The organism is Pantoea sp. SGAir0183 (genome assembly GCF_043545505.1).
In genome coordinates, this window is sequence record NZ_CP028053.1 from 3,386,121 (window position 1) to 3,616,806 (window position 230,686).

Consider the following 230,686-nt stretch of genomic DNA (forward strand, 5'->3'; position numbering starts at 1 on the left):
ATCTAAAAAAAACGGGAGCCTGCACAGGCTCCCGTTTTATTCACTAAAATGCGGTTATGCACGCAGGCTGTCGTCTCCCCAGCCAATCCATTTATAGGTCGTCAGCGCCTCCAGGCCCATTGGACCACGGGCATGCAGTTTTTGCGTACTGACCGCGACTTCCGCGCCCAGACCAAACTGTGCCCCGTCGGTAAAGCGCGTGCTGGCGTTGACGTAAACAGCAGACGAGTCAACCTGCTTAACAAAGCGCGCGGCATTTTGTGTGCTGCGTGTCAGGATAGCGTCTGAGTGCTGCGTGCCGTGCTCGCGAATATGCGCGATAGCTTCATCCATATCGGCAACCCGTTTAACGTTGAGATCAAGCGACAGCCATTCATCGTCGTAATCGCCCTGTTGGATGGCGGTAACGCTGGCCGGTCCCTGCTGCAGTTCACTCAGGATACTGGCATCAGCATGCAGCGGAATGTTCTCCTCTGCCATGCGGGCCATAAAAGCGGGCAGAAAGCGCGCCGCCATGGCCGCGTCGATCAGCAGCGTTTCGAGGGAGTTACAGGCACTCGGACGCTGCTTCTTGGCATTCACGATGATATCCAGCGCGGCGTCGATATCCATCGTGTCGTCGATATACATATGGCAAACGCCAATGCCGCCAGTAATCACCGGAATAGTGGAGTGTTCGCGGCAGAGTTTGTGCAGTCCGGCGCCCCCTCGCGGAATCAACATATCCACATAGCGGTCCAGTTTTAGCAGTTGATTGACCAGTTCCCGATCCGGATTCTCAATCGCCTGAATGGCAGCTGATGGCAAGCCGTGCTGCTGCAAAGCGTTTTGTATTACCCGGACGGTAGCCGCGTTTGTCCGCCATGTCTCTTTCCCTCCACGCAGGATGGCCGCATTGCCGGTTTTCAGACACAGGCTCGCCACATCCACCGTGACGTTCGGACGCGCTTCATAAATGACGCCGATCACCCCTAACGGCACCCGGCGGCGCTCAATACGCAAGCCACTGTCCAGTAAACCACCATCGATCACCTGCCCTACCGGATCGGCGAGCCGACAGACCTGGCGAACATCGTGGGCAATCGCACTGAGGCGCGCGGGCGTCAGCGTCAGGCGATCGAGCAATGCGGCGCTCATGCCGTTCTGCCGCGCCTCAGCCAAATCCTGCTCGTTTGCGGCCAGGATCCCCTCGCTTTCTGCCTCAAGCCGATCGGCGATAGTCAGCAAAACCTGATTTTTTTCCGCCGCAGACAGATCCGCCAGTTTCCAGGCCGCGGCGCGCGCCGCCTTTCCCATTTCTTCAAGCATGTGTACTCCTTAACTGACGATCATGTCGTCGCGATGCACGGCAACCGGCCCGTATTCGTAGCCCAGAATCTCGCTTATCTGCTGACTATGGTGACCCGCAATCATGCGCATCGCATCACTGTTATAGCGCGAGACGCCGTGCGCAATATCGCGCCCCTGCAAACTGCGGATACGGATTACTTCACCACGGGAAAAATTCCCCTGAATCTCGCGGATCCCTTTTGGCAGCAGTGAACTGCCGCGCGCAACAATCGCAGCAAGCGCACCGTCATCCACGGTGATCTCTCCGGCGGGCGGCGCACCGAAAATCCAGCGTTTACGGTTTTCCAGCGGCGTCTGCTGAGCATGAAACAGTGTTCCGACAGGCTTGCCCTCAATCACATCGTTGATTACGCCATGACGACTTCCGGCCGCAATAATGACATCAATACCGGCCCGGCAGGCGACATCGGCAGCCTGCAGCTTCGTCGACATGCCGCCCGTGCCCAACCCGGATACGCTTCCGCCCGCCAGTGCGCGCAGTGCGTCGTCAATGATATGCACATCGCTGATTAACTGGGCATCCGGATTACTGCGCGGATCGGCGGTAAACAATCCCTGCTGATCGGTCAGTAACAACAGTTTGTCTGCCCCGCCCAGCATTGCCGCCAGCGCAGAGAGGTTGTCATTATCGCCCACTTTAATTTCCGCCGTGGCAACGGCGTCATTTTCATTGATGACCGGCACAATGTGGTTGTCCAGCAAGGCCCGTAAGGTATCGCGGGCATTGAGGAAGCGTTCGCGATCTTCCATATCAGCACGGGTCAGTAACATCTGCCCGATATGAATACCGTAAATAGAAAACAGCTGTTCCCACAACTGGATCAGACGACTTTGCCCCACCGCAGCTAACAGCTGCTTTGAGGCGATGGTAGGCGGCAGTTCGGGGTAACCCAGATGTTCACGACCGGCCGCCATCGCGCCGGAGGTCACAATCACAATACGATGGCCGGCGGCGTGCTGCTGCGCGCACTGACGCACTAACTCCACCATATGTGCCCGGTTTAACCGACGCGAACCGCCGGTAAGCACGCTGGTACCCAATTTGACCACAAGGGTCTGACTGCCACTCATGTTGTCCTGCCGTAAAAAATTTCTGTGAACCGACTTTTTAACAGGTGCGGTGAGGGAAGCCAACAGCCAGTAAGGGAAAAGCTGCAAATTTTGCAGAGTGCGGAGTAGACCAAAAGTTCCCCTTTAACAACAAAACATAAAAGTTGTCATAAAAACTTCACCATTCATCGGTAAAAAGTCGGTGTTTTACAAATATTTTCACTAATGCCTCAAAAGTTTTCTTGATGTAACAAGGCGGCAAATGAATGCCCCCTGGTGCGTTCACTGAGCCATCAGAGAATAAGGCAGCCCTGCCTGCAGCAAGAAAATAGTGAGGATATAAGCATTTTACTCATTGGGATTGATAGCAAATGAAGAAAAGTACACTGGCAATCGTTGTCTCTGCTCTGGCGCTGACCTCTGCCGCTCAGGCCGCTGAAGTTTATAACAAAGACGGTAACAAGCTGGATTTCTACGGTAAGGTAAAAGCCGAGCATTACATGAGCGATAATGCTGGTCAAAATGGCGACAAATCTTATGTGCGTATCGGCTTTAAAGGCCAGACGCAGATTAACGATATGATGACCGGTTATGGCCAGTGGGAATATCAGTACAATGCTAACAACTCTGAAGGCAGCGATGCTAATACAGGCAACAAAACCCGTCTGGGCTTTGCCGGTCTGAAATTCTCTCAGTACGGTTCATTCGACTATGGCCGTAACTACGGCGTACTGTATGACGTTGAATCGCTGACTGACGTCTTCCCGGAATTTGGTGGTGACGGTACAGCCCGTACGGATAACTTTATGGCGCAGCGCGCTTCTGGCGTCGCCACTTACCGTAACACCAACTTTTTTGGTCTGGTCGATGGTCTGAAGTTTGCCCTGCAGTATCAGGGTAAAAACGATAACAGGAGCGCCAACTCTCGTGGTCTGAACTCAGATAATACCATCGACACGACTCGCCAGAATGGTGACGGCTACGGTGCTTCACTGGGCTACACCATTGCCGATACGGGCGTAAGCATTTTAGGTGCGATTACTTCATCTGACCGCACTAATGCCCAAGAGGCAGGTGCCTATGGTCATGGCGATAAAGCCACATCATGGGGAACAGGTCTGAAGTATGATGCAAATAGCGTCTATCTGGCTGCCATCTACACCGAAACGCGTAACATGACCCCAATTACAGTACCTGGAAGCTTTACTAATAGCGCAAAATCTGTAACTGGCTCAGCCAACAAAGCAGAAAACCTGGAGCTGGTTGCGCAGTATCAGTTTGACTTCGGCCTGCGTCCTTCTATTGGCTACGTGCAGACCAAGGGCAAAGATATCGAAAACGGTATCGGCAACGAAGACCTGGTTAAATATATCGACGTGGGCGCCACCTACTACTTCAACAAAAACATGTCGACGTTTGTGGATTACAAAATTAACCAACTGGATAAAGACAACAAGCTGGCGCTTAACAACGATGACATCGTTGCTGTCGGCCTGACCTACCAGTTCTGATGAATCTGAGCTTCGCCTGACGAGAGAGGCTGTCGAAGGAATGACGGCCCGCGTGATGGAGAGGTTTAGTGCTTTACCCTCAATGTGAATGTGTCTGTTAAAAGGGCGAGTGACCATCACTCGCCCTTTCCTGTATGGCAATCTGAGCGGGATCGATCCTGACAAAAAAGCCCCCGCAGGGGCTTCAGTTTCAGGCGCTGAGTTTTATCGGTTTTTCATCAAAGTCACTGGCGGGCACCAGATCCAGTTCAAACTCTTTCAGCGTCTCTTTTAAACGGCCATGGAAATTACGCAGCGTTTCTTCCACGCGGGCTGAATTATCTTTGCCCTTGATCGTGGCGACAGACCAGTCGCCCTCTTTATCAAACAGGCCAATATGATACACATAGGTAACGTGATCGGCTTGCGCTTCCAGCTCCATCCACCAGCCCCAGAACTCTCGCAGCTCAGGCGCAGGTTTAACATTTACGCAGGCAGCCAGGCAGTCGAAGAAGAAGCGATTTTCACTACATTTTCCATCGCGTATGTAAGGTCCCAGTTCCGTGAAGCGTTTAAGCAGGCGACTGCGGGGATGACCACTCGGTAACGTCATGCTAATTCTCCATTAGGACAGGCTTTATATCTCGAACCGCAGCAGCCATGCTGCATTGTCTTGCAACGATCCGAATGATTCCAGCTAGTAGTTGTAGCAAACACTGTCAATTTTGCCAGCTATCTTTTTAAACGTTGTGCCAGCCAGTCGCAGATTTCATTCAGGGCGCTATCGAAACTGGCCGCTACCGGTTTTACCGGAATTAACAACGCTTTACCTTGTGATGAAGAGCTGGCAATCAGTTTGCTTTCCTCCTCAGGGCTGAAGAGATCGTTGGACCAGTATGCGGACAGCATGGGCGTGGCAGTTCGACGTCCCAGTAGCCCCTGATTTTTCAGCGAGTAGCTGAGCAGTTCCGCCCGCAAAGCGCTGTCTGTACTGCCTGCCATGCCAAGCCGACTGGCCAGCATGTCCATATACATATCCGGTACTTTGTTCTGCAAGGTATTTTGTGTCAGCAGGCTGTGCACGATGGGCCCGAGACAGGCTACGGCTCGCAGACGCGGCGCTTCCAGATAGGCCAGACGAACGGCGACATTGGCACCGAAGCGAAAACCCAGCGCCGCTACGCGCGTGTGATCGATCCACGGAACAGAAGCCAGATCGCGCAGCACCTGCTGATGAAGAAAGCTGGTATCCTGGCTGAGCTTCCACTTGATGGCGTTCCCGACGGACGGCATATCCAGCGTCAGCATAGCGATGCCGCGCGGCGCAAGATAATCGTGGAAGAGACGATAGTGGTCAGTTTGCAGCGAGTCCAGCGCACCGCAAAACATCACGGTGGGATAAGGGGCTTCCACGCCAGGCGGCATATGCAAAAAGCCGCTGACGGGGCTGCCTCCTTCAATGCGGAAGGTCAGCGTTTTGAGTTCCCCGGGTAAGCGGCGGGTCGCTTCTTCATAAGCGCGGCTGGCCAGAGCCTGCGCCTGATCAGCCAGTTCATCGCCTTTAATATAGGGGTACGCAGCCACACTGTAGAGATGAGACGCGTGCAGCCAGTCATGCCCGGCCTGGTCGTGGGCGTCCTCTTTCGCGTCCAGCGCCCGTTGTTGCCAGCGACCTGCCTGTCTGCTCCACTCGTAGTTCCAGTTACCGTTGCGATAACCTATTACCGTATCCAGTAGCGCAGGGTTGGTGTGCTCAACATCGCTGATTGCAATACGCGCCAGTACCTCGCTGATCTCCTGCGCGGGCACGCCCCGCCATGTCCACATCAGCTTATTAAGCATCCGATACCAGCCGCGCCGGCTGTCGCCATCCAGGGCAGAATGCACTTCATGCGTGGCATGCCGACGCAGGCGTACCAGCGACGACGTTTCGGGATGTTTAAAGCGAGGTTTAAACAGCTCAACGCTCAGGTTTTTGCCAGACATATCACCTCTCTAACAACACAGACAGCAGCAGTTAAGTTTACTGTACTGCACGGCAAGTCGCGAGGCGCAGAAAGCACAACGCCCGGAAAACCGGGCGTTGTTTGTGTTGCGTCAATCAGCCTTTGACAATCGGTGGAATATAAACCACGCCCATGTCCCATGGCTGTTCGATCCAGGTGTTCTGCGGAATATCAACGATATAGTCATCAACCAGCGCACGTCCGGCAGGCTTTGCAAAGATGGTGCAGAAGCGCGCTTTCGGATACATCTCACGGATGGCTTGTGCGGTACCGCCGGTATCCACAAGGTCATCAATCACGATAAAGCCTTCACCATCGCCTTCGGCGCGTTTCAGGACTTTCATTTCACGCTGATGATCGTGGTCATAGCTGGAAATACACACGGTATCGACATAGCGAATACCCAGTTCACGTGCCAGCAGCGAAGCCGGTACCAGACCGCCGCGACTCACTGCAATAATGCCTTTCCACTGTTCAACAGGCAGCAGGCGTTGAGCCAGTTTACGGGCATGAATCTGCAGCATGTCCCAGGTAACGACGTATTTTTCGCTCATAAATAGGAATCCCAGCCAGTCAGTGTGGCTTAAAAAATGTGCAACGGGGAAAAGGTTGCGCGAGATTATAAGGACATGACGCGCTAAAAACCAGCACCTGGCGGCTGGTTGCGGTTTTTTAGCGCGGTGAATGACACACAGAACGAAAAACAGTGATATTCTCGCCCTATCTCGTCAGTTCACTGACGGCGATCTTTCACTGGAACTTCGCAATGTCCGGCAAAGCCGGCGCACTGACACAGGAGACTTGTCGTGTCTGAATTGTCTCAACTCTCTCCACAGCCGCTGTGGGATTTTTTCGCCAAAATCTGCTCGATTCCTCATCCCTCTTTTCATGAAGAAGCGCTGGCTAACTACATTGTTAACTGGGCCAAAGAACAAGGCTTCTGGTGTGAGCGCGATCAGGTCGGCAATATCCTGATTCGTAAACCTGCGACCGCCGGTATGGAAAAACGCACGCCCGTGGCCCTGCAGGCACACCTTGATATGGTGCCGCAGAAAAATAACGATACCGTTCACGACTTCACCAAAGATCCTATTCAGCCGTATGTCGATGGCGAATGGGTGAAAGCGCGCGGGACGACGCTGGGCGCCGATAACGGGATTGGTATGGCGTCGGCCCTTGCGGTACTGGCGGACAACAGCCTGACCCATGGCCCGCTGGAAGTCCTGCTCACCATGACCGAAGAAACCGGTATGGACGGTGCTTTTGGTTTACAGCCAGGCTGGCTGCAGGCTGACATTTTGATCAACACCGATTCGGAAGAAGAAGGTGAGATCTACATGGGTTGCGCAGGCGGCATCGATTTCATCACAACCCTGCCCCTGACGCGCGAAGCGGTTCCTGCCGGTTTTGAAACCCTGAAGTTCACCCTGAAAGGACTGCGTGGCGGTCACTCAGGTGCGGATATTCATATGGGCCTGGGGAATGCCAATAAGTTGCTGGCCCGTTTCCTGACCGCGCATGCGGCAGAGCTGGATCTTCGCCTGATTGCGTTCACCGGCGGTACACTGCGCAACGCGATTCCTCGCGAAGCCTTTGCAACCGTTTCTGTCGACAGCAGCAAAGTGGATAACCTCAAATCAGCCGCCGCCAGCTTCCTGGCTGCGGTACAGAATGAGCACGGCGTGAAAGAGAAGAATATTGCTTTCGTCAGCGAGCCGGTTGCCCATCAGGGCGAGGCGCTGAGCCGTGAAAGCCGCGATCGCTTCCTGAATTTGTTAAACAGCACCCCGAACGGCGTGATCCGCAACTCTGATGTCGCCAAGGGCGTTGTGGAAACCTCACTCAATGTGGGCGTTGTGACGATGGATGCCGACAAAGCGGAAATTAACTGTCTGATTCGTTCGCTGATCGACACGGGACGTGATTATGTGGTGCAGATGCTGACTTCACTCGGCCAGTTGGCGGGCGCGCAGACCAAACCAAAAGGCGGCTATCCTGGCTGGCAGCCCGATGCCGACTCGCCCATAATGGCCCTGACGCGTGAAACCTATGTCGCCCTGTTTGGCAAAACTCCCAATATTCAGGTGATCCACGCGGGTCTGGAATGTGGCTTGTTTAAAAAGCCCTATCCCAACATGGATATGGTCTCGATCGGCCCGACCATCACAGGTCCGCACTCCCCCGATGAGCAAGTCCATATCGAAAGCGTTGGCCTGTACTGGAAGCTGCTGACTACACTGCTGAATGTGGTGCCGGAGAAATAAAATCCGTACGCCATAAGATTAAGGGCTTATGTTCTGCATAAGCCCTTTTTTTTGCGCCTCGCTCGCCTTTCCGCCGTCGCACTTGCCCGAGCATTAGCTTTCGTCACCCGTCGCTAAAACAGTTTAAAGCGTTTCTCCGGGGTGCAGATTGGCATTTTCTGTTGCAACACCAGTGTAATAATGTCGGGAATCCCTCTTTTCCCGACCGCGTTTTAACACCATTGCGCTAGTCGGGAATCGTTCGTCTGACACGACCCGAGGACGCATGAAGACCTTATTACTCACCAAAGAAGATGTCCGACAGCTCATCAGCATTGATGATGTCATTGAAGCCGTCGACGAAGCCTACAGGGCCTTTAACGGCGGCCTGGTGGAACAGCCCGACTATATCGGCCTGCACCTGCCCGCCCCCCGTGGCGAGATTGATTTTAAAACCTGCTATTACCGCACCAACGAACTGATTTCGATGAAAGCCTCCTCCGGCGGTTTTTCAGAAAACCCGTCCCGTCCTGGTCTGCCGGGCGGTATGGGCACGATCATCCTGTTTGATGCCCAAAGCGGCGCCCTGTGCTGTGTGATGGACGGTAGCCTGATTACCGGTCTGCGAACCGGTGCGTCGGGCGCTGTTTCCGTCAGAGCACTGGCACGTAAAAATGCCAAAAAAATCGCCGCGATTGGCACTGGCAATCAGGCGAGAATGCAAATCCAGGCGATCGCCCGGGTAATGGATATTGAGGAAATCCATGCCTGGAGCCGAACGCCAGCCACCCGTCAGGCTTTCAAAGCGGACATTGAAAGCACCACAGGTATTCCGGTCATTATCGCGGACAGCTGTCAGGCGGCGGTCGGGCAAGCCGATATTCTTATCACCACCACCCGGGGCAAAGGACCGCTGATTGAGGCCGACTGGATTCCGCCCGGCACGCATATCATCGCCATTGGCACCGATCAGCGCGGTAAACAGGAGTTTGACCCGCAGATTTTTGGTCGGGCAAAAGTGATCGTGGATTCCCTGCCCCAGTGCACGCAGAAAGGAGAAACCTGGCATGCGCTGGACAGAAATATCATCAGTGAAAACGCGATCCATGCCGAAATCGGGGAAATTTTGTCCGGGACGAAACCGGGCCGGGAAAACGATCGGGAAATTACCTTCTTTGACTCCACCGGGCTTGCCATTCAGGACAACACGACAGCCGGGCGCATTTACCGCAAGGCCCTTGAAAAAGGCTACGGAACCGGATTTGCATTTTTTGAATAACGTTTCGTTCAGACGAAGGTAATGTATATGACGCGTTCGTACCCCACCCTGCAGGACATTCATGACGCACAGCAGCGCATCGCTGCCCATATTCGCCATACGCCGTTACTCCGCGCTGAAAAAATTGAAAAACGGGTCGGCTGTGAGCTTTACCTCAAGCCGGAGACGTTGCAGATTACCGGCGCGTTTAAAATACGGGGCGCACTGAATAAGGTCCTTTCTCTGCCCGTTGAAGCGTTTGCCAACGGCATGATTTCCAGTTCATCAGGCAATCATGCCCAGGGCCTGTCTTATGCAGGCAGAATGCTGGGCGTAAAGGTCATTCTGGTGCTGCCGGTCACAACGCCGCAAATCAAAATCGACAATACGCGCGCCCTGGGCGCAGAGGTGATTCTCTTCGATGGCGACAATGCGTCCCGCTGGAAGAAGGTGTATGAAATTGCCGAGCTCAACAATTATGCGGTGGTGCATGGCTTTGAAGATCCGATGGTCATGGCGGGCCAGGGAACGATCGGCTGCGAAATCCTGCATGATTTGCCAGATGTGGATACCGTGATTGTGCCGCTGGGCGGTGGCGGACTTCTCTCCGGTGTGGCTACCGCAATCAAAGAAACCCGCCCTGCCGTCAGAGTGATTGGCGCGGAACCCGCTCTGACCCCGAAATATTACCAAAGTCGGATCAACAAACAGCCAACGTCACTGCCGCTGCTCAATACTATTGCGGATGGCTTAAGACTCAGCGTGCCGGGCCGCAATCCCTACCCGATTATTGAAAAGTACGTAGATGAGATTGTGCTGGTTGACGACGAGCATATTACTCAGGGCATGCGGGTGCTGGCCAGTGAGGCAAAATTGATTGCCGAGCCCGCGGCCTCCATCGGCCTTGGCGCGTTACTGGCGGGCTCGGTCAGCCTGAAGCCTGCTGAAAAAGTCTGTGTACTGTTAACGGGCGGTAACTGGGATCTGGCCGACCTCGCCGAGGTCTACGCCGTGAAGTAAATGCGACGGATGCGATACGTTCTTGCACGTGGTGAAGTCTGCGACAAAACCACGTCGCATTTTCCGATCCTGAGATAAAAGCGCATCCGTTTAAAAAAGACTGACGCCCAGGCGCAGCATAATCCGCTGGGTTAAGGCGACTTCTTACCGTTAAATCACCAACTTGCTGCGCTTAGTCAGCTTTAGCCGCCATTATGTCCAGATGTCTGGATGGCTAATAAATTTCTGTGCTAACTTATGCGCTTTCGTTAGTTGCCGCACCGGTAGCTTCGGGAAAAAATGCGATCAGTGACTTTAATGGAGAGCTCCGTGATGCGTGCAGTCAATCGCCTTGAGATGCGTAACATCTCTATCGATTTCGGCGGATTTGCCGCGTTAACCTCAGTGGATTTTCTGACGGAAGGTCACTCGGTTCATGCCCTGACCGGGGCCAATGGCGCGGGTAAATCCACCCTGATGGCGGTACTCTCCGGTGCCCACAGCCACTATCACGGTGAGATTCTGCTGGACGGCCAGCCCGTGTCGATTCGCAGCCCGCGTGACGCCAAAAAGCTCGGCATTCACCTGGTGCAGCAGGAAGTGGATGTTGCGCTGGTGCCCCAGTTAAGCGTGGCCGAGAACATTCTGCTGGATCAGCTGGCCGAACCGGGCCATGGCTTTCGCTGGGGCGATATGCGTCGTCAGGCGCGAGACCTGCTGGCGCAGCTGGATGCCACGATTGATGTCAGACGCCCGGTCGAACGTTGTTCGCTGGCGGAAAAGCAGCAAATCCTGCTGGCCAGAGCCCTGTCGCACCACTGCCGCTTTCTGATTCTTGATGAACCCACTGCCCCACTCGACCAACACGAAAGCGAGCGCCTGTTCGCCGTAGTTCGTCGCCTGCAGACCAGCGGTATTGGCGTGATATTTATCTCTCACCGTATTCACGAACTGAAAGCCATCTGCGATCGCCTGACGGTACTGCGCGATGGCCGCCTGGTGGAAAGTAGCCAAATGGCTTCCCTGAGCGGTGAGCAAATCGTTGAAAAAATGCTGGGTCATCCGTTGACCGATATCTATCCTCCGCGCCGGCCATTGCAGTCCTCATCCGTACTCATGGCGGTGGAAGGATTACATGATGAACACCTGCTTCAGGATATCTCACTGCGTTTACACAAGGGCGAGATTCTGGGTATTGCCGGGCTGGCCGGGGCTGGCAAAACCGAACTCTGCAAAGCGTTATTTGGTGCCAGTAAAAGCCGGGTTGCCCGCGGTGAACTGCACGGTAAACGCTGGAAACCGCGATCGCCACACGATTCCGTGAGTCAGCGCATGGCACTGGTGCCGGAAGAGCGCCGCAAAGAGGGCATCTTCATTGACGAATCGGTGGCGATGAACCTCAGTATCAGCGCAGACGACAGTTTTTCCCGCTGGAGCCTGTTCGGCCATCGTCAGGCCTGGCGCTGGGCGGAAGCGGTGATCCGTCGTCTTAACGTGCGTACGACTGGCCCCGCCCAACCGTTACGTCGGCTTTCCGGCGGCAATCAACAAAAGGTGGCGATTGGCAAATGGTTACGCAATAACGCCGATGTCCTGATTTTCGACGAACCGACCAAAGGCGTGGACGTAAAAGCCAAAACGGAACTGTTCACGCTAATCAGCAACCTTGCCCATGAAGGCAAAGGGATTATTTACGCCTCTGGCGAATTTTCTGAACTGGTCGGCTTATGCGACCGTATTTGTGTGCTCTGGGACGGACGTATTGTGGCGGAATTAGACGGACAACGCGCCACGGAAGAGACACTTTTGCTCTATTCCACCGGAGGAACCCCTGCGTGAGCAGTAAAGAGTTAGCCCTGAATTCCGCATCGCCATCGCTGCGCCATCAGCTGTTCGATTTCCTCTATAAGTGGGGCATGTTGCTGACAGTGGTGATATTGATCGCTGCCTTTGGCCTGGCTTCCGACAGCTTTCTGGAGCCGAACAATATCATCAATATTTTGCGGTCTATCGCCATCGTAACCGTGATTGCCGTGGGCGTTTCTGTATCCCTGACCGTTGGCGGCTTCGACCTTTCGGTGGGCTCTACCGCGTCACTGGCAAACGCCCTGGTCATTTCGCTGTTTGTCTGGTACGGCTTCGATACCACGGCGGCGATCGCCATCACTCTGGCGCTGTGCACGCTGGTGGGACTGTTTAACGCCTTTCTGATCGTCGTGCTGCGCATTCCCGACATGCTGGCCACACTGGCCACCCTGTTTGTGATTCAGGGCGTCGCCATGACCTACAGCTTTGGCGGCTCGATTACGGAAAACATGGTGCTGCCCAGCGGCGATATGGCGGAAGGCACTATTCCTGCTGCCTTTAACCTGTTGGGTCAGGTACCCACGATCGTGATTATCATGCTGGTGGTGACCGTGGTGGCACAGCTGGCGCTGTCGCTGACCAAACACGGCCGCCGCATGTATGCGCTGGGCGGAAACCCCGAAGCCGCCCGACTTTCCGGTATTCGCACCACGCGTTATCGCGTTCTGGCCTATGTGATTGCCTCACTACTGGCCGGACTGGGCGGTATTCTGCTGGCCTCACGCATTGGATCGTCTCAGGTTAACGCCGGTAGCGGTTATCTGATGGACGCCGTGGCTGCCGCCTGGATCGGCTTTTCACTGGCCGGCTCCGGTAAGCCAAATGCGCTGGGTACGCTGGTCGGGGCCGTCATTTTAGGGGTTCTGCAAAACGGCCTGGTAATGTTATCCGTGCCCTATTACGCCATGGACATTATCAAAGGATTAGTGCTGGCCTTAGCGCTGGCCATCACTTATGTACAGCGTCGTTAAGACGCGTTCTTCTACTGGAGTTAAGAATAATGAAAAAGATAACACTCTCGCTGCTGGCCCTGAGCCTGTTAAACGCCAGTGCCGCGTTTGCCGACACCATAACACCTGTCCCTGCCGCCATCGCCAATCATGAAGGGCCGATTCGTATTGCCGTCATCCGTAACCTCGGTTCCGACGACAACACGACCCAGTTTGTGGCAGGCGCGATTCAGCAGGGTCGCCAGTTGGGCTTCAAAGTCAGCACCTTCCTCAGCAACGGTGATGACGCGCGTTTTCAGGATTTTGTTAATCAGGCGATCAGCCAAAAATACGACGGTATTGTGCTGTCACACGGCAAAGCGCCCTATACCAGCGCACTGGTAAAACGCATCGCTGACGCGGGCATTAAAGTGTCGGTATTTGACACACCGGTAGACAACCCGATTCCCGGCGTGACGGTGACCGCCCAGGATGACGCCTCGCTGGCGCAGCTCTCTCTGGGGCAGTTGATCAAAGACTTCAACGGCAAAGCGAACATCGTGAAGTTATGGGTCGCCGGTTTCCCGCCGATGGAACGCCGTCAGGTGGTGTATGAAAAATTATTAAAAGAAAACCCAGGCATTCATCAGCTGGAGTCCATTGGCGCAGTATCAACGGATGTCCAGGGCGACACGGCCAACAAAGTGGGCGCGATTCTGGCGAAATACCCGAAAGGCAAGATTGACGCCATCTGGGGCGCATGGGATGCCTTCAGCCAGGGCGCGTATAAAGCGTTGCAGGAAAATGGCCGCACCGAGATCAAGCTGTACAGCATTGATGTTTCCAATCAGGATTTGCAGCTGATGCGCCAGAAAGGCAGCCCGTGGGTGCAGACCGTCGCGGTCGATCCGAAAACTATCGGTGCCGTGAATATGCGCCTGGTGGCGAACAAGATCGCCGGGGAAACCACGCCTGCGACGTATGAATTTAAAGCGTCGTCGATTTCACAACAGGCGCTCGACAGTCATCCTGGCGCTGTGAATGTCGCGTCGCTTAACAAGATCATTCCGGGCTGGGGCAGCAATAACGATTTTGTCCAGCCGTGGTTTGCGACACTGGAAGCAAAATATAAGAAGTAATGGGGTGTTGGTGGCGCTTACGCGGGGCGGTTAATTCGCTGCGCGAGGTGGCTGGTTTGTGTCGCTGACGGCTTGTGAAACGCTGAGAGGGTTTCGCCCGCCAGGCGGCCGGGAGTTTCAGTCTGCCCGGTGCGGGCGACCGACAAGGGGCCGCCAGCCGCTGCGGCCCCTTGACCCCGGGCTTCCGTCCTGCCCACCCGCCGCTTCGCGATGCCTTCGCTCCTTCAGGATTTCTGCGGACCGCCGGCGTCCTGTCGGCTCATCCGGAAATCCCTTATCCGCTCAGCGGGTGGGAAGGCCGCCCAACTCCCCCCGCTTTGAGATTTCCGCCTGATCAGGCGTTTTTATTGCTTTGGATACCGATAATTGATGCTTGTGCGAAAAGTCTTTTCAGGCACTGAGAAGGGTTGAGTCGCTGAATGCTCATGAAGCGCTGAGAGGGTTTCGCTCGCCAGGCGGCCTGGAGTTTCAGCCTGCCCGGTGCGGGCGACCGACAAGGGGCCGCCAGCCGCCGCGGCCCCTTGACCCCGGGCTCCCGTCCTGCCCACCCGCCGCTGCGCGGTGCCTTCGCTCCTTCAGAATTTCTGCGGACCGCCAGGACGCGCCATCCATGGCGCGGCCCGGCTCTCGCCGACGTCCTGTCGGCTCATCCGGAAATCCCTCATCCGCTCAGCGGGTGGGAAGGCCGCCCAACTCCCCCGCTTTGAGATTTCCGCCTGCTCAGGCGTTTTTATTGCTTTGGATACCGATAATTGATGCTTGTGCGAGAAGTCTTTTCAGGCACTGAGAAGGGTTGAGCCTCTGACAGCTTATGAAACGCTGAGAGGGTTTCGCTCGCCAGACGGCCTGGAGTTTCAGCCTGCCCGGTGCGGGCGACCGACAAGGGGCCGCCAGCCGCCGCTTCACTATCTCTGTGTTAAAGCCACTTCCGGTGTCGCTGTAGGTGACCGGAAAGTCCTACAGTCTGCTGGTTTTGAATCAATGCATGTTTATAAAAAACTTTTTTTGAATCCCACTGCACACATTCACTACAGACAACACCCGCTTTTAAAAGAAACCAGGACTGACAGGCGGGGGGTTTTCTGCCGACATCCGGCGCGCTGAGGAGGGAACGGAGGCCAGGACGGAGCGGCAGGGATGCCGCGCAGAGGACGGCTGCGCCAGGGACGGCGCATCCGGACGGTCCGTCAGGCCGCAGTGAGAGACGAAGGAACAGCGACGGCTGCCGGCCGCCGGGATTGTTAAGGGGCTGGCGCGAGCCCCTTAACCCGGCCGCCAGCACGGACAGGCTGAAACTGCCATCGCCTGGCGGGCGGAAAACTCCTGGTGCACGACCGTAATCACCCCCGCCCCTTGGGCAAACAGACAAATCCTCAGACAACACCACATCAGTAACACGATCACACAGGCAGAGGTTTCCTGGCGGCATCCGGCGCGCTAAAGAAAGAGCGGCCGCCGGGATTGTTAAGGGGCTGACGCGAGCCCCTTAACCCGGCCGCCTGCACGGACAGGCTGAAACTCCCTGTCGCCTGGCGGGCGGAAAACTCCCGGTGTACGACCGTAATCACCCCCGCCCCTTGGGCAAACAGACAAATCCTCAGACAACACCACATCAGTAACACAATCCCACAGGCAGGGGTTTCCTGCCGACATCCGGCGCGCTGAGGAGGGAACGGAGGCCAGGACGGAGCGGCAGGGATGCCGCGACGAGGACGGCTGCGCCAGGGAGGGCGCATCCGGACGGTCCGTCAGGCCGCAGTGAGTGACGAAGGAACAGCGACGGCTGACGGCCGCCGGGATTGTTAAGGGGCTGGCGCAAGCCCCTTAACCCGGCCGCCTGCACGGACTGGCTGAAACTCCCTGTCGCCTGGCGGGCGGAAAACTCCCGGTGTACGACAGTAATCACCCCCGCCCCTTGGGCAAACAGACAAATCCTCAGATAACACCACACCAAATCAGTAACACGATCCCACAGGCAGGGGTTTCATGGAGCCGGAGCACAACCGTAATCCCCCCACTCAACACGAAAGCGCCCCCTCTATAATCCCAGCAGCAACTGTCTCTCCAGCTGCGGATCCACCAGCGTCACATGCAACCCCACCAGCCGGACGCCACGTCCGGCGCGGCGCTCGTCCCAGGTCTTACGGGCCACGGCAATCATGTCCTCTTTATTGAGCACGGGCCAGACATGTTCCTGAGTGGTCTGCTGGAAATCACTAAACTTCAGCTTCACGCCCTGGCGCGCAATGTGCTTATCGGGTCGAATCTGCGTCAGGCGACGATCAAGCTCGGCATAGAGGTAATCAATAATTTCCAGACAGCGCTCCCAACTGTCGATATCGTCAGCCAGCGTCCGCTCAACACCCAGCGATTTTCGTTCGCGTTCAACCACCACGCCCCGTTCGTCAATGCCGTGACTGCGCTCCCATAACACTCTGCCGAACTTGCCAAAACGCTTAAGCAGCAGCGCCAAATCGGCTTTTTGCACGTCCGCGCAGGTGTGCAGACCCAGCTCTTCGAGCTTTTTTGCTGAAACTTTTCCTACACCGGGAATTTTTGCCAGCGGTAAGGCCAGCAAGAAATCGGACATCTGGGCCGGTGTAATCACATACTGACCATCAGGCTTGTTTAAATCGGAGGCGATCTTGGCAAGGAATTTTATGGGCGCGATGCCCGCAGAGGCAGTGAGCTGCGTTTCGCGAAAAATGGTGGCGCGGATGTCCTGCGCGATAAGCGTGGCCGATCCCTGACAGTGCTGGCTGTCGGTAACATCCAGATAGGCTTCGTCCAGTGAGAGTGGCTCAATGAGCGAGGTATAACGCGAAAAGATGGCACGGATCTGACTGGAGGCTTCTTTATAGACGTCATACCGTCCGGGCAGTAGACGCAGATGCGGACAAAGCTTTAAGGCCATACCGGTCGGCATCGCGCTGCGTACGCCATATTTGCGGGCCGGATAATTAGCGGTACTGATAACGCCACGTCGATCGCGGCTGCCGCCGATGGCCATGGGAATATCGCGTAATGAGGGATCGTCACGCATTTCCACCGCCGCAAAAAAGCAGTCCATATCAACATGAATGATCTTACGCATCGCCCCTCCAGCACTGGATAAGTATACAGTTCGGAAAGGCTTGTGCAATATTTCTTGCAATAACAGACAAAGTTTACAAATTTTTGGCGTCATTCCGCCAAAGAAATGGACATTTTGCGCGGTGCTGTATTGCTAAAAAAACAGACAATGTTTAATGTTGCGCTGCGGTAGCGGAAAGTTCCGATAATGCAAACAGAGGCGCACATAACGCGCCATTGTTCTTCTTCACTTCAAGGTATACACAGCATGGGCAAAATCGCACTTCTGTTTGCGATGCTTTTACTGCCAGCCCTCAGCATGGCAATGACTCCCGAGCCGGTTCAGCAACTGGCCCCTGTGAGTAAAGAGTTAAAGAAACAGCTAATCGGCACGCCGGTTTATATTCAGATCTTTAAGGAAGAGCGGACACTTGAGCTGTACGGCAAGATTGGTAACGAATACCGCTTGCTGGATACTTACCGCATCTGCAATTTTTCGGGCGGTCTGGGTCCAAAACGCCGTGAAGGCGATTTTAAAAGCCCGGAAGGTTTCTACAGCGTAAAACTGAATCAGCTTAAACCGGACAGCCGTTTCTATCGCGCGATTAATATTGGCTTTCCGAATCAATACGACCGTGACCAGGGCTACAGCGGCAACTACCTGATGATTCACGGCGACTGTAAGTCGATTGGCTGCTATGCCATGACCAATGCCTATATGGATCAGATTTTCACGTATGTGAACGCGGCATTGCGTAATGGTCAGCAGGAAGTGAATATTGCAATTTATCCGTTCCGCATGACGGACAGCAACATGCAGCGCCATCGTTATTCGACCTACGCGGATTTCTGGAAGCAGCTTCAGCCGGGTTATGTCTACTTTGCGAAGTATCATCAACCGCCGACAGTCAATGTCGCCAGCGGCAGATATGTGATGAACAGCAGCCCGGTCATCACCCAACCCGAAGCGGCATCACAGTCGTTCCTGGCGCTCTCCAAGGTAAAATAAGGCCCACTCGCCTGGCACGATCCGGTGCCAGGTTTCATTCCCCGTCAGCGGCTGTGTGGCAATGACCGTGACCACGTCGTTCGCCCCGGTATGTTTCTGGAAATCAATTTCCACATCCTGATCGAGCAACTGCGCCCGGCCAAAAGGGGCACGGCGAGTGATCCAGAACAGATTGGTCGAGCAGAAGGCCATCAGATAGCGCCCGTCCGACAGCAACATGTTGAACACGCCCTTTTGCCGCAGCTCGCTCGCCAGCTCGCCGATGTAGCGGAAGACCGCAGGCCAGTTTCCCGGCGTGCGCGGATAGCGCGTGGCCAGCTTATGCAGAATCCAGCAAAAGGCCTTTTCGCTGTCGGTTTCGCCTACCGGCCGAAACGTGCCGGTTTCCAGTTGCCGGTAACCTTTCAGTTGTCCGTTGTGGGCATAGGTCCAGTTGCGTCCCCATAACTCCCGGGTAAAGGGGTGCGTATTTTCCAGCGAAACCGGGCCGCGATTCGCCTGGCGAATGTGCGCCACGACGGAGTGGGATTTGATGGGATATTCCTGCACCAGGCGCGCAATGGGGGAATTAAAACTCGGCAAGGGATCTTTAAAGGTGCGGCACCCTTTATCTTCATAAAACGTAATGCCCCAGCCGTCTTTATGCGGCCCTGTTCCGCCGCCGCGCTGCACCAGTCCGGTGAAACTAAAACAAATATCGGTGGGAACGTTAGCGCTCATCCCGAGCAATTCGCACATAGCAACCGCCTTAGAGTAAAAGCCTCCTGTCGGTCAGGAGGCGACACACGCTGTTACCTGACCATCTCTTTTTCAATCAGCAGCATCAGGATATGAATCACTTTGATGTGGATCTCCTGAATACGGTCAGCATAACCGAAATGGGGCACACGAATTTCAATGTCCGCGCTGCCGGCCATTTTACCGCCATCTTTACCGGTCAGCGTGATCACTTTCATCCCCTGGGCGCGCGCCGCTTCAACGGCTTTGATGATATTAGCCGAGTTACCTGAGGTTGAAATCCCCAGCAACACGTCGCCCGGGCGCCCTACCGCTTCTACATAACGGGAAAAGACATGGTCATAACCAAAATCATTACTCACACAGGAAAGGTGGCTGACGTCTGAAATGGCAATCGCCGGGTAGCCCGGACGATTTTCACGGTAACGGCCCGTCAGTTCCTCCGCAAAATGCATCGCATCACAGTGTGATCCGCCGTTGCCACAGGAGAGCACTTTGCCGCCCGCTTTGAAGCTGTCCGCCAACATCACCGCTGCACGCTGGATGGTATGAATGTTCGCGTCGTCACTCAGAAAGTTATTCAACGTTTCTGCAGCTTCGTTGAGCTCTGAACGAATAATGTCCTGATACATAGACTTGTCCTTTGTAGGAGAGAGTAATCGCAGCAAGTTTAACGGAATGGCTAACGCACGCATAGCATCACGCCGCCGGATCCTTTTCGCGCCGCGCTTTTTCGCGACCACAGCCTGGGCGTTGCTCGCGCTTTCGCTGATTTTGTGAGTCAGGTTGTAATTGCGATGTAAACAAATTGATAAATGCCCTCATCTGAATTACACCTTCATCATAACAGGTCAGACCTCTTACTACTTACGGAGCACTTCATTATGATGGTTGTCTCGATTCTTGCGACAGTGCTGCTGACTGGCGCACTGTTCTATCACCGCATCTCGCTGCTGCTCAGCAGCGTCATCCTGTTGCTGTGGACCGCAGCAATGGCGGTGGTCCATCTCTGGACGCCGTGGCTGCTTGTGCCGCTGGCGATTATCCTGTTACCGCTGAATCTCACCAGCCTGCGCCGCAGCCTGTTTTCCAAACCAATGCTGCACCGCTTTCAGCAGGTGATGCCGCCGATGTCTCGTACGGAAAAAGAGGCGATCGATGCGGGCACTACCTGGTGGGAAGGCGACCTGTTTCAGGGCAAACCCGACTGGCAGAAACTGCATAACTACCCGCAACCGCGACTGACGCCGGAAGAACAGGCGTTTCTTGACGGGCCGGTAGAAGAAGCCTGTCGTCTGGCAAATGATTTCCAGATTACCCATGAACTGGCCGATATGCCGCCAGAACTGTGGGCGCATCTGAAAGCCCATCGCTTCTTTGCCATGATCATCAAGAAAGAGTACGGCGGCCTGGAGTTCTCTGCCTATGCACAGGCGCGCGTGTTGCAGAAACTGGCCGGCGTCTCAGGCATTCTGGCGATTACCGTGGGCGTGCCTAACTCACTGGGCCCTGGCGAACTGCTGCAACATTACGGAACGGAAAAACAGAAAGACCACTATCTACCGCGTCTGGCGCGTGGCGATGAAATCCCCTGTTTCGCCCTGACGAGCCCGGAAGCCGGTTCAGATGCGGGAGCGATTCCGGATACGGGCGTTGTGTGCATGGGCGAGTGGCAGGGCCAGCAGGTACTGGGCATGCGCCTTACCTGGAACAAGCGCTATATTACGCTGGCCCCGATTGCCACTGTGCTGGGCCTGGCGTTTAAACTTTCCGATCCCGACCATCTGCTGGGCGACAAAGACGAACTGGGCATTACCTGCGCCCTGATCCCCACCAGCACACCGGGCGTGGAAATCGGCCATCGCCATTTCCCGCTTAACGTACCGTTCCAGAATGGCCCAACCCGCGGTAAAGATATTTTCGTGCCGATCGATTTCATTATCGGTGGCCCGGAAATGGCCGGACAGGGCTGGCGGATGCTGGTGGAATGTCTGTCGGTGGGCCGTGGAATAACCCTGCCGTCTAACTCAACCGGCAGCCTGAAAAGCGTAGCGCTGGCCACAGGCGCCTATGCGCATATCCGCCGTCAGTTCAAACTGTCTATCGGTAAAATGGAAGGGATTGAAGAACCTCTGGCGCGCATTGCCGGTAATGCCTACGTGATGGACGCTGCCGCGACGCTGATTACCACCGGTATTATGCAGGGCGAGAAACCTGCGGTGCTGTCTGCGATTGTGAAATATCACTGTACCCACCGCGCCCAACAGTCAATTATCGATGCAATGGATATTGCCGGGGGTAAAGGTATCATGCTGGGCGACAGCAACTTCCTGGCCCGGGCTTATCAGGGCGCGCCTATCGCCATTACCGTGGAAGGCGCGAATATCCTGACCCGCAGTATGATCATCTTTGGCCAGGGTGCTATCCGCTGCCATCCGTATGTGTTGCAGGAAATGGCGGCCGCCGCCAGCAATGATGTGGCGGGCTTTGATAAGGCGCTGTTTAGCCATATTGGCCACGTTGGCAGCAATGCGATGCGCAGCCTGTGGCTGGGCCTTCTGGGCGGACGCACCAGCGCCGCGCCAACGCGTGATGCCACCCGTCGCTATTATCAGCACCTGAACCGTATCAGTGCCAATCTGGCGTTACTGTCGGACGTGTCCATGGCGGTGTTAGGCGGCAGCCTGAAACGTCGCGAACGTATGTCAGCCCGCCTGGGCGATGTGCTGAGCCAGCTGTATCTGGCCTCGGCGACGCTGAAACGTTATGAAGATGAAGGCCGTCATGAAGCCGATCTGCCGCTGGTGCACTGGGGCGTGCAGGATGCCTTGCACAAAGCCGAGAAAGCTATGGACGATCTGCTGAGCAACTTCCCGAACCGTCTGGTCGCTGGCGTCATGCGCCTGGTGGTCTTTGCCGGTGGTCAGCACTGCCCGGCACCGTCCGATCGCCTGGATCATAAGCTGGCAAAAATGCTGCAGGTGCCGTCGGCGACGCGTACGCGCTTAGGTCGTGGTCAGTATCTGGCTCCCAGCGAGCATAATCCGGCGGGCCAGTTAGAGCAGGCGCTACAGGATGTGATGGCGGCTGAGGTGATTCACGATCGCCTGTGCAAACAGCAGAAAAAACACCTCTCGTTTACGCGCCTGGATGCGCTGGCTAAACAGGCGCTGGAACAGGGCTGGATCGATCAGAAAGAGGCAGAGGTGCTGAAGCGTGCCGAAGAGAGCCGTCTGCGTTCAATCAACGTGGACGAGTTTGAGGCCGATGCGCTGGCCGTGCCGGTCAGACAGGATGTGACTAAGCCCGCGCGCCCCAGCGAGGCGGCATAACCCATCAGGCCGACATCACGTCGGCCTTTTTTTATCCCGCCTGACGGATGCGGGCAATCAGTGCATCCACATCGTCCACATGCCCGGCCGCCAGAATCAGGGTGCGGCCCAGGGTAATCGCATTGCGAATGCAGTCAGTCCGCATCTCCTCATCCCGAATCAGTTTCATGTCCGCCACATGCGACATGCCAACGGTTCTGCGAATCAGTTCGGTGCCACAATAGCCAATGGTATCTGCCCACACTTTACGCAGAAACGCCTGCGCATAGCCGGGATAAGCCATGGCCACATCCTGCGTCTTGCTCTCCGCCAGCGCCAGAAAACGCGTTTCAAAGGTCTGCCAGACATCATGCACGTCGCTCAGGCGCTGCTCGCGCGCATCCGCGGCTTCACGGGGCGGCAGCAGCCCTGGTAAGCCACAGTAGTTAATCAGCAGATTGCCCAGTGCCGTACCGACATCAAATCCCATCGGTCCAAAATAGCCAAACTCTGCGTCGATCGCTTTTAAGCTACCGTCAGCCACAAAAATGGAGCCGCTGTGGATATCGCCATGCAGTAAGGCTTCTGCATGACTGAAGAAACGGTGCTTCAGCCCGGCGACAGCAATGCGCAGCGCCTCATCGGTACGAAGCGATGCCACCAGGGGTTCCAGCGCCTCGGGATAGCTGTTACGCACATGGTCGGTATAGGGATCGTTGAAAAAAAGATCTTCTGTGATTTCACACAGTTCGGGATTGATAAAGCGCGCCACTTCGGCTTTTTTCACATGCGGATGCAGAATGAAGTCTGAGGTATGGAATAACGTCTGGGCCAGGTATTCGCCAAGCTGACGCGGCGCCTCCGGATAGTAAGCGCCCTTCACCAGCTCGCTGCGCCAGATACGGTGACTGGACAGATCTTCCATGATCATTACCGCCAGGTCTGCATCGTAATGCGTGACGTTGACCGTGTGCTGCGGGCAATATTTGTAATGCTCGACCAGCGTCTGCGCTTCAATACGCGCACGATCAAGAGTTAACGGCCAGGATTCGCCCACACAGCGCACATAGGGCAACGCCTGCTTGACCACAATGCGGCTGTTGCCCTGGTCGTCGTAAATTTTGAACACCAGGTTGAGGTTACCATCACCAATCTCTTCCGCACTGCGTAAAACCGAGGGATCTTCCAGCCCACCAAACTGTTTGGCATATTCAACCGCATCAGCAGCGGTGAACGTACGGTATTGCGACATTGACCTTTCCTCATCAACAAACGCCGGTGTGCGCCGGAGCTGATTAATCTTTCGTAACAAGCCGTTCAGACGTCTATACATCCGTTACGCATGTTGGCACAATATCCGTCATCAACGCAACATGGATTTCACCGACAATGCAGACATTCCAAACCACAAGCTTACAGGTTCGCAACAACCAGCTCTGGATACTGGATCAGCAGGCCCTGCCTCAGCAAAAGAACTGGCTGCCCGCCCATACTGTGGCGCAGTTGGTTGACCATATTCATGCCCTGCGGGTGCGCGGCGCGCCGTTAATTGGTTTATCTGCATCACTGCTGCTGGCCCTGCTGGCAGAACAGGGGGAATCACGCGAGCAACTGGCGCAATCGCTGGACACCCTGCGGGCCGCCCGCCCTACCGCCGTGAACCTGATGAATAACCTTGATCGTATGAAACAGGCGCTGGCGCAGCCAGAAATGGCAACGAGCCTGGTGGAAGAAGCGTTGCGTCTGGTGCATGAAGATAAACAGCTGTGCGATCGCATCGCCGAAGCCGGCAGCGCGCTGGTCAAACCCGGCAGTCAGTTGTTAACCCACTGCAACACCGGCGGTCTGGCGACTGCGGGTGTGGGTACGGCACTGGGCGTTATCGCGCGTGCGCATCAACAAGGCCACGTTCACAATGTCTGGGTTGATGAAACGCGCCCGCTGTTGCAGGGAGGACGCTTAACCGCCTGGGAACTGGGCGAGCTGGGTGTGCCTTACCAGTTGATCACGGATTCGATGGCCGCCAGCCTGATGGCGGCGGGCAAGGTTGATGCTGTCTGGGTCGGCGCGGATCGCATTGCCGCCAATGGTGACGTGGCGAATAAAATCGGCACCTACAGCCTGGCGGTACTGGCGCACTATCATGGTATTCCGTTTTATGTTGCCGCGCCGCATACCACGCTGGATCGTCAATGCCCGACGGGGGATGCCATCCCGATTGAGCAGCGTGCCGCCAGTGAAGTTACCGGTGTGTCGGGAAGCTTCGGCAGCGTGCAGTGGGCACCCGCGGATGCGCAGGTTTCTAATCCGGCCTTTGATGTGACGCCTGCGGCGCTCATCAGTGGTTGGGTACTGGATACCGGCGTGATTACACCGGCGCAGGTGGCTGCTGGTGTTTTTCAGCCACAGTAAACAAAACGGGCGGCTGAGTCAGCCGCCCGCAGAAGGCACCGTCATAATTACGCCAGGCGCGGATAGGCATCGGCGATCCTGTCGCCTGTGAAGTTGGCGATCCAGCCTTCCTGATTATCAAAAATACGAATCGCCGTGAAATGCGGGGATGAGCCCATATCAAACCAGTGCGGCGTGCCTGCGGGCACCGAGATCAGATCGTTCTTTTCGCACAGGATCTGCAGGATTTCACCGTCCAGATGCAGGCAGAACAGCCCGGCGCCTTCGACAAAGAACCGCACTTCGTCTTCACCGTGCGTATGTTCTGAGAGGAATTTCTGGCGCAGCAAGTCTTTTTGCGGATTGTCTGCCCGCATACTGATGACGTCCCAGCTCTGATAGCCTTTTTCGGCGACCAGGCGGTCAATGGCGTGCTGATAGGCGTTGATCACCGTTTCCGCATCGGGATTCTCGCCCAGATCGCGGTCTGCCTGCCAGCGCTCGAAGCGAACGTCTTTGGCATTCAGACGCTCACGGATCGCCTCGGGATCGGTGCTGTGCCACAACGCCTGGCTCGGATCGCTATCGCTAAAAATGGTCAGTGCACTCATTTCAAATCGACTCCGGGTTAATCTGGGAAAAATCAGCGACCTGACGATGATGGCTGTCATCATCCGCCGCGTCACGAATCAGCTGCAACGTGTGCCAGCCAGCCTGTCTGGCGGCGTCCAGCTCCTGATGAATATCAGAGAGGAACAGCAATTGTCCGGCCGGCAAGCCCGTTTGCGCCGCGATGTTTTGATACGATGCCACCTCGCGCTTGGCGCCCACGTGGGTATCAAAGTAACCGCTAAACAAACCAGTAATATCACCTTCGTCGCTGTAGCCAAATAACAATTTCTGCGCGGCGACCGAGCCAGAGGAATATATATAAAGTTTAATGCCTTGCGCGTGCCAGGCCGTGAGCGCAGGCAGGACATCCGGATAAAGGTGCCCCGTAAAACGCCCGCTCAGATAGCCCTCGCGCCAAATCATCCCCTGCAGCGCTTTCAGGCCGGTCGATTTGCGGTCCTCATCCATGTAAGAAAACAGGATGGCGATCACGCTGTCGACGTCGGCATCGGGCTGTCCGGCCTCCGTACGCACGGCATTGAGCGCGTCCTGAACGGCGGGCTGCGCCTGATGCTGGCGCACATAGTCGGCCAGATGGGCACGGGCATAGGGAAACAGGACGTTATGTACAAAACGGATATCGCTGGTGGTGCCTTCAATATCGGTAACAATGGCCTTAATCATGCCTTCTCCAGCAAGCGACGTTGACGTTCGCATTCAAATAAAAACTCCAGCCCTTCCAGATGGCGGCGCGCTTCTGCCACATCGTTGCCCCAGCAGGTCAGGCCATGACCACGCAGCAGAAAGCCGTAACGCAGCGGAAAACGGGCTGCATAATCTTCAATTTCTGACGCCAGCGCGGCAACATCCTGGCGGTTATCAAACACCGGAATCGCCACGGTATCCTCATGCGTGGACTGACCGCTCAGCGACTTTTGCATCTCATAGCCGTACAGCAGTAGCGCCGCGCCCTGCTCTACGCGCGACAGAACGGTGGAATTGACCGTGTGCGTATGCAGTACTGCACCCGCCTCCGGAAACAGGCGGTAGATCAGCGTGTGCAGTGCGGTCTCGGCAGAAGGCCTGCGACCCGAGGGTGCCTGGCTGGTGGCAATGTCGACCTGAATAAAGTCATCCCGCGTCAGGCTGCCTTTATCTTTGCCTGACTCGCTGAGCAGGCAGAAATGCGCATCCAGGCGCACCGACATATTGCCGCCGGTGGCGGGCGCCCAGCCCTTCGCACCTATCCAGTGACAGGCGGCAACCAGCTGATCTAAAGCATGAGAATCGGACATTACTCTTCCTTTTAGCCGTCTAAGCGTCTTGATTGCCAAATACTAGCATCCTGTTTATAGTGGCAGCAACTCAGCGTTTCTCCGTAACCGTTTTTGCGCGTAAGGCAACCTAATCATGACGCAATCCATCCTCACGCCTGAGAGCAAGTTACCCGCCCTCGGCACCACGATATTCACGCAGATGAGCGCGCTGGCACAGCAGCATAACGCCATCAATCTTTCCCAGGGTTTTCCGGATTTTGATGGTCCGCGCTACCTGCAGGACAGGCTGGCTTATCATGTCAGTCAGGGTGCCAATCAGTATGCCCCCATGACCGGCGCACAACCGTTACGCGAAGCCATTGCCGAAAAGACCGCTGCGTTGTACGACTATCGTCCCGATGTGAACAGCGATATCACCGTGACCGCAGGCGCAACCGAAGCGCTGTATGCCGCGATCACTGCCCTGGTTCGCCCGGGTGACGAGGTGATCTGCTTCGATCCCAGTTACGACAGCTATGCGCCCGCGGTGCAACTGGCGGGCGGCGTACTGAAACGCCTCACCCTGCAGCCGCCCACGTTTGCAGTTGACTGGCCGGCGTTCTCCGCGCTGTTAAGCGATAAAACCCGACTGGTTATCTTAAATACGCCACATAATCCCTCGGCCAGCGTCTGGCACCAGGCGGACTATGCGGCCTTATGGCAGGCGATTGCTGACCGGGAAATTTATGTGCTGAGCGATGAGGTTTATGAGCACATCTGTTTTGCCCAGGACGGTCATGCCAGCGTGCTGGCGCACCCCGAACTGCGTCAACGTGCGGTGGCGGTTTCCTCGTTTGGCAAAACCTTTCACATGACCGGCTGGAAAGTGGGTTACTGCGTCGCCCCCGCGGCGATCAGCGCAGAAATCCGCAAAATCCATCAGTACCTCACTTTTTCCGTCAACACACCCGCTCAACTGGCGATTGCCGATATGCTGCGCCAGCATCCTGAACATTATCGTGAGCTGCCCGACTTCTATCGCGCGCGCCGTGACCGACTGATACAGGCACTGAGCCGTAGCCGTTTCCGCATTTTACCGTGCGAAGGCACCTACTTCCTGCTGGCGGACTACAGCGCTATATCGGCGCTGGATGACGTGCAGTTTTGCCAGTGGCTGACGCGCGAAGTGGGCGTGGCCGCGATCCCGCTGTCGGTCTTCTGTGAAGCGCCTTTCCCACACAAACTGATCCGGCTGTGCTTTGCAAAACAGGAAGCGACGCTCGACGCCGCAGCGGAGCGTTTATGTCGTCTCTAGCCATTACGTTATTGCAAGCGCCGCTGATGTGGATGGATGGCGAGGCTAACCTGCGCCATTTCGATAATCTGCTGGCTGACATAACAGACCGGGATGTGATTGTTCTGCCAGAGATGTTCACCACCGGTTTTGCGATGGAGGCTGCACAGCAGGCCCTTCCGCAGCAGCAGGTCGTGACATGGTTACACCGCCATGCGAAGCGCACGAATGCGCTGGTGGGCGGCAGTGCCGCGATACATACGCCAGCGGGTGCCGTGAACCGTTTTTTGCTGGTTGAGCCGAATGGCACGCTGCATCACTATGACAAGCGACACCTGTTTCGCATGGCGGATGAGCAGCAGCATTACGTCGCGGGCACGACGCGCACGGTGATTCAGTGGCGCGGCTGGCGCATTTTGCCGCAAATCTGTTACGACCTGCGCTTTCCGGTCTTTTCGCGCAACCAAAATGACTATGATCTGGCGTTGTATGTGGCCAACTGGCCTGCGCCGCGCGCGCTGCACTGGCAGGCGCTACTGCTGGCCCGGGCGATTGAGAATCAGGCGTTTGTCGCGGGCTGCAATCGCGTGGGCAGCGATGGCAATCAACATCAGTACAGTGGGGACAGCCGAATTATTTCACCGCAAGGCGAGGTGCTGGCTGCAGGTGAGCCCTTCACGGCAGGTAAGGTTGAGGCGTCGCTGTCGCTTGCCGATCTGCAGGCTTATCGCGAGCGGTTTCCGGCGTGGCGGGATGCGGATGGCTTTACGCTGGCAGAATAAAAGCGCCACCGGCCTGGCCGGGGGCGCTTCAGTCAGTTATTGCAGGTCGAAACGGTCCAGATTCATCACTTTTGTCCAGGCCGCCACGAAGTCAGAAACAAACTTCTGTTTCGCATCGCTGCTGGCATAAACTTCCGCCAGGGCGCGCAGGATGGCGTTGGAACCAAACACCAGATCGGCACGCGTGGCGCTGAACCTGACTTCGCCACTCTGACGGTCACGGCCTTCAAAGATCTCTTCACTGCTGTCGGTCGCACGCCAGGCGGTGCGCATATCCAGCAAGTTTACGAAGAAGTCGTTACTCAGGACGCCGACGCGGTCAGTAAAGACGCCATGATGGCTGCCGTCAAAGTTGGTCCCCAGCACACGCAGACCACCCAGTAACACCGTCAGTTCCGGCGCGCTCAGCGTCAGCTGCTGTGCTTTGTCCAGCAGCAGGGTTTCGGTTGACGAGCCACCTTTCACGCGACGGTAGTTACGGAACCCGTCCGCCAACGGCTGAAGCACGTTAAAGGATTCGACATCGGTTTGATCCTGACGAGCATCCACACGACCTGGCGTAAAGGGGACCTGCGCGGCCACGCCCGCAGCGGCGGCGGCCATTTCGATACCGACGCTGCCCGCAAGGACGATGACGTCAGCCAGCGAGGCCTTACCGGATTCCTGCTGAATCTGCTGCAGTTTCGGTAACACGTCGTTAATCACGCTGGCGTTCACAGCCCAGCTATTCTGCGGTGCCAGGGCCAGACGGGCACCGTTCGCTCCGCCACGTTTGTCGCCACCCCGGAAGGTTGATGCCGACGCCCAGGCCGCTGAAACCAGCTGGCTCACGCTCAGACCTGACGCCGCGATTTTCGCCTTCAGCTCACTGATATCCGCTGGCGTGGGCTGATGAGTCGGCTGCGGTAACGGATCCTGCCACAGTAAATCTTCTTTCGGCACTTCTGGCCCGATGTAACGTGCTTTTGGCCCCATATCGCGGTGCGTCAGTTTAAACCAGGCGCGGGCGAAGGCTTCGTTAAAGGCCTGCGGATCGTTAAGGAAACGGCGAGAGATTTTCTCGAACTCCGGATCAAAACGCAGCGTCAGGTCCGTAACCAGCATGGTGGGTTTACGCTTTTTCTCAGGATCGAACGGGTCCGGAATAATGGCTTCTGCGTTAACGGCTTCATACTGAATGGCCCCTGCCGGGCTATGGGTTTTCACCCACTCATATTTAAACAGGTTCTCAAAGAAGTAGTTACTCCACTGAGTTGGCGTCTGCGTCCAGACGACTTCCAGACCCGACGTAATCGCATCGGCACCGACACCGCTGCCGTAGCTGTTGTTCCAGCCAAAGCCCTGAGCTTCGATGGGTGACGCTTCCGGATCGACGCCAACATGGCTGGCCGCCGCCGCACCGTGGGTTTTACCCAGCGTATGCCCGCCTGCGATCAACGCGACGATCTCTTCATCGTTCATGCCCATGTTGCCAAAGGTGGCGCGAATCGCTGGCGCGGCAGACGCCGGATCGCCGCTGGCTTCAGGCCCCTCTGGGTTCACGTAGATCAGCCCCATTTCGGTTGCGCCCAGCGGGGCGTTAGCCAGACTTTCGGGATGACGGTGGGCCAGCCACTCGGTTTCGTTACCCCAGTCCACGTCCATATCCGGTTCCCAGACGTCTTCACGACCGGCACCAAAACCAAAGGTACGGAAACCTGAGTTTTCCAGCGAAACGTTACCCGCGAGAATATAGAGGTCGGCCCAGGAAATTTTCTGGCCGTATTTCTGTTTGACCGGCCACAGCAGGCGACGGGCTTTGTCCAGGCTGACGTTGTCAGGCCAGGAGTTCAGCGGCGCGAAACGCTGCTGACCACGACCGGAGCCGCCACGGCCATCGATAGTGCGGTATGTGCCGGCACTGTGCCACGCCATGCGGATGAACAGACCAATGTAGCTGCCCCAGTCGGCAGGCCACCATGACTGGGAGTCGGTGAGCAACGCCCGGATATCGGCTTTCAGTGCGGAATAGTCCAGTTTGCTGAACTCTTCGCGGTAGTTGAAGTTTTCGCCGAGGGGATTAGAGCGGTTGGAGTGCTGGTTCAGCAGATCCACGCGCAGCATATTTGGCCACCAGTCGCGATTGCTGGTGCCACTACCGGCTCCACGAGCCAGAACGCTTTCTTCTTCCGATTTACCGTGATGAAAGGGACATTTACCTGAAGCGGCTACATCATTATCTTTTGGCGTGCTCATTATCGGCTCCGTTGCCTTCACATTGTCATCGCTAAGATAACCCTGGCGTTAGCAGGAATATAGTCGGATGGGCCGAAGGTATTGATAGCCATTAGCTTTCAAGCGCAGCGAAAAAAAGCTGCGCCCGATGGACCCGTCAGCTGCCGCGATAGGTGGACCAGCTCCAGGGGGATATCAAAAAGGGCAAGTGGTAATGGCTGCCGCTTTCCGTGAGGACAAAATCAATTTGTGCGCTGACGTATAAGGTTTCCCGTCCGTCCGCGCGAAAGTAGGCGCCAATATCTGCCGTGAGGCGGTACTGCCCCGGCGCAAGTGGCTCAGGTGTCAGATCCTTCAGACGACCATCGTTATCTGTGACGCCTTGTGCACAGGGAGTCCAGCCTTGTGCCGTGTGCTGTTCCAGCAACATGGCAACGCCCGGCGCGGGTTTTCCCAGCGCCGTATCCAGGATGTGAGTGCTGATGGTGCTCATGAAAAACTCTCCTTAAGGCGCAGCAGGGTGATTTCCCGCAACTGCGCCAGGGCTTCCTGTTGCTCGGTTTCCGGGCTGTTGTCCAGCCGCCGCGTGAGTTCATCAAGCAGCGTCTGTGCGCTGCGTCCTTTGGCCCGAATCAAAAATACCCGGTTAAAGCGCGCCTCATATGCCTGATTGCCCCGCACCATGGCCTGATGTAACGCGTCGTCTGCGTGTTGCATGGCCGCCTGTTCGCTACGCGACAACTGTTTTTCCTTCTCGTTGCCCTGCGCCTTTTCCCCGATACGTGGATGAGCGGAGAGCGCCTGATTCAGATCGTCCTCCTGCCAGTCCTGTGTCAGCCGTAGTGCTTCAGTCAGCAGGGCATCAAGGCTGTGAAACGGGCGGGCCGCCACCAGCGCCAGCTGCCAGTGCGGCAGCGCAACGCAGTGGGACAGGGCAAGCTGTGCAGCGGCTTCCGGTAACTGGTTAAAGGTATCCAGATCCATATTAATGCTGCTCCGCAAGGTGGCAAATCGTCTGCAAATAGGCCTGAACCGCTGGCGCGACATCGGCTTCATTCACCGATTCTGCCGGATGGTGGCTGATGCCGCGGTGGTTACGCACGAACAGCATCCCCACCGGCCAGCGCTCTGCAATGGCAATAGCATCATGACCCGCCCCGCTGGGCAGCGCCAGGCAGCGTCCCTGAACGGTTTCTACCGCGTGGCTCAGCGCCTGTTGCAATCCGGCATCGCAGGCCGTTGCCGCGATACGGTAATACTCCTGCGCGCTAAAGGTTAAACCGCGACGCAGTGCAATGGCTTCCGCCTGGGTCAGCAACGAGGACAGCAACGATTCAAGCGGCGCGTCCTCGGGTCCACGCACATCCAGAGACAGATGCACCTCCCCCGGAATGACGTTCACCGCGCCCGGCGCGCAGTTCAGCGTGCCCACCGTGGCGACCAGCGGTGAAGTCTGCTCGCGCGTGGTATGCTCGATGAATACCATCCACTCTGCGGCAGCGGCCAGCGCGTCTTTACGATGCGCCATGGGTACGGTTCCGGCATGACCGGCCTCACCGGTGAAACAGCAATTGAGGCGACGGGCACCGTTGATCGCGGTAACCACACCCAACGCGAGATCTTCCTGCTCCAGGCAAGGCCCCTGCTCTATGTGCAGTTCAAGATAGGCCACGATGTCGCTGACGTTACGCGCGGCGCGTGAGATCTGGCTGGCGTCCAGGCCGACATCCTGCATCGCCTGTGCCACCGTAATGCCATTGCCGTCAGGATGGGTCGGCCAGCTGTCAGGCCAGGTGCCGGTAATGCCGCGACTGCCCAGCAGGGTAATGCCAAAACGCGTGCCTTCTTCATCACCAAAGCCGATGATTTCAATGGCCAGGGGCAGGCGACGCTGGCGATCGTGGAGCCACTGCACGGTTTCAATCGCGCTCAGCACGCCCAGCATGCCGTCATAGCGGCCCGCATTACGAACCGTGTCCAGATGCGAGCCCAGCAGCAGCGCAGGTGCGCCAGGCTGGGCGGCGTCGTAGCGGCCGCAGATATTGCCGACTTCATCCTGCCAGACCGTCATACCGGCGGCCTGCATCCACTCACCAACGCGCGCGTTGGCACGCAGGTGTTCCGGCGACAGATAAACCCGTGTCAGCCCTTGTTCGCTTTCACTGATCTCAGCCAGCGCATCACAGCGCGTCATCACGCGCCGGGCGGCAACCTGAGCCTCGCTGGCATTCATCATCATGCATGGCTCCCGTAGTGGTTCCATGCCGCCTGCGAGCCCGCGCCCTGTGGCGTACGGTAACCGACATGCGACAACACCATTTCCAGCGCGGCCAGGGTTTGCATCACGCAGTCTTTGCGCGCGTTGTAACCCATTGTGCCGATGCGCCAGACTTTGCCGTGCAACGGACCAAACGACGTGCCGATTTCAATGCCGAAATCTTCCAGCATCAGCTTACGGACCTCATCGCCATTGACGCCCTGAGGGATCACTACGCCCAGCACGTTACTCATTTTGTTGCTGAGATCGCCAAAGGTTTCCAGCCCCATCCCCTGAATGCCTTTTAACATCGCTTCGCCGTGCAGCTTGTGGCGCGCAATCCCGTTATCCAGCCCTTCCTGCAGAATCAGACGCGCGCATTCACGCGCGCCGAACAGGGCGCTGGTCGCTTCAGTGTGATGATTGAGGCGTTCCGGGCCCCAGTAATCCATGATCATGCCGAGATCGAAATAGTTGGAGTAGATCATCTCGTCATCGCCATCCTGGTGCGCATCCGTGCGGATCCCCTGCTCTACGCATTTGCGCTGGCGGATCACCGCTGCCATCTCATCGCTCAGCGTGATGGGCGAAGTTCCTGACGGACCACCCAGGCATTTCTGCATGCCGGCGGACACCGCGTCCAGGCCCCATGCATCGGTTTCCAGCGCATTGCCCGCCAGCGACGCCGTGGCATCGGTGTAAAACAGCACACCATATTTTTTGCAGATCGCCCCCAGCTCCGCCAGCGGCTGCAGCATAGTGGTTGAGGTATCGCCCTGTACGGTCAACAGCAAACGCGGTTTTACTTTTTTAATCGCATCTTCGATCTGATCGGGCGTAAACACCTCTCCCCACGGCACCGCAATGGTGTGCACATCGGCCCGGCAGCGACGGGCAATTTCACACAGCAGATGACCAAAACGGCCATAGACTGGCACCAGCACCTTATCGCCAGGGCGAATCGCCGACAGCAGGATCGCTTCAATACCGGCGCGTGAGGTACCGTCGATCAGCAGCGTCCAGCGGTTTTCGGTGCGGAACACGCCGCGATAGAGTGCCATCACTTCATTCATGTAATGGGTCATCGCCGGATCATATTGTCCGAGCAACTGGCTCGACATCGCGCGCAGCACACGCGGATCGGCATTGATCGGACCGGGGCCCATTAACAGGCGCTGAGGCGGATTAATTTGCGAAAATTGAGAGATATCCATAGTGAATTCCTTGTTAAGCACTCACAGACGCACAGAGGAAATAAACTGCTTTAGCTCCGCCGTCTGCGGATGGGCAAACAGTGTTTTGCTGTCCCCCTGTTCCCAGACGCGCCCCTGATGCATAAAGACCACACGATCGCCCACATCGCGGGCGAAGTTCATTTCATGGGTGACGAGAATTAACGTCATGCCTTCGGCGGCAAGTTGCTCCAGCACTTTCAGCACTTCGCCGACCAGCTCTGGGTCCAGGGCTGAGGTGATCTCATCACACAGTAATACCCGGGGTTCCATGGCCAGTGCGCGGGCAATGGCTACGCGCTGTTGCTGTCCGCCTGACAGGCTGGACGGGTAATAATCCAGCCGCTCGCCCAGCCCCACTTTTTCCAGCATACGGGCTGCCAGTTCGCGGCACTCGGCCTGACTTTTTTTCAGAACCCGACGCGGTGCCAGCATGACGTTTTCCAGCGCCGTCATATGTGGGAACAGGTTGAAGTTCTGAAATACCATCCCTACGGAGCGGCTGATTTCGCGCGCCTGTGAGTCGCGGTCGGTGATGGTCATGCCGCCGAGTTTAATGCTGCCATCCTGATAGCCTTCCAGCCCGTTCATGCAGCGCAGCAGTGTACTTTTGCCGGAACCGCTGCGACCGATAATCGAGATCACTTCTCCCATATCGATATCCAGATCCACGCCCTTCAAAACATGGTTGGTGCCGTAATACTTCTGGACCTGATTAATGGTGATGAGCGGCATTGAATTTTTTCTCCAGATACTGGCTGTAACGCGACAGCGGATAACACATCAGGAAGTAGCCCAGTGCCACCAGCCCAAAGACTTTAAACGGCTGGTAAGTCACGTTATTCAAAATGGTGCCGGCTTTGGTCAGCTCGACAAATCCGATAATGGAGGCCAGCGCGGTGCCTTTAATCACCTGCACGGCAAACCCCACTGTCGGGGCAATCGCAATGCGGATCGCCTGAGGCGCAATCACCCGAGTGAGCGTCTGACCAAAGTTCAGGCCGAGGCAGCGTGACGCTTCCCACTGCCCTTTTGGCAGCGCCTGAATACTGCCGTGCCAGATATCCAGCAAATAGGCGCTGGTATAAAAGGTCAGCGCCAGCGACGCAGCGGTCCAGGGCGCAACGTCGATGCCAAACAGCCCGACGCCAAAGAAAGCCAGAAACAGCTGCATCAGCAGCGGTGTGCCCTGGAACAGCTCGGTGTACGCGCGAATGATTCGCGTCAGCCATTTACGCTTTAACAGACGTAAAAACAGCAGAGGTAACGTCACGAGCGTACCGCCTAAAAAGGCCACCAGCGACAGGGCAATCGTCCAGCGCGCGGCCAGCAGCAGGTTGCGCACGATGTCCCAGTCGGTAAAGGTTGTCATCATGCCTGCACCCCCAGCCACTTGCGGCCAATCGCCAGCAGCAGCTGACGCATTACTATCGACAACGCCAGGTAGATCAACGTGGTCACCGAGTAAACTTCGAAACTCAAAAACGTGCGTGACTGAATCAGGTTGGCGGCAAAGGTCAGCTCCTCGTAGGAGACCTGCGAGACGACCGACGATCCCAGCATCACAATGATGCACTGACTCACCAGCGCCGGATAAATCCGTTGCAGCGACGGTGGCAACACCACGCGCAGAAAGGTCTGGCTGCGCGTTAATCCCAGCACCCGACCGGCTTCCCACTGCCCTTTTGGCGTGACCTGAATGCCCGCCCGGATAATTTCCGTGCTATAGGCCCCCAGGTTAACCAGCATCGCCAGCAGTGCGGCTTCCCCTGCGGTGAGTTTCAGCCCCAGGTTGGGTAAACCGAACACAATAAAGAACAGCTGCACCACAAACGGCGTATTACGAATCAGTTCGACATAGATGCCCCACAGGCGGCTTAACCAACTGGGTTTACCGCTGCGCAGCGCCGCGCCGATAATGCCGATACTGACGCCGCCGACCGTCGCCAGCACCGTTAACTGGATCGTTACCCACAGGCCGGAGAGCAACTCCGGCCAGTACGGCAACAATGCAGGGAAATTAAGTTGCCCGGTCATTGCCCCGTCCTTATGCGCCCAGGTTGGCTGGCAGCGGCGCTTTCAGCCACTCTTCGGACATTTTGTTCAGCGTGCCGTCTTTAATGCCCTGGTCGATCAGCGCATTCACTTTCTCTTTCAGTGCCGGCTCGTCTTTTTTCAGTCCGATATAGCACGGCGAGTCTTTCAGCATGAACTGCGCAACAGGGGCTTTAGCCGGGTTCTGACGCGTAATGGCTGCGACGACCAGGTTGCCGGTAGCGACATATTGCACCTGTCCGGAGAGGTAGGCTGATAACGTGGTGTTGTTATCTTCATAACGTTTCACCTGCGCGTCTTTCGGCGCCACCTCGCTCAGCACCATATCTTCCACCGCACCACGGGTGACACCCACCGACTTGCCGCTCAGCGCCGCGGGATCTTTCAGATGATCGCCTTTAGGTCCAAAAACGCCCAGAAAGAACGGCGCGTAAGCCCGGCTGAAATCAATTACCTTTTCACGCTCAGGATTTTTCCCCATGCTGGAGATCACCAGATCCACCTTGTCCGTCTGCAGATAAGGCACACGGTTGGCACTGCTGACCGGCACCAGTTGCAACTTAAGTTTCATCTGTTTGGCCAGATACTTTGCCATGTCGATGTCATAGCCCTGCGGTTGCAGATCGGTCCCCACGGAGCCAAACGGTGGGAAATCCTGCGGTACTGCCACCCGCAGCACGCCGCGTTTCTGGATGTCCTGCAGTTGATCCGCCAGCACGCTGCCTGCCTGTGCCATCAGTACGGCTGCCGCGACAACGGCCATTAATACTTTTTTCATTATGCACCCCGGTGAGATTATGTGAAACAAAAGATTCTTATGATTGGCATTCTGCAACTAATGTGCCAACGCAACGGGTGGGGGATAAATGCGGATTAACGCTGAAATGGCGGCTTTTACTAAGCTCGATACGATTCCCGAGTCACCCCGGGAGACGGTCCAAAAAGGGGCAAAGCACCAAAATGGTGCCTGCTAACGGTGCTCCAGCTCATCAAGGTGCTGATAAAGATCGGCAATCTGATGAATACGCGGCCGCCCCAGCGCCAGTAATTCATGCAGCAGGGCGTTGGCGAGCAGGTTCACCAGGCTCATGGCCGAGGCGTAGCTGTCGAAGGCGGAGACGCTGTCCAGCGGGGCGCAAAACTGCCAGCGCGCCAGTGAAATCACGCTCTGCGCCTGGGGCTCACACAGCGCCAGTACCGGAATCCTTGCGGTTTGCAGCTGCTGCATTAACGGCTGAATAATGCGGGTGCGGCGGCGAAACGCAATCACGACCACCATGTCCTCCGGCGTGATGTCCACCAAATCCTCTGCCAGCGTCTGGCCCGGCTGGGGCAGAATATGCACCTGAGCACGCGTCTGAATGAGCTGCTGACGCAGATGCAGCGCCACCGGATAGGCATTACGCATGCCAACAATATAGATACGCTTTGCCTGCGCCAGCTGGGCGATGACATCGGCGAATTGCTGGGGATCAATGCTGTTAACCCATTGTGTCAGATTGGCCATTTCCTGCTTGTAATGCCGCGACAGCAGGGTATTTCCCTGTACCGCATCCCGGTTATCCGTTAACGGCATACCGCTCTGGCGCAGGGTACGGAGCTCATCGCGCATGTCTTTATATTTGTCATAGCCCAGGCGCTTAAACAGTCGGCTCACCGTGGCTTTTGAGACACCGCTCAGGCGTGCCAGCTCGGCACTGTTATAGCTAATCAGGTCATCAAAGTGGTCAAAAATAAAGTCGGCTATACGCTGCTCCTGCGGCGAAAGCTGGGGATAATGCGTTCTGAGTCGCTCATCAAGCTGTTTCATTCAGGTCCTGTAACTTTTGTTTCAATCGCGGGATTGCCACAGAAGCTAGCATAATTTGGGCCAGATAAACCTGTCCAGAGACGTTGTCTTCTTAAAAACTGGAACGGCTCTTGCTTAACCTTTTGCTTTGTACCCTGAAAAACAGAATGAGAAGAGCATGATTCAGAGCAATTTGGCCCCGTTAGGCATGGCCGTGACGCCGCATCATCTGGCCAGTGAAAGTGCGCTGGCGGTACTGCGGGAAGGGGGGAACGCGATTGAGGCCATGGTGGCCGCCGCGGCGACGATTGCGGTGGTCTATCCGCACATGAATGGGCTGGGCGGTGACGGATTCTGGCTGATCATGCCAGGCGAAGGCGATCCGGTTGGCATTGATGGCAGTGGCAGAGCGGGTTCGCTGGCGAATTTTGACTTCTATAAGGGGGAAACCCATATCCCTCATCGCGGGCCTAAAGCGGCCCTGACGGTGGCGGGCACGGTGAGCGGCTGGCAGGCGGCACTGGACCTGTCCGCAGAACTGGGGGGAACTACCCTGCCTTTACCGCGCTTACTCCGCGATGCTGTTCGCTATGCTGCCGATGGCATTCCCGTCACCGCCTCACAAGCCGCGGCGACGCGGACGAAGCGCGACGAGCTACAGCATCTGCCTGGCTTTGCCGCCACGTTTTTACCGGACGGCGATGTGCCTGCGGAAGGCAGCCGTTTCACCCAGCCTGATTTAGCCCGTACATTGAGCCTGCTGAGCGAAGAAGGTCTGGACAGTTTTTATCGCGGCACGCTGGCACAGCACCTTGCGGAAGAAATGGTCAATCTGGGCATTCCCATCACCCTGGCCGATTTACAGCAGCAACGGGCTCGCCGCGTCACGCCGCTCCATATTCGCCACAGCGAAGGCGATATCTGGAATATCACGCCACCGACACAAGGTATGGTGTCGCTGGCCATACTGGGCATCACGGATCATCTGGACATGGCGAACGCAGATGAGGTGCAGACGATCCACCGTATCGTCGAAGCCACCAAAAAAGCGTTTGCCCTTCGGGATCAGCATATTACCGATCCCCGCCATGTGGTTGAGGATCTGCAGGCACTGCTTGACGGCGAAACCCTCGCCACCCTCGCCAGCCAGATTCAGGATGATCGCGCCGCGCCCTGGGGAACCGGTCGCGGGCCTGGCGATACCGTCTGGATGGGCGTGATGGACAGCAGCGGGCTTTCCGTTTCCTTTATCCAAAGTATTTATCATGAGTTTGGCAGCGGTGTAGTGGTGCCCGGCACCGGACTTGTCTGGCAAAACCGGGGCGCGGCTTTTAGCCTCGATCCCGACCATATGCTGGCGCTGGCGCCCGGTAAACAACCCTTCCATACGCTGAATCCTGCCGCCGCACGCCTGAAGGATGGTCGCACCATGGTATACGGCTCCATGGGCGGCGATGGCCAGCCGCAAACTCAGGCAGCCATTTTTACCCGCCATGTTATTCAGCGCCTGCCGCTGCAGCAGGCCGTTAGCGCACCTCGCTGGCTGCTGGGGCGGACCTGGGGCCAGTTGTCGGACTCGCTCAAACTGGAAAGTCGCTTCGCGCCCGACACCCTGGAGGCGCTACGTGCGTTAGGACATGACGTGGAGTCGCTGCCGGCCTACAGTGAGGCCGTCGGCCATGCAGGTGCCATTGTTCGTCACAACAACGGTATGTTTGAAGGCGCAAGCGATCCGCGCAGCAACGGCAGCGCCGCCGGTTTCTGACAGGAGTAAATCATGAATCAGAGTGACTGGGCAGCCTATATTGCCCAAATGGAGCAAATCCTGAACGTGGAACTGGACGAGGATCGCCGTACCGCACTGCTACAACAGATGACGCGCATTGCCGATATGGCGGCCCCGTTGATGGCTTATCCGCTGGACGACCGGCTCGAAGTCGCAGGAGTGTACAAAGCATGAGACCAGACGAGGTTTCCATTCAGGCACTTCAGCAGGCGATTCAGCACGGTGATATCAGCGCCCGTGAAGTGGCGGAACAGACACTGACCGCGATTGAGAAACAGAATCCGCAGCTTAATGCCTGGACGGATATCACCGCAACGCGGATGGTGCAGGAAGCGGATGCGATAGACAAGCAACGCCTGCGCGGCGAGACCTTGCCGCCGCTGGCGGGCATTCCCTATGCGGTAAAAAACCTGTTTGACGTGCAGGGGTACACTACCCTGGCGGGGGCCAGACTGTTTCGTCAGCGTCCGGCCGCAACCCGGGATGCCTTTGCCATCACCCAACTTCAGCAGGCCGGTGCCCTGCTTTCCGGCATGGTCAACATGGATGCCTATGCCTACGGTTTTACCACCGAAAATACCCACTACGGGGCGACGCACAACCCGCATGATCTGGCGCGCATTGCGGGCGGCTCATCCGGCGGTTCGGCCGCCGCCGTGGCAGCGGGGCTGGTGCCTTTCTCGCTGGGGACGGACACCAACGGCTCAATCCGCGTCCCGGCTTCCCTGTGTGGGATTTTTGGCCTGAAACCGACTTTTGGCCGCTTATCCCGCAGCGGCAGCCATCCGTTTGTCGCCAGTCTGGATCATATCGGTCCCTTTGCCCGTCGGGTGGACGATCTGGCCCTGGTTTACGATCTGCTGCAAGGGCACGACAGCACGGATGCCTTCCAGGCCGATCGCCCGCTGGCAGCCACCTTACCGCAGCTGAAAAACGGTGCACAGGATTTGCGCTGCGCCGTACTGGGCGGCTTCTTTTCGACCTGGTGTAATGATGATGCCCGCGCGGCGCAATTACAGGTGGCGCAGGCGTTACAGGCTCAGGACGACGTGGTAATCGCGGAGGCTGAGTTAGCGCGCTCGGCCGCCTTTATTATGACCGCCTCTGAAGGCGGCAATCATTACCTGCCTGCGCTGCGTCAGCAGCCCAACCTGTTTGAGCCCCATTCGCGTGAACGCCTGCTGGCTGGTGCGATGCTGCCCGCGGCATGGTATGTTCAGGCCCAGCGCTTCCGCCGCCACTTTCAGCAGCAGGTCGTCCCGCTGTTTGCGCAGTACGATGTGCTTATCGCCCCTGCCACGCCATGTAGCGCGCCGTTAATTGGTCAGGAAACGATTGCCATTAACGGGCAGAATCTGCCGACGAAGGCCAGCATGGGCATGCTGACGCAGCCGATCTCCTTCCTTGGACTTCCCGTCTGTACTGTGCCGATGACGACGGCGAGCGGTTTACCGATTGGCGTACAGTTAATTGGCGCCCCCTTTAACGAACAGGCTGTCTTACGCGCAGCCTGTGCCCTTGAACAACAAGGACTGACATTTTCGCCCACCCGCAGGGCAGGAGCACAATGAATACTGACGCGATTGATCTTCCCGAGGTGCTGAACGCCGTTACCGCCGCGTTCTACCGTTATGAAAAGGCGCTGACGGGCAACGACATTGCCGTCCTGGATGAACTGTTCTGGCACGATCCGCGGACCGTGCGCTTAGGCGCTGGCGAGAACCTGTACGGCATCGATGAAATCCGCGCGTTTCGCGCGGCAAGACCGTCGGCGGGGCTGGACCGCACGCTGCGCAATACGGTGATCACCACGTTTGGTGACGCGTACGCGGTGTGCAGCACCGAATTTACCCGGGCGGGCACGGAGAAAATTGGCCGTCAGCAACAGACCTGGGTGAAGTTTCCGCAGGGCTGGCGCATCGTAGCAGCGCAGGTCAGTCTGATGAGCTAAGCCCGGCGGAGCAGTCATATGTTAAGGCCGGGAGGCCTGAGTCTAACGCTTCACGCCGCGAAAGCGCTCAACTGCAACCCCTACGCCTTCCTACAGGGCGGCGAGCTCGCCTAACCAGGCGATCATTGCCTCTGCGCCAGGCTGGTTCAGCGTGCGATTCGGCCAGGCCAGATAATAGGGCTTGCTGAGCGGCAACGCGAGCGCATCAACAATGACCAGTTCGCCCCGGCACAGCGCCTGGGCGATCATCCGGCGCTGTCCCAGCAGCACACCAGCGCCGGCCACGGCGGCATCAATCGCCAGCGAGGTCAGGTTAAAGGTCATGGCTGGTCGGGCTGCTGGCACAGCCATTCCTTTCGCCTCAAACCAGCCCGACCAGTCTGGCAAAAAGCGCCCTTCTTTGCCCCAGTCGAGATGAATCAGCGGCGCATGCCGTAACAGATCCTCGCGGGAAAAGGCGTCGATCAGCCGCGGGCTGGCGACCGGGAGCACCTCATCATGAAACAGATACGCTTTATTCAGTCTGGGATACGCCTCCTCGCCGAAACACATCACAAAGTCGGCCGGCGTTTGAGCAAAATCCACCTCCGCATGCGTGCCATGTAAGGAAAGACTGACATCCGGACAGCGTTCACGCCAGCGGCACAGATGTGGCAACAGCCATTTCGACGCCAGCGCCGGCAGCGTGTAAAGCGTAAGCTGTGCGGCGGTCTCAGTGCATCCTATGTTACGCTGACCAAGCTGGAGAACCGCAAAGGCTTCCGTGACATAGCGAAGATACTGCTTGCCCGTCTCCGTCAGCATCACGCCCTGTTGCGTACGTAAAAACAGGACGCAGCCAAGATGATCTTCAAGCTGGCGAATTTGCTGACTCACCGCCGCAGGGGTTAAGGCCAGCTGTGCCGCGGCCCTGGTCAGGCTGCCGGTTTCCGCAGCCACTTTAAATGACTGAATCACGTTGATTTTAGGCAAGCGCGATGACGGGTTGGGCATTAAGCATTCCTTATCAGGGTATTAACGATTTATTGGTATTCAGCTGATGCCGGGCAGGCTAGTGTGACAATTCATTCATTATGAGACCGCGACGATGCCCAAAGCCCTGGTACGTACTGACTTACATCCTCTGACCGACCACGCCTGGCGTCAAGACTGTCGCAGGCAACTTAATCAACACGGCGCGCTGGTGTTGCGTCATTTTTTGCAGCCTGCCGCCCTGCAGGCCATCGTCGCAGAAGGCAATGCGCAGCGCGATCGGGCTTATTACACTGTCAGTCAGCACAACGTTTACCTGATGAAAACGGATGCCGGCTTCAGCGACAGCCATCCACGCAACCGCCAAGTAAACAGCACCAAAGGGTGCATTACGGACGATATGATTGCAGCGGATTCCCCGCTGCGTCAGCTGTATGACGATGCGCTGTTTCAGTCTTTCTTATGCGAAGTGCTGGACGAAGAGGCGCTGTATCCCTACGCCGACCCGTTGTCTTCGATTAACCTGCACTATGCGCCACAGGGTAAAGAGCTGGGATGGCATTTTGATAACTCCTCGTTTGCCATCACGTTGCTGGTGCAGAAACCGCTGGGCGGTGGACGATTTCAGTATGTGAAAGACCTGCGGGATGCTGATGCGGGCGAAATGAATTACGCGGGCGTGGCCGCCGTGCTCGATGAACAGCACCCCGTCGATGAACTGGCTATGGATGCCGGTGACCTGGTACTGTTTCGTGGGCGAAATTCACTGCATCGCGTGACGCCCACAGAAGGCGACGTCACGCGCATGCTGGCGGTGCTGGCCTACAATACCGCGCCCGGCATCGCCCTGTCGGAAACGGCCCGCCTGACGTTTTACGGCCGGTTGTAAACCGCACCCGCAAACGTTTTTGCCGATTATCTGGCCGCGCGGCGCGCTCCACCCTGCGTGGCTTTATTGGTGGACGTTACCGCCATCCACTGACGCAGGTTTTGTAGCATTGCCATACAGCGTTCAAGCTGTTCAAGACTGACAAACTCATCTGCTTTGTGTCCCTGTTCCATGCTTCCCGGCCCGCAGACCAACGTGGCTACCCCAATCTCGTCAAATAATCCCCCTTCGGTGCCAAAGGCGACCGTAGCGAAGTCGTTATGTCCGCTCCACTGCGCCAGCCAGCGGGCAAAGTCGGTCTGCGGATCGGTCAATAAGCCGGGATAGTCGCTCAGTGGTTGAAAGGTAATGTTGCACAACGGTTCAGTGCGCTGCATTTCAGGCACCAGTTCTGCTTCGGCGAAGTGGCGTACGCTGTCATACAGCGCCTGAGCATCCGTACCAGGCAGCGTTCGCCACTCCATATCAAAATGGCAGGTCTCAGGAACAATATTCAGTGCTGTCCCGCCCTGAATCGTGCCAATCTGCAGCGTGCTGTAAGGCGGTTCAAACCGTTCGTCACGTTGCTGCTTTAACGCTTCTTCCTGCTGCAAAAGACGCGCAATTAACCGGGCGGCGTAGTGAACCGCATTCACGCCCTGATGCGTATAGGCAGAGTGGCAGGCGTGGCCCTGCACCCGACAGCGCACCGCCCGTTTTCCCTTATGTCCGTAAACCGGCTGCATGGCGGTCGGCTCACCCACAATACACATCGCCGGTTTTGCCGGTGAGGCATTGAGCATCGCCACCAGCGAGCGCACGCCCAGGCACCCCACCTCTTCGTCACAGGAAAACGCCAGATGCAAAGGCATGCGCAGGGGCTGCTGAAGAAACGCATCCAGCATGGCCAGCACGCAGGCAATAAAGCCTTTCATATCGGCGCTTCCCCGACCGTAGTATCGTCCGTCACGTTCCGTCAGGGCGAAAGGCGGCACGGACCAGTTTTGCCCCTCAACCGGCACCACGTCCGTATGCCCTGACAGCATAACGCCGCCTTCGCCCTCCGGCCCCAGACGCGCATACAGATTGGCTTTTTTACCGCTGTCGTCATACAGCCACTGCGTCGTTATGCCTCTGTCAGTCAGGTAGTCGTCAATAAACTGGATCAGGGCCAGGTTTGACACCCGACTGGTTGTGTCAAAGGCCAGCAGAGAGGCCAGAAGCGCCCGTAACGTCTCATTCATCGCCGGGCACACCATAGGCCGGTGCCTCACGCGGATCCAGCGCGCGCGCGACATAGGCTTCCATCTGAGGTTCATAGGCAAGCCACAGTTGTGTCAACTGCCCGACAGGGTCGTGCCCGGTCCAGTCGATGCGCAGATCCACCAGCGGCCAGGGATAATCATCCACGAGTTTGAGCGCAGCAGAATGTAACGGCCCGGCTTCTCCGCCTGCCGCCACGCCGGCCTGAAGGGCGGCAAGCAGCCGACTGGCCAGTTCACCGGAGGCCGCTTCAAAGGCCGCGCACATGGATGCCGTTACGCCCTCGTTCGCCAGCATATTGCCTGCGGCGATACAGTTTTTTCCTTCGGCCATGCTCCAGATACCCAGCGTCTTGCTGCCACTGAAAAACGCCGTGTTACCCTGAATATCAATCGCGGCGACCTGGCGGTAATCACTGAATCTGTCGCCGGCCAGCGCCCGCTTTAGCGCCACGTTCAGATCGCTGCCCTGATCCAGATGCAACAGAATCTGCTGCCCCAGAGAGGGCAACGTAATATTCTGGCTGGATACGGCACCCACGCCGGCCTGGAGCCAGGGACAGCGCGCGCCTACCGCAATGCTGGATGAACTGATAGCGATGCCGAGCTGACCGGTTTCTTCACACCGTGCCATCACTGATAAGGTCATTGGTCTGCTCCACGTTTCCAGTCATCCGGAATCACCGCAATGACATCAATTTCCATCAGCCATTGCGGCTGTGCCAGAGCCGAAATCACCAGCCCTGTTGAGACGGGGAAAACACCTTTTAGCCACTTTCCGACTTCCCGGTAGACCGGTTCGCGATAACGCGGGTCGACTATATACGTGGTGGTTTTAACAATATGCGACAGATCGCTCCCCGCCTCTTCCAGCAGTTGCTTCACATTTTTCATCGCCTGCGCCGCCTGCGCGGCCGGATCGCCCAGGCCAACCAGATTACCGTCGAAGTCAGTGCCGACCTGGCCGCGCAGGTACACCGTGTTACCTGCACGTACGGCCTGGCAAAGATCGTTGTCCAGCGTTTGATTAGGGTACGTTTCTTTGGTGTTAAACATCCGAATACGAGTATGGGTTGGCATAACAGCAGTCTCCTGGTTCAGTTTTCTGACGCGGCACGGTAATCCTGATACTGGCGCTGAATAGCAATATGGTCGGCAACATACTTTGCGTCATGCCACACGCCCCAGATAAACGAGGAGCCGCGGCGCGACTGCCAGGGCAGCCCGAGGAAATAGAGTCCGGACTCCGGGGAGACGCCGCGTTGATGGAGAGGTCTGTTTTTCTCGTCAAAGGCGTTAACCTTCAGCCAGGTATAATCCGTGGCATAGCCTGTCGCCCAGATGAGCGTCGTGATCCCTGCGCGGACCAGATTGAGCGACTGCACAGGATGCGAGACGCTTTCCGGATCGGGCAGAAAGGCGCGTGCGGCCGGATCCTCGGGTAAATTCAGGCCATGGCGTTCAACCCAGGCATCGGCCGCATCCAGCAGGGATAAATAGTTTTCATCGCCTGCGGCAATGTTTTGCGCCAGATCGGGCTTAAAGGTCACGACCTCGCCGGAAAAGCGCTCCGTCAATCCGACCAGGTTGATGCCCTGCTCCGCCAGTTTGCGAAAGTCGACGGTATGCCCGCCGCGCGCGCCGCTGACCGCGATGGTGACGTGTTCTTTCCCCGGTTGGCTGGCTGCCGCATCCCACAGGCCAAGGACTCCTAACCACCAGCAAAAGTCCCGGTTGCGATAGCGGCGAGGCGGACGATCGTGGGGACCAACGGAGAGCCACACGTCTTTTCCTGCACGCTGAAGCTCATCGGCAATCTGCACCCCTGACGAGCCCGCGCCGATAACCAGCACACCACCTTCAGGCAGTTGTTGCGGGTTACGGTAGTCCGCCGAATGTAACTGGGTGAACCGTGTATCCGTGGGCGCAATGGCGGGAATCACAGGCTTCTGAAAAGGCCCTGTGGCGACGACTACGCGCCGGGCAACGATCGGACCAGCAGAGGTTGAGACGTCGAACCCGCTGCGCCCGACACGCGGTACCACGCTGATGACTTCTACGCCCGTTTTGACAGGCGCCTCGATGTGCTGCACATACGCTTCAAAATAGTCAGCAATCTGTTCTTTAGGCACAAAGCTGTCAGGATCCTGCCCCGGAAAAGTCATGCCGGGAAACCGATCGTGCCAGGCCGGGCCGTTGGCGACCAGCGAGTCCCAGCGCCGGGTCCGCCACGCTTCGGCAATACGATTTTTTTCCAGCACGCAATGCGGAATGCCGAGCCGCCCCAGATGCTCGCTCATGGCGATGCCGGCCTGCCCTGCCCCAATCACCAGGGTATCTGTTTCTTGCTCTGATATTGTCATTCCATCATCCTCAAGCCCGACGTTTTAATGACGTGTTCCTGACACGCGCCAGCGCCAAGACTATTTGAGGCAGATGAATGGGTAAAATATTATAAAGCTAATATCTGAATAAGAAATTAATAAGCAGAAGATACGTGCCCGGTTATTAAAGCCACTCAGCGAATAAAGCGCGAAATTAGCCGATGAGATTTACCGCAAATACATTTCTTTTTCTTACCAAACAGCACGGTAATTGCGCGGCACTTTTTACACGGTGGGCCCCAACGCACTATTCTGGCAATAGTCCATAAAAAGTTTTGTCGGTCGCGTCGGTTCATTATGACTTAACCAGGCCATGATTAACGTCGAGGCTTCCATATCATCTTCAATATCAATCTGCGCCAGCTTTTCACCGTCATAAGTCACATCAGTGCAGGGGCGGGTGACCAGAACTGAAAACCCCAGCCCCTGTCCTACCATGCAACGCACCATTTCAATGGAGGGCGAACTGTAGGCTACCTGCGGGTGGTACCCTTTGCTTTTGAAAATATTGATGAAGTAATTCCTGCTGGGTACCGCATCCAGCAAAATCATAGGTTCCTGACTCAGCTCACGCAGCGTGACCAGGGATTTTTGTGCCAGTGGATGGTTTACCGGCAGGAGCGCGTAAGGTTTATGCGGGGCGTTTAACGTGGTTTTTTGAATGGTGTTATCCAGCTCGAGATCGTAGAGAAAAGCCAGATCAAAACGTCCGCGATGGAGTCCATGCATCAGTTCATGCTGCTCGCCATCGTACAGTTCAATAGTAATATCAGGATAGTGTTTTTTAAACCCGGCTATCAGTTTGGGCATATACAGCGGCGCCGCAGATTCAAAGCATCCCACCGCAATCGTGCCTGAAATCAGGGTGTTATCTGCACGTGAGTTTTGCTCAAACTCGTGTGTCAGACGTAGCAGCTCCTGCGCCTTTTCGTAAAAACGGCGGCCGCCAGGCGTCAGCGAAACACCTTGTGCGTGATGGCGGATGAGCAGTTGCTGATCGAAGGCGTCCTCCAGGTTTTTGATGGAAACGGAAATGGAGGGCTGGGCGATATGCAACTGACGCGAGGCTTCCGCAATGCTTTCCGTCTCCACCACGGCGACGAAATATCTGAGCTGTTTAAGTGTAAAGCGACTCATGGCGTTACCTCTGTTTTTTATGGTCAGCAAGACACCTTGCTTCGTTCCGGCCTAAGCAGCACTGCAAATGCTGTGCCACTTACCTGCCCGTTCCACCTGAACGCCATTTATGTATTAACGCCATTCCACCTGTTTTTTTTACGTCTGGCAGAAACGTAATCATCAAAAAGAAATTGCACCAATAACTCTCACCCTGCGTCGCAATGATCAGCGTGCTGCCCTAAATAAGCGCAAACAGGGAAAGAATACGTTAATTATTGCCCTGCACTGTTAAAAAGACACCGTTTAAAAAGGGATATAACAGTTGGATAGTTTTTTTAAAATCAGAAGCCAGCAAATTACTAATTGCTATCGTTCCCGTCCTGCCGCCATAGTGAATTACAGAATTATTCACCCCTTCTGTTTAATGTGAGCAAGCCCATGACATTTAACTGGAACTATATGTTCAGTCTGTTTAGCGACGCTAATTTTTGGCTGGCGACATGGACTGTCATCAAACTGAGCCTGCTGACCTGGGGAACGAGCATTATTGCGGGATTTATCCTGGCGCTGGCCAAGCAGTCGCGCCATCCCTTATTGACGCTGCCGGCCCGGTTTTATATCTGGCTCTTTCGCAGCCTGCCTTTGCTGGTGCTGCTGATCTTTGTTTATAACCTGCCTCAGGCATTGCCTGCCACGTCGACGGTACTGAGCGATCCATTCTGGGCAGGATTTATTGCGCTGACCATGTGTGAAAGCGCCTATATCGCAGAGATTCACCGTGGCGGGCTGCTGGCGATTCCCAAAGGCCAGAGCGAGGCTGCCCGGGCACTGGGATTACGCTATGCAGGCATTCAGTGGCGCATCATTATCCCGCAGGCACTGCGTGTGGCCTTACCGGCACTGGCGAATGAATACATCGCGATCGTGAAGCTGACGTCACTGGTCTCTGTTATCTCGCTTACCGAAATTTTGATGGTCGGCCAGCGACTCTACTCGCAAAACTTTCTGGTCATGGAAACCATGGCGGCGGTGGCCTTCTATTACGTGCTGATCGTTACCGTCTTTGACTTCCTGCTGAAACAGCTGGAGCGCTATCTGGACGTGACACAACGCCAACCGTCCGGCAAACCTGATGCACATCTTTTCGAACTCGCACAACGCGCAGCGGTGAACCCTGTCCGTCAGGCTTTTCACGCCAGCGGACCAGCGTTGCAGGCCCTGCGTCTGCACAAGGCTTACAACAATGTTGAAGTGCTGGGCGCCGTTAACCTGCAGATCCATCCTGGCGAAGTGGTTTCCGTAATCGGGCCTTCAGGTTCAGGAAAAACTACGCTGATTCGCCTGCTTAATGGTCTGGAGCAGATCGATAACGGTGAAATTCGTATTAACGGAAAACCCTTTATTCATCTCAGTCAGCAGGGAGAGCAACGCAAGCCACGCTTCGTTGAGCATGCAGAGCATCGTCTTAATATCGGGATGGTCTTTCAGAGCTTTAATTTGTTCAGTCATCTCAGCGTTATGGACAACCTGTTGCTGGCGCCTCGCTATCACAAGCTCGCGCCTGCCGCGGTATTAAAACAGCAGGCTGCTGCGCTGCTTTTTAAAGTCGGCATGCTCGACCATGCGTGGAAGTACCCTCATCAGCTCTCCGGCGGTCAGCAGCAACGCGTGGCTATCGCACGTGCCTTGATGATGCGTCCGCAAATCATGCTGTTCGATGAACCCACCTCTGCACTGGATCCCGAAAAAGTGAATGAAGTGCTTCAGGTCATTGAAGCCCTGGCAAGCGAGGGCATCACCATGGTGATCGTGACTCATGAGATGAACTTCGCCTTCAAGGTGTCTGACCGGATTGTCTTTATGGAAAAAGGACGCGTGGTCTGTGACGACGCGCCGCAGGCTCTACGCGATGGCCAGCATCCGCGCGTGGAAGCTTTTCTGAAGGATGTCTCGCTGGCGTAACGATGTATTAATCACGAGGGCAAGACCATGATTGAACAGTGGCAGGTAGATCAGTATCACCAGCAGGGATTTCTGGTAGTTGAAAATGTCCTGACAAGCGATGAAATCGCAGCGCTACAACACGACTTTGACCAGTGGGTTGAGGAAAGCCGCAGCCAGAATGCGCCCTGGGGCGATACGCAGGATGGGCGTCCGCGTTTCGATATTGAGAGCGATCACCGTGCCGATCATCCTTCTTTGCGCCGCGTCAGCTCACCGAACGATATCTCTGCCGCCTATCGCCATGCGGCACTACAGTCACGTATGGCGCAGATTGCCGGACAGTTAATCGGGGGCAGCGGTGCACGCTATCATCACAGTAAGATCAACTCGAAACTGCCCCATACCGCAACGAAAGTGGAGTGGCACCAGGATTTCCTGTTCACCCCGCACAGCAACGACGATATCGTGACCGCGCTGCTGATGGTCAGTGAGGTCACGCCGGAAAATGGTCCGCTGAACGTGGTGCCGGGCAGCCATCAGGGGCCGCTTTATTCACACTGGCAGGGTGGCCGCTTTACCGGTGCCGTTGATCCCGCAGTGGTGAAAGAACAGTGCCAGCAACCTACCGCCTGTTTTGGTCCCTCGGGTTCTGTGTGCTTTATGCATACCCGACTGCTGCACGCCTCCAGTCCCAATGAAACCGAATGGCCGCGCACACTGTTTATCGCCGTGTACGCCGCTGAAGATGCACTGCCGTTCGGTGAAAACCCGTTACCCAGCCCGGATGCGGGCACGCTGGTTTACGGTCAGGAGAGCGGCATGATCCGCAGCACCGCAAACGCCTTCCGCCTGCCGCAGAAACCGCGCGGTGCTTCGTTTTTTGTTCAACAGGCCGGTAAAGATCTTGCCAACGTCTGATGGCATTTTTCAGAGAGAGAATAATGATGAAAACCTACGTGTTAAGTCTGCTTGTCGCAGGCGCTGTACTGGCGTCCTTTAACGCCTCAGCCTTTTTACAACCCGGCAAAATTATCGCCGGATCGGATATGACCTTCTTTCCGTATGAGTACATGAAGGATAATAAACCCGCCGGCTTTGACATTGAGTTTCTTGATGGTCTGGCCAAAGTGATGGGCCGTCAGGCCGTTAACATTGATACCCGTTTCCCTAACCTGATTACCGGCTTGCAGAGTAACCGGTTTGATATGACTAATTCGTCGATGTACATCACCGCCGATCGCATGAAAGTGATCGACATGATTCCCTATCTGAAAAGCGGCGAAGCTATCCTGTCGTTGAAGGGAAGCGATTACCAACCCAAAACGCCTGAAGATTTCTGCGGCCATAAAATCGGTTCGATGGGCGCCACGTCGTGGTTGCAGCAGTTACACAAACTGTCTGACGACTACTGTGTGAAAAACGGTAAACCCCCCATCGCGATTAGCGAATATTCGACCGATCCGCAGACAACGCAGGCGATGCTCTCCCATGCGGTCGAAGCACAGATTACCGATGCCGCCGTGGCGCGTGGCGTGGTGCAAAAGCTGGGCGACCGTATTCAGATTTCCTCCACGACACTTATCTATCCGGTGTTAAACGGTTTTGGCGTGAAGAAGGACAATACGGAGGTGAAAAAAGCCCTGGTCGCTGCGCTGGCTACCTTCAGTAAAACGCCTGAATATGCCGCGCTGCTCAAAAAATACCATTTTGAAGCGCCAACAGCAGACGATCTCAACACCCTGATGCCAAAACCTTAATCTCAAACGCGTGCCCGTCACGCGTTCATTTTCAGGAGCGAATATGGCGCTTTCTTTTGAAGAGCAGACCCGTATCGATCTGGCGGCGGCCTTTCGCATTATTGCCCACCTGGGCATGCATGAGGCGGTAGCGAACCATTTCAGTGCCGCCGTTTCACCGGATGGTAAGCAGTTTCTGATGAACCCAAAGTGGAAACACTTTTCACGGCTTCGCGCCAGCGACCTGCTGCTGCTTAATGCAGACGATGCCGCCTGTGGAGAGCGGGATGATGTAGACGCCACCGCCTGGTCGATCCATGGGCAAATTCATCAGCGGCTGCCAGAAACCCGGGTCGTGATGCATCTGCATCCGGTTTACACCACCAGCGTCGCCTGTCTGGCGCAGCCACACATTCCGCCTGTCGATCAAAACAGTGCGCGCTACTTCAACCGTATCGCGGTGGATACCCTGTACGGGGGCATGGCAGACACTCAAGAGGAAGGCGCCCGACTGTCCAGCCTGCTGACCGATAAGCGTCGTCTGTTGATGGGTAATCACGGCGTTATGGTTACCGCCCAGACGGTGGGCGAGGCCTATGATGATATCTGGACACTGGAGCGGGCCTGCCAGATTCTGGTCACCGCCTGGTCTACCGGGCAACCGTTGAAGGTGCTGAGCGACGAGGTCGCGGAAAAAACGGCCCGTGACTGGGAAGGCATCCCCGACTTCTCTCTGCGGCATTTCGAAGAGATGAAGCAGTTGATGATTGAGGCCGATCCCACGTTATGTGACTGAGTGGGGCCGTGCGGACGACAATGCCGGAAACCGGGGCAGCGCGTGGCGACATCCTTTTGCCGTCACGCGCTTGCCGCCGGGAGATTACGCCTCTGGCGCGGGGTAGGTTTTTATCCAGTGATCGGCAATCTGCTGCCGGGTGCAAATCCACACATCTTTATGCTGCTGAATGTGGTCGAGGAAATTTTGCAAGGCGCGGAATTTTCCCGGGCGACCTAACAGGCGGCAGTGCATCCCCACCGACATCATTTTGGGCGCGGTTTCGCCTTCTTCATACAGCACGTCGAACGTATCGCGCAGATAGGTGAAGAACTGCTCTGCGGTATTGAAACCCTGGGGCGAGGCAAAGCGCATATCGTTGCATTCCAGCGTGTAAGGAATGATCAGATGGGGTTTTACCGTACCGTCCTGACAGGTGACCTGAGTCCAGAATGGCAAATCATCACCATAATAGTCGCTGTCATAACTGAAGCCGCCCTGTTCCACCACCAGCCGCCGCGTATTGGGGCTGTCGCGTCCGGTGTACCAGCCTGTGGGCGCTTTGCCAAACAGGTCCGTTAACACATCCACCGCCTGCTGCATGTGCTGACGTTCGGTTTTAGCATCAATGCCCTGATAGTGGATCCAGCGCCAGCCGTGGCTGACCACGTCATACTGCGCCTGTTTGATGGCGTCCACGATGTCCGGGTGGCGCGCCAACGCCATCGCGACGCCAAACACGGTCAGGGGCAGTCCGCGCTTCTGAAACTCATTGTGAATGCGCCAGAAACCGGCGCGGGATCCATACTCGTACAGGGATTCCATCGACATATGCCGATCCGGATAACTGGCCGCCCCAATGATGTCAGACAGGAACTGTTCTGAACCCGTGTCGCCGTGCAAAACGTTGTTTTCTGCCCCTTCCTCATAGTTGAGTACAAACTGCACCGCGACGCGCGCTTTCTTTGGCCAGCGCGCATGTGGAGGCTTTCCACCGTAACCGATCAGGTCACGCGGGTAATTCTTATTGAAGCTGTAGGTTTTTTTATCCTGGCTTTCAGTCATCACTTGCATCCTGTCGTTGAACGGGAACATCTGCTTAGTTTAGGTGCTGAAAGACACCTGAGAGCGGTTTATGTAGCGGATAAGCTAAATCGCCTTGTTTACTGGTGCCAAAACCCAGCGCCACCAGCGATTCCACCATCTTAACGGCGGCGCTGACGCCATCAATCACCGGCATCTCCAGCTCTTTTGTCAGCGACGCGGCCAGCGTTGCCATGCCCCCACAGCCTAAAACAATGGCGCCACAGCCATCTTCCCGCTTTGCCTGGATACAGCGCTGGCGCACTTTCTCCTGCGCCACGCCGCTGCCGTCTTCCAGCGCCAGCACGGGTAAATCAATAGCATGTAAAGCAGCACAATGGTGCGTAAAACCGTACTGCTGAAGTAAATGGCGTGCGATGACCAGCGTGCGGGGCAACGTCGTGACAATTGAAAAACGCGTTGCCACCAATGTGGCGGTATGCATGGCCGCCTCCGCGATACCGATGACCGGCCCGCTGGCCAGTTCGCGTGCCGCCAGCAAGCCAGGATCGCCAAAACAGGCAATCACATGGCCACTGACGCCCTGCGCTTTGCCGAGCTTCACCTGTTCCAGCACGCCGATCGCCGCTATCGCCTCATCAAAATGCCCTTCAATCGACGGCACGCCCTGCGAAGGGCAAACGGCAATAATGTCCGTTCCAGGTGCGGCCACCGCGCGGGCCGCCTGACCGATGGTTTCGGTCATCGCCTGGCTGGTATTGGGATTGATAACCTGAATCAGGCTCATGATACAGCTCCTTTATGCCCGGCAAACAGTCGGGAAAAATCCGGTAGTGTTTCGCCTCCGCGCTCAAAATGGAGGCTGGCAACGATGTGTTCAAAATGGTGCTGCAGCGAGGCGGTCAGTGACACCAGGTCTTTTTCCCGGAGTCGCTGGAGTAACTGGCCGTGATCGTCACAGCGACAACCGCGCTGCCAGGGCGCGCCCCAGGTGGCAATCACCAGCGACGATCGCTGGGCCAGTTGCGTCACCAAATCCGTTAATACCTGATTGCCCGAAATCGCCTGCAACTGGATATGAAAGGCCGCGGACAGACGAATCGCCGCCGGCCCGTCATGCCGGGCAATCGCCTCTTTTTCCTGCTCAACCAGGGCCGTGAGCCCGGCCAGGTGCGGTGCCTGCAGATGTTCCAGCACCGCAGAAAGATTGCCGCACTCAAGCAGGCTTCGGGTGCGGAAAATATCCCGCGCTTCCTCCACGCCCGGTGTGGCGACATGTGCACCACGTTTGGGCGTGAGCGTGATCATTTGCACCGCAGCAAGGCGCTGCAAGACCTTACGGATGCCCGTGCGGCTCACGCCAAAGACCTCTGAAAGCGCTTCTTCCGGCAATTTGCTGCCGGGCGGCAGTTGATGTTCGACAATGGCGTTCATTAACGCCTGATAGATAGGTTCATCTTTATCATGCAGCTCGGCCGCCGTTCTCTGGCCTGTTTCACTCTTCATCACCCGCTCCGGTAAACATCATTGCGTCACTTATCGTATACGTGAAAAATAAATTTTGTATACAAAAAACAAATCTGGCCTGGATCCTGCAATGTGATTTCACAAGGTTATTTTATTCATGTCTTTGAGAGGAGCAGGTTTCATGCCAAATCATTCAACGGTGGGTAACACATCGGCCTCTGAAGCCGGAAAAGCATACAGTCCGAAGCTATGTAATGCTGACCTGGCGCCTACCCGTCATCAAAACTGGTCGTGGTACAACATCTTTTCCTTCTGGATGTCGGATGTGCACAGCATGGGCGGCTACGTGGTCGCGGCAAGCTTCTTCACATTAGGGCTGGCCAGCTGGCAGGTGCTGCTGTGTTTGCTGGCGGGAATCTGTATTGTTCAGCTCTGCGCCAACCTGGTCGCTAAACCCAGCCAGATGGCCGGCGTGCCTTATGCGGTCATTTGCCGCCAGGCATTCGGTGTCTTTGGCGCCAATATTCCGGCGGTGATCCGCGGCCTGATTGCGTTTGCCTGGTACGGTATTCAGACCTGGCTGGCGGCGAATGCGCTGATGCTGGTGCTGCTGAAGTTTTATCCGTCGCTGGAAAGCCTGACGCACAGCCACTGGCTTGGCTTATCGCAACTGGGCTGGTACTGCTTTGGCGTGATGTGGGTTCTGCAGGCGATGGTGTTCTGGCACGGCATGAGTGCGATTAAGCGCTTTATTGATATCGCTGGTCCCGCCGTTTACGTCGTCATGCTGGCACTGGCGGGCTGGATTGTATACAAAACCGGATTCGATGGTATTTCGTTTACGCTGGCCAGCAAATCGCTGTCCATCGGTGAACAAACCTGGCAGATGATTACGGCAACGGCACTGGTGGTGTCTTACTTCTCAGGCCCGCTGCTGAACTTTGGTGACTTTTCTCGCTACGGCAAAAGCATGTGTGAGGTTCGCCGGGGTAACCGCTGGGGACTGCCGTTCAATTTCCTGCTGTTCTCCATCGTGACCGTTGTGATTGTATCGGGTACGCAGTCCTTGTTTGGCAAAATGATCACCGATCCTATCGAAACCGTGAGCATGGTTGGCAGCGATTTAGCCGTGGCGATTGGCTTACTGACCATGATCACCGCGACGATTGGCATCAACATCGTGGCGAACTTCGTGTCTCCTGCTTTCGATTTTTCTAACTGCTCGCCTCAGAAAATCAGTTTTCGTACCGGAGGGATGATTGCAGCGGTGGGTTCGGTCCTGCTCACGCCGTGGAATCTGTTCCAGTCGCCTGAACTGATTCACTATACGCTGGACGTACTGGGTTCGTTTATCGGGCCTTTGTTTGGCATTCTGTTAGCCGATTTTTACCTGATCAAAGGCGGCCGTATTTCTGTGGACGATCTGTTCGATGCCACACCGCAGGGGCGCTACTGGTATCGCGGTGGATTTAACCCGAAAGCCATTGTCGCCCTGCTGCCCTCGGTCGCTATTTGTCTGGTGATTAGCTTTATCCCTTCTCTGCATCAGGTCGCCAACTTTAGCTGGTTTATCGGCGTGGCGCTGGCGGCAAGCTGCTACTGGCTGGTGGCACGGGAAAAACAGGTTGCAGGAAAACATACGACAATCCCGTCGGGTGCCGTCGCGATGCAGAAAGACTGATTCACGCTTACTGCCAGTCAGTCCGTTTCTGTGAGGACTGGCTGCGGGAACGTCGTTCTTACCCTGCCTTTATGGGGCATTTATTGGGTGCGACGGGCATCAGATCGAAAATACGGGATAACACTGAACGTGACGGGGAAACCGGCTGTTGGGAGGAAGACGAGAAACGTCCAGAGCCAGAAAGCAAAAACGCCATGCTGATAACCAGCATGGCGTCAAAATTTGGCGGAACGGACGGGGCTCGAACCCGCGACCCCCTGCGTGACAGGCAGGTATTCTAACCAACTGAACTACCGCTCCGCGCTTTGTTCCCCGTCGGGAACGAGGCGCATATTAATCACATCATTACTCGCCGTCAACGGTTTTCCCCCTGCCCGCTTCCGTTTGCTGCTATTTTCGCCCCGATGTTGATTTTACACACAAATCTTTGCGACTCAGGCGCGCCAGAGGCAACTGCCCCCCTTCTTCATGATCAGATCCAGCCGTGATTCGTGATGACTGATTTCCTCATCACTGGCGGTGACCACGCGCAATCCTGATGTGGGCCGAACGATGCGCTGAATGCCTTCGCTCTGCTGCTGACGCGAGCGATCCTCCTCCGACGAGAAAGACAAGGACGTTTGTCCGCCCGTCATGGTTAAAAAGACTTCGGCCAGGATCTCGGCATCGAGCAGTGCGCCGTGCAACGTACGCTTACTGTTGTCTATCTCATAACGTGAACACAGCGCGTCGAGGCTGTTGCGCTTACCGGGGAACATACGGCGCGCCATCGCCAGGCTGTCAGTAATCTTGCAGAAGGTTTCCGTTTTTTCGATGCCGCGCTCAAGCTTGCTGAACTCATAATCCATAAAGCCGATATCAAACGAGGCATTATGAATAACAAGTTCTGCACCACGGATGTAGTCAAGAAACTCATCGGCAATCTCACTGAAGGTCGGTTTATCCAGCAGAAACTCATCGGCAATACCGTGAACGCCAAACGCTTCCGGGTCGACCAGCCGATCGGGCTTGAGATACATGTGGAAGTTGTTCCCTGTCAGGCGACGGTTCACCACTTCAACGGCACCGATCTCAATGATGCGGTGACCTTCATAATGCACCCCGATCATATTCATGCCGGTGGTTTCAGTATCGAGAACGATTTGGCGGTTATTTGCAGTGCTCATAGGGCTCGTTTTATGTCAGACTTGGCGTTTTGTCAGAAGGAAGTCTACCAGAGATGCGCAAACAGGTAGAAATTTATACCGATGGTTCCTGCCTCGGCAACCCGGGCCCGGGGGGTTATGGCGCAATTTTGCGTTATGGGCAACATGAAAAAACATTTAGCGCCGGTTACCGCCTGACGACCAATAATCGCATGGAACTGATGGCGGCTATCGTCTCGCTGGAAGCCCTGAAACAACCCTGTGACGTGGTATTGAGTACCGACAGTCAGTATGTGCGCCAGGGCATTACGCAATGGATTCATAACTGGAAAAAACGCGGCTGGAAAACAGCCGATAAGAAGCCGGTTAAGAACGTCGATCTGTGGCAACGGCTTGATACTGCGCTCAGCACCCATCAGATTCAATGGGAGTGGGTTAAAGGCCATGCGGGCCACCCGGAGAATGAACGCTGCGATGAACTGGCACGCCATGCCGCAAACCATCCGGCTTTTGATGATATCGGCTATCAACCAGAATCCTGATCGTTGACGTGTCTGAACTGCCGTGTCGCATTCACAGGCTGCGGCAGGGGCCTTTTGCTCAGACTCATCCTTGCCTTGGTCGGCGTGAGGGGGAAACTGCGCTTACGCGCAACGACGATATTCAGGCACCCCAAAGCAGGTAAGTGAGCGCTGATCATTCTGCCGCCCTGCCGGTGCCAGGGCAACACCTGAAAACGCGTACGAAAGACCACTTCATAATTCAGCAATCCCAGCCAGTCCAGTAATCGCATCTGGCTGAACATGCGCCCGCTCCAGGGCGCTTTACGCTGTATTCCGGGTACTATTTTACTGATGCCCAGCAGACTGAACGGATTGAAGCCGCTGATTATCATCCAGCCATCATCGATCAATACCCGGTCCACTTCCCGCAATACCCGGTGGGGATCCTGACTCCAGGATAACGTATGGGCCAGTAAACAGGCATCGACAGACTTGGCTTCGAACGGGAGCTGGGTGGGATGCGCCAGGACCTGTAAGCCTTCACCTTCGACACCTACGCTGACCTGATGGGAAATCGCGCACTGTTCCGTATTGATTTCTGCGCTGAGGTTGCCAAGCTTAAGCATATGAAAGCCATAAAGCTTTCCGAGGTAAGGCTGAAGTTGCTGCGTCAGGGCATCGCGAAAGTAAATGCCCCATGGCATATCGTGCCATGAGCGTGGGGCGTTCAGGATTTGGCGTGTCTTGGCGGGCTTCATGCTTTACCATTTTCCTTTTAACGACCAGCGAGAGGTATTTATGAATCTTACCAGCATTCCTGCACTGCAAGATAACTACATCTGGACGTTAACAGATGACGAAGGAAAATGCCTGATTGTTGACCCGGGTGAAGCCCAGCCGGTTCTGGAGAAAATTCAGGCCAATGGCTGGCAGCCTGTCGCCATTTTGCTGACGCATCATCACAACGATCATGTCGGTGGCGTGAAAACGCTCTGTGAACATTTTCCCGAGATTGCCGTTTACGGTCCGCAGGAAACGGCAGATAAAGGGGCAAAAACATGCGTGCGTGAAGGAGATAACGTTGACGTTTTGGGCCTGTCATTCGCGGTCATCGCTACGCCGGGGCACACTTTAGGACATATCTCATATTACAGTGCACCTTATCTTTTTTGTGGAGATACGATGTTCTCAGGTGGTTGCGGACAGCTTTTCGAAGGCACCCCCGAGCAAATGTACCAATCCTTTCAAAAGCTTAACTCGCTCCCGGAAGACACATTGGTGTGCTGTGCGCATGAATATACTTTATCCAATTTGAAGTTTGCTGCCGCAATTTTACCCCACGATCCGCAAATAACGGCTGAATACCATAAAATTAAGGACTTACGGGCCGAAAACCGCATTACTTTACCTACAAAACTGGCTCATGAGCGTGTGATAAATTTATTTCTCCGAACGCAAGATGCTGATTTACAACGCGCTTTAAACGTTGATGCTGGGGTTGGGCCCGTATGGCAAACATTTGCTGTTCTACGCGAGAAGAAAGACGCTTTTTGATTTTTCGGGTTGTGTTGTGAAGGACCGTCACGTATAGTTGCTCGTCTTTTAAGCGAACTATTGACACACACATGAAGGCTAAAGCGATATTATTCGCCTCGGTCTTGCTGGTAGGATGTCAGGCATCACGGAATGACGCCAATATCCCCGAACAGCATGCCCAGAGTCTGTCTTCAGCTGGTCAAAGTGAAAATGGAAAATACGGTGATCGACTTTTATCGCCGCGATGGCAGGAAGATGGAACTGGCCTCGCAGAAGATAATGATCTCTGGCGTTTCATTAGTGACGAGTTGAAGATGGGGATTCCGGAAAACGCCCGGATCCGCGAACAGAAATTAAAGTTTTTAAAAAATAAGAGCTATCTCCACGATGTAACATTACGGGCAGAGCCGTACATGTACTGGATAGTCGAGCAGATTAAGAAACGTAATATGCCGATGGAACTGGTACTGCTACCCATAGTGGAGAGCGCTTTTGATCCTCACGCAACGTCATCTGCAAATGCCGCTGGCATCTGGCAGATCGTTGGGAGTACGGGTCGAAACTATGGTTTAAAACAGAACCGTTACTACGATGGTCGTCGCGATGTTGTCGCCTCAACGAAAGTAGCACTGGATATGATGCAGCGTCTTAATACGATGTTTGGTGGTGACTGGCTTTTGACAGTGGCGGCTTACAACAGCGGAGAAGGACGGGTACTCAAAGCGATTAAACAGAACAAGGCGCGCGGTAAGCCTACCGACTTCTGGCATCTTTCGCTTCCACGTGAAACCACGGTTTATGTACCAAAAATGTTGGCCTTGAGCGAGTTGCTTAAGCACAACAAGCGTTACGGTATCAAACTGCCGACGCCTGACGAAAACCGTGCTCTGGCACGCGTTGAAGTGGGTCAGCAGATAAAACTGACGCAGGCCGCAGAAATGGCGGGGATGTCGCTCACCAAGTTAAAGAGCTTCAATACCGGTTATAAAGGCGGCGCAACAGCACCTAATGGGCCACATTACATTCTGGTGCCGAAGTCTAACGTCGCAAAGCTGCGTGATTCACTGGCTTCCGGTGATATCTCTGCCGTGCAGCCCACACAACTGGCGAAAGCCAGCAATGAGGGGGGCTACAAAGTGCGAAGCGGCGATACCTTATCCGGTATTGCGAATAAGTTAGGCGTCAGCGTGGCCACACTGAAGCAGCAAAATAACCTGCGCAGTGCCAGTATTCGTCCCGGTCAGTTACTGACTGTGGGTTCGAATGGCACGAGCCTGGCGGATAATAGCAACAGCATCACCTATCGCGTTCGTAAGGGTGATTCTCTTGACAGTATCGCCCGTCGTCACGGCGTTAACATCAAAGACGTGATGCGCTGGAACAGTGTTGTGAGTAACGCAAAAGATATTCAGCCTGGTGACGAGCTCACGTTGTTCGTTAAGAATAACGCAACACCAGATACCTGATACGTTGAAAAGGCTGACATTTGTCAGCCTTTTTTCTTGTTTGATTCTACATCCTGCCCGTGACCACGTTCTCTCTGCCCTTTCCTGCCTGATGTCACCTTTATCGTCTGGTACTGAACTCAACCAAAAGCGGGTTATGGTCGGATGCCTGCGTCACCAGAACCGAGGCTTCACTGACGTGTATATCGCGATAAAAAACGAAATCTAAAGGTCTGCCAAAGGCTTTACGTCGGTGGTCGGCGGTAAACATCACCTCTTCCAGTTTCATCTGATGCGCAAAGCGATAGAGGGCGTTAATGCGCTGGCGGCTCCAGGCGTTGAAGTCGCCCGCCATAATGACAGGCCCGCGATGATGGATAATCTGTTCGCCAATGGGGCCGAGCTGCTTGCTGTAAACATCCACGCCCAGACTAAAATTTACCGCGTGGATGTTCACCACCATCAGCATCTCGCCCGTGGGAAGCGGATACGCCGTGACTAAGGCGGATTTTGAGAGCCTTAACAGGGGTTCTCGCTCGCGCAGGGGGCAACAATAAACAGGGTGAGCAGAAGCTAACGTCATGACGCCAGAGGGGTGCTGAGGCAGCACTAAAGCCGGGACCTGATCGGCCGCCAGATAGTTACTGGTCGCAAAGCGGATTAGCTCGGGCGTCGTCTGCGCTTCCTGAAGCAGAACCAGATGGGCATCCTTACCAAACCCTTCCAGCACGGACATCCAGTCAGCGCGCTGCTGCTTAAAGATATTCCATACTAATACTTTCAAAGTGGGATCGGCGGGGAGTGGCTCACCCGGTGGCAGTGCCTGGCCGAGATGAAACATGGCACCCGGAGGAAAGATCCTTTCCGCTGGCTGTCCGGCTACATATCTCATCGCATAGGTTTTTTTGCGCACTGTCCCGCCTGGCTAATCATTCAGAAATTCATGTCACTTATCTGTTATAGGGATTTTAGTACGCAGTTTCAATCGATGCCGACGATTGTTCGAGACCGCCCTCCCACTTTATTGTCGTCACGAATGGCGTAATCCGGCCTGTGCAGACCGTTTCTTCCACTAAAAAGATAACCGGCCTGACGGAAAGGCGCTTTCGTCTTCTTTAGCCCGCTTTACCAAAAAGCCATCCGCGCCAAGGGGGTAAACGGCAGGCTGTGCTTTAATTAGCGGTATATGGCCTCAGGCGCTATTTCACGTGAAGGAAACAATGAAGGCATCTTCTGAAGAACTCAAAGTATTTGTCAGCGTGGTTGAAAACGGGAGCTTCAGCCGCGCGGCGGACACCTTGCAGATGGCCAATTCCGCCGTCAGCCGCACGATCAAAAAACTGGAAAATAAACTCGGACTGGCTTTACTGACGCGCACCACACGCAATCTTGCGTTAACGCAGGAAGGAGAACGTTATTTCCAGCAGGTTCAGCATTTTCTTCAGGTGATGACGGCCGCAGAAGACGCGTTGATAGAGAGCCGTCATGCGCCCAAGGGATTGTTACGTATTGATGCCGCCACTCCTGTCATACTGCATCTCCTGATGCCCATGATAAAAGCTTTTCGGGAGCGCTATCCCGAGATTGCCCTTTCACTGATTTCATCTGAAAACTTTATTAATCTCATCGAGCGTAAAGTCGATGTGGCGATTCGGGCAGGCAGCCTTACCGATTCAGGCCTGCGGGCACGACTGCTGTTCACCAGCTATCGCCGCTTTATTGCCTCTCCCGGGTATCTGGAGAAATATGGTATTCCTGTGTGCGCAGCCGATCTGGATAATCATCAGTGTCTCGGTTTTATTGATGCGCCACGTCTTAACCGCTGGCCAATCGCCTGTGACGATGGGGAACTTTACATCATCCGTTCGGAACTGGATTCTAACAGCGGAGAAACCATCAAGCAGCTTTGTCTGGACGGTAATGGGATTGCCTGCCTTTCTGATTATATGGTGCATAAAGAGATCGCTGACGGAAGTCTGGTGGAGATCCTGGCCGATCAACGTTTACCGGTAGAGATGCCGTTCAATGCTGTCTATTACAGCGATCTTGGCGTAAGCCAGCGCGTGCGTGCCTTTATTGATTTTTTAAGCGAATGGGTAGTAGAGCAACCCTGGCATATACAGGCTCAGTTACAGCCGTACACCCACCCCTGAAAGCAGTAATTTCCCTCGCCAGACTGTTTAAACATCATCTTCTGATGACGTTTACAGCGCAAATCCAGCCGCGTTTGCAGCCGTTCTGCGTCCCTGAAAGCACAGGAGGGCGTAAGCGAATACGGCGTCGTGAGAAGGACCGCCTGATGGTGAGTGCAAAGAGGGTGAGGTGAAGCCGGACCGTCAAAAACGCCTGTTCTGAGCGCCAGTCGAGGACAGACCAGAAGGTCAGCAGGAAGATTATGCAGCCGGGAGAGTGCGCGGAGGTAATGTCTTTTATATTAAGGAAAGGACTGAGTAGTACGCCAATGCGCGATCAATAAGCTGTGAAGTGATTGCCCTGGGCTGGTTGCCGTAGAAATGGAAAAAGCCCTGACCGTTAAGTCAGGGCTTTCCAATTAAGTGGCGGAACGGACGGGGCTCGAACCCGCGACCCCCTGCGTGACAGGCAGGTATTCTAACCAACTGAACTACCGCTCCACCGATTCTGTACTGATCGCAGAAAAACGTTCTGCTGTCAGGTGTTTCGCCCTTCCGCGTCACCGGTAAGGTCATGACCAGCGTGCTGGTCTTAAATTAATGCCTGGCAGTTTATGAATCACGCTGTGATTCACCCTTCGGGCCGCTGCGTTGCAGCGTTCAAAAGCGTTCGCTTTTGTCCTACTCTCTGTCGAGTAGCGAACTGCCCGAAGTTACGTGCAGGTTTTTTAATTTAATGCCTGGCAGTTCCCTACTCTCGCATGGGGAGACCCCACACTACCATCGGCGCTACGGCGTTTCACTTCTGAGTTCGGCATGGGGTCAGGTGGGACCACCGCGCTACAGCCGCCAGGCAAATTCTTTCTGCCCTGTCCTGTGTCTTTTGGGCTGATGCCGCGTTGGCGCCCTCGCGCTGCTCAGTCACATACTTCAGTATGCTCCTTCACATCGTCTCGGTTGCCGCCTTGCCTCAGCGCAAAATCCTCCGGACTCACGTCCGCAGAACAGAACCATATTCTTATCCGGTAAACAAGGCTGAAAATTCTTTCTGTCTCTCAACCCAAAACGCCTCTGGCGTTGTAAGGTTAAGCCTCACGGGTCATTAGTACCGGTAAGCTCAACGCATCGCTGCGCTTACACACCCGGCCTATCAACGTCGTCGTCTTCAACGTCCCTTCAGGAGGCTCGGAGCCTCAGGGAGAACTCATCTCGGGGCAAGTTTCGTGCTTAGATGCTTTCAGCACTTATCTTTTCCGCACTTAGCTACCGGGCAGTGCCACTGGCGTGACAACCCGGACACCAGCGGTGCGTTCACTCCGGTCCTCTCGTACTAGGAGCAACCCCCCTCAATTCTCCAGCGCCCACGGCAGATAGGGACCGAACTGTCTCACGACGTTCTAAACCCAGCTCGCGTACCACTTTAAACGGCGAACAGCCGTACCCTTGGGACCTACTTCAGCCCCAGGATGTGATGAGCCGACATCGAGGTGCCAAACACCGCCGTCGATATGAACTCTTGGGCGGTATCAGCCTGTTATCCCGGAGTACCTTTTATCCGTTGAGCGATGGCCCTTCCATTCAGAACCACCGGATCACTATGACCTGCTTTCGCACCTGCTCGAGCCGTCACTCTCGCAGTCAAGCTGGCTTATGCCATTGCACTAACCTCCTGATGTCCGACCAGGATTAGCCAACCTTCGTGCTCCTCCGTTACGCTTTGGGAGGAGACCGCCCCAGTCAAACTACCCACCAGACACTGTCCGCAGCCCGGATCACGGGCCCACGTTAGAACACCAAACATTAAAGGGTGGTATTTCAAGGACGGCTCCACGCAGACTGGCGTCCACGCTTCAAAGCCTCCCACCTATCCTACACATCAAGGCTCAGTGTTCAGTGTCAAGCTGTAGTAAAGGTTCACGGGGTCTTTCCGTCTTGCCGCGGGTACACTGCATCTTCACAGCGATTTCAATTTCACTGAGTCTCGGGTGGAGACAGCCTGGCCATCATTACGCCATTCGTGCAGGTCGGAACTTACCCGACAAGGAATTTCGCTACCTTAGGACCGTTATAGTTACGGCCGCCGTTTACCGGGGCTTCGATCAAGAGCTTCTCCTTACGGATAACCCCATCAATTAACCTTCCGGCACCGGGCAGGCGTCACACCGTATACGTCCACTTTCGTGTTTGCACAGTGCTGTGTTTTTAATAAACAGTTGCAGCCAGCTGGTATCTTCGACTGGCCTCGGCTCCGGGAGCAAGTCCCCTCACCTACGCGCCAGCGTGCCTTCTCCCGAAGTTACGGCACCATTTTGCCTAGTTCCTTCACCCGAGTTCTCTCAAGCGCCTGGGTATTCTCTACCTGACCACCTGTGTCGGTTTGGGGTACGATTTCGTGTTACCTGATGCTTAGAGGCTTTTCCTGGAAGCAGGGCATTTATCACTTCAGCACCGTGGTGCCTCGTCGTCACGCCTCAGTGTAAAGTGCACCGGATTTGCCTGGCGCACACACCTACACGCTTAAACCGGGACAACCGTCGCCCGGCCGATATAGCCTTCTCCGTCCCCCCTTCGCAGTAACACCAAGTACAGGAATATTAACCTGTTTCCCATCGACTACGCCTTTCGGCCTCGCCTTAGGGGTCGACTCACCCTGCTCCGATTAACGTTGAACAGGAACCCTTGGTCTTCCGGCGACAAGGTTTTTCACCTTGTTTATCGTTACTTATGTCAGCATTCGCACTTCTGATACCTCCAGCATGCCTCACAGCACACCTTCAGCGGCTTACAGAACGCTCCCCTACCCAGCAACGCTTACGCGTCGCTGCCGCAGCTTCGGTGCATGGTTTAGCCCCGTTACATCTTCCGCGCAGGCCGACTCGACCAGTGAGCTATTACGCTTTCTTTAAATGATGGCTGCTTCTAAGCCAACATCCTGGCTGTCTGTGCCTTCCCACATCGTTTCCCACTTAACCATGACTTTGGGACCTTAGCTGGCGGTCTGGGTTGTTTCCCTCTTCACGACGGACGTTAGCACCCGCCGTGTGTCTCCCGTGATAACATTCTCCGGTATTCGCAGTTTGCATCGGGTTGGTAAGCCGGGATGGCCCCCTAGCCGAAACAGTGCTCTACCCCGGAGATGAGTTCACGAGGCGCTACCTAAATAGCTTTCGGGGAGAACCAGCTATCTCCCGGTTTGATTGGCCTTTCACCCCCAGCCACAGGTCATCCGCTAATTTTTCAACATTAGTCGGTTCGGTCCTCCAGTTAGTGTTACCCAACCTTCAACCTGCCCATGGCTAGATCACCGGGTTTCGGGTCTATACCCTGCAACTTAACGCCCAGTTAAGACTCGGTTTCCCTGCGGCTCCCCTATACGGTTAACCTTGCTACAGAATATAAGTCGCTGACCCATTATACAAAAGGTACGCAGTCACACCACGAAGGTGCTCCCACTGCTTGTACGTACACGGTTTCAGGTTCTGTTTCACTCCCCTCGCCGGGGTTCTTTTCGCCTTTCCCTCACGGTACTGGTTCACTATCGGTCAGTCAGGAGTATTTAGCCTTGGAGGATGGTCCCCCCATATTCAGACAGGATACCACGTGTCCCGCCTTACTCATCGAACTCACAGCCTGTGCACCTTTGTGTACGGGAGTATCACCCTGTACCCTGCGACTTTCCAGACGCTTCCACTGATGCACAAGCTGATGCAGGTTCTGGGCTCCTCCCCGTTCGCTCGCCGCTACTGGGGGAATCTCGGTTGATTTCTTTTCCTCGGGGTACTTAGATGTTTCAGTTCCCCCGGTTCGCCTCATGCCGCTATGGATTCACTGCATGATAGTGTGACGAGTCACACTGGGTTTCCCCATTCGGGTATCGCCGGTTGTAGCGGTTCATATCACCTTACCGGCGCTTATCGCAGATTAGCACGCCCTTCATCGCCTCTGACTGCCAGGGCATCCACCGTGTACGCTTGGTCGCTTAACCTCACAACCCACAGGCGTTTTGCGCTTGCGTGTTATGAGCTTTTGAGAGACCCGAACGCATCGTGCTGTGTTCCTTATTACGGAGGAACACGACGTGCGTCGTTTCAAATTTTCAGCTTGTTCCGGATTGTTAAAGAGCAAATATCTCAAACGTGACCCTGAGGCCAGTTTTGAGATACTTTGTGGAGACACCTTTCACCTGTCACCAAGCAAGTGGCGTCCCCTAGGGGATTCGAACCCCTGTTGCCGCCGTGAAAGGGCGGAGTCCTAACCGCTAGACGAAGGGGACACGTACGTGTGTCTCGGCTTCGCAGCCGTCTTGCTTCTTCAGCTTTCTATCAGACAATCTGTGTGAGCACTGCGCACGAAGGTATCTTCAGGTAAGGAGGTGATCCAACCGCAGGTTCCCCTACGGTTACCTTGTTACGACTTCACCCCAGTCATGAATCACAAAGTGGTAAGCGCCCTCCCGAGGGTTAAGCTACCTACTTCTTTTGCAACCCACTCCCATGGTGTGACGGGCGGTGTGTACAAGGCCCGGGAACGTATTCACCGTGGCATTCTGATCCACGATTACTAGCGATTCCGACTTCACGGAGTCGAGTTGCAGACTCCGATCCGGACTACGACGCACTTTATGAGGTCCGCTTGCTCTCGCGAGGTCGCTTCTCTTTGTATGCGCCATTGTAGCACGTGTGTAGCCCTACTCGTAAGGGCCATGATGACTTGACGTCATCCCCACCTTCCTCCGGTTTATCACCGGCAGTCTCCTTTGAGTTCCCGACCGAATCGCTGGCAACAAAGGATAAGGGTTGCGCTCGTTGCGGGACTTAACCCAACATTTCACAACACGAGCTGACGACAGCCATGCAGCACCTGTCTCAGCGTTCCCGAAGGCACCAATCCATCTCTGGAAAGTTCGCTGGATGTCAAGAGTAGGTAAGGTTCTTCGCGTTGCATCGAATTAAACCACATGCTCCACCGCTTGTGCGGGCCCCCGTCAATTCATTTGAGTTTTAACCTTGCGGCCGTACTCCCCAGGCGGTCGACTTAACGCGTTAGCTCCGGAAGCCACTCCTCAAGGGAACAACCTCCAAGTCGACATCGTTTACGGCGTGGACTACCAGGGTATCTAATCCTGTTTGCTCCCCACGCTTTCGCACCTGAGCGTCAGTCTTCGTCCAGGGGGCCGCCTTCGCCACCGGTATTCCTCCAGATCTCTACGCATTTCACCGCTACACCTGGAATTCTACCCCCTCTACGAGACTCAAGCCTGCCAGTTTCAAATGCAGTTCCCAGGTTAAGCCCGGGGATTTCACATCTGACTTAACAGACCGCCTGCGTGCGCTTTACGCCCAGTAATTCCGATTAACGCTTGCACCCTCCGTATTACCGCGGCTGCTGGCACGGAGTTAGCCGGTGCTTCTTCTGCGGGTAACGTCAATTGATGAGGTTATTAACCTCACCACCTTCCTCCCCGCTGAAAGTACTTTACAACCCGAAGGCCTTCTTCATACACGCGGCATGGCTGCATCAGGCTTGCGCCCATTGTGCAATATTCCCCACTGCTGCCTCCCGTAGGAGTCTGGACCGTGTCTCAGTTCCAGTGTGGCTGGTCATCCTCTCAGACCAGCTAGGGATCGTCGCCTAGGTGGGCCGTTACCCCGCCTACAAGCTAATCCCATCTGGGCACATCCGATGGTGTGAGGCCCGGAGGTCCCCCACTTTGGTCTTGCGACGTTATGCGGTATTAGCTACCGTTTCCAGTAGTTATCCCCCTCCATCGGGCAGTTTCCCAGACATTACTCACCCGTCCGCCACTCGTCACCCGAGGAGCAAGCTCCTCTGTGCTACCGTCCGACTTGCATGTGTTAGGCCTGCCGCCAGCGTTCAATCTGAGCCATGATCAAACTCTTCAATTTAAAGTTTGATTTGCTGCAACCAGTGCAGCGATGCTCAAGGAAAACGTCGTAATGAATTTCAATACGTGTTCACTCTTAAGACTTGATATTTTTTGCGTCCGGAGACGCGGATATCAATCCTGCGAGTGCCCACACAGATTGTCTGATAAATTGTTAAAGAGCAGTGCAACCAGCGGGTTAACCGTCTGTTGCGAGGTGGCGTATATTACGCTTTCCTCCTTCAGAGTCAACCTCTTTTTCAGAAGTTTTTCTCCGGCGAAAACTCCGGAGAGTTCTCTGCTGAACACCGCGTTACGTAAGCCGTTGTGCCGTGTCAGTGGAGGCGCATTATAGGGAAGCTTTCGCAGAGCGCAAGTGCAAATTTAAACTTTTTTGCTGTTCGTCTGAAATTTGCACAAAAGCGCTGTTTTAACCCTTTTTAATACGGGAAGGGAGCGCCGCAAGACTCTCTATTACCCAGTCAGCCAATGCCTCGCCTTCCGGCGTAACCGGCTTACCACTGCGCACTAACACTTTCTTACCGACACCGGCGGCCTGGGCGGCCTGCATATCTTCCAGCTTATCCCCTACCATATAAGACGCAGCCATATCGATATGCAGCTCTTCTTGCGCCGCCAGCAGCATGCCGGGTTGCGGTTTACGGCAGTCGCACTGCTGGCGATACGCTTCTACCGTTGCATCCGGGTGATGTGGACAGAAATAGATCCCATCAAGGTCGACATCGCGATCGGCCAGCGACCAGTCCATCCACTCGGTAAGCTGCATAAACTGATCTTCACTAAACATGCCACGTGCGATGCCAGACTGGTTTGTCACGACAACCAGCGCAAAGCCCATCTTTTTGAGTTGCTGCAACGCTTCGATTACACCATCGATAAACTGAAAATGATCGATTTCGTGGACATAGCCGTGATCAACATTGAGGGTGCCATCGCGATCGAGAAAAATGGCCGGGACTTTATTCGCCACGTAGAAACTCCTGCTATAAAAATTGCCGCTCAGTATCGCACGATTGTCATAAAAGGGAGAATGCCCGTTTACATGACTTCGATTGATTTAGACGTCTGGATGCCTTAACATCCATCCAGCTTATGCATGCTGTCCTTTATGGCAGCACACCAGACCACGGATAATGCAAGACGGCAATAAATAACGTAATGATTAAATTAGAAAATATAACCAAAGTGTTCCAGCAAGGTTCGCGAACGATAAAGGCGTTATCTAACGTCAGCCTGCATGTCCCGGCCGGACAGATCTATGGCGTCATCGGCGCATCCGGTGCCGGAAAAAGTACGCTGATTCGTTGCGTGAATCTGCTCGAACGCCCTTCTTCAGGTCGTGTGTTGGTTGATGGCGCGGATTTAACGGCGCTGAGCGAACGACAGCTGACGCAGGCCCGCCGCCAGATTGGTATGATTTTTCAGCACTTCAACCTGATGAACTCCCGCACCGTCGCTGGCAATGTTGCGCTGCCATTAGAGTTGGGTAGCCTTTCTCGTGATGAAATTAAAAAGCGCGTCTCTGAGCTCCTGGAGCTGGTCGGCCTGGCGGATAAGCACGATGCCTGGCCTGCCAATCTCTCCGGCGGGCAAAAACAGCGTGTTGCCATTGCCCGCGCTCTGGCCAGTAACCCGAAAGTTCTGCTGTGTGATGAAGCCACCAGCGCATTAGATCCAGCCACCACGCGCTCAATTCTGGAATTACTGAAAGATATTAACCGCCGTCTGGGCCTGACTATTCTGTTAATTACCCATGAGATGGATGTGGTGAAACGCATCTGCGATCAGGTTGCGGTCATCAGCCAGGGTGAGCTGATTGAGAAAGACAGCGTAAGTGAAGTCTTCTCGTACCCCAAAACCCCGCTGGCGCAACAGTTCATCCAGTCAACCCTGCATCTGGATATTCCAGACGACTACCAGCAGCGCCTGTCGCCCGAAGCGGGTCCTGACAGCATGCCATTACTGCGTATGGAATTTACCGGCCAGTCCGTCGATGCACCATTGCTGTCTGAAGCAGCGCGGCGTTTCAATATCAATAACAACATTATCAGTGCGCAGATGGATTACGCCGGCGGTGTGAAGTTTGGCATCATGCTGGCGGAAATTCACGGTAGCGAAAGCGATACACAAGCCGCCATTCAGTGGCTGCAGGAACATCATGTCAAAGTCGAGGTATTAGGTTATGTCTGAAGCGATGATTGCGCTGCTGGGGCGCGGCGTCTGGGAAACGTTGATGATGACCTTTGTCTCTGGCTTTTTCGGCTTCGTTCTGGGTTTACCGGTCGGCGTACTGCTGTATGTCACCCGTCCGGGACAGATTCTTGAAAACAAAGGGCTGTACCGTGTGCTGTCCGCCCTGGTTAACATTTTCCGCTCGATCCCCTTCATTATCCTCCTTGTGTGGATGATTCCGTTTACCCGCGTCATCGTTGGAACCTCAATTGGCTTACAGGCGGCCATCGTGCCCCTGACTGTCGGTGCGGCACCGTTTATTGCCCGCATGGTTGAAAATGCCCTGCTGGAACTCCCGACCGGGTTAATTGAAGCATCACGCGCGATGGGTGCCACGCCGATGCAAATCGTGCGCAAAGTCCTGCTGCCCGAAGCCCTGCCCGGCCTTGTTAACGCGGCCACCATTACGTTGATTACCCTGGTAGGTTACTCGGCGATGGGCGGCGCAGTCGGCGCGGGCGGCCTCGGACAAATTGGCTACCAGTATGGTTATATCGGATATAACGCGACGGTGATGAATACGGTATTAGTGTTATTAGTCGTTTTGGTGTATCTCATACAATTCTGTGGCGACCGCATCGTGCGTGCTGTGTCCCATAAATAAGCAAGCAATATCACTATTAAGGAAAGGATATGTCTTTCAAATTTAAAAACATTGCCGCTGTGGGTGCATTAATTGGCGCGATTGCGCTGGCAGGATGCGATCAAAAAGCCAAAGATCCCAACCATATCAAAGTGGGCGTGATCGTCGGCGCTGAACAGCAGGTTGCCGAAGCGGCGGCCAAAGTGGCGAAAGATAAGTACGGTCTGGATGTTGAGCTGGTGACCTTTAATGACTATGTGCTGCCGAACGAAGCACTGAGCAAAGGCGATATCGATGTGAATGCGTTCCAGCACAAACCGTATCTGGATCAACAGATCAAAGATCGCGGTTACAAGCTGGTTTCTGTAGGTAACTCTTTTGTTTATCCGATTGCAGGCTATTCGAAAAAAATCAAATCGCTGGATCAACTGCAGGATGGCGCACAGGTTGCCATTCCTAACGATCCAACCAACCTGGGCCGTTCGCTGCTGCTGCTGCAGAAAGTGGGCCTGATCAAGCTGAAAGACGGTGTGGGCCTGCTGCCAACCTCGCTGGATATCGTTGAGAATCCAAAACACCTGAAGATTGTTGAGCTGGAGGCGCCACAGCTGCCACGTTCACTGGACGATCAGCAAATCGCCCTGGCCGTGATCAACACCACTTACGCCAGCCAGATTGGCCTGACGCCGGCGAAAGATGGCATCTTTGTGGAAGATAAAGACTCCCCTTACGTGAACCTGATTGTGGCGCGTGAAGACAACAAAGACGCGGAAAATGTGAAGAAATTCGTGCAGGCTTATCAGTCTGACGAAGTGGCTGACGCGGCCAATAAAGTGTTTAACGGTGGTGCCGTTAAAGGCTGGTAAGGTCGTCTGATCTTTTCCCTCAGGGCGGCTTTTAGCCGCCCTTTCTGTTATTGCCATTTGCTGACTTGTTATTTATCCGTGTCCTTGTTTCAATAACGCCACTTTTTGACACTTGAGGATGTTGCTATGCGTTTTTTACCGCTCTGCTTGTTAGCATTGATGCTGACAGGGTGTGTTCGGGAGTATCACCCAATAAGCAGCGCACCTTCTCATCCGCAGCAATCCAGCGAACCGACACGTAAGCCAACGTATCGTCCCGCCCCCGTTAAGGTGTACACCGATGCTGCCGATCTGGTGAGCAAGCCCTTCCGCGATCTGGGTGAAGTCTCCGCAGAAGATTGCCAGATGAGCAATCAGAGTTCACCGCCCAATATCGCTACCGCGCGTAAACGTATGCAGATTAAAGCCGCGCAGATGAAAGCTAATGCGGTACTGCTTCACAAATGTGAAATCGTGAGCAGCACCCCGGGCTGCTACCGTCAGGCTGTCTGCCAGGGTTCGGCGCTGAAAGTCACCAGTCAATGAGTGATTTTGCCTTTGCGCAGATCGGCGTAATCCGTTCGCCGTGGAAAGAAAAGTTCGCTGTCCCGCGTCAGCCTGGTCTGGTTCAGGACGGCGGCGGCGAACTGCATCTTTTGCCGCCTTATAATCAGGCAGAGGCCGTGCGCGGCCTGGAAGACTTCAGCCATCTCTGGGTGCTGTTTGTTTTTCATCAGACCCTGGAAGGCGGCTGGCGTCCGACCGTTCGCCCGCCCCGCCTGGGCGGTAACGCGCGCATGGGCGTTTTTGCTACGCGATCGACCTTTCGCCCTAATCCGATTGGGATGTCGCTGATTGAGCTCAAAGGCATCCGTTGCGCGAAGCAACAGGTCATTCTGGAGCTGGGCAGTCTGGATCTGGTGGACGGCACGCCGGTGGTCGATATCAAGCCCTATCTGCCCTTCGCCGAAGCCCTGCCTGAGGCGAGAGCGGGTTTTGCGCAGTCCGCGCCGGAAAGCAGCATGCCTGTGCGGTTTTCGCCGCTGGCCGGGCAGCAGTTGCAGCAGTATGCGCACTATCCCTATCTTGCCCGCTTTATCCGTGAGGTTCTTGCGCAGGATCCACGCCCCGCTTACCGTAAAGGTGAGGAAAAGGATCGCATTTATGCCGCCTCGCTGCTTGAGTTTACTGTGCGCTGGCGCGTTGATCATGCAGGCACGGAAGTCGTGGCCATCGATCCGCGTTAAAACCCGCTTTTTAGCCGGTGATCTCACTGGTACACTAGCCGCCAGCCTATTTTTGTCCGTGAATTTCCGATCAACTGGAATTGTAATCAATGCGTACTACTCAATATCTGCTCTCTACTCAGAAAGAGACACCGTCTGACGCGGAAGTGATCAGCCACCAGCTGATGCTGCGTGCCGGCATGATCCGTAAACTGGCCTCAGGGTTATATACCTGGCTGCCAACCGGACTGCGCGTATTAAAAAAAGTCGAAAACATCGTTCGCGAAGAAATGAACAACGCCGGTGCCATTGAGATTTCAATGCCTGTGGTCCAACCCGCAGACCTGTGGCAGGAGAGCGGCCGCTGGGAGCAGTACGGTCCAGAATTACTGCGTGTTGCCGATCGTCATGAACGTCCGTTTGTGCTCGGCCCAACGCATGAAGAAGTGATTACCGATCTGATTCGTAATGAGCTGAGCTCTTATAAACAGCTGCCGCTGAATCTGTATCAAATTCAGACCAAATTCCGTGATGAAGTGCGCCCACGTTTTGGCGTGATGCGTTCGCGCGAGTTCATCATGAAAGACGCCTACTCCTTCCATACCACGCAGGAATCACTGCAGGAAACCTATGACGCGATGTACCGCGCTTATAGTCAGATCTTCAGCCGTATGGGTCTGGATTTCCGTGCCGTGCAGGCGGACACCGGCTCGATTGGTGGCAGTGCCTCACATGAGTTCCAGGTACTGGCACAGAGCGGCGAAGATGATGTGATCTTCTCAACCGACTCTGACTATGCGGCGAACATTGAACTGGCCGAAGCCGTGGCACCGGCGGGCGAACGCCCTGCGCCTCAGGAAACAATGCGTCAGATCGATACACCGAATGCCAAAACCATCGCCGATCTGGTGAATCAGTTCCAGATGCCGATTGAGAAAACCGTGAAGACGCTGATGGTCAAGGGTGCAGAGGGAAGCGGTCATGCTCTGGTTGCCTTCCTGGTCCGCGGCGATCACGAACTGAACGAAATTAAGGCTGAAAAATCGCCGCTGGTTGCGTCACCGCTGGTTTTCGCGACCGAAGAAGAGATTCGTGCCGTGGTGGGTGCTGGCTTTGGTTCGCTGGGGCCGGTCGGGTTGACGATGCCGATTATCGCAGACCGTACCGTGGCGAAGATGAGTGATTTCTGCGCCGGTGCAAATGTGGACGGTAAGCACTACGTTGGCATTAACTGGGAACGCGATCTGCCCATGGCCGAGGTTGCTGATATCCGTAATGTGGTAGAAGGCGATCTGAGCCCGGACGGCAAAGGCACATTGCAGATCAAACGTGGTATCGAAGTAGGCCATATTTTCCAGTTGGGCACCAAATACTCCGAAGCGATGAAAGCGGCCGTTCAGGGTGAAGATGGTCGTAATCAGGTCATGACGATGGGGTGCTACGGCATCGGTATTACCCGTGTAGTGGCGGCGGCGATCGAGCAGAACCATGACGATCGCGGTATCATCTGGCCTGCGGCACTGGCCCCGTTCGACGTAGCGATTCTGCCAATGAACATGCAGAAATCATTCCGCGTAAAAGAGTTAGCGGAAGAACTGTACAACACGCTGCGCGCGAAAGGCGTCGAGGTGATTCTGGATGACCGTAAAGAACGTCCAGGCGTTATGTTCGCCGATATGGAACTGATTGGCGTCCCGCATACCATCGTGATTGGCGATCGCAATCTTGATAACCAGGAGATCGAATACAAAGCCCGTCGTGCCGGTGAAAAGCAGATGATTAAGCAGGATGAGATTGTCGATTTCCTGCTCAAGGCACTGAACAAGTAAGCCTGCCATAACGCCCCTTCATGGGGCGTTTTTTTTAACGCATGGTCGACTCTGTTCTCCTGACGACCACAGGTAATTCTCTGGCCACGTCTTACAGCACTTTACCGCGCAATGCTTTGGTCTGGCTGCGCCGTGATTTCCCTTCCAGCCTGCGCGCTTTCGACGCGCGTGTCGGTCGTGTTGAGCGCCGGACTTTCTCTACCTTCGTGAGCTCCTGAATCAAATTCACCAGCCGTTGCAGCGCCGCTTCGCGGTTCATCTCCTGGCTGCGGTATTCCTGCGCCTTGATGATAATCGTCCCGTCGCCGGTAATTAAATGATGGCTGGCACTGAGCAACCGCTCTTTATAAAACGGCGGCAGGGAAGACGCGGCGATATCAAAACGCAGATGAATAGCGGTGCTGGTTTTGTTGACGTGCTGGCCCCCTGCCCCCTGCGCCCGAATGGCCGTCAGTTCAATTTCATTGTCTGGCAGCTCGACATTCCGTGACAGCGCAATCATCGTCCACCCGCCTTTGTCCGGTTCCCGTTTTTTCGCTCTGACCTGTTCATCAACTTAACCTTTCGTGCTTTATCCTGAAACGTCTGATACGGCGTAGTCCGCTACTTTAGCAGTGATTTGCTCGCTGTTCCTGCTTTCGCCTGGCTGATTTTCTTGAAATGCCTGTGATATAGTCGCAAATCAACCAGAGTATTTATGCTCTGCTGAGGAGGTGCCCGTGCAAAAATATTGTGAGTTAGTTCGCCAAAAATATGCCGAAATTGGCAGCGGAGATCTGGGCTATATTCCCGATGCCATCGGCTGCGCGCTTAACGCGCTTGATGCTATTGCCGCGAATGCTGCGCTAAACTCTTCTCTCAGGGAACAGGCGGCTTATGCCGCCGCAAACTTATTGGTGAGCGACTATGTTGATGAATGAAGCTTATAAACCCATCAATTGCGATGACTACGATAATCTGGAACTCGCCTGCCAAAAAAACTGGATGCTGTCGCTGGCGTTAAAAGATGGCGAGCAGCTAAAGGCAAAGGCCAGGGACATCCTTTCACGTAAAAACGTGGAGTATCTGGCCATTGAACTGTCCGGTGAAACGCGCGAGTTACGTCTCGATCATATTGCCAGTTTTAGCCATCCTGAACTCGGCACCGTCGTGGTCAGCGAAGAGTAATTCACTTCCCGTCGGGCGGGATGCATTCCCGCCCATCTCATCAGGGCTTTAACGAACTGTAGTACGCCGCTAAATCTGTTATCTCCTCATCGCTGAGCCCCGCAACAAACGCTTTCATCACCTCTGCCTGACCACCGTTGCGCTCTCCCTTCTTATAGGCCTGTAGCGCGTGCGCGAGATAAGCGGCGTTTTGGCCCGCCAGGCTGGGATAAAGGGGAACCGTCGCAATGCCTTTCGGACCATGGCAGGCCGTACAGGCCGCCGAACGCTGTTCGCCCGCGTGAATATCGCCTGCGGCACAAGCCGGAAACAACGTAAAAAACGTTAATGCCACTATCCATTGTTTCACAACGATACTCCTGTAGGTTTGTGCCAGTGAATCTGCCAGCCCTGTGCCTCCCCTGCTGCGCCTTCACGGGTCACGAACAGGCCGGGCGCGCAAATAAGCGTTTGATTGTAATAAATGAGCGGAATACGTTCCCGCTGCCATGACGGGATATTCAACCCCTGCCAGATTTTCTTCATCTCGCGCCCGCCCGCGCGATCCACAATATGCACGTACCCTGTCGCGTGAAAACGCACAAATACCTGTTCCTCCGGCGTCGGTCGTCGTAGTAAAGGCATTGTATAATCGGGCTGCAGCGTGCCGATATGCTGCGGCAGGGGCAATGTCTGGTTGAGATTCTTCCAGGCGATTTCGCAGTCGCGTAACGATTCTCTGATCGGCAAAATATAAAGCTGCTGGCGATAACGGCGAATTTCGCTGTGGCCTAACCGTAGCCGTGGCTGGGCATCTTCACGACTCAGCATCACTTCCTGACGAATGCGGCGCAACGCATCGCGCGAGGGCATTTGCGCGCCCTGTCCGGCCAGCCAGCGACGCAGCAAAGCATTACTGCGCACTTCACTCATCGTCAGTAACGCGGAGAAACACAGGCTACCGTCCGGCTGAATCAGCGCAGCGAGTTGTTCCGCCAGCAACTCATCCAGCAGTTGCTCCTGCTCAGCACAGAGTGCCGCACTGCGCGCCGTCGCACTGGCGAAATGAGGCCAGCGTGCCACGACGGCCGGTAAGAGTTGCTGACGAAGAAAATTGCGGTCGTAACGCACATCCTGATTGCTCTCATCTTCAACCCATTGCAACTGATGCGTTTGGGCATACAGCTCTAATGACTGCCGGGAACAGCTTAACAGCGGGCGAAGCAGAGGGTTTTTACCCAGAGAGCCCGCCACCGGCATGGCCGCCAGACCGGCCGGGCCACTGCCGCGTTTCAGGGCCAGCAGGACGGTTTCACACTGATCGTCCAGGTGCTGTGCGGTAAGGAGTTTCTCATCCGCATGGAGCGCCTGGTGCAATGCCCGATAACGCGCCTGCCGCGCCGCCGCTTCAATGCCATCGCCCTGATCGGTTACCTGCACGCGCAGGATCTCGCAGGGGATCTGCCATGTTGCGCACAGGGTCTGGCAATGCGCCGCCCAGTGGTCGGCATTAGCACTGAGGCCATGATGGACATGCAGCGCACGCAACCGCGAGGCCGGATGGTGCTGTTGCCAGTCCCGCAGCTTATGCAGCAGGACGGTAGAATCCAGGCCACCGCTAAACGCCACTACCAGCGCGTCGTTTTCATTCAGCAGTGCGTCAAAATCAGACATGATAATTCCATAACTCAGGCAGTGGGACGAGCCATAAAGCCGCCAGTTTACGCCTGATACAACTCAAGCGGCAAACCATCCGGGTCAGCAAAAAAGGTACAGGGTTTCCCGGTAAGCGCGTCAATGCGAATGGGTTCGCATGTCACGCCCTGCGTGTCCAGATAGCGCACCGCGGCTTCCACGTCCGGCACGCTGAAAGCCAGATGGCGAAGGCCACAGGCTTCCGGCTGACTGACCCGGGCGGGCGGGTGTGGAAAGGAAAACAGCTCAATGGTGTACTGACCGTTTAACGCCAGATCGCCTTTCCACGAATCGCGCGCTTCGCGGTAGTGCTCACTTTGCAGTTCAAATCCCAGTATGTCGCAGTAAAAGGCTTTACTGCGATGATAATCTGACGCAATGATGGCGATATGGTGAATGTGCGTTAGCTGTAGCATGTTTGCTCCCTGTTGGTCCTTCATTCCTGTTCCCCGCTCTGTTTCAGCACACGTACCCGATATTCACCTTCTTCGGTTAGCGTCGCGCCGTGAATATCTGTCTCAAAGCCAGGATAGTGGCGCCCAATGCTACACAGCATGAGCAGGAAGTCGAGCACGGCGCGGCTTTGTTCTGTGATCATTTCGCCAGGCATCACCAGCGGTACACCGGGAGGATAAGGCAATATCATGTTGGCAGAGATACGGCCCACCAGCTCATTCATGTTTACGGTCTCAATATTGCCTTTCACCTGCTGCTGGAACGCCTGATGCGGCGTCATTTTCATCTCAGGTAAGACATCAAAGGCTTTCAGCATCAGACGCGGCAGGTCATGTTGCTGAATCAGGCGATGAATCCCCTGCGCCAGCGTCTGGATGCGCATCGTGCGGTAAAAGTCGGGATCTTCCGCATACAGATCCGGCAGCATGTTTTTTACGCGCAGATTCAGGTCGTAGGCGCGCTTAAATTCGGTTAATCCACGCAGCACGCTCATCGCCTTGGTCTTGTCGATGCCAATACTGAACAGGAACAACAGGTTATACGGACCGGTCTTTTCCACCACAATCCCACGCTCATCAAGGAATTTCGCCACCAGCGCAGCGGGGATCCCCTCTTCGGCCATTTCTCCTAACTCGCTCATGCCCGGTGTAAGAATGGTGACTTTGATCGGATCGAGATACATATGATCGCGATCGGCCTGGGTGAAACCATGCCACGCTTCGTCTCCCGGCTGGATCGGCCAGCACTGCGCTTCATCCACATGCTCTGGTTGCCAGATATCAAAGAACCAGCTGTCCGACTCTTCGCGCAACCGCTGTATTTCACGACGAAAATGTAACGCGCGCTCGACTGACCGATTGATGAGCCTTTTCCCCGGATTCCCCCGCAGCATGGCGGCGGCTGTTTCAATAGAGGAAACAATCGCGTAATTGGGCGATGTGGTGGTGTGCATCATGTAGGCTTCATTAAAGGTTTGTTCGTCGTACTCGCCTTTGATGTGAATTAATGAGGCCTGCGAAAAGGCAGCCAGCAGTTTATGCGTGGACTGGGTTTCATAAATCACCTTGCCCGGTATCCGCTCACCGCTCATGCCGCTTTTCCCCTCATAGATAGGGTGAAAATTGGTGTAAGGCACCCAGGCCGAATCAAAGTGAATCGAGGGGACGTCGAGCGTTTGCTTGATGTACTGCGTGTTATAAAGCAAACCGTCGTAGGTCGAGTTAGTAATTACTGCATGAACGGGCCAGCTGGCGCGCGGCGTGGCAGCCACTTTCTGTTCAATGCTGGTACGGGTAAATTCTTTTTGCGGAATGCCGCCCAGAATGCCTAAGGCATTGCGTGTGGGTTTTAGCCAGACAGGAATCAGATCGCTCATCATCAGCAAGTGGGTAAGCGACTTGTGGCAGTTACGGTCAACCAGAATCGTGCTGCCTGCCGGCGCGGCATACATGCCCACGATCTTGTTCGAGGTCGAGGTGCCGTTGGTCACCATATAGCTCTGTTCCGCACCGAACGTGCGGGCGATGTACTCTTCGGCCTCAAGATGTGGTCCGGTATGATCCAGCAGCGAGCCCAGCTCAGTCACCGAAATCGAAATATCCGACTTAAGCGTATTCGCGCCAAAGAAGTCATAGAACAAACAGCCCACCGGACTTTTCTGGAAGGCCGTCCCGGCCATATGGCCCGGAGTGCAGAACGTGTACTTTCCCTCTTTCACATAGGTGAACAACGCTTTGGTTAACGGTGGTGTAATGTGGTCGAGGTAATCATCCGTGTACTGGCGGATGTGCAAGGCGATATCGTCGGCCGCATTCAGCGCGTACTCAAAAAAATGCAGCGGTAGCCGCATCTCATTGATGCTGATATCCATTTGCGAGTGGGTATTAATAAAGGCATACAGGGGCAGGTATTCATTGAGCTGATTAATTTCACCGCACAGCTCAGGGCTGTTGTGCTCATCCCAGTCAAAAATCACACCGCTGATACGGGGATTGTGTTCAATCAGTTTGAGAAGATCATCTGTGTTTTTAGGCCGTATGAGCTGAAAACCTTGCTGACTCAGTGCTACATCCAACTCGCGTAACGGTTCATCTTTGTAAAACACGCCATGCGCGCCCATGATCGCCAGAATATTCAATGCACATCTCCCTGATTGTTGAGGCATTGAGTAAGCATAGCGAATTACGCCACGAAACCGCAGTCAGATTCGTGGCATAAAAAAAGCGGACCGGAGTCCGCTTTTACGTCACAGCACTGAATCAGGCGTAGCCATAACTCATCAGACGCTGATAACGGCGATCTAATAATTCTTCGGTGCTTAACCCTTCCAGGTCGGCCAGATCGGCCAGCAGTTGCTGTTTTAGCGTCTGCGCCATTTCTACCGGATGGCGATGCGCGCCGCCCAGTGGCTCAGGGATGACCGAATCAATCAGCTTAAGCTCTTTCAGACGCGGCGCGGTAATGCCCATCGCTTCTGCGGCCAGCGGCGCTTTATCGGCGCTTTTCCACAGAATAGAGGCACAGCCTTCCGGTGAAATGACCGAATAGGTGCTGTACTGCAGCATGTTCACTTTGTCGCCCACGCCGATAGCCAGTGCGCCACCCGAACCGCCCTCACCGATAACGGTACAGATAACCGGTACTTTCAGGCCTGACATTTCGCGCAGGTTGCGTGCGATAGCTTCAGACTGACCGCGCTCTTCCGCGCCCACGCCCGGATACGCACCCGGCGTGTCGATAAAGGTGATAATAGGCATTTTAAAGCGTTCGGCCATTTCCATCAGGCGCAACGCTTTGCGATAGCCTTCCGGTGCCGGCATACCAAAATTACGGCGAATCTTCTCTTTGGTTTCGCGCCCTTTCTGGTGACCGATGATCATCACAGGACGGCCGTCGAGGCGGGCAATCCCGCCGACAATCGCTTTGTCATCCGCATAAGCGCGGTCACCCGCAAGCTCATCGAAATCGTCAAACGCATTGCGCACATAATCAAAGGTATAAGGACGTAATGGATGTCGCGCCAGTTGGGCGATTTGCCATGCGCCCAAATCGGCGAAGATTTTACGTGTCAGCTCAACGCTTTTCTCGCGCAGACGCTTAACTTCTTCGTCGAGATTGACGTGTTTATCGTCCTGACGACCAATCGAGGTAAGCGAATCAATTTTTGCTTCCAGTTCTGCGATTGGCTGTTCAAAATCCAGGTAATTAAGACTCATAATGTTCCTGTTTTAGTCAAACTCCAGTTCTACCTGCTCCGATCCAATTAACGACCGCAAATCGTTGAGTAAACGATCGCTGGGCGATATTCGCCACGCTGCACCAAAGCGTAGCTTCGCTCGCGCGTCGGCTCTCTGATAGTAGAGATGCACCGGAATTGTCCCTGAACGATGAGGCTCAAGGGACTGACGGAGTCGGTTTAATAGCTGGTCATCAATTTGCCTGTCTGTCAGCGAGATAGCAAGTCCGCGCGCGTATTTTTCACGCGCTTCATCTATGTCCATGACTTCACGGGCGGTCATTTTAAGGCCACCACTAAAGTCATCAAAGCTGACCTGTCCGCTGACGATCAGGATACGGTCTTTCTCCAGCAGTTGCTGGTATTTATCTAACGCATCGGTAAATAACATGACTTCAAGACGGCCAGAGCGGTCGTCCAGTGTACAAATACCAATTCGGTTGCCGCGTTTGGTCACCATTACACGCGCAGCAATCACCAGGCCTGCCGCGACGGTAATCTTACCACGATCGGTCGGATGCATATCTTTCAAACGCATCCCACCCACGTAACGCTCAATTTCTTTCAGATACTGGTTAATCGGGTGGCCGGTCAGATACAAACCCAGGGTTTCCCGTTCACCGTCCAGTTGCACCTGTTCCGGCCATGGCGTGACGCTGGCGTAAGACTGTTCGACCTGCTCAGGCTCATCGGCCAGCACGCCAAACATGTCGGCCTGACCGATTGCTTCCGCTTTAGCATGCTGATCTGCCGCTTTCAGCGCATCGTTCAGTGCGCTCATCAGGGCGGCACGATGTGGGCCCAGACGATCAAAGGCGCCGGACATGATCAACTTTTCCATCACGCGGCGATTGATCTTTTTGGTATCCGTTCGCGCGCAGAGATCGAACAGTTCGCGGAAGTAACCGCCTTCGTTACGCGCATCGATGATCGCTTCGATCGGCCCTTCCCCCACACCTTTGATGGCGCCGATACCGTAAACGATCTCGCCCTCATCATTAACGTGGAACTGATACAGACCTGAGTTAATGTCCGGCGGCAGGACTTTCAGGCCCATGCGCCAGCATTCATCTACCAGACCCACCACTTTTTCTGTGTTGTCCATATCCGCCGTCATCACAGCCGCCATGAATTCCGCTGGATAGTGCGCTTTCAGCCATAAGGTCTGATAAGACACCAGCGCGTAAGCGGCGGAGTGCGACTTGTTAAAGCCATAACCCGCGAATTTCTCTACCAGATCGAAGATTTTCATCGACAGTTCGCCATCGATGCCCATCTTTTCCGCGCCCTCTTTAAAAACAGAGCGCTGTTTGGCCATCTCTTCAGGCTTCTTCTTACCCATGGCGCGACGCAGCATGTCCGCCCCGCCCAGCGTGTAGCCGGACAAGACCTGGGCAATCTGCATAACCTGTTCCTGGTAGAGGATAATGCCGTAGGTCGGCTCCAGTACCGGCTTCAGGCTTTCGTGTTGCCACTGAATATCCGGGTAAGAGATGGCTTCCCGACCGTGCTTACGGTCAATGAAGTTATCAACCATGCCCGACTGTAAGGGCCCCGGACGGAACAGGGCCACAAGCGCGATCATATCTTCAAAACAGTCAGGCTTCAGGCGCTTAATCAGATCTTTCATGCCGCGCGATTCAAGCTGGAAAACCGCAGTGGTTTCCGCGCGCTGCAGCATGTCGAAGCTCTTTTTGTCTTCAAGCGGAATGGTTGCGATATCGATCGGCGGTAAGCCCTGCTTTTCGCGGCGCGGGTTAATCATTTTCAGCGCCCAGTCAATGATGGTGAGCGTTCGCAGCCCCAGGAAGTCAAACTTTACCAGGCCCGCATATTCCACATCATTTTTATCGAACTGGGTTACCGGATACTGACCGTTTTCATCACAATACAGCGGTGCAAAATCGGTGATCTTCGTTGGCGCGATCACCACGCCACCCGCATGTTTACCGGCGTTTCGGGTTACCCCTTCCAGCTTCCGCGCCATATCGATAAGCGCTTTAACCTCTTCATCCGCCTCGTAAATTTCAGGCAGCTGCGGTTCCGCGGCAAAGGCTTTGTCCAGCGTCATGCCCGGATCGGGCGGCACCAGTTTTGAAATACGATCGACAAAACCATAGGGATGGCCCAGCACGCGGCCCACGTCACGAATGACCGCCTTAGCCGCCATCGTACCGAAGGTAATAATCTGGGATACCGCTTCGCGGCCGTACATATCGGCCACGTGTTCAATCACCTGGTCACGTTTTTCCATACAGAAATCGACGTCGAAATCGGGCATGGAAACGCGTTCAGGGTTAAGAAAACGTTCGAACAGCAGGTCGAACTCAAGGGGATCGAGATCGGTAATTTTGAGCGCATAGGCCACCAGCGAACCGGCCCCCGAACCGCGTCCCGGCCCTACCGGTACGCCGTTATCTTTCGACCACTGGATAAACTCCATTACGATCAGGAAGTAGCCGGGGAATCCCATCTGGTTGATTACGTTCAGTTCAACGTCCAGACGTTCATCGTATTCCGGCCGTTTTTCCGCCCGCACGGCTTCATCCGGGAACAGCATCGCCAGACGCTCTTCCAGCCCCTCACGGGATTTCATTACCAGGAAATCCTCGGTGGTCATGTCGCCCGTCGGGAACTGCGGCAGAAAGTACTCACCCAGTCTGACGGTGACGTTACAACGCTTAGCAATCTCTACGCTGTTTTCGAGCGCTTCAGGGATGTCTGCGAACAACTCGCACATCTCGTCTTCGCTGCGCATATATTGCTGAGGACTGTAATTACGGGGCCGTTTAGGATCGTCCAGCGTATAACCATCATGAATGGCGACGCGAATTTCATGCGCATCAAAGTCCTCTTCATTCAGGAAGCAGACCTCGTTCGTGGCCACAACCGGGATGCCTTCGGCAATCGCCAGCTCAACGGCGGCGTGCAGATAGGTTTCTTCGTCGGGTCGGCCGGTACGTACCAGTTCCAGGTAATAGCGATCGGCAAAATGTTGCTGATAAAATGCCAGGCACTCTGAAACCAGTGCGCTGTTACCGCGCAGCAGACTGCGCCCCACATCTCCACGACGGCCACCTGACAGCAGGATCAGACCTTCCTGTAATTCAGCCAGCCAGTCACGATCGATTATCGGACCGGCCACACCGTAACCGCGTTGATACGCGCGGGAAATGAGTAACGTGAGGTTTTGATAGCCGGTGTTGTTGGCCGCCAGCACCGTAATCTGGGTCAGTTCATCCCCCATCAGTTCACTGGCAACGTTAAAATCCGCCCCGATAATCGGTTTGATCCCCGCCCCATGCGCACCACCGTAAAATTTCACCAGACCACACAGGTTGGTGAAGTCGGTAATCGCCATGGCTGGCATGCCTAACGCAGCCGCTTTCTTAATCAGCGGGCCGGTTTTCGCCAGGCCGTCGATCATGGAATAGTCGCTGTGAACATGCAGATGTATAAAACGGGGTTCGGCCATATCAGTTTCCGGTTAAAACAGGGGCGGATTAGCGCAGCGTGGAGGCGCTGCTCGCCAGCACTTCGGCATCGATGAGCGCATTACGCACCGGCGCAAAGCTGCGGCGGTGATGTGGTGTTGCGCCATACTGCGTTAACTTTTCCATATGTAACGCCGTAGGATAACCTTTATGTTGCGCAAAACCATACTGCGGAAACAACAAATCCAGCTCTGCCATTTCACGATCGCGCGTGACTTTGGCGATGATCGAGGCCGCACTGATTTCAGCAACCAGGCTGTCGCCTTTTACTACGGCCAGTGATGGCACAGGCAAGGCCGGACAGCGATTGCCGTCAATCAGCACATAATCAGGCGTGATCGCCAGGCCGGCCACCGCGCGCTGCATCGCCAGCATCGTGGCATGCAGAATATTCAGGCTGTCGATCTCTTCCGGTTCGGCACGGCCCAGACTCCAGGCCAGCGCATGCTCTTTAATCTGATCAAACAGCGCCAGGCGACGTTTCTCTGAGAGCTTTTTCGAATCGGCCAGGCCCGGAATGGGTTTCGCCGGATCGAGAATTACCGCCGCAGTCACCACCGCACCAACCAGCGGGCCGCGCCCCACTTCATCCACACCGGCAATCAGTCGGGCGTTGGGATAGATAAAATCAGCCATTGGCGAGCTCCAGTACCGCATTTGCGGCTTGTTCGTCCGCATTCCAGCGAATCTGCTGGTGCAGTTCGTGGAAGGTCTGCAATAACGTTTCGCGTTCATGACTGGCATGTAACAGCGGATCCAGCGCCGCAGCCAGCGCTTCAGGTTGGCACTCATCCTGCAGCAGCTCTTTGACAAGCTCTCGCCCGGCCAGCAGGTTAGGCAACGAAACGTAGTCGGTTTTGACCAGGCGTTTTGCCAGCCAGAAGGTAAACGGCTTCATGCGGTAGCCCACGACCATGGGGCATTTCGCCAGCATGCATTCAAGCGCCGCGGTGCCGGACGCCAGCAGCGCAGCATCACTGGCCACCATCGCTTCACGGCCCTGCCCGTCCAGCAGATGCACGGGCAGCTCCGGCGCAACCTGCGCTTTGATTTGCTCAAACTGCTCGCGGCGCTTCGGGTTAACCAGCGGTACCACAATTTCCAGCGCCGGATAGCGCTTACGCAGTATCTGCGCCGTTTTAAGAAAGTCAGCACTCAGCATGTCAACTTCGGCACTGCGACTGCCGGGCAATAACGCCAGACACTGGGCATTGTTGTCAATGCCCAGATGGCGACGGGCGGCGGCTTTGTCGGGCTGTAGCGGCATAGCATCCGCCATGGTGTGGCCGATAAAACGGCACGGGACACCGAAACGATCGTAAAAGGCTTTTTCAAACGGCAGAAATGCCAGCACCAGATCGGTGTTGCGACCGATTTTGAACACCCGTTTTTGCCGCCAGGCCCAGACAGAGGGACTGACGTAATGAATCGTGCGAATGCCTGCGCGCTTAAGATTACCTTCCAGCGTGATATTGAAATCCGGTGCGTCAATACCGACAAACACATCGGGTTTCAGCGAGATAAAGCGCTGTGTCAGATCGCGACGAATAGCCAGCAAGCGGCGCAATCGTCCCAGCACTTCCACAATGCCCATCACCGCCAGTTCTTCCATTTCGTACCAGGCTTCACAGCCTTCGGCCTGCATCAATGGGCCTGCGACGCCAACAAACCGGGCATCAGGATGACGCGCTTTTAAGGCACGAATCAGGCCTGCACCAAGGATGTCGCCAGAGGTTTCTCCGGCGACGACGGCTATCGTAAGGGGACGCGCTGACATGAATTAGCGAATTAATCCACGAGTTGAACGGGCAAAAAAGTCATAGAAAGGCTGCACTTCACTGTGTTGCTGAGCAATCGCTTCGATTTCTGGCTTAACCTCATCCAGCGTTCTGCCGCTGCGGTAAAGCAACTTATAGGCATTACGAATCGCGTGCAGTGACTCTTTGCTGAAGCCGCGACGTTTCAGGCCTTCAATATTGATTCCGAATGGCGTCGCGTGATTCCCCTGTGCAATAACATAGGGCGGCACATCCTGAGCAACGCCTGAACACCCGCCAACCATCACATGCGCGCCAATGGTGCACCACTGGTGCACAGCGGTCATACCGCCAATGATGGCGAAATCATCCACCGTGACATGGCCGCCCAGCGTGGCGTTGTTGGCCATGATGCAGCGGTTGCCGATCACACAGTCATGGGCGATGTGGACGTTAACCATCAGCAGGTTGTCGCTGCCGACAACCGTGACATTCGTGCCCTGCGTCGTGCCGCGATGAATGGTGACGCTTTCACGGATTCGGTTACGATCGCCAATCTCAACCCGGGTAGGTTCGCCCGCGTATTTTAAATCCTGATTCACTTCACCAATGGAGGCGAACTGATAGATCTGATTGTCTTTACCGATACGTGTATGGCCATTCACCACAACGTGTGACTTGAGTACGGTTCCTTCACCAATTTCAACATTCGCCCCGATAAAGCAGAACGGGCCGATATGAACGCCAGGGCCGATGATGGCCCCGTCTTCAATGACAGAACTGGGATGGATGTTGGCGGTTGGATCAATCACGAATTATGCCTCCCGGCTACGGGCACACATCATGGTCGCTTCACAAACGATTTTACCGTCCACGGTCGCTACGCCGTTAAAGCGCGTCAGACCACGGCGGGTTTTCTCGAAAGTCACTTCCATAATCATTTGATCGCCCGGTACGACCGGACGCTTGAAACGGGCATTATCAATGCCTGCAAAATAATAGAGCTCGCCTGGCTCCAGTTTACCCACGCTTTTGAATGCCAGAATACCGGTGGCCTGCGCCATCGCTTCCAGAATCAGAACGCCGGGAAAAATCGGTTTACCAGGGAAATGCCCCTGGAAAAACGGTTCGTTAAAGGAGACGTTCTTTACCGCGCGCAGATATTTGTTTTCTTCAAAATCCAGCACGCGGTCTACCAGCAGAAACGGATAACGGTGCGGCAGCAGCTCTAAAATCTCTTCAATTTGCAGAGTATGAGTTTCAGTAGTCAAAATACTCTTCCTGTCCTAAAAATCTGATGACATCAATAACACGGCCTGCACCGATCATCATGATCGTTGGCAGGCCGCAAATAGTTTCCGTGGCGCCTGGCTTCCCTGCTTACACTGTTATTATGAAAGCCGGTCAGTCATGGGATGGCGTTTAGTCGTCTTTGCCGACTTTGCGCTCGATTGCTTTTAAGCGTTTGCTCATGTCGTCGATATTCATCACCAACGCTGCAGTTTTGCGCCAGGTTTTGTTGGGCTGTAATGGAATTCCTGAGGAGTATACACCAGGTTCTGTTATCGGACGCATAACCATGCCCATACCGGTTACGGTTACTTTGTCACAGATTTCCATATGGCCGTTGATGACGCTGGCACCGCCAATCATACAATAACGACCAATTTTTAAACTACCCGCCATGATCACACCGCCAGCAACCGCAGTATTGTCGCCAATCACTACGTTGTGGGCAATCTGACATTGGTTATCTATGATAACACCATTGCCGATCAGAGTGTTATCCAGCGCACCACGATCAATGGTCGTACAGGCACCAATTTCTACCCGATCGCCAATAATCACCGAGCCCAACTGCGGTATTTTCACCCAGTTACCCCGATCGTTCGCGTAGCCGAAGCCATCAGAACCGATGACGGTGCCGGACTGAATCAGGCAATGCTGACCAATGACTACTTCATGGTAAACCGAGACGTTAGCCCACAAACGCGTACCGCTGCCGATACGGGCTTTTTTACCCACAAAACAGCCTGCGCCAATGACAACGTTATCACCGAGCTCAACGTCAGATTCAATAACCGCATTGGCCCCGACAGAGACATTGGCACCGAGTCTCGCGCTGGGATCAATCACAGCACTTGGCGCAATATCCTGCGCGGGCTGTGGCGTAGTGTCGAGCAGCTGCGCCATTCTCGCATAGGTGAGATAAGGATTTTTCACCACCAGCGCGGCGGTTTTACACCATTCCAGATCCGCTTCCGTCAGCACCACGGCTGATGCCTGGACCAGCGCGAGCTGCTCGCGGTAGCGGCTGTTGGCAAGAAATGTGATTTGACCAGTTGTGGCGGATTGCATAGAAGCAATGCCGGAGATGGCGATATCGCCATCTCCGTGCAATTCTGCATCCAACTGCTGGGCTAAATCAGCCAGTCGAATTGATGACATCGATTATTTAACCTGCTTCGCAACTTCATCAGTGATGTCTTTCACATCAGAACCAGAATAAAGCACAGCCTGAGAATTCAGGACCAGGTCATATCCGCCGCTTTTGGCAACTGACTGAACGGCAGTCTGGATTTTTTCCAGCAGCTTGTTACGTTCCTGAACCTGACGAGTCTGGTTGTCTTTCTCAAACGCGTCTGCTTTCGCCTGGAAGGCATTGCGCTCAGATTCGATCTGCTTCTCTTTCTTGTTGCGCTCGCTCGCCTTCATGGTCGGCGCATTGCGCTGCAGATCCTGCATTTCCTGCTGAATTTTGTCGTGCTGAGAACGGAGTTCAGTGGCGCGGCCCTGGAACTCACTCTCAAGCTGTTTGGAGATAGCAGCGCGCTGAGGTGATTTCTGGAAAACCTGGCTCAGATCAACAGTTGCGACTTTATCGGCCGCCTGTGCGCCAGCAGAAGCAGCCAATGCAACACCCAGAGTAACTGCACATAACAACTTTTTCACTATAAACTCCTTACCCTCAACATGTATGTTTGCAGTGCGGAGCATAACAATGCTCCACAGCTGCAAGCTATTTTTTTCACATCCCTGTACAGAACGTTACCAGGTTTTACCAATGTTAAACTGGAACTGCTCTGACTTATCTCCATCCACTTTCTTAACCGGCTGGGCGTAGGAGAACACTAACGGCCCCAGCGGTGACATCCACTGTAAAGACACACCGGTCGAGACGCGAATGTTGTTTGGATCGCTGTAGTCAGGAATACCGGCAGCGCGCGTTTCAGCGGTGTTCTGCCATTTGGTATCCCAGACGGTACCGGCGTCAACAAACAGCGACGTACGTACCGAGTTGGAATATTTCTCACTCAGGAACGGCGTGGGCGTAATCAGCTCAAGGCTGGCAATCGCCATCGCGTTACCGCCCACCGCATCACTCGATTTACAGATACCGTTAGGATCGCTCAGGTTACAGTACGATGAGCCATCATTCAGGTAGGCCGCTTTCGGACCGATGGTGTTGGACTGGAAGCCACGCACAGTACTGGAACCACCGGCGTAGAAGTTCTCATAGAACGGCATCTCTTTGCCGCCCAGCCCGTCACCATAGCCGACACGGCCACGACCCAGCACAACCCAGGTGTGATCTTTATTGATCGGCACATACTGTTGGCTGTCCAGGGTGACTTTGTAGAACTCATTATCGGAACCCGGGATCGTCACCTTACCGTTCAGGTTGGTACGGTTACCCGAAGTCGCGAAGAAACCGCGGTCCAGCGTGTTATACGTCCAGCCATAGTTAAAGGTGAAGTCGTCAGCCGAGAAATCGCCATTGCGGTTTAACTGCTGTGGCTTACCAACCGAGTCCAGATAGCGCCACATCGCAACCTGAGGACGCATATCCGACAGGTCGTTGTGTACATAACCCAGACCGACGCGCAGCGAGTTGTTCTCATTGATTGGGAAGCCCAATGTCCCGTCTGTACCGTAACTTCTGTTGGTATAGCCGGAGAGATCGGCGTCGCTGGCCTTAAAGTTGTTGTAGAACACCCGGCCGCCCAGACTCACACCATCAACGGTGAAGTAAGGATCGGTCAGGGAGAACTCTGCATAGGTCTGGTAGTCGTTTTTGGTTCCGCTGATACCGACGGTATTCCCGGTACCCAGCCAGTTATCCTGGGTCACGCCGACCTGGAAGCTGACGCCACTTTCCGTACCGTAGCCGACGCCGAAGTTAAAGGTACCGGTGTTACGCTCTTTAACTTTGTAAACCACGTCAACCTGATCCGGTGAGCCCGGTACACGCTGCGTATCCACGTCAACGGTTTCGAAGTAACCTGTACGGTTCAGGCGCTCTTTACCCTGATCGACCAGATCGCTGCCCAGCCAGGCCCCTTCCATCTGGCGCATTTCGCGACGCAGTACGGCATCTTTCGAGGTGTCGTTACCTTCAAAGCGCACTTTACGCACGTAGTAGCGGTTGCCCGCATCCACGTTGATATGCAACTTAACGGTTTTATCGGCATCGTTAATTTCAGGCTGCGTCACGACGCGCGGATAGGCATAACCGTAGCGGCCTAACAGCTTCTTGATATCATCTTCCATCGACGTGACTTTTGCGCCGTTATACAGCTCGCCCGCCGGGATTTTGGTCAGATGTTCGATTTCCGCCGAATGGCCGGCCATGCTGCCGTTAACAATAACGCCGGCAATCTTGTACTGATCGCCTTCGGTGATGTTAACGGTGATGTAGATGCCTTTTTTATCCGGCGTCAGGCTCACCTGCGTCGAATCAATATTGAAACGGGCATAACCGCGATCCAGATAGAAGCTGCGCAGGGTTTCAAGGTCACCCGCCAGTTTCTGTTTCTGGTATTTACGGTCAGCCACCACGTTCCACCACGGCACTTCGTCACGCAGCTGGAAACGGGAAATGAGTTCGTCTGAACTGAAGGCTTTATTACCTACAATGTTGATCTGCTGAATTTTGGCAGAAACACCTTCGGTAAAGACCAGTTTCAGATCGACGCGGTTACGCGGCAGCGGTGTGACAACGGCTTTTACGCTGGCGGTATATTTACCCACGCTGTAGTAGAAGTCTTCCAGTCCCTTCTCGATTGAAGAGATTGTGGTGCGGTCTAGCGCTTCGCCGACGCGCACACCTGAGGCTTCAAGGTTCTGTTTGAGCTGATCGTCCTTAACCGCTTTGTTACCGCTGAAGGTAATGCTGGCGATGGTAGGACGTTCTTTAACCTGAACAATCAGCGTATTACCATCTCGCAGGACCTGAACATCCTCAAAGTTGCCAGTCGCGAACAGGGAGCGAATGGTATTTCTGACGTCATCGTCATTCACCGTATCGCCAACCCGAACTGGCATGCTCAGCAGAGCCGCGCCGACGGCGACTCGCTGCAGCCCTTCGAAATGAATGTCCTTCACCACGAAATCGTCTGCACCGTAAACGGTGGCGCTGCTAAACAGCAGCGACGCTATGAGCAACTTTTTCATCGCCATCGTTATTATGCGTTTTCCTAACACATCCCACGCAAGCTCGCGTTCCAGCGGTTACAGGCGTGAGAAATCATTGAAAAGTGCAAGCCCCATTAACATCACCAGCAGTATTGAGCCGATGCGATAACTAAAGTCTTGAACTCGATCGGACACCGGTCCCCCTTTGATCTTTTCGATCGCCAGGAAGAGCAAGTGCCCACCATCTAAAACCGGCAGCGGGAACAGATTGATGATTCCTAAGTTGACGCTAATCAACGCCAGGAACATCAGGTAGTAAATCATTCCGTACTCGGCTGACAAACCTGCACCTTGCGCAATCGAGATTGGGCCGCTCAGGTTGTTCAACTTCACATCACCGGTTATTAACTTGCCCAACATGGAGACGGTCAGCTTCATCAGTTGCCAGGTTTTTACACTGGCCTCACCAATGGCCGGGAACGCGCCATATTGTCTTACCGTTTTGTACTCGTCTGGCAGAGGAACAACTCGCGGAATGACGCCCGCAAACCCTTCCGCTTTATTTCCAGGTTTCGCTTCCGGCGTCAGGGTCAACTTCACCGCTTCACCGTTGCGATCGACCTCAAGGGCCATACTTTTTCCGGGGTTATCCCGAACCTGAGTCGCAAAAAGCTGCCATTGCGTTAATAACTGACCATCGACTTTAACGATCCTGTCGCCCGCTTGCAAACCGGCTTCACTGGCGGGTGAATTCTTTTGCACTTCAGCCAGTGTCGTTTCGATCTGTGGACCGCGAGGACGTATCCCCAGCGCCACCACCGGATCCTGCTTATCAGGCTCAAACTGCCAGTTCCGCAAATCAACGTGCTTTTGCTGCGTCCCTTGTTCGCCAAAGCGACCCACTGTCAGCGTCGTGCTGCTGTCACCGATTTTACCGACCAGCGCCATGCGCACAGCTTCCCAGTCAGGCGTTTCGATACCGTCGACGGCCTTAAGTTCCGTTCCGGGTGTAATTTGCGCTTCCGCCGCTACCGAACCGTTCAGAATTTCACCAACCACAGGTTTCACACCCGGCACGCCATGAATGAAGACGACCCAGTAGGCAAAGATGGCGAACAGGAAATTGGCGACAGGACCAGCAGCGATAATAGAGGCGCGCTGCCAGATGGCTTTATTGTTAAACGCCTGGTGCCGGAGTTCCGCAGGGACGCTTTCGACCCGCTCATCCAGCATTTTGACGTAACCGCCAAGTGGAATGAGGGCAAGAACAAATTCGGTCCCATGGCGGTCACGGCGTTGCCATAACGCTTTACCAAAACCGATTGAAAAACGTTCGACTCTGACCCCGCAGCGCCGCGCCACCCAAAAATGGCCAAATTCATGCACCGTAATTAATATGCCCAGTGCAATGATGAATGCGGCAAAACTCCAGATTACGCTTAACATCGTCGTTTGCCCTTAGAGTGTCTGAAACACCAACAGTAACAGGCAGGCAAAGACCGGTACGGCTGCTGTCAGGCTGTCAATGCGGTCGAGGATGCCGCCATGTCCCGGGATCAGGTTACCGCTGTCTTTGATACCGGCTTCACGTTTAAACATGCTTTCCGTGAGATCGCCCAGGACTGATGCGAGCGTCGACATCACCGCACACATGACCAGCGTGCCCGTCGGGATGGTCAGCGGCGCAAAGCTGGCAAACAGCACAGCAATAAGCGCGGAAGAGACCAGTCCGCCCAAAAATCCTTCCCAGGTTTTACCGGGTGACACTTTGGGGGCCAGCTTATGCCTGCCAAACAGCTTACCGAACATATAGGCACCTGAATCGGCCCCCCAGACCAGAAACATGACAAACAACAGCCACCATGCACCGGCAAAATGATCAGATTCGTAGTGATACTGGCGGAGCGCCATCATGCCCCAGAAGAAAGGAATAATGGTTAAGACACCGAACAGCAGGCGGAGAAGCCGGGAATGACGCCAGAGTGTCGCAGAGGCTGGATAAAACAGAACCAACAGCAGCGCGCCCGTCCACCAGGCCAGCGAAGCCCACAGCCAGCCTGTAACCTGCGGCAGATAGGCGTTATGTTCGTAAGGGGGAAGGGTAAGGAGCATAAGCGTCAGCACAAGGCCACAGATCACGGCCAGCCAGATACGTTGCTGACGCGATGCCATACCGGACAGCTGCCCCCATTCCCAGGCGGCAAGCATGCAAATGATAATCGTAACAATTGCAAAGCCAACAGGCGGTAACCAGAACAATGCAGCGATCACCAGCGGAATAAGGATCAGCGCGGTGATCAGACGAGACTTCAGCAAAGGTTACCCCCAGATTGCTCAGGCGCCGCCTGGTGCAGCGCCGCCAAAGCGTCGCTCCCGCAGAGAGAATGCATTCAGTGCACCTTCAAAAACGTGTTCATCAAAATCCGGCCAGAGCACATCAGTAAAATAGAATTCCGCATAGGCAATCTGCCACAACAGGAAGTTGCTAATCCGATGCTCTCCCCCGGTCCTTATCACTAAATCCACTGGCGCCAGCTGGTTCATACACAGCTGCGACGTCAGACTCTCTTCGGTTATCTGATCAGGGCGTAACAAGCCTTCCTGTACCTGTTCAGCCAACTTTTTAACACCTTCGATGATATCCCAACGTCCGCCGTAGTTAGCGGCGATGTTTAACGTCAGGCGATCGTTATTTTCCGTCAGCGCCTCGGCCCGACGGACACGTTCCTGAATACGCGGGCTGAATCGACTGATATCGCCAATAATGCGTAAGCGGACATTGTGTTTATGCAGGCTCTTCACTTCGCTATCCAGCGCCCAGACAAACAGTTCCATTAAGGCTGTCACTTCCTGCGCAGGACGGCTCCAGTTTTCGCTGCTAAAGGCGTAAAGCGTTAACGCTTCCAGATTATTATTGACAGCAAAGCTAACGGCGCGGCGTACTGATTTCACGCCCGCTTTATGGCCGGAAATACGCAGTTTTCCCTGGTTTTTAGCCCAGCGGCCATTGCCATCCATGATGATAGCGACGTGGCGCGGACCGGTACCCTGTTGGTCATCGGTGTTGTTGTGATTTTCAGACGACATAACGCGTAATCAATTCCTTTCATCAGAAATGCTGTGGTTTCTGAATACATTGCGCCCGGTACAAATCCCGACATTGCCTGCCGGGCCACACCGAATTCGGTGACAGACCGTTAAACGCGAGCCAGCGACTATAACATTTTCACCCGAAGCGAACAAATAGCCTCAGCGTAATCGTTATTACGACGTGAAATGGGACAACATTTCTGTTGCCGCCGCGCGTGCGCTTCGGTCAATGTCAATGACCGCATCCACGGAGTCCGGCTCCTGACAGTGATGCGCCGACAGCACTGCGCTGTTCAACGCGGCAATATCCGTAAAACGGATCTGCTTATCCAGGAAAGCCGCCACGGCAATCTCATTGGCCGCATTGAGCGTGGTGGTCGCTGCCTGTCCGGCTTCGCAGGCATCAATCGCGAGTTTGAGACAGGGGTAACGACCAAAATCAGGTGCCGAGAAGGTCAGTGCCGACATGCGGGTAAAGTCCAGCGGTGTGACCCCAGCCTCAATACGTGCGGGCCAGGCCATACTGTGGGCGATTGGTGTCCGCATGTCAGGCGAACCTAACTGGGCCAGCACGCTGCCATCGCAATACCGCACCATGGAGTGGATCACCGATTGTGGGTGCAAAATCACTTCCATCTGCGCTGCGCTGGCATTAAACAGCCAGCGCGCTTCAATGTATTCAAGACCTTTATTCATCATGGTGGCCGAATCAACAGAGATTTTACGCCCCATTGTCCAGTTCGGATGTGCACAAGCCTGATCTGGCGACATATTGCTCAGATCCGCTAAATTTGTGTCACGAAAAGGGCCACCCGATCCCGTAAGAATAATCGACTCAATGCCGTTATTCTGCAGGTCAGCGTAACCTAACTGATGCTGGATGGAAGCGGGCAAACTCTGAAAAATGGCATTGTGCTCGCTATCAACCGGCAACAACTGCGCGTTATGTTGACGTACCGCCTCCATAAATAAACGGCCGCAGGTGACCAGCGATTCTTTGTTCGCCAGCAAGACCGTTTTGCCGGCGCGAATGGCGGCCAGCGTGGGTAATAACCCCGATGCACCCACAATTGCGGCCATCACCTGGTCAACCTCATCCAGCGCGGCCAGTTCACAGGCTGCCTGAACGCCGGAGAGCACTTCAGTCCTGATCTTCAATGCTCTCAGTCGCTCACGTAGCGCGGCGGCAGCGTCTTCATCTGCCATGGCGGCGTAGCGCGGTTGAAACTGTGCACACTGTTCTGCCATCAGGGCTACATTTTTGCCCGCCACCAGCGCCGTGACCTGGTAAAGCGCCGGATTGGCTTTAACAACGGCCAGCGTGCTGGTGCCGATTGATCCGGTCGAACCCAGCAGAGTTAATCGCTTCATAATGCTGTCCCTGTATCGGTAAAAGCGTGGGGCACAACGTAAAACGCCGCCAGAGATGGCATTCAGTCAGAAGGCCTCCCTGTACGGCGTTTTCGTCGGCGAAGATGGAATTAGAAATCCATCAGCTCCGTTTCTTTTTCGGCCAATGCTGCATCGACTTTCTTGATGTGCGCATCGGTCATTTTCTGGATTTCATCCTGCGCGCGACGTTCGTCGTCTTCGCTGATCTCTTTATCTTTCAGCAGCGCTTTGATCTTATCGTTGGCATCGCGACGGACGTTACGTACCGACACACGGCCCTGCTCGGCTTCGCCGCGCACGATTTTAATCAGGTCTTTACGACGTTCTTCGGTCAGTGCAGGCAGCGGAACACGAATGTCCGAACCGGCAGAGCTGGGATTCAGCCCAAGATCAGACGCCATAATCGCTTTTTCAACGGCCGGGCCGAGAGAGCGATCAAACACGTTGATTTTCAGCGTGCGGGAATCTTCAACAGTGACGGAAGCCAGCTGACGCAGTGGCGTCGGCGTGCCGTAATATTCAACGATGATGCCGTCGAGCAGTGAAGGTGAAGCACGACCTGTGCGCACCTTGCTGATAGTGGTTTTGAATGCTTCCACGCATTTATCCATGCGCGTATCAGCATCTTTTTTAATGTCGTTAATCACGTTAAAACCCTTGGATTCGGTTTGACCTGGCCAGTTCCGGCATTACCGGAAGCGGGATCGATAAGCATCGATAATCCTGAATGGCGTGCGGCAATACCGCGCCGCACTGACAGAATATACCCTATTTTATCTCGCCTCGGGTATTAATGCGTAATCAGGGTGCCTTCTTTTTCACCCATCACTACGCGACGCAATGCGCCAGGCTTGTTCATGTTGAAAACGCGGATAGGCAGTTTGTGATCGCGCGCCAGCGTAAACGCGGCGAGATCCATCACTTTTAGCTCTTGATCCAGCACTTCCGCATAGGTCAGTTTTTCGTACAGTGTTGCATCGGGGTGCTTCACGGGGTCCGCAGAATAAACGCCGTCAACTTTGGTGGCTTTCAACACCACATCGGCTTCGATTTCGATACCGCGCAGACAGGCGGCAGAATCCGTCGTAAAGAAGGGGTTACCGGTACCTGCGGAGAAGATGACAACGCGGTTATTGCGTAACAGGCTGATGGCTTCTGCCCAGCTGTAGTTGTCGCACACGCCGTTCAGGGGAATGGCCGACATCAGACGGGCGTTAACATAGGCACGATGCAGCGCATCACGCATTGCCAGGCCATTCATTACGGTGGCCAGCATCCCCATGTGGTCGCCGACAACGCGGTTCATGCCCGCCTGTGCCAGACCCGCTCCACGGAACAGGTTGCCCCCGCCAATCACAACGCCCACCTGGATACCCAGTTCGACCAGCTCTTTAACTTCCTGAGCCATGCGGTCAAGCACACTCGCGTCGATACCAAAACCTTCTGCACCTTGCAGTGCTTCACCGCTGAGTTTTAGCAGGATACGTTGATAAACAGGTTTTGCGTTGGTCGCCATGGTCAGTTCTTCCTGGAAGATATGATGAGTGAGAAGTAATTCCGATCAATCATCCGCTTACAGCAAAAGAATTGCTATTGGGATGAAACTGAAAACGTATCTTTTGCCTGTGGCAGACAAAAAAGAACCGCCATCTGGCGGTTCTTTCAGATCATTAAGACTGTTTGGACATCGCTGCAACTTCAGCAGCAAAATCAGTCTCAACTTTCTCGATGCCTTCGCCCACTTCGAAGCGGATGAAGTTGATCACGTCAGCGCCCTGCTCTTTCAGCGCCTGGCCAACGGTTTTGGCTGGATCGATAACGAATGCCTGACCGGTCAGAGAAACTTCACCGGTGAATTTCTTCATGCGGCCTTCAACCATTTTCTCTGCGATTTCTTTTGGCTTGCCAGACTGCATCGCGATATCCAGCTGAACCTGGTACTCTTTCTCAACCACTTCGGCAGAAACGTCTTCTGGCTTAACAAACTCAGGCTTGCTTGCCGCAACGTGCATCGCGATCTGTTTGATCAGATCTTCGTTAGCGCCTTTCGCTGAAACCAGAACGCCGATACGTGCGCCGTGCAGGTAGCTGCCCAGCTCTTCGCCTTCCAGCACTGCAACGCGACGAATGTTGATGTTTTCACCGATTTTGGCAACCAGTGCAACGCGCTCTTCTTCAAACTGTGCTTTCAGCGCTTCAACGTCGGTGATGCGGTTAGCCGCAGCCGCGTCCAGCACTTTGTCAGCAAATGCCTGGAAGCCGCCATCTTTTGCAACGAAGTCAGTCTGGCAGTTTACTTCCAGAATCACACCGTAGTTACCAACGATTTTGGTTTTGATCACGCCGTCAGCAGCAACGTTACCTGCTTTTTTCGCTGCTTTGATTGCGCCAGACTTGCGCATGTTTTCAATCGCCAGCTCGATGTCGCCGCTCGCTTCAGTCAGCGCTTTTTTGCAGTCCATCATGCCTGCGCCAGTACGCTCACGCAGTTCTTTTACCAGTGCAGCGGTAATTTCAGCCATTCCAGAATCCTCGGTTCGTACCTGAGCACGGGTGCATCAACAGGTACTTATTTGCGGAAAATTTACTCTGTCCCGCCGACCTGAACAGGGGCGTTACAGACTTGGATAAAATAAAGGGGCCATGTTTGGCCCCTTACAGATCACATCTGAATGCTAAGGGCTCTTCTACAGAGCAAACCTTAATTAAGCGTTTTCTAAAGACGCTTCTTCAGCCTGCTCAGCCAGATCCTGAGAACGGCCTTCGCGAACGGTAGTCGCAACGGCAGTCAGGTACAGGTTGATAGCACGGATCGCATCGTCGTTACCTGGGATAACGTAATCAACGCCATCCGGATCAGAGTTAGTATCAACGATAGCAAATACTGGGATGCCCAGGTTGTTTGCTTCTTTGATTGCGATGTGTTCGTGGTCAGCATCGACAACAAACAGTGCATCCGGCAAACCGCCCATGTCTTTGATACCGCCCAGGCTGTTTTCCAGCTTGGCCAGCTCACGAGCGCGCATCAGCGCTTCTTTCTTGGTCAGTTTGTCGAAAGTGCCGTCCTGAGACTGGGTCTCAAGCTCTTTCAGACGTTTGATAGACTGACGAACGGTTTTCCAGTTAGTCAGCATACCACCCAACCAGCGGTGGTTTACGAAGAACTGGTCGCAGCTCAGTGCAGACTCTTTTACCGCTTCGGCAGCAGCGCGCTTGGTACCAACGAACAGAATCTTACCTTTACGGGAAGAGATTTTGGTCAACTCAGCCAGAGCTTCGTTGAACATTGGTACGGTTTTCTCAAGGTTGATGATGTGAACTTTGTTACGCGCACCGAAAATGAATGGCTTCATTTTTGGGCACCAGTAACGGGTCTGGTGACCGAAGTGAACACCAGCCTTGAGCATATCGCGCATGGAAACAGTTGCCATGATTACTACCTCTAGTTTAATTGGGGTTGGGCCTCCATGTATCCCATACAACCGACCTCTTTCAAGGCACCCCGGCGTATGTGTCGATACATGTGTGTTTTAGTACACATAGTGAGATTATTGCGGTTCCCGTTGACCTTGCAGCCCACAGAGAATCGTCGGCGCGCTTTATACCACAATCAGGCTCTGGACGCCAATAATTGTTCGCTTATGGCGCGCGATGCGTTCTCCGTTTGGCAGCCCTTTTGGCTTGCTGTTAACATGACAGCACAGCGTTCATTATTGCTGAAAATTTCAGCAACAGCGGAATAATTTAATGGCAATCTCAATAAAAACTCCCGAAGAAATCGAAAAAATGCGCGTCGCAGGTCGGCTGGCTGCGGAAGTGCTTGAAATGATCGAACCGCACGTGCAGCCTGGCGTGACGACGGGCGAACTGGATCGCCTTTGTCATGCGCACATTACCGAGAAGCAGCAGGCGGTGTCTGCCTGCCTGGGTTACCACGGTTTTCCTAAATCTGTCTGTATCTCAGTGAATGAAGTGGTTTGCCATGGCATCCCCAGTGACGATCGCCCGTTAAAAGACGGGGATATCGTTAACATTGACGTGACCGTGATTAAAGACGATTACCATGGCGATACGTCCAAAATGTTTATCGTGGGTAAACCCACCATTCAGGGCGAACGTCTGTGCCGCGTGACGCAGGAAAGCCTTTATCTGTCACTGCGTTTAGTTAAGCCGGGCATTCGGCTGCGCGAGCTGGGCCGCGCGATTCAAAAATACGTCGAAGCGAATGACTTCTCTGTCGTGCGGGAATACTGCGGTCACGGCATTGGCAAAGGCTTCCATGAAGAGCCTCAGGTGCTGCATTACGACGCGGATGACGGCGGAGTGGTCCTGCAGGCAGGAATGACCTTTACCGTTGAACCGATGGTAAACGCCGGTGATTACCGCATTCGTACCATGAAAGACGGCTGGACGGTGAAAACCAAAGATCGCAGCTTGTCGGCGCAGTACGAGCATACTATTGTGGTGACGGATAACGGCTGTGAGATTTTAACCCTGCGAAAAGACGACACCCTGCCTGCGGTGTTAGTTAACCAGGAGTAATTCCACCACGAATAAAAAAGCCGGCGCTCTGCCGGTTTTTTTATGGTTAATGATGAGAGCGTTGCATGAGCCTGTCGCAAGAAGTGAAAAACGGCCTGAATGATTCCCCTGGCGAGTGGCAAGACGATACGCTGACACGCGACGTCTTAAAGCAACGTCTGGAGGGCTTCCAGCAGCACCTGGCGGCGGCGTTTGATGCCGGTGAGCCTGTCGAAGATCTGATTCACGCCCGAACGCTGTTTATCGATCGCCTGCTGCGCCGTTTGTGGCGTTTTTTTGGCTTCGACAGCATGAAAGCCATCACGCTTGTCGCCGTCGGCGGTTACGGTCGCGGTGAACTGCATCCCCTTTCCGATATCGATATCTTAATTCTCAGCCGTCAGCCGCTGGATGAGCAGGCGGCGCAGAGCGCCAGCGCGCTACTGACGCTGATGTGGGATCTCAAGCTGGAGGTCGGCCACAGTGTACGTAGCCTCGAAGAGTGCCTGCTGGAAGGGCTGTCCGATCTGACCGTGGCGACCAATCTGATTGAAGCCCGAATGCTGACCGGCGATGTCGCGCTGTTTCTGGAATTACAAAAAAATGTCTTCAGCGATGGCTTCTGGCCATCATCCCGCTTTTTTGCCGCCAAAATCGACGAGCAGCAGGAACGCCATACACGTTATCACGGTACCAGCTATAACCTGGAACCGGATATCAAAAGCAGCCCCGGCGGGTTACGTGACATTCATACCTTACAATGGGTTGCCCGTCGCCACTTTGGCGCGACCACGCTGGATGAGATGTCAGGCTTTGGTTTCCTGACGGACGCAGAGCGCAGCGAGCTGAATGAGTGCCAGGCGTTTCTCTGGCGCATTCGCTTTGCCCTGCACCTGTCTCTGCCACGGTACGATAACCGCCTGCTGTTTGACCGCCAGCTCAGCGTTGCCCGGCGCCTGAATTATGAGGGAGAAGGCAACGAACCGGTCGAACGCATGATGAAAGATTTTTACCGCGTCACGCGGCGCATCGGTGAGCTTAACCAGATGCTGTTGCAACTGTTCGATGAGGCCATTCTGGCGCTCTCCACCAATGAAAAACCCTATGCCATTGATGACGATTTCCAGCTGCGCGGTAACCTGATCGATCTGCGTGATGAAACCCTGTTTGATCGGGAACCCCAGGCAATCTTGCGTATGTTCTATGTCATGGTACGCAATGAAAACATCAAAGGGATCTACTCCACTACACTGCGCCGCCTGCGCCATACACGACGTCATCTTGAGCAACCCTTATGCCAGTTACCTGAAGCGCGTCGCCTGTTTATGTCGATTCTGCGTCATCCCGGTGCGGTCAGTCGCGCGCTGGTCCCGATGCATCGCCACAGCGTGCTCTGGGCCTATACGCCGCTCTGGGGCCACATTGTCGGGCAGATGCAGTTTGATTTATTTCATGCTTATACCGTCGATGAGCACACTATCCGGGTGTTGCAGAAACTGGAGAGCTTTGCCAATGAAGCAACGCGCCCGCAACATCCGTTGTGCGTTGAACTCTGGCCTCGCCTGCCACAACAGGAATTACTGTTAATGGCTGCGCTGTTACACGACATCGCGAAAGGGCGTAACGGCGATCACTCCGTGCTGGGTGCGCAGGACGCGCTGGCGTTTGCGGAGATGCACGGTCTTAACTCACGTGAAACCCAGTTAGTGGCCTGGCTGGTTCGTCATCATCTGCTGATGTCAGTTACCGCGCAGCGCCGCGACATTCAGGATCCTACGGTCATTCAACAGTTTGCCGAAGTCATGCAGAACGAGAACCGGCTGCGTTATCTGGTTTGCCTGACCGTTGCCGACATCTGCGCCACTAATGAAAGCTTGTGGAACAGCTGGAAGCAAAGCCTGCTGCGAGAACTGTTCTTTGCCACTGAAAAACAGCTGCGCCGCGGCATGGAGAACAGCCCGGATCTCCGTGAGCGTGTCCGTCATCACCGTTTACAGGCGCTGGCACTGTTGCGCATGGACAACATTGATGAAGCCCGCCTGCACCACATCTGGAACCGGTGCCGTGCCGACTACTTCCTGCGTCATACGCCGAATCAGATCGCCTGGCATGCGCGCCATTTACTGGAACACGATCTGCGTAAACCGTTGGTGCTGGTAAGCCCACAGGCTACACGAGGCGGTACAGAAATTTTTATCTGGAGCCCGGACCGGCCCCACCTGTTTGCCGCCGTGGCCGGTGAGCTGGATCGCCGCAATCTCAGCGTGCATGATGCGCAGATTTTTACCAGCCGCGATGGTATGGCGATGGATACGTTTATCGTGCTGGAGCCGGATGGCAGCCCGCTGGCTCCCGATCGTCATGCGCTGATCATTCAGGCGCTGGAACAGGCGATTACGCAGTCAGACTGGGTGCCGCCACGTACCCGCCGTCAGGCTGCCCGACTCCGCCATTTCAGCGTGGATACCGAAGTAAACTTTCTGCCGACGCATACCGATCGCCGGAGTTATCTGGAACTGGTGGCGCTCGATCAGCCGGGCTTGCTGGCGCGCGTCGGCGAGGTGTTTGCCGATCTCGGCGTATCACTGCATGGCGCGCGCATCAGTACCATTGGAGAACGTGTCGAAGATTTGTTTATTCTGGCCAATAGCGAACGCCGGGCACTGGATGAGGAAATGCGCCAGACCCTGCAACAACGGTTGACAGAGGCCCTTAATCCAAACGATAAAGTGTGACCCGCTTCAATTTGTGAACTTTCACTTTTTACCTGTGCTGGTCGCTGACCGGCACCACAAATGACAGATCAGGAAAAAATATGCAACAGTTACAGAGTGTTATTGAATCTGCCTTCGAACGTCGCGCTGATATCACCCCGACCAGTGTGGATACTGAAACCCGCGACGCGATTAATCAGGTTATCGCCAAACTGGACAGCGGTGAGCTGCGCGTTTCTGAAAAAATCGACGGTGAATGGGTAACGCATCAGTGGCTGAAAAAAGCCGTTCTGCTCTCTTTCCGCATCAATGACAATCAGGTCATGGAAGGCGCAGAAACACGCTTTTACGACAAAGTGCCAATGAAATTCGCTGACTGGGACGATGCGCGCTTCAAAGCCGCCGGTTTCCGCGTCGTACCGCCCGCCGCCGTGCGTAAAGGTGCCTTTATTGCACGTAATACCGTGTTGATGCCTTCCTATGTGAACATCGGTGCCTTTGTTGACGAAGGAACGATGGTGGACACCTGGGCCACCGTGGGCTCCTGTGCGCAAATTGGTAAAAATGTCCACTTATCTGGTGGCGTAGGCATCGGTGGGGTGCTTGAGCCCCTGCAGGCTAATCCGACCATTATTGAAGATAACTGCTTCATCGGCGCACGTTCTGAAATTGTTGAAGGCGTGATTGTTGAAGAAGGTTCCGTTATTTCAATGGGCGTTTATATTGGTCAAAGCACCAAAATTTATGACCGCGAAACCGGTGAAATTCATTACGGACGCGTACCTGCCGGATCGGTCGTCGTCTCGGGTAATCTGCCGTCAAAAGATGGGAGCTACAGCCTGTATTGCGCGGTTATCGTGAAAAAAGTGGATGCCAAAACACTGGCCAAAACCGGCATTAATGAATTGCTGCGCACGATCGACTAAGCTTGTGGACGGGCTGCCTGACAGCCCGTCATCTTTTGTTTACAGCTGTTACGGGTAATGTTGTTTTTCAACGCGAACCAACGGGTGCGTTTACTTTTCATCCAGGTCATAATTCGCGCCAGTTAAATCCTGTTGCGCACTGATTCATGTTATTTATGTCTACAGTCATTAAGTCATGAACAATTCTGCGCGCTTATCATTTGGTGGAAAAAACGTTATGTATGACAATATTAAGAGCTTAGGCATTAGTAACCCCGACGACATCGATCGCTACAGCCTGCGTCAGGAAGCGAATAACGATATTTTGAAAATTTATTTCCGCAAAGATAAAGGCGAATTTTTCGCTAAAAGCGTGAAATTTAAATATCCTCGTCAGCGTAAAACGGTCGTCGCCGATAATGCGTCGCAGGGCTACCGTGAAGTGCAGGAAATCAGCCCTAACCTGCGTTATGTCATTGATGAGCTGGATCAAATTTGTCAGCGCGATCAGGTTGAAGTCGATCTGAAACGTAAAATTCTGGACGATCTGCGTCATCTGGAAGGCGTGGTGTCACACAAGATCGCGGAAATTGAATCCGATCTGGAAAAACTGACCCGCAGCGGCCGTTAATCCTTTCAAACGCACTATAGCCTGCCGTCCTGAGTGAGCGTCACTTTGTGCGGCGGGCCTTTTTTATGGCCTGCTACTCCTGTCGCAGCAACGCCCCTTCACGCAAGACATCTTCAGTCGCCTCACGCCAGTCAAACCGGTCAATCCAGGATTGATAGCGTGCAGAACCCAGCGCATTATCCGCCAGCATAAGCAGGGGAATGACGCGCCCGCTGTTACGGTCGCGCGTCTTCCACGGCCAGCGGCGCGCAGAATCACTAAACGGTGCCATATAATCCAACGCAGCCAGCAGCGAGCCGCCCTGTTTGTCAGAGTAGTGCCAGAGATCGTCCCCACCGCGCTGAGACGACAAGGCCGCTATCGCAGTCAGCGCCTGTAAATTAAAAAAACTGTAGTGAAAAGAGCGGGTGCGGGCCAGTTCAAGCGGCTGCGTGCCATCACGCGCTATCTGCCCACCGATCTTCGTTTTAGCCAGCGCCATCATGTCCCTCATAACGGCATCGTTATGCAGGTAAGCGGCAATCCCGGCCACCTGAACACAATACCAACTGCCGTGATTGTTGGCCGCATGCCGCTCCTGGCGCGCCAGCTTACTGGTTTGCAGCCAGGTAAGGTAGTCGTGGAACCAGCGCTGCAGCGCGGCCTCGTCGTCTGCACGCCAGCCGGGTGACTGACGCAGCAATATCAACGCATCAACAATACGGGTGGCAAAATAACGCCCATCCAGTACGCCATCGTGCCGACCCGTGCTGATGCCCGGCACGCCTTGCGCAAAGTTAAGGTTGGGATTCATGCGGCTGGCGGGATCGATAAACCAGTGACGGATCATCGATTGGGCTTTACTGGCATAGCGTACATCGCCCGAAAAGAACCAGGCCAGCGTCAGTGCCTGCACATCGGCACTAAAACGCGCAAAACGCAGCCCGTCTGTTTGGTTGTTTTTTGTGTCGGGATTCACCTCGCCATCCCGACGGCTCCACGGAAGCCCCGTTTTCTGCCGGGCGTCCGGCCACCAGTACGCGCTCAGGCTGAGATAATCGTGTCGCGAGCCGCTGGGGGGCACCAGACCTTTGTCCATGACGCTGGGATCGGGCTGCTTAAGCGCCTTATCCGCCTGCTGTTTCAGCTGTTGCCAGGCTTGCTGCGTACGTGGGCTTGCCTGCTGATTCTGGATGGTCTGCCGTGTAGTGAGCAAAGCCTTTGTCGAGAGAAAAATCAGCGTGTCCGCCGCCGCCGCCTGGCAGGTGAACGCAAGTATCAGTAAGCCACATCCCCAACTCAGTGCGCGCATCAGTCTGTCCTCTTCGTTTTTTCGGGCCCTGTCAGCCCTGCTCATCCAGTTGGATCGCGATGTACAACAGCAGGCGATCGTCGACCTTGCCCAGGTTGAGTCCCGTCAATTCAGCAATACGATTTAAACGGTATTCCAGGGTATTTCGATGAATAAAAAGCGCACGCGACGTCGCGCCGGGCTGCACGTTGTTGCTGAACCAGGCACTCAGCGTGCGTCGCAGCAAACCGTTGCTGTCCATGCTTTTTAGCTTTTCCAGCGGACGCGCCAGTTCATTTGACTGCCAGCCACCCCGTAAGCTGTCGAGCAGGACCGGCAGCATCAAATCCTGATAAAAATAGCTGCGAACCTCGGGCATACGCTGCTTTCCCACCGCCATCGTTGTTCGCGCAGTACGATATGAACGTGCAATGCTGCCCATGCCCGTAAAGAAATTGCCCAGCGCAATACGCATGCGCAGATGACCACTTTCCTTCATGCGCTGCATGAGCTGTTCGACCCGCCTGCGGTGATCGTGTTGATCATAACGTCCGTGTGCATTTAATGCCGGTTTCAGCACGACCATTTCGGTTAGTGAGACGATGGCAATCAGGTTATCCCGCGCCGGTGTCGTCAATAACGTCTGCAACTGCTGTAATTCTGACATCGCGCTGTCAACGCCAAGCTGCCCGCTGTCCACTTCGATCACCGCCACGATTCGGGGCTGATTAAGATCGATGCCGAGGCGCTGCGCCCATTCGGTGAGTTGCGGGGAGATCGCGTCACTGCGAATGAGATTGAGCACCAACTCTTCCCGCAGACGGCTGTCCTGCGCCAGCATATGCAACAGCCGCGCCTGCTCCAGCATCATCTCTGCGGCCATACAGACTAATTCACCATAGTGACGCAGCGCACCCGGCTCGCCCGTCAGACCAATCACTCCAACAATCATCCCGTCGATACGCAACGGCAGATTAATTCCCGGCCTGACTCCATGCAGATGCCGGGCCACCGCATCGTCAATATCCACAATACGTCCCTGAGACAGCACTAACAATGCACCCTCATGTAATTCGCCGATGCGCTCCCGGTCACCGCTGCCAATAATCCGTCCGCGTGCATCCATAACGTTGACATTGCCATCAATGATTTTCATAGTGCGCGCGACAATTTCCTGCGCCAGTCGTGCGTCGAGATGACAGGTTGCCATCCTGTACTCCTGAGTCATAAAGAGGGGGAAAACAGCATAGACGCGCGATACCGGGAGAACATTGTGCATCTGCACAAGGCCTGGCAGGCATTAACAGAAATGCGGCGACCATCACATTTGTGCGCGTCGCCATAAAAAAGGCGGACCGAAGTCCGCCTGATAAACCCCTGCCTGTGATTACTGCGCCAGCAGATACAGTGAACTGTCTCCGCGCTGCACGTTCAACGCCAGTACCGGTGGTTTGGTATCGAGGATTTTACGCAGTTCGCCCAGATTGCTGACGGCCTGCTGGTTGACGCCAAGAATCAGGTCGCCTTTTTTCAGGCCAATTCTGGCCGCCGCGCTGCCCGCTTTCACGCTGTCAACCCGAACGCCTTTCTCTTTACCTGAATTATTGCTCAGATCCGCGCCTTCAATACCGGTGTAAATGGTGGCGGACTGCACCTTGTCCTGCGTGCTCTGCTGCAGCTGAACCGTCACATCCAGCGGTTTACCATCACGCAGTATGCCAAGTTTCAGCGTGGTTCCTACCGGCAACGAGCCGACTTCGGCACGCAGTGAAGCAAAGCTGGTTAACGGCTTACCGTTCATCGACACAATGACGTCACCCGCTTTAATACCGCCCTTCGCCGCCGCAGAGTTCGGTACGACCTGACTGACGAATGCACCGCGTTGCGCATCGACTTTCATCGCCTTCGCCAGCTCAGAGTTAAGCTCGGTCCCCATAATGCCCAGCTCGCCGCGTTTAACCTGGCCGTATTCCACCATTTGTGCCGTCAGGTTTTTCACCATGTTGCTCGGGATGGCGAAGCCAATACCAATATTGCCGCCGTCCGGTGCCAGGATAGCGGTGTTGATGCCAATCAGCTCGCCGTTGAGATTTACCAGAGCGCCACCCGAGTTACCCCGGTTGATGGCCGCATCGGTTTGAATAAAGTTCTCATAGTTTTCAACATTCAGGCCACTGCGTCCCAGCGCGGACACGATACCAGACGTAACGGTTTCACCCAGACCATACGGGTTACCAATCGCCACGGCGTAATCGCCCACCCGTAAATTGTCAGAGTCGGCCATCTTAATCGCGGTAAGATTTTTAGCACCTTCCAGCTGAATTAATGCGATATCCGAGCTGGGATCTTTACCAATCACTTTGGCATCGTAACTGCGACCATCGCTCAGTTTTACCTGAATTTTCGTCGCGTCGTTTACCACATGGTTATTGGTGACCACATAGCCTTTTTCAGCGTTAATGATGACACCAGAGCCCAGCGCTCTAAATTTTTGCTGCTGCGTATCTGGCGCGGCAGGGGCACCGCCACCGTCACCGCCCTGGCAAAGCGGTGAGCCCATGAACGGCGAACCGTCCTGGCAGAAAGGCGAATTATCGCCAAAAAATTGCTGAAACTGCTGCGGCATCCGTGGCGTTTTGACCGTCGTACTTCCTTCAACGCTGATACTCACGACTGAAGGCATAACCTTTTCCAGCATTGGCGCAAGGCTCGGCAACTGCTGGCTGTTGGTGGATGACACGGAAGAGGACGTTTCCGCAGCGAAAGCACTCACAGGGGTCAGTGCCATGCCAAGACTAAGCGCCAGGGCGCTTAACATTAACGAGGTTTTTTTCATTTTGGTATCTCACAATGATGGATATACTGACCATTGCTGTGGTCGAATGTTGAGATAAATGTTTTAGCGCGAAGTTCCTCTAAAAGTTTTAGGCAAAAGTAAAAATTTATTCGCGCTCTTTACAATTCTCGGGTTATTCCACCGCCATTAAGCGACGATACTCATCCCAGGCATAGAGATCCGTCATGCCACTAATGTAATCCTGAATCAGGCGAAAACGATAATAACGTTCCCATAACAAGCGCTCATATTTATGTTCAACAACCAATGTACGCATTTTATACAAATAGGCTTTTCGGTGTTTGCCAGACAGTTTATGGAACAGTCGGGTCTCTATGGGATGATGGCGTAAAAAGTCTTCATTTATCAGTGTGGTAAACGCTTCATAATTGAGCGACATCAGCGGCTGATATATTTCCAGCAAGCCCTTAATTACCCGATAACCCTGCAGTTCCAGTTGCTCAACTTCGGAATGATTAAACACCTGCTGGCGCGCCACGGTTTTAAAAATCTGTAATAAACGGCCCTCTTCACCTTCGTCTTCTAATAAAGCATGGTTGAAGTGCCCCTCGAATATGGCAGGCAGATTATCAATAAAACGTTTCACCGCGTAGGTGACCAAAACATTCTGAACATTGACCCGCAGCGACATAAAAAACTGATCGCTACGGCTACGGCGTTTTTTACTGCCCGCTTCGCGCCACGCTTCTCCCACTGTACGACTGAAGGCATCGTTATTATTTATTGTCCCCCAGGCCTTGCTGAGATATTCATACAGACTGTCCACGTTAAATATGGCTTTTTCAACGGCATCGTCTAAATCGGCAATACAATAGGAGATGTCGTCAGCGGCTTCCATGATATAGGTCAGCGGAAAGCGATGGTGTTCCGTCAAATTTGTGGCAGTGCGAAGCTCATCGATATATTCCCGCTCAGATAAATAGAAGCCCGGCTTTTTCATTAATACGCTAAACTGAGCCGGTTTTTCCCCCTGCCACCAGGCGGGCGCGGTGTATTTCAGGATGCAGGCTACCTGAGAATAGCTCAGGTTGAGTTGCAGCAGCGAATGCACCATGCGAATAGCCTGAGCATTCCCTTCGAAGTGGCACAAATCCTGACGAATCATGGCGTTCATGCGATCAAAGTCCGCGCGCTGCGCCTCGTTTTCAACACCCGCAACCAGCGGATCGACCAGTTCAGCGGGCAGGTTATCTTCAAACCAGTCATTAATGGCGGCTTCGCCAAAATGCCCAAACGGTGGGTTACCTACATCATGTAACAGGCAGGCCATTTCGACGAGGCTTTCGAACGCCCCTTCCATGTCATCCAGACCATATTTTGCCAGTCCACCCTGCATCTTTAGCGTCTGCAGAATTTCTTTGCTGATATACCGGCCGGTTTGTTGCACTTCAAGCGAATGCGTCAGACGGGAACGTACGGCGGCGTTGCGCTCAAGCGGGAATACCTGGGTTTTTTGTTGCAGTCGACGAATTGCCGCTGAATTAATGATCCGCCCACGATCGCTTTCGAAATGGCGGGTAATAAAATATTCCCCCTGTGGATCTTTACGGTTGCTATAAGGGCGAGTGAAGCTGATCTTCTTCCTGAAATTGATCGTCGCCATAGCTGTCCCCTTATTTTTTCGTGAAATAATCCCGTCACTGCCATGATAGACTATGCCTGATATTGACATCCATTACATTAGCGAGACGTAAAATGAAAGCAGGCATCATTGGCGCAATGGAGCAGGAAGTTACCCTGCTGCGAGACAAAATTGAAAATCGCCAGACCCTGTCTCTGGCTGGTTGTGAAATTTACACTGGCACACTGAATGGTGTGGACGTTGCGTTGCTGAAATCCGGCATTGGTAAGACCTCGGCCGCTATGGGCACCACATTGTTACTGCAATTGTGCAAACCCGATTTGGTGATTAACACCGGCTCAGCGGGCGGCTTATCCTCTTCGTTAAAAGTAGGCGATATTGTGGTGTCCGATGAAGTGCGCTATCACGATGCCGATGTCACAGCCTTTGGTTATGAACCGGGCCAGATGGCGGGCTGCCCCGCGGCCTTTACCGCAGACAGTAAGCTGATCGCCGCCGCAGAAGCCTGTATTCAGCAGTTGAATCTCAACGCGGTTCGCGGCCTGGTGGTCAGCGGTGACGCGTTTATCAATGGCGCAGCCCCTCTGGCCCGCATTCGCGCCACGTTCCCACAGGCGATCGCCGTTGAGATGGAAGCCACCGCTATCGGCCATGTCTGCCACCAGTTTAACGTGCCGTTTGTGGTCGTCCGCGCGATCTCCGATGTGGCCGATCAGGAATCGCACCTGAGTTTCGATGAGTTCCTGAGCGTTGCCGCTAAGCAGTCCTCCCTGATGGTGGAAAATCTGCTGGCCCGCCTGGCACATGGCTAAATCCCTGCTGTTTTGCTGGCTGCTGCTGTTTTGCAGCAGCCTGCCTGCTGCACCGCCCCGCGTCATCACCCTGGCTCCTCACCTGACTGAACTGGCTTTTGCCGCCGGCATCACGCCGGTTGCGGTCAGTGCCTGGTCGGGTTATCCCGCTGAAGCACAAAAGATTGAGCAGGTCGCGACCTGGCAGGGGATGAACCTTGAGCGCATTTTACAGCTTAAGCCCGATGTTGTGCTGGCATGGCCCGGCGGCATCTCATCCCGTCAGGTGGCGCAGTTAGTGCACTCAGGGATTCATGTGGAATGGGTCGCCACCTCGACACTGGATGACATGATTCATTCGCTGGCTGGATTAGCCCGATGGAGCCCGTCCCCCCAGCGTGCTACACAGGCCGCTACGCAACTACGCCAGCAGGTCGCAGCCTTGCGCCAACGCTACCGTCCGCAACCCCCCGTACGCGTTTTTGTGCAGTTTGGTCTTTCCCCCATGTATACGGCGGCTAAAGCGACGCTGCAAAATGACATTATCGGCCTGTGTGGAGGGCAAAATATTTTTGCCGCAAGTCCGGTGAGCTGGCCTCAGGTGAGCCGGGAGCAGGTCCTGATGCGCCACCCTCAGGTCATTGTGACAACGGGCGGTTCGCAACAGGCTGAAACGCTTGCGCAGTTCTGGCGGCCACAGCTCAACGTACGCATCATTGCCATTAACGAGGACTGGCTCAGCCGTCCGGGCCCGCGTATCCTGTTAGCCGCAGAGCAGCTCTGTGAGGCACTGCATCCTGCCCCAAAGGCATCTTCAGGCCACTGAATATTGCCCTGCCGATTAAAGTAATCATTTTCACTGCCGTTAACGTTATTTAAGAGACGCGTGCCATGTAAGCCCGCCGTCCTTCTGCGCGATGCGCTTTTGACTACACCAGGAATTCACTATGACTAAAGCCCTGCTTATGGCCATAGGGCTTGTGATCGCGCAGCAGGCGTTCGCGGGATCCACGACCGGCTCTATCAATGTCAGACTTGTTATCTATTCACGTTGCGAAGTCAACAGCGTGCGAAGCCCGTCTTCGCCACAGGTTGACTGCGGTCGCCAGAGCAGCGCACAGCCGCGCGTGACGCAAACGGTGCTGAAGCGTCAGGGAAGCCGCACAACGAACGACAGACTGGTGACAATAGAATGGTAAGAGGCCGCCCGGAGAGAGCGGCCTGATGATCAGATGCTGAAGGAAGACCCGCAACCGCAGGTGGTTTTGGCGTTCGGGTTGGTTACGATAAAGCGCGACCCTTCCAGACCTTCGGTGTAATCCACCGAACCGCCTACCAGATACTGCAGACTCATTGGATCAACCACCAGCGAAACGCCCTGCTTTTCAATGGTCATATCACCGTCGTTCATTTGATCGTCGAAGGTGAAACCATACTGAAAGCCGCTGCAACCACCACCAGTGATATACACACGCAGCTTCAGCGCCGGGTTATCTTCGTCAGCAATCAGATTTTTCACTTTGTTGGCTGCTGCGTCGGTAAACTGCAACGGCAGTGCTACTACTTCATCACTCATGAGTTACTCCGTAAACGTCCGGGTCAGAAAACGACCTCAATGTTGCTATTATCTGCCAGCGACCCGCCGCAATCAAGCGCTCAGCTTCGCACTCTGTGCCGGATTGACGCGGAGAAGTCGTACGCAGGGATATCTGGCTTTCGTCGGCCGCCCCTCTTCCGTAGAATAGCCCGAAATTATATGAACTGCTGGAGCCGAAAATGAGTAAGTCTGAAAAACTGTTCGCCGAAGCACAACGCCTGATCCCCGGCGGTGTGAACTCGCCGGTCCGTGCGTTTACCGGTGTCGGCGGCGTTCCGCTGTTCATTGAGCATGCTGATGGTGCCTGTCTGTATGACGCCGATGGCAAAGCCTATATCGACTATGTTGGCTCATGGGGGCCAATGGTACTGGGACATAACAACGAAGGCATTCGTCAGGCTGTGATTGAGGCAGCCCAGCGCGGCCTGAGCTTTGGTGCGCCGACCGAGATGGAAGTCACCATGGCGCAACTGGTATGTGACCTGGTACCGAGTATGGAAATGGTGCGCATGGTCAACTCCGGCACCGAAGCGACCATGAGTGCGATTCGTCTGGCGCGCGGGTTTACCGGACGCGATAAAATCATCAAGTTCGAAGGGTGCTATCACGGCCATGCCGACCACCTGCTGGTGAAAGCCGGCTCAGGTGCGCTGACGCTGGGCCAACCCAACTCGCCGGGCGTACCCGCCGATTTTGCTAAGCATACGCTGACCTGCACCTATAACGATCTGGATTCTGTTCGTGCGGCCTTTGAACAGTATCCCGCGGCTGTCGCAGCCATTATCGTTGAGCCTGTTGCCGGCAATATGAACTGTATCCCTCCGCAGCCTGACTTCCTGCCGGGCCTGCGTGCCCTGTGCGATGAGTTCGGTGCGCTGCTGATTATTGATGAAGTGATGACAGGCTTCCGTGTGGCGCTGGGCGGCGCACAGGCACACTATAACGTGAAGCCGGATCTCACCTGCCTGGGCAAAATCATCGGCGGTGGCATGCCAGTGGGTGCGTTCGGTGGCCGTCGCGAGGTCATGTCCGCGCTGGCACCGACCGGGCCGGTTTACCAGGCCGGTACGTTGTCCGGTAATCCCGTAGCCATGGCCGCCGGTTATGCCTGCCTGACGCAGATTGCGCAGCCAGGTATGCATGACAGGCTGAACCGTCTGACTGAACAACTGGCTCAGGGGCTGGTTGAGGCAGCCAGACAGGAAAATATTCCCGTGGTGGTGAATCAGGTTGGCGGCATGTTTGGCCTGTTTTTTACCGATGCCGACAGCGTCACCTGCTATCAGGACGTGACACAGTGCGACGTGGAACGCTTCAAGCGCTTCTTCCACCTGATGCTCGAAGAAGGCGTGTATTTTGCGCCGTCCGCCTTTGAGGCCGGGTTTATGTCGCTGGCACACACTGATGAGGATATTCAGCACACCATCGAGGCGGCCCGGCGCTGTTTCGCGAAGCTCTGATGAGAAAAGACCGGCTGAGCCGGTCTTTTTTTTAACGTGAACGGCGCAGTAGCCAGATAAAATAGGGTGCGCCCAAAAAGGTCGCCATCAGGCCCGCCGGAATCTGACTGGGAAAGGCCAGCATGCGCCCGCACCAGTCTGCGGCCACCATTAACCCGGCCCCCAGCACGCCAGACAGTAACACCTGTGGCAGCGCGCGGCGAAAGCCCAACATACGGGCCATATGGGGTGCCATTAAGCCGACAAAGCTCAGCGGCCCAATCGTCAGCGTGGCACAAGCCGTTAAGGCCGCCGCTAACAGCAACAGGGCGAGTCGTGAACCCGTCAGTGCCATACCGACAGACCGTGCGGTCATGCTGCCAAGTGGCAGAATGGTTAACCAGCGGCTGGCCAGTGGCGCTAATGCCACTAAAACAGCCGCAAAGCCTGCACTTTGCAGCGCCTGCGTAGCACTGATGTTATAAGTTGATCCGGATATCCAGGTCAGTAACCCCGCCATGCGCGGATCGCCACTTGCCATCAACAGCATCAGAATGGTGACAAAGGCGCTGTTGAGTGCCATACCCGCCAGTAGCATACGTTCCGGTGAGAAACCACCACGACTGGCGACCAGCATAATAACCGCCAGCGTTATCGCCGCCCCCAGCGCACCTGCCGGCAACAGAAATGCCAGCGCGTTGCCGGGAACAAAGAACAGCATCACGACCACACCGCAGGCCGCGCCGGAACTGATGCCCAGCACTTCAGGACTGGCCATGGGATTACCGGTGAGGCGCTGGATCAGGCTGCCCGCCACACCGAGCATCAGGCCGACCTCCAGTGCCGCCAGCACACGCGGCGCGCGCCAGGGTAACAACTGTTGCAGCATGTCGCCAGACGTCCAAATCCAGCCATGCGCATCACGCCCAAAGGCAAGGCAAAGCCATGTCAGTCCGCCCAGCATCAGCAATCCCACCAGCGTCCAGCGCCCGTAACGGTATCGCTCGACCGGCACGTTGTCCCCCTGATCCAGCGCAGGCGGAACGGATCCGGTTCGCAGGCGAGGTAACAGCGCCAACAGAATGGGCACGCCCAGCAGCGCCGTCACGGTTCCGGTGGAGACCTCGCGCCAGTGCGCCGTGAGCCAGAGTACGCAGGCATCCGCCAGCCAGAGTAGCAGTGCACCAATCAGAGGTGCCAGCAGCATGCGGCTCAGTAACCGCCGTCCACCCAGCAGCCTTGCCAGCAGCGGTGCAAATAAACCAATAAAGCCAATGATCCCCGCTACGCTCACCAACTGAGCGCTCAGCAAGATGGCCAGAACCAGGACGGCCAGCCGCGTAGCAGACAGCGCTAACCCAAGATTTTTGGCGACGCCATCGTCCAGCCCCATCAGCGTAAGCGGTCTCAGTAGTGCCAGAGACAGCACCAGCGCCAGCACCAGACGTGGCCAGAGTTGGGTAACGCTGTCCCAGCTCATCTGATTCAACGTGCCGGTGCTCCACAGAAACATATTCTGCAGTTGATCGTGGTTAAAGATGGCAAATATTTGGTTCACTGCGCCGCTGTACAGGCTGAGAACCAGCCCTGCCAGAATCAGCGTAACGGGCGACAGACGTTTGCGCCAGGCTACGCTGAACACCAGCGCACCGACCAACAGCGCGCCACCCGACGCGGCGAACTGATGAGCCAGCGCCCCACCCGGCAGGTGCCATAAGGTCGCGACGGTCATTCCTAACTGCGCGCCGGATGAAACGCCTAACGTGCCCGGTTCGGCCAGCGGATTGCGCAACACCTGCTGAAACAGTAATCCGGCTAACCCCAGCCCTGCCCCCACCAGCAGCGCCAGTGACCAGCGCGGCAGTAAGCTGTAGTGAAAGACCATTTGCTCAATGTTGCTGCTGTCCGGTCTCCACAGCGCCTGCAACCACTGGTTCGTGGGCAGCGCCTGTTGCAGATTGATCGCGGTTAACACCAGCGCCAGGAAGAACAGCGTACCTGTCACGGCTAACGGGAAAAAACGATGACGCATTACGATTTCTCCAGCGCACGTTCCAGCACGCGAATAAAGTGCAGGGCTGACAAGGTCGCACCGTAGTACCACACCGCCGGAACGCGCTGGAAATGGCCGCTGTGAACAAACGGCATGGACTGCCATAACGGACTTCGCGACAATTGCTGCATCACGGCATCATTGTCATGATCGAAGCAGATGGCCTCTACGTCATGGAAAACGGCCAGCCGTTCCAGTCCAATCACGGCGCTGCCCCAAAAACTGGTTTCGCCCTGCCAGGCATTTTTCAGATTCAAAAGCGCCATCACTTCCAGGAATAAGCTGTTTTTACCGAAGGTAATAGCGTGGCGGCTGTCGAGTAGCGACATCAGCAAAATGGCCCGACCGGCGTGCGGCGCCAGACGCTGACGCGCCGCCGCAATCTCCGCATCCACCTGTTGCAGATGCGCTTCAGCCTGCGCCTCCCGTCCCAGTCGGGCCGCCAGCGCCCGCAATGAGGCCCGTGCGCGACTCAGCGGTTTGCCATCGCCATTGTGCAGGTCAAACCCCATGATCGGCGCAATGCGCCGCAGCTTATCTTTCGGTGGACCGTAACCGTTCGAGCAGAGAATCAGCGAGGGATGCATCTGAGTCATCAGCTCAAGATTTGGCTCGGTACGTAAGCCGACATCCACCACGCCCGCAGGCAATGGCGGCTGTCCGACCCAGACGTTGTAGTTATGCACGTCCGCCACACCCAACGGGTTCACGCCCAGCGCCAGGAGTAACTCGGTGGGCAGCCACTCCAGCGCAATAACGCGGTCGCTGTCAGGCTGTGCCGCAGGCGATGGGAAAGACGGGATGAGAGGCGACAACGCCATTGCCATCAGCAGGCGACGGCGATATAAATCCGGCATTATCGTATCCTTAACACACAAAACTCACCGGCGCGCCGCCGCCAGGATGGGGGAAGATGCCCATTGGGATACCGTAAATCGCCTGCAGCACATCTGCCTGCATAATGTGTTCTGGTCCACCTTCTGCAATCAGTTCGCCGCCGCGCAAGGCGACCAGATGGTCACAATAGCGAGCCGCCATATTAATATCGTGTAAGACGGTAATGACCGTTAAGCCATGTTCATGGCTCAGCGTCTGAATCAGCGCCAGCACATCCACCTGGTGGGCAATATCCAGCGCAGAGGTAGGTTCATCCAGCAACAGGCAGCGGCTGTTCTGAGCGACCATCATTGCCAGCCATGCACGCTGGCGCTCACCACCGGAGAGGCTGTCGACCAGCCGCGAGGCGAATGGCGTTAGTCCAACCCGCGCGATTGCCTGCGCGACCCGCTCGCGATCGTCCTGCGTAAAGCGCCCCAGCGCACCATGCCAGGGATAACGCCCAATGGCTACCAACTCACGTACCGTCATGCCTTCCGCAGCCGGTAACTGCTGCGGCAAATAAGCGACCTCACGGGCAAACGCTTTGCTGCTCCAGCGATCTACAGGCTGTTCGTTGAGCAGAACCCGCCCTTCGCTGGCCGCGTGATGCCGCCCCAGCATTTTTAACAGCGTGGATTTCCCTGAACCATTGTGCCCAATCAGCGCGGTGACTTTACCTGGCGTAAAAGCGAGAGAAACGGGATGAAGGAGCGTACGGCCCGGTACGCGAAAGCTGGCGTTATCCAGTCGGAAGGCGGTCTGTTGGTACTGCGGAAGCTGCATGGTTATCCCTGTAAACGGGCGCCGAAGCGCCCTCATCGATCAGAACCGGAACGTGGCGGTGCCGACAATTTGTCGCTCTGCGCCCCAGTAGCACGCGTATTCACGGTAGCAACTGGCAACGTAGTCACGGTTAAACAGGTTGTTAACGTTAACGCCAACCGTTGAGCCAGGCAAACCAAAACGGCCTAAATCATATTTCAACGCGGCATCGACGGTAGTGTAACCCGCGACGGTGAAGTTTTGGTTCACGTCGGGACCCGCACTGTATAACCCCTGTGTTTCGCCCACATAACGGACGCCCGCGCCCACCGTTACGCCGGACAGCGCCGTTTCATGGAAGGTATAGTCGCTCCACAGAGAGGCCATGTGCTTAGGCACCTGCACCGGGGTTTTGCCTTTGAGCTGTGTATCTTCCGTATATTCAGCATCGGTGTAGGTGTAAGACGCGGTCAGGTTGACGTTGGCATTGAGGGCCGCCTTGGCTTCCAGTTCGACACCGCGAGAACGGATTTCGCCGCTCTGGATGCTGAAAAGGGTATGGTCAGGATCGGCTGTTAAATTTTTGGACTTAGTCAGTTCATAAATCGCAGCCGTAACCACGACAGGACGATCTTTCGGCACATATTTCACCCCCGTTTCGTACTGCTTAGCGCGCGATGGGTCGAAAGGTTGCCCGCTCACTGTCGTCCCGGCCGTTGGGATAAAGGATTCGCTATAACTGAAATAAGGCGCGATACCGTTATCGAAAACGTAGTTTACGCCGCCACGCCAGGTGAAGGCCTGATCATGATTTTTAACTTCGGTATTGGTGTCGCGATTTAACGCAGATGTCATCGCGTAATCATAACGGCTGCCTAACGTCAGCACCCAACGATCCCACGCCATTTGATCCTGCGCGTAAAGGCCGGTTTGTTCCTGTTTGTTCAGATAACGATAGGGGAAAGGCGTGCCGTCAAGCGAATCATTACCGTACTGAGGAGCAACCGCATTCAAAGGAAATGCTGAACCAAACGCTGCGTTGATATCATTACGCATACGTTGATAATCCACACCAAGCAAAAGCGTATGGTCGAGTTGACCGGTTGCAAATTTTGCCTGTGCCTGGTTATCGACAGCGAACTCATTCAATTTTTCGTCTGAAGTGGCATAACCTCGCGTGATTTCCTGGGTGGCGGCGTTAAATCCATTGCCATAAATGCTGCGGTAATCCGTCGTTAACTCGGCATAACGCAGGTTCTGGCGTACCGTCCAGGTCTCATCAAAACGGTGTTCAAAGCTGTAGCCGACCATTTTGGTGTTACGGGAGATGCGATTGCTCTTCTCCCCTTCATCAAAGCTGGTCGGCAGTTTGTACTGACTGCCATCAGGGCGCGTAATGGGCACGACCGTGCCTTCACGCGGTAACCAGCCGTAATAACCCGTGTCCGGTTCATTCTGGAAGTAGGTCAGCAGATCCAGATGGGTGTTTTCGTCTGGTCGCCAGCTGAAGGACGGCGCGATGGTGTAACGCTTTTGCTTGTTGTTCGCCTGCTGGGCATCCTGGCTGCTCGCCAGGCCTGTCAGACGGTAGCTGTAAACGCCTGCGTCATCGATCGCACCGCCAAAATCAAAGCCGGTGGAGTAAAGATTGTGATTGCCCATCTGGAACTGCACTTCACGCAGCGTTTCCTGGGTGGGACGTTTACTGACCAGCGCGACCACACCGCCCGGGTTGCTCTTACCGTACAGCACCGACACGGGCCCGCGCAGCAGCTCAGCCCGCTCCAGGAAATAGGGATCAATAGCGAATTCCGAGTAGTTGTCGCCCTGCAGCTTCAACCCATCGAGATACTGGTTGGTGTTGGTTTCGCTAAAACCGCGAATTGACAACGCATCATAGACGCCTGAACTGCCGCGGTTACCGGTAAGCACACCCGGCGTGTAATTAAAGGCCTGCTTCACGCTGGTGACGCTGCGCATCTCCATCTCTTCCCGCGTCACCACAGAAACCGACTGCGGATTCTTTTCAATCGGCGTGTCCGTTTTGGTGCCGGTGGCGCTGTGTTTTGCGGCGATGGTGGCCGCCGGGCCCCACGCGTTTTCCTGCGCCACCGCACCACCGCCATTTGCAGATACCACCACCGTTTGTTCAGCGTAAGCCATTACGCTTGCGCCGCTGGTCACCAGGGCAATGATCAAAGCCAGAGGCCGACGCGTAAATACGCCGGATGGAGAAGCAAAAGGGATAGAACGCGCTGTCATGAAGGTGTCTCTCAAATGGGGATGATTAAGCGAATCGAAACGATAATGATTATTATAACGATTGGATAATATGCGAAGTCTCGCAATTTCTGCAAGCAGAATTCCCCGGCGTGGCGTCGTGTCACGGGCGATAACAAGGGGTTTTGATGTGGAATAAAAAAAGGCACCGAAGTGCCTTTTTCATCCGCGTTTGACGGGTTATTTGCCGAACATATCTTTTATCCAGCCGGCAACGCCGTTGCTGTCTTTTTGTTCCTGCTGTTGCTGCTGCTGTAACTGCTGTTGTTGCTGGTCCTGCATCTGCTGCTGTTGCTGCATTTGCTGAACCTGCTGTTGCTGCTGCTGGCAGAGCGCATTTGGATCCAGCGTCCAGACAGGCAGCGTGCGCCATGTGCTGCTTCCTGAACCGCAAACAAAGTTACCCGCAGTATCGATGTTCATCATCGTCACATCTTCCGGCGGCGTAAGCTGCAGCGGCATCGGAGCCTGATTGTCCAGGTAGCGGCGGTAAATCTGCATCGCCCCGCTGGCACCATAGAGTTTGGTCGGCTGGTTGTTATCACGGCCAACCCAGGTGATCGCCACTTCTTTACCATCAATCCCGGCAAACCAGCTGTCGACCAGATCGTTCGTGGTGCCGGTTTTCCCTGCCAGATGCGCATTCGGGAAACGTGCCCCCAGCGCCCGGGCGGTACCGCGATCGACGACCTGTTGCATGGTATACAGCGTTAAGTAAGCCGCCTGTGCCGGTTCTACGCGCTGCGCCTGCGGGAAGCTCTGGTACAGCACGGTACCGTCTTCCGCGATGACCGAACGCACGGCTGACAGTTCTGCATGATTCCCGCCGCTGGCAATGGACTGGAAGGCCTGAGCCACTTCCACAGGCGTCAGGTTGAGTGCGCCCAGTAACATCGCCGGAACCGGATTCAGCTGATCTTTAGGCACACCCAGCTTCGTCCAGGTGTCCACCACCGCATTTAGTCCCAGCGTCATGCCCAGGTTAACCGTTGGCACGTTCATGGAGTTCGTCAGCGCATCGACCAGCATCACTTTGCCACTAAACCGCCGGTCGTCGTTCATGGGTTTCCAGATGCTGCCATTCGGCTGTTTCAGCGCAATAGGCTCATCCGCAATCCAGCTGTTCAGGCGGTAAGTGTTGGGTTGACTCAGCGCGGTCAGATAGGTGGCCGGTTTCGCCAGCGAGCCGATGGATCGGCGCGCCTGCAACGCGCGGTTATACCCGGCAAACTGCGGATCGGCCCCACCGACCATCGCGCGAACTTCACCCGTAAAGCGGTCAACGACCACCATTGCGGTTTCCAGATCTTTCAGACCGCGCTGTTTTTTCAGGGTGGGAATACCGTCTACAACGGCTTTTTCGGCCGCATCCTGAGAAACCGGATCCAGGGTGGTGAAAATTTTCACGCCCGACAGATCTTTGACTTTGTCGCCCAGTTTTGCCTGAAGCTCATTACGCACCATCTGCATAAAGGCAGGCTGTGGCGTAATCACACCGCCTTTCGGCTGCACGCCCAACGGACGGGCCGACAGCATGTCGTACAGTTCCTGATCGATCACTTTCTGCTGCTGCAGCAGGCGTAGCACCAGATTACGTCGTTCCAGGGCCAGTTTCGGGTTACGCCATGGGTTATAGAGCGACGCCCCTTTCACCATGCCCACCAGCATCGCCTGCTGATCGAGACTCAGCTCGTCAACCGGGCGGCCAAAATAGTAGAGGCTGGCCAGAGGGAAACCGCGGATCTGATCGTTACCTGCCTGACCGAGATACACCTCGTTCAGGTAAAGCTCCAGAATACGATCTTTGCTGTAACGGGCATCCATGATCACGGCCATATAGGCTTCACGGGCTTTACGCCACAGCGAACGCTCATTAGTCAGGAACAGGTTTTTGACCAGTTGCTGGGTAAGCGTACTGCCGCCCTGCACCGCTTTTCCGGCGGTGATGTTCGCCAGGAAGGCACGGCCAATGGAGTACGGGCTGATGCCGTCGTGCTCATAAAAGTGGCGATCTTCCGTTGCGATTAAGGTATCCACCAACAGATCAGGGAAACCGGCACGGGGAACGAACAAGCGCTGTTCACCATTAGGTGACTGCAGCATCGTAATCAGACGAGGATCAAGCCGGAAGAAACCAAAATCACGCCCGGTTTCGACGTTCTTAATCTCACTCAGCTCATCTTTGCTGAATGTCATTCGGGCATGAATCTGCCCTTCTTTGCTGTCCGGGAAATCAAACGGGCGACGCAGCAGTTCAATGGTGTTGCCTTTGACCGAGAATTCTCCCGGACGCGTAATGCGCGAGACTTCGCGGTACTGCGTGCCTTCCAGCAGGGCAATCATTTCGCTTTTATTGTAGGCCATGCCAGGTTCGAGGCTGACCATACGACCGTAGACAGCAGCGGGCAGTTGCCACACTTTACCGTCAATGCGGCTGCGAATTTCCGAATCGAGGTATACGCCCCACGCGGCCATGACCACTACAAATACCAGGAACAGCTTAATAAACCATCCCAGCCAACGGCGTTTGCCGCGCGGCGGTTTTCCACCTTTACCTTTACGTGGCACCGGCGCTTCCTCCTCGTAATCATCATCAAAATCGTCCTGAGCGACATCACTATCGATGTCTCTGCGCCGCCCACGGCGGGCGCTGTTGCGCGGTGGCAACGGTTTTCCTTTGCGCCCAATAGGTTCGCGATCGTTCCCAGACATTGGTTTCATTCTCCAGGCATAGCTTACGGCTGCGCCGCTACTCTAACTGCTTTCTTCACTGTCGCATGGCAGAACCCTCTGAATTAAACAGCGGGCCCGCCCTGTGACGTATTCTTTTTCGTCCGCCGGGTCGGTATTGCGGAGGCCGGATCGTCGGGCCAGGGATGTTTGGGATAACGCCCTTTCATTTCTTTTTGCACATCTTTATAGGCACCGCGCCAGAACGCCGCCAGATCGCGGGTGATCTGTAAGGGACGCTGGGCGGGCGATAACAGCTCCAGCACCAGCGGCACGCGACCTTCTGCGACGGCAGGATTACTGGCTTCGCCAAACATTTCCTGAATACGCACCGCCAGCGCGGGCGGTTTATCTGCATCATAGCGAATCGGCAGCCGACTTCCGGTGGGCACAGTGTAATGAGTTGGCAGCACAGTATCCAGCCGCTGACGTTGTGACCATGTGAGCAAATGTAAGAGCGCAGTGACCAGATTGACCGACTGCAGACTCTTCAGATCCCGCACGGCGCTCATCTGCGGTTGCAGCCAGCGATCCAGCGAGTCAAGCAGGCTGGCCTCATCGACGGCGGGCCAGTTCTCTTCGGGCAGCCACTGGGCGGCACACTGGATACGTAACCGCAGTTGCTCAGCCTCCGGCGTCCATCCCAGTACCGATAACCCCTTTTTAGCGACCCAGCGTAGCAGCGCGGCCTGTAACGCCTCGGCATCCGGTCGGGCAAGCGGCTGAGTCTTCAGTATCAGTTCGCCAATCTGCTCACGGCGTAAGGTGCGCAACGTGCCCTTCTCGTCATCCCATTCCACGTCGGTACGCTGTTCGACAAGCTGTGGACAGGCCTGCGTCAATGCCGCAAGCTCGACGGGAAGGGCCAGCAGGATACGTGCATCGGGGGCGCTGCTGCCCTGTAATAAGACAGGCGCAATGAGCCATTCGTAACGCGTGAGCGCCTGCTGTTCGTCCAGCCCTGCCCCCAGTCCGTTGGCTAACTGATAGCGTCCGCTGTTATCGCGTCGGCGCGCCAGACGATCGCGAAATCCCGCCGTTAACAACGCGGGAAAATGCGCGTCATCGACCCGTCCGCCTGTGACGCCAAGGCGTTTTTGCCAGTGCTGCGCGCGCCGCAACCAGTGCGGTAAAGGCCGACAGAGAACATCACGTAGATCAACACTGCCCGCGCGGGGCGGATCCTCCAGCACGGCGACGAGTAGTGCCGCGCTGGCCACCGCATCGGCATCACGCCCTGCGGCACATAATATAGCGCTCAGCCTGGCATCACTGCCGAGCTGCGCCATGCGTCTGCCCTGTGTGTTCAGTCGTCCTGATTCATCCAGCGCTCCAAGGCGCATCAGCTGCTGCTGCGCTGCCCGTAAGTGCTTTTCGGGTGGCCGATCGATCCACTGTAGCTGGTCGATGTCTGTACAGCCCCACTGCAGCAGTTCCAGCCACAATGACGCGAGATCGCTGTGCAGGATTTCGGCTTCGCCCTGTGCAGGCGCCCGTTCCGCCTGCTCCTGTGAAGTCAGGTGCAGGCAGATGCCCGGCATCAGTCGTCCGGCACGTCCGGCGCGCTGCGTCATCGACGCCTGGCTGATGCGCTGAGTCTGCAACCGCGTCACGCCGCTGCGTGCATCAAACAGCGCGCGCCGCTCCTGGGCACTGTCCACGACCAGACGAATACCTTCGATCGTTAAGCTGGTTTCGGCAATATTGGTCGCCAGCACCACTTTGCGGCGTCCGGGGGCGGCAGGCAAAATAGCCTGCTGCTGAGCGGCCAGCGGAAGCGCGCCATAAAGCGGCGTTAAATCGACATCCTCATCGACACGGGTTTCCAGCTCGCGTTTTACGCGCGCTATCTCTGCCACGCCGGGCAGAAAAAGCAGCAGCGAGCCGCTTTCCTGTCGAAGCAACTGCGCGACTTCACGCGCTACCGCCTCGTCAAAACGCAGGCTCGGGCTCAACGGAGCATAACGCCGTTCGACCGGATAGCTGCGCCCTTCTGAGGCAATCAGCGGCGCGTCCGGTAGCAGCGTCGCCAGGCGAGTATTATCGAGCGTGGCTGACATCAGCAAAATTTTCAGATCGTCACGCAATCCCTGCTGAACATCCAGCAACAGCGCCAGCGCCAGATCCGCCTGCAGGCTGCGCTCATGAAATTCATCCAGAATCACCAGCGACACGCCATCCAGCATCGGATCCTGCTGCAACATGCGCGTCAGAATACCTTCGGTCACCACCTCAAGCCGGGTCATGGGTCCGCTGCAGTTTTCGCCGCGCATGCGGTAACCCACCGTGGCGCCGGGCTGTTCGCCCAGTAGCTCAGCCAGCCGCTGCGCCACGTTGCGTGCGGCCAGTCGGCGTGGCTCCAGCATGATAATGCGCCCTGACAGCGCCTTGTGCTGTAACAGCTGAAGGGGTAACCAGGTGGATTTACCTGCGCCGGTAGGCGCAGCCAGCAGGACGTTCGAGGCCTGATCAAGGGCGCTCAGCAGGTCAGGCAACACCGCGCTGACGGGGAGATCACTCACCAAAAACTCCGCTAATGGCTGTGTTAAGATGGCGCGCATTGTAGCACTCATCCGTGAGGATTACCGGAGACCGCCATGGCGTTACAGCGCTTATTTTTTGCTATTGCCCTACCCGAAGACCTGCAACAGCAACTGGTGCAGTGGCGAGCTGAGACCTTCAGTGAGGAGGCAGGTCGCCCGATTGCGGCCGCGAACCTTCATCTGACGCTGGCTTTTTTGGGCGAGGTCTCAGCGGAGACCTCAAAACAGCTGCAAACCCTGGCCTCGCGCATCCATCAGCCTGCTTTTGATGTGACGTTAGATGATGCGGGGCACTGGCCGCGCCCCGGCGTGGTCTGGCTGGGCTGTCAGCGCCCACCCCGGGGATTGCTGCAGCTGGCAAGTCTGCTGCGTGCCCAGGCCGCCCGGCACGGCTGTGAGCAGCCCGCTCAGCCTTTTCATCCACACATCACCCTGCTGCGCTCGGCGACGCAACCCGTTGCCCTGCCCCCTCGCGGCTTTCTCTGGCGCTTTACGGCCAGTCAGTTTTCGCTTTTTGCCTCAGAGTACGTAAAAGGGCGGACGCGCTACCGGACACTGGCCACCTGGCCGTTACAGTCATAATCAGGAGCCCTATGCTTTTTTCTCCCGCCCTCAAACCGGCACGTCTGATTACCCGTTACAAACGCTTTCTGGCGGATGTCATTACGCCGGAAGGCGAGACGCTCACCATCCATTGTGCCAACACCGGCGCCATGACCGGTTGTGCTACGCCGGGTGATACCGTGTGGTACTCCACGTCCGACAGCCTGACACGCAAGTACCCGCACAGTTGGGAGATGACCGAGACGCAGCAAGGCCACTGGATTTGCGTGAATACGTTGCGCGCGAATCAACTGGTAAAGGAGGCGTTAAGCGAAAACCGAATTCTGCCGCTGTCGGGCTACGAAGCGTGTCGGGCTGAAGTAAAATACGGCAGCGAAAAAAGTCGAATTGATTTCCTGCTTACAGCACAGGACCGACCTGAGTGCTATATTGAGGTGAAATCCGTAACGCTTTTACAGGAAGGTAAAGGCTATTTTCCGGATGCGGTGACGATTCGAGGACAAAAACACCTGCGCGAGCTGAGTCAGGCTGCGGCAGAAGGTCATCGGGCCGTTTTGTTGTTTGCCGTTCTGCACTCGGGGATTGAGGACGTTTCCCCGGCGCGTCACATCGATGCGGCTTACGCAGAACAACTGGTACAGGCGCGGCTGAATGGCGTGGAAATTTTGGCGTACCGGGCAGAACTGTCTTCAGAAGGCATGTTTATTACAACGGCTGTTGACGTAACGTTGTAATATCAGTGGCATCCTTCTGTGATAGGACTATCTTCTGTCAGGGGCCAACTACGCTGTTCCTCACAGGCTTGTCAAGATGGGCGCAGGAATAATTGCCAACCTTGACAGCTTCTGTTATTTATAGCGGCCTGTTTTTCCCCGTTGGGGGATCGATGTACCCAAGAGTGCGTCATCAATGAAGGTTAGTGTGAATATACTGGCCGATGGCAATCGAAGGGTATAGTGCGTGTTATCCAGGAGAAACAACATGCAAGAAGGGCAAAACCGTAAAACATCGTCCCTGAGTATTCTCGCCATCGCTGGGGTGGAGCCTTATCAGGAGAAGCCGGGCGAAGAGTATATGAATGACGCGCAACTGGACCATTTTCGCAAGATTCTGGAAGCCTGGCGTAATCAATTGCGGGACGAAGTTGATCGCACCGTTACACACATGCAGGATGAAGCCGCTAACTTTCCGGACCCGGTTGACCGTGCCGCTCAGGAAGAGGAATTCAGCCTGGAACTGCGTAACCGCGATCGCGAGCGCAAGCTCATTAAAAAGATCGAAAAAACGCTGAAGAAAGTTGAAGATGACGACTTTGGCTATTGCGATTCCTGTGGCGTTGAGATCGGTATCCGCCGTCTTGAAGCGCGTCCGACGGCCGATCTGTGCATCGACTGTAAGACACTGGCAGAAATTCGTGAGAAGCAAATGGCGGGCTAATGTTGCCGTCTGACTGCAGCCATGCGGCGGGAAAAGGCCCTCTTTTTCCGCCGTCTGGTTCATGAAACCTATGGCATTCTCATCCTGTATCGGGCGCTTTGCGCCGTCTCCCTCTGGTGAACTCCACTTTGGATCGCTGATCGCTGCCTTAGGCAGTTACCTTAGCGCACGCGCGCAGCATGGCCGCTGGCTGGTACGCATTGAGGATATTGATCCTCCCCGTGAAGTCGCAGGAGCCGCCACGCGTATTCTGCACCAGTTAGAACAGTACGGTTTGCACTGGGACGGTGAAGTCATATGGCAGTCACAGCGCCATGACGCTTATCGGGACGCCCTACAGTGGTTAAGAGCGCACCGGCAGAGTTATTACTGCACCTGCAGCCGAAGCCGCATTCAGCAGCTGGGTGGTTTCTACGACGGGCACTGTCGGGATGCAGGTTCAGGTCCGGAGAATGCGGCACTGCGGTTGCGTCAGCATGCGCCAGTTTTCCAGTTTGAAGACCGGTTACGGGGCACGCTTGTGGCCGATCGGCGGCTGGCTGAAGAGGATTTTATTATTCATCGTCGCGACGGCCTGTTTGCCTACAATCTGGCCGTGGTGGTTGATGACCATCATCAGGGCGTCACCGAGATCGTGCGTGGCGCAGACTTAATCGAGCCGACGGTGCGGCAGATTGCCCTTTATCGACAGTTTGGCTGGGCCGTTCCGGATTATCTGCATTTGCCGTTGGCCATCACTGCTGACGGACACAAACTTTCTAAGCAAAATCATGCGCCCGCGCTGCCGGATGGCGATCCGCGCCCGTGCCTGGTGCAGGCCTTACGGTTTCTGGGACAGCCGGTCAGCGAAGGCTGGCAGGACGATTCTCAGGAGAAACTGCTGTCTGATGCTGTGAAGCAGTGGAATATCGCTTTGATACCGCATGATAACGCCCTGAGAGCGGATGCATAGACAACAGCATTCTCAAATGATTCACAACAGGCTATGATTAGCCGCTGATTTTACCTACACCCTAATTGTCACTGTCGAGGTGTCCCATTTTTACCCGAGTCGCTAATTTTTGCCGGAAAGTCCTGAAGCGTGATGACGAGGAAGCACCAGCAGAGGTTGAACCTGAGAGTCATATGACCATCATTCCTCGTGAAAGCCACACCATCTCACGTAAAGACATCAGCGAAAATGCCCTCAAGGTGCTGTATCGTCTGAATAAAGCCGGTTATGAGGCCTACCTGGTGGGCGGTGGCGTTCGCGATTTACTGCTGGGGCAGAAGCCTAAAGACTTCGACGTGACCACAAACGCCACGCCGGAGCAGATGCGTAAACTGTTCCGCAACTGCCGTCTGGTTGGCCGCCGTTTTCGCCTGGCACATGTGATGTTTGGTCCGGAAGTGATCGAAGTGGCTACGTTCCGCGGTCATCATCAGATTGAAGAGAACAGCGAAAATCACAATAATTCCCAGCGTGCCCAGAGCGGTATGCTGCTACGGGACAATATTTTCGGCAGTATTGAAGATGATGCCCAACGGCGTGATTTAACCATTAACAGCCTGTATTACAGCGTGGCCGATTTTTCGGTGCGGGATTATGTTGGCGGCCTGAACGATCTGCAACAAGGCATCATTCGGTTGATCGGCGATCCGGAAACACGCTATCGCGAAGATCCGGTGCGCATGCTGCGCGTCGCGCGTTTCGCGGCCAAACTGAATATGCGCATTGCTCCTGAAACGGCAGAGCCCATTCCCCGCCTGGCATCGCTGTTACGCGATGTACCTGCTGCGCGCCTGTTTGAAGAGTCGCTAAAGCTGCTTCAGGCCGGTTATGGCTACAGTACCTGGCTAAAACTGTGTGAATATCAGTTATTCCAGCCGCTGTTCCCTACGCTGGCACGCAACTTTACCGAACAGGGCGACAGCCATATGGAGCGCATGCTCGCCCAGGTGCTGAAGAATACGGATAACCGCATTCAAAATGATATGCGCGTCAATCCGGCGTTTCTGTTCGCGGCCATGTTCTGGTATCCGCAGCTTGAAGCCGCCGAGCGCATTGCGCAGGAAAGCGGTCTGACTTATTACGATGCGTTTGCCCTGGCGATGAATGATACGCTGGATGAAGCCTGCCGCGCGCTGGCTATTCCTAAGCGCATTACGTCGCTGATTCGTGATATCTGGCAGTTGCAGTTACGCATGTCCCGTCGTCACGGTAAACGCGCCTGGAAGCTGATGGAGCATCCGAAGTTCCGTGCGGCTTATGATCTGCTGGCCCTGCGGGCTGAAGTGGAAAATAACCCGGAGCTGCTGCGCCTGAGTAAGTGGTGGGGAGAGTTCCAGGTCGCTGCGCCGCCGCAGCAGAAAACCATGCTCAACACGCTGGGAGACGATCCGGCACCGCGCAGCCGTACGCGCCGCCCGCGTCGTCGTTCTTCCGCGCCCCGTCGTGATAACTCTAACGCGTCATGACGCGCGTTTATCTGGCATTAGGCAGTAACCTTGCCGATCCGCTGCATCAGATTGATGCAGCGTTGTCAGCGCTGGATGCGCTCACCGATGTTCAGCGCATCGCCACCTCGTCCTTTTACCGCACGCCACCTTATGGCCCACCCGATCAGCCCGATTATCTCAATGCGGCGGTGGCCCTCGAGACCACGTTGTCGGCTGAGGCCTTACTGGATGAGACGCAGCGCATCGAGCGGGAACATGGCCGGGTGCGTAAAGCCGAGCGCTGGGGGCCACGCACGCTGGATATTGATATTATGCTGTTTGGTTCAGAGCAGATTCACAGCGAACGCCTGATCGTCCCCCATTACGATATGCTGAACCGTGCGTTTATGCTGGTGCCGCTGCTGGAAATTGCGCCCGATCTGCGCCTGCCTGATGGCCGTCCGCTCCAGCCGCTTATGGCAACGCTTGACTGCGCCAGCATCCGTCCCTGGCACAGCTGACCATCTATTCGCGCGTCACAGATTCCGCTCAGCAACGCGATACAGTAAAATGCGTCCATCTGAATTTCTGAGCTGAGATCGTCATGAAACCCACCACCCTTTCTCATCTGCGTCAGTGCAAAGCGAGCGGTAAAAAATTCGCGACGCTGACCGCTTACGATTTTAGTTTTGCCCGCCTGTTTGCTGACGAAGGCATTCAGGTTCTGCTGGTTGGTGACTCGCTTGGCATGACGGTGCAGGGTCATGATTCCACGCTGCCCGTCACGGTAAGTGATATTGCTTACCATACCGCCGCCGTCCGTCGTGGTGCGCCTCACGCGCTCCTGTTAGCCGATTTGCCTTTCATGAGTTATGCCACACCACAGCAAACTTTTGATAACGCGGCGCAGCTCATGCGCGCCGGGGCCAATATGGTGAAGCTGGAAGGCGGCGCATGGCTGGCCGACAGCGTGCGCATGCTGACCGAACGCGCCGTGCCCGTGTGTGGTCATCTGGGCTTAACGCCACAGTCCGTAAATATTTTTGGCGGCTATAAAGTGCAGGGACGTGATGAAGCCGGTGCAGAGCAGCTTATGGCTGACGCGCTGGCGCTTGAGGCCGCAGGCGCACAGCTGATGGTGCTGGAATGCGTACCGGTTGCCCTGGCCCAGCGCGTAACGCAGGCACTGGCGATTCCGGTGATTGGTATTGGCGCAGGCAACGTGACCGATGGACAAATTCTGGTGATGCACGATGCGTTTGGCATTACCGGTGGACATATCCCTAAATTTGCAAAAAATTTCCTGGCGGAGACAGGCGACATCCGTGCCGCCATTCGCCGCTATATTGCTGAGGTTGAAGCAGGAAGCTACCCCGCAGCGGAACACAGTTTCCAGTAATTCAGGAGAATGGCAGTGCTGATCATCGACACTCTGCCCATGCTGCGCCGTGAAGTGCGCCGCTGGCGTCAGCAAGGTAAACGTATTGCGTTAGTGCCCACGATGGGCAATCTGCACGAAGGGCATTTAACGCTGGTAGATGAAGCGCGTGAGCGGGCCGATATTGTGATCGTGTCGGTTTTCGTTAACCCGATGCAGTTTGATCGGCCTGACGATCTGGCGCGCTACCCGCGCACGCTGCAGGAAGACTGTGAGAAACTGAACCGCCATGCGGTGGATGTCGTCTTTGCGCCCTCGCCTGCTGAGGTGTATCCACACGGGCTGGCTAATCAGACCTTTGTCGAAGTGCCGGTGCTTTCATCTTTACTGGAAGGCGCCAGTCGTCCCGGCCATTTTCGCGGCGTGGCGACCATCGTCAGCAAGTTGTTTAATCTGGTTCAGCCCGATATCGCCTGCTTCGGCGAGAAAGATTTCCAGCAGTTAGCCATCATTCGTAAAATGGTGGCAGACATGGGGTTCGATATCGAGATTGTCGGCGTGCCTACGGTGCGAGCCAGGGACGGTCTGGCCCTGAGTTCACGTAACGGCTACCTCACTGAAGATGAGCGTAAGCTGGCACCTGGCCTGAGCCAGGTGATGAATGCGATGGCCGCCCGACTGGCTAATGGTGAACGGCAGATTGACGATATTATTGAAGACGCAACGCGGTCGCTGCAGGAAAAAGGATTGCGTCCGGATGGCCTGGCCATCTGTGATGCGGAAACGCTGCAGCCTCTGACGGTGGACAGTCAGCGGGCCGTCGTGTTAATGGCCGCCTGGCTGGGGAACGCACGGCTGATCGATAATCAACAGGTAGACCTCACGCAGTAGTCTTGCAGGCTGAGGGTCACTCTTTTTGGCTGTATAACAAGGTTTCTGACTATGATTCGCACGGTTTTACAAGGCAAACTGCATCGCGTTAAAGTCACGCAGGCGGACCTCAACTATGAAGGCTCCTGCGCCATCGATCAGGATTTCCTTGATGCTTCTGGCATCCTGCAATATGAAGCTATCGATATTTATAACGTGACCAACGGTCAGCGTTTCTCTACTTATGCCATTGCCGCTGAACGCGGATCGAAAATCATTTCGGTCAACGGTGCGGCCGCGCGCTGTGCCTGTGAAGGCGACATCCTGATTATCTGCTCGTATGTCCAGGTCGATGATGCAGAAGCGCGCCAGTGGCAGCCTAAAGTGGCCTACTTTGAAGGTGATAACCAGATGAAGCGTCTGGCGAAAGCGCTGCCGGTGCAGCTGGCCTGAGTCTGGTCGCATAAAAAAAGCAGCGCTAACGCTGCTTTTTTTTCGCCGGTATCAGGTCCGCAATCCGCGGCCCCGCTGAATCAGAAAATACACGGCGATATAAAACACCACGATAAAGGCAATCAGTACCGACATGGTCAAGGTAAGAGGAACATCGTGAATGCCCAGAAAGCCAAAGCGGAAACCGCTGATCATATAAACCACCGGATTAAGTTTTGATACTGCCTGCCAGAAGGGCGGTAACAGCGTCAGCGAATAAAACACGCCGCCCAGATACGTTAGCGGTGTCAGCACAAACGTGGGGATCAGGCTGATATCGTCAAACGTGCGGGCAAACACCGCATTAATCAGTCCCGCCAGCGAGAACAGTACCGCGGTTAGCAGCAGCGTAATGGCCACCATCAGCCATGAATGCACATGAAACGGCACAAAGAACAGCGAAACGGCGGTCACCAGCACACCGACACAGATCCCGCGCGCAACGCCGCCGCCGACATAGCCAGCGATAATAATGTGCGTCGGTACCGGTGCCACCAGCAACTCTTCAATATTGCGCTGAAACTTGGCGCTAAAGAACGACGATGCCACGTTGGCATACGCATTGGTGATCACCGACATCATAATGAGCCCTGGCACAATGAACTGCATATAGCTGAAGCCGTTCATATCGCCGATGCGCGCACCGATAAGGTTACCGAAGATGATAAAATACAGCGTCATGGTGATCACGGGCGGCACCAGCGTCTGGATCCAGATGCGGGCGAACCGGTTCACCTCTTTGGCCCAGATGCTTTTTAACGCCACCCAGTACAAATGTGTCATGCTTTTGCTCCTGTTTTTCCTTGCGTCAGGCCGACGAACAGCTCTTCCAGACGATTCGCTTTATTACGCATACTGAGAACCTGAACGCCCTGTGCGCTGAGCTGGCTAAACACGCTGTTCAGCCCCTGCTCGCGCAGGACTTCAACTTCGAGCGTCGAGGTATCCACTAACCGGTACTGGAAACCTTCCAGCGACGGTAACGGGCTGCGCGGGGCCAGATCCAGAATGAAGGTTTCGGATTTGAGCTTCGACAGCAGGGATTTCATTGAGGTGTTTTCAACCAGTTCACCATTTTGAATAATGCCGATATTGCGGCACAGCATTTCCGCTTCTTCAAGATAGTGAGTCGTCAAAATGATGGTCGTCCCCTGCGCATTCAAATCTTTCAGGAAAACCCACATCGACCGACGCAGTTCAATATCCACCCCGGCGGTAGGTTCATCCAGAATCAGCAGTTTGGGCGCGTGCATCAGAGCACGGGCGATCATCAGACGGCGCTTCATCCCGCCAGACAACATGCGCGCCCTTTCGTGACGTTTCTCCCACAGGTCGAGCTGTTTAAGGTACTTTTCGGCCCGCTGAAGGGCCTCACGGCGCTCAACACCATAGTAACCGGCCTGGTTCACCACGATCTGCATGACCGTCTCGAACGGGTTGAAATTGAACTCCTGCGGCACCAGGCCCAGCTGGCGTTTGGCATTGACGACATCTTTTTCCAGATCGTAACCAAAGACGCGGACGCTGCCTTCCGACTTATTCACCAGCGAACTGATAATCCCGATGGTGGTCGATTTGCCCGCGCCGTTGGGTCCCAGTAGCGCATAAAAATCACCGGCTTCGACGTTAAGATCGATGCCCTTGAGCGCCTGTACGCCGCCGGGATAGGTCTTGGTCAGCCGGGAAAGTTCCAGTGCATAGGTCATTCTGAATACATACCCTGTTTTATGGCATTGTAATGCCGTTTGAATTTAGGAAGCCTTCGCCTATAGTACGCGCACGCAAATGCGCAGTAACAGGTTGCTTAACGCCATGACAGACATTGATACCCTGATCAGTAATAACCGCGAGTGGTCCAGATTACTGGTCAAAGAAGATCCTGGTTTTTTTGAGCGACTGGCTCAGGCGCAAAAACCACGTTTCCTTTGGATTGGCTGTTCAGACAGTCGCGTCCCCGCAGAACGTCTGACCGGTCTTGAGCCAGGTGAACTGTTTGTCCACCGTAACGTTGCCAATCTGGTTATCCATACCGATCTTAACTGCCTTTCTGTGGTGCAGTACGCGGTTGAAGTGCTGGAAGTTGAACACATCATCGTGTGCGGCCACTATGGCTGCGGTGGCGTGCAGGCTGCCATGGATAACCCGGAGTTAGGGCTCATTGATAACTGGCTGCTGCACATTCGCGATCTCTGGTACAAGCATAGCGTGTTGCTGGGTGAACTGCCGCCCGATAAACGTCTGGATAAACTCTGCGAAATCAACGTTGTTGAGCAGGTCTACAATCTGGGGCATTCCACCATCTTGCAATCGGCCTGGAAGCGTGGACGTAAAGTCTCGCTACATGGCTGGGTCTACGGTATTCAGGATGGCTGCCTGCGTAACCTGAATGTTACCGCGAACAGCCGCGAAAACCTGGAGCAACGCTATCGTCACGGCATGGCTAACCTGTTAGTCAGTGGCGATTTTCACCGCCCCTGACGCTCGCGCGCGACAAGCCTACACGAATCCAGAGGTCAGAGCCTTGGAAGAATGTGCGGTCACTCGCCTGAGGATTCGAGGGGAACCACTTTGCCAATGTAAGGCAGATGGCGATAACGCTGCGCATAATCGATGCCAAAGCCCACCACGAATTCATCAGGGATAGCAAAGCCCACGAATTCAACCTGAACGTCGACTTCACGGCGTTCAGGCTTATCCAGCAGCGTACAGATGGCCAGGGATTTTGGCTCCCGCAGACGCAGGATTTCCCGCACTTTGCTGAGCGTATTGCCTGAGTCAATGATGTCTTCAACGATTAACACGTCTTTACCGCGGATATCCTCATCCAGATCTTTGAGAATTTTGACATCGCGACTGCTGGACATCCCGCTGCCGTAACTGGAGGCGGTCATAAAATCCACTTCGTGCGGAACGTCAATCACGCGGCATAAATCCGCCATAAACATAAATGAGCCACGAAGTAGCCCTACCAGCACCATATCGCTGCCGCTGTCGCGGTAGTGGTCGGTAATTTCTTTGCCCAGTTCCGCGATGCGCGCGGCGATTGCCTGCTCAGGGATCATTACGTCAACAGTGTGTTTCATTGCCTTCAGCCCGGTCTCTCACAAAGCCACGCAGTCTACCATAACAGAAGTCCCTACTGACGCCGCGCAGAGAACGCAAACGTTTACGTGCACTAAAAATCTTCACCTGTGCGCAGGCAGTTGCACAAACAGCATTACCTTAGAACAACCCGGCATTTAGCCGCATTAATAGCTGCATGATACGATTTTATCGACATATCGTTATGCAGTTAGCGACCTTATTGGGAGATCTTAATGACTTCACCCTCAAGTAAAAAAACGCACGTCGGCGACCGCCCACTGCATCCCGAAACACAAATGCTGAACTACGGTTATGATCCGCGCCTGTCTGAAGGGGCCGTGAAACCGCCGGTCTTTTTGACCTCCACCTTTGTGTTTAACAGTGCAGAAGAAGGCCGCGATTTTTTTGATTATGTTTCCGGCCGCCGTCAGCCTCCCGAAGGTAAAAGTGGCGGACTGGTGTATTCCCGCTTTAATCATCCCAACAGTGAGATTGTTGAGGACCGCCTCGCTCTCTACGAACAGGCAGAAAGTTGCGCGCTGTTTGCCTCCGGCATGGCGGCCATTTCGACGGCGTTGCTGACCTTTACGCGACCAGGGGAAGTGATTTTGCATTCCCAGCCCCTGTACGGCGGTACGGAAACGCTGCTCAGTAAAACCCTGCACAACCTTGATATTCGTGCGGTGGGTTTCACTGACGGGCATGATGAAGCCAAAGTGCGCGAGGCCGCCCAGCGTGCAATGGCGCAGGGACGCGTCGCCATGATCCTGGTGGAAACGCCGGCAAACCCGACGAACAGCCTTGTGAATATCGCGCTGATGGCCCGTATTGCGGACGAGATCGATCGTCAGCAGGGTTCACGCCCGGTCGTCGCCTGTGATAACACCTTACTGGGGCCGATTTTTCAGCAACCGCTCACGCTGGGCGCGGATTTATCGCTGTATTCCCTGACGAAATATGTGGGCGGTCACTCTGACCTGATTGCGGGTGCGGTGATGGGAAACAAAACACTTATGTCGCCGATCCGCGCTTTGCGTAGCGCTATTGGCACTCAGCTTGATCCGCATTCAAGCTGGATGATTGGCCGTTCGCTGGAAACGCTGTCGCTGCGCATGGAAAAAGCCTGTCATAACGCTGAAACCGTCGCCGCCTTTTTATGTACACATCCTGATGTCGCCGCCCTGCACTGGTTACCGTATCTGGATGCAGACAGCCCGGCAGGCAGAACCTATCGGGAACAATGCACCGGGGCCGGTTCAACCTTCTCTTTTGACATTGTCGGCGGACAACCTGCAGCGTTTCGTTTCCTGAATGCCCTGACGCTGTTTAAACAGGCCGTCAGTCTGGGCGGGACAGAATCGCTTGCCAGCCATCCTGCCACCACCACCCATTCTGGCGTGCCGGATACAGTGCGTCAGCGCATCGGGATCACCGACGCGACGATACGCTTATCCATCGGTATCGAGAACGCCGGGGATCTGGTGGAGGATATCCGTCTGGCGCTGGCGCAGGCCTGATATCAGGTCACGGTGAAGCCCAGCATCATGCCGGTGTCTTCATGCTCCAGTAAATGGCAATGCGCCATATACGCATGATCGGCGGCGGCAAGGTGGTTGAAGCGCACCAGCACTTCGCTACGCCAGCCGTCGACATTGACCATGTCTTTCCAGCCCTGACGGTGTGGCGCAGGTGGCTTGCCATTTTCAGAAAGAATACGGAACTGGGTGCCGTGAATATGGAAAGGATGCAGCATGCTGTCGCCTTCACCGGAAATGGTCCATTTTTCAACGGTGCCCTGCTTCACATCAAAGGCTGGCCGCGTCATATCAAATGGCTGGCCATTGATTTTATTGCCATTGTGAAAATCGTAGGCAGTCGCGGCCATCACGTCATGGTCCATCTTCTGATGATCCATTCCCTGGGACGCGCTGTCGTGCTGCATCGCATGATCGTTACCGCCCATAGCCATATCATGGTGCGCACCGTTCCCCATCGCTTTCGCGCCATAGCGTGCCATCAGCGCCTGCATACCTTGCTGATCCAGTTGGGGATCCATACTGAGTTGTAACCAGCGCGATGACAGACCGTCCGTTTTCGGTATGGCCGGTAATGTGGCTAGCTGATCCGGTAAAGTCGCGCTGGCCATGATCCGCAGCGGAATGATATTGACCAGCGGCAGGGGCCGATCGAAGGGAGCCAGCGTCATGCCCATTTGCGAGACAGGTAGCGTCACGATATCAAAAGCCTTGCCATCGGACGTATCGACCATGACTTCAAAGCGCTCGCCCGGCAGGAGCGGAAGGGAATCGACCTTTACCGGCTCAGGCAGCAGACCGCCGTCACTGGCAATCACATACAGTGGGCGTTTATCGCTGGCAGCCAGATGCAGCGAACGGGCATTGCAGCCATTAAGCAAACGCAGACGTAACCATCCACGCGGTAAGGCATGCTGAGGATACTGTGCACCGTTGGTCAGCATCATGTCGCCGAACCAGCCCACTGCGGCCCGCATAATATCAAGCTCATAATCGATGCGGTCACCGGATGAGGTGAGCTGTTTGTCCTGAAAAATCAGTGGAACATCGTCGGTGCCCCATTGATTAGGCAGACGAAGCGTCCCTGACGGCTGATCCTCTAACACAATCATGCCGGCCAGCCCCTGGGCAACCTGATGACCCGTTTTGCCATGCAGATGAGGATGATACCAGCAGGTGGCGGCAGGCTGGTCCGGCGTAAACGTCACCTGACGCGTGGCGCCCGGCGCAATGATTCCCTGCGGTCCACCGTCCACCTCGCCGGGGATTTCCAGACCGTGCCAGTGCAGGGTCGTCGCTTCACTAAGCCGGTTATGAATATTGATGGTGGCCGCCTTGCCACGCTGGAGCCGAATTGCGGGCCCCAACAGGCTGCCATTGTAGCCCCAGGTGGGTACGTCTTTGCCCTGCCACTGGCTGATGCCCGGCATCGCCGTCAGGCTGTACTCTCCTTTCGCATCCGCGTCCAGCAGGGAGGGAACCGGCAGCAGTGGCCGACTGGCCGCCATCAGGGATCGGCTCCAGAGCGGCAGCGCCCCTGCAGCACCCAGTACCGCGCTCAGTTTCAGAAAGTGACGACGTTGCATAATCCGCATCCTTGTAACGAAATGACCTCAAGCCTAAACCCTGCCCTTATGGCAAGGTCAAGCATCAGCAGGCAGAATGCCCCAAAAATCGTAAATTGATCGAAAATCTTTACACAACTGTGCTAACGTCTTTCAGACGACTATTACATGAGAATATCTATGAAGAAGAGCATCAGGATCCTGCTACTGGCAGGACTCTTCGGCTTCTCCTCCACCAGCTTTGCCCTGAGCGAATCCGAAGCAGAAGATCTTGCCGATCTGACTGCGGTATTCGTTTATCTCAAGAACGACTGTGGCTATCAGGATTTGCCCGATGCGCAGATCCGCAAGGCGTTGGTGTTTTTTGCCCAGCAAAACCGCTGGGATTTAAGCAATTACAACAACTACAACATGAAAGCACTGGGTGAAGACAGTTACCGTGATTTGAGCGGTATCGCGATTGCCAACGACAAAAAATGTAAGTCGCTGGCCAGAGATTCTCTCAGCCTGCTTGCCTATGTAAAGTAGCGCCCCAGCCCGCTCTCCCGTCAGACATTTGACCGTGCAACGGCTATCATAGTTAGCTATGATGTTTCGCCGATTTTTATGGCAATGTCACGAAGGAGAGCCCCATCATGGCCCAAAACGAGATGTGGTATGAAACACTTCATACCGGCTTTGGCCAGTATTTTACCGTCGATAAAGAGCTTTATCGTGATAAAACGGCCCACCAGGATTTAATCATCTTTGAAAATGCGGCGATGGGCCGCGTTATGGCGCTGGATGGCGTGGTGCAAACGACCGAACGTGATGAATTTATCTATCACGAAATGATGACGCATGTGCCGTTGCTGGCGCATGGTGCCGCCAAAAACGTACTGATTATTGGAGGGGGCGATGGCGCGATGTTGCGCGAAGTGTCCCGCCATACCGGCATTGAGAAAATCACCATGGTCGAGATCGACGCCGGCGTGGTGACCTTCTGTCGTCAGTATCTGCCGAACCACAGCGCCGGTGCGTACGACGATCCGCGTTTTAATCTGGTCATCGATGATGGTGTGAATTTCGTCAACCGCACCACCGAAAAGTTTGACGTTATCATCTCTGACTGTACCGATCCCATTGGGCCTGGCGAAAGCCTGTTTACGTCCGACTTTTATGCGGGCTGTAAAAATGCGCTGAATGAAAATGGGATCTTTGTTGCCCAGAACGGCGTTTGCTTCCTGCAGCAGGATGAAGCGGTTAACAGCCATCGTAAACTCAGCCATTACTTTGCCGATGTCAGTTTTTACCAGGCGGCCATCCCAACCTACTACGGCGGCATCATGACCTTTGCCTGGGCAAGCGATAATCCGGCCCTGCGCCAGCTTGATCCCGCCCTTCTGCAGGCGCGCTTTGCGGCCTCGGGCCTGAACTGCCGTTACTACACACCGGCGATCCACACGGGCAGCTTTGCTCTGCCACAATATCTGTTGAATGCTCTGTCAGAGACGCGCTGATCGATCATTTATAAGGGGGTGAATAAAATTGCAAAAGCTAAAACTGCATGGCTTCAATAATCTGACCAAAAGCCTGAGTTTTTGTATCTACGATATTTGCTATGCGAATACCGAAGCCGAGCGCGATGGTTATATTGCTTATATCGATGAGCAATACAATGCCAATCGCCTGACGGAAATTTTGACCGAAACCTGTTCGATTATTGGTGCGAATGTGCTGAACATTGCGCGCCAGGATTATGAGCCACAGGGTGCCAGCGTCACGATTTTGGTCAGTGAAGAACCTGTTGATCCTAAAGATATTGATACGTCTGAGCATCCCGGCCCATTGCCTAATTCCGTGGTCGCGCATCTTGATAAAAGCCATATTTGTGTGCACACGTATCCGGAAAGCCATCCTGAAGGCGGCCTCTGTACCTTCCGTGCAGACATTGAGGTCTCAACCTGCGGCGTGATCTCACCGCTTAAGGCGCTCAATTACCTGATTCACCAGCTGGAATCTGACATTGTCACTGTGGATTACCGCGTACGGGGTTTTACACGTGATGTGAACGGCGTTAAACACTTTATCGACCATGAAATTAACTCCATCCAAAACTTCATGTCCGACGATATGAAGCGGATGTACGATATGGTTGATGTGAATGTTTACCAGGAAAACATCTTCCATACCAAGATGTTGCTGAAAGAATTCGATTTAAAACATTATCTCTTTAATACCCGCCCGGAAGATCTGACACCGCAGGAGCACAAACGCATTACTGACCTGCTGTGGAAAGAGATGCGTGAGATTTATTACGGTCGCAATATTCCGTCTGTGGGATTAAAAACCTACTAAGTTATGCCCCCTTTGCGGGGCATTCTCTCTTTCGTCTGCCTGTTATCTGTCAAAGCCCGATCAGGGCCACTTATTGCGCCCTGCGAACCAGGATAGCCCCGGCTGCCTTTCTTTCGCGGCATGTCATCTTGCGATGGTGAGACTGGCAGACCCGTTACGACGTTCTTCCGTGAAATAAATCAGCCGCCCCCTGCGTTCTGTTGTGCAGACGCTATTTCTGAGATCGTCCCGCAACGCCTGTCAGTAACAGGCCACAGTGTGGCACTAACACAAACTCACCACAGTAATCCCTGCCGAGCCATTCGCCCCATGATAAAACATTAATTAAATTTACCATGAATACAGTAAGGATAATAAAGTTTTATGACACTATAAAAAAGACCAGCCTCCCTTTCCTCGCCTGGGTTTTATGAGGAAAATCACACTTTAACGGTCTGTTAAGTTACTTAATTTTCCATGAAAACTAAGGTGATGGAGAAAAACCAGGAGCATTTAATTTATAAATACCCTTAAATCAATAAGATGAAAGATTGCGGATTAAAAACAGCGATAAAACATAAAAATAACTTAATGATTACCATTTGCTGTGATATACATTAGAAAACTTTAATATTTGATGATGTTTCTTGGTGGGGAGAGTGATATGAGTCACGGTTATTCTGTAGTAAACATAAATGAACTTAACATTTATGTGGAGTTAACAAAATGCAGTGTCCCGACCCGTAACAGGACCATCCTGATTAACGGTGCACTGGCAACCTCGTCTTCTTTCCGCAACTGGAAACGCTTCCTGGCGGATAAATCAGATGTCATTACGTTTGATCTTCCGTTCTCAGGCAAATCAAAACCCTTCAACGAACAGGGCTGCCATATCGTCACGCTTGATGATGAAGTCACGATTATTCGCGAGCTGATTTCAATTTATAAGCCCAATATTATTGCCTCAGCCTCCTGGGGCGGCGCATCGACTCTCAAGCTCTTGAATCACGGTGAAGAGGGCCTGGAACATGCCATCATCGCGTCCTATTCCTTTGAATTTAATGACCGTATGCGGACTTACGTGAAGCAAGCCAATCTGTTTTCAAAAGAGAAGAACTTTGTCGAGCTTGCGCATTTGATGAATGACGAAGTGGGTGCATATCTGCCGAATAAAATGAAGTTCTGCAACTTCAGGCATCTGACGTCGCTGGATGAGATTGAATACCGTCAGGGGCGTTTCCATCTTGAGCAGATTGCCACACTGCGCAACCACGACTACAAAAACATTATTGATAACTCGGCCTGCCAGTTTCACTTTATCAACGGCGATCTGGATATTCATACGCCGCAAAAAAACATCGAAGAGATATGCGGTGAGTCGGATAAAACGCGCTTTTATCAAATCAGGGATGCGGGACATTTTCTGGATCTGGAAGGCAAGCGCAGCCGGGAAAGGACCGCAGCCGCCTTCAATACTATTTTTAGTCAGATTGGTGTCTGAGATGAAAGTGATTATTGGCGCACTGGGCTCAGCAGGCGATGTCTTTCCCTGTATTGAGATTGGCTCGCTGTTAAAAGAAAAGAATCATGATGTTTACCTGCTCGCTAACGACTATTTCAGATCTGAGGCAGTAGATCGCGGCCTGTCCTTTGTGGCGGTCGGCGACAAAGAGACTTATGTGAAAGCCGTCCAGGATCGGGCGTTATGGGACAAAAAGCACGCCCTGAAACGGATTTCACATTATATGGCGGAACAGCAGGAGGCGATGTTCGATGCCATGAGCGCTCTTGCCGAAGATGACGCCATCATCATTCACTCTTTATGGTGTTTTGCGGCGAAAGCCGTCAGCGAGAAATACCGGTTAAAGAAATATGCTATCAGCCTGACCAATTCTAATTTAAAATTGCAGCCCGGGCGTGTTATCCATGCGCTGGAAAAAAGCCTGCGTGTCAGTCTGAACTGGAAACTGGCTTTATTTCAACGGGCCCTGGTTTCGCCTGCACTCCAGCGTACCATCGACACGCTGCGACGCGACCATAATCTGCCCGCCTCTCGCAATATTTACGCTGACTGGGTCAATAACGAACCGCAGTCGATTGTGTTATACGAACCCTGGTTTTATCAAAAGAAAGCGCGCGAGGGATTTTATGCCGGTTTTTTACTGAACAAGAGCCGGGCGTCGCTGGATGACGATCGTATTACCGATTTTATTGACTCCCGTACGGTGGTCTTTTTTACCAGTTGGGCCCTGGCTGAACAATCATCCGTGACACGCGTTTTACAGGACTTAAAAACAGAAGGACTGAAGTGCGTGCTTGTTACGCCAACCGCAGCCGCGTTAGCGGTAAACGATGATGTGATGACGCTGCCGCATCTCAATATTGCCCTGACTGAAACCTGCTTATTTGCCATTCATCATGGCGGTATTGGCACCACCGCGCAGTTGCTCAAGAACGGGGTGCCTCAACTGATTTATCCGTGCGCATTTGATCAGTTTGAAAATGCCCGCGCCCTTGAACGACTGGCCTGCGGCCTCAAGGGAAAAGGGATCAGGGAAATCAGAAAAATGGCGGCTCTTGCACGTCAGAAGAAACACAACTGCGACTTTTATGCTGTGCAACTGGCTAATCAAACCCACAGAGGTCTTGAGCTGGAACGCTTTCTGACCCGTTAAACGCGTCTTCAGGCCAGGCATCGGGGTGCATGCCTGGCCTGAAGGCATCAGACCTGGAACGCTGCGGTTAACATGCGCAGACTGCGCGCCTGTTCAGTTAAGGATTGCGATGCCGAAGCCGACTGCTCCACCAGCGCGGCATTGCTTTGTGTGACGCTGTCCATCTGCGTGACGGCAATGCTGACCTGCGAAACGCCCTGCATTTGTTCCACTGATGCCAGCGCCAGACCATCCATATACTGTGCCAGTGACGCGACTTCACTTGCCGCTTTAAGAATACTCTGGGCGGTATGATCGGCCGCCTGTACACCTTTCGCCACGCCGGTGACCGCTTCTTCAATCAGGTTACCGATTTCACGCGACGATGATGCGCTGCGCTGTGCCAGCGTACGGACTTCCGTTGCGACAACGGCAAAGCCACGACCGTGCTCACCCGCTCTTGCCGCTTCTACCGCCGCATTCAGCGCCAGAATGTTGGTCTGAAAAGCGATACTTTGAATAACCGCGGTAATCTCTTTCACTTTCGCCGCGCTCACCGAAATGCTGTGCATCGTGTGGCTCATGTCATTGACGGCTTTTTCGCTGGCGCGCGTCAGTGATTCCGTCTCCCGGGCCGAAGACGCTGTAGATTCAGCGACAGAGGTGTTATTGCGAACCGTCGCAGTAATTTGTTCCATGCTTGCCGCCGTCTGTTGCAATGCCGCAGCCTGCTCTTCCGTACGGGAGGACAGCTCGGTATTGCCCTGCGCAATTTCACTGGCCGCCAGTTCAACCGATGCCGCAGAATCTTTGATCTGGGTCACCAGGTTCCGCAAATGATTTTGCATGTTCGCCAGGGCCGTCAGCAGCTTTCCGGTTTCATCCTGACGGTTTACGGTAATCACAGAGGTCAGATCGCCCCGGGCAATGGTATCGGCCGTGTGCACCGCGACAGCCAGAGGACGAGAAATACTGCGGGAAATCAGCAGGCCCAGAATCAGGGAAATTCCCGCTGACAGTAGCAGTCCGGCCACCAGGATCACGCGCGTTTTGGTCCGCTCACTAGTCAGTTCATCTTCACGCGATTTGAGTAATGATTTCTCCGTGACAATCATGGATTCAATCACGTTACGCATCGCATCCATTTGCACTTTACCTTCATCAGTCGCAAAGATGTCTAAAAAGTGTTGCTGGTCGAGGTTCCCCTGATTCAGACGCTCACGCGCCGCCATTACGTTACGGGCATAGCTTTCCAGCCAGTTCTTCTGTCTGCTTTCCAGATCGACTAAGCGTTGCTGCTGTACCGGATTGTCCTGCGTCAGCTGATGTGTACTTGCGGTGTAGTCGCTAAAGGCCTGTTTACCCTGATTAAAGGGTGCCAGCATTTGTGTCTGACCGCTAAGAGCATAACCCCGAAGGCCGGTTTCCATATTCAGCAGACTCTCGGTCACCTTATTCAGGCCTTCAACCACCTGATAGGTATGAACGTTAAGTTTGCTGGCCTGCGTGACGCGATTAAACCCCATATAAAACAGACTGCATACCACAATCATGACAAGCGTCATGGCACCAAACGCCATATAAAGGCGGGTTCTGATAGATGTATTGCTGAGCATAATATCTCCGCGAGTGGAAAGAGAATAATTAAATTCCATTAATTCACGAGAATAATGGCAAGGCACATTAATAAATCAGGCATATAAATTTAATGAAAAGCCTGACCACTCAACCGCTCGGTGAGTGACGTAGAAGTGAACGCATCAATGTTAAGTTGATTATTAGCGCTCTCGCGGAAATTTCCACTGCGTTACAATTTAAATTAGCGTTAGCGGAAATAACGAGAAAACAGGGAGGAGGATAATTCCTGTTATTGCCCTGTTTTCACGGTGCGCGTGGCCATAAAAAACTGAAAAATCAAACAGATTAAGCATTCAAAAAGGACAGTGAAGCCTGTTTCGTTTTACCGAACAGTAAATTTGACTTAAGCGAGCAGTTGCATTCAGGTAACAAAATGTAACAGCACAATTGGGGAGTACACCATTACACATCGAACAGGGAACGTAAGGATTTATTATATTTTAATAATGGAGAATATCGCGCCCTTTATTAAACAGGGCACAGCTATTCTCATCATTCCTCCAAATTTCCCCTGACTTATCCTGTCGAAACGCAATTCTGGCCTGCATATCTGCAGGCTCAGGTTTACGCATTCAGATACAGCTCCTCAATATAATGCAGCGCATCACAGAGCGTATCATCCGTCCCGAATCCCCCTGCTTTAGTGATAACGGGCAAATCATCAATGTCACTGTTTACGAAGGTGCCACACGGGATACAGGGCGCCACTTCACCGTGGATGCGGTAACCTTCTGCGCCGAGAGCATTCGCCACCGCGATCGCGATGTCACCGCCCGTCAGGAACAGCCCACCCGTACGGGCACGATCCAGGATCGCTAAGGTGATATCCCCCATTCGCCGACTCAGCGTTTCGCCCAACGCCTCGCGACTCAATGCATATTTTCCGGTCAGCGCTGCAATCTGGTTACGGTCGTCCCCGTGGCTGCTGGTCTGCAGAACACAGTGCCTGTTCTGTGCAAGGATCTGGCACGCCTGCTCTACGATCTCTTTTTGCTCTTTCTCAGGTGCAAGCAGGGTTTCGACCGCGATTCTGACCACGTCAGCCCGCCCCTGACGTTGCGCCTGAGCTACCTGACGCCGGGTCATTTCACTCATCGAGCCCGCCACCACCAGAACCGGAAGCGTTTGATTGCTGTCCATATAGCTGTCGGTCGGAAGCGCGTTGGCCAGTCCCGCCGCCCCAACCAGCAAAGGGCGCGCAGCCATTGAGAGAGCAGCCCGGGCAATGAGGGCCAGATCGTTATCGCTTTCTGCATCAATAATGACGATGCTGGCGGGCTGTTGGCGCAGGTTTTCAAGCCGGTCTGCGAGGTCGCCACGCCTGACGTCGTCCAGCGTCATCTCCCTGACAGGCAGATCGGTCTGTAAGCCGATCAGCGTACGGATACGCGAGGAGATAATCGGTGTGCGCGGATCGCTGGCAAACTCGGTTTCCAGCAGCGGGCGCTGGTGAACCCAGCATTCACCATTGCGCGTCATGCGCCCCGCAGACGGAATGGCTGCGGCGACAATCGCCAGCGTGGTTCCGCTGGCGGCCATAGCGGCAGCAATCTCTGCGCCGGGATTGCCACGAAAGGTAGAGTCGATTTTTTTATAGATCAGCACGCTGTTTTGCCCAGGGCGCACCCAGGGAGACAGCGCCTGTTTCATCGCAACCGCCGCCTGCTCAGCGCTGAGTGCCCGGCTGTCTGTGTTAATCACCAGCACATCAGCGCGACGTGAGGGCTTTTGCTGTGACGTCAGCATCACTTCCGTACGTGCCCCTTTTTTAGCCAGTTGCACGCCCGTATCATTCGCACCGGTAAAGTCGTCGGCAATAACGATCATTTTCATCGTGATTTTTCCGTAGATGAAGCGACAGCCCGTCGCTGATTACCTTTTGCCACCCAGGAAGGTCAGCATCGGCGTTAAAAGGGCGGTGACAATCACCGATGTCGCAATCAGCGGCGTTGCCGCGGCGACCACACAAGACAGAGCCGGATCGGCCTGCGCCAGCGCAGCCGGCGTGACGGCAGTTGTCCTGGCGGCGGCACCTGCCAGGACCGTATGAAGACCGCCGTTGCTGTTGTCCATCGCCGCAATGACCGCAACGGATGACAATCCCCACCGGCCTTCAGGGCCAGACAACGTATCGACAGACAGACCCAGCGCGACAGCAGCAGGACGCTTCGTCACGGTGATACCGCCGCCCGTAACCCGCGCCTGGGGCAGCGCTTTAACCGATCTCATGCATAACAAAAAAACACCGATAAGCGCAGGCACGTCCTCTTTAAACGGTGCCGGCGTAAAGCCCCCTGTCCCTGAGGCGTCGGGAGCCAGCGTGTTAGCGGCGGCCTCCAGCACCAACGGGGTAATCATCATTCCGCCAGGCACTTTTTCGATTGTTTCCTTAATCTTCATACCACCACCTTAGTGATTAATTATAATCACCATGATGATATTAAATCACAAGAATAAAATATGCGGCGGGAATCTCAGATTAAAACGCTGATAATTGAGCATTATCAATCAACAAAGGAGGTAAATGGCGATCGGTGTGGAATCTTTCAATCATTTGCCCGACATAAATCGCCGCCAGGCGGCAATCACGGCCAGGAAATCTTCCTTACCGCAGAAGCACAGGCTTTCTTCATCGTAGTAATTCATGCCCTCTTCCATCTCATCGCCTTCGAAATTCAATGTATTCGCGCGGACAATGACCTCTTCATCATCCATCCAGAGCGTATATTCGCGCCCGATGCGCTGCCACTGGCGCTCACTGCCTGTAAGTTTTTGGGCTTCGGCTTCAACCTCATCCAGCACGCTGGCGTCATGCCCGACTTCTTCATTAAACCAGTGGCCTAATGCTTCATGGCCCATCGACATGCGCACTTTTACCTTGCCCGTGATGTCGCGTAAAAATTCATACTCCATGATCTTATCTCTTTGTCAGTTACTCGCGCTGTTATACCGCTATTTTTATTGCCGTGCACCTGCTTAGCGCGCCTATCCAGATTCCCTGGACGCCCCTTTTCAGGCATAAAAAAAGAGGAGCGCCGGGGCGCTCCTCTCAAACAGAACGATCGTCACCTGTCAGACGGCAGTCTGGAAAATCACGCCGTCTGCTTTTTCCGTGTACTGACTCAACTGGTCAAAGTTGAGATAGCGATAGGTGTCAGTGGCTGTTTTATCAACCTGTGCCATGAACTGCTGATACTCATCTGGCGTAGGCAGTTTACCTAACAGCGATGAGACGGCAGCCAGCTCCGCAGAGGCCAGATAGACATTAGCCCCTGTACCCAGACGGTTCGGGAAGTTACGGGTTGACGTCGAGACCACCGTTGCGCCGTCAGCCACACGTGCCTGGTTACCCATGCACAGTGAACAGCCCGGGATTTCAATACGCGCACCGCTCTTACCAAATACGCTGTAGTAACCTTCTTCTGTCAGCTGAGCCGCGTCCATTTTGGTCGGTGGCGCGACCCACAGACGGGTTGGTAACTGGCCTTTATGGCTGTCCAGCAACTTACCTGCCGCACGGAAGTGACCGATATTGGTCATGCACGAGCCGATAAAGACTTCATCAATCTTCTCGCCCTGCACATCAGACAGCAGACGCGCATCGTCCGGATCGTTTGGCGCACACAGAATCGGCTCTTTGATCTCAGCCAGATCGATGTCAATCACCGCGGCATATTCCGCATCGGCGTCGGCTTCAAGCAACTGTGGATCCGCCAGCCATTTCTCCATGCCTTCGATACGGCGCTCCAGCGTACGACGATCGCCGTAGCCTTCAGAGATCATCCATTTCAAGAGGACAATGTTAGAGGTCAGGTACTCTTTGATCGGCGCCTGATCCAGCTTAATGGTACAGCCCGCAGCAGAACGTTCTGCAGACGCATCGGTCAGTTCGAACGCCTGCTCAACTTTCAGATCGGGCAGACCTTCAATTTCAAGGATGCGGCCAGAGAAGATGTTCTTCTTGCCTTTCTTCTCGACGGTCAGCAGGCCCTGCTTAATGGCATACAGCGGAATGGCGTGAACCAGATCGCGCAGCGTAATGCCAGGCTGCATTTTACCTTTGAAACGTACCAGCACCGATTCCGGCATATCGAGCGGCATAACGCCCGTTGCCGCAGCAAAGGCGACCAGGCCCGAGCCTGCCGGGAACGAAATCCCGATAGGGAAACGCGTATGAGAATCGCCACCTGTTCCGACGGTATCCGGCAGCAGCATACGGTTCAGCCAGGAGTGAATAACCCCGTCACCCGGACGCAGAGAAACCCCGCCGCGGTTCATGATGAAGTCAGGTAACGTATGGTGCGTGTTCACATCCACCGGCTTAGGATAAGCCGCCGTGTGACAGAACGACTGCATGACCAGGTCAGCCGAAAAGCCCAGGCAGGCCAGGTCTTTCAGTTCGTCTCGGGTCATTGGGCCGGTAGTATCCTGTGAGCCCACAGAGGTCATCTTAGGTTCGCAGTACGCACCGGGACGGATGCCGTCAACACCACAGGCACGGCCCACCATTTTCTGTGCCAGCGAGTAGCCACGTGTGCTTTCAGCCACGTCTTTCGCGATACGGAACACGGTACTGGCAGGCAGCCCCAGCGATTCGCGCGCTTTGGTCGTCAGGCCACGGCCAATGATCAGGGGAATACGACCACCAGCACGGACTTCATCGATCAGAACGTCGGTTTTCAGTTCAAAACTGGCCAGCAGGTCGCCGGTTTCGTGGTTGCGGACTTCACCTTTGAAGGGATAGATATCAATGACATCGCCCATATTCAGGTTGTTCACATCCACTTCAATCGGCAGCGCGCCTGCATCTTCCATGGTGTTGAAGAAGATAGGGGCAATCTTGCCACCCAGCACAACGCCACCGCCTTTTTTGTTTGGCACGTTCGGAATGTCATCGCCCATAAACCACAGCACCGAGTTGGTTGCCGATTTACGTGATGAACCGGTGCCTACAACGTCACCGACGTAGGCCAGCGGAAAACCTTTGGCCTGCAGCGCTTCAATTTGTTTGATCGGTCCGATGTTGCCTGGCTCATCTGGCTCAATGCCTTCGCGGGCATTTTTCAGCATTGCCAGCGCATGCAGAGGGATATCAGGACGTGACCAGGCATCCGGTGCCGGAGACAGATCGTCTGTATTGGTTTCGCCAGTGACTTTGAAAACCGTTACGGTAATTTTTTCAGCCAGCTCTGGACGTGACAGATACCATTCGGCATCCGCCCATGACTGCATCACCTGTTTCGCATGCGCGTTGCCTGCTTTGGCTTTTTCTTCAACGTCGTAAAAGCTGTCAAACATCAGCAACGTGTGGGAAAGCGCTTTTGCCGCAATCGGCGCGAGTTTCGCATCATCTAATGCTTCAATCAGAGGATGGATGTTGTAACCGCCCTGCATGGTACCGAGCAGTTCAACGGCTTTTTCAGGAGATACCAGAGGAGAGGTTGTTTCGCCTTTGGCGACAGCAGCCAGGAAACCTGCTTTAACATACGCCGCTTCATCGACGCCGGGTGGTACGCGGTTGACCAACAAATCGGTCAAAAATTCTTCTTCACCCGCAGGTGGATTTTTTAGCAGTTCAACCAGCGCGGCCATCTGGGAAGCATCTAATGGCTTAGGTACGATCCCTTGGGCAGCACGCTCGGCAACGTGCTTACGGTATTCTTCTAGCACGACGTTCTCCTCGCTCTCATTGTATGGGTTTCCGGTGCACCCTGATGACAACGCATTCCATGAGTAGGGTAAGGTGCCCGGTTCCGCGTGGGGCAGCATAGCAGGATTTCAACAGCTTGTTAATCTGTTTACAAAAAAGCAACATTGCGGTTTTCTGCAGCAGAATGCGCTACCTGAACAGAGATAAACGAAAAAAACGCAGGGCTTAATGCCCTGCCGGTTAACCCAGTCATTTCGCTGTAAGCTTAACGATCGATCATGCCATATTCTGCATCCGCATAGCGTTCACCCCGCACGTTTTGCGGCGCAAAGAGCCTGTCCAGCGTGTCACTGTCCGCCCCTGTCAGGACGACATTCGCTGCGGCACAGTTTTCTTCCAGATGATGGACCTTGCTCGCTCCCGGAATCGGCACAATATCTTCCCCCTTCGCCATGACCCATGCCAGCGCCAGTTGTGCCGCAGTAATACCATAACTGTGTGCCATCTCAGTGAGCTGCGCGACTAACTTTTGGTTATGTTCCTGTGCCTGCTCCTGAAAACGCGGCAAACTGCGGCGGAAGTCATGCGGATCCAGCGCGTCCACGGACGTCAGTTTGCCCGTCAGGAAGCCCCGGCCCAACGGACTGTAAGGCACAAAACCGACATTCAGTTCACGACAGGTCGCCAGAATGTCCTGCTCGGGATCGCGGGTCCAGAGTGAGTATTCGCTTTGTAAGGCAGAGACGGGATGGACGGCACAGGCGCGCCGCAGCGTAGCAGATGAGACTTCAGACAACCCAATATAGCGGGCTTTTCCCTCTTTAATCAGATCCGCCATCGTGCCAATCACGTCTTCAATCGGTACGCTCGGATCAAAACGGTGCTGGTAAAGCAGATCGATATGATCGGTCCCCAAACGGGTTAACGATCCTTCGACTGCACGGCGAATATGCTGAGGCTGGCTGTTAACGCCCGTCATCTTTTCCCAGCCCTGACCTTCGCCAGTAATCGCAAAACCAAATTTTGTGGCCACCGTGATATTGTCGCGGCGGCCTTTAAGGGCTTTAGCGATGAGCACCTCGTTGGTAAAGGGACCGTAGATTTCGGCGGTATCCAGAAAGTTGATGCCCAGTTCAAACGCGCGCGACAGCGTATTTAATGCCTGCTGCTCATCATGATTGCCATAGGCGAAGGTCATGCCCATACAGCCGAGTCCCAGTGCTGAAACGCGTAATCCCTGATTACCCAATTGACGTTGTTGCATGATGTTTTCCTCTTTGTTGCGGTGTTATTGTTATAATCCTCATCAATACCAACAACAATTGCGCTATTCTTGCCCATTCAGTGAGGAAAATTCATCAATGACACTTTCGCGGGCCACCCTGCAGGAACTGGAAATGTTCAGCGCCATTGCGCACCACCGGAGCTTCCGCAAAGCCGCACAGGCACGCAACGTGACGCCGTCTGCGTTGAGCCACGCCATGCGCCATTTTGAGCAACGGCTAGGGGTGAGATTGCTCAACCGCACGACGCGCAGTGTCTCACTGACCGAGGCTGGACAACATTTTCTGCAGCGCATTCAGCCTGCCTTACTCGATTTATCGCAGGCCGTGGATGAACTTAACGACTGGCGAGCCCGGCCTTACGGTACGCTGAAACTCAATATGCCCCGCTCTGCAGAAGCGCTGTTTTTTGACAGCCTGATCCTGCCCTTTCTCCAGCGCTATCCGGACATTACGCTGGAAATTGACAGTAACGATGCGCTGGTGGATATCCTTGAAGCCGGTTTTGATGCAGGCATTCGCTACGGTGATGTGCTGGCGCAGGATATGATCGCCCTGCCCTTTGGCCCGGCAATGCGTACACTGGTTGTCGCAAGCCCGGCGTTTATCGAACGTCATGGTGCCCCGCAAACACCGGACGATCTGCTGCAGTTTCCCTGCATTGAGCGGCGTTTCCCGAGCGGGCAACGCTATCGCTGGGAATTCATGCACGCAGGGAAAAAGCGGGAAGTCGCCGTCAGTGGCTCTCTGGTGCTGGACAACAACGAACGAATATTGCAGGCCGCCCTTGCGGGAGCAGGGATTGCTTTTCTGCAGGAGGCCGTGGTCAGTGCCAGTCTGCGAAGTGGCTCACTCGTTGAGCTGTTAAGTCACTATACGGAGAATGCCGATGGCTTCTGGCTCTACTATCCTGGCAGGCGTTATGTCTCTGCACCATTACGTCATTTTATTGACTGGTTACGTGTTAATAATAACGAAGTGATCAACCATCAAGATTAACAGCAACATAAGAACCGAGAAATAATTATTTTAAAATAGTCATGAAAGAATCAGCACAAATAACATTTAAAATATAAAAGACAGAAATTTTTATTAATTAGCATTATGAAAAAATAAAAAACCAGGGGACAGTAAGATAATAAATGCGTAGACTGCGGTTGGGCGCCTGAAGCTTTCTGCTTTGGGTAAGAACCTGAGGTGGAAAGAGGAAGGAACCGCTCACATTAATCAGTCAACTAATGCGAGCGGAGGTCACTACCCTAACACCTCAACACTGTCAGGGTAGCCCCTCGCTCGATGAAAATCAAGAGAGGTGCCACCATGAAGTCGAAATACGGTTTACTTGTTATTAGCGGGTTAATTCTCTTAGGATTGAGTTTATCAAACCGAGGTTCATTATGTGAGCTTCGCCTCAGAATAATGAGTGCTGAACTTTCGGCTGTCTTGAATTACGAAACCAGGCAGTAAAACTTCGTTAGTGGCGGAGTTTACTCCGCCCTATATGCCAGTGTAAATGTGTTAGCGCAGGCGCCCTTTCCTTTATTGATTTTCTTATTCGATAATAATCAGCATAAAAAAACGGCCCCATAAGGGGCCGCTATGACTGTCCTGAGACTTATTTCTTCTTCGCTTTCGCGTTAGGCAGATCGGTGATGCTGCCTTCAAAAATTTCAGCCGCCAGTCCTACGGATTCATGCAGGGTTGGGTGCGCATGAATGGTCAGCGCAATATCTTCTGCGTCACAGCCCATTTCAATGGCCAGACCGATTTCACCCAGCAGTTCACCGCCGTTCGTTCCGACAATGGCACCACCGATAACACGATGGGTCTCTTTGTCGAAAATCAGTTTGGTGATGCCATCTGCACAGTCAGAAGCAATCGCACGGCCTGATGCCGCCCACGGGAATGTGGCGGTTTCATAGCTGATGCCTTTCTCTTTCGCTTCTTTCTCAGTCAGACCGACCCAGGCAACTTCTGGCTCAGTATAGGCAATGGAAGGAATCACTTTCGGATCGAAGTAGTGTTTCAGACCTGAAATGACTTCTGCCGCAACATGGCCTTCATGCACGCCTTTGTGTGCCAGCATTGGCTGACCTACAATGTCGCCGATCGCATAAATGTGTGGCACATTGGTGCGCATCTGCTTGTCAACGTGGATGAAGCCGCGATCGTCAACTTCGACACCGGCTTTGTCAGCATCCAGGCCTTTACCGTTCGGTACACGACCAATCGCAACCAGAACCGCATCATAACGCTGAGCCTCACCCGGCGCTTTTTTGCCTTCCATCGAAACATAGATACCGTCGTCTTTGGCTTCTACGGCGGTCACCTTGGTTTCCAGCATCAGGTTAAATTTCTTGCTGATACGTTTGGTAAAGACTTTAACCACGTCTTTATCGGCCGCCGGGATAACCTGGTCAAACATCTCGACCACGTCGATCTCTGAACCCAGCGCATGGTAAACGGTAGCCATTTCCAGACCGATGATTCCGCCACCCATAACCAGCAGACGCTTAGGCACTTCTTTCAGTTCCAGCGCGTCAGTGGAATCCCATACACGAGGATCTTCATGAGGAATGAACGGCAGTTCGATAGGACGTGAACCTGCAGCGATAATGGCGTTATCGAAGTTAATAGTGGTTGCGCCACCTTCACCTTCGACCACCAGCGTATTGGCACCGGTAAATTTGCCCAGGCCATTAACCACTTTCACTTTACGCCCTTTCGCCATGCCAGACAGGCCGCCGGTCAGTTGGTTAATCACCTTCTCTTTCCAGCTACGGATTTTGTTGATATCCGTTTGCGGCTGACCAAACACAATGCCGTGTTCTTCGAGCGCTTTCGCTTCTTCAATCACTTTAGCAACGTGCAGCAGCGCTTTAGACGGGATACAGCCTACGTTAAGACAGACACCACCGAGGGTGCTGTAGCGCTCAACCAGTACGGTTTCCAGACCTAAGTCAGCGCAACGAAAAGCTGCAGAGTAACCTGCAGGACCTGCCCCAAGTACCACGACCTGAGTTTTAATCTCTGTACTCATCATGACCTCTTATTGGATTTCCGGCGGGTCAGACGCTGAGCCTATCCCATTAGGCTAGTTAACTGGCCATATTGCGTCTGCTGCTGCAAACATTCCCCTATCGGATTTGCCTGCCGTGACTCAATCTGACTGCGCCAATTATGCCTAATGGAATAGGCTCATAATGTCCTTATTCCACCGGGACATGTTCACCGCAAGAGTTTACAGAATTGTTAATAAACTGCCAACAGCGGTGCCCTGAATGTTACAAAAAGGCCGGCATTTGCCGGCCTTTTGCGCTTTTTACATAACCAGACGACGAATGTCTGACAGCATATTGCCAATAATAGTAATGAAACGTGCACCATCCGCACCGTCGATAACACGGTGATCGAAGGACAGAGAGATCGGCATCATCAGACGTGGTGCAAACTCTTTACCGTTCCATACAGGCTCCATTGCGGATTTGGACACGCCAAGGATGGCCACTTCCGGCGCGTTAACAATCGGCGCAAAGTGCGTGGTGCCCAGGCCGCCCAGGCTGGAGATGGTGAAACAACCGCCCTGCATATCGCCTGCGGTCAGTTTGCCATCGCGCGCCTTTTTAGAGACCGCCATCAGCTCACGAGACAGCTCGGTGATGCCCTTCTTGTTCACGTCTTTAAAGACCGGAACGACCAGACCATTTGGCGTATCGACCGCCACGCCGATGTTGATGTATTTTTTCAACGTCAGCTTCTGCGCGTCTTCAGACAGGGAGCTGTTGAAACGTGGCATCTGCTCAAGCGCTGCAGCGACAGCTTTCATGATGAAAACCACTGGCGTGTATTTCACGTCCAGTTTGCGCTTCTCGGCTTCGGCGTTCTGCTGCTTACGGAAAGCTTCCAGATCGGTAATATCGGTTTTATCAAAGTGGGTTACGTGTGGGATCATCACCCAGTTACGGCTCAGGTTGGCACCCGAGATTTTCTGGATACGGCCCAGTTCCACTTCTTCAACTTCACCGAACTTACTGAAGTCAACTTTCGGCCATGGCAGCATGCCCGGCAATCCGCCACCGCTGGCTGCGGCTGGCGCAGCCTCTGCGCGTTTCACTGCATCTTTCACGTAAGCCTGAACGTCTTCTTTCAGGATACGGCCTTTGCGTCCTGTGCCTTTCACCTTCGCCAGGTTAACGCCAAATTCACGCGCCAGGCGACGAATCACCGGCGTAGCGTGCACATAGGCTTCATTCTCAGCAAACTCGCCTTTGCTGTCTGCTTTTGGTGCAGGGGCAGCGGCAGGCTGAGATTCCGCCGCCGCAGGTGCAGGGGCCGACTCTTTCTTAGCCGCCGGTGCCGCGGCAGGGGCAGCGCCTTCCACTTCAAACACCATGATCAGCGAACCGGTGCTGACTTTATCGCCCGTCGCGACTTTCAGTTCTTTGACGGTGCCCGCGAACGGTGCCGGAACTTCCATCGACGCCTTATCGCCTTCCACTACAATCAGTGACTGCTCAGCCTCGACTTTATCGCCGACCTTCACCAGCACTTCGGTGACTTCAACTTCGTCGCCGCCGATGTCAGGTACGTTAACGTCTTTTGCCCCTGCGGCCGCAGCGGGTGCCGTCGCAGCCTCTTCTTTCACTTCTGGCTTCGCATCAGCAGCCGGTGCAGCACCCTCTGTTTCAAAGACCATGATGTGAGAGCCGGTATTCACTTTATCGCCGGTGGCGATTTTAATCGCTTTCACCACGCCCGCGAACGGTGCCGGGACTTCCATTGAGGCTTTGTCGCCTTCAACGACGATCAGCGATTGTTCAGCTTCAACTTTGTCGCCCACTTTCACCAGAATTTCGGTGACTTCGACTTCGTCACCACCGATATCCGGTACGTTAACGTCTTTGCTGGCGCTGGCAGACGCAGCGGCGGCAGGGGCGGCCTCAGCTTTTTTCTCTTGAGCTGGCGCCGGTGCCGCTTCAGCAGCACCTTCTGCGTCAAACATCATGATCAGCGAGCCGGTTTCCACTTTGTCACCGGTTGCGATTTTGATCTCTTTTACTACGCCGGCCTGCGGCGAAGGCACTTCCATAGAAGCTTTATCGCCTTCTACAGTGATCAGCGACTGCTCGGCTTCCACCTTATCGCCAACCTTGACCAGAATTTCGGTGACTTCAACTTCGTCTGACCCGATATCCGGTACCTTGATTTCAATAGCCATTACTCTGTTACCTCTTAAGCCAGACGCGGGTTAACTTTATCGGCATCGATCTTGAACTTCACGATCGCATCCGCCACGACTTTCTTATCGATTTCGCCACGTTTAGCCAGTTCACCCAGCGCGGCTACCACAACGTATGCTGCATCCACTTCAAAGTGGTGACGCAGATTTTCACGGCTGTCAGAGCGGCCAAAGCCGTCGGTGCCCAGCACACGGTAATCGCTTGAAGGCACGTAGCTGCGAACCTGCTCAGCAAACAGCTTCATGTAGTCGGTTGATGCGACAGCGGGTGCTTCGTTCATCACCTGAGCGATGTAAGGCACACGCGGCGCTTCTGTCGGATGCAGCATGTTCCAGCGCTCACAATCCTGACCATCGCGGGCCAGTTCGGTGAACGAGGTGACGCTGTAAACGTCCGAACCGATGCCGTAATCAGCCGACAGGATCTGCGCGGCTTCACGCACATGGCGCAGGATAGAACCTGAACCCAACAGCTGAACTTTACCTTTGCTACCGTCTACGGTTTCCAGCTTGTAGATACCTTTACGGATACCTTCTTCGGCACCTTTCGGCATCGCTGGCATGTGGTAGTTTTCGTTCAGCGTAGTGATGTAATAATAAATGTTTTCCTGCGCTTCACCGTACATGCGTACCAGACCGTCGTGCATGATGACAGCCACTTCGTAGGCATACGCTGGATCGTAGGAGATACAGTTTGGAATGGTCAGTGACTGAATATGGCTGTGACCATCTTCATGCTGCAGACCTTCACCATTTAGCGTAGTACGGCCTGAGGTACCGCCGACCAGGAAGCCGCGCGCCTGCTGGTCACCCGCCAGCCACATCAAATCACCAATGCGCTGGAAGCCAAACATCGAATAATAGATGTAGAACGGAATCATCGGCAGGTTGTTAGTGCTGTAAGAGGTCGCCGCCGCCAGCCAGGACGATCCTGCGCCCAGCTCGTTGATCCCTTCCTGCAGAATCTGACCTTTCTCGTCTTCTTTATAGTAAGCCACCTGCTCGCGGTCCTGCGGCGTGTACTGCTGACCGTTCGGGCTGTAGATACCAATCTGACGGAACAGGCCTTCCATACCAAAGGTACGGGCTTCATCGGCAAGAATCGGCACCAGACGATCTTTAATCGACTTGTTCTTCAGCATCACATTCAGCGCACGCACAAACGCGATGGTGGTAGAGATCTCTTTGTTCTGCTCTTCCAGCAGCGCACTGAACTCTTCCAGCGCCGGCATTTCCAGCTTTTCCGTGAAGTTAGGCTGACGTGAAGGCAGGTAACCGCCTAATTTCTCGCGCTGACCATGCAGGTAGTTGTACTCTTCGGAGCCTTTCTCAAAGGTGATGTAAGGCAGCGACTCAATTTTGTCGTCTTCGACCGGCACGTTGAAACGATCACGGATATAGCGTACGCCATCCATGTTCATCTTCTTCACCTGGTGCGCGATGTTCTTGCCTTCTGCGGTGTCACCCATACCGTAACCTTTGATGGTATGAGCCAGAATCAGAACCGGCTTGCCTTTGGTGTCCTGCGCTTTTTTCAGTGCCGCGTAAATTTTCTTCGGATCGTGACCACCACGGTTCAGTGACCAAATCTCATCGTCTGACCAGTCTTTCACCAGCGCAGCGGTTTCCGGATATTTACCGAAGAAGTGCTCGCGCACGTAGGCACCATCACGCGATTTAAACGTCTGGTAGTCGCCGTCGACGGTTTCGTTCATCAGCTGGATCAGTTTACCGCTGGTGTCATTGCGCAGCAGTTCATCCCAACGACCGCCCCAGATAACCTTGATCACTTCCCAGCCAGCACCGGCAAAAATGCCTTCCAGCTCGTTGATGATCTTACCGTTACCGGTGACCGGTCCATCCAGACGCTGCAGGTTACAGTTGATGATAAAGACCAGGTTATCCAGTTTTTCACGGGTCGCGATGGTGATCGCACCTTTGGATTCTGGTTCATCCATCTCGCCGTCGCCCAGGAACGCGTAAACGGTCTGGCCAGAGGTGTCTTTCAGACCACGGTGTTCCAGATACTTCAGAAACTTAGCCTGATAGATAGCGTTGAGTGGTCCCAGGCCCATTGAAACGGTCGGGAACTGCCAGAACTCCGGCATCAGTTTTGGATGCGGATAAGAAGACAGGCCTTTGCCATCGACTTCCTGACGGAAGTTATTCATCTGCTCTTCGGTCAGACGGCCTTCCAGGAAAGCACGGGCATAGATACCCGGAGAAATGTGGCCCTGGAAGTACACCAGATCGCCGCCATCTTTCTCACTGCGCGCGCGGAAGAAGTGGTTAAAACACACTTCATAGATAGTGGCAGAAGACTGGAAGGAGGACATGTGGCCGCCAAGCTCCAGATCTTTCTTCGATGCGCGCAACACCGACATGATGGCGTTCCAGCGGATAGCGGATCGGATACGACGTTCAAGTGAGGTGTTGCCCGGATATTCCGGTTCATCTTCAACGGCAATAGAGTTGATATAGTTACTGATAGCGGCAGCACCGCCAGCAACTTTCACACCGCCTTTACGGGCTGCACTCAGCACCTGATCAATCAGATACTGTGCACGTTCAACACCTTCTTCACGGATGACCGATTCGATCGCCTGTAGCCAGTCACGAGTTTCAATCGGATCCACGTCATTGTGTAAACGTTCTGACATGGGGGTATTCCTTATCTGTGTCTAATACGTTGAAAAATCGGGAGCCTGTTAACGTCAGGGAGACAGGCTCGTCGCACATGTCCGCACGATCTTTGCCGCGCGTTATTCCTTACGTTGCTGTAAACGACGTAGGGAGCGTTCTCGACGGCTCTGCTCCCGACTTCTGTCCAGCAAGATTTCCTCAATGAACGCCAGGTGACGGTGTGATGCCTCGCGTGCTTGTTCTGGCTCACGAGCCACAATCGCCTCAAAAATTCTGGCGCGGTGACCGCTCACTTTCGCCAGCATTTCCCGGCGAGAGTAGAGCAATTCAAAATTCTGTCGGACATTCTGTTCCAGCATAGGGCCCATTGATCGTAGCAAATGCAAAAGCACGACATTATGGGCCGCTTCTGTGACAGCGATCTGATACTTCATCACTGCGTCTGCTTCAGCGTCGAGATCGCCGCTGTCCTGCGCCTGTTGGATATGAAGATGACAGTCGCGAATACGCTGCAAATCTTCTTCTGTGCCACGCAGTGCCGCATAGTAAGCCGCAATGCCTTCTAAAGCGTGGCGCGTTTCCAGCAGATCAAACTGAGATTCCGGATGTTCGGCGAGTAGCTCTACGAGTGGATCGCTCATGCTCTGCCAGAGATGTTTTTGTACGAATGTTCCGCCGCCCTGACGGCGTAATAACAATCCTTTCGCTTCTAATCGCTGGATTGCCTCACGGAGAGACGGACGTGAAACATCGAATTGTTTGGCGAGTTCGCGCTCGGGGAGCAACTTCTCTCCCGGCTGCAGCGTCCCTTCCATAATGAGGGATTCCAGTTGCTGCTCAATCGCATCGGAGAGTTTGGGTTGACGAATCTTGCTATAAGCCATCTTCCCTTCTTAAAGTATGCCGGTCAAACAAAGTAAATTGGTAATACCAATTCAAAAAAGGTGCCCGTAAAGTAACAAAGTATTCACCTTGTGTCTATACGGCATCTGTGACACTTCGGTGAAGGAATGCGGGATGCGCGCGTTAAATCCAGAGATAAAAGTGGGGAATCAGGCCATACCTGGACGTTAATTTTTTTAACCTTTACCAAAAATTACACAGCATGTATGACTAAACCGATTTAGCCATCAGCGCCTGGTCAGCGCGGTTTGCTGCCGTTTTTCTCATCGGGGGTAAATAAGACGGCAGACCGTTTGATTCTTTTTAAGCCAACTCGTACCGGGGCTGGCGAAAGCAGGTGCAAAGCCCTGCGCTTATCACTATTCTGTTGGTCAGGTTACAGCTGGCGGCATTACGCAAGTCTGACACCTTAAAAACATCATTCTTAAGTGTATTTAATTCTTTACAGTCAGCACATTCTGAAGCGAAGAATAACAACATCATGAGGTGTGTATGGAACAACAGCACGGTGAATCGCTGAAGCGCGGTTTAAAAAATCGCCATATACAGTTGATCGCCTTGGGCGGTGCAGTGGGAACCGGCCTGTTTCTGGGCAGCGCGTCGGTCATCAAATCCGCAGGTCCCGCCGTTATTTTAGGCTATGCGATTGCCGGGTTTATCGCCTTTCTTATCATGCGTCAGTTGGGTGAAATGGTGGTCGAGGAGCCCGTTGCCGGGAGCTTCAGCCACTTTGCCTATAAATACTGGGGAAATTTTGCCGGTTTCGCCTCTGGCTGGAACTACTGGGTGCTGTATGTGCTGGTCGCCATGGCGGAGCTGAGTGCCGTCGGTAAATACATTCAGTTCTGGGCGCCCGATTTTCCCACCTGGGCATCAGCCGCTATCTTCTTCGTGCTGATTAATGCCATTAACCTGACGAACGTTAAAGTGTTTGGTGAAATGGAGTTCTGGTTTGCCATTATTAAAGTTATCGCGGTGATTGCGATGATCCTGTTTGGCGGCTGGTTACTGTTCAGTGGTACCGGTGGGCCGCAGGCAACCGTGCGTAACCTGTGGGAACACGGCGGCTTTATGCCGAATGGCCTCGGTGGGCTGGTGATGGTTATGGCGATTATCATGTTCTCCTTTGGCGGTCTGGAACTGGTCGGGATTACGGCGGCAGAAGCGGACAATCCTGAAACCACGATTCCAAAAGCCACCAACCAGGTGCTGTGGCGGATCCTGATTTTCTATATCGGCTCGCTGGCAGTGCTGCTGTCATTAATGCCGTGGACGCGCGTGACTGAAGATACCAGCCCCTTTGTGTTTATCTTCCACGAACTGGGCGATGCCATGGTTGCCAATGCACTGAACGTGGTGATCCTCACCGCCGCACTGTCGGTCTATAACAGCTGCGTTTACTGTAACAGCCGCATGTTGTTTGGTCTGGCACAGCAGGGGAATGCGCCAAAAGCGCTGCTGAACGTGGACCGCCGCGGTGTGCCCGTGATGAGTATTCTGGTGTCAGCCGTCGCCACCGCGCTGTGCGTGCTGCTGAACTTCCTGATGCCGGGCGAAGCGTTTGGTCTGCTGATGTCGCTGGTCGTGTCTGCGCTGGTCATCAACTGGGCGATGATTAGCCTGGCGCACCTGAAATTCCGTAAAAAGAAAAACCAGCAGGGCGTTACCACCCGTTTCAAAGCGGTACTGTACCCTCTGGGTAACTGGGTTTGCCTGATCTTCCTGGCTGGCATCCTGGTCCTGATGGCGATGACGCCAGGCATGGCCATTTCCGTATGGCTCATTCCTGTCTGGCTGTTCATCCTGGCTATTGGCTATTTCATCAAGAATAAGACGCAAAAAGCCTGACGACATTGCCTGCCCGCCGACAGAAAGCGGCGGGCAGGCAGTCGGTAAACCCGACCCTGCTCACACTTCTCCCTGCACGGCTGTTTTGTCCATCATCCCAACAATTTCGTGCCGCACCGCCTGTGGATTAAACATTAATAATCCTTTTATGTTTAATTCCTCTGCAGGTTACAACAATGACAGATAACCCCCTCTCATTCAGAGAAAAGCTGGGCTATGGCATGGGTGATGCGGGGTGCAACATGATCGGTGGCGCTGTCATGCTGTTCCTCAGCTATTTCTATACCGACGTTTTTGGCTTAGCACCGGCCTTAGTGGGCGTGCTGTTACTCTCGGTGCGCATTCTGGATGCCATCACCGACCCGATAATGGGCGCGATAGCTGACCGTACCAAAAGCCGCTGGGGGCGTTTCCGTCCCTGGTTACTGTGGGTGTCAGTGCCCTACGTTATATTCAGTGTACTGATGTTTACCACGCCAGACTGGAGCTATCCCAGCAAGGTCATCTGGGCCTTTACCACCTACTTTTTCATGTCCCTGGCCTATACCGCCATTAATATCCCCTACTGCTCGCTGGGTGGCGTCATGACTAACGATCCCGGTGAGCGTGTCTCCTGCCAGTCGTACCGGTTTGTCATGGTCGGCATTGCCACCCTGATTCTGTCACTGTCGTTGCTGCCGATGGCGGAATGGTTTGGCGGTGAGAACAAGGCGCGGGGTTATCAGATGGCGATGGCTGTGCTGGCCCTGGTGGGACTGGCAATGTTTCTGTTCTGCTTCGCCACCGTGCGGGAACGTATTCAGCCTGCCGTCCCTACTCATGATGATCTGAAAAACGATTTGCGTGATGTGTGGAAGAACGATCAGTGGGTGCGCATCTTGCTGTTGACACTTTGCAATGTCTGCCCGGGTTTTATTCGTATGGCAGCAACCCTCTATTACGTGACCTGGGTCATGGGACAAACGGCGCACTTTGCCACGCTGTTTATCAGCCTGGGGGTGGTTGGCATGATGCTGGGTAGCACGCTGGCAAAAGTCCTCACCGACCGCTGGTGTAAGTTGAAAGTCTTTTTCTGGACCAATATCGCCCTTGCCCTGTTCTCCTGCGGTTTCTACTGGCTTGATCCCCACGCCACCGTGACAGTCGTTATCGCTTACTTTCTGCTTAATGTTCTTCATCAAATTCCCTCCCCTTTACACTGGTCTTTGATGGCGGATGTGGACGATTACGGTGAATGGAAAACCGGTAAGCGTATTACCGGCATCAGCTTTTCAGGCAATCTGTTCTTTCTCAAGGTCGGACTGGCCGTCGCGGGGGCGATGGTCGGTTTTCTGCTCTCGGCTTACGGTTATGATGCGGGTGCGAAACAGCAATCGGCTCACGCGCTCAACGGCATTGTCCTGCTGTTTACCGTTATCCCCGGGGCTGGCTATTTGATTACCGCGGGCGTGGTGCGACTGATGAAAGTGGATCGCACATTAATGCAAACCATTCAACGCGATCTTGCCCTCCGCCAGATTCAGGCGCACGAAAAACACCCTACCGAGCTTCCGACTGGAGAGTTGAAATGAGCGAAAACTGGCCCAACCCCTTTATTGAACGGCGCGCCGATCCGTTTATCCTGCGCCACGGAGAACACTATTACTTTATTGCTTCCGTACCGGAATATGATCGTCTTGAGCTACGTCGTGCCAGCACGCTAACGGCCTTACGCACCGCGACACCGGTCGTGGTCTGGCGTAAACCCGATATTGGGCCGTTCAGTGAGCTGATCTGGGCACCGGAGTTGCATCGTATTGCAGAACACTGGGTTATCTATTTTGCCGCAGCGCCTTCGCGCGATATCAAAGATGGCTTGTTTCAGCACCGGATGTACGCGCTGGTGTGCAACGATGACGACCCGCTCAGTGGCCACTGGCAGCCCCCGCGCCAGGTGTTAAGTCATCTCGACAGTTTTGCGCTGGATGCCACCCACTTTGTTCACCAGGGGAAAAACTGGTACTTATGGGCGCAGAAAGATCCTGCAATTCCAGGGAATTCCAACCTCTATCTGGCTGAATTGCGTAATCCATGGACGCTCAAAGGCAAACCGGTGATGCTGAGCCGTCCGGAATATGAATGGGAGTGCGCGGGGTTTAGCGTCAACGAAGGCGCGGCCGCGATAGTGCATGGTGACTGGCTGTTTATTACCTATTCTGCCAGCGCAACGGATGAAAACTACTGCATGGGCCTGCTTTCCATTCCGCGTGATGCCGATCCGCTGAACGCGATGGCCTGGCAGAAATCAGCGCGTCCGGTCTTTGCAACCAGTTGGGAAAACCGCCAGTATGGACCGGGACACAGTTGTTTTACTCAGGATGAGGACGGGCGCGATCTGCTGGTCTATCACGCACGCAATTATACAGAAATTGAGGGCGATCCCCTTTGGGACGGTAATCGCCATACGCGTCTGAAATATTTTCACTGGCGTGAGGATGGCACACCCGACTTCGGGATTCCCCCTGCCGACTACACCAACGTGCCGTAAATGGTCAGCAACGCCACAACCACCACCAGCACCAGCGAAATGCGCTTCGCCAGCGCCACGGCGACACGTGGCGTTGCGACCTTATCGCTGTGCGGATCGCGAGCCAGCGAAAACTGCGCCAGCGTGGTTAAAACCTGGTACTGCGAGTGGTGCCTGTCCGTCAGCGAGGCAAACCAGGCAGGCAAGGCTTTCTCACCGTGCCCCAGCAGCGCATAGGCAACGCCCGCCAGCCGCACCGGGATCCAGTCAACCACATGCAGAATGCTGTCCACGCCAGACTGAGAGCGGGCCATGGGCGTGCAGTGTTTTGCCAGCCAGCTTTGCCAGGCGCGTAAAAACGCATACCCCACGAGTAACACCGGTCCCCAGGCACCGCCCACCACGAACCAAAACATCGGTGCCAGATAGAAACGGAAGTTAATCCAGATGAGCGCATTCTGAAGCTCACGAAGGAATTCGCGTTCGCTGCACTCAACAGGCACACCGTGGATCAGGGTTAACTCTGCCGCCATGGCCTGATGTGCCGCGGCGTCATCACGACTCGCCGCCTGCAAATACGTATGATAGTGCTGACGCACCACACCCGCTCCGATGCACAGTAACCCCACCACGATCCAGAACAGAAGCTGAGGAACACCAAACAAAATGCCTTTCAGGCTCCCGACCACCAGCGCGGTCAGGCCCATCGCGATAATCAGCATCAGCAGTGTGCGCATCACCGAAAAATGCTGACGGCGACGAAACACAGGCTCCAGCCGGTGATCCAGTTGCCAGTGTTCCCCCAGCTTAAACAGCCGTTCCCAACCTAAAACCAGTAACAAGGTAAATAACGTCATAGTTACTCCAATTTTTGTTGCTGTAACCGCTGTTTAAAATCGTCCCAGTCAAACGCCGGGCCGGGATCGGTTTTCCGTCCCGGTGCAATATCACTGTGGCCGGTAATGCGCGCAGGCGTTAACGGATAATGGGCTAACAACGTCTGCGTGACCTGATGCAGAGCGGCGTATTGTGCCTCGGTATAAGGTTCAATATCCGTGCCCTCCAGTTCAATGCCAATTGAAAAGTCGTTGCAGTTTTCCCGCCCCTCAAACTGCGAGATGCCAGCGTGCCAGGCACGTTTATCAAAGGGAACATATTGCACGATTTCGCCATCACGTCGGATAAGGCAGTGCGCCGCAACGCGCAGATGAGCAATCTCAGCAAAGTAGGGATGCGCGTCGGCAGGCAGCGTGCCGGTGAACAGTTTATCAATCCACGGGCCGCCGAATTCGCCGGGCGGCAGGCTGATATTGTGAATGACCAGAAGGGATGGCGCTTCGTTATGCGGCCGATCATTACAATGGGGGGACGGCACCTGTCGCACACCGGACAGCCAACCTTTTTCTACTTTCATGCTGGATTCTCTTCGCAGGACCGGTTTGAGAATAGCATGAATTTTAAGGGATTATTGCGTCAAAATGCGTTGCACTATCGGGCTGATAAACGCACATGTTAAGTATACTAAACAAAAAGTGACTAAGGACTGGTGCCTTCGCGCTATTCAGGCTATGGTAATCGCCTCTGTTATCTGACATTTACTGGAGCGGAACGCGTATGTCTGTACGTCGCTATGATCCGGACAGTCGCCATCAGGCGCTGCTTGAACGTATTGAAAATGATATCCCCGAGGCCGTTGAACGCGCATTAAAGGAAGATCTCGGCGGTGAGACAGATAGCGACCGCGACATTACCGCGCAGCTCCTGCCAGCCGACAGTCGGGCACATGCTCAGGTTATTACCCGTGAAGCCGGTGTTTTTTGTGGTAAACGCTGGGTCGAAGAGGTGTTTAACCAGTTAGGCGCGCACACCGCCCTGACATGGCATGTGGAAGACGGACAACATGTTATCCCGGATCAACCCCTGTTTGAGGTTGACGGGCCAGCCCGCCTGTTGCTGACGGCCGAACGCACCGCATTGAATTTTGTACAAACCTTGTCCGGCGTCGCCACGGAAGTCAGCCGCTATGTCGCGCTGCTGGAAGGCACACAGACACAGCTTCTGGATACACGCAAAACATTGCCAGGCCTGCGAACAGCGCTGAAATACGCCGTGCTGTGCGGTGGCGGCAGTAATCATCGCCTCGGCCTGTCCGATGCGTTTCTGATTAAAGAAAACCATATTATTGCCAGCGGCTCAATTCGTCAGGCCGTCGAAAAAGCCTTTTGGCTTTATCCGGATGTCCCTGTGGAAGTCGAAGTTGAATCGCTGAAAGAGCTGGAAGAGGCACTGGCTGCGGCGGCCGACATCATCATGCTGGACAATTTTTCCCTTCAGGCAATGCGCGAGGCGGTCAAGATCACGGCTGGTCGTGCGCTACTGGAGGTGTCAGGCAACGTCACCGAAACGACGATTCGGGACATCGCCGAGACCGGTGTGGATTATGTCTCTGTCGGCGCGCTGACCAAGCATGTGCGTGCTCTGGATCTGTCGATGCGCTTTCAGGCGCAATAATCCCTGTTGCCGTGCCGCCGGCACGGCCTGTTTTGTGCACCAGCGTCCAGTGACGTAGTCCTGTTCCTGTAACCCACCAGATTTATTGCCTGCCCTTTTCCACTCTCCGGGTTTCCTGCTGTTATTACCGACAGCGTCTTCCTAGACTGCGGCCTTCTTACTCAGGAGGCAAATATGCACTATCAACAAGGATTCACGTTGGTTGAATTAATGATTGTGGTCGGCATCGTGGCGATCCTCAGCGCTATCGGGCTACCCGCCTATCAAAATTACCTGCAGCGCGCCGCGTTGACCGACATGCTGCAAACCATGGTGCCCTTTAAGACGGCCGTTGAGCTTTGCGCGATTGAACGCGGCGGGCCTGAACAGTGTCAGGCCGGGCAACGCGGTATTCCGCAGGGCACAACATCACGTTACGTGTCGGCGATCACCGTGGTCAACGGCATGATTACCCTGACCGGGCAGGAGAGCCTGAATGGATTAAGCGTAGAAATGCTGCCCGTCTGGGACAGTAACGAAGGCACGCTCGTCTGGCAGCGTACCTGTACCAGCACTAACACCACGTTACGCGACAACTGTCAGGAACAATTCCGCTTTGACAGTCGTGGGGGCACAAATGAGTAAACCCGACGATGCGGTCGCGCTGATCTGTCAGCGCTATCGCGCCATCATCCTCGACCACAACGCGACGCATTTACGTCTTGCTGTCGCTGAGCAGATTCCGCCAGGACTGGCCGAAGCCCTGCAATTTGCCAGCCCGTGTCAGATCGCTATTGAGTGCTGGCCGCAGGCCCGGCTCGAACAGGCTGAAGCGATGCATAGCCCCTTGTGCACTAAAGAGGGTGCCGCCACAGAATCGGCAATCGATACCGCCAGCCAGCTTCTGCATCAGGCCGCACAGCGGCGGGCCTCAGACATCCATATTGAGCCTTATCAGCACAGCCTGCGTATTCGTCTGCGCATTGACGGCGTGTTGCATCCCCTGCCCCTGCAACGGGACATACAGCCAGCGGCTCTGCTGGCGCGGCTTAAAATTTTGGCCGGACTGGATATTGCCGAACGTCGTCTGCCACAGGACGGTCAGTTCAGCCATGAGATTGACGGTCAGGTCGCTTCCTTTCGGCTCTCAACGTTGCTGACGCAGGGCGGAGAGAAAGCCGTCGTACGTTTGCTGCAGCGGGAAGGCGCTACACTGTCCCTGGACTCGCTGGGCTTACCCGCGGCACCGCTGCGCCTGCTCAAGGCTGCGCTGGCACAGCCCCAGGGCCTGATTCTGGTCACGGGCCCAACCGGCAGTGGAAAAACGTTTACCCTTTACAGCGGACTGAGCGCGATTAATCAGCCCGGAAAGAACATTTGCAGTGTGGAAGATCCCATTGAGATCCCTTTGCCGGGCATCAATCAGACGCAAATTAATCCAAAGTATGGGCTCGATTTTAATCGCGTGTTACGCGCGCTGCTTCGCCAGGATCCGGATGTCATCATGATAGGCGAAATACGTGACGGCGAGACCGCTGAAATTGCCGTAAAAGCCGCGCAAACCGGTCATCTTGTCCTCTCGACTTTGCACACTAACTCAACGGCTGAAACGCTAACGCGCTTACGCCAGATGGGCATTCCTGGTTATTTACTGGGCTCAGCGTTGCGCCTGATTATTGCTCAGCGCCTGGTCAGACGCCTGTGTCCGCACTGTCGTGAACCTGCACAGGCCGTAGCACATCTCCCGGCGTCAGTCTGGCCAGGCACGTTACAAACCTGGCGGGCACCGGGTTGCGATCACTGCTTTTCGGGTTATTTTGGCCGTCTGGCTTTATTCGAACTCCTGCCCGTTACAGCCAAACTGCAAAATGCTATCGCCGCCGAAATGCCTCTGGAGGAGGTATTGGCGCTGGCAAAACAGCAAGGGATGCGCACGCTACAGGCTTCGGGGCTGGACGCTGTCAGCCGCGGCGAAACCTCTCTGGAGGAGATGCAGCGCGTTATTGGGCTCGAATCATGACGCACCTTTTTCTTTATCGCTGGTATGCCGTAGATACACAGGGCAGACTGCAAACGGGTTATCATCTGGCCCCCGACAGTGAGACGCTGTCTGACGACCTTTCGCGCCGGCACTTAGTGCCGGTGAGCGAGAAGCGGGAAAAAATGATGCGCCGACGTGACTGGCGGTCACAGCATAAAATTGATTTCATTCGCCAGCTCGCCACCCTGCTAAAGGCGGGCCTTCCTTTGTCGCAAAGCCTTGATCTGCTGGCATCAGGTCACCCGCATGCCGCCTGGCGGGCGTTGATGCAGGCCTTACAGCATCACGTCTTGCGTGGCGAGCCATTTTCGCAGGCATTACGCCAGTGGCCAGAGGTTTTTCCGCCACTTTTTGCTGCGCTGATGGCGGTCGGCGAGCTGACCGGTCAGTTGGATATCTGCTGCGAACAACTGGCGCAGCAACAAACACGTCAGCAGCATTTGCGCGCTAAGGTCTTGAAAGCCCTGCGTTATCCCCTGTTTATTCTGTTCGTGGCGTTGGCCGTCACCTGCGGTATGTTGCTGTTTGTGTTGCCGGAGTTTGTTTCCGTCTATGCCTCGTTTGACGCGCCTTTACCCGCCTTCACCGCCGCCGTTATCACCCTGTCCGACGCATTACAGGCGGGCGGATTGCCGCTAATCGGGGGCATTGCCCTGCTGGCGACGGGCTGGTACCACGCGCGGCGGCGCTCTGAAAACTGGCAGCGCTGTGAGCAACGCGCCCTGCTGCGTGTGCCGGTTATCGCCGGGCTATGGCAGGGTAGTCAACTGACGCAAATCTACAGTGTGTTGCAACTGACCCAGCAGGCAGGATTAACCCTGCTCCAGGGACTTGATGCGGCCTGTGTCACGTTGTCATCGCGGCTGTGGCAGGATGCCATCAGGGCTATTCAGCAGCACATTGCGCAAGGCAATCCTCTGCACCAGGCGTTGCACTCGCATCCCCTGTTTACGCCACTTTGTCGTCAGTTGATTCGTGTGGGCGAAGAGTCAGGCGCACTGGATGTGATGCTGGCGCGTCTGGCTGAATGGCATGAAAGAGAAACGCTGACGCGGGCCGATAATCTGGCCGCCTCGCTGGAACCCGTGATGATGGTGGTGATTGGCGGCATTGTCGGCACACTGGTGATCGCCATGTATCTGCCTGTGTTTGGGCTAGGTGAGGCCATGCAGTAAAGGTACTCCGTTCCTTTACTGCATGCTGAGCAGGCAGGGTTAACGGGAAAAGATGCGGTTTTCCTGCTCGGCCACCCGAATAAACGTGGTGCGCTTGGTTAACTCTTTTAGCCGCTCAGCTCCCACATAGGTGCAGGCAGAACGAAGCCCGCCGAGAATATCGCGAAGGGTTTCTTCTACCGGTCCACGCAAGGGGAGTTTCACTGTTTTCCCTTCTTCCGCACGATATTCCGCCACGCTTCCCGCATGACGTTTCATTGCGGATTCTGAGCTCATGCCGTAAAACAGCATAAACCGCTCGCCGTTTTCTTCTGTAATTCGGCCTTCGCACTCATCATGTGCCGCCAGCATGCCGCCCAGCATGACAAAATCCGCACCGCCACCAAACGCTTTGGCGATATCACCCGGCACAGCGCATCCGCCATCGCTGACAATTTGCCCACTCAGGCCGTGCGCCGCATCGGCGCACTCAATCACGGCTGAGAGCTGCGGATATCCCACGCCGGTTTTGACGCGCGTGGTGCAGACTGAGCCCGGTCCAATCCCCACCTTCACGATATCCGCTCCGGACAGGATTAACTCTTCGACCATTTCCCCCGTGACGACGTTACCCGCACAAATCGTTTTGCCCGGGAAGATCTCGCGCGCGCGCTTCAGGAAATCGACAAAGTGCTCAGAATAACCATTGGCAACGTCAATGCAGATGAACTGCAGGTCATCGCAAATGGCCATGACCGCAATAAGTTTGGTGAGATCGGCGTCTGAGGTGCCGGTAGATACCATCACATATTTCAGTACTGATGCCGGTACGCGTTGAACAAACGTCCGCCAGTCTTCCACACTGTAGTGTTTGTATACGGCTGTTAATACATTGAAACTGGCCAGCGCCTCGGCCATTGAAAAAGTCCCCACCGTATCCATGTTGGCCGCGATAACAGGTACGCCGCGCCAGTCCAGGCCGGAGTGTTTGAACGTAAAGCTGCGATCCAGTTCGACCTGAGATCGGCTTTTCAGCGTGGAGCGCTTTGGACGAATCAGTACGTCTTTAAAGCCCAGTTTCAAATCTTCTTCAATGCGCATACATAATGTCCTGGTAAGAGGTTATTCATCGCCATGAAGGGCGTTATCACAAAGCCAGTCACCTCATGATACGCGCCATTTGCACCGCAACAAGAGTGCGAATTTCACTTTATTTACGCTACAATCCATCAGATTCGACGGCGTCTTTCTAACGAAATCGGACGCGCAACATGATCGTGTCGTAACGCTTTGGCTTACCTGTGACTGAACGACTAAGAGAGTGAGAGTGAGAGATACGCCCTACACGGTGGCGCTGACCGGTGGCATTGGCAGCGGCAAGAGCACTATTGCCGCGTACTTTGCTGCAGAAGGCGTGACGATCATTGACGCTGATGTCATTGCCCGCGAGGTCGTCGAGCCGGGCACGCCTGCTCTGCAGGCGATTGTTGCACGCTATGGTGACAGTATTCTGACCGATCAGGGAACACTGCAACGTGCGCGCTTAAGAGAGATTATTTTTGCGGCACCTGATGAAAAAAACTGGCTAAACGCGCTGCTTCATCCCCTGATTAACGCCCGCACACAGCAGCTTAAAGCGCAGGCGACCTCACCTTATGTCCTGTGGGTCGTGCCGTTGCTGGTTGAAAACCAGCTCCAGCATCAGGCCGATCGGGTTTTGGTTATCGACACCGATGAAGAAACACAGCTGAAACGTACGCTCGCACGCGACAACGTTTCTCCTGAGCAGGCTAAACGCATTCTTGCGGCACAGGCGACGCGCCAACAGCGCCTCGCCTGTGCCGATGATATTATTGATAACAGTGGCGCGCCTGAAAATGCGCTACCCCAGGTTGCCAGACTTCATCAGCGTTATCTGAAGCTTGCGGCAGCGAAACAGGATTAATCCATGAGTACAGTCGTTCTGTTTGAACATCCACTGAATGAAAAAATGCGCACCTGGCTGCGTGTCGAATTCCTGATCGATCAGTTGCATCAGGTTACGCCATTGGAAAATACCGCCACGGCACTGACTTTTTTTCGTCTGATCGGCGAACTGCTGGATATCTTTGAACGCGGCGACATGCGCACCGAGTTGCTGAAAGAGCTTGAGCGTCAGCAAACCAAACTGCGCGCGTGGGCGGATGTGCCCGGCGTCGATATGTCCGTGGTGGATGCATTGCGCGACAAACTAAAAGCACAATCTGTTCTGCTTAACAGTGCGCCGCGTATGGGGCAGCAACTGAGGGAAGATCGTCTGATTGCTCTGGTTCGTCAGCGGCTCAGTATTCCGGGCGGGTGCTGCAGTTTCGATCTGCCTGGTCTGCACATCTGGCTGCATCTGCCGCAGACAACACGTGATGCGCAGGTGACAAGCTGGATGGAAACCCTGATACCGCTGCACAGCACACTGGCCATGTTGCTCGATTTAATCCGTCAGTCGGGCACTTACCGTTTACAAACCAGTCTGAACGGTTTTTATCAGGATAATGCCGAAGGCGCCGATCTTCTGCGTCTGCAACTGGACATAGAGGACGCACTTTATCCTCAGGTATCCGGTCATAAGAGCCGTTTTGCGATACGTTTTATGCCACTGGACAGTGAGCGCGGTGAAGTCCCTGCGCGCCTCAACTTCCAACTGGCCTGTTGTTAGAGGTGAACATGCAGGAAGAAATTATGACCGTTAACTGTCCGCAGTGCGGTAAAACGGTTATCTGGGATGAACTGAGCCCGTGGCGGCCGTTTTGCAGCAAACGTTGTCAGTTAATTGACCTTGGCGAATGGGCTGCGGAAGAAAAGCGCATACCCAGCAGCGATGAGTTGAACGACAGTGACAACTGGAGTGAAGAAGAACGCTAAGTCACGCGGTGGGGCATAATGCCCCACCCTGTTACAGTTCGCCTGCCACCAGACGCGCTATCAGTTCATGATTTGCCGCCGGAAATTCTTCAGCGATCAGCGCCCGCTGTTCGACCCAACGCTGTGGCTGACCTTCTTTGCCCCAGGGTTCACCTTTCCAGCCTTCGACCAGGAAAAAATGCAGCGTCACACGCAGATCGTCATAGGTATGATCTTTGATGCCAATGGCGCGGGCATCAGTCACCTCAATGCCGGTCTCTTCGAGCAGTTCGCGCACTAAACCCTGCTCAGGGTTTTCACCCGCTTCAATTTTACCGCCGGGAAATTCCCACTTATTGGCCATGTAGGAGGAAGCCGCACGCTGGGCAAGAAAAATGTGTTTATCAGCATTGCGGATAATGCCGACGGCAACCTGCAGGTGCTTCATGAAGGTATCCTGAAGAGTAGGTGAATGAGCGCTGATTCTAAAACATGTTAAGCGGGTTGTTAACCGCGCCATCGTTCAGCGGACAAAAAGCCAAAAAAAAGGAGCCAGAGGCTCCTTTTCAGTCAACACGTTATCAGGCCAGGCGACCATGACACTGTTTGTATTTCTTACCTGAACCGCATGGGCAAGGATCGTTACGTCCGACTTTACGCTCGCCGCCCTGCTGGGCAAGCGACTCGGCCGCCAGCACATCTTCGCTGACATGGCTGAGATGCTGCTGCTGCGCCAGACGCTCTGCCTCTTCGCGACGTTGCTGCTCCATCGCTTCCACTTCTTCTGGCATTCGCACCTGCACCTTGCTCAGTGTGCTGATTACTTCATACTTCAGCGTTTCAAGCATGGCGGCAAACATGGCAAACGATTCACGTTTATATTCCTGCTTCGGATCTTTCTGCGCGTAGCCACGTAAGTGGATGCCCTGACGCAGATAATCCATTGCCGCCAGGTGCTCTTTCCACAGGGAGTCCAGCGTTTGCAGCATCACGCCTTTCTCAAAGTTACGCATCATCTCCGCGCCCACGATCTCTTCTTTCGCCGCATAGCTATCGGCAGCGTGTTTCATAATGCGCTCACGCAGCGTCTCTTCATGCAGGTCCGGTTCTTTATCCAGCCATTCACTGATTGGCAGATCCAGATCGAAATCGTTACGCAGGCGCTCTTCCAGTCCCGGTACGTCCCACATTTCTTCCAGTGACTGCGGTGGAATGTAGCTGTCGATAATCGATTTATAGACGTCTTCGCGAATACTGTTGATGGTATCGGAGACATCAGAAACATCCAGCAGCTCATTACGCTGGCTATAGATCGCGCGGCGTTGGTCATTCGCCACATCATCGTATTCCAGCAGTTGCTTACGAATATCGAAGTTACGGCTTTCCACTTTACGCTGTGCGTTGGCAATCGCTTTGGTTACCCACGGGTGCTCAATGGCCTCGCCCGGTTTCATTCCCAGCTTGCGCATCATGTTAGAAACACGATCAGAGGCAAAAATACGCATCAGCGCATCTTCCATTGACAGGTAGAAACGTGAAGAACCCGCGTCCCCCTGACGACCCGCACGGCCGCGCAGCTGGTTGTCAATACGACGCGATTCATGGCGTTCCGTACCGACGATATGTAAGCCACCTGACGCCAGCACGGCATCGTGACGAACCTGCCAGGCCGCTTTAATCGCCTCGATCTGCTCTTCAGTCGGATCCTGCAGCTCAGCGACTTCGGCATGCCAGCTACCGCCCAGCATAATATCGGTACCACGGCCCGCCATGTTGGTGGCGATGGTCACGGCACCCGGCTGACCAGCCTGAGCAACAATATCCGCTTCGCGGGCGTGGAATTTGGCGTTCAGAACATTGTGCTTAATGCCTGCGCGTGTCAGCTCGTTTGATACAACTTCTGACTTCTCGATCGAAATCGTACCTACCAGTACCGGTTGCCCTTTCGCGGTACGTTCGCGAATATCCTCAATAATGGCATCGATCTTCTCTTTCTCTGTCATGTAGACCAGATCGGCCAGATCTTCACGCACCATCGGACGGTTGGTTGGCACAACGATGGTATCGAGCTTGTAGATGGAGCTGAACTCAAACGCTTCTGTATCAGCCGTACCCGTCATACCGGCCAGCTTTTCATAGAGGCGGAAGTAGTTCTGGAAGGTGATCGATGCCAGCGTCTGGTTTTCGTTCTGGATTTCAACGCCTTCTTTGGCTTCAACGGCCTGATGCAGACCATCAGACCAGCGACGTCCTTGCATGGTACGACCGGTATGCTCATCGACAATGATGACTTCGCCATCTTTAACGATGTAATCAACATCGCGCGTGAACAGCGCATGTGCACGCAGCGCAGCCGTCACGTGATGCATCAGCATGATATTCGTCGGTGAATAGAGGGATTCACCTTCCACCATAATGCCCTGGCTCACCAGCAGCTCTTCGACTTTCACCAGGCCGCGCTCGGTCATGTGCGCCTGACGCGCTTTCTCGTCAACCCAGAAATCGCCTTCACCCTGGAAGTGGTCAGAATCTTCTTTTTCCTGACGGACCAGGTGAGGAATGATTTTGTTCACTTTGGTATAGAGTTCAGAGCTGTCTTCTGCCGGACCTGAGATGATCAGTGGCGTTCGCGCTTCGTCAATGAGGATGGAGTCGACCTCATCCACCAGCGCATAGTGCAGTTTACGCTGTACGCGCTCTTCAGGGCTGAACGCCATGTTGTCGCGCAGATAGTCGAAGCCATATTCGTTGTTCGTACCGTAAGTGATGTCCGCTGCATAGGCTTCACGTTTGGCGACGGAAGGCAGACCTGACATGTTGATACCGACACTCAGACCAAGAAATTCAAACAACGGGCGGTTATTTTCCGCATCACGCTGGGCCAGGTAATCGTTGACGGTAACAACATGAACACCTTTACCGGTCAGGGCATTCAGGTAGGCTGGCAGCGTTGCCGTAAGCGTTTTACCTTCACCGGTACGCATCTCAGCAATACAGCGGTTGTTGAGTACCATACCACCAATCAGCTGGACATCAAAGTGACGCATGCCAAAGACGCGTTTACTGGCTTCACGCACGGTTGCAAAGGCTTCCGGAAGTAAACTCTCCAGCGACTCGCCTTTTATCAGGCGCTCACGGAACAGTTCCGTTTTCGCTTTCAGTTCTTCATCAGAGAGCTTTTCAAAATCCGGTTCCATCTTATTGATGATATCAACGGTTTTACGCATGCGGCGCAAAGTACGATCATTGCTGCTACCAAAAACCTTAGTTAACATTTTGATTAACATAGTAAATATATTCTCAATTCAGCCGAATCGTCGGACTGCGAAATCTAAAAGGGTGTAATGAAAGTGATTAGCAGAACAATGAAGCGGGGCCGGCACGGATACCGTGCACTTTGCCATGCCAGGCTGCTCGCGTCAGGGCAGGCGCGTCAGACACAGGCAGCAGAGACAAACCAAAGGCGTCGTATGTCTGTGCTGTCTGGGAGGTCAATAAGGCATGAAGTGAATCGATTAACGCCAGCTTTTGCGCGGCCAGCGGATGTACCTGCTCTTCCGCCTGAGACTGCGGCGTCAGCGTGAAAGAGAGGTGGCGGATAACCGTGCGAATGGCATGCTGGTGCCAGTAGTCAACCGTAAAACTGGGACGTCGCGAGGCTTCCTGAAGACGAATAAGATGATCGAAACGAACGGCATTGCCGATGAACAGGCTGCTGGCTGAGGATTCGGATCCGGTGTTAAGTTCCGCTGTTTGCGCACACGCCGGCAAGCCGAGACTGGCCGCCACCATTCCCAGCAGGAAATGAGGCCAGAAATAGCGTCTACCTATTTGTCGCCAGCGTAGAAGGATTCCGATCACAATTGTTCCATTGCGCATAACAATTTCATTATTCACTGCTGTTTTCAGCAGCATGCAGCCTGTAAAAGCGCCAGAGATAGTAACACTAATGTGGCGTGCCGACACCTGCGTTTAAAGCGACAACGGAAGAAATCGCACCTGATTGTGCAGCAATTCAGCAATTGTTTGCTTTAGCATGTGAAGAGTGTCGCAACACACAGAGAGCGAAGGCGGGGCAATAAAAAACGGCCGGCGCGACTGACCGGAGAGAGTGTCAGCGCAACCAGCCGTTTTTACGTTCTGATCAGGAATTAAGCCAGAACCAGATTTGGTGCTTTAAACGCCAGCGGCAATTCAGCTTCGTCTTCGAAGGTCGCCCATTCCCAGGCTTCCTGCTTAGCCAAAACGGCCTGCAGCAGTTTGTTGTTCAATGCATGGCCCGATTTGTACGCGGTAAACGCGCCGATAATGTTATGGCCACACATAAACAGATCGCCGATAGCGTCCAGCATTTTGTGACGGACAAACTCGTCTTCAAAACGCAGACCTTCTTCATTAAGCACGCGGAAATCATCAAGGCCTATCGCACAATCTAAACTACCGCCCAGGCACAGGCCTTTAGACTGCAGATATTCGATTTCATGCATGAAGCCAAAGGTGCGTGCACGGCTAATCTGACGAACAAACGCTTCGGCAGAGAATTTCATCTGGTAACGCTGAGAGCTGGCATCGATAGCCGGGTGTTTGAAATCAATAGTGAAATCAAGCGAAAAACCGTTATACGGTTTAATTTCCGCCCATTTATCACCATCTTCAACACGCACGGTTTGCTTAACGCGCACAAACTTCTTGGCGCTGCTGAGCTGCTCGATACCTGCATCCATCAGCAGATAGATAAAAGGCGCTGCGCTGCCATCCATAATCGGGATTTCAGGTGCATCGACTTCCACAATAATGTTGTCGATGCCCAGGCCCGCCAGTGCGGCATTCAAGTGTTCAACTGTCGAAATACGCACGCCTTCATCATTCACCAGGCAGGTACTCAGCATGGTGTCGCGCACGTATTTTGCATCAGCCGGAAAATCAACCGGGGGATTCAAGTCGGTGCGACGATAGATGACCCCGGTATTAGCCGGTGCAGGGCGCAACGTCAGGCTGACTTTCTTGCCGGTATGTAAACCGACACCTGTCGCCTGAACAATACGTTTTAATGTCCTTTGTTTGATCATCGTAATTATCTCGCAATATTACTTTCCGACCGCCAGTATACGTTACCAGCGGGCGAACACTTTAGCACAAAGAGCGGGAAAACCCAATTATAAGGTTATTCCTAGTCGGCCTGCTTACGCAAAAACGCCGGGATATCAAGGTAATCTGGCTCTTTGTTCGATTGCGCATTCTGATCGTTCACCACTTTCGCTGCAGGTTTCTGCTCCTGCGGCAGCGGCGACATACCGTGCTGCTGGTAACGGTGATCCATCACTGGCTGGCTGGCCGGTTTGTTGGTGACCAGCGTGATTTCAGGGCGCTTGTCCATACCAATACCGGTTGCCACCACGGTGACGCGCAGTTCATCGTTCATTTCTGGATCCAGAGAGGTACCGATAACCACGGTGGCGTTGTCTGAGGCGAAGGCGCGGATGGTATTACCCACGGTTTCGAACTCATCCAGACGCAGGTCAAAGCCTGCCGTGATGTTGACCAGCACGCCACGCGCACCAGACAGGTCGATATCTTCCAGCAGTGGGCTGGAAATCGCCATTTCAGCAGCTTCTTCCGCACGATCTTCACCGCATGCCACGCCAGAGCCCATCATGGCATAACCCATTTCTGACATGACGGTACGCACGTCAGCAAAGTCGACGTTCATCAGGCCAGGGCGGGTAATCAGTTCAGCGATACCCTGCACTGCGCCTTTCAGTACGTCGTTGGCTGCGCCAAAAGCATCGAGCAGCGAAATGCCGCGCCCAAGCACTTTTAACAGCTTGTCGTTAGGAATGGTGATCAGTGAATCGACATGCTTAGACAGCTCTGCGATCCCCTGCTCGGCAAACGCCATGCGCTTCTTGCCTTCGAAGTTGAAAGGCTTGGTCACGACCGCAACGGTCAGAATACCTAAATCTTTCGCCACTTCAGCTACAACAGGCGCTGCACCGGTACCGGTACCGCCACCCATTCCCGCTGCGATGAACACCATGTCTGCCCCTTCCAGCGCAGAACGCAGTGCTTCGCGATCTTCCTCTGCAGAGTTACGGCCCACTTCCGGGTTCGCACCCGCACCCAGCCCTTTGGTAATGTTATTACCGATCTGGATGGTCTGGCCGACCGCTGTTTTACGCAACGCCTGGGCGTCGGTGTTAACAGCGAAGAATTCCACACCTTCGATACGCTCGCGTACCATGTGCTCTACGGCGTTGCCGCCGCCACCGCCGACGCCGATGACTTTAATCACCGCGTCATTGGTTAATTCCATAGGTTCAAACATGATTTCTCTCCGTTATGTGCCTGTCGCCTGGAGATCACAAAAGAAAACAGCATGATCCCCTTTTACAAAAATTAAAACTCTTTTTTTAACCAACTATTGATACGTTTAAACCAGTTGCCGACTGAAACCCGCTTTTCCGCCTCTGCGTCACCGTTCATGTGTGACTCTTTGCCGTAATGCAACAGCCCTACCGCCGTGGAATAGTAAGACTCCTGCGCGTAGTCCGTCAGGCCAGTAATGTTCAGCGGCTGTCCAATGCGCACCTGCGTATGGAATACGCGCTGCGCGCAGGCGGCCAGACCTTCAATCTGCGCCGCGCCGCCGGTTAATACAATCCCCGCAGCAAGATGGTGTTTCACTCCCTGCTGGCGAAGCTGCTCTTGCAACTGCAAAATCTCGTCATTGACCAGATTTAAAAGTTCGGTGTAACGCGGCTCAATTACCTCAGCCAGCGTCTGACGCTGTAAGCTCCGTGGCGGACGTCCGCCAACGCTCGGCACTTCAACGTTCTCATCTTTTCCAACAATCGATCCCAGCGCGCAACCATGCCGGACTTTAATCGCTTCCGCATCGGTAGGCGGCGTGCCAAAGGCGTACGCAATATCGCTGGTAACTACATTGCCCGCATAGGGAATGACCTTCGTGTGGCGCAGTGCACCGCCAGTATAGACGGCGATATCCATTGTGCCGCCCCCGATATCCACCACGCAAACGCCCAGTTCGCGTTCATCTTCGGTCAGTACAGCAAAGCTGGACGCCAGACCGGCAAAAATCAGTTGGTCAACTTTGAGGCCACAACGTTCAACGGCTTTAACAATATTTTTCGCCATATCATTGTGACAGGTGATCAAATGGACTTTCGCCTGCATACGTACACCGGAAAGGCCGACCGGGTTCTTAATGCCTTCCTGGTAATCGATGGCATATTCCTGAGGAATAACGTGCAGAATGCGATGCTCGTCACGAACGCGCACAGACTTTGCCGTGTGCACCACATTCTCTACATCATCCTGAGTCACTTCCTCTTCTGAAATCGGAACCATCCCGATTTCGTTCTGGCAGCTGATATGTTTGCCCGATAATGCAAGGTAGACGGAGGAAATCTGGCAATCCGCCATCAACTCAGCCTGATCAATGGCGCGCTGTACGCATTTCACCACCGACTCAAGATCGTTAACGCCACCTTTATCCATACCGCGGGACGGACAACTGCCGACCCCAATAATATTGACCATACCATCGGGCAGAATTTCTCCAACCAGGGCGGCGACTTTCGCAGTGCCGATTTCGAGTCCAACTACCAGTTTTCTGTCCGTTGCCTTGATCATTGTTGTTTAGCCTGTGCCTGGTTTTGTTGCTGATTACTGTCCTGTGGCTCCATCACTATCGGTGTCCAGCCAACGGAGGCGCCAGAGTCATAGCGTAAATCAACGGAGTTGATGCGCTTGTGTTCATTCTCGCCTTGTTGCTGCAACACCGGATAAAGCTCAATAAAACGATTCAGACGCTTCATGGTATCGGTACGGCCCAGTTCGATACGTACATCGTCACTGGTCACCAGCTGCCATGAACGTCGTGCCGTCATCGACGCCACCTTCAGGGTAAACTTCCTGGCCTTCAGCACATCATCCATACTGTGATAGCCCGCCAGAACCTCTTTTTCACTGCCTTCTGGCCCATACAACATGGGCAACGTTTCTTTGCCCATATGATTGGCCGGTACGCTAAATGACACGCCGTCGCTGTCCACCATATGCGCGTCGTTCCAGCGTGCCACCGGCGTGTACTCAACCAGATGAATCTTCAGTTCATCAGGCCACTGTTTGCGCACACTGACCTGTTTAATCCACGGCAACCGTTCAATCTGCTGCTGGATAATGTTCACATCCTGCGACATAAAGGTGCCGGGTGGCCCCAGGGATAAAATCGCCTGGCGGATGTCGTCGTGGGTGGTGTAATGCAACTCACCAGTGACCACCAGTTTCGACAGGGGTAAGCGGGATGCATCGTTCATCCACTTCAGCACCACTAATCCACCCGCAATCATTATGCCCATCACCATCAGCAGAAAGACGATGCCAAACAGCCGGGCACCGTTACTGCGGCCGGTGCGTGCCCGCTCCTGCGCCTCACGATTGCGTACATTCATCGCCGCCTGTGACATATCAGTCGGCCAGTTCCAGAATGCGTACGACCAGTTGAGAAAAGGTCAGTCCCGCCTGCTTTGCTGCCATCGGCACTAAGCTGTGGCTGGTCATGCCCGGGGAAGTATTGGCTTCCAGCAACTGAAAGCGGCCCTCACCATCGGTCATCACATCGACACGACCCCAACCCTGACATCCCAGCGCTTGCCAGGCAGACCACACCAGCTGCTGTAATTCTGCTTCACGCTCTGTACTCAGCCCTGCGGGACAGAAGTACTGAGTATCGTCAGAAATGTATTTAGCTTCATAGTCATAGAACTCGCTGGCAGTCTTTATTTTTATCGCTGGCAGAATCTGATCGCCCAGAATGCCTACGGTATATTCTTCACCACTCAGAAACGCCTCGATAAGCACGTTATCGTCGTGACGAAATGCCTCTTCCAGCGCGGCCAGCAGATCACCCTGCTGATTAACCCGGCTGATGCCAACGCTGGATCCTTCACTGCTCGGTTTAACAAACAGAGGGAAGCCCAGTGCGGCAATCGCCGCCGCTGTCGCGGCGTCCAGACCCGACTGCATCTGTGCACGGGTCATCCAGACAAACTTACCTGCCGGCAGTCCCCTGCCCTGCCACAGTAATTTGGTACGCAGCTTATCCATGGTCACCGCCGACGCCATGACCCCGCTGCCGGTATAAGGCAGTTGCAGGAATTCAAGCACGGCCTGAAGCGTGCCGTCTTCGCCACCGCGACCATGCAGCGCGATAAAGACTTTGTCGAAGCCCTGCGCTTTCAGATCCAGTACAGACTGCTCGCGTGTATCAATACTGTGCGCATCAATGCCCGCTTCACGTAAACCGGCCAGTACGGCAGCCCCGGACATCAGGGAGACCTCGCGTTCGGCTGAGGTGCCACCCATCAAAACAGCCACTTTAGACATGACGGCCCTCCACTTTGCGCTCTGGCTGCAGTTTGCATTCCGCCAGTTTACGCGCCACTTTCCCGACGTTGCCTGCGCCCTGAACCAGAATCAGATCGTTACCTGACAGCAACGGTGCCAGCATCTCGACTAACGCATCATGCTCCGGCACCAGAATGGGGTCGACTTTACCGCGGTTGCGGATTGCACGACACAGCGCACGGCTGTCAGCACCCGGAATCGGCGTTTCGCCGGCGGCATACACATCCAGCATCAGTAAAACGTCGACCTGTGACAGCACGTTGGCAAAATCATCAAACAGGTCGCGCGTGCGGGTATACCGGTGCGGCTGAAAGACCATCGCCAGTTTTTTATCCGGCCAGCCTGCGCGCGCCGCTTTAATGGTGGCATCCACTTCCGTTGGGTGATGGCCATAATCATCAACCAGCATAGCCGTGCCAGGCGTGCCGTTGACCGGTTCGGTAGCAAACTCGCCCAACTGATCGAAACGACGGCCGGTTCCCTGGAAGCTCTCCAGCGCCGCCAGAATCGCGCTGTCTTCAATGCCTTCTTCGCTGGCAACCGCAACCGCTGCCGCCGCATTCAACGCGTTATGCCGTCCCGGCGCATTCAGCGTGATCGCGAGTGGTGCCTTGTCCTGACGAATCAGGTTGAAATGCACCTGGGCGCCACGCTGTTCAAAATCTTCAATGCGGAAGTCCGCATCCTCGCTGAAACCATAGGTCGTAATCTGACGTCCTACGCGCGGTAACAAATCGCGAATCACCGCATCATCAACGCACATCACCGCACGGCCATAGAAGGGCAGGTTGTGCAGAAAATTGATGAACGTCTGCTTCAGATTTTCGAAATCACCCTGATACGTGTCCATATGATCGGCTTCGATATTGGTCACGACGGCAACCATCGGCTGCAGATGCAGGAAGGACGCATCGCTCTCATCCGCCTCTGCGATCAGATAACGGCTGCTGCCCAGACGCGCATGTGTGCCCGCCGCTTTCACCAATCCACCGTTAACGAAGGTCGGATCCAGGCCACCTTCGGCATAAATGCTGGAGACCATCGCCGTTGTGGTGGTTTTGCCGTGCGTTCCGGCGATCGCAATGCCATGACGAAAGCGCATCAGTTCTGCCAGCATCTCAGCGCGACGAATCACCGGGATACGTTGCTCGCGTGCCGCAACCAGCTCAGGGTTATCCTGAGAAACCGCACTGGAGACCACGACGACACTGGCATCCGTCACGTTTTCCGGGCGGTGATTGAAGTAAATCGTTGCGCCCAGATTGATCAGATTTTGGGTTACCGGGTTAGGGGCCAGATCAGAACCGCTAATATGGTAGCCTTCATTCGCTAACACTTCGGCAATACCGCCCATGCCAGCACCGCCGATGCCGACAAAGTGAATGTGCCGGACGCGACGCATCTCGGGCACGATTGAACGCAGTTTTGCCAGTTGTTGTGTATTCATTACGCTTTCTTATACCTACTTATTCAGTTTGTGCTCAGGTTGTTGAGCACGGGCCAGCCAGGCTGACCTGATTCTTTAACGTGCGGCGCGAGCCACTTCCTGTGCAACCCGTTCGGTGGCATCAGGTATCGCTACCGCGTGGGCCTTTTCTGCCATCGCGAGTAATGTTGGACGGTCCCAGTGACGCAACGTTTCCACTACCGCCTCCGCAGTAAACTGCGGCTGCTCAAAAATTTTGGCTGCCCCTGCGCCTTCAAGCGGCAGGGCATTCCAGTACTGCTGGCGATCTTTGTGCTGAAACGGCACGAAAATCGCCGGTAAGCCTGCGGCAGCGATTTCGCTTACCGTTAATGCGCCAGAGCGGCAAATCACCACGTCGGCCCAGGCATACGCAGCGGCCATATCATCAATAAACTCGGTCACTTTATGCTGCGGCTGACCGGCTTGCTGATAGGCCTGTTGGACTTCTTGCAAGGCACCCTTACCCGTCTGATGCCAGAGGGTAATGGTCTCGCCCAGCCTGGCGGCAATCTGAGGCAACGTCTGGTTCAGAATGCGCGCGCCCTGACTGCCCCCGATAACCAGAATACGAATCGGTCCACTGCGGCCAGCCAGCCGTTGAGCCGGTGACGGTAGCGCCAGCACATCGGTACGCACCGGATTGCCCACAACTTCCGCGTGCGGAAAGGCGCCCGGGAAGGCCTGCATGACCTTGGTGGCAATTTTAGCCAGCCATTTATTGGTGAGCCCGGCAATACCGTTCTGCTCATGGAGTACCACTGGCACCCCGCAACTCCAGGCGGCCAGACCACCGGGCCCCGATACATAACCGCCCATGCCCAGCACCACATCGGGCTTCCAGGCTTTGATAATCTTGCGCGCCTGACGCCAGGCGTTGAAGATGCGTACCGGCGCTAACAACAGCGCTTTACTGCCTTTACCGCGTAATCCACTGATGCGGATAAAATCAATGTCGATACCGTGCTTCGGTACCAGGTCGGCTTCCATACGATCGGCCGTGCCTAACCAGCGCACCTGCCAGCCCTGCGCCTCAAGATGATGGGCCACAGCCAGCCCCGGGAAAACATGCCCACCGGTTCCTCCTGCCATGACCATCAATCGTTTACCGCTCATCGACCACCCCGGGTAAACGCCTGCGCTTTAGCCAGACGCGTTTCATAATCAATACGTAACAAAAATACGATGGCCGTCGACATAATGAGCAGGCTCGAGCCACCGTAACTAATCAGCGGTAATGTCAGACCTTTTGTCGGCAACATCCCCGCCGCCGCACCCACGTTGACCAGCGCCTGAAAGCTGAACCAGACGCCGATTGAGCAGGCCAGAAAGCCGGAGAAACGTTGGTCAAGTTCAAGTGCGCGGCGGCCAATCGACATGGCGCGAAAAGCCACGAAGAATACCATTAACAGGGCTAAAACCACACCGATGTAACCCAGTTCTTCTCCGATAATCGAGAAAATAAAGTCGGTATGTGCTTCCGGCAGGTATTCCAGTTTCTGTACCGAATTGCCCAGCCCCTGGCCCCAGAATTCGCCGCGGCCAAACGCCATCAGTGACTGAGTAAGCTGGTAGCCGCTGCCGAACGGATCTTCCCACGGATTCCAGAAAGAGGTCACACGGCGCATACGATAGGGCTCGGCGATGATTAACAATATCACCGCGAAGATGCCGGAACCGATAATCGCCAGGAACTGCCACAGCTTCGCCCCCGCCAGGAAGAGCATCGCGAGCGTCGTGACAAACAGCACCACCACTGTACCCAGATCGGGCTGAGCGAGCAGCAGCACCGCCAGCACGACCATCACCCCCATAGGCTTACAGAAGCCCCAGAAGTTATTGCGGACTTCCTCAACCTTACGCACCAGATAACTGGCGAGATAACAGAAGAGCGTGAGCTTAGACAGTTCCGCTGGCTGAATACGCAGTGGGCCCAGTGCAATCCAGCGTGATGCCCCGTTTACGGAGCTTCCTACGACCAGCACAATCAGCAGCATGACGACCGACGCCATCAGCATCACGTTGCTGTAGCGTTGCCAGAAATCCATGGGTACGCGCAGCGTGACCAGCGCGATACCAAACGCCAGCGCAATATAGAACGCATCACGCTTGGCAAAGTAGAACGGATCGTCATTCAGACGCTGTCCCACCGGCATTGAAGCCGATGTCACCATCACAAACCCGATTGCAGCCAGCCCCAGGGTCAGCCAGAGCAAAGTCCGGTCATAGAGCACCTGCGAGGTATCGTCGCTCTCACGCGCGCCCATCACCCAGTTACTCAGGCGACCTGACAGATAATTCACAATGCCCGCTCCAGGAATACGCATCAGCTTAACTCCCTGGCCAGTTGCGCGAAGACATCGCCGCGCTGTTCAAAATTGCGGAACTGGTCAAGGCTGGCGCAGGCCGGGGAAAGCAGGACCATGTCGCCTGGCTGTACCTGTTTTGCAATCTGCGCCATTGCCTCCTGCAGCGTTTCGGTCCTGACCGCCACGTCAGGGCGGAGCGCGGCCAGTGCATCACCATCGCGCCCAAAGCAAAACAGCCGGATACGATCGCCCTGCAGATACGGCTGCAATGGAGAGAAATCCGCAGATTTGCCATCGCCTCCCAGCAGTAACCAGAGCGTACCGTCAACCTGTAATCCTTTCAGAGCCGCTTCCGTACTGCCCACATTGGTTGCTTTTGAGTCATTGATCCAGCGCACACCGCGGCTTTCATGAACCAGCTGGAAACGGTGCGCCAGACCTGAATAAGCTGCCAGTGCGGACAGACTGGTCGAGCGTGGCAGACCAACCGCATCGGCCAGCGCCAGTGCGGCGAGCGCATTGGTGTAGTTATGCTGTCCAACCAGCGTCATCTCGTCTGTGTTCAGGACTTTTTCGCCTTTCGCCCGCAGCCAGACACTGCCCTGCTGTTTGTTCAGGTGATAATCGCCGATATCAATACCGAAACTGACACAGCGTGCGTCGGCACCGCGTACCGGCATGGTCATGCCATCGTCGGCATTCACCACGCAAACCTGAGCGTTCTCGTAAATCCGCAGTTTTGCCGCGCGATACTGCTGCATACCTAACGGATAGCGATCCATATGATCTTCGGTCACGTTCAGGATCGTGGCCGCTGCGGCCTTCAGGCTGTAGGTGGTTTCTAACTGGAAGCTGGAAAGCTCCAGAACATAGAGCTGAGCGGGCGCTTTCAGCAGGCTCAGCGCGGGCAACCCAATGTTACCGCCGACGCCTACCTGCCAACCGGCGGCTTTCGCCATTTCGCCGACTAACGTAGTGACCGTACTCTTTCCGTTTGAACCGGTGATCGCCACGATCGGTGCCTGTGCTTCCCGGCAAAACAGCTCAATGTCGCCGACGATTTCAATGCCCGCGTCTGCCGCTTCACACAATGCGGGATGGGCCAGGGCAATGCCGGGGCTGGCCACGATGAGATCCGCAGCCAGCAGCCAGTCGCGATTGAGACCGCCCACATAACGTTCCACCTGCTCAGGCAGTTTATCCAGCCCGGGCGGTGATACACGGGTATCCATCACGCGGGGCGTTACGCCCTGCGCTATAAAGAAATCAACACAGGACAGGCCGGTCAGGCCTAATCCGATGATGACGACTTTTCTCCCGCGGTAATCAGCCATGATTAACGTACCTTCAGCGTCGCCAGGCCAATCAGCACCAGCATGAGCGAAATAATCCAGAAGCGCACAATCACGCGCGGCTCTGGCCAGCCTTTCAGTTCGTAATGGTGATGGATCGGTGCCATGCGGAAAATACGCTGGCCACGGAGCTTGAACGATCCCACCTGCAGGATCACCGACAGCGTTTCAACCACAAACACGCCGCCCATAATCACTAATAAAAATTCCTGGCGCAGCAGGACAGCGATGGTACCGAGCGCGCCGCCCAGTGCCAGCGAGCCGACATCGCCCATAAAGACCTGAGCCGGATAAGTGTTAAACCAGAGGAAACCTAATCCTGCCCCAACAATCGCCGTACAGACGATAACCAGCTCACCTGCGTGACGCAGATAAGGAATGTGCAGGTAATCGGCGAACTTCACGTTACCGGTCGCCCAGGCGACCAGGGCGAAACCGGCCGCAACAAACACTGTCGGCATAATGGCCAGACCATCCAGCCCATCAGTCAGGTTGACGGCATTGCCAGTACCGACGATAACGAAATAGGCCAGTACGATGTAAAACAGGCCAAGCTGTGGCATCACATCTTTGAAAAACGGCACCACGAGTTCCGTCGCAGGCGTATCTTTACCAGCCAGATAGAGCGCAAAGGCGACACCGAGCGAAATCACCGACATCCAGAAGTATTTCCAGCGGGCAATCAGCCCCCTGGTATCCTTACGAACCACTTTACGGTAATCATCAACAAAGCCAATGACGCCAAAGCCCACCAGCACCACCAGCACGCACCAGACGTAGGGATTAGAAGGATAAGCCCACATCAGCACCGACAACGTAATCGAGGTCAGAATCATGATGCCGCCCATCGTCGGCGTGCCCCGCTTGCTGAAGTGCGATTCGGGACCATCATTACGGACAACCTGCCCGATCTGCAGCTTTTGCAGCCAGGCAATCAGACGCGGCCCCATCCACAGCGAAATAAACAGTGCGGTCAGCAGGCTGACAATGGCGCGAAACGTCAAATACGAAAAGACGTTAAAACCGGAATAAAATGCGACCAGATGCTCGGCCAGCCAAACTAACATGTTCCTTTCTCCTGTAAGCTCTGTACTACCTGCTCCATGGCGGCACTACGCGAACCTTTAATCAATACGGTCATTTCTTTGTGTTCGGACAGCAACTGGCGTAATCGTTCAGTCAGCGCCGTTTTATCGCTGAAATGTTCGCCAACTTCGCTACTTTCACTCATAAAGTGGCTGAACTGCCCGGTGCTTAATACCCGGTCAACGCCTGCAGCTTTGGCGGCCAGGCCGACTTCGCGATGAAGTTGTTCACTTTCATCCCCTAATTCAGCCATATCGCCCACCACCATCACACGGTAGCCAGGCATTTCAGACAGCACCTGTGCCGCCGCAACCATCGATCCTACATTGGCGTTATAGCTGTCATCCAGGAGCAGTTGATGATCTGAGAGCCGGACGGGAAATAAGCGACCAGGAACGGACTGCAGGCTTTTCAGCCCGGTCTGCACCGCGCTAAGCGGTGCATCGACCGACAACGCAAGCGCCGCCGCCGCCAGAGCATTGGCGATATTGTGCCGACCGGGCAGAGGCAGAATAATGTCGATGTCACCACGGGGCGTATGCATGACAAAATGGGTGCCATCCTGGCGAATACGGATATCGCGCGCACCAAAGTCGCAGTCTGCGGCCTGCGGCGAGAAGCGCCATACCGTTTTACCGTGCAGGTTCTCCTGCCAGCGTGGCCAGTCATTGCTGTCAGCATTTAAAATCGCCGTTCCCTTTGCGGGCAGGCCGTAAAAAATTTCACCCTTCGCTTTTGCGACACCTTCAAGCGACCCGAAACCCTCAAGGTGCGCGGCAGCCAGATTATTGACCAGCGCCGCTTCCGGACGAACCAGGTCGGTGGTATAGGCGATTTCACCCTGATGATTAGCGCCAAGCTCAATCACGGCATACTGGTGTTCTGGCGTGAGACGCAGCAGGGTCATGGGCACGCCAAAATCGTTATTCAGGTTACCGGCGGTATGCAGCGTTTCGCCGCACTGGCGTAAAATCGCTGCGGTCATTTCTTTCACTGACGTTTTACCGGATGAGCCGGTCAGCGCAACGACGCGGGCACTGACCTGCTGACGCACCCAGGACGCCAGCTTACCAAAGGCGATGCGCGTGTCTTTGACAACGACCTGCGGCACCGACACAGGTAAATGCTTACTTACCAGCAAGGCTTTCGCGCCCTTGGCAATCGCATCCTCGGCAAAGTCATGTGCATCGAAGCGCTCACCCACAATAGCAACAAACAGACTGTCTGCGGTGACCTTGCGGGTGTCTGTCGTGACGGTGTTGAACGTCAAATCGTCGCCGTGCAGCGTACCGCTGGTGACCTGCGCTAAGGTGCGTAATGAAACCGGAATCATGCAATGCCTCCTAACAGCGTGGCGACCGTAGCACGATCGGAGTAGTCCAGCCGCTGATGACCAATAATTTGATAATCTTCGTGGCCTTTACCGGCGACTAACACAATGTCGTCGGGCTGAGCCTGCATAATAGTGCTGGTGACTGCCTGTGCACGGCCCGCAACAACGCGAGCGCGGCCCGGATCAAGAAGGCCGCTCAGAATGTCCTGCACAATCGCCGCAGGATCTTCGCTGCGCGGATTATCGTCAGTAATCACGACCACATCGGCAAACTGTTCCGCAATGGCACCCATAAGTGGGCGCTTACCTTTGTCACGATCGCCGCCACAGCCGAACAGGCACCATAGTTTACCTTTACAATGCAGGCGGGCGGCGGCCAGTGCTTTCTCTAATGCGTCGGGCGTGTGGGCATAATCCACCACGACAGTGGGTTTGCCCGGCGCGGTGAAGACTTCCATCCGCCCGGTAACCGGCTGCAGTTTTGCGGCAACGCGCAGTAAATCATCCAGTGCATAACCCAGCGCCAGCAGTGTGGCCAGCGCCAGCAACACGTTACTGACGTTAAAAGCCCCCATCAGACGACTGTCCAGTTCGCCATCGCCCCAACTGGAGCGGAAACGAATGTGAGCACCATTGTCGTGATAGTTCACCTCGGTTGCGCGAAGCCAGCGACCGTGGCAGCCAGGCTGCAGGTTATTTTCCATCGAGACAGCAACCGCATCAGGCAGGTTTGCCAGCCAGCGGCGTCCGACTTCATCGTCGGCATTCAGGATGGCCACGCCCACCTGATGTTCAGAGAACAGCAGCCATTTAGCTGACTCGTACTGTTGCATATCGCCGTGATAATCCAGGTGATCGCGACTGAGGTTGGTAAAGACAGCGGCAGCGAACGGCAAGGCTGCGACACGATGCTGCACCAGACCGTGGGAGGAGATTTCCATGGCGGTCAGCGACGCGCCCTTGCTGGCCAGTTCATCCAGAGTATGCTGGACGTCCACAGCGGAGCCGGTGGTGTTTTCGGCAGGCACGAGCTGGCCGACCAGACCATTTCCCACCGTCCCCATCACCGCGCTGGTTTCACCCAACAGCTCAGCCCACTGGGCCAGCAGCTGACTCGTGGTCGTTTTGCCATTAGTGCCGGTGATGCCAATCAGTTTTTGTCTTTCGCCCGGCTGTTGGTAAAAACGCCCCGCCAGAGCGGAAAGACGCTGGGGCAACTGTGCAAGATAGATAACCGGCACGCCGTGCATTTCGCGTATTTCACCGTCGCTCGCTTCCCCTTCGGCTTCCGCAATCACGGCGGCCACGCCCTGGGCAATGGCCTGAGGAATGAAGCGGCGTCCATCAACCTGATGGCCGGCGATAGCGACAAACAGATCACCCGCAGCCGCCACGCGACTGTCCAGCGTCATGTCACGCAACGGGCGCGCAGGTGCACCGGGCACCCACGGTCCGAGTAAGTCGCGCAGGTTACGATCTGTCACTTGTTTCCTCACTTCTGTTTGTCACCAACTCGTTCTTGTCATTGGTCGGCAGCGCATCCGGCTCGATGTTCATGGTGCGCAGTACGCCGCCCATGATGGCACCAAACACCGGTGCAGAAACCGCACCACCATAATATTTACCGGCCTGAGGATCGTTGATGACCACAACAAGCGCAAAACGAGGACGGCTGGCAGGTGCCACGCCTGCGGTATAGGCGATGTATTTGTTCACATAACGCCCGTCCGGTCCGACTTTTTTCGCCGTACCGGTTTTAATGGCGACGCGATAACCTTTAATGGCGGCTTTCACGCCGCCCCCGCCCGGCAATGCAACGCTTTCCATCATATGCACCACGGTTTTCACCAGAGCTTCAGGAAATACGCGCTCACCGCCCACCGGCGGATCCACTTTGGTGATTGAGAGCGGGCGGGCGATACCAAAGCTGCCAATCGTTGCGTAGACTCGCGCTAACTGTAACGGCGTTACCATTAGCCCGTAGCCGAAAGAGAAGGTGGCCCTCTCTATGTCAGACCACCGTTGTTTTTTAGGGTATAAGCCACTGCTTTCCCCGACCAGCCCCAAATTGGTCGGTTTACCCAGACCAAAGCGCGAGTAAGTTTCTACCAGCGCTGAGGAGGGCATCGCTAACGCCAGTCGGGAAACACCGACGTTACTCGATTTCTGTAGTACGCCAGTCAGCGTGAGTTCGTTATAGCGCGCTACGTCTTTAATCTCATGACCATTTACGCGATACGGCACGGTGTTCAAAACGCTGTTCTCTTTCACCACGCCGCGTTGCAGCGCGGTCATCACCACCATCGGTTTTACCGTCGAGCCGGGTTCGAAAATGTCGGTGATGGCCCGGTTGCGCATCAGATCTTTTGGCGTGTCGCTGAGGTTATTGGGGTTATAGGCAGGGCTGTTCGCCATCGCCAGGACCTCACCGGTATTCACATCCACCAGAACCGCCGTTCCCGATTCGGCTTTGTTAAAGGCGACCGCATTATTCAGCTCACGGTACACCAGCGCCTGTAAACGCTCGTCAATGCTCAGCGTGAGGTTATGTGCCGCACGACTGTCCACCGATGAAATGTCTTCGATAACGCGCCCATAGCGATCTTTACGCACGGTACGCTCGCCGGGCTCACCCGTCAGCCATTTGTCAAAGCTCTTTTCGATGCCTTCGATTCCCTGACCATCGATATTGGTGAAGCCAATCAGATGTGAGGTGACCTGTCCGGCAGGGTAATAACGGCGTGATTCTTCGCGCAGATGGATACCGGGCAGCTTGAGTTTTTTGACGTATTCACCAATGGCGGGATTGACCTGGCGGGCCAGATAGATGAACCGGCCTTTAGGATTGGCATTTACGCGGGCGGCCAGTTGATCAATAGGCACAGAAAGCGCATCTGAGAGCGCACGCCAGCGACTGTCGAGCGTGACACCGCCCGCATCATGCAGCTCTTTGGGATCGGCCCAGATGGCGTTAACCGGCACGCTGACCGCCAGCGGACGCCCGCCGCGGTCGCTGATCATCCCCCGCGAGGTGGGCACGGCCTGAACGCGCAGTGAACGTAAATCGCCCTCTTTAACCAGTTTGTCCGGATTAATTACCTGCAGCCAGGCCACGCGTGATAACAGCCCACCTAAGGCCAGTAAAATGCAACCGCATAACAACGCAAAACGCCAGCTTACAAAGCTGGCTTTATCTTCTGGTTTTTTTAACTTCAGCGTTCTTTTTACGCCGCTCATTAGCAGTAACAGGTCCTTATTTTTGCACCACGATGTTTTCCTGCGAAGGATCAACGTGCTGCATCTGCAGCTTCTCGGTGGCGATCCGCTCAACGCGGCTGTGATCGCCAAGGGCATTCTCTTCCAGAATCAAGTTGCGCCACTCAATGTCCAGCGCATCACGCTCAAGCACCAGTTGCTCTCGCTGGGCAGTCAGCAAGCGTGTTTTGTGCGTCGTTGTCACGACCAGCACGGCAGAAACCAGCACAGCAATCAGCAACAGAAAAGGGAGTTTCCCTTTACGCATAATGTCGCCCGCGATGACCGCGGGTAAGCTGTGCCGTTCGTTGCCAATCATGCGTCAGTTCGCTCCGCAATTCGTAAAACGGAACTGCGCGCACGGGGGTTCTCTTTCACCTCCGTGTCGCCAGGTACCATTTTGCCCAGCAGCTTCAACTGACGCCCACCCAGTGCATTCAGTTGCTGCTCGGTCATGGGTAAGCCATGGGGCACCTGCGGCCCGCGGCTCTGATCGCGCATAAACCGCTTCACCAACCGGTCTTCCAGCGAATGGAAGCTGATGACAGACAAACGCCCTTGCGGAGCCAGCACATCGACTGCACCTTTTAATGCGGTGTCGATCTCTTCCAGTTCGCTGTTGATCCAGATGCGAATGGCCTGGAAACTACGGGTCGCCGGGTGTTTGAACTTGTCTTTGACCGGTGTTGCTGCGGCAATCACCTCTGCCAGTTCTTTCGTGCGCGTCATCGGTTCATCCCGGTTGCGTTCCACAATCGCCCGCGCAATCCGCTTCGCAAATCGTTCTTCACCATAGGTTTTCAGCACAAAGGCGATATCGGCCTCTTCTGCCTGCATCAACCATTCGGCGGCAGAGTGGCCGCGCGTGGGATCCATGCGCATATCCAGCGGCCCGTCACGCATAAATGAAAACCCGCGTTCGGCATCATCCAACTGCGGGGATGACACGCCCAGATCCAGTAATATGCCGTCAATCTGACCTGCCAGTTCACGCTCTGCCACATACTCCGCCAGCGCGGAAAAGGGGCCATGAACAATGGAAAAACGCGGATCCTTTATTTCAGCGGCCGCGGCGATAGCTTGCGGATCACGGTCAATGGCGATGAGCTTTCCGTTGGCGCCAAGCTGCGCCAGAATCAAGCGTGAGTGACCGCCACGACCAAAGGTGCCGTCAATATAGATTCCGTCTTCCTTGATGTTGAGGCCATTCACTGCCTCATCCAACAGCACGGTGGTGTGTTTATAATTTTCCTGCATAGCTATAGCGATAAATCCTGCAACCGCTCAGATAAAGGCGACTGAGCTGACTGTTCTGCGTCAATATCATCCCTGACTTGTTGATACCAGGTCTGTTCATCCCACAGTTCAAACTTGTTGAACTGCCCAACCAGCATCACTTCTTTGCTTAAATTTGCATGCTGGCGAAGGGTATTCGCCAGCAATAAGCGGCCCGCATTATCCATCTGACACTCACTGGCATGTCCCAACAGTAAACGCTGCACGCGGCGCTCCATCGGATTCATGCTGGACAGACTCGCCAGTTTTTTCTCAATGATTTCCCATGCGGGTAAGGTGTAAAGCAACAGGCATGGCTGATGGAGGTCGATGGTACAAACCATCTGCCCCTGCGATTCCTCGTTCAGCAAATTACGGTAACGGGTTGGTACCGCCAGTCGTCCTTTGCTGTCGAGATTGACTAACGTTGCTCCACGGAACATGTCAGTCTCACCCCTCAGTTACCCATTTGCACCACTTTATCCCACTTTTTACCACAAAACGAGTTTAAGGATCGTAGGAAATCATTGTCAAGCCGGAGCGGCAGTAGAATATGATTATTTACCGAGGCGGGAATTAACACTGAAAAGGTTTCAAAACGCCGGAAGATGATTAATCAAAATTAAACTAATGAATAATTGAATAAAAAATTCAGCTCTGAAAAAAACGGCGAAAATTAACACGTTTATTACGGTTGAATAATCCGATGCCGTTTTGAGACAGGGGACGCATTTTAGGGGATTTCTTAACGGAAGCCTAGCCACTCGCCTGATGTTAAGGGGCTAAACCAGCGTTAAGTTGTAAGTAAACAAGAATGGTCTGTTAACTTAATTTGTTAGAATGAATGTTAAACGCTTACGCTTTTTTACTTTGGACAAGAAAGAGTTTAAAAACAGCATTTAAACATCGGGGCAGACAAATCGCTGCCCGTATTATTAATTAGAAATTCTGCTTAATTGTCCGCGACGTAATAAATTGCGGCGAATACGCGTTAATCCAGGCTTGGGTTTACGCGGTTCATCGAGAGACGCTAATACCAATTCCAGTACCCGTTCGGCTACATCACGATGACGCTGGCCTACCGATAACACCGGGCACTCCAGGAAGTCCAGCAGCTCATGATCGCCAAAGGTGGCAATCGCCAGATTGGACGGCAGGCGGCCGTTACGCTTCAGAGTCACATCCATCACGCCCTGTAACAGGCCGAATGACGTGGTGAACAGCGCGTCTGGCATTGAGTGATCCTGCAAATACTTTTCGAACACGGCGGCCGACGCCGTGCGCTCAAAACTATTGCAATAGAGGAAGTCGATGGGACGCTCATCCCCTTTCCAGGCTTCTCTGAATCCCAGTTCACGCAGAAAGCTGACCGATAATTCTGGTAACGCGCCCATGAACAGAACGTTGCTGACCTTAAGCTGACGCAGTTCAGCCGCCAGGGCATACGCATCGTCCTGGTCAGCACCGACCACGCTGGTAAAGTGTTCACGATCCAGCGCGCGGTCCAGTGCGATGATGGGCAGGGGATTGTTAATCCAGCGCTGATAAAAAGGATGCTCAGGAGGAAGTGAAGTGGATACGATAATGGCGTCCACCTGGCGTTGCAGCAGATGCTCAATACAGCGCATTTCATTGTCAGGCTGATCTTCAGAACAGGCGATCAATAACTGGTAGCCACGCTGGCGGGCCTGACGCTCAAGATAGTTAGCAATACGTGTATAACTGGTGTTTTCCAGATCGGGAATCACCAGACCGATCGAGCGCGTGCGCCCGGCGCGCAGCCCTGCCGCCACAGCATTAGGATGATAGTTATGCTCGCGGACCACCGCCATGACTTTCTCAACGGTTTTATCGCTGACACGATACTGCCGTGCCTTTCCATTAATGACGTAACTGGCCGTGGTGCGCGATACACCCGCCAGGCGCGCAATTTCATCCAGTTTCACTGTAACCCCACCGTTAAGCGGGTCTGATAACCCGCAGATAAGCTATGGACATTCTTTTATCACATCTAACAGCAGAAAAGTGCGCGGAGCAACCGCTTTTCTGATGGAAAACCTTGTTCTGCACAAAAAAGAAAAAACCCGGCATTTCGCCGGGTTACATTCGTTTTAGATCGTTACGGCGCGTGATTAACGCATTATCCGTTCGCCACGTGAAACACCAACGATGCCGGAGCGCGCGACTTCTACAATTTCAGCCACTTCGCGTACCGTGCTTAAGAATGCATCCAGCTTATCACTGGTGCCTGCCAGCTGAACCGTGTAAAGCGAAGGCGTCACATCAATAATCTGGCCCCGGAAAATTTCTGCGCTGCGCTTTACCTCTTCGCGGCCATAACCTGTCGCCTGAATTTTCACCAGCATAATTTCACGTTCGACGTAAGCGCCCTGCCCTAACTCGGTCACACGCAAAACATCGACCAGTTTGTGCAGCTGTTTCTCAATCTGCTCCAGGACTTTCTGGTCGCCAACAGTCTGAATCGTCATGCGTGACAGCGTAGGATCGTCCGTGGGCGCAACCGTCAGGCTCTCAATGTTGTAGCCACGCTGTGAAAACAGGCCAACAACACGAGACAATGCGCCGGATTCGTTTTCCAGCAAAACCGATAAAATGCGACGCATAATTAAGTCCTCTCCGTTTTGCTCAACCACATCTCATCCATACTGCCACCGCGAATCTGCATCGGGTAAACATGCTCACTGCCGTCAACGTTAACATCAACAAACACCAGTCGTCCTTTTGCCAGAGTTTCCAGTGCCAGCGTCAGCTTCTCTTCCAGCTCCGCAGGATGACTGATGGCAATGCCTACGTGACCATAGGCCTCCGCCAGGCGAACGAAATCAGGCAATGATTCCATATAAGACTGAGAATGGCGGCCAGAGTAAATCATGTCCTGCCACTGTTTCACCATGCCCAGGAAACGGTTGTTCAGGTTCAGCACTAATACCGGCAGATCATACTGGAGCGCGGTCGAAAGCTCCTGAATGTTCATCTGAATACTGCCATCGCCCGTCACGCAAATCACGGTTTCGTCAGGCAGCGCCATTTTGACACCCAGCGCGGCAGGCAGGCCGAAGCCCATGGTGCCGAGGCCACCAGAGTTAATCCAGCGACGGGGTTTATCAAAGGTGTAGTAGAGCGCGGCAAACATCTGATGCTGCCCTACGTCCGATGTCACGTAAGCATCACCATTAGTAAGACGGCAGATGGTTTCGATCACGGCCTGGGGTTTGATTTTGTCACTGGTACGATCGTAGGCAAGGCACTGACGCCCGCGCCAGGTCTCAATCGACTGCCACCAGTCACGCAGACTGTCTAACTGCTGCTTCGCCTCCGTGTGATCAAGCAGTTCCAGCATCTGCTGTAACGTCTGTTTTGCATCGCCCACAATCGGAATATCCGCGGAAACCGTTTTGGAAATCGACGTCGGATCGATATCAATATGCATCACGGTGGCGTTCGGGCAGTATTTTGCCAGATTGTTGGTGGTGCGATCGTCAAAACGTACACCAACGCCGAAGATCAAATCGGCATTGTGCATCGTCATATTCGCTTCGTAGGTGCCGTGCATACCGAGCATACCTACGCACTGGCGATGGCTGCCAGGGAACGCACCCAGCCCCATCAGTGAAGTCGTGACCGGAATATTCAGGCGCTCAGCCAGCTGCAACAGCTCGGCTTCACACGACGACGTAATGGCACCGCCGCCGGCATAGATAACCGGCTTATGCGCCGCCAGTAAGGTTTGTAACGCACGCTTAATCTGGCCTTTATGGCCCTGAATTGTCGGATTATACGAGCGCATGCTCACTTCCTGCGGATAGTGATAAGGCAGCTTATTCGCAGGATTAAGGATATCTTTTGGCAGATCGATAACCACCGGTCCCGGGCGACCGCTGGATGCCAGCCAGAAAGCTTTTTTCAGTACCGTCGGGATCTCTTCGGTGTTTTTCACCAGAAAACTGTGTTTCACCACCGGGCGGGAAATCCCCACCATGTCACATTCCTGGAAGGCATCATAACCAATCAGCGAAGACGGCACCTGACCCGACAGAATGACTAACGGAATAGAATCCATATAGGCGGTCGCGATACCGGTGATCGCATTGGTTGCACCCGGCCCGGACGTCACCAGCACCACACCGACTTCACCGGTTGCGCGTGCCAGACCATCGGCCATGTGGACCGCACCCTGCTCGTGGCGGACCAGAACATGGTCGATGCCCCCCACAGTTTGCAGTGCATCATAGATATCGAGTACTGCGCCACCCGGATAACCGAACACTTGCTTCACGCCCTGGTCGATCAACGACCGGACGACCATTTCGGCTCCTGACAACATCTCCATTTTCTGCCTCCCGGCTTGAGGAACTGAATCCACTGGCGACGGCTTTTCCGCTAGCCATATGCATCCTGCCCTGTTTCGCCAATTAAAATCAAAACCTTATGTTTTTGCTAAGACCGCAGAACTCATTTCTGCGATCCAGATACAGAGAATTCTGCTGGGTTAATTTTTCTAAGAGTAGGTCGATTACCATAACCGTAGAAAAACGGGCTGGCAAACGCCAAACGCATTTGATGAAAGGCGGCGGGATTCAAAGCCTCTGCCCGCCAACTTTTGCCTGCGATTATTAAACTAAATACGTTCAATAATGGCAGAGGAAAATGCTGTTAATGATATTTTTTGTAGCCATATCTAAGAAATAAAAAAAACCTATGACGAACGGACTCAGCCAGCCATCTTTTCCTCATGCGTTTTTATGGCGTAATTATCTTATAAAAATTTAAAGCGCATGAGATTATGCTGCCTGAGATGGCCTGATTATGGATAAAGCGATACTGGAATATTAATTTATCATTATATTTCATCACCTTAAAAAGCAGTCTTTCTTCCGTAACCCCGTATCAGCAGTAATGAACGTCATGGGTTCTGTCCGCCTCGTTTAATACTCTGTGAGCGTCAAAAATGTCAGAACATTTTTCTTTGCGGCGGCTGAAAATAACCCTTCGCTTATGGTTGACATCGATTGTTGATTCCAGTACCAATAGATGCAGCAAAAAATTCACGGGGTTTGAAACATGTCACGTTCTTTTCGTCTATCAGGTCTACTACTTCTCGCAAATTCTCTGCGCGGTAGACTTGTGGGCGAAATCAAACACTGATTCGAACCTGCTAAAAGTTAAAAACCCGCGCCTGTCGCGGGTTTTTTTATGCTCGTTGCAAGGCAAGAAACGCAAAAGGATGAACACGATGAGCCAGCAAGTTATTATTTTCGATACCACTCTGCGTGATGGTGAACAGGCCTTACAGGCCAGCCTGAGTGTGAAAGAAAAACTGCAGATTGCGTTAGCGCTGGAACGTATGGGCGTTGATGTGATGGAAGTCGGCTTCCCCGTCTCGTCACCAGGTGATTTTGAATCCGTACAAACCATTGCGCGTACTATTAAAAACAGTCGGGTTTGCGGCCTGGCGCGCTGTGTTGAGCAGGACATTGATGCCGCCTACGAATCATTGCGGGTTGCCGAGGCCTTCCGCATCCATACCTTTATTGCCACCTCGCCGATGCATATCGCCACGAAACTGCGCAGCACCTTACCCGAGGTAATTGAGCGGGCGGTGCGCATGGTAAAACGAGCCCGTAACTATACGGACGATGTTGAATTCTCCTGTGAAGACGGTGGTCGTACGCCCATTGACGACCTGTGCCGCATGGTCGAAGCCGCCATAAATGCGGGCGCAACCACCATCAATATCCCTGATACCGTTGGCTATACCCTGCCGAATGAATACGCCAACATTATCAGCCAGTTAATCAATCGCGTACCGAATATCGACAAAGCGATTCTGTCTGTGCACACACACGACGATTTAGGCATGGCCACCGGTAATGCGATTGCAGCGGTGCAGGCCGGGGCGCGTCAGGTGGAAGGGACATTGAACGGCCTGGGCGAACGTGCCGGTAACTGTGCGCTGGAAGAATTGATCATGGCGATTAAAACCCGCCAGCAGATCATGAATGTCCATACTAACATTCACCATCATGAAATTTATCGTACCAGCCAGATGATTAGCCAGATCTGCAATATGCCGATTCCGGCCAACAAAGCGGTTGTCGGATCGAACGCGTTTGCCCACTCGTCGGGCATTCATCAGGACGGCGTGATTAAGAATCGTGAAAACTATGAAATCCTGACGCCAGAATCCATTGGCCTGCATAAAATTCAGCTTAATCTGACATCCCGTTCCGGTCGTGCAGCGGTAAAACATCGCATGGAAGAGATGGGCTACACAGAGAGCGAATACAATCTGGATTCCCTGTATGACGCTTTCCTGAAACTGGCGGACAAGAAAGGTCAGGTTTTTGACTACGACCTGGAAGCGCTGGCTTTCATCGACAAACAAAACGAAGAGCCTGAATTTTTCCAACTGAATGATTTCACTGTGCAGTCAGGCTCCAGTATTACGGCGACCGCGTCGGTTAATCTGGGCTGTGGCGAACAGACGAAATCAGAAGCGGCGACCGGGAACGGTCCGGTTGATGCGGTTTATCAGGCCATTAACCGAATTACCCAGTTCAATGCCGAGCTGGTTAATTACAAGCTGACGGCAAAAGGCCACGGCGAAAATGCCCTGGGCCAGGTCGATATTGTGGTGAGCTACAACAACCGCAAATTCCACGGCGTTGGCCTGGCAACAGATATCGTCGAATCGTCTGCCAAAGCGATGGTGAACGCCTTAAACAACATCTGGCGAGCCAAACAGGTCGAGAAAGAGTTACAGCGCAAGTCTAAAGATCAGAAGGAAACGGTGTAATCATGTCAAACTCTTCACATATCGCAGTACTGGCGGGCGACGGTATCGGCCCGGAAGTGATGGCGCAGGCTATAAAGGTATTAGATGCCGTTCGTCAGCGCTTTAATCTGCGTATTACCACCAGCGAATACGATGTGGGCGGCATCGCCATTGACCGCCATGGTGAACCGCTCCCCCCGGCCACTGTAGCCGGTTGTGAGCAGGCTAATGCGATTCTGTTCGGTTCCGTGGGCGGGCCAAAATGGGAGCACCTGCCCCCGGCTTCCCAGCCCGAACGTGGCGCGCTGCTTCCCCTGCGTAAGCATTTTAAACTGTTCAGTAACCTGCGCCCGGCGGCGCTGTACAGCGGTCTCGAAGCGTTTTGTCCACTGCGCAGCGATATCGCGGCACGCGGTTTCGACATTCTGTGTGTCCGTGAACTGACCGGCGGCATCTATTTTGGTCAGCCGAAAGGACGTGAAGGCAGCGGTCCGCATGAACGCGCGTTTGATACCGAAGTCTACCATCGCTTTGAAATCGAACGTATTGCACGTCAGGCTTTCGAGTCCGCCCGCAAGCGCCGCAACAAAGTGACCTCCGTGGATAAAGCCAACGTACTGCAAACCTCGGTCATGTGGCGCGAGATCGTCAACGAGATCGCGAAAGATTATCCCGATGTGCAGTTGAGCCATATGTACATCGACAATGCCACCATGCAGCTGATTAAAGATCCTTCTCAGTTCGACGTGCTGCTGTGCTCAAACCTGTTTGGCGACATTCTGTCAGACGAGTGCGCGATGATCACCGGTTCTATGGGCATGCTGCCCTCAGCCAGCCTGAGCGAAGACGGCTTTGGCCTCTACGAACCGGCTGGCGGCTCCGCACCGGATATCGCCGGGCAGAACATTGCCAACCCGATTGCTCAGATTTTGTCGCTGTCACTGCTGCTGCGCTACAGCCTGAACGCCGATGAGGCCGCTGCCAGTATTGAACGCGCCATCAGCCGTGCGTTAGCCGAAGGTTACCGCACCAAAGATTTAGCCGGTGATGGCCCTGCGATTAGCACCGATGAGATGGGCAGCATCATTGCTCGCTTTGTCGCCGAGGAAAAATAATAAAATGAAAACTTTATACCAGAAGTTATTTGATGCACATGTCGTTCACGAAGCGCCGAATGAAACGCCGCTGCTCTATATTGACCGTCACCTGATTCATGAGGTGACCTCACCGCAGGCGTTTGATGGCTTGCGGGCGCACGGTCGTAAAGTGCGCCAGCCGTCGAAAACCTTCGCCACCATGGATCACAACGTTTCTACCCAGACCAAAGATATTCATGCCTCGGGTGAAATGGCCCGTATTCAGATGCAGGAGCTGATCAAGAACTGTGCGGAATTTGGCGTGCAGTTATATGACCTGAATCACCCGTTCCAGGGCATCGTGCACGTCATCGGTCCGGAACAAGGCATGACCTTACCGGGCATGACCATTGTCTGCGGTGACTCGCACACGGCTACACACGGCGCTTTTGGCTCGCTGGCCTTCGGTATCGGTACCTCTGAAGTCGAGCACGTTTTTGCCACTCAAACCCTGAAACAGGGCCGTGCTAAAACCATGAAGATTGAAGTGACAGGTACGGTTGCGCCGGGCATTACGGCGAAAGATATCGTGCTGGCCATTATCGGCAAAACCGGCAGCGCGGGCGGTACCGGCCATGTTGTCGAATTCTGTGGTTCCGCGATCGAAGCGCTGAGCATGGAAGGCCGCATGACGCTGTGTAACATGGCTATCGAGATGGGCGCAAAAGCCGGTCTGGTGGCCCCCGATGAAACCACCTTCGCCTACCTGAAAGGACGTCAGTTTTCACCGGAAGGTGAGAAATGGGCGCAGGCCGTTGAATACTGGCGCACGCTGAAATCCGATCCGGACGCGAAATTTGACCGCGTCGTGACGCTGCGTGCAGAAGAGATCGCCCCGCAGGTTACCTGGGGAACGAACCCTGGGCAGGTTATCGCGGTGGATGCGCAGATTCCCGACCCGGCCTCGTTTGCGGATCCCGTGGAGCGGGCATCCGCAGAGAAGGCGCTGGCTTATATGAACCTGCAACCCGGTATCAAACTGACCGACGTCAGCATCGATAAAGTCTTTATTGGTTCCTGCACTAACTCGCGCATTGAAGATCTGCGCGCCGCCGCCGCGATTGCCAAAGGGCGTAAAGTTGCGCCGGGCGTTCAGGCTCTGGTGGTGCCAGGTTCAGGCCCGGTTAAAGCCCAGGCCGAAGCCGAAGGGCTGGATAAGATCTTTATTGAGGCCGGATTTGAATGGCGCCTGCCTGGCTGCTCCATGTGTCTGGCGATGAATAACGACCGCCTGAATCCCGGCGAGCGTTGTGCTTCAACCAGTAACCGTAACTTCGAAGGCCGCCAGGGCCGTGGCGGACGGACACATTTGGTCAGCCCGGCGATGGCCGCTGCTGCTGCCGTTAATGGCCATTTCGCTGATATTCGCAGCCTGACATAAGGACGCCATCATGGCAGAAAAATTTACGCAACATACGGGTTTGGTGGTGCCACTGGATGCCGCTAACGTCGACACCGACGCCATCATTCCAAAGCAGTTTTTGCAGAAAGTGACGCGTGTTGGTTTCGGTGCGCATCTGTTTAACGACTGGCGTTTCCTGGACGATCACGGCCTGGAGCCTAATCCGGATTTCGTGCTCAACTTCCCGGAGTACAAAGGGGCATCCATCCTGCTGGCACGTGAAAACTTTGGCTGTGGTTCGTCACGTGAGCATGCGCCATGGGCACTGACCGATTACGGTTTTAAAGTCGTCATCGCGCCGAGCTTTGCCGATATTTTTTATGGCAACAGCTTTAATAACCAACTGCTGCCGGTCACGTTGACTGAGGAGCAGGTAGACGAATTGTTTACCCTGGTAAAAGCCCGTCCGGGCATCCGCTTCGAAGTGGATCTGGAAGCGCAGGTGGTTAAAGCCGGCGACAAGACCTACAGCTTTAAGATTGATGATTTCCGTCGCCACTGCATGCTGAATGGACTGGACAGCATCGGCCTGACGCTGCAGCACGAAAGCGCGATTTCAGCTTACGAAAATAACCAGCCCGCCTTTATGCGCTAAGCTTCGTTATCACCGTACGGCCCGGTCTGCTGACCGGGCTTTTTTTTTGCCCTGCGCATCTCACAGGCGCGGATCACGCCTCTTTGACTCTTCTGATCATCACCAACGTAACCAGCGAAATCGCTGCAATCACCCAGTACACACTGCCGTGCCCAAAATGTTCAACCAGCGCACCCTGACATAGCCCCGCCAGGATAATCCCGGTCGAAATGCTGTTAGTAAACAGGGTGGTGGCCGCGCCCGCCCGTCCAGGCATCAGATCCTGAAACCACAACATGCCAATGCCTGCGACCACGCCGATAAACAGGGCGTTAAACACCTGCAGGATCAGCAGCGCCAGATGGCTGTGAAACAGGATAAGGCCGCTGTAGAACACGACGGCAGCAGCCACGGCGGCGGCCATCATATTCCGCTTGCCCCATCGTTTGGCGTAAAAGCCCGCCACGATCATGACCGGGATCTCCAGCCCGGCAGCCGTGCCCATTAAGATTCCGGCCAGATTTTCAGGTAAGCCCAGATCCGTACTGATCCATAACGGCATGTCGATGATATACATGGTGTTGCAGGTCCACATCAGCGTCGATGCGGCAAACAAAATACGCACATCACGAATACGCCAGCCACTCAGCGGAATTCCGCCTGACTGCATCAGGGACGCGGTGCGCGGCACCGAGGGCACCGTGAACCAGATCAGCAGAAAACAGAGAAAAAACAGCCCGGCGGCCACGCTGAACAACGTGACAAAGCCAAAATTCAGCGCCAGCGCAAATGACAATGGCGGGCCAATCACCCAGGCCAGCGAGACCTGAGCACGCATGACAGAGCTGAACATCACCACTTCGCGCGAAGCACTGTCGGCATATTCACGCGCCAGGGCAAAAAGCTGCGGCATGGCGACATTCGCCAGCGACGACAGCAGTACGCCCAGCGTTATCAGCGTCAGATAATGGCGGGTAAAGGCGAACAGGAGCGCGTTTGCCAATGCCAGCATGCAGCACAGCAAGATGATATTGCGGCGATCGCCGACCCGGTCAGAACGTTTTGCGATCATCATGCTCACCACAATCCCGGCAACGGCATTGAGGGTAAAAAACAGCCCAACCCACAGCGGCGGCACCTGCACTTCTCGCGATAAAAACAGGCTCAGCGTCGGTGCCTGAAGCGCGCCCGCTACGCCGAGGATAAAGGCGGTCACCATAAAAGCGAAAAACACCGGATTGAAACGGCGCGAGAATGCTAACAAAGATTTCATGCCTTATCCCTGACAGAACAACAATAGAAACGGGAAGCGTGTCCCCCGACCATAACCTGCAACGTAAAAAAAACCAGCAGAATAACTCTGCTGGCAAAATCGTAGCACACTACTCAGAAGGGACGGGCATCGCTGCCGTCCATGTCAGAGCGCCATCCATCGCTGAATGCCTCCCGCTCTTCCAATGCGAGAAAGTTTGCCTCTAAAATAGGGCAGGAAAAACAGAGCAGGTTTCAGAGGGAGTTCCTCTTTTATGTCGTCATCACGTCTGAAGCAGCAGTTCATTCGTCTGTGGCAGAGCTGTCAGGGGCAATCGCAGGAAACCACCCTGGGTGAGCTGGCCGACGCCCTGCACTGTTCACGTCGCCATATGCGGAACCTGCTTAACAGGATGCAGGAAGCCGGCTGGCTCACCTGGCAGGCGGAGGCCGGACGGGGCAAGCGATCCGTGCTCACCTTCTGCTACACCGGACTAACCTTGCAGCAGCAGCGCGCTGAAGACCTGCTGGAACAGGATCGTATTGATCAACTGGTGCAGCTTGTCGGCGATAAAGATCAGGTCAGACAGATGATCAGCGCGCATCTGGGCCGCAGTTTCCGGCAGGGAAAACATATTCTGCGCGTCCTCTACTATCGCCCTCTGCTCAATCTGCTGCCTGGATCGCCCCTGCGTCGGTCAGAAACCCATATCGCTCGTCAGATTTTTAGCGGTCTGACACGCATAAATGAGGAAAAAGGGGAAATCGAAGCCGATATCGCTCATCACTGGCAGCAACATTCGGATCGACACTGGCGCTTTTATTTACGTCCGGCTATCCGTTTCCATCATGGCCGGGAACTCGACATGGACGATGTGATTGCCAGCCTTGAGCGCCTGCGCCAGCATCCGCTGTTTTGCCATCTTCAGCGACTTGACTCCCCTGCCCCCTGGACGCTGGATATCTATTTAGATCAGCCCGACAGCTGGCTACCCTGGCTGTTGGGCAGCGTCAGCGCCATGATTCTGCCGCGCGAGTGGCCCGATATGCGCGATTTTGCCCGTCAGCCCATAGGGACAGGGCCCTATCGGGTCATCCGCAATCAGCAAAGTCAGCTGAAGATCGAAGCCTTCGACGACTACTTTGGCTATCGCGCCTTGATCGATGACGTGTCGGTATGGGTGCTGCCCGAGATCAGTGACGAAGTGGTTTATGCCGGTGTTCGCCTGCAGGGCGAACAGGCCGATGAGAAACAGGAAGAGAGTCGGCTTGAAGAGGGCTGCTACTTTTTACTGTTTGACCAGCGCTCCGCGAAGGCAGGCGAACCGGGCATTCGACGCTGGCTTAGCTTCCTGCTTAACCCCATCGCCTTACTGAACAATGCGGATCTGGGCTACCAGCGTTACTGGTTTCCTGCTTACGGCCTGCTGCCCCGCTGGCACCACCGGCGTGATTTGACACCGGTAGAAAAACCCGCAGGCCTGACACACCTGACGCTGACCGTTTATAACCAGCACATTGAGCACGTCAGTATCACCGATGCCTTGCGTCCACTACTGGCGCAACACGACGTGACGCTGGACGTGCGTGAGGTCAGTTATGAATCCTGGCATCAGGGCACAGGTGAAAGCGATATCTGGCTCGGCAGCGTCAACTTTACCCTGCCCCTGGACTATTCTCTGTTTGCGCTGTTATACGAAGTCCCGTTGTTGCAGCACTGCCTGCCGGTGAACTGGCAGCAGGATGCTGCGCGCTGGCGTGAGAAAACGCTCCCCCTTGCTGAATGGGCGAAACAGCTGGTTGAAAGCAACTGGCTTCATCCGTTGTTTCATCACTGGCTGCTGCTGGAAGGCCAGCGCAGTATGCGCGGAGTACGGATGAATACGCTGGGGTGGTTTGACTTTAAATCCGCCTGGTTTGCACCGCCCACGCTGTGATCCTTTCCCGGCGGGCATTAAATGACTAGAATGTGACGTTCTCAACGGGGTGCCTCTTTCCATCATGCCAGAGCGCTGAGATATACCCGTCGAACCTGAATCGGTTAATGCCGACGTAGGGATTTGAGAGGCAACTTTGCTCAGATCCTTTGCGACTCAACCCTGCCGCTATAGGAGCGCAAAGTGTTAAAAAACGTCCTGCCCGTGCTGCTGTTACTCTCTGCCCCGGTCTTCGCGGCCAAACCTGTCCTGACGGTTTACACCTATGATTCGTTTTCCGCTGACTGGGGACCGGGTCCGGCCGTTAAAAAAGCCTTTGAAGCCCAGTGCGGTTGCGAACTGAAATATGTGGCCCTGGAAGACGGGGTTTCGCTGCTGAATCGCGTCCGTCTGGAAGGCAAGAACAGCAAGGCCGATGTGGTCTTAGGGCTGGATAACAACCTCCTGCAGGCCGCGCAACAAACCGGGCTGTTTGCCAAAAGCGACGTTGATACCGGTAAATTGCAGGTTCCCGGCGGCTGGAAGGACACCACCTTTGTGCCCTTCGATTACGGCTACTTCGCGTTCGTCTATAACAAAAACACGCTGAAAAACCCACCAAAGAGCCTCAAAGAACTGGTCGAAAGCCCCGAAAAATGGCGCGTGATTTATGAAGATCCCCGCACCAGCACGCCGGGCCTTGGCCTGCTGCTGTGGATGCAAAAAGTCTACGGAGACAAGGCGCCTGAAGCCTGGCAAAAGCTGGCAAAGAAAACCGTCACGGTGACCAAAGGGTGGAGTGAAGCCTACGGTCTGTTTCTGAAAGGCGAGAGCGATCTGGTGTTGAGCTATACCACGTCGCCGGCTTATCACATTATTGAAGAGAAGAAAGATAACTATGCCGCGGCACCGTTTGCCGAAGGCAACTATCTGCAGGTGGAAGTGGCAGCCCGCCTGGCTAACAGCAAACAACCAAAACTGGCAGAGCAGTTTATGCAGTTCATGGTCACGCCCGCTTTCCAGAATACGATTCCAACCGGCAACTGGATGTACCCGGTGATCAAAACCGACCTGCCTGCAGGCTTTGCTTCACTCAGCGTGCCGAAGACGGCATTACAGTTTTCGCCTGAAGCCGTCGCCAGCCACCGTTCACAATGGGTCAGCCAATGGCAACGCGCCGTGAGTCGCTGATCCCCTTCTGGCTGATTCCGGGTTCACTCGCCACGTTGCTGCTTTGCAGCGTGGCGTTGTCAGCTTTTGCTGCACTGTGGATGGCGGCCCCGGCGACCGACTGGCGTGCGGTTCTGCAGGATACCTATCTGCATCATGTGATTGGCTTTTCATTTACGCAGGCGCTGCTCTCCGCCCTGCTCTCTTTGCTGCCGGCCATTCCGCTGTCCCGGGCTCTCTATCGACGCCGTTTTCCTGGCCGTCAGGGATTATTACGCCTGTGCGCCATGACGCTGGTCTTGCCGGTGCTGGTCGCGGTATTTGGTCTGCTCACTGTCTATGGTCGGGTGGGCTGGCTGGCCCGGCTTTGCGCCTGGTTTGGCGTGGACTATCACTTCTCGCCTTACGGGCTTCAGGGCATTTTACTGGCCCATGTTTTTTTCAACCTGCCGCTGGCCACGCGCCTGATGCTGCAGGCGCTGGAAAGCATTCCGGCCGAACAGCGTCAGCTTGCTGCACAGCTGAATATCCGTGGCTGGCATCACTTTCGGCTCCTTGAATGGCCGTGGCTACGTCGCCAGTTACTGCCTACCGGTGCGTTGATTTTCATGCTCTGCTTCGCCAGTTTTGCCACGGTTCTTTCACTGGGTGGCGGGCCGCGGGCCACCACTATCGAACTGGCCATTTTTCAGGCTTTAAGTTACGACTACGATCCGGGACGCGCCGCACTCCTGGCGTTGATTCAGCTTTGCTGCTGCCTGGTATTGGTGCTTCTCAGTCAGCGCTTCAGTCACGCCATTCCCGCTGGCAACACGCAGCGCCAGGGCTGGCGCGATCCGCAGGATTCCGTGCTGGCGCGCATCAGTGACATTGCTCTCATCGGTTTAGCCTTGCTGTTACTGCTACCGCCCCTGATCGCAGTGATTATTAATGGCCTGGACGGCGGACTGCGCGGCGCCTTGCAACAACCGGCGTTGTGGCAGGCAACATTCACCTCACTGCGCATCGCCCTGGGCGCTGGCGTGCTGTGCGTGTTACTGACGACCATGCTGCTCTGGAGCAGCCGCGAACTGCGCCTGCGCCAGCGTAAACTTGCCGCACAATTTATGGACACCAGCGGCATGCTGATTCTGGCCATGCCGGGTATCGTGCTGGCAACCGGCTTTTTCCTGCTGCTGAATGCCACTACAGGGCTGCCCGATGCGGCGGATGGCGTAGTGATGTTCGCCAATGCACTGATCGCCATTCCCTATGCCCTGAAAGTGCTGGAAAACCCGATGCGGGATATCGCAGAACGCTACAACCACCTGTGCGGCGCATTAGGGATCAGCGGATGGAACCGCCTGACGCTGATAGAACTCCGTGCACTGAAGCGGCCACTGGCACAGGCGCTGGCGTTTGCCTGCGTACTGTCAATTGGAGACTTTGGCGTCGTGGCGCTGTTCGGTAACGCCGATTTCCGTACGCTGCCGTTCTACCTCTATCAGCAGATTGGTGCCTATCGTGGGGCCGACGGAGCCGTTACCGCATTACTGTTGCTGGTGCTCTGCCTGTCTCTGTTTACTCTGATGGAAAAATTACCGGGTCGCCATGCTGACACTGAATAATCTGACTTACCTGTATCAGCATTTGCCGATGCGTTTTTCCCTTCACGCCGGGCGCGGCGAACGGCTGGCGATTCTTGGTCCAAGCGGCGCGGGTAAGAGTACGTTGTTAAATCTGATTGCCGGCTTTCTGCCCGTCAGCCAGGGCAGTCTGATAATGGATGGCGTCGATCATACCCACAGCGTGCCCGCTCAGCGCCCGGTATCGATGCTGTTTCAGGAAAACAACCTGTTTCCGCATCTCAGCGTGGAACAGAATCTGGGGCTGGGCTTACATCCCGGGCTCAGGCTGACTGCGGACCAGCGTCAGCAGGTAGCCACCATTGCACAGCAGGTCGGGCTCAGTGAGATGCTGTCGCGCCTGCCAGGCCAGCTCTCAGGTGGACAACGTCAGCGCGTAGCGCTGGCACGCTGCCTGCTGCGCGAGCGGCCGGTATTACTGCTGGATGAACCTTTCTCGGCGCTTGATCCGGCACTGCGTGGCGAGATGCTCAACCTGGTGCGTACCGTCTGCGAAGCCCGTGAAATCACATTACTTATGGTGTCGCACAGTCTTGAAGATGCGCAGCAGATTGCGCCACGCAGCGTGGTGGTGGTAGATGGACGGGTTTACTGGGATGGCGCAACAGACCGGCTGCTGTCAGGGGACGTGCGGGAAGCCGATGTACTCGGCATCCCACGTCGTTAACCGATAAAGACCTGCCACAGCAGGTGGCGGAAAACTGGCATCATCGGGTGAAACTGAATACCGACGAAGGCCGCAACGGCCACGACCAGGCCCAGTGGCGCAAGCCAGCGCAGTCGTTCAGGCGGCAAATACGCGGTGGCCCAGTCGCGGGTCTTTTCACCGCGCCACCAGCGCCAGCACAGCCAGCATCCCAGCCACACCACAAGGGCAACGGCAACCAGCAGCCAGATAAAGTGACCGCCCTGGGCTTCTTTCGGGACATCAATCGCCACGCCTGCCAGAATCCCCGGCAACAGATAAAGCGGGGGCCATAAAATACAGCCGATCAGATTGGGGGGCAGAAACTTGCGTACCGGCAATTCCAGCATACCTGCCGCCAGCGGGATCAGCGGGCGAGTGGGTCCCACAAAACGGCCGACCAGAATGGTAAACATGCTGTGCTGATACAGCGCATGTTCGGTTTTATCCAGCAGCCCTTTGTATTTTTGCAGGTATTTCCAGCGATGAAGCGGCCCCTGAAATTTCCAGCCAATCCCGTAAGAAACCCAGTCGCCAAGCAGACAACCGACGAAGCCAGCGGCCCAGGCGGGATACAAACCGATCTGCCCACTGCCCACCAGCGCGCCAAGGCTCGCCATCATCACGGTGCCGGGGAGCAGCAGCCCCACAAACGCCAGTGACTCCAGAAACGTCACCAGCGCCACGGCAAACAGCGCCCACTCCAGCGACTGTGTAATCAGGTGTTGAACCCAGGCTTCCATATCAATCCTCAGAAAAAGCAGAAGGCTGGATTGTCCAGAGCAGACATCACAGCGTCAAGGCAAGAATTGTAGGCCAATATTGACAAAACGCACCGGGAGACACTGTATAAATATCCATGTTATACTTTTTAACCGCATGCCCGATTCGCTATCAGCCTGGAGAATACGTGAATAAGCCCCGCGCAGGGTTTCTGCTGAGCCGTCACTGGCGCGATACGCCGCAAGGCACCGAAATTACGCTCTGGCTGGCCACCGATGACGGTGCTCAGCGCGTCGTGCTGCCCGTGCAGGAATCGGTGACGTTTATTCCCTGCGAGTACCAGGCGCAGGTCGAAACGCTGCTACAGGACGAGCGCCAGGTGCGCATGCAGCCTCTCCAGTTAACCGATTTTCGCCGCCGGCCGGTATTTGGCCTTTACTGCCGCCAGCATCGCCAGCTTCAGTGGATTGAAAAGAAACTGCGCGAAAACGGCATTCCCCTTTACGAATCCGATATTCGTCCACCTGAACGCTATCTGATGGAACGGTTTATCACCGCGCCCGTGTGGTTCGATGGTGACGCGCAGGGCGATGCGCTGGTTAACGCCCGGCTCAAACCGCATCCTGACTACCGCCCACCGCTGAAATGGGTCTCACTGGATATCGAAACCACCCAGCATGGTGAGCTTTACTGCATTGGCCTTGAAGGCTGCGGCCAGCGTCAGGTTTACATGCTGGGACCGCCTAACGGCGATGCCAGCGCACTGGATTTCGAACTCATTTACCTGGAAACCCGCCCTCAACTGCTGGAGGCGCTCAATCGCTGGTTTGCCGACCACGACCCCGATGTGGTGATCGGCTGGAACGTGGTGCAGTTTGACCTGCGCGTTCTGCAGAAACATGCCGACCGCTATGGCATTCCGTTACGCCTGGGCCGCCAGCAGGCTGTACTGGAATGGCGTGAGCACGGTTTTAAACCCGGCGTGTTTTTTGCCCAGGCGCCAGGTCGGCTGATCATTGACGGTATTGATGCGCTGAAATCCGCCTTCTGGGATTTCCCCTCTTTTAGTCTGGAGTCGGTTTCACAACAACTGCTCGGCGAAGGCAAAGCTATCGATAACCCGTGGCAGCGCATGGAAGAGATCAACTGGCGTTTTGCCAACGATAAACCGGCGCTGGCACGCTATAACCTGAAGGACTGCGAGCTGGTCACACGCATCTTCCATAAAACCGAAATCATGCCGTTTTTGCTGGAGCGCGCCGCTGTTAACGGGCTGGCGGTCGATCGCCACGGCGGCTCTGTGGCGGCCTTCAGCCATCTGTATATTCCCCGCATGCATCGGGTCGGTTTTGTCGCCCCCAATCTCGGCGATGTTGCGCCGGAAGCCAGCCCCGGCGGCTATGTGATGGATTCCCGGCCAGGCCTGTATGATTCCGTATTGGTGCTGGATTACAAAAGTCTTTATCCCTCGATTATCCGCACCTTTCTGATCGATCCCGTCGGCCTCATCGAAGGGCTGGCGCACCCAACGGATGCGGATTCGGTGCCCGGCTTTCGTGAGGCGCGCTTCTCACGCGAAACGCATTGCCTGCCCGCGATTGTGGAACAGATTTGGCAGGGACGCGAAACCGCGAAAAAACAGGGCAATAAGCCCCTGTCGCAGGCCCTGAAAATCATTATGAATGCGTTTTATGGCGTGCTGGGCACCAGCGCCTGCCGCTTTTTTGATCCTCGCCTGGCCTCGTCGATTACGCTGCGCGGTCATGCCATCATGCAGCAAACCCGCGAGCTGATTGAAGCCGAAGGCTATGATGTGATCTATGGCGATACGGATTCTACCTTTGTCTGGCTCAAGTCCGCCCGGGATGAAGCCGAGGCGGAAGCAACAGGCCGCGCACTGGCCGCGAAGGTCAATGACTGGTGGCGTGAACATCTCCAGCAGCAATATGGCCTGACAAGCGCACTCGAACTGGAATATGAAAATCACTTTTGCCGTTTCCTGATGCCAACCATTCGCGGTGCCGAACAGGGCAGTAAGAAACGCTACGCGGGATTAATTCGTGAAGGCGACAGTGGACGTATGGTGTTTAAAGGGCTGGAGTCCGTCCGGACCGACTGGACGCCACTGGCGCAGCAGTTTCAGCAGGAACTCTACAGCCGGATATTTCATCGTCAGCCCTGGGAAGAGTACGTCCGCACGACCGTAACACAGCTGCTGGCGGGCGAACTGGACGATCAGCTCATTTATAAGAAACGCCTGCGTCGTCCGCTGAAGGAGTATGAACGCAATGTGCCGCCTCACGTGCGCGCCGCCCGTCTGGCGGATGAACACAACCGTAAACTGGGTCGGCCGCTGCAATATCAGACCGGTGGCCGCATTCGCTATGTGATAGCGACGGGCGGCCCCGAACCCGTTGAAGCCCGGACCACGCCGCTCGACTACGATCACTACGTTACGAAACAGCTGCAACCTGTTGCCGAAGGCATTTTGCCTTTCGTCGAGGGTGACTTTGCTACACTGATTACCGGGCAACTGGGGCTTTTTTGACAGGTGACGAATGCCCTGCCATCCAGTACCATAACGCCCTTCCTCAAAACTCACTGCTCTGACATACGCACCAGGCCCCTTTTGCCTGGTTGACATGCTATTGCCTGAGAATGGGGAACACCTTCAAAAACGTTAAAAATTCGAGCAAAAATTATATGGTTTTTACATTAGGTCAGCGTTGGATTAGTGATACAGAAAGTGAACTGGGATTAGGTACCGTGGTGGCGATCGATACTCGCATGATCACGCTGCTCTTCCCGGCCACAGGGGAAAATCGCCTCTACGCTCGCAGCGACTCGCCCGTCACCCGCGTGATTTTTAACCCGGGCGATACCGTGACCAGCCATGAGGGCTGGCAAATGCGGGTGGATGAAGTCCGTAATGACAATGACCTGATAACCTATATCGGTACGCGCCTGGATACTGAAGAAACCAACGTGATGCTGCGTGAAGTCATGCTCGACAGCAAACTGGTGTTCAGCAAGCCCCAGGATCGTCTGTTCGCTGGCCAGCTCGATCGCATGGATCGCTTCGCCCTGCGTTTTCGTGCGCGTAAATATCAAAGTGAACAGTACCGCCTGCCCGTCAGTGGCCTGCGTGGGATGCGTACCAACCTGATTCCCCACCAGTTGCATATCGCCCATGATGTGGGCCGTCGCCATGCACCGCGCGTTCTGCTGGCGGATGAAGTGGGTCTGGGTAAAACCATCGAAGCCGGTATGATCATTCAGCAGCAGCTGTTGGCTGGCCGCGCTGAGCGCGTACTGATTGTGGTACCAGAAACGCTGCAACATCAGTGGCTGGTTGAAATGCTGCGCCGCTTCAACCTGCGCTTTGCGCTGTTCGATGACGATCGTTACGCCGAAGCCCAGCACGACAGCGACAATGCCTTCGACACGGAACAACTGATTATCTGTTCGCTGGACTTTGTTCGTCGCAATAAGCTGCGTCTTGATAAGCTGGCCGACGCGGACTGGGATCTCCTGGTGGTCGATGAAGCGCATCACCTGGCCTGGTCTGAAGGTGAGCCAAGTCGTGAATATCAGGTCATTGAAAAGCTCGCCGAAAACACACCAGGCGTCCTGCTACTGACCGCCACGCCAGAACAACTGGGCATGGAAAGCCACTTCGCACGCCTGCGCCTGCTCGATCCCGAGCGTTTTCACGACTTCGCCGCCTTCATCGAAGAGCAACAGCATTTCCGTCCGATTGCCGATGCGGTCACCTCCCTGCTGGCGGATAATCCCATCTCGCAAGACGAGATGAATATGATCAATGAGCTGGTTGGCGAGCAGGATATCGAACCGCTGCTACAGGTCGCCAACAGTGACCGCGAGGGCAAACAAGAGGCGCGCCAGGAACTCATTTCCATGCTGATGGATCGCCACGGCACCAGCCGCGTGTTGTTCCGTAACACCCGTAACGGCGTGAAGGGCTTCCCGAAACGGGAATTGCATACCATTCGCCTGCCGTTGCCGGCTCAGTACCAGACGGCCATCAAAGTTTCCAGCATCATGGGCGCGCGTAAAAGCGCCGAAGAACGCGCGCGCGACCTGCTCTATCCGGAGCAGATTTATCAAGAGTTTGAAGGCGACACCGGCACCTGGTGGAACTTCGATCCACGTGTAGAATGGCTTATGGGCTATCTGACCAGCAACCGTAAAGAGAAGGTGCTGGTGATTTGCGCGCAGGCCGCAACCGCTCTGCAACTGGAGCAGGTATTACGCGAGCGTGAAGGTATCCGTGCCGCCGTGTTCCACGAAGGGCTGTCGATTATTGAACGCGATCGGGCTGCGGCCTGGTTTGCCTCAGAAGAAAACGGCGCACAGGTTCTGCTGTGTTCAGAAATCGGCTCTGAAGGCCGTAACTTCCAGTTCGCCAGCCGCCTGGTTATGTTCGATCTGCCGTTTAACCCGGATCTGCTGGAGCAGCGCATCGGTCGTCTGGATCGTATCGGTCAGGCGCATGACATTCAGATTCTGGTGCCATGGCTGGAAAAAACCGCTCAGGCGGTCCTGCTGCGCTGGTATCACGAAGGGCTGGATGCCTTTGAGCACACCTGTCCGACCGGCAGAACCCTCTATGACAGCGTGCACGCTGAACTGATTAATTATCTGGCTGCGCCGGAAAACAGTGAAGGCTTTGATGACTTTATCGACGCCTGCCGTAAACAGCATGACGCGCTGAAATCTCAGCTTGAACAAGGTCGGGATCGGTTACTGGAGCTGAACTCGAACGGCGGCGACGCCGCGCAGATGCTGGCGAATACCATTGCCGAGCAGGATAACGACACCGAGCTGGTCAACTTTGCCCTGAATCTGTTTGATATCGTGGGCATCAATCAGGAAGATCGTAGCGATAACCTGATTGTGCTGACGCCGTCAGATCATATGTTAGTCCCGGATTTCCCGGGCTTACCTGAAGACGGTTGCACCATCACGTTCAACCGCGATCAGGCCCTGTCGCGTGAAGATACCCAGTTTATTACCTGGGAACATCCGCTGATCCGTAACGGCCTGGATCTGATCCTGTCGGGCGACACAGGCAGTTGTGCGCTGTCGCTACTGAAGAATAAGGCATTGCCTGTCGGCACGCTGCTGGTAGAACTGATTTACGTGGTGGAATCTCAGGCACCTAAGCATCTGCAGTTAACCCGTTTCCTGCCGCCAACGCCTGTGCGTTTGCTGTTAGATCGCAAGGGCACCAACCTGGCAGGTAAAGTGGAGTTCGAGAGCTTCAACCGTCAGTTGAATGCGGTCAACCGCCATACAGGCAGTAAGCTGGTGAACGCCGTTCAGCAGGATGTTCACGCTATTCTTACCCTGGCGGAAAAAGAAGTCGTCAGCGAAGCACGTGCCATAATCGATACGGCACGGCGCGAAGCGAGTGAAAAGCTGGGGGCCGAGTTATCGCGTCTGGAAGCCCTGAAAGCCGTCAACCCCAATATTCGTGACGATGAAGTTGACGCGCTGGAAAGCAATCGCGAGCAGGTGCTGGAAAGTCTGGATGAAGCCACCTGGCGCCTGGATGCGCTGCGTCTGATTGTGGTTACGCATCAGTAAGTTCAGGGCCGCAAGGCCCTCTTTTTTGGAATAATGTATGGAACCCTATAATCCGCCGCTTGAGCCCTGGCTGCACATTCTCTATCAGGATGCGCACATCATGGTGGTGAATAAGCCCAGCGGCCTGCTTTCCGTGCCGGGTCGACTTGAGACGCACAAAGACAGCGTGATGACGCGGATCCAGCGGGATTATCCTGAAGCCGAATCGGTGCATCGGCTGGATATGGCCACCAGCGGCGTGATTGTCGTCGCACTGACGAAAGCCGCTGAGCGTGAACTAAAACGTCAGTTTCGCGAGCGCGAACCCGCCAAAACCTATGTCGCTCAGGTCTGGGGACATCCGGCAGAGGAAAAAGGCCTGGTGGATTTGCCCTTGATTTGTGACTGGCCCAACCGGCCAAAACAGAAAGTGTGTTTTGAGACGGGTAAGTCGGCACAAACCGAGTATCAGGTGGTGGAATATCGGGACGATAACAGCGCACGCGTCACGTTGAAGCCCATTACCGGCCGTTCGCACCAGTTGCGCGTGCATATGCTGGCGCTGGGCCATCCGATACTTGGGGACGGGTTTTATGCTCACCCGGAAGCCAGGGCAATGGCAAGCCGGCTTCTGCTGCATGCCGAATCGCTGACCATCACGCATCCTGCTTTTGGCAGTGCGATGACCTTCAAGCAGCCCGCCGATTTCTGACCGGCCCGTTTATGACTCGCGCGCCCCGCGGATGAATCACCGGGGCGCACGCCGCTTACTTAAAGCCTTTTTCTTTGCGAATCAGATCGTAAGCCGACTGAATGTCCTGCGCTTTCTGTTTGGCCATTTCCATCATTTCTGGCGGTAACCCTTTTGCCACCAGCTTATCGGGATGGTGCTCACTCATCAGTTTGCGATAGGCTCGCTTGATGGTAGTGGCATCATCACTGCTTTTCACGCCCAGCACATTACAGGCATCGTCCAGCGTAGGACCGCGTTGTGCCTGCTGGAAACCACCTTGAGAATAACTGCGGCCGCCGCCAAACTGCTGGCCGCCTTCCATCATGCGCAGAAACTGATCGAACTGGCTGTGTGAAATGCCCAACTCTTCACCAATCACGTACAGGACCTGACGTTCGTTGGGATGCAGTGTGCCGTCGGCAAACGCGGCCTGAATCTGAATTTCCAGAAACATCCGAATCAGGTCAAAACGACCAAAGCAGGCACTGCGTAATTCGCGCAGTTTGGTCCGCAACGGATATTCGCCCTGTTTGCCCTCACGAAAAGCACGTTGTGCGGCAGTACGCGCCTCACCGTGAAGCTGCATGCGGTCCATAAACAGAGACGCAATCTGGATGTCCGCTTCCGTTACGCGCCCTTTCGATTTGGTTAAATGCCCCATCACCTGAAACGTGGTGCTGAAAAACAGTGACTGTCGGGTCTGGGTGTTTGAAAAGTACGCCTTGCTTTGTGCGCCGCGAACCTTGTCAAATCCATGCCCAATGATCAGGCCGATTACAATTCCCCAAAAGCCCGCGCCAGACAATAATCCCAGCACCAGACCTATAACTTTTCCCCAGTAGCGCATAAACTCCTCAATTCGCCATGCTTACGGCTGAAAATTGCATTATCATACCTGTCATTTATCTCAGCGCCTAACGGCAGCGCGGACAGAAAAGGATTAACACTGGCGCAACGCCAGGCAGTGCGTTAGTCTCTGACCCGATTGTCGGCATGATGCCAGTTTTCATGGAATTCTCGATACCGCGTATGAAAAAACGTATACCTACTCTGCTGGCCACCCTGATCGGCGCAGCCATTAGCCAGCAAGCCTTCGCCGACGATTTAATGTCGCAGTGTATGTTAGGCGTGCCGAGTTATAATCGCCCTCTGGTCAACGGCGATCCCAATCAGTTGCCCGTTACTATTCACTCGGATTCCGTGAAAGGCAACTATCCTGATGATGCCATTTTCAAAGGTGATGTAGACGTCAGCCAGGGCAACAGCCGCATGCTGGCTGATGAGGTGCAACTTCACCAACGCCAGCCAGAAGGTCAGACGACGCCCGTCCGGACCGTCGATGCGCTAGGTAATGTGCACTACGACGATAATCAGGTCATCCTGAAAGGTCCGAAAGCCTGGTCGAATCTTAACACCAAAGATACTAACGTCTGGGACGGTGATTATCAGATGGTCGGCCGCCAGGGGCGGGGTACGGGCGATCAAATGAAGCTGCGTGGACAAAACCGTTACACCATCATGGAAAACGGCACCTTCACGTCCTGTCTGCCCGGCAGTAACAGCTGGAGCGTGGCGGGGTCCGAAATCATTCAGGATCGCCAGGAAGAAGTGGCAGAGATTTGGAATGCGCGCTTTAAACTCGGTTCCGTCCCGGTATTCTACAGCCCGTATCTGCAGTTGCCGCTGGGCGACCGTCGCCGCTCAGGCTTCCTGATCCCTAATGCCAAATACGGCAGCAATAATGGTTTCGAGTTTATTCTGCCTTACTACTGGAACATCGCGCCTCAGGCCGATGCCACCATTACGCCGCACTATATGAGTAAACGTGGTCTGCAATTGCAGAACGAATTCCGTTACCTCACAGAAGCGGGCGCAGGTCTGGTCGAATTTGATTACCTGGCGTCGGATAAGCAGTACGACAATGAAAAAGCAGCGCGCGGCATAGCCCAAAGCGACAGTTCAGACCGCTGGTTATTTTACTGGCGTCATGCCGGTGTATATGACCAGCACTGGCGCTTTAACGCCGACTATACCAAGGTCAGCGATCAGTATTACTTCAACGATCTGACGTCGCCTTATTACAGCTCGACTGACGGCTATGCCTCACAGAAATTTAGCGTCGGTTATGCGGATACTAATTGGGACGCAACCCTGTCGACCAAAGATTTCCAGATTTTTGGTAATACCAGTAACAGCAATGTCTATCGTGCCTTTCCGCAACTGGACCTGAACTGGTACCAGAATGATGTCGGCCCGTTTGACACCCGCATCTATGCCCAGGCCGTGAAGTTTACTAACGTGAACAGCAGTTTCCCCGAAACCACGCGTTTACATGTTGAACCTACGCTCGATCTGCCGTTATCAAACAGCTGGGCCAGCCTGGATACTGAAGCCAAATTTCTGGCCACGCACTATCAGCAAAAAGATGTTGATTACTACAACGCTAACTTTGCCCCCACCAGCACTACCAGCGGTGTCCTGAAAGACTCCGTCAACCGCACATTACCGCAGTTTAAAGTCGATGGGCGCATGGTATTTGATCGTGATATGGACTGGGCGCAGGGTTACACCCAAACGCTGGAGCCAAGGGTTCAGTACCTGTATATCCCGTATCGGGACCAGAGCGACATCTATCCTTACGACTCCACGCTGCTGCAAACGGACTACACCGGCCTGTTCCGCGATCGCTCTTACAGCGGTCTGGATCGCATCGCCTCAGCGAACCAGGTCGCGACCGGTGTGACTACACGAATTTATGATAATGATCTGGTTGAACGTTTTAACGTTTCTGTGGGTCAAATCTATTCGTTCACGCCTTCGCGTACAGGCGTTAACCAGACCAACAAAGATGACGATACCGGCAGTCTTCTTTGGGCCGGCGATACGTACTGGAAGATCAGCGAACGCTGGGGCGTGCGTGGCGGGCTGCAATACGATACCCGCCTGAATAACGTGGCGCAGGGCAATACCGTGCTGGAATACCGTCGTGATGCTGACCGTATGGTGCAGTTGAGCTACCGTTACAGCAGCCCGGAGTATGTTGCTTCTGCGCTTAACGACAGCTCACTGGTGAATAACCCGATTTATAAAAACGGGATTTCACAGGTTGGCACCACGGCAAGTTGGCCAATTCATGATGCCTGGTCGGTGGTTGGCGCGTATTACTACGATACGCGCAATAATCGCCCGGCATCACAGCTGGTTGGCCTGCAGTACAGCTCGTGTTGCTACGCGATTCGTCTGGGATATGAACGTAAAATCAACGGTTGGGAAAACAACGACAGTAAGTACGACAACCAAATCTCATTCAACATTGAGTTACGTGGCCTGAGCTCGAATTATGGCCTGGGCACTGGCCAGATGCTGAGTCAGGGGATCATCCCTTACCAGCGTGCATTCTGATGTTGTGATGTTTGACAGGCAATCCCGCAGTGCGGAACCAATAATGGATAAAGTATGAAGAACTGGAGAATGCTGATTCTTGGTGTGGCGATCAGTGCCAACACCGTGTTCGCAGCACCACAAGTGGTTGATAAAGTTGCAGCTGTGGTTAATAACGGCGTGGTCCTTGAGAGTGACGTGGACAGCATGATGAACACCGTTAAATCTCAGGCGAAACAGGCCGGCCAGCAGCTACCGGACGATAAAACCTTACGCCATCAGATCCTTGAGCGTGAGATTATGGACGCGATCATTCTGCAGTTAGGCGATAAAGCCGGTTTGCAAATCAGCGATCAGCAGTTGGATCAGGCCATTCAGAATATTGCCGCACAAAACCACATGACCCTCGATCAACTGCGCAGTCGTCTGGCCTATGACGGTATGGACTACAACACGTATCGGTCGCAGATTCGTAAAGAGATGCTGATCTCTGAAGTCCGTAATAACGAAGTCCGCCGTCGCGTCACCATCCTGCCGCAGGAAGTGGATACGCTGGCAAAACAGGTGGGTGCGCAGAATACTCAAGGGACTGAGATGAATATCAGTACCATTCTTCTGCCGCTGCCTGAAAACCCGACACAACAGCAGGTTGACGACCAGGAAAAACTGGCAAAACAGCTGGTGAGCGAACTGAAGGGCGGTGCTGATTTCGGCAAACTGGCCGTTACCTACTCCGCTGACTCCCAGGCCCTGAAAGGCGGCAATATGGGCTGGTCAAAAATTGAAGAGCTGCCGACGCTGTTTGCTCAGGCTCTGGCCACGGCAAAAAAAGGCGATATCGTTGGTCCGATTCGTTCCGGTGTGGGCTTCCATATTCTGAAAGTGAACGATTTGCGTGGCGAAAGCAAAAACATCTCTGTCACCGAGGTGCATGCACGCCATATTCTGCTGAAGCCGTCACCGATCATGACTGACGATCAGGCCCGCGCGAAGCTGGAACAAATTGCCGCCGATATCCGCAGCGGTAAAACCACTTTTGCGGCCGCCGCAAAACAATTCTCTGACGATCCGGGCTCGGCTAACCAGGGCGGCGATCTGGGATGGACCTCGCCTGAAGTCTTTGACCCGGCGTTCCGCGATGCGCTGCTACGCCTGAAAAAAGGGGAAATGAGCCAGCCCGTTCATTCCTCTTTCGGCTGGCATTTGATTCAGTTGCTGGACACGCGTCAGGTTGATAAAACGGATGCAGCCCAGAAAGAGCGTGCTTACCGCATGCTGTTCAACCGCAAGTTCGCGGAAGAAGCGCAGACCTGGATGCAGGAGCAACGTGCAGGGGCTTACGTGAAAATTCTGGATAACAATGCGCAGTGATTGTCGTGTGGTGATTACGCCCGGCGAACCCGCCGGGATTGGTCCCGATCTGGCTGTGCAACTGGCTCAACAGGCTTGGCCTGTTGAGCTGGTCGTTTGTGCGTCTCCCCAGCTCTTGCTGCAGCGCGCCGCATTGCTGGGTTTGCCTCTGACCCTTCGTCTTTACGATTCTGCCGAGCCTCCAGTGCCCCAGCAGGCCGGTACACTCACCGTCCTTCCCGTTGAACTCCCGCAGCCCGTCACACCCGGTACGCTTTGTGTCGACAACGGTCACTATGTACTGGAAACGCTGGCTCGCGCCTGCGACGGCTGCTTGTCCGGTGAGTTTGCTGCATTGATTACCGGCCCTGTGCATAAGGGCGTGATCAATGACGCGGGGATACCGTTTACAGGCCATACCGAATTCTTTGCCGAGCGTGCAGGCGCGCACCGCGTGGTCATGATGCTGGCAACAGAGCAGTTACGCGTCGCGCTTGCGACCACGCACCTGCCGTTAAAAGCGGTCGCTGACGCCGTCACCCGGGATTGCCTGCATGAAGTGATCACGATCCTGCATCAGGATCTCAAAGAGAAATTCGCGATCGCCCAGCCGCATATTTTTGTTTGTGGGCTGAATCCTCATGCGGGTGAAGGCGGCCACATGGGTCGGGAAGAGATAGACACGATTATCCCGGCCCTGAATGAACTCCGCCAACAGGGTATTCAGCTGACTGGCCCATTGCCCGCGGACACACTTTTCCAGCCCAAATATCTGCAACATGCCGATGCGGTGCTGGCGATGTATCACGATCAGGGCTTACCGGTCCTCAAATTTCAGGGATTTGGTCGCGCGGTGAATATTACCCTCGGCCTGCCGTTTATCCGTACCTCAGTCGATCACGGCACCGCGCTTGAACTAGCCGGGCTGGGTCAGGCTGACGCGGGCAGCTTTATCACGGCGCTTAATCTCGCCATCACTATGATCAAGAGCAGTAATGAATAATCGCGTCCATCAGGGGCACTACGCCCGTAAACGTTTCGGGCAGAACTTCCTGAACGATCAATACATTATCGACAGCATTGTCTCCGCCATTCATCCGCAACGCGACGAAGCGTTAGTCGAGATTGGGCCGGGCCTCGGTGCCCTGACAGAACCGGTCGGCGAACGTCTCGACAGCTTAACGGTTGTGGAGCTTGACCGCGATCTGGCAGCCCGCCTGCAGACACATCCGTTTTTAGGTCCTAAGCTGACGATTTATCAGCAGGATGCCATGACCTTTGATTTTGCCGCGCTGGCTAAAGAGAAAGGCCAGCCGCTACGCGTCTTTGGTAATCTGCCCTACAACATTTCGACCCCGCTGATGTTTCATCTGTTCAGCTATACTGGTTCGATTAAAGATATGCACTTCATGCTGCAGAAAGAAGTGGTTAATCGCCTGGTGGCCGGTCCGGGCAGCAAAGCATATGGTCGCCTGAGCGTCATGGCGCAGTATTACTGCCAGGTCATCCCAGTGCTGGAAGTGCCACCGCACGCTTTTACGCCGCCTCCTAAGGTGGATTCAGCGGTAGTACGTTTGGTGCCTTTTATGACGCCACCGCATCCGGTAAAAGACGTGCGTATTTTAAGCCGTATTACCACGGAAGCGTTCGGCCAACGTCGTAAAACGCTGCGTAACAGCCTGAGCCATATGGTGACTGCGGGTGCGCTGGAAGACTTGTCGATCGATACGGGCCTGCGTGCAGAAAACGTGTCGGTTGCGCAATATTGTCAGTTAGCAAACTGGTTGGCAGACCATCTGGATAAACCGCAGGAGTAACCTATGAGTGAACCGGCCCGCGTATCGATCCACGTCCAAAGCCTTTATGTCGCCTCGCAATCCTCACCGGAAGAAGAGCGTTATGTTTTTGCTTATACCGTTACGATCCGCAATTTAGGCCGCTCCTCTGTGCAACTGCTCGGGCGCTACTGGTTGATCACCAACGGCAATGGACGTGAAACAGAAGTTCAGGGTGAAGGCGTAATCGGTGAACAACCACACATTGCGTCCGGTAGTGAATACCAATATACCAGTGGCGCGGTGCTTGAAACGCCTATGGGCACGATGCAGGGCCACTATGTGATGGTGGATGAGCAAGGCGATACGTTTCACGTCGACATCCCCGTTTTCCGCCTGGCTGTTGAAAGCCATATTCACTGAACCTGATGCCTTTCGCCCGACTAACGGGCGACTGTTTTTAGTTGGATAATTCACAATGAATACTTACCTGATTGGCGACGTTCACGGTTGTTATGATGAATTACGTGCTCTGCTAAACCAGGTGAACTATGATCCTGGTAAGGATACCTTGTGGCTGACAGGTGATCTGGTCGCACGTGGGCCCGGCTCGCTGGAGGTACTACGCTACGTCAAATCGCTGGGAGACAGCGTCCGCCTGGTTCTGGGCAATCACGATCTGCATTTGCTGGCCGTTTATGCCGGCATCAGCCGCAATAAACCTAAAGATCGCCTGACGCCGCTGCTGGAAGCGGAAGACGCAGATGAATTGATCAACTGGCTACGTCGGCAGCCTCTGCTGCAGGTTGATGAAGAAAAGAAGCTGGTGATGGGCCATGCGGGCATTACGCCGCAGTGGGATCTGGAGACGGCGCAACGCTGCGCGCGTGAAGTCGAAGCCGTCCTGGCCAGTGACAGCTATCCGCTGTTCCTTGATGCCATGTATGGCGACATGCCGAATAACTGGAGCGAATCCCTGTCCGGCCTGGCGCGGCTACGTTTCTCTACTAACGCGCTGACCCGTATGCGTTTTTGCTTCCCAAACGGACAGCTCGATATGATTTGTAAGGATGCGCCTGAATCAGCGCCGCCACCGCTTAAACCCTGGTTTACGATTGAAGGGCCCGTTGCCCGCGATCACACCATTGTGTTTGGGCACTGGGCATCACTGGAAGGCAAAGGGACACCAGAGGGCATTATCGGTCTGGATACCGGTTGCTGCTGGGGTGGGAATCTGACCCTGCTGCACTGGGAAACGCAGCGTCATTATGTTCAGCCTTCCAACCGCCAGCTTTCTGTACCAGACGATCTGTCACCCCAACAGTCAGCCAGCTGATCCACCGCCATAAAAACGCCTTGTCCCAACAACAAGGCGTTTTTCGATCCCCATTAACGACGTCGTTCGAGGATCTCGAAGCAGTAGCTGTGCGAATTCTGCTCGTCAGCGTCATGGAATTCGCTAAAGGTAGAATGCCATTCATCCGGTTCGTAGTCCGGGAACTGGGTATCCCCTTCTACTTCAGCATCAATATGCGTCAGATAAAGGCGGTCAGCGCGGGCTAACATCTGTTCATAAATGCGGCCGCCGCCAATGACCATGATCTCTTCAGCTTCGCCCGCAGCATTTACTGCGTCATCCAGCGACGTTACCCAGGTAACGCCTTCTGCGTGACCGGGTTTACTGCTGACCACAATATTCAACCGGCCCGGTAAAGGCCGGCCAATCGATTCAAAAGTCAGCCTGCCCATAATGACGGGCTTTTTCAGTGTGTTGCGCTTAAACCACGCCAGATCTGCAGGCAGGTCCCACGGCATGGCGTTTTCCATTCCAATAATGCGATCTGCTGCTAATGCCGCGATAAGACTAATCATGTTAAAAAGCTCGCTGAAAAAAACAGGCGCCATGATACGTAAAGGTTAAACCTTCGTCGATAGCAGGAACGGGCTTCTTAAATAAAGCGGCATAGACACCGCCTTTCAGAGTTTGTACAGGGTTTTACTCCGCAAAAATCGCGGTTATAACCCTTAAATCGCCAGATAATGACGTGAGTGCGTGATAAACACAGAGAATAAAACGGCTCCAGACGGAGCCGTTGGGATTATCAGAAATCGTAGCGGAAACGAACCAGATTCATGTCGCCTTGATTATCCGTGCTGGACGTGAAGACATGTTCGTAATCCACACGGAAACCATAGTCAAGGAACAGCGTTACGCCCAGACCATTGTCGATACGCTGGTAGTTACGGCCATTCGCATATTCTAAACGGTCACCCATGACATAAGGCTGAACGGCTTTGACACCATATTGCGCCACCGGGATTTTATATCCGGCGTAATATTCGATGCCCCAGGCATCATCCGCAAAATAGTTATTCACGTTGCGCTGTTTGGTGGTCAGGAAGTTTTGGTACCAGCCCCCCCCTGCTGACAGGGTCCAGTTACCTGGCGTCCAGCTCAATGCTGTTCCAAAAATGTTTTGGTCGTAATCTTTACTGTTGCCAGTAGCAGGATTACGCATGCTGGCGCGGGTGTAGTTCCAGGCCG

197 protein-coding genes, 3 tRNA genes, 3 rRNA genes, 1 pseudogene and 1 riboswitch (1 of these 205 running past the window's edge) are annotated in these 230,686 nt (G+C 54.7%); of the genes and pseudogenes, 86 read left to right on the forward strand and 118 right to left on the reverse strand.

The features are described 5' to 3' along the window. Positions 1-54 precede the first annotated feature (54 nt). Both proA and proB read right to left on the reverse strand, forming a co-directional pair. On the reverse strand, positions 55-1,308 hold the full coding sequence (proA, locus tag C1N59_RS15805; RefSeq protein ID WP_006118058.1) for a glutamate-5-semialdehyde dehydrogenase: 1,254 nt from the start codon (positions 1,306-1,308) through the stop codon (positions 55-57). A 9-nt stretch (positions 1,309-1,317) separates the two neighbouring features. Next, complete coding sequence (gene proB, locus C1N59_RS15810) at positions 1,318-2,421, reverse strand: glutamate 5-kinase (protein ID WP_033738564.1); 1,104 nt, start codon at positions 2,419-2,421, stop codon at positions 1,318-1,320. Between the two features lie 350 nt (positions 2,422-2,771). Between proB and ompC the strand changes: the two genes are divergently transcribed. Further along, the gene (gene ompC / locus C1N59_RS15815; protein WP_394549858.1) at positions 2,772-3,911 is read left to right on the forward strand and encodes a porin OmpC; all 1,140 of its coding nucleotides are present in this window, start codon (positions 2,772-2,774) and stop codon (positions 3,909-3,911) included. Between the two features lie 190 nt (positions 3,912-4,101). On the opposite strand, the gene crl is transcribed toward ompC, so the two are convergent. The 3 genes from crl to gpt form a co-directional block, all read right to left on the reverse strand. Next, positions 4,102-4,503, reverse strand: a complete 402-nt coding sequence (gene crl, locus C1N59_RS15820; protein WP_006118055.1) for a sigma factor-binding protein Crl — start codon at positions 4,501-4,503, stop codon at positions 4,102-4,104. A gap of 119 nt (positions 4,504-4,622) precedes the next feature. Continuing rightward, a complete protein-coding gene (gene frsA / locus C1N59_RS15825; protein WP_054688090.1) occupies positions 4,623-5,876 on the reverse strand; it encodes an esterase FrsA in 1,254 nt (417 codons plus the stop codon). 115 nt (positions 5,877-5,991) lie between these two features. Further along, positions 5,992-6,450: a xanthine phosphoribosyltransferase gene (gpt, locus tag C1N59_RS15830; RefSeq protein WP_006118053.1), complete on the reverse strand. Its 459-nt coding sequence runs from the start codon at positions 6,448-6,450 to the stop codon at positions 5,992-5,994. Positions 6,451-6,702: 252 nt separating this feature from the next. On the opposite strand from gpt, the gene pepD reads away from it, so the two are divergent. From pepD to C1N59_RS15860, 6 genes are all read left to right on the forward strand, one after another. Further along, positions 6,703-8,160, forward strand: a complete 1,458-nt coding sequence (gene pepD / locus C1N59_RS15835) for a beta-Ala-His dipeptidase (protein WP_033738557.1) — start codon at positions 6,703-6,705, stop codon at positions 8,158-8,160. Positions 8,161-8,425: 265 nt separating this feature from the next. Beyond that, on the forward strand, positions 8,426-9,418 hold the full coding sequence (locus tag C1N59_RS15840; protein ID WP_039338553.1) for an ornithine cyclodeaminase family protein: 993 nt from the start codon (positions 8,426-8,428) through the stop codon (positions 9,416-9,418). Between the two features lie 27 nt (positions 9,419-9,445). Beyond that, the gene (locus C1N59_RS15845) at positions 9,446-10,417 is read left to right on the forward strand and encodes a threonine/serine dehydratase (RefSeq protein WP_394549859.1); all 972 of its coding nucleotides are present in this window, start codon (positions 9,446-9,448) and stop codon (positions 10,415-10,417) included. 312 nt (positions 10,418-10,729) lie between these two features. Further along, positions 10,730-12,235 (forward strand): sugar ABC transporter ATP-binding protein, encoded by a 1,506-nt coding sequence (locus C1N59_RS15850; RefSeq protein WP_394550882.1) that lies wholly within the window; start codon positions 10,730-10,732, stop codon positions 12,233-12,235. Then, entirely contained in the window at positions 12,232-13,233 is a 1,002-nt protein-coding gene (locus tag C1N59_RS15855) for an ABC transporter permease (RefSeq protein ID WP_006118048.1), read from the forward strand. The genes C1N59_RS15850 and C1N59_RS15855 overlap by 4 nt, the downstream gene beginning before the upstream one ends. A 29-nt stretch (positions 13,234-13,262) precedes the next feature. After that, positions 13,263-14,330 carry a sugar ABC transporter substrate-binding protein gene (locus C1N59_RS15860; RefSeq protein WP_394549860.1) on the forward strand — a complete coding sequence of 356 codons (1,068 nt, stop codon included), beginning with the start codon at positions 13,263-13,265 and terminating at the stop codon, positions 14,328-14,330. A 2,038-nt stretch (positions 14,331-16,368) separates the two neighbouring features. Here the strand turns inward: C1N59_RS15860 and dinB are convergent. Continuing rightward, the gene (gene dinB / locus C1N59_RS15865) at positions 16,369-17,424 is read right to left on the reverse strand and encodes a DNA polymerase IV (protein ID WP_006118046.1); all 1,056 of its coding nucleotides are present in this window, start codon (positions 17,422-17,424) and stop codon (positions 16,369-16,371) included. A 246-nt stretch (positions 17,425-17,670) separates the two neighbouring features. Here dinB and dpaA point away from each other — a divergent pair, with 246 nt between their 5' ends. Further along, positions 17,671-18,411 carry a peptidoglycan meso-diaminopimelic acid protein amidase gene (gene dpaA / locus C1N59_RS15870; protein ID WP_033738547.1) on the forward strand — a complete coding sequence of 247 codons (741 nt, stop codon included), beginning with the start codon at positions 17,671-17,673 and terminating at the stop codon, positions 18,409-18,411. On the opposite strand, the gene C1N59_RS15875 is transcribed toward dpaA, so the two are convergent. Beyond that, entirely contained in the window at positions 18,376-19,149 is a 774-nt protein-coding gene (locus C1N59_RS15875) for a class II glutamine amidotransferase (protein ID WP_006118044.1), read from the reverse strand. The genes dpaA and C1N59_RS15875 overlap by 36 nt on opposite strands. Positions 19,150-19,202: 53 nt before the next feature. Beyond that, on the reverse strand, positions 19,203-19,781 hold the full coding sequence (lpcA, locus tag C1N59_RS15880) for a D-sedoheptulose 7-phosphate isomerase (RefSeq protein ID WP_039338565.1): 579 nt from the start codon (positions 19,779-19,781) through the stop codon (positions 19,203-19,205). A 252-nt stretch (positions 19,782-20,033) separates the two neighbouring features. On the opposite strand from lpcA, the gene fadE reads away from it, so the two are divergent. Next, the gene (gene fadE, locus C1N59_RS15885; protein ID WP_006118042.1) at positions 20,034-22,481 is read left to right on the forward strand and encodes an acyl-CoA dehydrogenase FadE; all 2,448 of its coding nucleotides are present in this window, start codon (positions 20,034-20,036) and stop codon (positions 22,479-22,481) included. Between the two features lie 31 nt (positions 22,482-22,512). On the opposite strand, the gene mtnK is transcribed toward fadE, so the two are convergent. Beyond that, positions 22,513-23,712, reverse strand: a complete 1,200-nt coding sequence (gene mtnK / locus C1N59_RS15890) for an S-methyl-5-thioribose kinase (protein ID WP_039338567.1) — start codon at positions 23,710-23,712, stop codon at positions 22,513-22,515. A gap of 137 nt (positions 23,713-23,849) precedes the next feature. Between mtnK and mtnA the strand changes: the two genes are divergently transcribed. Then, a complete protein-coding gene (gene mtnA / locus C1N59_RS15895; protein ID WP_394549861.1) occupies positions 23,850-24,872 on the forward strand; it encodes an S-methyl-5-thioribose-1-phosphate isomerase in 1,023 nt (340 codons plus the stop codon). A 47-nt stretch (positions 24,873-24,919) separates the two neighbouring features. On the opposite strand, the gene C1N59_RS15900 is transcribed toward mtnA, so the two are convergent. Genes C1N59_RS15900 through C1N59_RS15910 form a run of 3 tightly spaced genes read right to left on the reverse strand, consistent with a single transcriptional unit; the run spans position 24,920 to position 26,758 of the window. After that, positions 24,920-25,462 (reverse strand): 1,2-dihydroxy-3-keto-5-methylthiopentene dioxygenase, encoded by a 543-nt coding sequence (locus C1N59_RS15900; RefSeq protein ID WP_394549862.1) that lies wholly within the window; start codon positions 25,460-25,462, stop codon positions 24,920-24,922. A 1-nt stretch (position 25,463) separates the two neighbouring features. Beyond that, on the reverse strand, positions 25,464-26,147 hold the full coding sequence (gene mtnC, locus C1N59_RS15905; protein ID WP_164482994.1) for an acireductone synthase: 684 nt from the start codon (positions 26,145-26,147) through the stop codon (positions 25,464-25,466). Continuing rightward, entirely contained in the window at positions 26,144-26,758 is a 615-nt protein-coding gene (locus C1N59_RS15910) for a methylthioribulose 1-phosphate dehydratase (RefSeq protein WP_039338574.1), read from the reverse strand. The genes mtnC and C1N59_RS15910 overlap by 4 nt, the downstream gene beginning before the upstream one ends. A 115-nt stretch (positions 26,759-26,873) precedes the next feature. Here C1N59_RS15910 and C1N59_RS15915 point away from each other — a divergent pair, with 115 nt between their 5' ends. Together C1N59_RS15915 and C1N59_RS15920 are read left to right on the forward strand one after the other, a co-directional pair. Beyond that, complete coding sequence (locus C1N59_RS15915) at positions 26,874-28,034, forward strand: pyridoxal phosphate-dependent aminotransferase (protein WP_054688098.1); 1,161 nt, start codon at positions 26,874-26,876, stop codon at positions 28,032-28,034. After that, positions 28,022-28,795: an amidohydrolase gene (locus tag C1N59_RS15920; RefSeq protein WP_394549863.1), complete on the forward strand. Its 774-nt coding sequence runs from the start codon at positions 28,022-28,024 to the stop codon at positions 28,793-28,795. The genes C1N59_RS15915 and C1N59_RS15920 overlap by 13 nt, the downstream gene beginning before the upstream one ends. A gap of 36 nt (positions 28,796-28,831) precedes the next feature. Here the strand turns inward: C1N59_RS15920 and katG are convergent, their stop codons facing one another. The 10 genes from katG to hpxU all read right to left on the reverse strand — a co-directional run bounded on the left by katG (position 28,832) and on the right by hpxU (position 38,363). Continuing rightward, the gene (katG, locus tag C1N59_RS15925) at positions 28,832-31,030 is read right to left on the reverse strand and encodes a catalase/peroxidase HPI (protein ID WP_394549864.1); all 2,199 of its coding nucleotides are present in this window, start codon (positions 31,028-31,030) and stop codon (positions 28,832-28,834) included. 136 nt (positions 31,031-31,166) lie between these two features. Beyond that, entirely contained in the window at positions 31,167-31,502 is a 336-nt protein-coding gene (gene uraH, locus C1N59_RS15930) for a hydroxyisourate hydrolase (RefSeq protein ID WP_006118033.1), read from the reverse strand. Continuing rightward, the gene (gene uraD, locus C1N59_RS15935) at positions 31,499-31,993 is read right to left on the reverse strand and encodes a 2-oxo-4-hydroxy-4-carboxy-5-ureidoimidazoline decarboxylase (protein WP_394549865.1); all 495 of its coding nucleotides are present in this window, start codon (positions 31,991-31,993) and stop codon (positions 31,499-31,501) included. The genes uraH and uraD overlap by 4 nt, the downstream gene beginning before the upstream one ends. A gap of 1 nt (position 31,994) precedes the next feature. Next, the gene (gene hpxK / locus C1N59_RS15940) at positions 31,995-33,248 is read right to left on the reverse strand and encodes an allantoate amidohydrolase (RefSeq protein WP_394549866.1); all 1,254 of its coding nucleotides are present in this window, start codon (positions 33,246-33,248) and stop codon (positions 31,995-31,997) included. Next, complete coding sequence (locus C1N59_RS15945) at positions 33,245-34,480, reverse strand: pyridoxal-phosphate-dependent aminotransferase family protein (RefSeq protein ID WP_006118030.1); 1,236 nt, start codon at positions 34,478-34,480, stop codon at positions 33,245-33,247. Before C1N59_RS15945 ends, hpxK begins: the two co-directional genes overlap by 4 nt. 21 nt (positions 34,481-34,501) lie before the next feature. Beyond that, the gene (locus tag C1N59_RS15950; RefSeq protein WP_006118029.1) at positions 34,502-35,233 is read right to left on the reverse strand and encodes an amino acid ABC transporter ATP-binding protein; all 732 of its coding nucleotides are present in this window, start codon (positions 35,231-35,233) and stop codon (positions 34,502-34,504) included. After that, positions 35,214-35,870, reverse strand: a complete 657-nt coding sequence (locus C1N59_RS15955; protein WP_033738775.1) for an amino acid ABC transporter permease — start codon at positions 35,868-35,870, stop codon at positions 35,214-35,216. The genes C1N59_RS15950 and C1N59_RS15955 overlap by 20 nt, the downstream gene beginning before the upstream one ends. Beyond that, positions 35,870-36,535: an amino acid ABC transporter permease gene (locus C1N59_RS15960; protein WP_006118027.1), complete on the reverse strand. Its 666-nt coding sequence runs from the start codon at positions 36,533-36,535 to the stop codon at positions 35,870-35,872. Before C1N59_RS15960 ends, C1N59_RS15955 begins: the two co-directional genes overlap by 1 nt. Before the next feature lie 10 nt (positions 36,536-36,545). Continuing rightward, complete coding sequence (locus tag C1N59_RS15965; protein ID WP_006118026.1) at positions 36,546-37,331, reverse strand: transporter substrate-binding domain-containing protein; 786 nt, start codon at positions 37,329-37,331, stop codon at positions 36,546-36,548. A 192-nt stretch (positions 37,332-37,523) separates the two neighbouring features. Continuing rightward, a complete protein-coding gene (gene hpxU, locus C1N59_RS15970) occupies positions 37,524-38,363 on the reverse strand; it encodes a MurR/RpiR family transcriptional regulator HpxU (RefSeq protein ID WP_039338586.1) in 840 nt (279 codons plus the stop codon). Between the two features lie 157 nt (positions 38,364-38,520). Between hpxU and C1N59_RS15975 the strand changes: the two genes are divergently transcribed. From C1N59_RS15975 to hpxZ, 4 genes are read left to right on the forward strand one after another with little or no spacing between them, the layout of a single operon-like run. Then, positions 38,521-40,107 carry a gamma-glutamyltransferase family protein gene (locus tag C1N59_RS15975; protein ID WP_394549867.1) on the forward strand — a complete coding sequence of 529 codons (1,587 nt, stop codon included), beginning with the start codon at positions 38,521-38,523 and terminating at the stop codon, positions 40,105-40,107. 12 nt (positions 40,108-40,119) lie between these two features. After that, positions 40,120-40,302, forward strand: coding sequence for an oxalurate catabolism protein HpxX (gene hpxX, locus C1N59_RS15980; protein WP_185200609.1), 183 nt, complete (start codon positions 40,120-40,122; stop codon positions 40,300-40,302). Next, positions 40,299-41,699 carry an AtzE family amidohydrolase gene (locus C1N59_RS15985; RefSeq protein ID WP_394549868.1) on the forward strand — a complete coding sequence of 467 codons (1,401 nt, stop codon included), beginning with the start codon at positions 40,299-40,301 and terminating at the stop codon, positions 41,697-41,699. The genes hpxX and C1N59_RS15985 overlap by 4 nt, the downstream gene beginning before the upstream one ends. Then, a complete protein-coding gene (gene hpxZ / locus C1N59_RS15990) occupies positions 41,696-42,079 on the forward strand; it encodes an oxalurate catabolism protein HpxZ (RefSeq protein ID WP_394549869.1) in 384 nt (127 codons plus the stop codon). Before C1N59_RS15985 ends, hpxZ begins: the two co-directional genes overlap by 4 nt. 90 nt (positions 42,080-42,169) lie before the next feature. Here the strand turns inward: hpxZ and C1N59_RS15995 are convergent, their stop codons facing one another. Next, on the reverse strand, positions 42,170-43,072 hold the full coding sequence (locus C1N59_RS15995; RefSeq protein ID WP_394549870.1) for a LysR substrate-binding domain-containing protein: 903 nt from the start codon (positions 43,070-43,072) through the stop codon (positions 42,170-42,172). Between the two features lie 94 nt (positions 43,073-43,166). Between C1N59_RS15995 and C1N59_RS16000 the strand changes: the two genes are divergently transcribed. After that, entirely contained in the window at positions 43,167-43,940 is a 774-nt protein-coding gene (locus tag C1N59_RS16000) for a HalD/BesD family halogenase (RefSeq protein WP_039338593.1), read from the forward strand. 26 nt (positions 43,941-43,966) lie between these two features. Here C1N59_RS16000 and argE read toward each other — a convergent pair whose 3' ends face one another. The 5 genes from argE to C1N59_RS16025 all read right to left on the reverse strand — a co-directional run bounded on the left by argE (position 43,967) and on the right by C1N59_RS16025 (position 48,702). Continuing rightward, positions 43,967-45,178, reverse strand: a complete 1,212-nt coding sequence (gene argE, locus C1N59_RS16005) for an acetylornithine deacetylase (RefSeq protein WP_394550884.1) — start codon at positions 45,176-45,178, stop codon at positions 43,967-43,969. Then, entirely contained in the window at positions 45,156-45,830 is a 675-nt protein-coding gene (locus C1N59_RS16010; protein ID WP_058702732.1) for a DUF1028 domain-containing protein, read from the reverse strand. Before C1N59_RS16010 ends, argE begins: the two co-directional genes overlap by 23 nt. Continuing rightward, the gene (locus C1N59_RS16015; RefSeq protein WP_054632950.1) at positions 45,827-46,261 is read right to left on the reverse strand and encodes a RidA family protein; all 435 of its coding nucleotides are present in this window, start codon (positions 46,259-46,261) and stop codon (positions 45,827-45,829) included. The genes C1N59_RS16010 and C1N59_RS16015 overlap by 4 nt, the downstream gene beginning before the upstream one ends. A 17-nt stretch (positions 46,262-46,278) precedes the next feature. After that, the gene (locus tag C1N59_RS16020) at positions 46,279-47,544 is read right to left on the reverse strand and encodes a flavin-containing monooxygenase (RefSeq protein ID WP_058702731.1); all 1,266 of its coding nucleotides are present in this window, start codon (positions 47,542-47,544) and stop codon (positions 46,279-46,281) included. Between the two features lie 246 nt (positions 47,545-47,790). Further along, positions 47,791-48,702 (reverse strand): LysR substrate-binding domain-containing protein, encoded by a 912-nt coding sequence (locus C1N59_RS16025; RefSeq protein ID WP_033738508.1) that lies wholly within the window; start codon positions 48,700-48,702, stop codon positions 47,791-47,793. A 420-nt stretch (positions 48,703-49,122) separates the two neighbouring features. Here C1N59_RS16025 and C1N59_RS16030 point away from each other — a divergent pair, with 420 nt between their 5' ends. Genes C1N59_RS16030 through C1N59_RS16045 form a run of 4 tightly spaced genes read left to right on the forward strand, consistent with a single transcriptional unit; the run spans position 49,123 to position 53,160 of the window. Continuing rightward, complete coding sequence (locus C1N59_RS16030) at positions 49,123-50,646, forward strand: amino acid ABC transporter permease/ATP-binding protein (protein WP_033738506.1); 1,524 nt, start codon at positions 49,123-49,125, stop codon at positions 50,644-50,646. A 27-nt stretch (positions 50,647-50,673) separates the two neighbouring features. Beyond that, positions 50,674-51,546 carry a phytanoyl-CoA dioxygenase family protein gene (locus C1N59_RS16035; protein WP_039338604.1) on the forward strand — a complete coding sequence of 291 codons (873 nt, stop codon included), beginning with the start codon at positions 50,674-50,676 and terminating at the stop codon, positions 51,544-51,546. A 23-nt stretch (positions 51,547-51,569) separates the two neighbouring features. Beyond that, positions 51,570-52,385: an ABC transporter substrate-binding protein gene (locus C1N59_RS16040; RefSeq protein ID WP_039338605.1), complete on the forward strand. Its 816-nt coding sequence runs from the start codon at positions 51,570-51,572 to the stop codon at positions 52,383-52,385. Between the two features lie 43 nt (positions 52,386-52,428). After that, positions 52,429-53,160, forward strand: a complete 732-nt coding sequence (locus tag C1N59_RS16045; RefSeq protein ID WP_394549871.1) for a class II aldolase and adducin N-terminal domain-containing protein — start codon at positions 52,429-52,431, stop codon at positions 53,158-53,160. Positions 53,161-53,244: 84 nt separating this feature from the next. On the opposite strand, the gene puuE is transcribed toward C1N59_RS16045, so the two are convergent. From puuE to C1N59_RS16060, 3 genes are read right to left on the reverse strand one after another with little or no spacing between them, the layout of a single operon-like run. After that, a complete protein-coding gene (gene puuE, locus C1N59_RS16050; RefSeq protein ID WP_033738501.1) occupies positions 53,245-54,204 on the reverse strand; it encodes an allantoinase PuuE in 960 nt (319 codons plus the stop codon). Positions 54,205-54,238: 34 nt separating this feature from the next. After that, on the reverse strand, positions 54,239-54,970 hold the full coding sequence (gene hpxA, locus C1N59_RS16055) for an allantoin racemase (protein ID WP_033738498.1): 732 nt from the start codon (positions 54,968-54,970) through the stop codon (positions 54,239-54,241). Beyond that, positions 54,967-55,689: a GntR family transcriptional regulator gene (locus C1N59_RS16060; RefSeq protein ID WP_006118006.1), complete on the reverse strand. Its 723-nt coding sequence runs from the start codon at positions 55,687-55,689 to the stop codon at positions 54,967-54,969. The genes hpxA and C1N59_RS16060 overlap by 4 nt, the downstream gene beginning before the upstream one ends. Before the next feature lie 142 nt (positions 55,690-55,831). On the opposite strand from C1N59_RS16060, the gene C1N59_RS16065 reads away from it, so the two are divergent. Next, positions 55,832-57,331 carry an NCS1 family nucleobase:cation symporter-1 gene (locus C1N59_RS16065; protein WP_394549872.1) on the forward strand — a complete coding sequence of 500 codons (1,500 nt, stop codon included), beginning with the start codon at positions 55,832-55,834 and terminating at the stop codon, positions 57,329-57,331. A gap of 223 nt (positions 57,332-57,554) precedes the next feature. On the opposite strand, the gene C1N59_RS16070 is transcribed toward C1N59_RS16065, so the two are convergent. Both C1N59_RS16070 and dnaQ read right to left on the reverse strand, forming a co-directional pair. Further along, positions 57,555-57,631: transfer RNA gene (locus tag C1N59_RS16070), tRNA-Asp, on the reverse strand. A gap of 134 nt (positions 57,632-57,765) precedes the next feature. After that, complete coding sequence (gene dnaQ, locus C1N59_RS16075; protein WP_006118004.1) at positions 57,766-58,497, reverse strand: DNA polymerase III subunit epsilon; 732 nt, start codon at positions 58,495-58,497, stop codon at positions 57,766-57,768. 53 nt (positions 58,498-58,550) lie between these two features. Here dnaQ and rnhA point away from each other — a divergent pair, with 53 nt between their 5' ends. Next, complete coding sequence (gene rnhA / locus C1N59_RS16080) at positions 58,551-59,018, forward strand: ribonuclease HI (RefSeq protein ID WP_006118003.1); 468 nt, start codon at positions 58,551-58,553, stop codon at positions 59,016-59,018. On the opposite strand, the gene C1N59_RS16085 is transcribed toward rnhA, so the two are convergent. Further along, positions 59,003-59,737 carry a class I SAM-dependent methyltransferase gene (locus C1N59_RS16085; RefSeq protein ID WP_006118002.1) on the reverse strand — a complete coding sequence of 245 codons (735 nt, stop codon included), beginning with the start codon at positions 59,735-59,737 and terminating at the stop codon, positions 59,003-59,005. The two genes, rnhA and C1N59_RS16085, sit on opposite strands and share 16 nt — an antisense overlap. Positions 59,738-59,777: 40 nt before the next feature. Here C1N59_RS16085 and gloB point away from each other — a divergent pair, with 40 nt between their 5' ends. Both gloB and mltD read left to right on the forward strand, forming a co-directional pair. Next, positions 59,778-60,533, forward strand: coding sequence for a hydroxyacylglutathione hydrolase (gene gloB / locus C1N59_RS16090; RefSeq protein ID WP_394549873.1), 756 nt, complete (start codon positions 59,778-59,780; stop codon positions 60,531-60,533). A 71-nt stretch (positions 60,534-60,604) separates the two neighbouring features. Then, entirely contained in the window at positions 60,605-61,981 is a 1,377-nt protein-coding gene (mltD, locus tag C1N59_RS16095; RefSeq protein WP_058708229.1) for a murein transglycosylase D, read from the forward strand. Between the two features lie 100 nt (positions 61,982-62,081). On the opposite strand, the gene C1N59_RS16100 is transcribed toward mltD, so the two are convergent. Continuing rightward, entirely contained in the window at positions 62,082-62,873 is a 792-nt protein-coding gene (locus tag C1N59_RS16100) for an endonuclease/exonuclease/phosphatase family protein (RefSeq protein WP_006117999.1), read from the reverse strand. Between the two features lie 307 nt (positions 62,874-63,180). On the opposite strand from C1N59_RS16100, the gene yafC reads away from it, so the two are divergent. Beyond that, positions 63,181-64,113, forward strand: a complete 933-nt coding sequence (gene yafC / locus C1N59_RS16105; protein ID WP_110268558.1) for a DNA-binding transcriptional regulator YafC — start codon at positions 63,181-63,183, stop codon at positions 64,111-64,113. A gap of 403 nt (positions 64,114-64,516) precedes the next feature. Here yafC and C1N59_RS16110 read toward each other — a convergent pair. The 6 genes from C1N59_RS16110 to gmhB all read right to left on the reverse strand — a co-directional run bounded on the left by C1N59_RS16110 (position 64,517) and on the right by gmhB (position 70,967). Further along, positions 64,517-64,593 (reverse strand) — tRNA-Asp (locus C1N59_RS16110). A 237-nt stretch (positions 64,594-64,830) separates the two neighbouring features. Further along, a 5S ribosomal RNA gene (rrf, locus tag C1N59_RS16115) occupies positions 64,831-64,946 on the reverse strand. 227 nt (positions 64,947-65,173) lie between these two features. Then, positions 65,174-68,077 (reverse strand): 23S ribosomal RNA (locus tag C1N59_RS16120). A gap of 213 nt (positions 68,078-68,290) precedes the next feature. Further along, positions 68,291-68,365, reverse strand: a tRNA-Glu gene (locus C1N59_RS16125). Between the two features lie 92 nt (positions 68,366-68,457). Then, positions 68,458-69,998: ribosomal RNA gene (locus C1N59_RS16130) — 16S ribosomal RNA — on the reverse strand. The 16S, 23S and 5S rRNA genes sit together here with 2 tRNA genes alongside, the layout of an rRNA operon. 408 nt (positions 69,999-70,406) lie before the next feature. Further along, a complete protein-coding gene (gene gmhB, locus C1N59_RS16135; RefSeq protein WP_006117790.1) occupies positions 70,407-70,967 on the reverse strand; it encodes a D-glycero-beta-D-manno-heptose 1,7-bisphosphate 7-phosphatase in 561 nt (186 codons plus the stop codon). 188 nt (positions 70,968-71,155) lie between these two features. Here gmhB and metN point away from each other — a divergent pair, with 188 nt between their 5' ends. The 6 genes from metN (at position 71,156) to proS (ending at position 76,712) form a co-directional block, all read left to right on the forward strand. Beyond that, the gene (gene metN / locus C1N59_RS16140) at positions 71,156-72,187 is read left to right on the forward strand and encodes a methionine ABC transporter ATP-binding protein MetN (protein WP_394549874.1); all 1,032 of its coding nucleotides are present in this window, start codon (positions 71,156-71,158) and stop codon (positions 72,185-72,187) included. Further along, a complete protein-coding gene (locus C1N59_RS16145; protein ID WP_006117788.1) occupies positions 72,180-72,833 on the forward strand; it encodes a methionine ABC transporter permease MetI in 654 nt (217 codons plus the stop codon). The genes metN and C1N59_RS16145 overlap by 8 nt, the downstream gene beginning before the upstream one ends. 29 nt (positions 72,834-72,862) lie before the next feature. Then, complete coding sequence (locus C1N59_RS16150; protein ID WP_033740328.1) at positions 72,863-73,678, forward strand: MetQ/NlpA family lipoprotein; 816 nt, start codon at positions 72,863-72,865, stop codon at positions 73,676-73,678. 126 nt (positions 73,679-73,804) lie between these two features. Next, positions 73,805-74,203: an Rcs stress response system protein RcsF gene (rcsF, locus tag C1N59_RS16155; protein WP_006117786.1), complete on the forward strand. Its 399-nt coding sequence runs from the start codon at positions 73,805-73,807 to the stop codon at positions 74,201-74,203. Continuing rightward, the gene (gene tsaA, locus C1N59_RS16160; protein ID WP_394549875.1) at positions 74,200-74,904 is read left to right on the forward strand and encodes a tRNA (N6-threonylcarbamoyladenosine(37)-N6)-methyltransferase TrmO; all 705 of its coding nucleotides are present in this window, start codon (positions 74,200-74,202) and stop codon (positions 74,902-74,904) included. The genes rcsF and tsaA overlap by 4 nt, the downstream gene beginning before the upstream one ends. An 89-nt stretch (positions 74,905-74,993) precedes the next feature. Beyond that, a complete protein-coding gene (proS, locus tag C1N59_RS16165) occupies positions 74,994-76,712 on the forward strand; it encodes a proline--tRNA ligase (protein ID WP_033740325.1) in 1,719 nt (572 codons plus the stop codon). 91 nt (positions 76,713-76,803) lie between these two features. On the opposite strand, the gene arfB is transcribed toward proS, so the two are convergent. After that, positions 76,804-77,214, reverse strand: coding sequence for an alternative ribosome rescue aminoacyl-tRNA hydrolase ArfB (gene arfB, locus C1N59_RS16170; RefSeq protein WP_006117783.1), 411 nt, complete (start codon positions 77,212-77,214; stop codon positions 76,804-76,806). A 217-nt stretch (positions 77,215-77,431) separates the two neighbouring features. Here arfB and C1N59_RS16175 point away from each other — a divergent pair, with 217 nt between their 5' ends. Continuing rightward, positions 77,432-77,632, forward strand: a complete 201-nt coding sequence (locus C1N59_RS16175; protein WP_033740323.1) for a YaeP family protein — start codon at positions 77,432-77,434, stop codon at positions 77,630-77,632. Further along, the gene (gene rof, locus C1N59_RS16180) at positions 77,619-77,879 is read left to right on the forward strand and encodes a Rho-binding antiterminator (RefSeq protein WP_033740322.1); all 261 of its coding nucleotides are present in this window, start codon (positions 77,619-77,621) and stop codon (positions 77,877-77,879) included. The genes C1N59_RS16175 and rof overlap by 14 nt, the downstream gene beginning before the upstream one ends. A gap of 40 nt (positions 77,880-77,919) precedes the next feature. Here the strand turns inward: rof and C1N59_RS16185 are convergent, their stop codons facing one another. From C1N59_RS16185 to rpsB, 21 genes are all read right to left on the reverse strand, one after another. Continuing rightward, positions 77,920-78,228, reverse strand: coding sequence for a c-type cytochrome (locus C1N59_RS16185; protein ID WP_006117780.1), 309 nt, complete (start codon positions 78,226-78,228; stop codon positions 77,920-77,922). After that, the gene (tilS, locus tag C1N59_RS16190; protein WP_394549876.1) at positions 78,225-79,532 is read right to left on the reverse strand and encodes a tRNA lysidine(34) synthetase TilS; all 1,308 of its coding nucleotides are present in this window, start codon (positions 79,530-79,532) and stop codon (positions 78,225-78,227) included. Before tilS ends, C1N59_RS16185 begins: the two co-directional genes overlap by 4 nt. 47 nt (positions 79,533-79,579) lie before the next feature. Further along, on the reverse strand, positions 79,580-79,969 hold the full coding sequence (locus C1N59_RS16195; RefSeq protein WP_033740319.1) for a VOC family protein: 390 nt from the start codon (positions 79,967-79,969) through the stop codon (positions 79,580-79,582). Between the two features lie 20 nt (positions 79,970-79,989). Beyond that, the gene (locus C1N59_RS16200) at positions 79,990-82,146 is read right to left on the reverse strand and encodes a lysine decarboxylase LdcC (RefSeq protein ID WP_394549877.1); all 2,157 of its coding nucleotides are present in this window, start codon (positions 82,144-82,146) and stop codon (positions 79,990-79,992) included. Between the two features lie 121 nt (positions 82,147-82,267). Continuing rightward, the gene (gene accA, locus C1N59_RS16205; protein WP_033740317.1) at positions 82,268-83,224 is read right to left on the reverse strand and encodes an acetyl-CoA carboxylase carboxyl transferase subunit alpha; all 957 of its coding nucleotides are present in this window, start codon (positions 83,222-83,224) and stop codon (positions 82,268-82,270) included. Positions 83,225-83,236: 12 nt separating this feature from the next. Then, on the reverse strand, positions 83,237-86,719 hold the full coding sequence (gene dnaE, locus C1N59_RS16210; RefSeq protein ID WP_033740316.1) for a DNA polymerase III subunit alpha: 3,483 nt from the start codon (positions 86,717-86,719) through the stop codon (positions 83,237-83,239). A gap of 28 nt (positions 86,720-86,747) precedes the next feature. Then, positions 86,748-87,374, reverse strand: a complete 627-nt coding sequence (gene rnhB / locus C1N59_RS16215) for a ribonuclease HII (protein WP_033740315.1) — start codon at positions 87,372-87,374, stop codon at positions 86,748-86,750. Next, positions 87,367-88,515 carry a lipid-A-disaccharide synthase gene (gene lpxB, locus C1N59_RS16220; RefSeq protein WP_054634466.1) on the reverse strand — a complete coding sequence of 383 codons (1,149 nt, stop codon included), beginning with the start codon at positions 88,513-88,515 and terminating at the stop codon, positions 87,367-87,369. The genes rnhB and lpxB overlap by 8 nt, the downstream gene beginning before the upstream one ends. A 3-nt stretch (positions 88,516-88,518) precedes the next feature. Then, positions 88,519-89,307 carry an acyl-ACP--UDP-N-acetylglucosamine O-acyltransferase gene (lpxA, locus tag C1N59_RS16225; protein ID WP_006117770.1) on the reverse strand — a complete coding sequence of 263 codons (789 nt, stop codon included), beginning with the start codon at positions 89,305-89,307 and terminating at the stop codon, positions 88,519-88,521. 3 nt (positions 89,308-89,310) lie between these two features. Then, positions 89,311-89,766 (reverse strand): 3-hydroxyacyl-ACP dehydratase FabZ, encoded by a 456-nt coding sequence (fabZ, locus tag C1N59_RS16230; protein WP_006117769.1) that lies wholly within the window; start codon positions 89,764-89,766, stop codon positions 89,311-89,313. 151 nt (positions 89,767-89,917) lie between these two features. After that, positions 89,918-90,943: a UDP-3-O-(3-hydroxymyristoyl)glucosamine N-acyltransferase gene (gene lpxD / locus C1N59_RS16235; protein ID WP_394549878.1), complete on the reverse strand. Its 1,026-nt coding sequence runs from the start codon at positions 90,941-90,943 to the stop codon at positions 89,918-89,920. 3 nt (positions 90,944-90,946) lie between these two features. Beyond that, positions 90,947-91,492 (reverse strand): OmpH family outer membrane protein, encoded by a 546-nt coding sequence (locus tag C1N59_RS16240; RefSeq protein WP_191091151.1) that lies wholly within the window; start codon positions 91,490-91,492, stop codon positions 90,947-90,949. 51 nt (positions 91,493-91,543) lie between these two features. Further along, positions 91,544-93,955: an outer membrane protein assembly factor BamA gene (gene bamA, locus C1N59_RS16245; RefSeq protein ID WP_033740313.1), complete on the reverse strand. Its 2,412-nt coding sequence runs from the start codon at positions 93,953-93,955 to the stop codon at positions 91,544-91,546. A 51-nt stretch (positions 93,956-94,006) separates the two neighbouring features. After that, a complete protein-coding gene (gene rseP / locus C1N59_RS16250; protein ID WP_033740312.1) occupies positions 94,007-95,356 on the reverse strand; it encodes a sigma E protease regulator RseP in 1,350 nt (449 codons plus the stop codon). Positions 95,357-95,368: 12 nt separating this feature from the next. After that, positions 95,369-96,226, reverse strand: a complete 858-nt coding sequence (gene cdsA, locus C1N59_RS16255) for a phosphatidate cytidylyltransferase (RefSeq protein ID WP_054634468.1) — start codon at positions 96,224-96,226, stop codon at positions 95,369-95,371. Between the two features lie 18 nt (positions 96,227-96,244). Beyond that, positions 96,245-96,997 (reverse strand): (2E,6E)-farnesyl-diphosphate-specific ditrans,polycis-undecaprenyl-diphosphate synthase, encoded by a 753-nt coding sequence (ispU, locus tag C1N59_RS16260; RefSeq protein WP_006117763.1) that lies wholly within the window; start codon positions 96,995-96,997, stop codon positions 96,245-96,247. Positions 96,998-97,174: 177 nt separating this feature from the next. Beyond that, a complete protein-coding gene (gene ispC / locus C1N59_RS16265) occupies positions 97,175-98,371 on the reverse strand; it encodes a 1-deoxy-D-xylulose-5-phosphate reductoisomerase (RefSeq protein ID WP_006117762.1) in 1,197 nt (398 codons plus the stop codon). A 110-nt stretch (positions 98,372-98,481) separates the two neighbouring features. After that, positions 98,482-99,039: a ribosome recycling factor gene (frr, locus tag C1N59_RS16270; RefSeq protein WP_006117761.1), complete on the reverse strand. Its 558-nt coding sequence runs from the start codon at positions 99,037-99,039 to the stop codon at positions 98,482-98,484. Positions 99,040-99,182: 143 nt separating this feature from the next. Beyond that, positions 99,183-99,908: a UMP kinase gene (gene pyrH / locus C1N59_RS16275; RefSeq protein ID WP_006117760.1), complete on the reverse strand. Its 726-nt coding sequence runs from the start codon at positions 99,906-99,908 to the stop codon at positions 99,183-99,185. A 154-nt stretch (positions 99,909-100,062) separates the two neighbouring features. Further along, the gene (gene tsf / locus C1N59_RS16280) at positions 100,063-100,914 is read right to left on the reverse strand and encodes a translation elongation factor Ts (RefSeq protein ID WP_006117759.1); all 852 of its coding nucleotides are present in this window, start codon (positions 100,912-100,914) and stop codon (positions 100,063-100,065) included. A 183-nt stretch (positions 100,915-101,097) separates the two neighbouring features. Beyond that, a complete protein-coding gene (rpsB, locus tag C1N59_RS16285; protein ID WP_006117758.1) occupies positions 101,098-101,823 on the reverse strand; it encodes a 30S ribosomal protein S2 in 726 nt (241 codons plus the stop codon). 316 nt (positions 101,824-102,139) lie between these two features. Between rpsB and map the strand changes: the two genes are divergently transcribed. The 4 genes from map (at position 102,140) to C1N59_RS16305 (ending at position 107,163) form a co-directional block, all read left to right on the forward strand. After that, on the forward strand, positions 102,140-102,934 hold the full coding sequence (map, locus tag C1N59_RS16290) for a type I methionyl aminopeptidase (RefSeq protein WP_033740309.1): 795 nt from the start codon (positions 102,140-102,142) through the stop codon (positions 102,932-102,934). Between the two features lie 65 nt (positions 102,935-102,999). After that, the gene (gene glnD / locus C1N59_RS16295) at positions 103,000-105,648 is read left to right on the forward strand and encodes a bifunctional uridylyltransferase/uridylyl-removing protein GlnD (protein WP_039338672.1); all 2,649 of its coding nucleotides are present in this window, start codon (positions 103,000-103,002) and stop codon (positions 105,646-105,648) included. A gap of 80 nt (positions 105,649-105,728) precedes the next feature. Next, a complete protein-coding gene (gene dapD, locus C1N59_RS16300) occupies positions 105,729-106,553 on the forward strand; it encodes a 2,3,4,5-tetrahydropyridine-2,6-dicarboxylate N-succinyltransferase (protein ID WP_033740308.1) in 825 nt (274 codons plus the stop codon). 217 nt (positions 106,554-106,770) lie between these two features. Further along, positions 106,771-107,163, forward strand: a complete 393-nt coding sequence (locus C1N59_RS16305; protein ID WP_006117754.1) for a DUF3461 family protein — start codon at positions 106,771-106,773, stop codon at positions 107,161-107,163. A gap of 73 nt (positions 107,164-107,236) precedes the next feature. Here the strand turns inward: C1N59_RS16305 and C1N59_RS16310 are convergent, their stop codons facing one another. The 4 genes from C1N59_RS16310 to dgt form a co-directional block, all read right to left on the reverse strand. Continuing rightward, a complete protein-coding gene (locus C1N59_RS16310; RefSeq protein WP_394549879.1) occupies positions 107,237-108,454 on the reverse strand; it encodes an alginate lyase family protein in 1,218 nt (405 codons plus the stop codon). 31 nt (positions 108,455-108,485) lie between these two features. Further along, the gene (locus C1N59_RS16315) at positions 108,486-109,643 is read right to left on the reverse strand and encodes a CdaR family transcriptional regulator (RefSeq protein WP_039338678.1); all 1,158 of its coding nucleotides are present in this window, start codon (positions 109,641-109,643) and stop codon (positions 108,486-108,488) included. A 177-nt stretch (positions 109,644-109,820) separates the two neighbouring features. Further along, positions 109,821-111,269, reverse strand: coding sequence for a serine endoprotease DegP (gene degP, locus C1N59_RS16320; protein ID WP_033740303.1), 1,449 nt, complete (start codon positions 111,267-111,269; stop codon positions 109,821-109,823). A gap of 133 nt (positions 111,270-111,402) precedes the next feature. Further along, positions 111,403-112,893, reverse strand: a complete 1,491-nt coding sequence (gene dgt, locus C1N59_RS16325) for a dGTPase (protein WP_006117749.1) — start codon at positions 112,891-112,893, stop codon at positions 111,403-111,405. Positions 112,894-112,985: 92 nt separating this feature from the next. Here dgt and mtnN point away from each other — a divergent pair, with 92 nt between their 5' ends. From mtnN to C1N59_RS16340, 3 genes are all read left to right on the forward strand, one after another. After that, positions 112,986-113,684 (forward strand): 5'-methylthioadenosine/S-adenosylhomocysteine nucleosidase, encoded by a 699-nt coding sequence (gene mtnN, locus C1N59_RS16330; protein WP_394549880.1) that lies wholly within the window; start codon positions 112,986-112,988, stop codon positions 113,682-113,684. After that, a complete protein-coding gene (btuF, locus tag C1N59_RS16335; RefSeq protein ID WP_394549881.1) occupies positions 113,677-114,489 on the forward strand; it encodes a vitamin B12 ABC transporter substrate-binding protein BtuF in 813 nt (270 codons plus the stop codon). The genes mtnN and btuF overlap by 8 nt, the downstream gene beginning before the upstream one ends. A 121-nt stretch (positions 114,490-114,610) precedes the next feature. Beyond that, positions 114,611-114,862: a hypothetical protein gene (locus tag C1N59_RS16340; protein ID WP_110267836.1), complete on the forward strand. Its 252-nt coding sequence runs from the start codon at positions 114,611-114,613 to the stop codon at positions 114,860-114,862. Between the two features lie 29 nt (positions 114,863-114,891). Here the strand turns inward: C1N59_RS16340 and erpA are convergent, their stop codons facing one another. Next, complete coding sequence (gene erpA, locus C1N59_RS16345; RefSeq protein ID WP_006117744.1) at positions 114,892-115,239, reverse strand: iron-sulfur cluster insertion protein ErpA; 348 nt, start codon at positions 115,237-115,239, stop codon at positions 114,892-114,894. Between the two features lie 200 nt (positions 115,240-115,439). On the opposite strand from erpA, the gene hemL reads away from it, so the two are divergent. Beyond that, positions 115,440-116,720: a glutamate-1-semialdehyde 2,1-aminomutase gene (hemL, locus tag C1N59_RS16350; protein WP_033740299.1), complete on the forward strand. Its 1,281-nt coding sequence runs from the start codon at positions 115,440-115,442 to the stop codon at positions 116,718-116,720. Between the two features lie 31 nt (positions 116,721-116,751). Here hemL and fhuB read toward each other — a convergent pair whose 3' ends face one another. The 6 genes from fhuB to hrpB form a co-directional block, all read right to left on the reverse strand. Next, complete coding sequence (gene fhuB, locus C1N59_RS16355; RefSeq protein ID WP_394549882.1) at positions 116,752-118,731, reverse strand: Fe(3+)-hydroxamate ABC transporter permease FhuB; 1,980 nt, start codon at positions 118,729-118,731, stop codon at positions 116,752-116,754. Continuing rightward, positions 118,731-119,609 carry a Fe(3+)-hydroxamate ABC transporter substrate-binding protein FhuD gene (gene fhuD / locus C1N59_RS16360; protein WP_039338689.1) on the reverse strand — a complete coding sequence of 293 codons (879 nt, stop codon included), beginning with the start codon at positions 119,607-119,609 and terminating at the stop codon, positions 118,731-118,733. The genes fhuB and fhuD overlap by 1 nt, the downstream gene beginning before the upstream one ends. A 10-nt stretch (positions 119,610-119,619) precedes the next feature. Continuing rightward, a complete protein-coding gene (gene fhuC / locus C1N59_RS16365) occupies positions 119,620-120,414 on the reverse strand; it encodes a Fe3+-hydroxamate ABC transporter ATP-binding protein FhuC (protein WP_033740296.1) in 795 nt (264 codons plus the stop codon). 39 nt (positions 120,415-120,453) lie between these two features. Next, positions 120,454-122,655: a ferrichrome porin FhuA gene (gene fhuA, locus C1N59_RS16370; RefSeq protein ID WP_394549883.1), complete on the reverse strand. Its 2,202-nt coding sequence runs from the start codon at positions 122,653-122,655 to the stop codon at positions 120,454-120,456. A 198-nt stretch (positions 122,656-122,853) separates the two neighbouring features. Further along, entirely contained in the window at positions 122,854-125,385 is a 2,532-nt protein-coding gene (gene mrcB / locus C1N59_RS16375; RefSeq protein WP_039338694.1) for a bifunctional glycosyl transferase/transpeptidase, read from the reverse strand. Between the two features lie 83 nt (positions 125,386-125,468). Then, complete coding sequence (hrpB, locus tag C1N59_RS16380) at positions 125,469-127,964, reverse strand: ATP-dependent helicase HrpB (protein WP_039338695.1); 2,496 nt, start codon at positions 127,962-127,964, stop codon at positions 125,469-125,471. Between the two features lie 36 nt (positions 127,965-128,000). Here hrpB and thpR point away from each other — a divergent pair, with 36 nt between their 5' ends. The 9 genes from thpR to panD all read left to right on the forward strand — a co-directional run bounded on the left by thpR (position 128,001) and on the right by panD (position 135,066). Then, positions 128,001-128,528: an RNA 2',3'-cyclic phosphodiesterase gene (thpR, locus tag C1N59_RS16385; RefSeq protein WP_394549884.1), complete on the forward strand. Its 528-nt coding sequence runs from the start codon at positions 128,001-128,003 to the stop codon at positions 128,526-128,528. Positions 128,529-128,539: 11 nt separating this feature from the next. Then, a complete protein-coding gene (gene sfsA, locus C1N59_RS16390) occupies positions 128,540-129,244 on the forward strand; it encodes a DNA/RNA nuclease SfsA (RefSeq protein ID WP_394549885.1) in 705 nt (234 codons plus the stop codon). Between the two features lie 247 nt (positions 129,245-129,491). Continuing rightward, positions 129,492-129,947, forward strand: a complete 456-nt coding sequence (gene dksA, locus C1N59_RS16395) for an RNA polymerase-binding protein DksA (protein ID WP_006117731.1) — start codon at positions 129,492-129,494, stop codon at positions 129,945-129,947. A gap of 70 nt (positions 129,948-130,017) precedes the next feature. Next, on the forward strand, positions 130,018-130,899 hold the full coding sequence (gluQRS, locus tag C1N59_RS16400) for a tRNA glutamyl-Q(34) synthetase GluQRS (protein ID WP_394549886.1): 882 nt from the start codon (positions 130,018-130,020) through the stop codon (positions 130,897-130,899). An 86-nt stretch (positions 130,900-130,985) separates the two neighbouring features. After that, positions 130,986-132,404 carry a polynucleotide adenylyltransferase PcnB gene (pcnB, locus tag C1N59_RS16405; RefSeq protein WP_394550886.1) on the forward strand — a complete coding sequence of 473 codons (1,419 nt, stop codon included), beginning with the start codon at positions 130,986-130,988 and terminating at the stop codon, positions 132,402-132,404. Continuing rightward, positions 132,401-132,886 carry a 2-amino-4-hydroxy-6-hydroxymethyldihydropteridine diphosphokinase gene (gene folK / locus C1N59_RS16410; RefSeq protein WP_006117727.1) on the forward strand — a complete coding sequence of 162 codons (486 nt, stop codon included), beginning with the start codon at positions 132,401-132,403 and terminating at the stop codon, positions 132,884-132,886. Before pcnB ends, folK begins: the two co-directional genes overlap by 4 nt. Positions 132,887-132,969: 83 nt before the next feature. Then, positions 132,970-133,764: a 3-methyl-2-oxobutanoate hydroxymethyltransferase gene (gene panB, locus C1N59_RS16415; RefSeq protein ID WP_033740290.1), complete on the forward strand. Its 795-nt coding sequence runs from the start codon at positions 132,970-132,972 to the stop codon at positions 133,762-133,764. 15 nt (positions 133,765-133,779) lie between these two features. Next, entirely contained in the window at positions 133,780-134,634 is an 855-nt protein-coding gene (gene panC, locus C1N59_RS16420; protein WP_006117725.1) for a pantoate--beta-alanine ligase, read from the forward strand. A gap of 51 nt (positions 134,635-134,685) precedes the next feature. Further along, positions 134,686-135,066 carry an aspartate 1-decarboxylase gene (gene panD / locus C1N59_RS16425; protein WP_033740289.1) on the forward strand — a complete coding sequence of 127 codons (381 nt, stop codon included), beginning with the start codon at positions 134,686-134,688 and terminating at the stop codon, positions 135,064-135,066. A 51-nt stretch (positions 135,067-135,117) separates the two neighbouring features. Here the strand turns inward: panD and C1N59_RS16430 are convergent, their stop codons facing one another. Together C1N59_RS16430 and C1N59_RS16435 are read right to left on the reverse strand one after the other, a co-directional pair. After that, positions 135,118-135,888 (reverse strand): ABC transporter permease, encoded by a 771-nt coding sequence (locus C1N59_RS16430; RefSeq protein WP_006117722.1) that lies wholly within the window; start codon positions 135,886-135,888, stop codon positions 135,118-135,120. Beyond that, the gene (locus C1N59_RS16435) at positions 135,885-136,811 is read right to left on the reverse strand and encodes an ABC transporter ATP-binding protein (RefSeq protein WP_006117721.1); all 927 of its coding nucleotides are present in this window, start codon (positions 136,809-136,811) and stop codon (positions 135,885-135,887) included. Before C1N59_RS16435 ends, C1N59_RS16430 begins: the two co-directional genes overlap by 4 nt. 106 nt (positions 136,812-136,917) lie before the next feature. Here C1N59_RS16435 and can point away from each other — a divergent pair, with 106 nt between their 5' ends. Beyond that, positions 136,918-137,583, forward strand: a complete 666-nt coding sequence (can, locus tag C1N59_RS16440) for a carbonate dehydratase (protein ID WP_033740288.1) — start codon at positions 136,918-136,920, stop codon at positions 137,581-137,583. 59 nt (positions 137,584-137,642) lie between these two features. On the opposite strand, the gene hpt is transcribed toward can, so the two are convergent. Continuing rightward, the gene (hpt, locus tag C1N59_RS16445) at positions 137,643-138,188 is read right to left on the reverse strand and encodes a hypoxanthine phosphoribosyltransferase (protein ID WP_006117719.1); all 546 of its coding nucleotides are present in this window, start codon (positions 138,186-138,188) and stop codon (positions 137,643-137,645) included. Between the two features lie 234 nt (positions 138,189-138,422). Here hpt and C1N59_RS16450 point away from each other — a divergent pair, with 234 nt between their 5' ends. Beyond that, complete coding sequence (locus C1N59_RS16450) at positions 138,423-139,706, forward strand: cystathionine gamma-synthase family protein (RefSeq protein WP_394549887.1); 1,284 nt, start codon at positions 138,423-138,425, stop codon at positions 139,704-139,706. Positions 139,707-139,708: 2 nt separating this feature from the next. On the opposite strand, the gene cueO is transcribed toward C1N59_RS16450, so the two are convergent. Then, positions 139,709-141,310: a multicopper oxidase CueO gene (cueO, locus tag C1N59_RS16455; protein ID WP_394549888.1), complete on the reverse strand. Its 1,602-nt coding sequence runs from the start codon at positions 141,308-141,310 to the stop codon at positions 139,709-139,711. Positions 141,311-141,469: 159 nt separating this feature from the next. Here cueO and C1N59_RS16460 point away from each other — a divergent pair, with 159 nt between their 5' ends. From C1N59_RS16460 to C1N59_RS16480, 5 genes are all read left to right on the forward strand, one after another. Continuing rightward, a complete protein-coding gene (locus tag C1N59_RS16460; protein WP_006117717.1) occupies positions 141,470-141,817 on the forward strand; it encodes a YacC family pilotin-like protein in 348 nt (115 codons plus the stop codon). Positions 141,818-141,924: 107 nt separating this feature from the next. Continuing rightward, positions 141,925-142,788: a polyamine aminopropyltransferase gene (speE, locus tag C1N59_RS16465; RefSeq protein ID WP_058702046.1), complete on the forward strand. Its 864-nt coding sequence runs from the start codon at positions 141,925-141,927 to the stop codon at positions 142,786-142,788. A gap of 28 nt (positions 142,789-142,816) precedes the next feature. Next, positions 142,817-143,626: an adenosylmethionine decarboxylase gene (gene speD, locus C1N59_RS16470; RefSeq protein WP_033740284.1), complete on the forward strand. Its 810-nt coding sequence runs from the start codon at positions 142,817-142,819 to the stop codon at positions 143,624-143,626. Between the two features lie 643 nt (positions 143,627-144,269). After that, positions 144,270-145,106, forward strand: a complete 837-nt coding sequence (locus C1N59_RS16475) for an alpha/beta fold hydrolase (protein ID WP_033740283.1) — start codon at positions 144,270-144,272, stop codon at positions 145,104-145,106. A 1-nt stretch (position 145,107) separates the two neighbouring features. Further along, complete coding sequence (locus C1N59_RS16480) at positions 145,108-146,280, forward strand: nucleotide disphospho-sugar-binding domain-containing protein (RefSeq protein ID WP_164482960.1); 1,173 nt, start codon at positions 145,108-145,110, stop codon at positions 146,278-146,280. A gap of 47 nt (positions 146,281-146,327) precedes the next feature. Here C1N59_RS16480 and C1N59_RS16485 read toward each other — a convergent pair whose 3' ends face one another. The 6 genes and pseudogenes from C1N59_RS16485 to C1N59_RS16510 form a co-directional block, all read right to left on the reverse strand. Next, complete coding sequence (locus tag C1N59_RS16485; RefSeq protein WP_033740281.1) at positions 146,328-147,875, reverse strand: methyl-accepting chemotaxis protein; 1,548 nt, start codon at positions 147,873-147,875, stop codon at positions 146,328-146,330. Positions 147,876-148,461: 586 nt separating this feature from the next. Continuing rightward, positions 148,462-149,730 (reverse strand): D-threonate kinase, encoded by a 1,269-nt coding sequence (locus C1N59_RS16490; RefSeq protein WP_394549889.1) that lies wholly within the window; start codon positions 149,728-149,730, stop codon positions 148,462-148,464. Next, a pseudogene (locus C1N59_RS16495) lies at positions 149,727-150,297 on the reverse strand (2-keto-3-deoxygluconate permease). The gene C1N59_RS16490 and the pseudogene C1N59_RS16495 overlap by 4 nt, the downstream one beginning before the upstream one ends. Positions 150,298-150,447: 150 nt before the next feature. Beyond that, positions 150,448-150,810: a protein YacL gene (yacL, locus tag C1N59_RS16500; protein ID WP_006117708.1), complete on the reverse strand. Its 363-nt coding sequence runs from the start codon at positions 150,808-150,810 to the stop codon at positions 150,448-150,450. Positions 150,811-150,969: 159 nt separating this feature from the next. Then, complete coding sequence (gene acnB / locus C1N59_RS16505; RefSeq protein ID WP_072021701.1) at positions 150,970-153,567, reverse strand: bifunctional aconitate hydratase 2/2-methylisocitrate dehydratase; 2,598 nt, start codon at positions 153,565-153,567, stop codon at positions 150,970-150,972. 245 nt (positions 153,568-153,812) lie between these two features. Then, entirely contained in the window at positions 153,813-154,811 is a 999-nt protein-coding gene (locus C1N59_RS16510) for an aldo/keto reductase (RefSeq protein WP_006117706.1), read from the reverse strand. A 97-nt stretch (positions 154,812-154,908) separates the two neighbouring features. On the opposite strand from C1N59_RS16510, the gene C1N59_RS16515 reads away from it, so the two are divergent. Further along, positions 154,909-155,829: a LysR family transcriptional regulator gene (locus C1N59_RS16515; RefSeq protein WP_394549890.1), complete on the forward strand. Its 921-nt coding sequence runs from the start codon at positions 154,909-154,911 to the stop codon at positions 155,827-155,829. Between the two features lie 616 nt (positions 155,830-156,445). On the opposite strand, the gene lpdA is transcribed toward C1N59_RS16515, so the two are convergent. The 4 genes from lpdA to pdhR form a co-directional block, all read right to left on the reverse strand. Then, complete coding sequence (lpdA, locus tag C1N59_RS16520; protein ID WP_394550888.1) at positions 156,446-157,870, reverse strand: dihydrolipoyl dehydrogenase; 1,425 nt, start codon at positions 157,868-157,870, stop codon at positions 156,446-156,448. A gap of 282 nt (positions 157,871-158,152) precedes the next feature. Further along, positions 158,153-160,048 carry a pyruvate dehydrogenase complex dihydrolipoyllysine-residue acetyltransferase gene (aceF, locus tag C1N59_RS16525; RefSeq protein WP_394549891.1) on the reverse strand — a complete coding sequence of 632 codons (1,896 nt, stop codon included), beginning with the start codon at positions 160,046-160,048 and terminating at the stop codon, positions 158,153-158,155. Positions 160,049-160,062: 14 nt separating this feature from the next. Beyond that, positions 160,063-162,729 carry a pyruvate dehydrogenase (acetyl-transferring), homodimeric type gene (aceE, locus tag C1N59_RS16530; RefSeq protein WP_033740274.1) on the reverse strand — a complete coding sequence of 889 codons (2,667 nt, stop codon included), beginning with the start codon at positions 162,727-162,729 and terminating at the stop codon, positions 160,063-160,065. A 102-nt stretch (positions 162,730-162,831) separates the two neighbouring features. Beyond that, positions 162,832-163,596 carry a pyruvate dehydrogenase complex transcriptional repressor PdhR gene (gene pdhR, locus C1N59_RS16535; protein ID WP_033740273.1) on the reverse strand — a complete coding sequence of 255 codons (765 nt, stop codon included), beginning with the start codon at positions 163,594-163,596 and terminating at the stop codon, positions 162,832-162,834. A 511-nt stretch (positions 163,597-164,107) separates the two neighbouring features. Between pdhR and aroP the strand changes: the two genes are divergently transcribed. From aroP to C1N59_RS16550, 3 genes are all read left to right on the forward strand, one after another. After that, positions 164,108-165,463 carry an aromatic amino acid transporter AroP gene (gene aroP / locus C1N59_RS16540; RefSeq protein WP_394549892.1) on the forward strand — a complete coding sequence of 452 codons (1,356 nt, stop codon included), beginning with the start codon at positions 164,108-164,110 and terminating at the stop codon, positions 165,461-165,463. Between the two features lie 176 nt (positions 165,464-165,639). Continuing rightward, positions 165,640-167,034, forward strand: coding sequence for a glycoside-pentoside-hexuronide (GPH):cation symporter (locus C1N59_RS16545; RefSeq protein ID WP_110267846.1), 1,395 nt, complete (start codon positions 165,640-165,642; stop codon positions 167,032-167,034). Further along, positions 167,031-167,990 carry a glycoside hydrolase family 43 protein gene (locus tag C1N59_RS16550; protein ID WP_394549893.1) on the forward strand — a complete coding sequence of 320 codons (960 nt, stop codon included), beginning with the start codon at positions 167,031-167,033 and terminating at the stop codon, positions 167,988-167,990. The genes C1N59_RS16545 and C1N59_RS16550 overlap by 4 nt, the downstream gene beginning before the upstream one ends. On the opposite strand, the gene ampE is transcribed toward C1N59_RS16550, so the two are convergent. Both ampE and ampD read right to left on the reverse strand, forming a co-directional pair. After that, the gene (gene ampE / locus C1N59_RS16555; protein ID WP_394549894.1) at positions 167,972-168,826 is read right to left on the reverse strand and encodes a beta-lactamase regulator AmpE; all 855 of its coding nucleotides are present in this window, start codon (positions 168,824-168,826) and stop codon (positions 167,972-167,974) included. The two genes, C1N59_RS16550 and ampE, sit on opposite strands and share 19 nt — an antisense overlap. Positions 168,827-168,828: 2 nt before the next feature. After that, positions 168,829-169,383 (reverse strand): 1,6-anhydro-N-acetylmuramyl-L-alanine amidase AmpD, encoded by a 555-nt coding sequence (gene ampD / locus C1N59_RS16560; protein ID WP_006117696.1) that lies wholly within the window; start codon positions 169,381-169,383, stop codon positions 168,829-168,831. 200 nt (positions 169,384-169,583) lie between these two features. On the opposite strand from ampD, the gene nadC reads away from it, so the two are divergent. From nadC to hofC, 4 genes are all read left to right on the forward strand, one after another. Further along, complete coding sequence (nadC, locus tag C1N59_RS16565; protein ID WP_394549895.1) at positions 169,584-170,480, forward strand: carboxylating nicotinate-nucleotide diphosphorylase; 897 nt, start codon at positions 169,584-169,586, stop codon at positions 170,478-170,480. Between the two features lie 174 nt (positions 170,481-170,654). Then, complete coding sequence (gene ppdD / locus C1N59_RS16570; protein ID WP_006117693.1) at positions 170,655-171,104, forward strand: prepilin peptidase-dependent pilin; 450 nt, start codon at positions 170,655-170,657, stop codon at positions 171,102-171,104. After that, entirely contained in the window at positions 171,097-172,479 is a 1,383-nt protein-coding gene (gspE, locus tag C1N59_RS16575; RefSeq protein ID WP_394549896.1) for a type II secretion system protein GspE, read from the forward strand. Before ppdD ends, gspE begins: the two co-directional genes overlap by 8 nt. Further along, a complete protein-coding gene (hofC, locus tag C1N59_RS16580) occupies positions 172,476-173,675 on the forward strand; it encodes a protein transport protein HofC (RefSeq protein WP_205955971.1) in 1,200 nt (399 codons plus the stop codon). The genes gspE and hofC overlap by 4 nt, the downstream gene beginning before the upstream one ends. A gap of 39 nt (positions 173,676-173,714) precedes the next feature. Here the strand turns inward: hofC and C1N59_RS16585 are convergent, their stop codons facing one another. Next, a complete protein-coding gene (locus C1N59_RS16585; protein ID WP_394549897.1) occupies positions 173,715-174,755 on the reverse strand; it encodes a GMP reductase in 1,041 nt (346 codons plus the stop codon). Between the two features lie 226 nt (positions 174,756-174,981). Between C1N59_RS16585 and coaE the strand changes: the two genes are divergently transcribed. Genes coaE through yacG form a run of 3 tightly spaced genes read left to right on the forward strand, consistent with a single transcriptional unit; the run spans position 174,982 to position 176,552 of the window. Further along, positions 174,982-175,599 carry a dephospho-CoA kinase gene (coaE, locus tag C1N59_RS16590; protein ID WP_006117689.1) on the forward strand — a complete coding sequence of 206 codons (618 nt, stop codon included), beginning with the start codon at positions 174,982-174,984 and terminating at the stop codon, positions 175,597-175,599. A gap of 3 nt (positions 175,600-175,602) precedes the next feature. Further along, positions 175,603-176,346: a cell division protein ZapD gene (gene zapD / locus C1N59_RS16595; protein ID WP_006117688.1), complete on the forward strand. Its 744-nt coding sequence runs from the start codon at positions 175,603-175,605 to the stop codon at positions 176,344-176,346. A gap of 8 nt (positions 176,347-176,354) precedes the next feature. After that, the gene (yacG, locus tag C1N59_RS16600; RefSeq protein ID WP_006117687.1) at positions 176,355-176,552 is read left to right on the forward strand and encodes a DNA gyrase inhibitor YacG; all 198 of its coding nucleotides are present in this window, start codon (positions 176,355-176,357) and stop codon (positions 176,550-176,552) included. A 31-nt stretch (positions 176,553-176,583) separates the two neighbouring features. Here yacG and mutT read toward each other — a convergent pair whose 3' ends face one another. From mutT to ilvI, 22 genes are all read right to left on the reverse strand, one after another. Next, positions 176,584-176,979 carry an 8-oxo-dGTP diphosphatase MutT gene (gene mutT / locus C1N59_RS16605; RefSeq protein ID WP_394549898.1) on the reverse strand — a complete coding sequence of 132 codons (396 nt, stop codon included), beginning with the start codon at positions 176,977-176,979 and terminating at the stop codon, positions 176,584-176,586. A gap of 133 nt (positions 176,980-177,112) precedes the next feature. Further along, positions 177,113-179,818, reverse strand: a complete 2,706-nt coding sequence (gene secA, locus C1N59_RS16610; protein WP_394549899.1) for a preprotein translocase subunit SecA — start codon at positions 179,816-179,818, stop codon at positions 177,113-177,115. 67 nt (positions 179,819-179,885) lie between these two features. After that, positions 179,886-180,392 carry a secA translation cis-regulator SecM gene (gene secM, locus C1N59_RS16615; protein WP_233255760.1) on the reverse strand — a complete coding sequence of 169 codons (507 nt, stop codon included), beginning with the start codon at positions 180,390-180,392 and terminating at the stop codon, positions 179,886-179,888. A gap of 290 nt (positions 180,393-180,682) precedes the next feature. Next, complete coding sequence (lpxC, locus tag C1N59_RS16620; protein ID WP_033740259.1) at positions 180,683-181,600, reverse strand: UDP-3-O-acyl-N-acetylglucosamine deacetylase; 918 nt, start codon at positions 181,598-181,600, stop codon at positions 180,683-180,685. Between the two features lie 101 nt (positions 181,601-181,701). Then, entirely contained in the window at positions 181,702-182,856 is a 1,155-nt protein-coding gene (ftsZ, locus tag C1N59_RS16625; protein ID WP_006117682.1) for a cell division protein FtsZ, read from the reverse strand. A 71-nt stretch (positions 182,857-182,927) separates the two neighbouring features. Next, a complete protein-coding gene (ftsA, locus tag C1N59_RS16630) occupies positions 182,928-184,184 on the reverse strand; it encodes a cell division protein FtsA (protein WP_006117681.1) in 1,257 nt (418 codons plus the stop codon). Then, on the reverse strand, positions 184,181-185,020 hold the full coding sequence (gene ftsQ, locus C1N59_RS16635) for a cell division protein FtsQ (RefSeq protein ID WP_054634500.1): 840 nt from the start codon (positions 185,018-185,020) through the stop codon (positions 184,181-184,183). The genes ftsA and ftsQ overlap by 4 nt, the downstream gene beginning before the upstream one ends. A 1-nt stretch (position 185,021) precedes the next feature. After that, positions 185,022-185,939 (reverse strand): D-alanine--D-alanine ligase, encoded by a 918-nt coding sequence (locus C1N59_RS16640; RefSeq protein ID WP_394549900.1) that lies wholly within the window; start codon positions 185,937-185,939, stop codon positions 185,022-185,024. Beyond that, positions 185,932-187,407, reverse strand: a complete 1,476-nt coding sequence (murC, locus tag C1N59_RS16645) for a UDP-N-acetylmuramate--L-alanine ligase (protein WP_006117678.1) — start codon at positions 187,405-187,407, stop codon at positions 185,932-185,934. The genes C1N59_RS16640 and murC overlap by 8 nt, the downstream gene beginning before the upstream one ends. A gap of 75 nt (positions 187,408-187,482) precedes the next feature. Next, the gene (murG, locus tag C1N59_RS16650; RefSeq protein WP_394549901.1) at positions 187,483-188,541 is read right to left on the reverse strand and encodes an undecaprenyldiphospho-muramoylpentapeptide beta-N-acetylglucosaminyltransferase; all 1,059 of its coding nucleotides are present in this window, start codon (positions 188,539-188,541) and stop codon (positions 187,483-187,485) included. Next, the gene (gene ftsW, locus C1N59_RS16655) at positions 188,538-189,752 is read right to left on the reverse strand and encodes a cell division protein FtsW (protein ID WP_394549902.1); all 1,215 of its coding nucleotides are present in this window, start codon (positions 189,750-189,752) and stop codon (positions 188,538-188,540) included. The genes murG and ftsW overlap by 4 nt, the downstream gene beginning before the upstream one ends. Next, a complete protein-coding gene (gene murD / locus C1N59_RS16660; protein ID WP_006117675.1) occupies positions 189,752-191,068 on the reverse strand; it encodes a UDP-N-acetylmuramoyl-L-alanine--D-glutamate ligase in 1,317 nt (438 codons plus the stop codon). Before murD ends, ftsW begins: the two co-directional genes overlap by 1 nt. A 2-nt stretch (positions 191,069-191,070) precedes the next feature. Continuing rightward, a complete protein-coding gene (gene mraY / locus C1N59_RS16665; protein ID WP_033740254.1) occupies positions 191,071-192,153 on the reverse strand; it encodes a phospho-N-acetylmuramoyl-pentapeptide-transferase in 1,083 nt (360 codons plus the stop codon). Further along, the gene (gene murF, locus C1N59_RS16670; RefSeq protein WP_006117673.1) at positions 192,147-193,505 is read right to left on the reverse strand and encodes a UDP-N-acetylmuramoyl-tripeptide--D-alanyl-D-alanine ligase; all 1,359 of its coding nucleotides are present in this window, start codon (positions 193,503-193,505) and stop codon (positions 192,147-192,149) included. Before murF ends, mraY begins: the two co-directional genes overlap by 7 nt. Then, positions 193,502-194,989 carry a UDP-N-acetylmuramoyl-L-alanyl-D-glutamate--2,6-diaminopimelate ligase gene (murE, locus tag C1N59_RS16675; protein ID WP_054634504.1) on the reverse strand — a complete coding sequence of 496 codons (1,488 nt, stop codon included), beginning with the start codon at positions 194,987-194,989 and terminating at the stop codon, positions 193,502-193,504. The genes murF and murE overlap by 4 nt, the downstream gene beginning before the upstream one ends. After that, positions 194,976-196,742 carry a peptidoglycan glycosyltransferase FtsI gene (locus C1N59_RS16680; RefSeq protein WP_006117671.1) on the reverse strand — a complete coding sequence of 589 codons (1,767 nt, stop codon included), beginning with the start codon at positions 196,740-196,742 and terminating at the stop codon, positions 194,976-194,978. Before C1N59_RS16680 ends, murE begins: the two co-directional genes overlap by 14 nt. 16 nt (positions 196,743-196,758) lie before the next feature. Beyond that, positions 196,759-197,079 carry a cell division protein FtsL gene (gene ftsL / locus C1N59_RS16685; RefSeq protein ID WP_006117670.1) on the reverse strand — a complete coding sequence of 107 codons (321 nt, stop codon included), beginning with the start codon at positions 197,077-197,079 and terminating at the stop codon, positions 196,759-196,761. Next, entirely contained in the window at positions 197,076-198,017 is a 942-nt protein-coding gene (rsmH, locus tag C1N59_RS16690) for a 16S rRNA (cytosine(1402)-N(4))-methyltransferase RsmH (RefSeq protein WP_054688155.1), read from the reverse strand. The genes ftsL and rsmH overlap by 4 nt, the downstream gene beginning before the upstream one ends. 2 nt (positions 198,018-198,019) lie before the next feature. Continuing rightward, on the reverse strand, positions 198,020-198,478 hold the full coding sequence (gene mraZ, locus C1N59_RS16695) for a division/cell wall cluster transcriptional repressor MraZ (RefSeq protein WP_006117668.1): 459 nt from the start codon (positions 198,476-198,478) through the stop codon (positions 198,020-198,022). A gap of 492 nt (positions 198,479-198,970) precedes the next feature. Beyond that, positions 198,971-199,981: a catabolite repressor/activator gene (cra, locus tag C1N59_RS16700; RefSeq protein ID WP_006117666.1), complete on the reverse strand. Its 1,011-nt coding sequence runs from the start codon at positions 199,979-199,981 to the stop codon at positions 198,971-198,973. A gap of 186 nt (positions 199,982-200,167) precedes the next feature. Continuing rightward, a complete protein-coding gene (gene ilvN / locus C1N59_RS16705) occupies positions 200,168-200,659 on the reverse strand; it encodes an acetolactate synthase small subunit (protein ID WP_006117664.1) in 492 nt (163 codons plus the stop codon). A gap of 2 nt (positions 200,660-200,661) precedes the next feature. Beyond that, positions 200,662-202,386, reverse strand: a complete 1,725-nt coding sequence (ilvI, locus tag C1N59_RS16710) for an acetolactate synthase 3 large subunit (protein ID WP_006117663.1) — start codon at positions 202,384-202,386, stop codon at positions 200,662-200,664. Between the two features lie 903 nt (positions 202,387-203,289). Here ilvI and leuA point away from each other — a divergent pair. Genes leuA through leuD form a run of 4 tightly spaced genes read left to right on the forward strand, consistent with a single transcriptional unit; the run spans position 203,290 to position 207,964 of the window. Next, positions 203,290-204,852 carry a 2-isopropylmalate synthase gene (gene leuA / locus C1N59_RS16715; RefSeq protein WP_394549903.1) on the forward strand — a complete coding sequence of 521 codons (1,563 nt, stop codon included), beginning with the start codon at positions 203,290-203,292 and terminating at the stop codon, positions 204,850-204,852. A gap of 2 nt (positions 204,853-204,854) precedes the next feature. Next, the gene (leuB, locus tag C1N59_RS16720; RefSeq protein WP_006117661.1) at positions 204,855-205,946 is read left to right on the forward strand and encodes a 3-isopropylmalate dehydrogenase; all 1,092 of its coding nucleotides are present in this window, start codon (positions 204,855-204,857) and stop codon (positions 205,944-205,946) included. A gap of 4 nt (positions 205,947-205,950) precedes the next feature. Continuing rightward, complete coding sequence (gene leuC, locus C1N59_RS16725) at positions 205,951-207,348, forward strand: 3-isopropylmalate dehydratase large subunit (protein WP_006117660.1); 1,398 nt, start codon at positions 205,951-205,953, stop codon at positions 207,346-207,348. A 10-nt stretch (positions 207,349-207,358) separates the two neighbouring features. Next, on the forward strand, positions 207,359-207,964 hold the full coding sequence (leuD, locus tag C1N59_RS16730; protein ID WP_033740246.1) for a 3-isopropylmalate dehydratase small subunit: 606 nt from the start codon (positions 207,359-207,361) through the stop codon (positions 207,962-207,964). Between the two features lie 73 nt (positions 207,965-208,037). Here leuD and C1N59_RS16735 read toward each other — a convergent pair whose 3' ends face one another. Then, on the reverse strand, positions 208,038-209,216 hold the full coding sequence (locus C1N59_RS16735) for an MFS transporter (RefSeq protein WP_033740244.1): 1,179 nt from the start codon (positions 209,214-209,216) through the stop codon (positions 208,038-208,040). A 253-nt stretch (positions 209,217-209,469) separates the two neighbouring features. Here C1N59_RS16735 and sgrR point away from each other — a divergent pair, with 253 nt between their 5' ends. The 4 genes from sgrR (at position 209,470) to thiQ (ending at position 214,572) form a co-directional block, all read left to right on the forward strand. Continuing rightward, positions 209,470-211,131, forward strand: coding sequence for an HTH-type transcriptional regulator SgrR (gene sgrR / locus C1N59_RS16740; protein WP_033740242.1), 1,662 nt, complete (start codon positions 209,470-209,472; stop codon positions 211,129-211,131). Between the two features lie 35 nt (positions 211,132-211,166). Next, positions 211,167-211,271, forward strand: a riboswitch (TPP riboswitch). 43 nt (positions 211,272-211,314) lie between these two features. Beyond that, positions 211,315-212,301 (forward strand): thiamine ABC transporter substrate binding subunit, encoded by a 987-nt coding sequence (thiB, locus tag C1N59_RS16745; protein ID WP_054634688.1) that lies wholly within the window; start codon positions 211,315-211,317, stop codon positions 212,299-212,301. Continuing rightward, on the forward strand, positions 212,277-213,887 hold the full coding sequence (thiP, locus tag C1N59_RS16750; protein WP_054634506.1) for a thiamine/thiamine pyrophosphate ABC transporter permease ThiP: 1,611 nt from the start codon (positions 212,277-212,279) through the stop codon (positions 213,885-213,887). The genes thiB and thiP overlap by 25 nt, the downstream gene beginning before the upstream one ends. Further along, positions 213,871-214,572, forward strand: coding sequence for a thiamine ABC transporter ATP-binding protein ThiQ (thiQ, locus tag C1N59_RS16755; protein WP_006117655.1), 702 nt, complete (start codon positions 213,871-213,873; stop codon positions 214,570-214,572). The genes thiP and thiQ overlap by 17 nt, the downstream gene beginning before the upstream one ends. Here the strand turns inward: thiQ and C1N59_RS16760 are convergent. Continuing rightward, positions 214,569-215,333, reverse strand: coding sequence for a DedA family protein (locus C1N59_RS16760; RefSeq protein ID WP_006117654.1), 765 nt, complete (start codon positions 215,331-215,333; stop codon positions 214,569-214,571). The genes thiQ and C1N59_RS16760 overlap by 4 nt on opposite strands. Before the next feature lie 167 nt (positions 215,334-215,500). On the opposite strand from C1N59_RS16760, the gene polB reads away from it, so the two are divergent. From polB to rluA, 3 genes are all read left to right on the forward strand, one after another. After that, a complete protein-coding gene (polB, locus tag C1N59_RS16765; RefSeq protein ID WP_394549904.1) occupies positions 215,501-217,861 on the forward strand; it encodes a DNA polymerase II in 2,361 nt (786 codons plus the stop codon). A gap of 155 nt (positions 217,862-218,016) precedes the next feature. Continuing rightward, positions 218,017-220,923, forward strand: a complete 2,907-nt coding sequence (gene rapA / locus C1N59_RS16770) for an RNA polymerase-associated protein RapA (protein ID WP_394549905.1) — start codon at positions 218,017-218,019, stop codon at positions 220,921-220,923. 37 nt (positions 220,924-220,960) lie between these two features. After that, positions 220,961-221,614, forward strand: coding sequence for a bifunctional tRNA pseudouridine(32) synthase/23S rRNA pseudouridine(746) synthase RluA (rluA, locus tag C1N59_RS16775; protein ID WP_394549906.1), 654 nt, complete (start codon positions 220,961-220,963; stop codon positions 221,612-221,614). 55 nt (positions 221,615-221,669) lie between these two features. On the opposite strand, the gene djlA is transcribed toward rluA, so the two are convergent. Continuing rightward, positions 221,670-222,482, reverse strand: a complete 813-nt coding sequence (djlA, locus tag C1N59_RS16780; protein WP_006117650.1) for a co-chaperone DjlA — start codon at positions 222,480-222,482, stop codon at positions 221,670-221,672. 182 nt (positions 222,483-222,664) lie between these two features. Here djlA and lptD point away from each other — a divergent pair, with 182 nt between their 5' ends. From lptD to apaH, 6 genes are read left to right on the forward strand one after another with little or no spacing between them, the layout of a single operon-like run. Next, positions 222,665-225,037 carry an LPS assembly protein LptD gene (lptD, locus tag C1N59_RS16785; protein WP_277285029.1) on the forward strand — a complete coding sequence of 791 codons (2,373 nt, stop codon included), beginning with the start codon at positions 222,665-222,667 and terminating at the stop codon, positions 225,035-225,037. A 54-nt stretch (positions 225,038-225,091) separates the two neighbouring features. Next, a complete protein-coding gene (gene surA / locus C1N59_RS16790) occupies positions 225,092-226,387 on the forward strand; it encodes a peptidylprolyl isomerase SurA (RefSeq protein WP_162286070.1) in 1,296 nt (431 codons plus the stop codon). Beyond that, complete coding sequence (gene pdxA, locus C1N59_RS16795; RefSeq protein WP_054634510.1) at positions 226,377-227,369, forward strand: 4-hydroxythreonine-4-phosphate dehydrogenase PdxA; 993 nt, start codon at positions 226,377-226,379, stop codon at positions 227,367-227,369. Before surA ends, pdxA begins: the two co-directional genes overlap by 11 nt. Beyond that, positions 227,362-228,183 (forward strand): 16S rRNA (adenine(1518)-N(6)/adenine(1519)-N(6))-dimethyltransferase RsmA, encoded by an 822-nt coding sequence (gene rsmA / locus C1N59_RS16800; protein ID WP_033740232.1) that lies wholly within the window; start codon positions 227,362-227,364, stop codon positions 228,181-228,183. Before pdxA ends, rsmA begins: the two co-directional genes overlap by 8 nt. Before the next feature lie 3 nt (positions 228,184-228,186). Next, on the forward strand, positions 228,187-228,564 hold the full coding sequence (gene apaG / locus C1N59_RS16805) for a Co2+/Mg2+ efflux protein ApaG (protein ID WP_006117645.1): 378 nt from the start codon (positions 228,187-228,189) through the stop codon (positions 228,562-228,564). Positions 228,565-228,619: 55 nt separating this feature from the next. Further along, positions 228,620-229,477: a bis(5'-nucleosyl)-tetraphosphatase (symmetrical) ApaH gene (gene apaH, locus C1N59_RS16810; protein ID WP_394549907.1), complete on the forward strand. Its 858-nt coding sequence runs from the start codon at positions 228,620-228,622 to the stop codon at positions 229,475-229,477. Between the two features lie 53 nt (positions 229,478-229,530). Here the strand turns inward: apaH and folA are convergent, their stop codons facing one another. Continuing rightward, a complete protein-coding gene (gene folA, locus C1N59_RS16815; protein ID WP_006117643.1) occupies positions 229,531-230,013 on the reverse strand; it encodes a type 3 dihydrofolate reductase in 483 nt (160 codons plus the stop codon). 230 nt (positions 230,014-230,243) lie between these two features. Next, a protein-coding gene (locus C1N59_RS16820) for a porin (RefSeq protein WP_394549908.1) crosses the window boundary here: on the reverse strand, positions 230,244-230,686 show its 3' portion. 697 nt of this gene lie beyond the right edge of the window; 443 of the gene's 1,140 nt are visible here — the last part of the coding sequence; its start codon lies off the right edge, out of view; its stop codon occupies positions 230,244-230,246.

Coding starts and splice junctions, on each gene's coding strand:
- tsf (WP_006117759.1), bottom strand. CDS start 100,914: ATGGCTGAAATTACCGCTGCACTGGTAAAAGAACTGCGTGAGCGTACT.
- ampE (WP_394549894.1), bottom strand. CDS start 168,826: ATGACGTTATTTACCTTGTTACTGGTTTTAGGTTGGGAACGGCTGTTT.
- ilvN (WP_006117664.1), bottom strand. CDS start 200,659: ATGCGTCGCATTTTATCGGTTTTGCTGGAAAACGAATCCGGCGCATTG.
- leuC (WP_006117660.1), top strand. CDS start 205,951: ATGAAAACTTTATACCAGAAGTTATTTGATGCACATGTCGTTCACGAA.
- hpxU (WP_039338586.1), bottom strand. CDS start 38,363: ATGAAACAGCTTGATGAGCGACTCAGAACGCATTATCCCCAGCTTTCG.
- hpxK (WP_394549866.1), bottom strand. CDS start 33,248: ATGATGATGAATGCCAGCGAGGCTCAGGTTGCCGCCCGGCGCGTGATG.
- C1N59_RS16195 (WP_033740319.1), bottom strand. CDS start 79,969: ATGCTACAGCTAACGCACATTCACCATATCGCCATCATTGCGTCAGAT.
- thiP (WP_054634506.1), top strand. CDS start 212,277: ATGGCAACGCGCCGTGAGTCGCTGATCCCCTTCTGGCTGATTCCGGGT.
- rpsB (WP_006117758.1), bottom strand. CDS start 101,823: ATGGCAACTGTTTCCATGCGCGATATGCTCAAGGCTGGTGTTCACTTC.
- accA (WP_033740317.1), bottom strand. CDS start 83,224: ATGAGTCTTAATTACCTGGATTTTGAACAGCCAATCGCAGAACTGGAA.
- katG (WP_394549864.1), bottom strand. CDS start 31,030: ATGAGCACGCCAAAAGATAATGATGTAGCCGCTTCAGGTAAATGTCCC.
- ompC (WP_394549858.1), top strand. CDS start 2,772: ATGAAGAAAAGTACACTGGCAATCGTTGTCTCTGCTCTGGCGCTGACC.
- C1N59_RS16515 (WP_394549890.1), top strand. CDS start 154,909: ATGACACTTTCGCGGGCCACCCTGCAGGAACTGGAAATGTTCAGCGCC.
- mltD (WP_058708229.1), top strand. CDS start 60,605: ATGAAGGCTAAAGCGATATTATTCGCCTCGGTCTTGCTGGTAGGATGT.
- proA (WP_006118058.1), bottom strand. CDS start 1,308: ATGCTTGAAGAAATGGGAAAGGCGGCGCGCGCCGCGGCCTGGAAACTG.
- degP (WP_033740303.1), bottom strand. CDS start 111,269: ATGAAAAAAACCTCGTTAATGTTAAGCGCCCTGGCGCTTAGTCTTGGC.
- ftsW (WP_394549902.1), bottom strand. CDS start 189,752: ATGCGTATTCCTGGAGCGGGCATTGTGAATTATCTGTCAGGTCGCCTG.
- C1N59_RS16060 (WP_006118006.1), bottom strand. CDS start 55,689: ATGAAGAGTGAAACAGGCCAGAGAACGGCGGCCGAGCTGCATGATAAA.
- fhuC (WP_033740296.1), bottom strand. CDS start 120,414: ATGCAGCTTCCGCAGTACCAACAGACCGCCTTCCGACTGGATAACGCC.
- argE (WP_394550884.1), bottom strand. CDS start 45,178: ATGGTGTGCCCGGCGATGAATGAGACGTTACGGGCGCTTCTGGCCTCT.
- mrcB (WP_039338694.1), bottom strand. CDS start 125,385: ATGTCTGGGAACGATCGCGAACCTATTGGGCGCAAAGGAAAACCGTTG.
- fhuB (WP_394549882.1), bottom strand. CDS start 118,731: ATGCGTCATCGTTTTTTCCCGTTAGCCGTGACAGGTACGCTGTTCTTC.
- C1N59_RS16550 (WP_394549893.1), top strand. CDS start 167,031: ATGAGCGAAAACTGGCCCAACCCCTTTATTGAACGGCGCGCCGATCCG.
- C1N59_RS16305 (WP_006117754.1), top strand. CDS start 106,771: ATGTATGACAATATTAAGAGCTTAGGCATTAGTAACCCCGACGACATC.
- metN (WP_394549874.1), top strand. CDS start 71,156: ATGATTAAATTAGAAAATATAACCAAAGTGTTCCAGCAAGGTTCGCGA.
- uraH (WP_006118033.1), bottom strand. CDS start 31,502: ATGAGCACCATCAGCACTCACATCCTGGATACGGCGCTGGGAAAACCC.
- mtnA (WP_394549861.1), top strand. CDS start 23,850: ATGCAGACATTCCAAACCACAAGCTTACAGGTTCGCAACAACCAGCTC.
- C1N59_RS16585 (WP_394549897.1), bottom strand. CDS start 174,755: ATGCGCATTGAAGAAGATTTGAAACTGGGCTTTAAAGACGTACTGATT.
- hpxZ (WP_394549869.1), top strand. CDS start 41,696: ATGAATACTGACGCGATTGATCTTCCCGAGGTGCTGAACGCCGTTACC.
- yafC (WP_110268558.1), top strand. CDS start 63,181: ATGAAGGCATCTTCTGAAGAACTCAAAGTATTTGTCAGCGTGGTTGAA.
- C1N59_RS16545 (WP_110267846.1), top strand. CDS start 165,640: ATGACAGATAACCCCCTCTCATTCAGAGAAAAGCTGGGCTATGGCATG.
- mtnC (WP_164482994.1), bottom strand. CDS start 26,147: ATGATTAAGGCCATTGTTACCGATATTGAAGGCACCACCAGCGATATC.
- C1N59_RS15850 (WP_394550882.1), top strand. CDS start 10,730: ATGCGTGCAGTCAATCGCCTTGAGATGCGTAACATCTCTATCGATTTC.
- ispC (WP_006117762.1), bottom strand. CDS start 98,371: ATGAAGCGATTAACTCTGCTGGGTTCGACCGGATCAATCGGCACCAGC.
- rapA (WP_394549905.1), top strand. CDS start 218,017: ATGGTTTTTACATTAGGTCAGCGTTGGATTAGTGATACAGAAAGTGAA.
- rnhA (WP_006118003.1), top strand. CDS start 58,551: ATGCGCAAACAGGTAGAAATTTATACCGATGGTTCCTGCCTCGGCAAC.
- cueO (WP_394549888.1), bottom strand. CDS start 141,310: ATGCAACGTCGTCACTTTCTGAAACTGAGCGCGGTACTGGGTGCTGCA.
- rnhB (WP_033740315.1), bottom strand. CDS start 87,374: ATGGCTGATTTTATCTATCCCAACGCCCGACTGATTGCCGGTGTGGAT.
- gspE (WP_394549896.1), top strand. CDS start 171,097: ATGAGTAAACCCGACGATGCGGTCGCGCTGATCTGTCAGCGCTATCGC.
- murD (WP_006117675.1), bottom strand. CDS start 191,068: ATGGCTGATTACCGCGGGAGAAAAGTCGTCATCATCGGATTAGGCCTG.
- rsmH (WP_054688155.1), bottom strand. CDS start 198,017: ATGCAGGAAAATTATAAACACACCACCGTGCTGTTGGATGAGGCAGTG.
- rof (WP_033740322.1), top strand. CDS start 77,619: ATGTTGATGAATGAAGCTTATAAACCCATCAATTGCGATGACTACGAT.
- C1N59_RS15915 (WP_054688098.1), top strand. CDS start 26,874: ATGACGCAATCCATCCTCACGCCTGAGAGCAAGTTACCCGCCCTCGGC.
- sgrR (WP_033740242.1), top strand. CDS start 209,470: ATGTCGTCATCACGTCTGAAGCAGCAGTTCATTCGTCTGTGGCAGAGC.
- dnaE (WP_033740316.1), bottom strand. CDS start 86,719: ATGGCCGAACCCCGTTTTATACATCTGCATGTTCACAGCGACTATTCC.
- btuF (WP_394549881.1), top strand. CDS start 113,677: ATGGCTAAATCCCTGCTGTTTTGCTGGCTGCTGCTGTTTTGCAGCAGC.
- ftsZ (WP_006117682.1), bottom strand. CDS start 182,856: ATGTTTGAACCTATGGAATTAACCAATGACGCGGTGATTAAAGTCATC.
- C1N59_RS16240 (WP_191091151.1), bottom strand. CDS start 91,492: ATGCTCCGCACTGCAAACATACATGTTGAGGGTAAGGAGTTTATAGTG.
- rluA (WP_394549906.1), top strand. CDS start 220,961: ATGGAACCCTATAATCCGCCGCTTGAGCCCTGGCTGCACATTCTCTAT.
- erpA (WP_006117744.1), bottom strand. CDS start 115,239: ATGAGTGATGAAGTAGTAGCACTGCCGTTGCAGTTTACCGACGCAGCA.
- C1N59_RS16085 (WP_006118002.1), bottom strand. CDS start 59,737: ATGAAGCCCGCCAAGACACGCCAAATCCTGAACGCCCCACGCTCATGG.
- murC (WP_006117678.1), bottom strand. CDS start 187,407: ATGAATACACAACAACTGGCAAAACTGCGTTCAATCGTGCCCGAGATG.
- C1N59_RS15975 (WP_394549867.1), top strand. CDS start 38,521: ATGATTCAGAGCAATTTGGCCCCGTTAGGCATGGCCGTGACGCCGCAT.
- hpt (WP_006117719.1), bottom strand. CDS start 138,188: ATGAAACACACTGTTGACGTAATGATCCCTGAGCAGGCAATCGCCGCG.
- C1N59_RS16485 (WP_033740281.1), bottom strand. CDS start 147,875: ATGCTCAGCAATACATCTATCAGAACCCGCCTTTATATGGCGTTTGGT.
- hofC (WP_205955971.1), top strand. CDS start 172,476: ATGACGCACCTTTTTCTTTATCGCTGGTATGCCGTAGATACACAGGGC.
- mtnK (WP_039338567.1), bottom strand. CDS start 23,712: ATGTCGCAATACCGTACGTTCACCGCTGCTGATGCGGTTGAATATGCC.
- C1N59_RS16000 (WP_039338593.1), top strand. CDS start 43,167: ATGCCCAAAGCCCTGGTACGTACTGACTTACATCCTCTGACCGACCAC.
- gloB (WP_394549873.1), top strand. CDS start 59,778: ATGAATCTTACCAGCATTCCTGCACTGCAAGATAACTACATCTGGACG.
- hrpB (WP_039338695.1), bottom strand. CDS start 127,964: ATGCGCGCCATCTTAACACAGCCATTAGCGGAGTTTTTGGTGAGTGAT.
- C1N59_RS15920 (WP_394549863.1), top strand. CDS start 28,022: ATGTCGTCTCTAGCCATTACGTTATTGCAAGCGCCGCTGATGTGGATG.
- yacL (WP_006117708.1), bottom strand. CDS start 150,810: ATGGAGTATGAATTTTTACGCGACATCACGGGCAAGGTAAAAGTGCGC.
- fadE (WP_006118042.1), top strand. CDS start 20,034: ATGATGGTTGTCTCGATTCTTGCGACAGTGCTGCTGACTGGCGCACTG.
- dapD (WP_033740308.1), top strand. CDS start 105,729: ATGCAACAGTTACAGAGTGTTATTGAATCTGCCTTCGAACGTCGCGCT.
- C1N59_RS15995 (WP_394549870.1), bottom strand. CDS start 43,072: ATGCCCAACCCGTCATCGCGCTTGCCTAAAATCAACGTGATTCAGTCA.
- dksA (WP_006117731.1), top strand. CDS start 129,492: ATGCAAGAAGGGCAAAACCGTAAAACATCGTCCCTGAGTATTCTCGCC.
- pdhR (WP_033740273.1), bottom strand. CDS start 163,596: ATGGCTTATAGCAAGATTCGTCAACCCAAACTCTCCGATGCGATTGAG.
- mraY (WP_033740254.1), bottom strand. CDS start 192,153: ATGTTAGTTTGGCTGGCCGAGCATCTGGTCGCATTTTATTCCGGTTTT.
- leuA (WP_394549903.1), top strand. CDS start 203,290: ATGAGCCAGCAAGTTATTATTTTCGATACCACTCTGCGTGATGGTGAA.
- secA (WP_394549899.1), bottom strand. CDS start 179,818: ATGTTAATCAAAATGTTAACTAAGGTTTTTGGTAGCAGCAATGATCGT.
- C1N59_RS16145 (WP_006117788.1), top strand. CDS start 72,180: ATGTCTGAAGCGATGATTGCGCTGCTGGGGCGCGGCGTCTGGGAAACG.
- C1N59_RS15955 (WP_033738775.1), bottom strand. CDS start 35,870: ATGACAACCTTTACCGACTGGGACATCGTGCGCAACCTGCTGCTGGCC.
- mutT (WP_394549898.1), bottom strand. CDS start 176,979: ATGAAGCACCTGCAGGTTGCCGTCGGCATTATCCGCAATGCTGATAAA.
- thiQ (WP_006117655.1), top strand. CDS start 213,871: ATGCTGACACTGAATAATCTGACTTACCTGTATCAGCATTTGCCGATG.
- C1N59_RS16760 (WP_006117654.1), bottom strand. CDS start 215,333: ATGGAAGCCTGGGTTCAACACCTGATTACACAGTCGCTGGAGTGGGCG.
- folA (WP_006117643.1), bottom strand. CDS start 230,013: ATGATTAGTCTTATCGCGGCATTAGCAGCAGATCGCATTATTGGAATG.
- lptD (WP_277285029.1), top strand. CDS start 222,665: ATGAAAAAACGTATACCTACTCTGCTGGCCACCCTGATCGGCGCAGCC.
- mtnN (WP_394549880.1), top strand. CDS start 112,986: ATGAAAGCAGGCATCATTGGCGCAATGGAGCAGGAAGTTACCCTGCTG.
- C1N59_RS16025 (WP_033738508.1), bottom strand. CDS start 48,702: ATGAGTCGCTTTACACTTAAACAGCTCAGATATTTCGTCGCCGTGGTG.
- C1N59_RS16015 (WP_054632950.1), bottom strand. CDS start 46,261: ATGCCAACCCATACTCGTATTCGGATGTTTAACACCAAAGAAACGTAC.
- C1N59_RS15965 (WP_006118026.1), bottom strand. CDS start 37,331: ATGAAAAAAGTATTAATGGCCGTTGTCGCGGCAGCCGTACTGATGGCA.
- proB (WP_033738564.1), bottom strand. CDS start 2,421: ATGAGTGGCAGTCAGACCCTTGTGGTCAAATTGGGTACCAGCGTGCTT.
- C1N59_RS15845 (WP_394549859.1), top strand. CDS start 9,446: ATGACGCGTTCGTACCCCACCCTGCAGGACATTCATGACGCACAGCAG.
- C1N59_RS16045 (WP_394549871.1), top strand. CDS start 52,429: ATGGCGCTTTCTTTTGAAGAGCAGACCCGTATCGATCTGGCGGCGGCC.
- uraD (WP_394549865.1), bottom strand. CDS start 31,993: ATGGATCTGGATACCTTTAACCAGTTACCGGAAGCCGCTGCACAGCTT.
- C1N59_RS16510 (WP_006117706.1), bottom strand. CDS start 154,811: ATGCAACAACGTCAATTGGGTAATCAGGGATTACGCGTTTCAGCACTG.
- crl (WP_006118055.1), bottom strand. CDS start 4,503: ATGACGTTACCGAGTGGTCATCCCCGCAGTCGCCTGCTTAAACGCTTC.
- ampD (WP_006117696.1), bottom strand. CDS start 169,383: ATGAAAGTAGAAAAAGGTTGGCTGTCCGGTGTGCGACAGGTGCCGTCC.
- bamA (WP_033740313.1), bottom strand. CDS start 93,955: ATGGCGATGAAAAAGTTGCTCATAGCGTCGCTGCTGTTTAGCAGCGCC.
- map (WP_033740309.1), top strand. CDS start 102,140: ATGGCAATCTCAATAAAAACTCCCGAAGAAATCGAAAAAATGCGCGTC.
- lpxC (WP_033740259.1), bottom strand. CDS start 181,600: ATGATCAAACAAAGGACATTAAAACGTATTGTTCAGGCGACAGGTGTC.
- C1N59_RS16030 (WP_033738506.1), top strand. CDS start 49,123: ATGACATTTAACTGGAACTATATGTTCAGTCTGTTTAGCGACGCTAAT.
- lpxD (WP_394549878.1), bottom strand. CDS start 90,943: ATGTCATCAATTCGACTGGCTGATTTAGCCCAGCAGTTGGATGCAGAA.
- murF (WP_006117673.1), bottom strand. CDS start 193,505: ATGATTCCGGTTTCATTACGCACCTTAGCGCAGGTCACCAGCGGTACG.
- C1N59_RS16020 (WP_058702731.1), bottom strand. CDS start 47,544: ATGACAATATCAGAGCAAGAAACAGATACCCTGGTGATTGGGGCAGGG.
- C1N59_RS15860 (WP_394549860.1), top strand. CDS start 13,263: ATGAAAAAGATAACACTCTCGCTGCTGGCCCTGAGCCTGTTAAACGCC.
- can (WP_033740288.1), top strand. CDS start 136,918: ATGACAGACATTGATACCCTGATCAGTAATAACCGCGAGTGGTCCAGA.
- dpaA (WP_033738547.1), top strand. CDS start 17,671: ATGGGCAAAATCGCACTTCTGTTTGCGATGCTTTTACTGCCAGCCCTC.
- hpxX (WP_185200609.1), top strand. CDS start 40,120: ATGAATCAGAGTGACTGGGCAGCCTATATTGCCCAAATGGAGCAAATC.
- mraZ (WP_006117668.1), bottom strand. CDS start 198,478: ATGTTCCGTGGAGCAACGTTAGTCAATCTCGACAGCAAAGGACGACTG.
- apaG (WP_006117645.1), top strand. CDS start 228,187: ATGAGTGAACCGGCCCGCGTATCGATCCACGTCCAAAGCCTTTATGTC.
- panB (WP_033740290.1), top strand. CDS start 132,970: ATGAAACCCACCACCCTTTCTCATCTGCGTCAGTGCAAAGCGAGCGGT.
- aceF (WP_394549891.1), bottom strand. CDS start 160,048: ATGGCTATTGAAATCAAGGTACCGGATATCGGGTCAGACGAAGTTGAA.
- C1N59_RS16035 (WP_039338604.1), top strand. CDS start 50,674: ATGATTGAACAGTGGCAGGTAGATCAGTATCACCAGCAGGGATTTCTG.
- ppdD (WP_006117693.1), top strand. CDS start 170,655: ATGCACTATCAACAAGGATTCACGTTGGTTGAATTAATGATTGTGGTC.
- aceE (WP_033740274.1), bottom strand. CDS start 162,729: ATGTCAGAACGTTTACACAATGACGTGGATCCGATTGAAACTCGTGAC.
- C1N59_RS15945 (WP_006118030.1), bottom strand. CDS start 34,480: ATGGATATCTCTCAATTTTCGCAAATTAATCCGCCTCAGCGCCTGTTA.
- fhuD (WP_039338689.1), bottom strand. CDS start 119,609: ATGCCGGATTTATATCGCCGTCGCCTGCTGATGGCAATGGCGTTGTCG.
- leuB (WP_006117661.1), top strand. CDS start 204,855: ATGTCAAACTCTTCACATATCGCAGTACTGGCGGGCGACGGTATCGGC.
- hemL (WP_033740299.1), top strand. CDS start 115,440: ATGAGTAAGTCTGAAAAACTGTTCGCCGAAGCACAACGCCTGATCCCC.
- frsA (WP_054688090.1), bottom strand. CDS start 5,876: ATGTCTGGCAAAAACCTGAGCGTTGAGCTGTTTAAACCTCGCTTTAAA.
- dgt (WP_006117749.1), bottom strand. CDS start 112,893: ATGGCGACGATCAATTTCAGGAAGAAGATCAGCTTCACTCGCCCTTAT.
- ilvI (WP_006117663.1), bottom strand. CDS start 202,386: ATGGAGATGTTGTCAGGAGCCGAAATGGTCGTCCGGTCGTTGATCGAC.
- yacG (WP_006117687.1), top strand. CDS start 176,355: ATGCAGGAAGAAATTATGACCGTTAACTGTCCGCAGTGCGGTAAAACG.
- proS (WP_033740325.1), top strand. CDS start 74,994: ATGCGTACTACTCAATATCTGCTCTCTACTCAGAAAGAGACACCGTCT.
- C1N59_RS16680 (WP_006117671.1), bottom strand. CDS start 196,742: ATGAGCGGCGTAAAAAGAACGCTGAAGTTAAAAAAACCAGAAGATAAA.
- folK (WP_006117727.1), top strand. CDS start 132,401: ATGACGCGCGTTTATCTGGCATTAGGCAGTAACCTTGCCGATCCGCTG.
- hpxA (WP_033738498.1), bottom strand. CDS start 54,970: ATGAGCCTGATTCAGGTTATCAATCCCAATACCAGCCAGGCGATGACC.
- panD (WP_033740289.1), top strand. CDS start 134,686: ATGATTCGCACGGTTTTACAAGGCAAACTGCATCGCGTTAAAGTCACG.
- glnD (WP_039338672.1), top strand. CDS start 103,000: ATGAGCCTGTCGCAAGAAGTGAAAAACGGCCTGAATGATTCCCCTGGC.
- lpdA (WP_394550888.1), bottom strand. CDS start 157,870: ATGAGTACAGAGATTAAAACTCAGGTCGTGGTACTTGGGGCAGGTCCT.
- gluQRS (WP_394549886.1), top strand. CDS start 130,018: ATGGCATTCTCATCCTGTATCGGGCGCTTTGCGCCGTCTCCCTCTGGT.
- nadC (WP_394549895.1), top strand. CDS start 169,584: ATGTCTGTACGTCGCTATGATCCGGACAGTCGCCATCAGGCGCTGCTT.
- dnaQ (WP_006118004.1), bottom strand. CDS start 58,497: ATGAGCACTGCAAATAACCGCCAAATCGTTCTCGATACTGAAACCACC.
- surA (WP_162286070.1), top strand. CDS start 225,092: ATGAAGAACTGGAGAATGCTGATTCTTGGTGTGGCGATCAGTGCCAAC.
- fhuA (WP_394549883.1), bottom strand. CDS start 122,655: ATGACAGCGCGTTCTATCCCTTTTGCTTCTCCATCCGGCGTATTTACG.
- C1N59_RS16310 (WP_394549879.1), bottom strand. CDS start 108,454: ATGCGCGCACTGAGTTGGGGATGTGGCTTACTGATACTTGCGTTCACC.
- C1N59_RS16460 (WP_006117717.1), top strand. CDS start 141,470: ATGAAGAAGAGCATCAGGATCCTGCTACTGGCAGGACTCTTCGGCTTC.
- C1N59_RS16315 (WP_039338678.1), bottom strand. CDS start 109,643: ATGGCAACCTGTCATCTCGACGCACGACTGGCGCAGGAAATTGTCGCG.
- C1N59_RS16475 (WP_033740283.1), top strand. CDS start 144,270: ATGAGTCACGGTTATTCTGTAGTAAACATAAATGAACTTAACATTTAT.
- puuE (WP_033738501.1), bottom strand. CDS start 54,204: ATGACTGAAAGCCAGGATAAAAAAACCTACAGCTTCAATAAGAATTAC.
- rsmA (WP_033740232.1), top strand. CDS start 227,362: ATGAATAATCGCGTCCATCAGGGGCACTACGCCCGTAAACGTTTCGGG.
- C1N59_RS15950 (WP_006118029.1), bottom strand. CDS start 35,233: ATGCCGCTCATCACCATTAATCAGGTCCAGAAGTATTACGGCACCAAC.
- ftsL (WP_006117670.1), bottom strand. CDS start 197,079: ATGATTGGCAACGAACGGCACAGCTTACCCGCGGTCATCGCGGGCGAC.
- murG (WP_394549901.1), bottom strand. CDS start 188,541: ATGAGCGGTAAACGATTGATGGTCATGGCAGGAGGAACCGGTGGGCAT.
- tilS (WP_394549876.1), bottom strand. CDS start 79,532: ATGTCTGATTTTGACGCACTGCTGAATGAAAACGACGCGCTGGTAGTG.
- lpcA (WP_039338565.1), bottom strand. CDS start 19,781: ATGTATCAGGACATTATTCGTTCAGAGCTCAACGAAGCTGCAGAAACG.
- gpt (WP_006118053.1), bottom strand. CDS start 6,450: ATGAGCGAAAAATACGTCGTTACCTGGGACATGCTGCAGATTCATGCC.
- C1N59_RS16435 (WP_006117721.1), bottom strand. CDS start 136,811: ATGACCTATGCACTGGAACTTTCCCGGCTGACCAAGACCTATCCCGGC.
- C1N59_RS15900 (WP_394549862.1), bottom strand. CDS start 25,462: ATGAGTGCACTGACCATTTTTAGCGATAGCGATCCGAGCCAGGCGTTG.
- C1N59_RS15960 (WP_006118027.1), bottom strand. CDS start 36,535: ATGACCGGGCAACTTAATTTCCCTGCATTGTTGCCGTACTGGCCGGAG.
- tsaA (WP_394549875.1), top strand. CDS start 74,200: ATGAGTGATTTTGCCTTTGCGCAGATCGGCGTAATCCGTTCGCCGTGG.
- arfB (WP_006117783.1), bottom strand. CDS start 77,214: ATGATTGCGCTGTCACGGAATGTCGAGCTGCCAGACAATGAAATTGAA.
- speE (WP_058702046.1), top strand. CDS start 141,925: ATGGCCCAAAACGAGATGTGGTATGAAACACTTCATACCGGCTTTGGC.
- C1N59_RS16450 (WP_394549887.1), top strand. CDS start 138,423: ATGACTTCACCCTCAAGTAAAAAAACGCACGTCGGCGACCGCCCACTG.
- rcsF (WP_006117786.1), top strand. CDS start 73,805: ATGCGTTTTTTACCGCTCTGCTTGTTAGCATTGATGCTGACAGGGTGT.
- C1N59_RS16150 (WP_033740328.1), top strand. CDS start 72,863: ATGTCTTTCAAATTTAAAAACATTGCCGCTGTGGGTGCATTAATTGGC.
- zapD (WP_006117688.1), top strand. CDS start 175,603: ATGAGTACAGTCGTTCTGTTTGAACATCCACTGAATGAAAAAATGCGC.
- C1N59_RS16430 (WP_006117722.1), bottom strand. CDS start 135,888: ATGACACATTTGTACTGGGTGGCGTTAAAAAGCATCTGGGCCAAAGAG.
- apaH (WP_394549907.1), top strand. CDS start 228,620: ATGAATACTTACCTGATTGGCGACGTTCACGGTTGTTATGATGAATTA.
- rseP (WP_033740312.1), bottom strand. CDS start 95,356: ATGTTAAGCGTAATCTGGAGTTTTGCCGCATTCATCATTGCACTGGGC.
- C1N59_RS15875 (WP_006118044.1), bottom strand. CDS start 19,149: ATGTGCGAATTGCTCGGGATGAGCGCTAACGTTCCCACCGATATTTGT.
- sfsA (WP_394549885.1), top strand. CDS start 128,540: ATGCTTTTTTCTCCCGCCCTCAAACCGGCACGTCTGATTACCCGTTAC.
- djlA (WP_006117650.1), bottom strand. CDS start 222,482: ATGCGCTACTGGGGAAAAGTTATAGGTCTGGTGCTGGGATTATTGTCT.
- pyrH (WP_006117760.1), bottom strand. CDS start 99,908: ATGGCGACCAACGCAAAACCTGTTTATCAACGTATCCTGCTAAAACTC.
- aroP (WP_394549892.1), top strand. CDS start 164,108: ATGGAACAACAGCACGGTGAATCGCTGAAGCGCGGTTTAAAAAATCGC.
- leuD (WP_033740246.1), top strand. CDS start 207,359: ATGGCAGAAAAATTTACGCAACATACGGGTTTGGTGGTGCCACTGGAT.
- C1N59_RS16340 (WP_110267836.1), top strand. CDS start 114,611: ATGACTAAAGCCCTGCTTATGGCCATAGGGCTTGTGATCGCGCAGCAG.
- C1N59_RS15985 (WP_394549868.1), top strand. CDS start 40,299: ATGAGACCAGACGAGGTTTCCATTCAGGCACTTCAGCAGGCGATTCAG.
- C1N59_RS16040 (WP_039338605.1), top strand. CDS start 51,570: ATGATGAAAACCTACGTGTTAAGTCTGCTTGTCGCAGGCGCTGTACTG.
- C1N59_RS16735 (WP_033740244.1), bottom strand. CDS start 209,216: ATGAAATCTTTGTTAGCATTCTCGCGCCGTTTCAATCCGGTGTTTTTC.
- C1N59_RS16490 (WP_394549889.1), bottom strand. CDS start 149,730: ATGAAAATGATCGTTATTGCCGACGACTTTACCGGTGCGAATGATACG.
- C1N59_RS16640 (WP_394549900.1), bottom strand. CDS start 185,939: ATGTCTAAAGTGGCTGTTTTGATGGGTGGCACCTCAGCCGAACGCGAG.
- C1N59_RS16065 (WP_394549872.1), top strand. CDS start 55,832: ATGCCAAATCATTCAACGGTGGGTAACACATCGGCCTCTGAAGCCGGA.
- C1N59_RS16480 (WP_164482960.1), top strand. CDS start 145,108: ATGAAAGTGATTATTGGCGCACTGGGCTCAGCAGGCGATGTCTTTCCC.
- C1N59_RS15840 (WP_039338553.1), top strand. CDS start 8,426: ATGAAGACCTTATTACTCACCAAAGAAGATGTCCGACAGCTCATCAGC.
- ftsQ (WP_054634500.1), bottom strand. CDS start 185,020: ATGTCACAGGCGGCGATGAATGTACGCAATCGTGAGGCGCAGGAGCGG.
- pdxA (WP_054634510.1), top strand. CDS start 226,377: ATGCGCAGTGATTGTCGTGTGGTGATTACGCCCGGCGAACCCGCCGGG.
- thpR (WP_394549884.1), top strand. CDS start 128,001: ATGGCGTTACAGCGCTTATTTTTTGCTATTGCCCTACCCGAAGACCTG.
- C1N59_RS15910 (WP_039338574.1), bottom strand. CDS start 26,758: ATGTCCGATTCTCATGCTTTAGATCAGCTGGTTGCCGCCTGTCACTGG.
- dinB (WP_006118046.1), bottom strand. CDS start 17,424: ATGCGTAAGATCATTCATGTTGATATGGACTGCTTTTTTGCGGCGGTG.
- ftsA (WP_006117681.1), bottom strand. CDS start 184,184: ATGATCAAGGCAACGGACAGAAAACTGGTAGTTGGACTCGAAATCGGC.
- lpxB (WP_054634466.1), bottom strand. CDS start 88,515: ATGTCAGCGCGTCCCCTTACGATAGCCGTCGTCGCCGGAGAAACCTCT.
- ispU (WP_006117763.1), bottom strand. CDS start 96,997: ATGTCGTCTGAAAATCACAACAACACCGATGACCAACAGGGTACCGGT.
- C1N59_RS16010 (WP_058702732.1), bottom strand. CDS start 45,830: ATGACCTTATCAGTGATGGCACGGTGTGAAGAAACCGGTCAGCTCGGC.